Origin of the sequence: Desertibacillus haloalkaliphilus, assembly GCF_019039105.1 — a bacterium.
GTDB classification, from domain to species: Bacteria; Bacillota; Bacilli; order Bacillales; family KJ1-10-99; genus Desertibacillus; species Desertibacillus haloalkaliphilus.
This window is the reverse complement of the sequence record NZ_JAHPIV010000005.1, coordinates 1-230686: the sequence shown is the minus strand read 5'-3', so window position 1 is coordinate 230686 and position 230686 is coordinate 1. Positions and strand designations below refer to the sequence as shown.

Annotated in this window: 202 protein-coding genes, 2 pseudogenes and 9 riboswitches; of the genes and pseudogenes, 33 read left to right on the top strand and 171 right to left on the bottom strand. The window is 38.8% G+C overall.

Annotated elements, in window-relative coordinates; translation table 11 throughout:
- Window positions 1–2: 2 nt before the first annotated feature.
- From dctP to KH400_RS07575, 5 genes are all read right to left on the bottom strand, one after another.
- Window positions 3–1034, bottom strand: coding sequence for a TRAP transporter substrate-binding protein DctP (dctP, locus tag KH400_RS07595; protein ID WP_217223560.1), 1032 nt, complete (start codon window positions 1032–1034; stop codon window positions 3–5).
- 323 nt (window positions 1035–1357) lie between these two features.
- Window positions 1358–2299, bottom strand: a complete 942-nt coding sequence (locus KH400_RS07590) for an ArsA family ATPase (protein WP_312889080.1) — start codon at window positions 2297–2299, stop codon at window positions 1358–1360.
- Between the two features lie 18 nt (window positions 2300–2317).
- Window positions 2318–2584, bottom strand: a complete 267-nt coding sequence (locus tag KH400_RS07585; RefSeq protein ID WP_217223557.1) for a cory-CC-star protein — start codon at window positions 2582–2584, stop codon at window positions 2318–2320.
- A gap of 89 nt (window positions 2585–2673) precedes the next feature.
- Window positions 2674–4413 carry a carbon starvation CstA family protein gene (locus KH400_RS07580; RefSeq protein ID WP_217223554.1) on the bottom strand — a complete coding sequence of 580 codons (1740 nt, stop codon included), beginning with the start codon at window positions 4411–4413 and terminating at the stop codon, window positions 2674–2676.
- A 572-nt stretch (window positions 4414–4985) separates the two neighbouring features.
- Window positions 4986–6275 (bottom strand): NCS2 family permease, encoded by a 1290-nt coding sequence (locus tag KH400_RS07575; RefSeq protein ID WP_217223552.1) that lies wholly within the window; start codon window positions 6273–6275, stop codon window positions 4986–4988.
- A gap of 34 nt (window positions 6276–6309) precedes the next feature.
- Window positions 6310–6409: riboswitch (purine riboswitch) on the bottom strand.
- Window positions 6410–7164: 755 nt separating this feature from the next.
- Between KH400_RS07575 and KH400_RS07570 the strand changes: the two genes are divergently transcribed.
- Window positions 7165–8532 carry a hypothetical protein gene (locus tag KH400_RS07570; RefSeq protein ID WP_217223549.1) on the top strand — a complete coding sequence of 456 codons (1368 nt, stop codon included), beginning with the start codon at window positions 7165–7167 and terminating at the stop codon, window positions 8530–8532.
- A 268-nt stretch (window positions 8533–8800) separates the two neighbouring features.
- On the opposite strand, the gene paaI is transcribed toward KH400_RS07570, so the two are convergent.
- On the bottom strand, window positions 8801–9202 hold the full coding sequence (paaI, locus tag KH400_RS07565) for a hydroxyphenylacetyl-CoA thioesterase PaaI (RefSeq protein ID WP_217223548.1): 402 nt from the start codon (window positions 9200–9202) through the stop codon (window positions 8801–8803).
- A 75-nt stretch (window positions 9203–9277) separates the two neighbouring features.
- Window positions 9278–10237, bottom strand: a complete 960-nt coding sequence (locus KH400_RS07560) for an NAD(P)H-dependent flavin oxidoreductase (RefSeq protein ID WP_217223546.1) — start codon at window positions 10235–10237, stop codon at window positions 9278–9280.
- A gap of 64 nt (window positions 10238–10301) precedes the next feature.
- Between KH400_RS07560 and KH400_RS07555 the strand changes: the two genes are divergently transcribed.
- Window positions 10302–10820 carry a gamma carbonic anhydrase family protein gene (locus KH400_RS07555; RefSeq protein ID WP_217223544.1) on the top strand — a complete coding sequence of 173 codons (519 nt, stop codon included), beginning with the start codon at window positions 10302–10304 and terminating at the stop codon, window positions 10818–10820.
- 140 nt (window positions 10821–10960) lie between these two features.
- Here KH400_RS07555 and paaX read toward each other — a convergent pair whose 3' ends face one another.
- The 12 genes from paaX to paaA form a co-directional block, all read right to left on the bottom strand.
- Entirely contained in the window at window positions 10961–11857 is an 897-nt protein-coding gene (gene paaX / locus KH400_RS07550) for a phenylacetic acid degradation operon negative regulatory protein PaaX (RefSeq protein ID WP_217223541.1), read from the bottom strand.
- Window positions 11858–12040: 183 nt separating this feature from the next.
- Window positions 12041–12817 (bottom strand): enoyl-CoA hydratase-related protein, encoded by a 777-nt coding sequence (locus KH400_RS07545; protein WP_217223538.1) that lies wholly within the window; start codon window positions 12815–12817, stop codon window positions 12041–12043.
- A gap of 305 nt (window positions 12818–13122) precedes the next feature.
- The gene (locus KH400_RS07540; RefSeq protein ID WP_217223536.1) at window positions 13123–14325 is read right to left on the bottom strand and encodes a thiolase family protein; all 1203 of its coding nucleotides are present in this window, start codon (window positions 14323–14325) and stop codon (window positions 13123–13125) included.
- 25 nt (window positions 14326–14350) lie between these two features.
- On the bottom strand, window positions 14351–15193 hold the full coding sequence (locus KH400_RS07535) for a 3-hydroxyacyl-CoA dehydrogenase (RefSeq protein ID WP_217223534.1): 843 nt from the start codon (window positions 15191–15193) through the stop codon (window positions 14351–14353).
- A gap of 104 nt (window positions 15194–15297) precedes the next feature.
- Window positions 15298–16818: an aldehyde dehydrogenase family protein gene (locus KH400_RS07530; protein WP_217223532.1), complete on the bottom strand. Its 1521-nt coding sequence runs from the start codon at window positions 16816–16818 to the stop codon at window positions 15298–15300.
- A gap of 41 nt (window positions 16819–16859) precedes the next feature.
- Window positions 16860–17633, bottom strand: a complete 774-nt coding sequence (locus KH400_RS07525; protein WP_217223530.1) for an enoyl-CoA hydratase-related protein — start codon at window positions 17631–17633, stop codon at window positions 16860–16862.
- A 20-nt stretch (window positions 17634–17653) separates the two neighbouring features.
- Window positions 17654–18433: an enoyl-CoA hydratase/isomerase family protein gene (locus KH400_RS07520; RefSeq protein ID WP_217223528.1), complete on the bottom strand. Its 780-nt coding sequence runs from the start codon at window positions 18431–18433 to the stop codon at window positions 17654–17656.
- Window positions 18426–18731 (bottom strand): EthD family reductase, encoded by a 306-nt coding sequence (locus KH400_RS07515; protein WP_217223526.1) that lies wholly within the window; start codon window positions 18729–18731, stop codon window positions 18426–18428. The genes KH400_RS07520 and KH400_RS07515 overlap by 8 nt, the downstream gene beginning before the upstream one ends.
- 19 nt (window positions 18732–18750) lie before the next feature.
- The gene (paaD, locus tag KH400_RS07510) at window positions 18751–19257 is read right to left on the bottom strand and encodes a 1,2-phenylacetyl-CoA epoxidase subunit PaaD (protein WP_217223523.1); all 507 of its coding nucleotides are present in this window, start codon (window positions 19255–19257) and stop codon (window positions 18751–18753) included.
- A gap of 49 nt (window positions 19258–19306) precedes the next feature.
- Window positions 19307–20131 (bottom strand): 1,2-phenylacetyl-CoA epoxidase subunit PaaC, encoded by an 825-nt coding sequence (gene paaC / locus KH400_RS07505; protein ID WP_217223522.1) that lies wholly within the window; start codon window positions 20129–20131, stop codon window positions 19307–19309.
- Window positions 20131–20493 carry a 1,2-phenylacetyl-CoA epoxidase subunit PaaB gene (paaB, locus tag KH400_RS07500; RefSeq protein ID WP_217223519.1) on the bottom strand — a complete coding sequence of 121 codons (363 nt, stop codon included), beginning with the start codon at window positions 20491–20493 and terminating at the stop codon, window positions 20131–20133. Before paaB ends, paaC begins: the two co-directional genes overlap by 1 nt.
- A 30-nt stretch (window positions 20494–20523) precedes the next feature.
- The gene (gene paaA / locus KH400_RS07495; protein ID WP_217223517.1) at window positions 20524–21498 is read right to left on the bottom strand and encodes a 1,2-phenylacetyl-CoA epoxidase subunit PaaA; all 975 of its coding nucleotides are present in this window, start codon (window positions 21496–21498) and stop codon (window positions 20524–20526) included.
- A gap of 522 nt (window positions 21499–22020) precedes the next feature.
- Here paaA and paaK point away from each other — a divergent pair.
- The gene (gene paaK / locus KH400_RS07490) at window positions 22021–23358 is read left to right on the top strand and encodes a phenylacetate--CoA ligase PaaK (protein ID WP_312889076.1); all 1338 of its coding nucleotides are present in this window, start codon (window positions 22021–22023) and stop codon (window positions 23356–23358) included.
- Window positions 23359–23413: 55 nt separating this feature from the next.
- Here paaK and KH400_RS07485 read toward each other — a convergent pair whose 3' ends face one another.
- The 14 genes from KH400_RS07485 to KH400_RS07425 all read right to left on the bottom strand — a co-directional run bounded on the left by KH400_RS07485 (window position 23414) and on the right by KH400_RS07425 (window position 40533).
- The gene (locus tag KH400_RS07485) at window positions 23414–24340 is read right to left on the bottom strand and encodes a ketopantoate reductase family protein (RefSeq protein WP_217223513.1); all 927 of its coding nucleotides are present in this window, start codon (window positions 24338–24340) and stop codon (window positions 23414–23416) included.
- A gap of 162 nt (window positions 24341–24502) precedes the next feature.
- Window positions 24503–25357 (bottom strand): oxidoreductase, encoded by an 855-nt coding sequence (locus tag KH400_RS07480; RefSeq protein WP_246589452.1) that lies wholly within the window; start codon window positions 25355–25357, stop codon window positions 24503–24505.
- Between the two features lie 180 nt (window positions 25358–25537).
- A complete protein-coding gene (locus KH400_RS07475; protein WP_217223510.1) occupies window positions 25538–26272 on the bottom strand; it encodes an urease accessory protein UreH domain-containing protein in 735 nt (244 codons plus the stop codon).
- 247 nt (window positions 26273–26519) lie between these two features.
- Window positions 26520–27191: an SDR family NAD(P)-dependent oxidoreductase gene (locus KH400_RS07470; protein WP_217223508.1), complete on the bottom strand. Its 672-nt coding sequence runs from the start codon at window positions 27189–27191 to the stop codon at window positions 26520–26522.
- Between the two features lie 277 nt (window positions 27192–27468).
- Entirely contained in the window at window positions 27469–29190 is a 1722-nt protein-coding gene (gene cydC, locus KH400_RS07465; RefSeq protein WP_217223505.1) for a thiol reductant ABC exporter subunit CydC, read from the bottom strand.
- On the bottom strand, window positions 29190–30905 hold the full coding sequence (gene cydD / locus KH400_RS07460) for a thiol reductant ABC exporter subunit CydD (protein WP_217223502.1): 1716 nt from the start codon (window positions 30903–30905) through the stop codon (window positions 29190–29192). The genes cydC and cydD overlap by 1 nt, the downstream gene beginning before the upstream one ends.
- A 3-nt stretch (window positions 30906–30908) precedes the next feature.
- Window positions 30909–31010 carry a cytochrome bd oxidase small subunit CydS family protein gene (gene cydS / locus KH400_RS28470; RefSeq protein WP_438821106.1) on the bottom strand — a complete coding sequence of 34 codons (102 nt, stop codon included), beginning with the start codon at window positions 31008–31010 and terminating at the stop codon, window positions 30909–30911.
- Window positions 31011–31023: 13 nt separating this feature from the next.
- Window positions 31024–32040 carry a cytochrome d ubiquinol oxidase subunit II gene (locus tag KH400_RS07455; RefSeq protein WP_217223499.1) on the bottom strand — a complete coding sequence of 339 codons (1017 nt, stop codon included), beginning with the start codon at window positions 32038–32040 and terminating at the stop codon, window positions 31024–31026.
- On the bottom strand, window positions 32040–33395 hold the full coding sequence (locus KH400_RS07450) for a cytochrome ubiquinol oxidase subunit I (RefSeq protein ID WP_217223497.1): 1356 nt from the start codon (window positions 33393–33395) through the stop codon (window positions 32040–32042). The genes KH400_RS07455 and KH400_RS07450 overlap by 1 nt, the downstream gene beginning before the upstream one ends.
- A gap of 396 nt (window positions 33396–33791) precedes the next feature.
- Window positions 33792–34538, bottom strand: coding sequence for a methyl-accepting chemotaxis protein (locus KH400_RS07445; RefSeq protein ID WP_438821108.1), 747 nt, complete (start codon window positions 34536–34538; stop codon window positions 33792–33794).
- A 278-nt stretch (window positions 34539–34816) separates the two neighbouring features.
- Window positions 34817–37366 carry a PEP/pyruvate-binding domain-containing protein gene (locus tag KH400_RS07440; protein WP_217223492.1) on the bottom strand — a complete coding sequence of 850 codons (2550 nt, stop codon included), beginning with the start codon at window positions 37364–37366 and terminating at the stop codon, window positions 34817–34819.
- An 82-nt stretch (window positions 37367–37448) separates the two neighbouring features.
- Window positions 37449–38300 (bottom strand): patatin-like phospholipase family protein, encoded by an 852-nt coding sequence (locus KH400_RS07435; protein ID WP_217223490.1) that lies wholly within the window; start codon window positions 38298–38300, stop codon window positions 37449–37451.
- 163 nt (window positions 38301–38463) lie between these two features.
- On the bottom strand, window positions 38464–38766 hold the full coding sequence (locus KH400_RS07430) for an STAS domain-containing protein (protein WP_217223488.1): 303 nt from the start codon (window positions 38764–38766) through the stop codon (window positions 38464–38466).
- A gap of 15 nt (window positions 38767–38781) precedes the next feature.
- A complete protein-coding gene (locus tag KH400_RS07425; RefSeq protein ID WP_217223486.1) occupies window positions 38782–40533 on the bottom strand; it encodes a methyl-accepting chemotaxis protein in 1752 nt (583 codons plus the stop codon).
- Window positions 40534–40947: 414 nt separating this feature from the next.
- Window positions 40948–41031, bottom strand: a riboswitch (cyclic di-GMP riboswitch).
- 234 nt (window positions 41032–41265) lie between these two features.
- Here KH400_RS07425 and hpaB point away from each other — a divergent pair.
- Window positions 41266–42720, top strand: coding sequence for a 4-hydroxyphenylacetate 3-monooxygenase, oxygenase component (gene hpaB, locus KH400_RS07420; protein WP_217223484.1), 1455 nt, complete (start codon window positions 41266–41268; stop codon window positions 42718–42720).
- Window positions 42721–43015: 295 nt separating this feature from the next.
- Window positions 43016–44515 (top strand): nitrate/nitrite transporter, encoded by a 1500-nt coding sequence (locus KH400_RS07415; protein WP_217223482.1) that lies wholly within the window; start codon window positions 43016–43018, stop codon window positions 44513–44515.
- Window positions 44516–44677: 162 nt separating this feature from the next.
- Here the strand turns inward: KH400_RS07415 and KH400_RS07410 are convergent, their stop codons facing one another.
- The 8 genes from KH400_RS07410 to KH400_RS07375 all read right to left on the bottom strand — a co-directional run bounded on the left by KH400_RS07410 (window position 44678) and on the right by KH400_RS07375 (window position 56409).
- Window positions 44678–44818: a hypothetical protein gene (locus KH400_RS07410; protein ID WP_217223480.1), complete on the bottom strand. Its 141-nt coding sequence runs from the start codon at window positions 44816–44818 to the stop codon at window positions 44678–44680.
- Between the two features lie 142 nt (window positions 44819–44960).
- The gene (locus KH400_RS07405) at window positions 44961–46574 is read right to left on the bottom strand and encodes an SLC13 family permease (RefSeq protein WP_217223648.1); all 1614 of its coding nucleotides are present in this window, start codon (window positions 46572–46574) and stop codon (window positions 44961–44963) included.
- 259 nt (window positions 46575–46833) lie between these two features.
- A complete protein-coding gene (locus KH400_RS07400) occupies window positions 46834–47547 on the bottom strand; it encodes a response regulator (protein WP_217223477.1) in 714 nt (237 codons plus the stop codon).
- 1 nt (window position 47548) lies between these two features.
- On the bottom strand, window positions 47549–49153 hold the full coding sequence (gene dcuS / locus KH400_RS07395) for a DcuS/MalK family sensor histidine kinase (protein WP_217223475.1): 1605 nt from the start codon (window positions 49151–49153) through the stop codon (window positions 47549–47551).
- Between the two features lie 142 nt (window positions 49154–49295).
- Window positions 49296–50372 carry an acyltransferase family protein gene (locus KH400_RS07390; protein WP_217223473.1) on the bottom strand — a complete coding sequence of 359 codons (1077 nt, stop codon included), beginning with the start codon at window positions 50370–50372 and terminating at the stop codon, window positions 49296–49298.
- A 389-nt stretch (window positions 50373–50761) separates the two neighbouring features.
- The gene (gene megL / locus KH400_RS07385) at window positions 50762–51958 is read right to left on the bottom strand and encodes a methionine gamma-lyase (RefSeq protein ID WP_217223470.1); all 1197 of its coding nucleotides are present in this window, start codon (window positions 51956–51958) and stop codon (window positions 50762–50764) included.
- A gap of 114 nt (window positions 51959–52072) precedes the next feature.
- Complete coding sequence (locus KH400_RS07380) at window positions 52073–54949, bottom strand: EAL domain-containing protein (RefSeq protein WP_217223468.1); 2877 nt, start codon at window positions 54947–54949, stop codon at window positions 52073–52075.
- A 266-nt stretch (window positions 54950–55215) separates the two neighbouring features.
- Window positions 55216–56409, bottom strand: a complete 1194-nt coding sequence (locus tag KH400_RS07375) for a sensor domain-containing diguanylate cyclase (RefSeq protein WP_217223466.1) — start codon at window positions 56407–56409, stop codon at window positions 55216–55218.
- 349 nt (window positions 56410–56758) lie between these two features.
- On the opposite strand from KH400_RS07375, the gene KH400_RS07370 reads away from it, so the two are divergent.
- Entirely contained in the window at window positions 56759–58675 is a 1917-nt protein-coding gene (locus tag KH400_RS07370; protein ID WP_217223464.1) for a flagellar assembly protein A, read from the top strand.
- Window positions 58676–58895: 220 nt separating this feature from the next.
- On the opposite strand, the gene KH400_RS07365 is transcribed toward KH400_RS07370, so the two are convergent.
- Both KH400_RS07365 and KH400_RS07360 read right to left on the bottom strand, forming a co-directional pair.
- Window positions 58896–60437 carry a malate:quinone oxidoreductase gene (locus KH400_RS07365; RefSeq protein ID WP_217223462.1) on the bottom strand — a complete coding sequence of 514 codons (1542 nt, stop codon included), beginning with the start codon at window positions 60435–60437 and terminating at the stop codon, window positions 58896–58898.
- Window positions 60438–60946: 509 nt separating this feature from the next.
- A complete protein-coding gene (locus KH400_RS07360; RefSeq protein WP_217223460.1) occupies window positions 60947–62182 on the bottom strand; it encodes an MFS transporter in 1236 nt (411 codons plus the stop codon).
- 281 nt (window positions 62183–62463) lie between these two features.
- On the opposite strand from KH400_RS07360, the gene KH400_RS07355 reads away from it, so the two are divergent.
- Window positions 62464–62718 carry a DUF2642 domain-containing protein gene (locus KH400_RS07355; RefSeq protein ID WP_246589432.1) on the top strand — a complete coding sequence of 85 codons (255 nt, stop codon included), beginning with the start codon at window positions 62464–62466 and terminating at the stop codon, window positions 62716–62718.
- Between the two features lie 273 nt (window positions 62719–62991).
- Here the strand turns inward: KH400_RS07355 and KH400_RS07350 are convergent, their stop codons facing one another.
- The 18 genes from KH400_RS07350 to KH400_RS07265 all read right to left on the bottom strand — a co-directional run bounded on the left by KH400_RS07350 (window position 62992) and on the right by KH400_RS07265 (window position 85291).
- Window positions 62992–63960 carry a tRNA dihydrouridine synthase gene (locus KH400_RS07350; RefSeq protein ID WP_217223459.1) on the bottom strand — a complete coding sequence of 323 codons (969 nt, stop codon included), beginning with the start codon at window positions 63958–63960 and terminating at the stop codon, window positions 62992–62994.
- Window positions 63961–64542: 582 nt separating this feature from the next.
- Window positions 64543–65250: an HAD family hydrolase gene (locus KH400_RS07345; RefSeq protein WP_217223456.1), complete on the bottom strand. Its 708-nt coding sequence runs from the start codon at window positions 65248–65250 to the stop codon at window positions 64543–64545.
- A gap of 322 nt (window positions 65251–65572) precedes the next feature.
- Window positions 65573–66949, bottom strand: a complete 1377-nt coding sequence (gene rlmD / locus KH400_RS07340; protein ID WP_217223454.1) for a 23S rRNA (uracil(1939)-C(5))-methyltransferase RlmD — start codon at window positions 66947–66949, stop codon at window positions 65573–65575.
- 98 nt (window positions 66950–67047) lie between these two features.
- A complete protein-coding gene (locus KH400_RS07335; protein WP_217223452.1) occupies window positions 67048–68115 on the bottom strand; it encodes a hypothetical protein in 1068 nt (355 codons plus the stop codon).
- Between the two features lie 4 nt (window positions 68116–68119).
- The gene (locus tag KH400_RS07330; protein ID WP_217223450.1) at window positions 68120–68563 is read right to left on the bottom strand and encodes an anti-sigma factor family protein; all 444 of its coding nucleotides are present in this window, start codon (window positions 68561–68563) and stop codon (window positions 68120–68122) included.
- The gene (locus KH400_RS07325) at window positions 68560–69027 is read right to left on the bottom strand and encodes a sigma-70 family RNA polymerase sigma factor (RefSeq protein ID WP_438821107.1); all 468 of its coding nucleotides are present in this window, start codon (window positions 69025–69027) and stop codon (window positions 68560–68562) included. The genes KH400_RS07330 and KH400_RS07325 overlap by 4 nt, the downstream gene beginning before the upstream one ends.
- A 202-nt stretch (window positions 69028–69229) precedes the next feature.
- Complete coding sequence (locus KH400_RS07320; RefSeq protein ID WP_217223448.1) at window positions 69230–70129, bottom strand: diacylglycerol kinase; 900 nt, start codon at window positions 70127–70129, stop codon at window positions 69230–69232.
- 197 nt (window positions 70130–70326) lie between these two features.
- The gene (gatB, locus tag KH400_RS07315) at window positions 70327–71760 is read right to left on the bottom strand and encodes an Asp-tRNA(Asn)/Glu-tRNA(Gln) amidotransferase subunit GatB (protein WP_217223446.1); all 1434 of its coding nucleotides are present in this window, start codon (window positions 71758–71760) and stop codon (window positions 70327–70329) included.
- Window positions 71761–71773: 13 nt separating this feature from the next.
- A complete protein-coding gene (gene gatA / locus KH400_RS07310) occupies window positions 71774–73231 on the bottom strand; it encodes an Asp-tRNA(Asn)/Glu-tRNA(Gln) amidotransferase subunit GatA (protein WP_217223444.1) in 1458 nt (485 codons plus the stop codon).
- Between the two features lie 13 nt (window positions 73232–73244).
- Window positions 73245–73535: an Asp-tRNA(Asn)/Glu-tRNA(Gln) amidotransferase subunit GatC gene (gene gatC, locus KH400_RS07305; protein WP_217223442.1), complete on the bottom strand. Its 291-nt coding sequence runs from the start codon at window positions 73533–73535 to the stop codon at window positions 73245–73247.
- A 231-nt stretch (window positions 73536–73766) separates the two neighbouring features.
- A complete protein-coding gene (gene putP, locus KH400_RS07300) occupies window positions 73767–75275 on the bottom strand; it encodes a sodium/proline symporter PutP (RefSeq protein WP_217223440.1) in 1509 nt (502 codons plus the stop codon).
- Between the two features lie 415 nt (window positions 75276–75690).
- A complete protein-coding gene (locus tag KH400_RS07295; RefSeq protein ID WP_217223438.1) occupies window positions 75691–76863 on the bottom strand; it encodes a CamS family sex pheromone protein in 1173 nt (390 codons plus the stop codon).
- Between the two features lie 60 nt (window positions 76864–76923).
- Complete coding sequence (gene ligA / locus KH400_RS07290) at window positions 76924–78930, bottom strand: NAD-dependent DNA ligase LigA (protein WP_217223436.1); 2007 nt, start codon at window positions 78928–78930, stop codon at window positions 76924–76926.
- Between the two features lie 15 nt (window positions 78931–78945).
- Complete coding sequence (pcrA, locus tag KH400_RS07285; protein ID WP_217223433.1) at window positions 78946–81195, bottom strand: DNA helicase PcrA; 2250 nt, start codon at window positions 81193–81195, stop codon at window positions 78946–78948.
- A gap of 50 nt (window positions 81196–81245) precedes the next feature.
- Window positions 81246–81932: a heptaprenylglyceryl phosphate synthase gene (gene pcrB, locus KH400_RS07280; protein ID WP_217223431.1), complete on the bottom strand. Its 687-nt coding sequence runs from the start codon at window positions 81930–81932 to the stop codon at window positions 81246–81248.
- A gap of 170 nt (window positions 81933–82102) precedes the next feature.
- Window positions 82103–82411, bottom strand: a complete 309-nt coding sequence (locus KH400_RS07275) for a YerC/YecD family TrpR-related protein (RefSeq protein WP_217223429.1) — start codon at window positions 82409–82411, stop codon at window positions 82103–82105.
- Entirely contained in the window at window positions 82398–83492 is a 1095-nt protein-coding gene (locus tag KH400_RS07270) for a DUF3048 domain-containing protein (RefSeq protein ID WP_217223427.1), read from the bottom strand. The genes KH400_RS07275 and KH400_RS07270 overlap by 14 nt, the downstream gene beginning before the upstream one ends.
- 56 nt (window positions 83493–83548) lie before the next feature.
- Entirely contained in the window at window positions 83549–85291 is a 1743-nt protein-coding gene (locus tag KH400_RS07265; protein ID WP_217223424.1) for an adenine deaminase C-terminal domain-containing protein, read from the bottom strand.
- A 158-nt stretch (window positions 85292–85449) separates the two neighbouring features.
- On the opposite strand from KH400_RS07265, the gene KH400_RS07260 reads away from it, so the two are divergent.
- A complete protein-coding gene (locus KH400_RS07260) occupies window positions 85450–85731 on the top strand; it encodes a YgaP family membrane protein (protein WP_217223422.1) in 282 nt (93 codons plus the stop codon).
- A 91-nt stretch (window positions 85732–85822) separates the two neighbouring features.
- On the opposite strand, the gene purD is transcribed toward KH400_RS07260, so the two are convergent.
- The 15 genes from purD to KH400_RS07185 form a co-directional block, all read right to left on the bottom strand.
- Window positions 85823–87097, bottom strand: a complete 1275-nt coding sequence (gene purD / locus KH400_RS07255; protein WP_217223420.1) for a phosphoribosylamine--glycine ligase — start codon at window positions 87095–87097, stop codon at window positions 85823–85825.
- 52 nt (window positions 87098–87149) lie between these two features.
- A complete protein-coding gene (gene purH, locus KH400_RS07250) occupies window positions 87150–88688 on the bottom strand; it encodes a bifunctional phosphoribosylaminoimidazolecarboxamide formyltransferase/IMP cyclohydrolase (RefSeq protein ID WP_217223418.1) in 1539 nt (512 codons plus the stop codon).
- Between the two features lie 20 nt (window positions 88689–88708).
- Complete coding sequence (gene purN / locus KH400_RS07245; RefSeq protein WP_217223416.1) at window positions 88709–89296, bottom strand: phosphoribosylglycinamide formyltransferase; 588 nt, start codon at window positions 89294–89296, stop codon at window positions 88709–88711.
- Complete coding sequence (purM, locus tag KH400_RS07240; RefSeq protein WP_217223415.1) at window positions 89293–90333, bottom strand: phosphoribosylformylglycinamidine cyclo-ligase; 1041 nt, start codon at window positions 90331–90333, stop codon at window positions 89293–89295. The genes purN and purM overlap by 4 nt, the downstream gene beginning before the upstream one ends.
- Window positions 90334–90371: 38 nt before the next feature.
- Window positions 90372–91784: an amidophosphoribosyltransferase gene (purF, locus tag KH400_RS07235; RefSeq protein WP_217223413.1), complete on the bottom strand. Its 1413-nt coding sequence runs from the start codon at window positions 91782–91784 to the stop codon at window positions 90372–90374.
- Window positions 91760–93985 (bottom strand): phosphoribosylformylglycinamidine synthase subunit PurL, encoded by a 2226-nt coding sequence (gene purL, locus KH400_RS07230; RefSeq protein WP_217223409.1) that lies wholly within the window; start codon window positions 93983–93985, stop codon window positions 91760–91762. Before purL ends, purF begins: the two co-directional genes overlap by 25 nt.
- On the bottom strand, window positions 93969–94652 hold the full coding sequence (gene purQ / locus KH400_RS07225) for a phosphoribosylformylglycinamidine synthase subunit PurQ (RefSeq protein ID WP_217223406.1): 684 nt from the start codon (window positions 94650–94652) through the stop codon (window positions 93969–93971). Before purQ ends, purL begins: the two co-directional genes overlap by 17 nt.
- Window positions 94649–94903: a phosphoribosylformylglycinamidine synthase subunit PurS gene (gene purS, locus KH400_RS07220; protein WP_217223403.1), complete on the bottom strand. Its 255-nt coding sequence runs from the start codon at window positions 94901–94903 to the stop codon at window positions 94649–94651. Before purS ends, purQ begins: the two co-directional genes overlap by 4 nt.
- The gene (gene purC, locus KH400_RS07215; RefSeq protein WP_217223399.1) at window positions 94891–95613 is read right to left on the bottom strand and encodes a phosphoribosylaminoimidazolesuccinocarboxamide synthase; all 723 of its coding nucleotides are present in this window, start codon (window positions 95611–95613) and stop codon (window positions 94891–94893) included. The genes purS and purC overlap by 13 nt, the downstream gene beginning before the upstream one ends.
- Window positions 95614–95692: 79 nt before the next feature.
- Entirely contained in the window at window positions 95693–96988 is a 1296-nt protein-coding gene (gene purB / locus KH400_RS07210; RefSeq protein WP_217223396.1) for an adenylosuccinate lyase, read from the bottom strand.
- 54 nt (window positions 96989–97042) lie between these two features.
- Entirely contained in the window at window positions 97043–98164 is a 1122-nt protein-coding gene (gene purK, locus KH400_RS07205; protein ID WP_217223393.1) for a 5-(carboxyamino)imidazole ribonucleotide synthase, read from the bottom strand.
- On the bottom strand, window positions 98161–98646 hold the full coding sequence (gene purE / locus KH400_RS07200) for a 5-(carboxyamino)imidazole ribonucleotide mutase (protein ID WP_217223391.1): 486 nt from the start codon (window positions 98644–98646) through the stop codon (window positions 98161–98163). The genes purK and purE overlap by 4 nt, the downstream gene beginning before the upstream one ends.
- A 143-nt stretch (window positions 98647–98789) precedes the next feature.
- A riboswitch (purine riboswitch) is annotated at window positions 98790–98891 on the bottom strand.
- 89 nt (window positions 98892–98980) lie between these two features.
- Complete coding sequence (locus KH400_RS07195; protein ID WP_217223389.1) at window positions 98981–99181, bottom strand: NETI motif-containing protein; 201 nt, start codon at window positions 99179–99181, stop codon at window positions 98981–98983.
- Window positions 99182–99457: 276 nt separating this feature from the next.
- The gene (locus KH400_RS07190) at window positions 99458–99589 is read right to left on the bottom strand and encodes a YjcZ family sporulation protein (RefSeq protein ID WP_217223387.1); all 132 of its coding nucleotides are present in this window, start codon (window positions 99587–99589) and stop codon (window positions 99458–99460) included.
- 118 nt (window positions 99590–99707) lie between these two features.
- Window positions 99708–100133 (bottom strand): LysM peptidoglycan-binding domain-containing protein, encoded by a 426-nt coding sequence (locus KH400_RS07185; RefSeq protein ID WP_217223385.1) that lies wholly within the window; start codon window positions 100131–100133, stop codon window positions 99708–99710.
- A 200-nt stretch (window positions 100134–100333) separates the two neighbouring features.
- On the opposite strand from KH400_RS07185, the gene KH400_RS07180 reads away from it, so the two are divergent.
- A complete protein-coding gene (locus KH400_RS07180; protein WP_217223383.1) occupies window positions 100334–100642 on the top strand; it encodes a hypothetical protein in 309 nt (102 codons plus the stop codon).
- An 89-nt stretch (window positions 100643–100731) separates the two neighbouring features.
- Here the strand turns inward: KH400_RS07180 and KH400_RS07175 are convergent, their stop codons facing one another.
- Together KH400_RS07175 and KH400_RS07170 are read right to left on the bottom strand one after the other, a co-directional pair.
- Window positions 100732–101289, bottom strand: coding sequence for an isoprenylcysteine carboxyl methyltransferase family protein (locus tag KH400_RS07175; protein ID WP_217223381.1), 558 nt, complete (start codon window positions 101287–101289; stop codon window positions 100732–100734).
- A gap of 11 nt (window positions 101290–101300) precedes the next feature.
- Window positions 101301–102386, bottom strand: a complete 1086-nt coding sequence (locus KH400_RS07170; RefSeq protein WP_217223379.1) for a type III polyketide synthase — start codon at window positions 102384–102386, stop codon at window positions 101301–101303.
- Between the two features lie 181 nt (window positions 102387–102567).
- On the opposite strand from KH400_RS07170, the gene KH400_RS07165 reads away from it, so the two are divergent.
- The 4 genes from KH400_RS07165 to gerPC all read left to right on the top strand — a co-directional run bounded on the left by KH400_RS07165 (window position 102568) and on the right by gerPC (window position 104113).
- Complete coding sequence (locus tag KH400_RS07165; protein ID WP_217223377.1) at window positions 102568–102888, top strand: hypothetical protein; 321 nt, start codon at window positions 102568–102570, stop codon at window positions 102886–102888.
- A 124-nt stretch (window positions 102889–103012) separates the two neighbouring features.
- Complete coding sequence (locus KH400_RS07160; RefSeq protein WP_312889085.1) at window positions 103013–103225, top strand: spore germination protein; 213 nt, start codon at window positions 103013–103015, stop codon at window positions 103223–103225.
- Between the two features lie 66 nt (window positions 103226–103291).
- On the top strand, window positions 103292–103519 hold the full coding sequence (locus KH400_RS07155) for a hypothetical protein (RefSeq protein ID WP_217223374.1): 228 nt from the start codon (window positions 103292–103294) through the stop codon (window positions 103517–103519).
- Between the two features lie 84 nt (window positions 103520–103603).
- Complete coding sequence (gerPC, locus tag KH400_RS26390; RefSeq protein WP_217223642.1) at window positions 103604–104113, top strand: spore germination protein GerPC; 510 nt, start codon at window positions 103604–103606, stop codon at window positions 104111–104113.
- Window positions 104114–104187: 74 nt separating this feature from the next.
- Here the strand turns inward: gerPC and KH400_RS07145 are convergent, their stop codons facing one another.
- Window positions 104188–104619, bottom strand: a complete 432-nt coding sequence (locus tag KH400_RS07145; RefSeq protein ID WP_217223372.1) for an Hsp20/alpha crystallin family protein — start codon at window positions 104617–104619, stop codon at window positions 104188–104190.
- A 197-nt stretch (window positions 104620–104816) separates the two neighbouring features.
- Between KH400_RS07145 and KH400_RS07140 the strand changes: the two genes are divergently transcribed.
- A complete protein-coding gene (locus tag KH400_RS07140; RefSeq protein WP_217223370.1) occupies window positions 104817–105047 on the top strand; it encodes a spore germination protein in 231 nt (76 codons plus the stop codon).
- Between the two features lie 31 nt (window positions 105048–105078).
- On the opposite strand, the gene KH400_RS07135 is transcribed toward KH400_RS07140, so the two are convergent.
- From KH400_RS07135 to KH400_RS07115, 5 genes are all read right to left on the bottom strand, one after another.
- Entirely contained in the window at window positions 105079–105927 is an 849-nt protein-coding gene (locus KH400_RS07135) for an ATP-binding cassette domain-containing protein (protein WP_217223368.1), read from the bottom strand.
- A 587-nt stretch (window positions 105928–106514) separates the two neighbouring features.
- Entirely contained in the window at window positions 106515–107675 is a 1161-nt protein-coding gene (locus KH400_RS07130; protein WP_246589426.1) for an agmatinase family protein, read from the bottom strand.
- A 148-nt stretch (window positions 107676–107823) separates the two neighbouring features.
- Window positions 107824–108264 (bottom strand): Hsp20/alpha crystallin family protein, encoded by a 441-nt coding sequence (locus KH400_RS07125; protein WP_217223366.1) that lies wholly within the window; start codon window positions 108262–108264, stop codon window positions 107824–107826.
- 76 nt (window positions 108265–108340) lie between these two features.
- Window positions 108341–108892 (bottom strand): GNAT family N-acetyltransferase, encoded by a 552-nt coding sequence (locus KH400_RS07120; RefSeq protein WP_246589447.1) that lies wholly within the window; start codon window positions 108890–108892, stop codon window positions 108341–108343.
- Between the two features lie 163 nt (window positions 108893–109055).
- On the bottom strand, window positions 109056–109337 hold the full coding sequence (locus tag KH400_RS07115) for a hypothetical protein (RefSeq protein ID WP_217223362.1): 282 nt from the start codon (window positions 109335–109337) through the stop codon (window positions 109056–109058).
- 257 nt (window positions 109338–109594) lie between these two features.
- On the opposite strand from KH400_RS07115, the gene KH400_RS07110 reads away from it, so the two are divergent.
- The 5 genes from KH400_RS07110 to cbiQ all read left to right on the top strand — a co-directional run bounded on the left by KH400_RS07110 (window position 109595) and on the right by cbiQ (window position 112854).
- Window positions 109595–109957, top strand: a complete 363-nt coding sequence (locus tag KH400_RS07110; protein WP_217223360.1) for a YppG family protein — start codon at window positions 109595–109597, stop codon at window positions 109955–109957.
- 140 nt (window positions 109958–110097) lie between these two features.
- Window positions 110098–110700: a CbiM family transporter gene (locus tag KH400_RS07105; RefSeq protein WP_217223357.1), complete on the top strand. Its 603-nt coding sequence runs from the start codon at window positions 110098–110100 to the stop codon at window positions 110698–110700.
- 31 nt (window positions 110701–110731) lie between these two features.
- Window positions 110732–111166, top strand: coding sequence for a hypothetical protein (locus tag KH400_RS07100; protein WP_217223354.1), 435 nt, complete (start codon window positions 110732–110734; stop codon window positions 111164–111166).
- 17 nt (window positions 111167–111183) lie between these two features.
- Window positions 111184–112029 (top strand): DUF4198 domain-containing protein, encoded by an 846-nt coding sequence (locus KH400_RS07095; protein WP_217223352.1) that lies wholly within the window; start codon window positions 111184–111186, stop codon window positions 112027–112029.
- Between the two features lie 87 nt (window positions 112030–112116).
- Window positions 112117–112854, top strand: a complete 738-nt coding sequence (gene cbiQ / locus KH400_RS07090) for a cobalt ECF transporter T component CbiQ (RefSeq protein WP_217223350.1) — start codon at window positions 112117–112119, stop codon at window positions 112852–112854.
- A 123-nt stretch (window positions 112855–112977) separates the two neighbouring features.
- On the opposite strand, the gene KH400_RS07085 is transcribed toward cbiQ, so the two are convergent.
- The 26 genes from KH400_RS07085 to larC all read right to left on the bottom strand — a co-directional run bounded on the left by KH400_RS07085 (window position 112978) and on the right by larC (window position 144700).
- On the bottom strand, window positions 112978–114282 hold the full coding sequence (locus KH400_RS07085; RefSeq protein ID WP_217223349.1) for an NCS2 family permease: 1305 nt from the start codon (window positions 114280–114282) through the stop codon (window positions 112978–112980).
- A 164-nt stretch (window positions 114283–114446) separates the two neighbouring features.
- Window positions 114447–114548, bottom strand: a riboswitch (purine riboswitch).
- Between the two features lie 80 nt (window positions 114549–114628).
- Window positions 114629–116167: a glutamine-hydrolyzing GMP synthase gene (gene guaA, locus KH400_RS07080; RefSeq protein ID WP_217223347.1), complete on the bottom strand. Its 1539-nt coding sequence runs from the start codon at window positions 116165–116167 to the stop codon at window positions 114629–114631.
- 92 nt (window positions 116168–116259) lie between these two features.
- A riboswitch (purine riboswitch) is annotated at window positions 116260–116361 on the bottom strand.
- Between the two features lie 51 nt (window positions 116362–116412).
- Window positions 116413–118566, bottom strand: a complete 2154-nt coding sequence (locus KH400_RS07075) for a transglutaminase TgpA family protein (RefSeq protein ID WP_217223345.1) — start codon at window positions 118564–118566, stop codon at window positions 116413–116415.
- Window positions 118567–118597: 31 nt separating this feature from the next.
- The gene (locus KH400_RS07070; protein ID WP_217223344.1) at window positions 118598–119779 is read right to left on the bottom strand and encodes a DUF58 domain-containing protein; all 1182 of its coding nucleotides are present in this window, start codon (window positions 119777–119779) and stop codon (window positions 118598–118600) included.
- Complete coding sequence (locus KH400_RS07065; protein WP_217223342.1) at window positions 119776–120738, bottom strand: AAA family ATPase; 963 nt, start codon at window positions 120736–120738, stop codon at window positions 119776–119778. The genes KH400_RS07070 and KH400_RS07065 overlap by 4 nt, the downstream gene beginning before the upstream one ends.
- A gap of 449 nt (window positions 120739–121187) precedes the next feature.
- Complete coding sequence (locus tag KH400_RS07060) at window positions 121188–121799, bottom strand: ABC transporter ATP-binding protein (protein ID WP_217223340.1); 612 nt, start codon at window positions 121797–121799, stop codon at window positions 121188–121190.
- Window positions 121792–122748 (bottom strand): ABC transporter ATP-binding protein, encoded by a 957-nt coding sequence (locus tag KH400_RS07055; protein ID WP_217223338.1) that lies wholly within the window; start codon window positions 122746–122748, stop codon window positions 121792–121794. The genes KH400_RS07060 and KH400_RS07055 overlap by 8 nt, the downstream gene beginning before the upstream one ends.
- 12 nt (window positions 122749–122760) lie before the next feature.
- A complete protein-coding gene (locus tag KH400_RS07050; RefSeq protein WP_217223337.1) occupies window positions 122761–123624 on the bottom strand; it encodes an ABC transporter permease in 864 nt (287 codons plus the stop codon).
- The gene (locus KH400_RS07045) at window positions 123624–124598 is read right to left on the bottom strand and encodes an ABC transporter permease (protein ID WP_217223637.1); all 975 of its coding nucleotides are present in this window, start codon (window positions 124596–124598) and stop codon (window positions 123624–123626) included. Before KH400_RS07045 ends, KH400_RS07050 begins: the two co-directional genes overlap by 1 nt.
- 48 nt (window positions 124599–124646) lie before the next feature.
- Window positions 124647–126245, bottom strand: a complete 1599-nt coding sequence (locus KH400_RS07040; RefSeq protein ID WP_217223334.1) for an ABC transporter substrate-binding protein — start codon at window positions 126243–126245, stop codon at window positions 124647–124649.
- Window positions 126246–126441: 196 nt separating this feature from the next.
- Window positions 126442–126906 carry a nickel pincer cofactor biosynthesis protein LarC2 gene (gene larC2 / locus KH400_RS07035; RefSeq protein WP_217223332.1) on the bottom strand — a complete coding sequence of 155 codons (465 nt, stop codon included), beginning with the start codon at window positions 126904–126906 and terminating at the stop codon, window positions 126442–126444.
- A 20-nt stretch (window positions 126907–126926) separates the two neighbouring features.
- The gene (larB, locus tag KH400_RS07030) at window positions 126927–127688 is read right to left on the bottom strand and encodes a nickel pincer cofactor biosynthesis protein LarB (protein WP_217223330.1); all 762 of its coding nucleotides are present in this window, start codon (window positions 127686–127688) and stop codon (window positions 126927–126929) included.
- Window positions 127689–127806: 118 nt separating this feature from the next.
- The gene (locus KH400_RS07025) at window positions 127807–129282 is read right to left on the bottom strand and encodes a gluconokinase (protein WP_217223328.1); all 1476 of its coding nucleotides are present in this window, start codon (window positions 129280–129282) and stop codon (window positions 127807–127809) included.
- A 137-nt stretch (window positions 129283–129419) separates the two neighbouring features.
- Window positions 129420–130220, bottom strand: a complete 801-nt coding sequence (gene larE / locus KH400_RS07020; RefSeq protein ID WP_217223325.1) for an ATP-dependent sacrificial sulfur transferase LarE — start codon at window positions 130218–130220, stop codon at window positions 129420–129422.
- Window positions 130221–130269: 49 nt separating this feature from the next.
- On the bottom strand, window positions 130270–131040 hold the full coding sequence (locus tag KH400_RS07015) for an SDR family oxidoreductase (protein WP_217223323.1): 771 nt from the start codon (window positions 131038–131040) through the stop codon (window positions 130270–130272).
- Window positions 131041–131073: 33 nt separating this feature from the next.
- Window positions 131074–132342 (bottom strand): nickel pincer cofactor-dependent isomerase, group 22, encoded by a 1269-nt coding sequence (locus tag KH400_RS07010; RefSeq protein WP_217223321.1) that lies wholly within the window; start codon window positions 132340–132342, stop codon window positions 131074–131076.
- Between the two features lie 497 nt (window positions 132343–132839).
- Entirely contained in the window at window positions 132840–133763 is a 924-nt protein-coding gene (locus tag KH400_RS07005; RefSeq protein WP_217223634.1) for an AEC family transporter, read from the bottom strand.
- Window positions 133764–133910: 147 nt separating this feature from the next.
- Window positions 133911–134984, bottom strand: a complete 1074-nt coding sequence (locus tag KH400_RS07000) for a Gfo/Idh/MocA family protein (RefSeq protein WP_217223319.1) — start codon at window positions 134982–134984, stop codon at window positions 133911–133913.
- A 50-nt stretch (window positions 134985–135034) separates the two neighbouring features.
- Complete coding sequence (locus KH400_RS06995; protein ID WP_217223317.1) at window positions 135035–135895, bottom strand: sugar phosphate isomerase/epimerase family protein; 861 nt, start codon at window positions 135893–135895, stop codon at window positions 135035–135037.
- A complete protein-coding gene (locus KH400_RS06990; protein ID WP_217223315.1) occupies window positions 135892–136902 on the bottom strand; it encodes a Gfo/Idh/MocA family protein in 1011 nt (336 codons plus the stop codon). The genes KH400_RS06995 and KH400_RS06990 overlap by 4 nt, the downstream gene beginning before the upstream one ends.
- 75 nt (window positions 136903–136977) lie before the next feature.
- A complete protein-coding gene (locus KH400_RS06985; RefSeq protein ID WP_217223312.1) occupies window positions 136978–138129 on the bottom strand; it encodes a Gfo/Idh/MocA family protein in 1152 nt (383 codons plus the stop codon).
- 426 nt (window positions 138130–138555) lie between these two features.
- A complete protein-coding gene (locus KH400_RS06980) occupies window positions 138556–140016 on the bottom strand; it encodes an MFS transporter (RefSeq protein ID WP_217223310.1) in 1461 nt (486 codons plus the stop codon).
- 412 nt (window positions 140017–140428) lie between these two features.
- Window positions 140429–141313, bottom strand: coding sequence for a helix-turn-helix transcriptional regulator (locus tag KH400_RS06975; RefSeq protein ID WP_217223308.1), 885 nt, complete (start codon window positions 141311–141313; stop codon window positions 140429–140431).
- Between the two features lie 36 nt (window positions 141314–141349).
- Window positions 141350–143371, bottom strand: coding sequence for a transketolase (gene tkt, locus KH400_RS06970; protein WP_217223306.1), 2022 nt, complete (start codon window positions 143369–143371; stop codon window positions 141350–141352).
- A gap of 77 nt (window positions 143372–143448) precedes the next feature.
- Window positions 143449–143850, bottom strand: a complete 402-nt coding sequence (locus KH400_RS06965; RefSeq protein WP_217223304.1) for a methylglyoxal synthase — start codon at window positions 143848–143850, stop codon at window positions 143449–143451.
- Window positions 143851–143902: 52 nt separating this feature from the next.
- Window positions 143903–144700, bottom strand: a complete 798-nt coding sequence (larC, locus tag KH400_RS06960) for a nickel pincer cofactor biosynthesis protein LarC (RefSeq protein ID WP_217223302.1) — start codon at window positions 144698–144700, stop codon at window positions 143903–143905.
- Between the two features lie 175 nt (window positions 144701–144875).
- On the opposite strand from larC, the gene KH400_RS06955 reads away from it, so the two are divergent.
- Window positions 144876–146048: an ROK family transcriptional regulator gene (locus KH400_RS06955; protein WP_217223300.1), complete on the top strand. Its 1173-nt coding sequence runs from the start codon at window positions 144876–144878 to the stop codon at window positions 146046–146048.
- Between the two features lie 160 nt (window positions 146049–146208).
- On the opposite strand, the gene gnd is transcribed toward KH400_RS06955, so the two are convergent.
- The gene (gnd, locus tag KH400_RS06950; protein ID WP_217223298.1) at window positions 146209–147618 is read right to left on the bottom strand and encodes an NADP-dependent phosphogluconate dehydrogenase; all 1410 of its coding nucleotides are present in this window, start codon (window positions 147616–147618) and stop codon (window positions 146209–146211) included.
- 46 nt (window positions 147619–147664) lie between these two features.
- Window positions 147665–149065 carry a glucuronate isomerase gene (uxaC, locus tag KH400_RS06945; protein WP_217223296.1) on the bottom strand — a complete coding sequence of 467 codons (1401 nt, stop codon included), beginning with the start codon at window positions 149063–149065 and terminating at the stop codon, window positions 147665–147667.
- A gap of 314 nt (window positions 149066–149379) precedes the next feature.
- On the opposite strand from uxaC, the gene KH400_RS06940 reads away from it, so the two are divergent.
- Both KH400_RS06940 and msrA read left to right on the top strand, forming a co-directional pair.
- The gene (locus KH400_RS06940) at window positions 149380–150573 is read left to right on the top strand and encodes an ROK family transcriptional regulator (RefSeq protein WP_217223294.1); all 1194 of its coding nucleotides are present in this window, start codon (window positions 149380–149382) and stop codon (window positions 150571–150573) included.
- A 231-nt stretch (window positions 150574–150804) separates the two neighbouring features.
- Entirely contained in the window at window positions 150805–151830 is a 1026-nt protein-coding gene (msrA, locus tag KH400_RS06935) for a peptide-methionine (S)-S-oxide reductase MsrA (RefSeq protein ID WP_217223292.1), read from the top strand.
- A gap of 301 nt (window positions 151831–152131) precedes the next feature.
- Here msrA and KH400_RS06930 read toward each other — a convergent pair whose 3' ends face one another.
- The 5 genes from KH400_RS06930 to KH400_RS06910 form a co-directional block, all read right to left on the bottom strand.
- Window positions 152132–152788 (bottom strand): permease prefix domain 1-containing protein, encoded by a 657-nt coding sequence (locus KH400_RS06930; protein ID WP_217223290.1) that lies wholly within the window; start codon window positions 152786–152788, stop codon window positions 152132–152134.
- Window positions 152772–153128 (bottom strand): PadR family transcriptional regulator, encoded by a 357-nt coding sequence (locus KH400_RS06925; protein ID WP_217223288.1) that lies wholly within the window; start codon window positions 153126–153128, stop codon window positions 152772–152774. The genes KH400_RS06930 and KH400_RS06925 overlap by 17 nt, the downstream gene beginning before the upstream one ends.
- 200 nt (window positions 153129–153328) lie before the next feature.
- A complete protein-coding gene (gene ahpF / locus KH400_RS06920) occupies window positions 153329–154858 on the bottom strand; it encodes an alkyl hydroperoxide reductase subunit F (protein ID WP_217223286.1) in 1530 nt (509 codons plus the stop codon).
- A gap of 23 nt (window positions 154859–154881) precedes the next feature.
- The gene (gene ahpC / locus KH400_RS06915) at window positions 154882–155445 is read right to left on the bottom strand and encodes an alkyl hydroperoxide reductase subunit C (RefSeq protein ID WP_217223284.1); all 564 of its coding nucleotides are present in this window, start codon (window positions 155443–155445) and stop codon (window positions 154882–154884) included.
- A gap of 480 nt (window positions 155446–155925) precedes the next feature.
- The gene (locus tag KH400_RS06910; protein ID WP_217223282.1) at window positions 155926–156804 is read right to left on the bottom strand and encodes a LysR family transcriptional regulator; all 879 of its coding nucleotides are present in this window, start codon (window positions 156802–156804) and stop codon (window positions 155926–155928) included.
- Window positions 156805–156924: 120 nt separating this feature from the next.
- Here KH400_RS06910 and KH400_RS06905 point away from each other — a divergent pair, with 120 nt between their 5' ends.
- Entirely contained in the window at window positions 156925–158211 is a 1287-nt protein-coding gene (locus KH400_RS06905) for an NCS2 family permease (RefSeq protein ID WP_217223279.1), read from the top strand.
- A gap of 229 nt (window positions 158212–158440) precedes the next feature.
- On the opposite strand, the gene KH400_RS06900 is transcribed toward KH400_RS06905, so the two are convergent.
- From KH400_RS06900 to KH400_RS06850, 11 genes are all read right to left on the bottom strand, one after another.
- Window positions 158441–159178, bottom strand: a complete 738-nt coding sequence (locus KH400_RS06900; protein ID WP_217223278.1) for a small-conductance mechanosensitive channel — start codon at window positions 159176–159178, stop codon at window positions 158441–158443.
- Window positions 159179–159212: 34 nt separating this feature from the next.
- The gene (locus KH400_RS06895; protein ID WP_217223276.1) at window positions 159213–159908 is read right to left on the bottom strand and encodes a DUF5058 family protein; all 696 of its coding nucleotides are present in this window, start codon (window positions 159906–159908) and stop codon (window positions 159213–159215) included.
- A gap of 77 nt (window positions 159909–159985) precedes the next feature.
- Window positions 159986–161176: an amidohydrolase gene (locus tag KH400_RS06890; protein WP_217223274.1), complete on the bottom strand. Its 1191-nt coding sequence runs from the start codon at window positions 161174–161176 to the stop codon at window positions 159986–159988.
- 265 nt (window positions 161177–161441) lie between these two features.
- Window positions 161442–163268, bottom strand: a complete 1827-nt coding sequence (locus KH400_RS06885; RefSeq protein WP_217223272.1) for a helix-turn-helix domain-containing protein — start codon at window positions 163266–163268, stop codon at window positions 161442–161444.
- Between the two features lie 133 nt (window positions 163269–163401).
- On the bottom strand, window positions 163402–164748 hold the full coding sequence (locus tag KH400_RS06880; RefSeq protein WP_217223270.1) for a TrkH family potassium uptake protein: 1347 nt from the start codon (window positions 164746–164748) through the stop codon (window positions 163402–163404).
- 5 nt (window positions 164749–164753) lie between these two features.
- Window positions 164754–165422, bottom strand: coding sequence for a potassium channel family protein (locus KH400_RS06875; RefSeq protein WP_217223268.1), 669 nt, complete (start codon window positions 165420–165422; stop codon window positions 164754–164756).
- A gap of 69 nt (window positions 165423–165491) precedes the next feature.
- Window positions 165492–165636: riboswitch (cyclic di-AMP (ydaO/yuaA leader) on the bottom strand.
- 387 nt (window positions 165637–166023) lie between these two features.
- Window positions 166024–166731 carry an SDR family oxidoreductase gene (locus KH400_RS06870; protein ID WP_217223266.1) on the bottom strand — a complete coding sequence of 236 codons (708 nt, stop codon included), beginning with the start codon at window positions 166729–166731 and terminating at the stop codon, window positions 166024–166026.
- A 216-nt stretch (window positions 166732–166947) separates the two neighbouring features.
- Entirely contained in the window at window positions 166948–168585 is a 1638-nt protein-coding gene (locus KH400_RS06865) for a pyridoxal phosphate-dependent decarboxylase family protein (RefSeq protein WP_217223264.1), read from the bottom strand.
- 191 nt (window positions 168586–168776) lie between these two features.
- Entirely contained in the window at window positions 168777–169952 is a 1176-nt protein-coding gene (locus KH400_RS06860) for a methyl-accepting chemotaxis protein (protein WP_217223262.1), read from the bottom strand.
- 51 nt (window positions 169953–170003) lie between these two features.
- On the bottom strand, window positions 170004–170714 hold the full coding sequence (locus KH400_RS06855) for a hypothetical protein (protein WP_217223260.1): 711 nt from the start codon (window positions 170712–170714) through the stop codon (window positions 170004–170006).
- A 39-nt stretch (window positions 170715–170753) separates the two neighbouring features.
- The gene (locus tag KH400_RS06850) at window positions 170754–171122 is read right to left on the bottom strand and encodes a hypothetical protein (protein ID WP_217223258.1); all 369 of its coding nucleotides are present in this window, start codon (window positions 171120–171122) and stop codon (window positions 170754–170756) included.
- Between the two features lie 86 nt (window positions 171123–171208).
- Window positions 171209–171295, bottom strand: a riboswitch (cyclic di-GMP riboswitch).
- A 285-nt stretch (window positions 171296–171580) separates the two neighbouring features.
- Between KH400_RS06850 and KH400_RS06845 the strand changes: the two genes are divergently transcribed.
- On the top strand, window positions 171581–172327 hold the full coding sequence (locus KH400_RS06845) for an SDR family NAD(P)-dependent oxidoreductase (protein WP_217223257.1): 747 nt from the start codon (window positions 171581–171583) through the stop codon (window positions 172325–172327).
- A gap of 226 nt (window positions 172328–172553) precedes the next feature.
- Here the strand turns inward: KH400_RS06845 and KH400_RS06840 are convergent, their stop codons facing one another.
- A complete protein-coding gene (locus KH400_RS06840; RefSeq protein WP_217223255.1) occupies window positions 172554–173282 on the bottom strand; it encodes an MOSC domain-containing protein in 729 nt (242 codons plus the stop codon).
- 162 nt (window positions 173283–173444) lie between these two features.
- On the opposite strand from KH400_RS06840, the gene KH400_RS06835 reads away from it, so the two are divergent.
- Window positions 173445–173582: a hypothetical protein gene (locus KH400_RS06835; protein ID WP_217223253.1), complete on the top strand. Its 138-nt coding sequence runs from the start codon at window positions 173445–173447 to the stop codon at window positions 173580–173582.
- 478 nt (window positions 173583–174060) lie between these two features.
- Here KH400_RS06835 and katG read toward each other — a convergent pair whose 3' ends face one another.
- Together katG and tnpA are read right to left on the bottom strand one after the other, a co-directional pair.
- Complete coding sequence (katG, locus tag KH400_RS06830) at window positions 174061–176244, bottom strand: catalase/peroxidase HPI (protein ID WP_217223252.1); 2184 nt, start codon at window positions 176242–176244, stop codon at window positions 174061–174063.
- A 547-nt stretch (window positions 176245–176791) separates the two neighbouring features.
- Entirely contained in the window at window positions 176792–177163 is a 372-nt protein-coding gene (gene tnpA / locus KH400_RS06825) for an IS200/IS605 family transposase (protein ID WP_217223250.1), read from the bottom strand.
- Window positions 177164–177506: 343 nt separating this feature from the next.
- Between tnpA and KH400_RS06820 the strand changes: the two genes are divergently transcribed.
- Window positions 177507–179048 (top strand): BCCT family transporter, encoded by a 1542-nt coding sequence (locus KH400_RS06820; RefSeq protein WP_217223248.1) that lies wholly within the window; start codon window positions 177507–177509, stop codon window positions 179046–179048.
- Between the two features lie 419 nt (window positions 179049–179467).
- Here KH400_RS06820 and KH400_RS06815 read toward each other — a convergent pair whose 3' ends face one another.
- From KH400_RS06815 to KH400_RS06800, 4 genes are all read right to left on the bottom strand, one after another.
- Complete coding sequence (locus KH400_RS06815; protein ID WP_217223246.1) at window positions 179468–181183, bottom strand: SulP family inorganic anion transporter; 1716 nt, start codon at window positions 181181–181183, stop codon at window positions 179468–179470.
- A gap of 259 nt (window positions 181184–181442) precedes the next feature.
- On the bottom strand, window positions 181443–182909 hold the full coding sequence (gene betB, locus KH400_RS06810; RefSeq protein WP_246589424.1) for a betaine-aldehyde dehydrogenase: 1467 nt from the start codon (window positions 182907–182909) through the stop codon (window positions 181443–181445).
- A 39-nt stretch (window positions 182910–182948) separates the two neighbouring features.
- On the bottom strand, window positions 182949–183320 hold the full coding sequence (locus tag KH400_RS06805) for a Rieske (2Fe-2S) protein (protein ID WP_217223245.1): 372 nt from the start codon (window positions 183318–183320) through the stop codon (window positions 182949–182951).
- Window positions 183320–184432, bottom strand: coding sequence for an amidohydrolase family protein (locus KH400_RS06800; protein ID WP_217223242.1), 1113 nt, complete (start codon window positions 184430–184432; stop codon window positions 183320–183322). Before KH400_RS06800 ends, KH400_RS06805 begins: the two co-directional genes overlap by 1 nt.
- A gap of 808 nt (window positions 184433–185240) precedes the next feature.
- Here KH400_RS06800 and KH400_RS06795 point away from each other — a divergent pair.
- Window positions 185241–186503, top strand: a complete 1263-nt coding sequence (locus KH400_RS06795; protein ID WP_217223240.1) for an L-lactate MFS transporter — start codon at window positions 185241–185243, stop codon at window positions 186501–186503.
- Window positions 186504–186766: 263 nt separating this feature from the next.
- Here the strand turns inward: KH400_RS06795 and KH400_RS06790 are convergent, their stop codons facing one another.
- From KH400_RS06790 to KH400_RS06760, 8 genes and pseudogenes are all read right to left on the bottom strand, one after another.
- Complete coding sequence (locus KH400_RS06790) at window positions 186767–189460, bottom strand: lanthionine synthetase LanC family protein (RefSeq protein ID WP_217223238.1); 2694 nt, start codon at window positions 189458–189460, stop codon at window positions 186767–186769.
- 139 nt (window positions 189461–189599) lie between these two features.
- Complete coding sequence (locus KH400_RS06785) at window positions 189600–190049, bottom strand: hypothetical protein (RefSeq protein WP_217223235.1); 450 nt, start codon at window positions 190047–190049, stop codon at window positions 189600–189602.
- 582 nt (window positions 190050–190631) lie between these two features.
- Window positions 190632–191075 (bottom strand): hypothetical protein, encoded by a 444-nt coding sequence (locus KH400_RS06780; protein ID WP_217223233.1) that lies wholly within the window; start codon window positions 191073–191075, stop codon window positions 190632–190634.
- Window positions 191076–192331: 1256 nt separating this feature from the next.
- Window positions 192332–192742 carry a (2Fe-2S) ferredoxin domain-containing protein gene (locus KH400_RS06775; RefSeq protein ID WP_217223231.1) on the bottom strand — a complete coding sequence of 137 codons (411 nt, stop codon included), beginning with the start codon at window positions 192740–192742 and terminating at the stop codon, window positions 192332–192334.
- A 263-nt stretch (window positions 192743–193005) separates the two neighbouring features.
- A riboswitch (cobalamin riboswitch) is annotated at window positions 193006–193199 on the bottom strand.
- Window positions 193200–193307: 108 nt separating this feature from the next.
- Window positions 193308–194063, bottom strand: coding sequence for a GTP cyclohydrolase II (locus KH400_RS06770; protein ID WP_217223229.1), 756 nt, complete (start codon window positions 194061–194063; stop codon window positions 193308–193310).
- A 317-nt stretch (window positions 194064–194380) separates the two neighbouring features.
- A pseudogene (locus KH400_RS26385) lies at window positions 194381–194510 on the bottom strand (NAD(P)-dependent oxidoreductase); the annotation flags it as partial.
- Between the two features lie 107 nt (window positions 194511–194617).
- Window positions 194618–195703, bottom strand: a complete 1086-nt coding sequence (locus KH400_RS06765; protein WP_217223227.1) for an LLM class flavin-dependent oxidoreductase — start codon at window positions 195701–195703, stop codon at window positions 194618–194620.
- A gap of 17 nt (window positions 195704–195720) precedes the next feature.
- Window positions 195721–196572 carry a VOC family protein gene (locus tag KH400_RS06760; RefSeq protein ID WP_217223225.1) on the bottom strand — a complete coding sequence of 284 codons (852 nt, stop codon included), beginning with the start codon at window positions 196570–196572 and terminating at the stop codon, window positions 195721–195723.
- A gap of 393 nt (window positions 196573–196965) precedes the next feature.
- On the opposite strand from KH400_RS06760, the gene KH400_RS06755 reads away from it, so the two are divergent.
- A complete protein-coding gene (locus KH400_RS06755; protein WP_217223223.1) occupies window positions 196966–197301 on the top strand; it encodes a winged helix-turn-helix transcriptional regulator in 336 nt (111 codons plus the stop codon).
- A gap of 305 nt (window positions 197302–197606) precedes the next feature.
- On the opposite strand, the gene KH400_RS06750 is transcribed toward KH400_RS06755, so the two are convergent.
- Window positions 197607–197801 carry a hypothetical protein gene (locus KH400_RS06750; RefSeq protein WP_217223221.1) on the bottom strand — a complete coding sequence of 65 codons (195 nt, stop codon included), beginning with the start codon at window positions 197799–197801 and terminating at the stop codon, window positions 197607–197609.
- Between the two features lie 169 nt (window positions 197802–197970).
- Complete coding sequence (locus tag KH400_RS06745) at window positions 197971–198357, bottom strand: Rossmann-fold NAD(P)-binding domain-containing protein (protein WP_217223219.1); 387 nt, start codon at window positions 198355–198357, stop codon at window positions 197971–197973.
- Window positions 198358–198684: 327 nt separating this feature from the next.
- Here KH400_RS06745 and KH400_RS06740 point away from each other — a divergent pair, with 327 nt between their 5' ends.
- Window positions 198685–200253 carry a BCCT family transporter gene (locus tag KH400_RS06740; RefSeq protein WP_217223217.1) on the top strand — a complete coding sequence of 523 codons (1569 nt, stop codon included), beginning with the start codon at window positions 198685–198687 and terminating at the stop codon, window positions 200251–200253.
- A gap of 411 nt (window positions 200254–200664) precedes the next feature.
- On the opposite strand, the gene KH400_RS06735 is transcribed toward KH400_RS06740, so the two are convergent.
- The 13 genes from KH400_RS06735 to KH400_RS06675 all read right to left on the bottom strand — a co-directional run bounded on the left by KH400_RS06735 (window position 200665) and on the right by KH400_RS06675 (window position 217519).
- Window positions 200665–201015, bottom strand: a complete 351-nt coding sequence (locus KH400_RS06735) for an MFS transporter (protein ID WP_312889084.1) — start codon at window positions 201013–201015, stop codon at window positions 200665–200667.
- A 123-nt stretch (window positions 201016–201138) separates the two neighbouring features.
- On the bottom strand, window positions 201139–204030 hold the full coding sequence (locus KH400_RS06730; RefSeq protein WP_217223215.1) for an EAL domain-containing protein: 2892 nt from the start codon (window positions 204028–204030) through the stop codon (window positions 201139–201141).
- Between the two features lie 129 nt (window positions 204031–204159).
- Window positions 204160–205311, bottom strand: a complete 1152-nt coding sequence (locus KH400_RS06725) for an ATP-binding protein (protein WP_217223214.1) — start codon at window positions 205309–205311, stop codon at window positions 204160–204162.
- A gap of 390 nt (window positions 205312–205701) precedes the next feature.
- On the bottom strand, window positions 205702–207753 hold the full coding sequence (locus KH400_RS06720) for a methyl-accepting chemotaxis protein (RefSeq protein WP_217223212.1): 2052 nt from the start codon (window positions 207751–207753) through the stop codon (window positions 205702–205704).
- 70 nt (window positions 207754–207823) lie between these two features.
- A complete protein-coding gene (locus KH400_RS06715; protein ID WP_217223210.1) occupies window positions 207824–208474 on the bottom strand; it encodes a response regulator transcription factor in 651 nt (216 codons plus the stop codon).
- Between the two features lie 159 nt (window positions 208475–208633).
- Window positions 208634–208720, bottom strand: a riboswitch (cyclic di-GMP riboswitch).
- Between the two features lie 101 nt (window positions 208721–208821).
- The gene (locus tag KH400_RS06710; protein ID WP_246589422.1) at window positions 208822–210033 is read right to left on the bottom strand and encodes a sensor domain-containing diguanylate cyclase; all 1212 of its coding nucleotides are present in this window, start codon (window positions 210031–210033) and stop codon (window positions 208822–208824) included.
- Window positions 210034–210096: 63 nt separating this feature from the next.
- Window positions 210097–210462 (bottom strand): PilZ domain-containing protein, encoded by a 366-nt coding sequence (locus KH400_RS06705; protein WP_217223208.1) that lies wholly within the window; start codon window positions 210460–210462, stop codon window positions 210097–210099.
- Between the two features lie 641 nt (window positions 210463–211103).
- Window positions 211104–213245, bottom strand: a complete 2142-nt coding sequence (locus KH400_RS06700) for a LuxR C-terminal-related transcriptional regulator (RefSeq protein ID WP_217223206.1) — start codon at window positions 213243–213245, stop codon at window positions 211104–211106.
- Window positions 213242–213487: a hypothetical protein gene (locus tag KH400_RS06695; protein ID WP_217223204.1), complete on the bottom strand. Its 246-nt coding sequence runs from the start codon at window positions 213485–213487 to the stop codon at window positions 213242–213244. Before KH400_RS06695 ends, KH400_RS06700 begins: the two co-directional genes overlap by 4 nt.
- A 15-nt stretch (window positions 213488–213502) precedes the next feature.
- Entirely contained in the window at window positions 213503–214930 is a 1428-nt protein-coding gene (locus KH400_RS06690; protein WP_217223202.1) for an ATPase domain-containing protein, read from the bottom strand.
- Window positions 214931–215281: 351 nt separating this feature from the next.
- Window positions 215282–216304, bottom strand: coding sequence for a F510_1955 family glycosylhydrolase (locus KH400_RS06685; protein WP_217223200.1), 1023 nt, complete (start codon window positions 216302–216304; stop codon window positions 215282–215284).
- A 378-nt stretch (window positions 216305–216682) separates the two neighbouring features.
- Window positions 216683–217033, bottom strand: a complete 351-nt coding sequence (locus tag KH400_RS06680) for a DUF2200 domain-containing protein (RefSeq protein ID WP_217223198.1) — start codon at window positions 217031–217033, stop codon at window positions 216683–216685.
- 123 nt (window positions 217034–217156) lie between these two features.
- Entirely contained in the window at window positions 217157–217519 is a 363-nt protein-coding gene (locus KH400_RS06675; RefSeq protein WP_217223197.1) for a DUF1801 domain-containing protein, read from the bottom strand.
- 280 nt (window positions 217520–217799) lie between these two features.
- Here KH400_RS06675 and KH400_RS06670 point away from each other — a divergent pair, with 280 nt between their 5' ends.
- Together KH400_RS06670 and KH400_RS06665 are read left to right on the top strand one after the other, a co-directional pair.
- On the top strand, window positions 217800–218864 hold the full coding sequence (locus KH400_RS06670) for a beta-propeller fold lactonase family protein (RefSeq protein WP_246589421.1): 1065 nt from the start codon (window positions 217800–217802) through the stop codon (window positions 218862–218864).
- A 20-nt stretch (window positions 218865–218884) separates the two neighbouring features.
- Window positions 218885–219028 (top strand): hypothetical protein, encoded by a 144-nt coding sequence (locus KH400_RS06665; protein ID WP_217223195.1) that lies wholly within the window; start codon window positions 218885–218887, stop codon window positions 219026–219028.
- A gap of 677 nt (window positions 219029–219705) precedes the next feature.
- Here the strand turns inward: KH400_RS06665 and gerQ are convergent.
- The 11 genes from gerQ to KH400_RS06610 all read right to left on the bottom strand — a co-directional run bounded on the left by gerQ (window position 219706) and on the right by KH400_RS06610 (window position 228081).
- On the bottom strand, window positions 219706–220170 hold the full coding sequence (gene gerQ, locus KH400_RS06660) for a spore coat protein GerQ (protein WP_312889067.1): 465 nt from the start codon (window positions 220168–220170) through the stop codon (window positions 219706–219708).
- 24 nt (window positions 220171–220194) lie between these two features.
- A complete protein-coding gene (locus KH400_RS06655) occupies window positions 220195–220671 on the bottom strand; it encodes a cell wall hydrolase (RefSeq protein ID WP_217223193.1) in 477 nt (158 codons plus the stop codon).
- A gap of 730 nt (window positions 220672–221401) precedes the next feature.
- Window positions 221402–221899, bottom strand: a complete 498-nt coding sequence (locus tag KH400_RS06650; protein ID WP_217223191.1) for a PTS sugar transporter subunit IIA — start codon at window positions 221897–221899, stop codon at window positions 221402–221404.
- A gap of 384 nt (window positions 221900–222283) precedes the next feature.
- On the bottom strand, window positions 222284–223567 hold the full coding sequence (locus KH400_RS06645; RefSeq protein ID WP_217223190.1) for an IS110 family RNA-guided transposase: 1284 nt from the start codon (window positions 223565–223567) through the stop codon (window positions 222284–222286).
- Between the two features lie 125 nt (window positions 223568–223692).
- Window positions 223693–224259, bottom strand: coding sequence for a GH32 C-terminal domain-containing protein (locus KH400_RS06640; protein WP_217223620.1), 567 nt, complete (start codon window positions 224257–224259; stop codon window positions 223693–223695).
- Between the two features lie 34 nt (window positions 224260–224293).
- Window positions 224294–224830 carry a hypothetical protein gene (locus KH400_RS06635; RefSeq protein WP_246589420.1) on the bottom strand — a complete coding sequence of 179 codons (537 nt, stop codon included), beginning with the start codon at window positions 224828–224830 and terminating at the stop codon, window positions 224294–224296.
- Window positions 224831–224962: 132 nt separating this feature from the next.
- A complete protein-coding gene (locus tag KH400_RS06630; RefSeq protein WP_217223188.1) occupies window positions 224963–225484 on the bottom strand; it encodes a hypothetical protein in 522 nt (173 codons plus the stop codon).
- Between the two features lie 94 nt (window positions 225485–225578).
- Window positions 225579–226136 carry a hypothetical protein gene (locus tag KH400_RS06625; protein ID WP_217223186.1) on the bottom strand — a complete coding sequence of 186 codons (558 nt, stop codon included), beginning with the start codon at window positions 226134–226136 and terminating at the stop codon, window positions 225579–225581.
- Between the two features lie 144 nt (window positions 226137–226280).
- Window positions 226281–227018 (bottom strand): hypothetical protein, encoded by a 738-nt coding sequence (locus KH400_RS06620; protein ID WP_217223184.1) that lies wholly within the window; start codon window positions 227016–227018, stop codon window positions 226281–226283.
- Between the two features lie 196 nt (window positions 227019–227214).
- Window positions 227215–227622 carry a hypothetical protein gene (locus KH400_RS06615; protein ID WP_217223182.1) on the bottom strand — a complete coding sequence of 136 codons (408 nt, stop codon included), beginning with the start codon at window positions 227620–227622 and terminating at the stop codon, window positions 227215–227217.
- A gap of 150 nt (window positions 227623–227772) precedes the next feature.
- Window positions 227773–228081 carry a hypothetical protein gene (locus KH400_RS06610; protein WP_217223179.1) on the bottom strand — a complete coding sequence of 103 codons (309 nt, stop codon included), beginning with the start codon at window positions 228079–228081 and terminating at the stop codon, window positions 227773–227775.
- Window positions 228082–228483: 402 nt separating this feature from the next.
- Between KH400_RS06610 and KH400_RS27405 the strand changes: the two genes are divergently transcribed.
- Window positions 228484–228891: a CBO0543 family protein gene (locus KH400_RS27405; RefSeq protein WP_369009376.1), complete on the top strand. Its 408-nt coding sequence runs from the start codon at window positions 228484–228486 to the stop codon at window positions 228889–228891.
- A 397-nt stretch (window positions 228892–229288) separates the two neighbouring features.
- Here KH400_RS27405 and KH400_RS24035 read toward each other — a convergent pair whose 3' ends face one another.
- Both KH400_RS24035 and KH400_RS24030 read right to left on the bottom strand, forming a co-directional pair.
- Window positions 229289–229540: a permease gene (locus tag KH400_RS24035; protein ID WP_281418657.1), complete on the bottom strand. Its 252-nt coding sequence runs from the start codon at window positions 229538–229540 to the stop codon at window positions 229289–229291.
- Window positions 229540–229695, bottom strand: coding sequence for a DUF6366 family protein (locus KH400_RS24030; RefSeq protein WP_312889083.1), 156 nt, complete (start codon window positions 229693–229695; stop codon window positions 229540–229542). Before KH400_RS24030 ends, KH400_RS24035 begins: the two co-directional genes overlap by 1 nt.
- A 784-nt stretch (window positions 229696–230479) precedes the next feature.
- Here KH400_RS24030 and KH400_RS06600 point away from each other — a divergent pair.
- Window positions 230480–230686 (top strand): annotated as a pseudogene (locus KH400_RS06600) (IS21 family transposase); the annotation flags it as partial.

Below are 230686 nucleotides of genomic sequence, written 5' to 3'. Positions count from 1 at the left end.
CATCACTCTACATCAAGAATCCTCTCAACTAAATCACCATAATCATCGGCGTGTTTCTCATAGACAGGTTCTACTAATTCTCTGAACCCTTCAACATCGAATTCCTCATATGGAACAATATCAACACCGTTCTCTAGTAAGTTCTCACGCTGTTCTGCTTCTAACTCCTGAGAGATTTCACGTTGCACTTCGGCATACTCCTTACCGAGGTCTACAATAATGGATTGGATATCTTCTGGCATTGATTGATATAATTCATCATTGATGATAAGTGTTGCAGAAGCGTAGTATAACCCTGATTCTGAGAAGTATGGAAGCTGTTCATACGTGTTTGTACTCCAAATGACACCATAGGATTGGTCCGTACCATCAATAACCCCTTGTTGCAAGCCACCATATACTTCAGGGAAAGCCATTGGTGTTGGGTTTGTCCCAATACTTTCATACGTATCTAATAGAATATCACTTTCAATCGTTCTCATCTGTAACCCTTTTGCATCCTCAGGTGTGCGGATAGGACGTTTGTTATTAGCCAAGTGTCGTTGTCCATTTTCCCAAAAAGAAATACCCTTAAAGCCGGCATCAGACATTTTATCTAGAATCTCTTGACCGATCTCTCCATCTAATGTTTTATATGCATGATCTAAATCTCGGAATAAAAAAGGAAACTCTAGCGCTGTGACTTCCGGTGTAAAGTTACTCATCACGCCAGTTGTGATCAAACTCATGTCTAAGTTACCTAGCTGAACTCCTTCTGCTAATTCTCGTTCACCACCAAGAGAACCATTATCAAAGATCTCAAATTCAACTCGACCATCTGTAGCTTCTTCAACAGCTTCTGCATAAGCCTCAAAGCCTATTGCATACGCCTCTTCCGGCGGTGCGATATGTCCGACTTTTAACGTATATGTTTCTTCTGATTGATCAACGTCATTTTCCTCAACCTCTGTATTTGCATCTTCCGTTCCACCACAAGCAGTTAGTGCGATCGCACACGTCGCTGCTAATAATGGCATAACTATTTTCTTCTTCACTTTCTTTCTCCCCCCTTTTTCTTTAATGCATAAAAGCGTCGAAGCATTAATGTTTCCTATATTATATACTAAAAGATTTAGTTTTGCACTAATTGTTTTAATATTTGCACGTTAAATATGATCTTCCATAATTTTTTGGTTAAAAATGGGTATTCCATGTCTGTGTAATCTAGCATTTCGTCCTCACTTTCCGGTGATCTTCACTTACTAAAAACACTAGGCTCATCATTGACTATACCTCTCCTCTTCAGTTCTCCCTTATGGTCCATCACACTATGAAAAAACCTTCGTTGCCGCGACAACCAAGGTTTAATCTTTCAATTTTATTTCGTTTCCTTTAGGTATGTTGAAATTTGCTCTAACGCCTCAAGATTATTGATATCCTCTTCATACAATGGGATTTGTACAATGCGTTGCTTTTTAAAAGAGGATTCAATCCATTCTAGATATTTCTGCTCCTGTAGTCGCCGCTTCTGTAAAAATTGACCATCCGCATGAGGTGGAATCACCTTATTTACAAAGAGCGTATCAACATTAATTTTATACTGTTCAAGCAGCTGCACGGCCTTCTCCGTTTCTAAAATCGGCAAACGCTCAGGAATTAATACAAAGACGAATCCAGTTTTTTTCGGATTTAATAATATTTCACGAACCTTTGCAAAACGGTCTTTTCTTTTCGCTAAAATTTGATAAATCGTATCCTCACGCGGTTCCCCATCATCTAACCACTGTGCATAGTTCTCGTTAACCGTTTTACGACGATCAAGCATTCCATCCACCCATGCACTCATTAATTCAGGAAGTGATAATAAACGGATCGTATGTCCCGTAGGAGCAGTATCAAAGATAATATGTTCAAAATCAGTACCTTCCTCTAAAATGATCGAAACGATACGATCAAACAAAGCAGACTCATCTGCTCCCGGCGAAACACTTGCCATATCAATTTGACGATGGATTTCATCGATCATACTCGGTTTGATCATCCCACGTAAGTTATCCTTTACTGTCTCTATGTACTTTTTCTGTTCCTCTTCAGGGTGTATCTCTAGTCCCCATAAATGTGTGGTAAGCTTCTTACGCTTTGAACCAATTTTCGTATGAAAGATATCACCAATATTGTGAGCAGGATCTGTCGATACAAGTAATGTTCTCTTTCCTTGTTTTGCCGCTGACATCGCAAGGGCAGAAGCTGATGTCGATTTACCAACACCACCTTTTCCTCCAACGAATATAACTTTTCTTTGCAACAAGCCCTTCTTCACAAGCTACCTCCTCCTCATCTAGCAACAACGTATCCCATCTAATGGCGACTTTTCCATTCCCATACGCAAATGCCAATCATGAAACTTTTCAATCATTTCTGGATAGAGCTCTAGCGTATAATAGGAAACTGGATTAGGGATCCCTAACATCTCTGAGAAACAGAGAAGCATAAACAGGTCATCTTGATCACGAATTTCACGCTTAATCTCAGCCCGATGCTGTAAACTTAAGATTTCATCATATAACTTTACTATTTTTTTAAAGCTCCATTTTTCCTCTGTCATTGCTGAACACCTCAATTATTGTAATGAAGGAAAAGGATAGAACCCAATTATGGATTCTATCCTCGCTATTTAAGCTTCTATACGTACCCTTACATCGACGGATCAATGTTATCATGATCTTTATTTGATGAAAGAATATAAATAGATTCAAGAACAATCCAAATCGCAAATCCTAATATTACCGCACCAAAGCCGAACAATAACATATTACTATCGCTACCCCAAGTCGCCCATTGAGTAAACACTTGCTGAATCATCGCCCAAACGGTCATAAACAACAAGAAGATCATCGGAATTAAAGTAACTAAATAGTTTCTTGCATTCTTCTTCAGCCAAATTGTAATTAACAGCAAACTAATCCCTGCTAACAACTGATTTGAAGTACCGAAAAGTGGCCATAATAGATACCCACCTGAACCAAAGCCATTCGGCCCTTCTGGTAATACAGCGAGTGCCGCACTTGAACCGACAGCGACAGTTGTTGCAACATGTGTCTTCGTTAACGACTTCACCTTATATTCACTACCAAGCTCAGTAATGATATAACGCATTAGACGGACAGCCGTATCCAGCGTTGTTGCAGCAAAACTAACGACAATCACTGCTACAATCGTTTCGGCGATACCTACCGGAATCATGAGCCCAGTCGCTAATTGTCCCGCCCCAACAATAAAGTTGCCAAGGCCCCCTCCATTAGCTGCATCCCATGTACTGTATGCCGCCAAAAAGTCTGCTTGTGTTGCAAACAATGTAACAACAGCAATAATTGAGATTAATGCGAGCATTCCTTCTCCAACCGCTCCCATATAACCTACAAAACGAGCATCTGTCTCCTTATTTAATTGCTTAGAACTCGTTCCTGAGGATACTAAACCATGAAACCCAGAAATCGCACCACATGCAATCGTGATAAATAGTAATGGAAACCACGGAACATCAGTACTTGCATTTGTCGCTGGAGCTGTAACAGTTGGATTCGTTAGAAACAACCCTAAATAAAGAATCCCTAAACCAACGACTAATTGGTGTGAATTAATGTAATCCCGTGGTTGAAGTAACTTCCACACCGGTAACGTAGACGCAACATACACATAAGCAAATAACACGATAATCCAGATTAAAAATGCCGATCCTGTTGCCCCTAATCCGAAAAGACCTGCACTTTCTTCACCACCAAAATAACGCACTAGATCAATTTGTAATACAGGAAAGTGGCTCGCAAGGATCGCTGTTCCATACATAACAGCAAGGGCTGCGAGTGACGGTAGGAGCATATTTTTACTTTTCTTATGAACCTTGTACCCAATCCAGATCGCCAGTGGAATTTGGATAAATACAGATAATACACTTGCTGGGAACTGTACAAATAAATTCGAGATCACCCAAGCAAAAACAGCGTTAACCATCAATACTAAAATTAAAATGATAAACAAAAATAGCAATTTTGCCCTGCGACCTATCAATCGATTTGCTAACGTCCCAACTGATTGCCCTTTATTTCTTACAGATAAAACAAGTGTACCAAAATCATGAACACCTGCAGCAAAAACAGTTCCTAACACGACCCAGACAAGTGCGGGAAGCCATCCCCAATAGACAGCAATGGCTGGACCTAGAATAGGTGCCGCCCCAGCCACCGAGGTGAAATGATGCCCCCATAAGACAAACTTATTTGTCGGCACAAAATCCACATCATCCCTGTATCGGTGGGCAGGTGTTACATAATCCGGGTCAAGACGGTAAATTTTCTCTGCAATAAACTTTGAATAATACCGCCATCCTAAATAAAACACTAACATCCCTGCAAGCGCTAACACTATCGCACTCATTTTTATCCCCTCCTTTAGTAATGTTTATGTGTGTGTATTTGCAGAAAATTACAAAATTAATTCTATAGTAAAAAATTTATTTTTTCAATAAAATGTCAGAAAATAAATAAAAATGTTTATATTTGTTTGTTTACATCGTATCAACCATATTTTTCTACCAAAGTAGTCGAACTTTCTAGTTGAGATTAGGACGATCGATTTACTTATAGATTTTCCGAACGAGAAAACAGAAAACGACCGCGAACGTTAAGTCACTCAAAGATCCCACCCGTCACACCGTGAAGTGTAGGGCTTTCATCTTAAGACGTGGGAGTCTCAATATATCTATCTCTTTTTTAATTCATGATAATTACGTAAAAAGTTTCCGAATATTAATGGTAAACACGTTTTGGTTACCATTAATAGTAATGGCTCCTTTCGTATTGTAGCTCTGATTTGGTTTGGCTTTTCCATTAGGCAGTCTAATCAAATTAACCTACGCTGTTACGAGTAGGGGCCAATTACAAAAACCCCCTAAGTAGAACCTACTTAAGGGGTAATATAAATTAAATAATGATTGATCGTTTTAACAATTAATGCGCTGGGAAGAACGCCATTTGAATCGCAAAAATCACGCCAAATGTATAAAGAATTGGATGAACTTCTTTTCCTTTTCCACTCACAAGCTTAATAATTGGGTACATGATAAAACCTACCGCAATTCCAGTAGCAATACTAGACGTTAATGGCATCGTTAAAATGATCGCAAAAGCTGGAAATGCTTCATCAAAGTCCTTCCAACTGATTTTTGCCAATCCTTCCATCATAAAGCACCCAACAATAATTAACACTGGAGCAGTAATGGCTGGGAGTGCTGAAATTGCGGCAACAACCGGTGAAAAGAATAATGCTCCTATAAACAACACTGCCACAACAACCGCAGTTAATCCGGACCGACCACCAGCAGCGACCCCAGAAGATGACTCAACATAAGCACTTGATGGGCTCGTACCCATTGTCGCACCAACTGTCGTAGCTACAGCATCTGCCATAAGCGCCGGCTTAGCTCGTGGAAATTTACCATCTTTCATTAACCCCGCCTGCTCTGCTATACCAATCATTGTCCCTGTTGTATCAAAGATTGTTACTAATAAAAAGGCAAATACAACTGTGTATAAAGCGTGAGTGAATACACCCGCAATATCTAAATCAAACAACACGATCGATGGTGGTGCTGAAACGACCCCATCAAAATGTAAAAGGCCCATAAAATAACCGATGACTGCAGTAACTAACATACCTAGGAACAAAGCGCCCTTTATTTTACGTGCCATTAATAACAGCGTAATAAACAACCCTAAAATCGATAAGAGTGTAACCGGGTTGCTCAAATCCCCTAATGTTACAAGGTTCTCTGGATTCGCTACAACAATTTCTGCCATCCTCAAACCGATGAATGCAATAAATAAGCCAATCCCAGATGTGATTCCATATTTTAAAGAATTAGGGATTGATTGAATCAATGTTTCTCGAAATTTAGTCAATGTTAATAGTAGAAAGATAACACCAGCAACAAAAACCGTTCCAAAAACGACTTGATAACTCACTCCATGTGTAGCTACGACGCTTGCAAAGTAAGCATTCATGCCCATCCCAGGTGCAATCGCGATCGGGTACTTTGCAAAAATGCCCATTATTAATGTTCCAATTACTGCAGCAACAATTGTCGCAGTGAAAACTTGCTCAAACGGCACTCCTGCTGCAGATAAAATCGCAGGATTGACGATAATGATATACACCATTGTTAAAAACGTTGTTATACCTGCTAACACTTCCGTTTTTACTGTTGTTCCTAATTCACGTAAATGAAAAAAACGTTCCATATATCCTCCTAAAAATCCCTGACTTCAAATAGACAGATTGAATCTACCCATTCGTAGTCAGGAATTTTCGGCTCCCGGTAGAAACTCTCAGACCGTATTTCTGAGAATATACGAATGAAACATATTATTTTTCTTCCTTTTTGTATCCCGGAATATATATTAAGCGAACTATAACCACTTGTCAATAAACAACGTTCGTTTTTTAACCTTCTTATGCTTAAAGAATAACAAATCTATCACGTTGAAATTCCGTTGGTTCCTTCCTTATAGTGGGTACTGCAGGTCCCTTCTTTTGCAATGTACCCCTTTTGCGCTATTACACCCCTATCTACTTATTTTAAATAGTTACTAATAATCGGTTTCAAAACTACCACTAAATTAAGATGAATTTTAATTTTCCTAAAAGCACAACAATGATTGCGCTTTCATATTGACATTTTTCTAAATTTTCAGTACCCTAAATATATCGTTTTAAACAAAGACGTGTTATAAACGGTAAATAATTTATTAGTCATATTATTTTCGCTGCCTAATAATGCAGTAACAAAAAAAAGAAAAGATACACTAATAAAACCATATCCACACAAAGAAATTGAATGGATAATTTCCCTTGCTACATGTATACTCATCGTTAATTCAACATTTACCAAAAGGTGGTGGTTCAGTTAAAAGCATCTCGTTATTAAAACGTAACTTTAAATTATATAACACAAAGGAGGTGCTATAGGTAATTAGAAACTAACTTCAAATTTTCGTTCAATGAAAAATCAAACCTGTTTTACTACTAAAAAAAGAAATCACTAGCATTGAATAGTGAAAGAAAACTTAGTTTCTAGCTTTCTATTAGTCGTACAAGATTTACTATTTTTTGAGGGGGGAAATCAATTATATGATTAAGAAGAGGAAAGAAGGAGAGATTCATCCCGGCCTTAAGTGGGGCCCCTTTACAATGAGAATACCGGGAATCCACTTAGAGTTAACACCAAGCCAACACATTCAAGGCGGGTTAATTTTATTAGCTACTTGTGGTTCCATTACACCACTAGCCATGCAATTCTTTGATGTCTCATTTGATGTTGCATGGACGGTTAGTTTAATATTTTTATTTTGGGTACTTGCTCAAACCATTTTATTTGGGGATGTGTATGCAGCTGGAGCCATCACTCCTGCTCTACCATTAACAATCGTTTACTTGAATACGCTTACACCTGGTGCAGAAGCCGTACAGGGCATGATTGCCATATCAATAGTTGTCATTGTGCTATTCCTGTTCTTTGGCATAACCAAACTAGGGGAAAAGTTTAATGCTCTTATCCCAGCTTCCTTAAAAGCAGGGGTTATTATGGGGGCAGCGATTGCTGCATTTTCTGGGGAACTTGACCGTTTACCTGAGATGCCGATCACATTAATTACAGCATGGGTTGTCGTCCTAGTCTTAATGTTTTCCATTCCATTTTCAAACCTGCCAAATACAAAATTAAAACTTATTGCTGGCTCAAATGCCTTATTGGCATCTTTTATCGTCGCTGGGGTCGTCGGTCTAATCGCTGGTGAGTTAACATTTGATATTTCATGGGGAATTTTTGTGCCTGCAGTTGGAGAAGCCTTTTCCACACTATCGATATGGGCTGTTGGATTACCATCATGGGAGATTATCTTAAGTGCGATTCCAATCGGTGTCATGGTTTATGTATTAGTATTTAGCGACTTACTAGTAGCCCATACATTATTAAAGGATGCAGATGAGGCTCGTAAAGACGAGAAAATTGATATTAATACAAATCGAAGTCACTACGTTCTCGCATTACGAAACTTTGCACAAATCGTAACAGCCGGTCCACTGCCATGGTTACATGGACCGATCTGGACTGGGGTGCAAGTGTTCTTAATTGAACGATATAAAAAAGGACGCAAAGTCATGGATACAATTTATTCTGGTCCTGCGAACTTTTATCTCTTGGCCATTCCATTGGGTCTTTTACTTCCAGTAATCGGGATCATAGTTCCACTATTTCCTGTAGCCCTATCTGTAACATTACTTCTAACTGGGTTTGCCTGTGCTTATGTAGCAATGTCAATGGTTTCAAATAACATTTCACGTGGTTTGGTTTTACTAATCGGAATTTTATCAGCTTCTGTAGGACCTGCATGGGGAATTGGTGTAGGTATTGTCTTATATGTATTACTCATTGGTAGAAATAAAGAAAATTTACCAGTCGGTGATGAGGATTCTGAGAAAGAACAAAAGGCAAGCTAATTAAAATCAATAGATCAGATCGTACGTTACAAGGGGAGAATTATTGATAATAGTGAAAACCTCTCAGCTCTATTCACAATAGAGCTGAGAGGTTTTTCTGTTTATGCTGAAACCGAGGTGTCCCTTACTTTCACTTGTCTTCTCTTATATCCCATAGATGCAAATCCTTTTTTATTAATTTTCATAATACCTTCCGAACTAACGCACTAAAAACAACAAGGAAAGCGCATTCAAAAACACACTCTCCTTGCCTTGCATAGGTTCCTCTTTAGATGACCTGTTCCTTCTTGCGGTACACCATCCCTTCAGCTAATGCGACTAAATCTTCTTTTTCATTTTTGACCTCAATGCGATACAAACCAAGGCGACTAGATTTTGTATCTTCTGTAGCAGTAGCTATTAAACGCTCATTCTCAAATCCTGCATTCATATAATGAATGTTCACTGTAATTCCTACCGCCGTTTGACCATGGGAATTACTCGCACAAGCGAAGGCAACGTCAGCAAGTGAAAATACTGCACCACCATTTGCGGTGCCATGAAAATTTAGCATTTCAGATTTAACATTCATTGAAACTTGCGCAAAGCCATCTTCTACTTTCTCAATTTCAATTCCTAATAACTTGGCAAAACTATCTTCTTGAAACTTACTTATTAGTTTTTGATCCATACAAACCCCCTGCAATGTTTGACGACTTTCTATATAGTGATCGTTTCCGTGAATCTTTCTATAAATAAAAACAATTTATTTTCTTACAACGAAGTTATTCATGATCGCTTCATTTTGAGCAGTCGCTTGTTTCATCATATCTTCAAGCAAGTCTGATACACTTGGGATATCCTCAATCAAACCAGCAACCTGTCCACCATTTACATGTCCTTTTGCTAGTTTTCCTTCAATCGCCCCAGCGATATGACAATCTTCATTTGTCTTCTCATTAAATTCTTCCAACGTTACCCCTTGCAGTTCTGCTTCTATTAACTTGTTAGCATATTCCGTATTTAATAGTCGTCGTACCCTACCAACAGACCTTCCGACGATAACCGTATCAGTGTCACCAGCGTCCGTGATCAGCTGCTTATAATTATCATGAACGAGCGCTTCTTTCGTTGCAATAAACCTTGTCCCCATTTGAACACCCGAGGCACCTAATGACAGCATTGCTAACAAACCACGTCCATCCCCAATTCCGCCAGCAGCAACAACTGGGGCCTCTACTACATTGACAATCTGTGGTATCAAAGTCAATGTCGTTGTTTCAAAGTTTGAATTAATACCTGCAGCTTCATACCCTTCACCAACAATCACATCAGCCCCTGCTCGGTCAACCTTTATCGCCTGCTTAACTGAAGCGACTACACAAATCACCTTGATCCCTTTTTCTTGAAATTTTGGAATTAGCGGTACCGGATTTCCTGCTGATAATGAGACAACCGGAATTTTGTGCTTGAATACAAGGTCAACAATTTCCTCAAAGTACGGCTGCACCGTAATAGGAATATTCATACAAAATGCCTTGTCTGTCTTCTCTTTGACACCGATAATTTTCTCTTCTAATTCAGCTGGGGTCATCGTTCCAGCCCCTAATGTACCTAACCCTCCTGCCTCAGATATAGCAGCTGTTAAATTAGGATGACTTACGTTCCCCATCCCTCCTTGTAACATTGGATACTCCAATCCTAGTTTCCTACATAATATATTCATTATTTCACCTCTCGTAAAAAAAGTGTTATACTTATTTTATCTCATATTATATAGGAGGTCTAGTATGCTTTACCCTTATAATGAAAAAATTCCAAAAATTCACGATACTGTTTTTGTTGCTCCAGGAGCTAGAATTATAGGTGATGTTAACATTGGGAAAGAATCTAGTGTTTGGTTCAATTCAGTTTTACGAGGTGATGAAGCACCGATACGAATTGGAGAACGGTGTAATATCCAAGATAACTCAACTTGCCACCTTTATGAGGATTACCCACTGATCCTTGAGGATGAAGTTTCAGTCGGTCATAATGTTATCCTTCATGGTTGCACCATCCGTAAAGGTGCTTTGATTGGAATGGGGGCAACTATTTTAGATGGCGCTGAAATCGGCGAATCATCATTTATCGGTGCAAACACACTCATTCCACCAGGAAAGAAAATCCCACCTAAAACAATGGTCATGGGCTCACCTGGAAAAGTTGTACGAGAACTGACTGATAAAGACCTAGAATTAATTGAGTTAACGATTGAGACGTATCAGAAGAAAGGTCAGGAATTTTTAAAACAATTAGGCCGACCATAACCTTCTTTAATTCTCAGCTAGACCCAATATCCATAGTCTTGCACGAACGATAAAAAAAGAGGGTTGTCCGTGAAGTAACTGCCGCCTCAGACACAATTTAAATTGCGCAAAGAGGTGAGCAGTCACTTATGGGACAGCCCTTATCCATCCTTTTTAACCATAAGATCATGTGTTAAAAAATCAAAATCCTGATTAGGGACTTCTAAGTCATTGCCTTCTTGGAAAATTTCTCGAAAGAATCGGTTGGAAGGCTCGGCCAGTGCTTTATAATAGTCGGAAAATAAAGTAGCGGCCGAATCCCCAAGCCACCTATCGGGTAATAGTTCAGCAGGCAAACCAGGATCGATAAATAAGAATTTGCGATACTCATGGACGAGGATCGTTCGTTCAACAAAACATTCCCCATCTGTCATTGTACCTTTTGCAATCTTATTTTTATCAATCACATACTTTTGACTATATTTTTGGATAAATTCCTCATACCGTTCATTAATTTCATCTAAATCCCAACAATTATTAACAAGATGCTCATCCGAATGTGGACCAACATAATCAGAAATAAAAAAATTAACATACGATGTAATATCATATTTTTCGATTAAATTATCGACTTGTTTCTCCAATTTATTAGGAGAAATCCAACAACTATTAGAAAGTGAGCCAAAACCACTCCATACAAGCTCTTGCCGTAGCTCATCACGAATATTTCGTTTCTCCTCTGGGATTGTGTACATTAATATGCGCCATTTTCCATCCCAAGAATGCGAAGTAATTTTATAAATACGTTCAGCGGCTTCTTCCATTCGCTCCTTCCCAATATCGGTTAAATAATAATAACTTTTATTGCCCCTTTTTTCAGATTGAACCCAGCCTTGTTTGTTCATTCTAGAAATAGCAGCGCGAACTGATTGCTCATTATGACCAAATTCTTTTAACAGCCGAATCAAGCTTCCAATCCATATAACATTTCCATAATAACGGACATAATCTCCATACAACGTAAAGATCATCGACCGTGTATTAAGTGACTTTTCCATCTAAAACTCCCTCTCCTTATCAATTACAATTTTCTGGCTGCAAAATCCAGTATATACCTTATACCGTTATATTAAAATGGATCAGCAGGAAAGGGAACTTATTCTCCCTGTACTTTTTTCTCTTCTAAAACTAGCAAACGGCATGTAAAGACAGCCCTTTGCTAGTTACATCATTCTTTTTCTCTACTCTCCCTTGAAATTAGGTTTTCTTTTCTCAGCAAATGCTTCTAATGCTTCAATACGATCCTTTGTCGGAATAATGACCTCATAGGCCTTTGCTTCCATCGCTAATCCAGTGTGGATATCTACATCTCCACTATGGCGGATGGCATATTTCGCTTGTTGAAGTGCTAGTGGACCATTCTCTAACATTTTACCAGCAAATTCTTCACATTCAAGCATCAGGTTATCTCTTTCAACAACCCGATTTAAGATACCTAATTCTAATGCTTCCGAAGCTGGGATTTTCTTTGCCATCAAAATTAGCTCCATTGCTTTTGCCTGTCCGATTAATCGAGGAAGACGTTGTGTACCACCAGCTCCAGGGATGATTGCCCAGCTTAATTCTGTAAGCCCCATCTGTGCTTCAGTAGCTGCAATTCGAAAATCACATGCAAGAGCAAGCTCAAAGCCACCGCCAAGAGCATATCCATTGATAGCAGCAATTGTTGGTTGTGGTAGGTTCTCGATCGCAGTAAATACATCACGAATTGCTTTTACATTTCTTCTAACTTGTGATTCATTTAATGTTTTTCGCTCTTTTAAGTCAGCACCAGCACTAAACGCTTTTTCCCCTGCACCAGTAATCACGACTACACGAACCTCTTTGTTAACATGAATATCACTGATGATATCATCTAACGCAGTTAACGTTTCGTAATCAAAACAGTTCAAAGCTTCTGGTCTGTTAATCGTTACACGAGCTAGACCTTGTTCAATCGTACACTCTACTTTTCCCATGAGTACCTTCCCCCTTATAATTTAAAACTTTGACAATAGGCTTATAGTAAAAATACTAAGTGTGTGATAGAAACGTCATATAAATATTTGATATAGAACGTAAATATCCTTTTAAAATAAAATTTTTTGTTGCAAAGAGGGGTGTTCTAAAAGGACATTTTACCTTTTAGAGCACCCCCCGCGAAACAGTGTGTATAGGAGTCACTAAACGTTTAACAGCCTTCGGTAAACTCGTTCTCACTGATAGACGATTAGTGCACTTGCCTGTCATTCATTCTCCACTTCTTTATGGACGACAGCGTTAATTAATCAATATTTTCAACAATAGCTGCAATTCCTTGGCCGACCCCGATACACATTGTAGCTAACCCATGTTGTACATTTTGCTTTTTCATCTCATGAATAAGCGTTGTTAATATTCTAGCACCACTTGCCCCAAGCGGATGACCAAATGCTATTGCTCCACCATTGACATTGACAATGCTAGGGTCGAGCTCTAATTGTTTAATACACTCTAATGATTGAGAAGCAAAAGCCTCATTCAGTTCAACTAGACCAATATCATTAATGCCTAAATTCGCACGCTGTAATGCTTTTCTCGATGCATAGATAGGCCCAATTCCCATAATTCTTGGTTCCAAACCAGCCACCGCAGACGTGACATACCGAGCTAATGGTTTTAAGCCAAGTTCTTTTGCTTTATCTGCACTCATCATTAGTAAAGCCGAAGCACCATCATTAACTCCAGATGCGTTCCCCGCAGTTACACTACCACCTTCAAAAATTGGCTTAAGCTTCCCTAACTTTTCAAGAGTGCTCGTAGGTCTTGGATGTTCATCAGTATCAACAACAATTTCATTACCTTTACGATCTTTGTAAGTCACAGGTACAATCTCTTGATCAAAGCGCCCTTCATCCATTGCCTTTTTCGCTTTTTGTTGACTTTCATAAGCAAATTTATCTTGCTCTTCTCGAGAAATTTCGAACTGCTCAGCAACATTCTCTGCAGTTTTAGGCATGGAATCTGTCCCATATTGCTGCTCTAATGCTGGGTTTATAAACCTCCATCCAATGGTCGTATCGAACATTTTCATGTCTCCACGCGGATAGTCAACCTCTGGTTTCCCCATAACCAATGGAGCACGTGTCATACTTTCAGTACCACCAGCAATAAAAACATCACCTTGTCCAACCGCGATTGCTCGAGCTGCATAGGTAACAGCATCTAATCCTGAACCACAGAGACGGTTGATCGTCGTTCCACCAACCTCTACCGGTAAGCCAGCTAATAACGCAGACATTCTTGCTACGTTACGGTTATCTTCACCTGCACCATTTGCATTACCAAGGACAACCTCTTCAATTTCTTTTGGATCCACATCTGGGTTACGCTCGATGAGTGATTGAATAACAATACTCCCTAAATCATCAGGGCGTACTGACTTTAATCCCCCTTTATATTTACCAATCGGCGTACGCACCGCATCTACTATTACTACCTCTTTCATGTCTCCTCGTCCCCCTGAGTAATTATTAGTATTCATATACTCCTCTTCCTGTTTTACGTCCGAGACGTCCTGCTTTCACATATTTCTCTAGCAACGGACAAGGTCGGAACTTCTCTCCTAACGTTTCGTGGAGATACTTCAAGTTATTTAAGCGAGCATCTAGGCCTACCAAATCCCCAAGTTCAAACGGGCCCATTGGATAATTCAAGCCAAGCTTAATCGCTTTATCAATCTCTTCTGGTGTTCCCACACCCTCTTGAAGCATATAGAACGCTTCATTACCTACCATTGCACTAATGCGGCTCGTAACGAATCCAGGAAACTCATTAACAACAACCGTTTCTTTACCCATTTTTTGGGAAACTTCTTCAACAACAGATGCCGTTTCATCAGATGTTTCTAGACCACGAACAATTTCAACAAGTGGCATTTTATGAACTGGGTTAAAGAAGTGCATAGCAATAACTTTTTCAGGACGGTTTGTATATGAACCAATTTCAGTTGGGCTCATCGTTGATGTGTTTGTTGCAAAATAACATGATTCTGGTGCATACTTATCGATTTGTTCAAATGTACTCTTTTTAATTTCTTTCTTTTCAGGAACAGCTTCGATAATTAAATCTGACACTTTAGCCGCTTCACTTAAATCCGTTTTGTAAACTAAAGAAGATTTGGCCTTATCAGCTTGTTCACTCGTAATCTTACCTCGTTCAAGACCTTTATCAAAGATTTTATTAATATCCGCTTTAGCATTTTGAAGTGCTTCCTCTTTAATATCAATTAATTGAACTTGATAGCCACCTACTGATGCGACATAGGCAATGCCGCGTCCCATGACACCTGAACCAATAACGGTAATAGAATTCATTCTTTCTTCCCCCTAGTTACTCAATTGCGAATTGTAGTTTGAAAAGTACTGTGATAGAAGAAGAGCATACCTCTTGGTAAGAGGAATGCTCATCCGTCAATTTCTTAAACCCCAAAAGGATTAACCGGTTTGCTTCCATAATATGAAAGGATACTCTTTTGCTCTGTATAAAGGTCAAGTGTTTCAATACACAGCTCACGGCCAAATCCAGATTGTTTATATCCACCAAACGGTGTACCAGGGAATGCCGAGAATGGGCAGTTAACCATTACAATTCCGGCTTGAATTTGGTTAGCAACGCGAGTCGCGCGTCCTTGATCCTTCGTCCAAATTGCAGAACCTAGACCGAATTCTGTATCATTCGCTTGTTTAATCGCTTCTTTCTCATCTTTAAACTTCTGAACAACAACGACAGGTCCAAAGATTTCTTCACGAACAACTTTCATATCTGGAGTAACATCTGTAATAATTGTTGGTGCATACCAATGTCCATCTTCAAAACCTTCTAGTTTCAACTCTTCACCGCCAGTTACGACAGTCGCACCTTCTTCGATTGCAGACTTCACATAACCATCAATTACTTCTAATTGACCACGACTAACAATTGATCCTAAATGAGTGCCTTTATCTAATGGATCACCTAGTTTTAATTGCTTCGTCTTTTCTACGAATTTTTCCATGAACTCATCATAGATGTCCTCATGAACATATAAACGAGAACGTGCTTCACAAGATTGACCTGTATTGTAGAAAATACCGAATAATGAACCTGCAACAGCACCATCGATATCAGCATCTTCAAAAACTAAGTTCGGTGACTTACCACCTAGCTCTAAAGTTAGACGCTTTAATGTCTGTGAAGCTTTCTGCATGATGTCTTTACCTGTTGGTGTAGAACCTGTAAATGCAACTTTGTCTACATTTGGATTTTCAACAAGGTAGTCACCAATTAAAGCACCTGGTCCAGGCACAATATTTACAACACCTTCAGGAACACCAGCTTCATGACAAATTTCTGTTAAGACAATTGCTGTTAATGGAGTAAGACTTGCAGGTTTAATAACTACCGAACAACCAACTGCAATTGCAGGTGCAATTTTCCATGCAGCCATCATCATTGGATAATTCCACGGGATAATTTGCGCACAAACACCTACAGGTTCATTTTGGGAATAGTTAAAGAATCCGCCTGGCATATTGTTAACTGTTCCGCGGTGACCTACGATCGCACCAGCGTAAAATTCGAAGTCCTCAATTGATTGCATCACTTGCCCTTGTGCAGCTACTAAAGATTTCCCACTATTTAAAACTTCTAATTCAACCAATTCATTGAAGCGAGATCTCATAATTGAGGCAATCTTATTCATAACTCTCGCTCGTTTATTTACAGGGTACTTCTTCCACTTTCCATTATCAAACGCATTTCTTGCTGCTTCAACGGCACGTTCTGCATCAGCTGTAGTTGCTTTTGCAACTTGAGCAAGAGGCTTACCTGTTGCTGGGTTATATGTTGTGAACGTTTCCTTTGACTCGCTATCTACTCTTTCTCCATTAATAACCATTTGGTAAACATCGCGCTTCATCTCAATTGCTTCCATCTTGTTTTGCGTTGCTACTTTTGACATAACTAACATCTCCTTCGCGTAGTGATTATTTCATTGCTATGTTATTTTCCTGTAAATTCTGGATTCCTTTTTTCAACAAATGCTTTTAGTCCTTCTTGATGATCGTCTGTTAGTCCAGCCGTTCGTTGACCATAAGCTTCTTTTTCAAGCATTTCATCAAGTGGTTGGAGCGTGCTTTCATATAAATAACGCTTGATAATTCCTACAGCTTTAGTTGGGAGGTTCGCTAACCTTTCACTAAAAGCAGCCACTTCTTCATCCCAATTTTCAAGCTCGATCACTTTTGTCACTAACCCAAGCTCTTTAGCTTCAGAAGCTTTTACCTTTTCACCTAATACCGCTAGTTCCATTGCTTTTGCATGCCCTACGATTCTAGGTAGGTAATACAAACTACCGGAGTCTGGAATTAAACCAATATGAATGAAAGCTTCTAAGAAACTAGCTTTTTCAGAGGCAATTCGAAAATCACAAGCCAAAGCTAAACTCATTCCTGCCCCTGCAGCAACCCCATTAACTGCCGCAACTACTGGTTTTTCAACGCTAGCAATCTTTTTAATCATTGGGTTATAACGTTGTCTTAAAAATTCAGCATGGTCTGTATCTTCACTAACACCTGCTAAATCTTCTCCAGCACTGAAAGCTCTTCCTGCCCCAGTAATAACAATACATCTCACTTCACTGTCTTTTTCAGCAGATCGTAATGCTTGAATAACTTCTTTATTCATATCTGGTGTAAAAGAATTTAGTTTATCAGCACGGTCTAACGTTACGTATGCAACTTTGTTTTTTATTTCATAATTAATCGTTGTATACACTCAATTAGCCTCCTCCCCAGTTATTTCCCCTTGAAGTTCGGTTTTCGTTTCTCAATAAAAGCCTGCATACCCTCTGTTTGGTCTTCAGAATCAAATAATAAATAGAAATTCTTTCGTTCAAGCTGCAAACCATCGACCAACGGAGAATCTACAGCTTTATTAACGGCTTCTTTTATAAACCTTAGAGAAAGAGGAGGTTGTTTTGCTATCTTGCTTGCAAACTTCATTGTTTCTTCAAAAAGAACCTCTGGTGCAATCAACCGATTAACAACACCATTCTTATAAGCTTCTAATGCAGTCATCGATTCACCAAGCCAAAGCCATTCTAAAGCTTTTGCTTTACCCATAACCTTAGTTAAACGCTGCGTACCACCTGCACCTGGCATGACTCCAAGGTTCACTTCAGGAAATCCAAATTGAGTATTCTCATCTGCGAAAATAATGTCACAATTTAGAACTAACTCAAAGCCGCCACCTAATGCAAAGCCATTAACAGATGCAATAATTGGTTTTCTTATTAAAGCAATACGATCCCAGGTAGCAAATTGATTGATCGAGTCCATAGTTATAGGAGTGTCTGCAGACATTTCATCAATATCCGCACCGGCTGCAAACGCTCTCCCATTTCCAGTTAAAACGATAACACGCACTCGGTCATCTTTATCATAGCCTTCTAGTGTTTCAACAATCTCTTCGACCATTTCCCGATTTAACGCATTTAACACCTCTGGTCGATTAAGTTGAATAACCGCTATCGAATCCTCTATCCAACTTTCGATAAATTGATGTGCATTACTCATTTACTTCCTCACCAATCATCATCGTCACTAATTCACCTGCAAATCCCATTAAATCCTTACCAGAAGCTTTAGCTTCTTCTGTTTTCATTGCTTCCTTTAAAGCTTCGTGACTGTCATAATACATTTCACATAATAGATGATAGTCACTTTTACCAGTTGGAGAGCCTACGATTTTTGTTACTTCCATCTTTCTTAAACCTGGAATTTTTGCTGTAATTGGAGCATGTGTATTAAAATAATGCTCATCAAATGCTTTTTGATCCTCAGGTTGTTTATATAGTGCAATTAGTTTTACCATTTATTTCTCTCTCCTTACGTTATGAATTATGAGAAGCTACTGGTTTCATAGCTTCGAATGGATTTTTACAAGATTTACAATATAAGATACTTCGACAAGCAGCTGGTCCAAAAATATTTTCCATCGATGTATAAGTCGAACCACAGTATGGACAATCCACTTCCCATGGATCACCTTCTTTAAAATCAATTGGTGGAGGAGTAATCCCGTATTCTTTGAGCTTTTCTCTACCTTCATCACTGATTCGATCTGTTGACCAACTCTTATCAAAGACATAACTAACCTCAACTTGATCTACCCAATTAACATCTTTTCGTATCGCAGCCTTAACATCTCTACTAATGATATCTAGAGCCGGACACCCGACAAATGTTGGTATCATTTTCACATGAACATGACTACCAGTTACTTCAACATCGTAGATCATCCCAAGTTCTCCGACACTGACTGATGGAATTTCAGGGTCTTTCACTTGATGTAAGGTTGTTTCGATTTCTTCAATTAAATAGTTTGTGCCTGTTGTCATTAATGCTCCCCCCCACACAATTTATAGTTTAATTCCCTACTCTAGGGAATTACCAAGCTGCAACTCGATCCAATCGATATACTTCAGATAACGTTTCAATAGCTGTCTCAAGATTTTCTGTATGTTCCCCAGCTCTACCATCACCACTTTCAGCTTGTGGTTCAGCGGATGGAAGAGAAAGATCTAAATCTTTGAAAACTGCCTCGATCTTACCTAACCAAAGCTTCTTTAAAGCTCCTTCATCTTCAATAATTCCAAACTCAGCCATTCTCTCTCCTTGACGGCCAAGGGATAATACGTTTCCAAAGTTGTTCCAAACTCTATCAATCTGACCTTCTAATCTCTCTCTTGCCTCTGGTGTACTTGATAATAGCTGTCTAAACCAAACATCCCAGTGCATGACATGGTAATATTGTTCACCTAGAATACTTCTCGCCCCTTGTGCAAGCGGTTCGTATGAAGAATTTTTAAGAGACTCTAGACGAATTTGTTTAGCTACATCATAGAAATAATTACGTACAACCGTGAACGCCCAATCATAACGTGGTTCAACTAAATAAGTTCCTGGCCCATTTGGCTCTTCTAGCAAAATAGCATTTCTACGTTGTTCAATTGGTCGGTCATGAGCAAGCACATCGGCTTTCCCTTCTCCTAACTCTTCAAGCAACTCATAATATAGTGTCGCATGCCCCATTGTATTTTGGTTGATTGAAGAATAAGCAACATCTTCTTCAATATGCGGACATAATCCGAGCCATTCAGATCCTCTAAAAGAAATTAGAAAATCATCATCAGCCAATTGGTAAAGTAATTCAACTAAGGCTTCCTTGTATTCAGGGTGTTGTTTTAGCTCTTCTACATTGTTGATCTTCATTATTTTTTCCCTCCAGCCCATGAAAGAATTTCTTTTTCATCAAACATATCTTGTTCTTTTTCACGCCATTTTTTTCGTAAATATCCGTAACCCTTTGTTTCACGGTAGGCTTTGTTATCGAGTCGATTTACTAGCTTTTCTCGTTGCTCTTCATCAAGCGCATGAATATCTGAGCGTTTAACAACCCATATATCATACACAGGCTCCCGTCTCATGAAATTCTCTTGAGCCATAATTAAAGCGATTTCACTATTTGGAGCAAGAAGCGTAAATTGCTCCTGCGCTGGAGCGATGGCTGTTTTACGGCTAAACACTTGGTATTCATCGTAAAATTGGTCAATATCTTTTCTGTTATTTTCCATTTTAAAACTCCCCCTATATTAGATATCCATTTAAACTGTTGCAGGTCGAGAAGATGCACCTAATGCCTCACGAACCCAAGCGTTGTTTTCATATGAAAGTTCACGCAAACGAAGTCTCTCTTTTGACATTGGTCCTTGGTTTTTAGTAATCTTCTTAAATTCATTCCAATCAGGCTGTTGATATACCCATTCTTCTTTTTCTTCATCAAAATGTAGAGTTTCATCAGGAATTGTTAGCCCTAAAGACCAAATTCTCGGAATATATTTTGTTAAAAAGAATTGTCTTAGTTCTTCATTTGTGTTCTTTCGGATCTTAAATTTAATTGTTGCATCTTGCTTCGATGAACCTGTTGTATCTGAAGAAGGTGGTCCAAAAAACATTAACAATGCTGGCCACCAGCGGTTAAGTGCATCTTGCACCATCGCTTTTTGCTCTTCCGTTCCTTCTGCTAAAGCCATAATAATCGCCTCACCATGTTGAGCATGGAATACCTCCTCAGCAGCGATACGCTTTAGAGCTCGTGCATAAGGACTATATGAAGCATCTAACATATTTGTTTGTGTAATAATAGCTGCACCATCTACAAGCCAACCAATTAACCCAGCATCTCCCCATGTTTCCGCTCTCATGTGGAAAACATTATGGAATTTTAAATCCCCAGTGAATAAATCTTGCATTAAATCTTCACGGTTTCTACCAAGTGGCTTAATTAAATCTTCTGCTACTCGTAGAAGCAATTGCCCGTGACCCATCTCATCTTGAACTTTTGCCATAATCCCTAGCTTTCTTCGTAATGTAGGCGCCTTCGGAGTCCATTCCTTCTCTGGTAGCGCTCCCATAATTTCACTAATCCCATGCATTGAAATTAATTTAACAAGTGTCATTCTATATTCTTCAGGCATCCAACTGTCCGCTTCGATCTTTTCCCCGGCGTTGATCTTCTCCATAAACTCTTCATACTTCTTATCCTCAATTGAAACAGGATCGTTAACTTTAACACCCATGTTCACTTCCCCCTTTATTAATGTTGCATAACGTTTATTTAACGTCATTATAGAACAACGTCATATTATAGTCAAGTATTCTGTCAGAAAATTTGAGTAAGTGGGAATTATTGTGACAGTAAGCTTAGCAACATTATATAAGTAATAACACACAAAAAAGTTTATTCTCTGCTTCTAAATAAAGAGTTTGTTCACCACTTTTCGACAGTGGATAGAAAAAAATAAAAAATTTTTTGTTAAAAATTATCGAATTTTATTTTCTTTTTTACTACAAATACTTTTAGTTTATTCCTATGTTATTTATAATAGCTATGACTTTTACCTCAATTTAGATAAGTGTTATTTTTCAGATAACTATATTGACATTTTGTCGACTAAGCATTAACCTAATGATTATAACGTAATTACGGTTTCCGTTTATTTAACGTGTTGAAGATAATGCGTGATTTTATTGGTCCTGCATTGCAAATGATCATTTTTTATCAATGTGAATTTTTAATTAAATTCTGGGGGGAATTTATAGTGAAATTTTTTAGTGAAATTGAAACAGCAGAACAGTCTGACATTCAAAAGCTTCAATTAGAGCGCTTACAACAGTCAATTCGTCACGTTTATGAAAATGTACCATTCTATCGCCAAAAATTTGAAGAACTAAACATCAGTCCAGAAGATATTAAAAGTCTAGATGATGTAACAAAATTACCATTCACAAAAAAGAATCATTTGCGTGAGAATTATCCGTTTGGTTTATTTGCAGTACCAAAGGAAGACGTTGTTAGAATTCATGGTTCATCTGGAACAAGCGGAAAACCGACTGTTGTTGGTTATACACAAAATGATATTGATAATTGGGCAGAACTTGTAGCAAGAGCAATATATGCTGCAGGTGGAACAAAAGGGGATATCGTTCATAATGCATATGGTTATGGCCTATTTACTGGTGGATTAGGTATCCACTACGGATCTGAAAAAGCTGGTTGTCCTACCGTACCTATCTCCGGCGGTAATACCGATAGACAAATTACATTGATTCAAGACTTCGGAGCGAAAGTGATTTGTGGAACACCTTCCTACATCTTAAATATTGCTGAGAAGATGGAGGAAATGGGTATCGACCCTAGTGAGACTAGCCTAGAATATGGAATCTTTGGTGCTGAGCCTTGGTCAGAAGAAATGAGAGAAACTCTTCAAAGAAAACTCGGTATTAAAGCTGTAGATATATATGGGCTTAGTGAAGTTATGGGACCAGGTGTTGCCGTTGAATGTCATGAGGCACAAGATGGCTTGCATATTGCTGATGACCATTTCCTAATTGAAGTTATCAATCCAGATACATTAGAGCCTGTAGCTGAGGGCGAAGATGGAGAGCTTGTTTTTACTAGCCTTACGAAGGAAGCGCTTCCAATCATTCGTTACCGTACAGGGGACATCGCTTCAATTACTCGTGAAAAGTGTGCATGTGGTCGTACAACAACTAAGATGACACGTGTTAAAGGTCGCATTGATGATATGCTTATTATTAGAGGGGTTAATGTATTCCCATCTGAAATCGAATATTACTTACTTCAAATTGACGAGCTAGTGCCTCAATATCAAATTCACTTAACGAAAAAAGGCTCACTAGACAATGTCGAGCTTCACGTTGAAATGAGTGAAGAGTTTTATCAAAAGGCTTCTAGCCAAGGCAACCTTGAGGAAGAGATTGTTAGTGGCTTAAAGAAAAAAATTCAACATTCAATGAAAACTAACTGCTTGGTTACTATGGATATTCATATTCATCAACCAAAATCATTACCTCGATCTGAAGGTAAAGCTGCACGAGTTGTTGATCGTCGAAAAGAAGAAAAAGTTGCAAACTAAATCAAAAGCCACGGTGATTACGATTAAACACCGTGGCCTTTTTTTGCATCTAAAATCAATCCATCGTATAACCCTTCTCTATTGAGATAATTTGGTCATACAATTGTTTATTAACTGGCGTATCCATTCCGTACTTTTTAGCTAGAGTAAGGACAGTACCAGAAAATAATTCAACTTCACTATAACGTTTCGCTTCAACGTCTTGCGCCATTGAAGGTTTCCCTTCCGGACTTAATTTACTTAATACCATGAGCCAATAGTCTAGGTCTCCTTCAGTTAAGCCTACACCTTCTCGGTCAGATAATGAAATAACCTCCCTCATGGCCGCAATCATTGTATCTCTAGCTACCCCTTCTTTTTGAATGGTTCCATAATTACCCTCATAGACAGCAACAGTTTGGTTAACACCGACATTGAGCATAAATTTGCCCCATAATCTCTTCATCATATTCGTATCAACCTCATAAGGAAGGTCCAGTTTATCAAAGAAGGTACTAACAGCATCGACTTTCTTTGATTTGCCCCCGGGTTCTCGATCCCCGAAACACAGCATCCCAAAATGATCGTAAGTTAATTTATTATCAACTTTGACTGCATCCATTCCTTGCGCAACACAATATAATATTTTCTCCATCCCGTAAGTCTCACCTATAATTGCTTCACTAGTGATCCCATTTAACGTTGATAAAATGATCGTATTCTCTCCAACTTGGTTTTTTACAGCAGCAATGGCACTCTTTAATCCACTATCTTTCACTGCAAAAATAATTAAATCTGCAGGTTCTGACACCTCTTCCGGGGTCATGTAATAAAAATTACATCGTTCACCATTACAATAAACACCCTTTTCCTCGTATTTTTCAATACGCTTTTTATCTGCAATAATTCTCACATTTTCTCTTGGCAGTTGTTTCGCTAAATGCTGACCAAATAAAATACCTAACGCTCCTAAGCCAACAATTGAAACTGTTTTTATTTCCATAAAAAAGACGTCCTTTCCTAATAGTTACCCGCATTTTTATCATAACATTCAGAATAATAAAGAATCCACTGATCTCTACTATTTAGTACAGGAAAGTATGATTCTATAATAAAAAACTTGCCGATATAAGAATTTACATTCCAGCAAGGTTTACTAAATGTTCTATTCTTGTTCAACGACTGGGAACCAGCCTGGTGTATTGATAATTGCTTTCCATAATGCATCAGGGACGACTAGCCTTTCTTGGTCTTCCTTCGTAATTGTCGTTTTTATTGTATCTTCATTACCTGCTTCCACTTTTTCGACCCAATGTGGCTCCATAATTAATTCACGACCTAAGGCTAGCAAAGGTACACCTGTATCCATTGCTTTTTTGACTTCATCAGGCATATGAAGTGAGCCTACACCAATGACAGGAATTTTATCCCCTACACGCTCATAAACCATCGTGACACGCGAACGTTGATCATCTTCATCGCGAATCGACCCACCCCAAAAATCTTGAACCGATAAATGAAGGTAATCTAAATCCTGTTCTACCAGCTTATCAACAAAAATTAACGTTTCATCCATTGTAATTCCTGGATTCTCCACCTCTTCTGGGGAAATCCGATAGCCAATGATAAAAGGGTTCTTTGCATGCCTTTCAACAGTTGCTTTCACATGATCTATAACAGCAAGCGGGAATGTCATTCTTTTTTCAATCGATCCGCCCCATTTATCACTGCGCCGGTTTGAATGTGGAGAAAAGAATTGCTGAATTAAATATGTATTAGCACCATGGATCTCAACGCCATCAAAGCCCGCTTCAATTGCGCGTCGTGTCGCCTTTGCAAAATCATTAATGATTTCCTCGATCTCTGTTACCGTTAGCTCTCTTGGTGTTACTAACCCTTCACGCGGTGCAGCTACTGCGCTAGCACTAACAGGCTGATCACCTTCTAATAATTCTGGAGGTGCCATAAGAATCCGATTTTTGAGCTTTACTCCTCGTTTAAACCTAAACTCTTGGAACAACGGTTTGTATTCCTGGTTCACTGGTTGTAACCTCCATATTTATATTTAGCTCATCTATTATCTTTAACGTAACCCTTTTTATCATACGCACGACAACAACGTTTTTCAAAATTAATGCTTGAACCGATAAAAGAGATATCTTCAGTCACAAACTCTCGTCTATTAGGTTTCCTTTTAGACTTAGATACTCCAATACGTAATCGTATCTATTATTCCGACAATGACTAGAAGAATACCAGCTATGCGTTGAATCCAATAACCAATCTTCCGTCCTCTCTTCATGAAGGTTCCACTTAACCCAAACGTCCAAATCAAATATATGGCTATAAATAGTGGAATTGATGTCCCGATTGAAAATACCGCTGGCAAGACAACACCATATGAACTAGACAACGCGAGTGGCATTAAGATTAAAAAGAACAGAGAGAACATTGTTGGACAGAAACCTAAAGAAAAACTACTACCAAGCAGAAACGCCCCCCACTTCCCACGACGTTTTTTTCTATCAAAGCCTTGTTTCAAGCCTATCGTCCAATTCGCTTTGATCACTCCTGCTAAATACAATCCGATCAAAATTAGCATTGGACCGAGGATCTTTCTTATCCATGGAAAATAGACGGTTAACTCACGTTGAAACTCGCTCCCTAATATAAGAACAAAAAGCCCTAAGCCAGTAAATACAACCATTTTTCCAAGTTGAAAGAATAAAACCTCTGTCAAAGGGATTGCTTTCTGGATTGAACGATTTCCATATAATGTGATCGCCCCGATATTTGCCGTAAATTGGCAAGGGGCAGTTGCTGCTAGAATTCCTAGAATAAGTGCTGAAAGCAATGGAAGATGTTCTGTAGCATTTGAGAGGTTAATCAATGGTTGATAGAAGATCTGACTAATAGAGTTAAAGAAATCATACATATACATACCTCATTTAGTTAGCTAATATTTTTCATTTCCTTGAAAATCGGCTACCATTCTATTGTCACGTAAAATATAACCTTTAGCTATTAACTATACTAAATAAATATAAAGAAACTGTGAATTCTAAATGAAAAAATGAGAAAGAGAGAAGAAGTATTGTGCATTCGCCAATCCCCTTCTCATCATATAATTAGTTCGTTTTTTGTCTCGACGTTTAGTATTTTGGTACATAGACCACCTAAACCTACTCAATAATTAACTTTTCTTCATCTTCCCTTTCAACAATTTCACGTGCTACCTCAGAAGCCGACCTTAACCGAGAACGATCAGTCACAAAATCACTGTCATCCCAAAATGGTGTATCCATTCCACCCATGTATACAGCCGAAACAGTGATCGACGTCCCTGCTAACTCTTTTATTAAACTTTCTGTAAACCCTCGAACAGCAAATTTACTTGCTACATATGCAGTTTCTTGAACTTTACCTCGTAAGCCGGCCGTTGAGATGATATTCATAATTTTCCCTGAATCACGTTCCAAAAACGTTGGCAAAACCGCTTTCGTGACATAAATTGTACCTTTGACATTCGTATCAAGCATCTGACTTATTTCTGTCATCGTAAGGTCTTGTAAGGTTCGAAAATAACCGATGCCTGCATTGTTAATGACTTGATCAATTGTTTCTGTTTCCAAGAGTTGCTGTATCATCTCTTGAACGGCATTCGGATCGGTGATATCACATGTTTTTACAATCCCACTGCCTCTTTGACTCTCAATTACTTCCTTTACTTCATTCAAGCTTGTTTCTGTTCGACCAACTAAAATGATCCGATGTCCTTGTTGTGCATAGACTACTGCTAGTTCTTTTCCTAAGCCAGTTCCTGCACCTGTAATTAATATCGTCTTTGCTTTCATGATAAAACCCCTTCGTCTGCCATTATCAATCATTTCACTCTTAAAGTTAAACTTTCATCCTTAAAACCATTCTCCCTTATGCTATTTATTATAAACATACAAACTACCTCTGAACCACTATCGAACATTTTAAAAATATTCATTTCCTATGCATAGAAAGAAACCTATATTCTAACGAAAAAGAGACCGGGACAAAAGGTTGGTTTTTACCTTTGGTCCCAGCCTCGATTTAACTAGTTTTGTCCCGCCCCACTTTAAAATACTATTTCCTAAAGGCTCATGATGTCCGAATAATGCTTGCCTCTATTTGTTTTAACCGATAAAAATACCCTTTTTTCTCCATTAACTCTGCAAACGACCCGACTTCAACGACTTCACCTTGATCCATGACCACAATTTGATCCATCTTTTCCAAGCCTGACAAACGATGGCTAATAATAATTACAGTATCATCCTTTGCTTGTTGATAGAGCGTTTCATACAGCTGTTGCTCTGTCCAAGAATCAAGTGATGATGTTGGTTCATCAAGGAGCCAGAGGGGCGCATCTTTAATCACAGCACGAGCCATAGCAAGTCGTTGCTTTTCACCACCGGACAAATTTTGCCCTTTTTCCATGACACGGTCTGTTAAAACAAAATGGGCTAATTGAACAGTTTTCAGCACTTGACTCAGCTCTCCATCTGTCAAGGAACCTTCCTCGATGAGAAGGTTATCTTTAATGGTCCCATAAAAGAAATGGTTTTCTTGTAAAACAACATTCGTGCGTTTCCAAATCTCCTCTTGATCCATCTGACTTCTTTTTTCACCATCGAAATAGATCTCACCTTCATCCGGAGAGTACAGCTTGAGTAGAAGATTAAACAACGTTGACTTCCCCGAACCACTTGCTCCAACGATCGCTGTTTTTGACCCAGCCGGTAGTTCAAGATTTAATCCTTCGGTAACTTTGCGCTGCTCATTAGGGTATGAAAAGCTAACATTTTTAAAAGTTATGGAGGGGGCAGATGTCCAATACTTAGTTGTCGTCACATCTGTCTTATCTTCATCATGACGTTCATCCATATTAAACAATCGTTTTGCAGCCTTCTCACTATCTTCATAATAAACAGGAAAAGCAGCCATTGGGGTTGAGTGCTCAAATACGGTGAGACTAATCATCACAAGCATCGCTAAAAATAAGCCATCTAAACTTCCATTTGCAACTAAATATGCCCCTACAACGAGGACGAGCCAAGTAATTACTGCTGATAAGGCAACGTTCACGGATTGATTATAGCTCGCTTGCAAGCTTTCCTTCTCCTGACCATTCATATAGGTTTCTGACGTATCGAAAAGTAACTGTTCTTTTTCATCAAGCTGTTGATGAATTTTCAACTCACGAAAACCTTGCATCCATTCCGTCAATTCCGTTGAAAAATCTGCACGATGCTCACGTATGTCATTACTGATTTTTTTCTGTTTATGCGCAAACCAGGCCGGGATCACAATACCCGTTAAAATCAAACCAATAATGAGTAAGAGAACAATAGAAAATGAATAAAATGAAACGAACAAAACCGTACTTAAAAAGACGAGTACCATGATCAGTGGCGGATATATGACACGCAGGAAAAAGTTCTGAAGACTTTCGACATCCCCTACAATACGTGCCAACATATCACCACTACGATACTTTTGAATCAAGCTCGGCGAAAGGCTCTCTACTTTATCATAAAAATGTACTCGCATGTTGGCGAGCATCGTAAACGTTGCTCGGTGTGAAAAATAACGCTCTGCATAACGTGAGCCTGCGCGAAGAAAGCTCCCTAATTTTACGATGGCAACCATCATAATTAAGACATATAATGGCGTTTCAACCGCTGCTCGAGAAATGAGATAACCATTGGCAGCAAAAAGACCGACGGCAGTCATACCAGCTAAATATCCAAATAAGATGGAAAGATAAATATCCCGTTTTTCTTTCATCATCAATTGGATGACCTGTTTTAGCTCCTTCATCACTGCCCCTCCTCCTGTACCAAGAATAGATCTCGGTAAGCTTCTATATTTTTCATAAGTTCATCATGCGTTCCCTGTGCTGCAATTGTTCCCTGGTCCATGAAGAGAATAAGATCTGAATGTTTAATTGTGTGTAGTCTGTGTGCAACTGTAATAATCGTCGCGTCTTCAGCTAATGCTCGAATGGATTCTTGCAAAACCTGTTCTGTTACAAGGTCGAGCCCTGTTGTCGGCTCATCAAAGAGTACAATCGACGGTTTCTTCAAAAAGGCACGGGCTAAGGCAATCCGTTGTTTTTCTCCCCCAGATAGTCCTCGTCCCCCTTCACCAATTTCAGTTTCATAGCCGTGTTCAAGCGATTCAATCAAACCTGCAATACCAGCTTTTTGAGCAGCCTTTTCAATCTCTGCTTTTGACGCTTCCATACCTAAAGCGATATTGTCACTAACCGTTCCTGAAAATAAATAAGGATGCTGCGTAATATAACTGAATTGACGAAACCATTCCTGCTCCACGTACTCTGAACGGTAACGTCCGTTGACAAGCAGTTCCCCTTCTGAAGGTTGTAATAGACCCGCAATGACATTTAATAATGTCGATTTTCCAGATCCACTTTTACCAACGATGGCAACTTGATGAAATGGTGGAATGTCAGCCTCTACATTTTTCAATGCAAAACCGCTGTCTCCGTATTGAAATCCAACACGTTGTAAGTTGATTTCACTAGGTGCAGTTGGTGCCGTCTCCCGTCCCCATTTGACTTGTTCTCCTGACTTCGCAAGCTCTTCGTCTAGTTTAGAAGCTGCCCCTGTACTGCTCCTACCGGAATGAAACGCACTACCTAATTCCTTCAGAGCTGTAAAAAATTCTGGAACGAGCAATAAAATGAAAAATGCCGTAAAGAAATCTAAAGATTCAAAGACAACAAGCCTTAAGCTTAACTCTAAGGCAACAAGACCAATACTGAGCATTGAGATAAACTCTAGCATTAATGATGACATAAAAGCGACTTTTAAAATCGTCATTGTTGCATCACGAAAATTTAGGCTACTTTCTTTGATCATCTTCCGGTATTGTTTAGATCGTCCATAAAGCTTCAAACTCATTAACCCTTGTAGGGTGTCTAAGAAACGACCTGAAAAAACGGACAAACTCTCTAGCTTCTCTTCTGATTTCTTTTGGGTTTGTCGCCCAATAATGATCATAAACAGCGGTATAAAAGGCGCTGTTACTAAAATGATTAAACCGGAATTTAGATTTTGCGTAAAAATAACGAGTAAAATAATGAGCGGCACAACAGTTGTTATAATTCGTTGCGGTACATAATGGCTAAAGAAATGATCGAGTTCATCGACTGTATCTAGCATTGCGGTTACCTTTTGGCCAGATTGTCCTTTATAAGATTCTGGAAGTGAATGCCTGGAGTAGGCTTGGATCAATTTTTTACGATAGTCCCGTTTGACTGTCGTAGCCATTTTCACACCAATCTTACCCGTTAAATAAGTTAAAGATGCCCTAAAAATTAGGACACCTAATAACAGAAATAACAGCATTAGCACTTGATCAAATGGACGATTATTCAGGAATATTTCATCAATAACCGAAACGATGAGATAGGCCTGTAAAACGATCAAAAACGCAAGTGCAAATGCGAGTGCGTAAAGTGTATAAAATCGCCCCTTTTGAGCTTTTGCCAGCTTTTGTAATGATTTCATACCTTAATCCTCATACTTACTGCTTTTCGTAGCGATAATAAAGGATAAGGCAAAGGCAATCACGACAATTAGTAGCGGGGCATAAAACAACATAAAGTTATGCATGCTAACATCCTCCTCACGCTTTTCCTTCTTTAATATAAGGCTTATTCATAATAAACAATTTGAACACGAGGTACAGTGATGGGATTAACAGCATGAGACCGAAGATAAATACGGTCACTAGTGCATAAGCCATCGTTTCGTTTGTAAAACCATCGTAAATCGTAATATAAGGGTAAAGAATATATGGATAACGTGATACGCCGTAACCAAAGAATGCCAAGGCAAACTGGAGGACAACGAAAATAAATGATTTTCCATAATATCTTTTCTTTAAAAGCCATAAGCTTGCAATAAAGCAAACAAAGGATAATGCGAACATCCACCATAATGAGAGTAACCCCGTAAAGTGATCTGGGTTATGCCATCTCATCTCAATAATGATTCCGAGTGCCGTGATCATGGTTGGAAAACTCCAAATCCACGTGTAGCGTCTAAATAATTTTAGAGCGTCTCTATCTTCTGCTACATTTGAATAATAAGCTAAAAAGCTAGCAGAGATAAAAAGGACACTAACGAGGCTAAGCAAGATGATCGACCAAGCGAACGGGCTCGTAAATAAAGTCAAATAATCAAGTTCAATTCTTCCTGTTGATGTTTCACGAATAAATCCACCTTGCGAGACAATTAAAGCAGTTGTCAACGAGGCTGGGATTAATACTCCTGTCACCCCATACATGAGCGTATAGCCTTTATGCCCTTTGGATCCATACGTCCCAAACGCATAATAGCTCCCTCGCAAAGCGAGAAGAATGATCGAGATACTGATAGGAATCAGTAACACCGTCCCAAAGTAATAAGCTGTACTCGGGAAGAACCCGATCATTCCCACAAAGAAGAACACGAGGAACACATTCGTAATCTCCCAAACTGGGGATAAATAGCGTTGGATGACCGAATTAACGATATGGTGCTTTTTCGTCACAATTGTGGCTGCGTTAAAGAATCCAGCGCCGAAGTCAATCGATGCCACGATTACATAGCCAAATAGGAACAACCACAACACAGATATTCCTAAGATTTCAATTGACATTACGCCATCCTCCTTTGCTTCTCATTACGATCCTCGAGCTCTTTTTCCACCGGGTTATTTTTGAACATGCGAATCAGTACAACTGCCGTTCCTATTAACAAGATGATATATAGGATCGCAAAGGCAACGAACATCACATGTACATATGGTGAGTCTGTTGCACCTTCTGCTGTTGTCATGAATCCTCGCATAATCCAAGGCTGACGACCGACTTCTGTAAACCACCAACCAGCTTCGATTGCGACCATCGCTAACGGACCTGATGCCACGAGCATCCAACGGAAAACACGTGATTTTATCAATGCCCAGTTTCTCGACAAGCCAATATAGTAAACTAGTGAAAGGAGTGTGAGCCAAATCCCAAGCGTCACCATGATGTCAAAGAAGTAGTGAACAATATAAGGTGGATGATATTCCTCAGGTATATCATTAAGTCCAATTACTTCTCCCGTAAAATTACTGTGGACGAGAAAACTAAGAGCGTAAGGAATTTCGATCCCATATTTAACCTCATTGTCTTCTGTTAACACACCATAAAGAACGAGTGGAGCTTCTCCTTCCGTTTCAAAGTGCCATTCTGCTGCAGCCAACTTTTCAGGCTGATACTCTGCTAGAAACTTCCCTGAAAAATCACCAACAAGTGCAGTTGCAATTGAAAAGATCAATGCGACCTTCATTGTTAACGCCAAAGCCTTACGGTGATATTCATGACGGTTCCCTTTTAGCAGGTGATAAGCGGCAATCGATGCTAAAACAAAAGCAGATGTCATGTATGCAGATGTCATGACGTGTGCGACCTTCGTTGGCATCGCTGGATTAAACATGGCTAATAACGGCTGTATATTAGTTAATTGTCCATTGGCTAACACAAACCCTTGAGGCGTGTTCATGAATGCATTAACCGATGTGATGAACAATGCAGACATCGCTGAACCTAAAATGACAGGTGCTAATAAATAAAAGTGATATTTAGGATTTTTAAAGCGATCCCACGTATATAAATAAATTCCTAGAAAGATTGCCTCAAAGAAAAATGCAAAAGTCTCCATAAATAACGGAAGAGCGATCAGTTGTCCCGCAAATTCCATAAACCGTGGCCAAAGCAGTGCTAATTGTAAGGCGATCGCTGTACCGGTGACGACACCAACAGCGACTGTAATCACGTAACCACGAGCCCAGCGCTTAGCCAGTAATAAATAATGCTCATCATTTCTTCTCAACCCGAGCCAATGCGCGAGCATGATTAGGATGGGCACACCAACACCAAGCGTAGCGTAAATAACATGAACAGATAATGTTAACATCGTTAGATAACGACTAAATTCTACTGATTCCAATTTCCTCCCCCTCTTCATCCGTCTTTGACGAAGCTATAGTTATTGTATATCGAAAATGTATGTGATTTAGATCACAATATGGACGATTTCGTTACGAAAGATTGAGCGATTTGTGACAAACTATTTTGGAATAATTTTCAGGGGCAATAGATGAGAGTGCCTCCTATAGCTTTAAACGGGTAGAACTGTCGAGGGCATTGAGTTTGATTAGAGCTTTAATTATACTAGCTTCTTTAAGCTGAATCATTGGGAACTTGAGGATCATTTAACAATCTGTTATTAAGACAAAAAAAGTAACCTAATGCCTATATCAGATTTATATAGGCATTAGGTTACTTATACTTACAAATCTCTCGGTACTTCTTTATTGTATACGTTACCCATCATAACGTTGGGCTTCATCATATATAAACTCTATAATTTATTAGCAAATTCGTTAAGTCGTTTGGACAATCCTTCTATTTCCTCTATAAAGGCCGAGGTTTGTTGAATAGAAGCAGCTTGTTCTTGACCAATTGTAGCTATTTGCTCTATGGATAACCCCATTTGTTTCGTGACTAATTGGATTTGAGCCATGGTTTCACGTATCTTTTGTGTAGAAGTGACGGTTTCTTTTGAAAACTTTCGAATTTCATTAGCTACAACTTCAAACCCTTTCCCCTTTTCTCCCGCACGTGCCGCCTCAATGGCAGCATTTAATCCAAGCAAATTAGTCTGATCTGCGACTCTTTTTATCATTGCCAATACCTCATCTGTATTTTCAACCTCTTGTCCGGCTCGATGTGATTGTCCAAGTAGCTCTTGAGAGTACCCTGCAAGTGAATTTGACCCAGTTGAAACACTACGAATCTGTTCATTTGCTTGTGATAATGAGTCTGAAATTTGTTCAGAAATCGCTCTTAATTCACTCTGTCTACGCACTTGGACAGCAATTCCTCCGATCACTTCACCATTTTCATCATGTAATGGCAGTGCGGTACCAGTAAACTCAAACCCATAAAAATCAGAAGATACATCTTCCTGTAAACGTTTATTTTCAGTCAATGCAACAGATAAAGGTTCTTCAGGATGTAAAGGTTGCCCGACTTTTATTTTCAAATCTATACTTTCACCAGGGAAATAGGCAATAAATTCATTTAAATTACAAACAGCTATTGACATATCAATAGGGATAGCTGCTTTTAACATAGGGATCAAAGGAACAACGGTATCTAAAGAATTAATTTGATTAAACATAGGATTAACTCCCCATTTCTATAAATGAATGATAGTTATTTCTTATCTATTATCGGGAAGAAGAGTGATAAACTTTAGAAAATAAAATTTTGGATATTTTTTACATAAGACATTTATGTTACGAGGACAAGATATCTACATAAAAATAATCTGGAGCCTTTCCATAGGGAAAAGCTCCAAGGCCAACATTATTAACACTATGCTCACTTACATAATAATCTCTGTGAGACGATATCTGAGTAAATCTGTAAGTCCTCTGTTTTGACGACCCGAATCACATCAGTAAACTTGTCACCCTCCGGTAAAAACGATGTCAGCATGTTCTCTTTATTTAAAATGTAACTTGGATGAAACTCGACATCCTTTTGCCCATCAAAGATCGCAACATAAAAGATCCCTGCTTCCACTAGATCTTGGAAAAAATGACTACCATACGATAATTCCGGCATAAAGCCTGCTTCATTCGATGCAACTTCACAGATCACTGACATATGACTGAGCTCTGTAAAATGGACAGGCACCCCTAGTGACGGTGTCGTTGTTCCCCATCTTCCTGGTCCCATGAGCATCGCATTTTTCCCTTTAAGCACCGTATTGATTTTCCCTATTTGTCTTGCCACCGCATGCTTCTCTTGTTCATTTCGTTGCAGGTACGCCTTGGCATCAACAAATACGACATAATCAATCGACAAGTGTACATTCCCTCCCATAAAATTCCCCTTCGATGAGAAGAAACAATCCTTTTCATCCGTTAGTTCCGGTACTTTGACAGAATGACCTAACCCTCTCGTTTGCAGGGGCCTACACTGAACAAGATTAACTTTAAATTGTTGATCACTTGTGAAGTTAGCCGTAAACTCAATATCTACAGGATAATTGTACACCTCAGACAACAACGCTAACAGATCTTTCATTAACTGAGGGAATTCACTATCTCTCAAGCAACGTTGAAAATCAAGAATATAAGGCGCTTTAAGATCGGTATATCCAAGTTCACGCAGGCGATTTTCAGTTTGATAGTCTAACGTTGCAAACCATTCCTTTTCGACTTTAAAGTCGAGATCACTTATTCGCTCCCATTTTCTAGTCGTTAAGCGATTTTCAGATAGAGAAAGGAGATCGACATTATGTTGTGAAAACTTTTTCAAATCATCTGGATCGACCAATGGTAAGCGCATCGGATTATCAAGCGAAACAATTTTGACATAATCTTCAACCGTCCGATCGACGGCTCTCGTCCCAAGGCCGAAGACGAGGCGTAGCATCCCTGCGTCCATATCAATACTCTCATCCCATACATAAAGATTAGACGAGTTGCCGACACCCGCTAGATGTGGGAAGAATTCTTGTTGATACTGATCTCCGGACACACGCTGGACTAATATCGCCATCTGCTCGTCTTTCTCAGCTAACCCTCTATTCATTCGGTAAGCTAATGCATCTTCATTCATTGTACTCGCATAAACCGTACGAATGGCATTTATAAATGCTTCGAAGCGCTCTTCAAGCGTACCTTGATTGACACAGAATACACTCTCATATTTCCCTGCAAATGCATTACCAAAGTTATCTTCTAGCAAAGAACTTGAACGTACAATGATTGGAGATTGCCCGAAGTACTCTAATATGTGCACGAATTGCTCTTGAATGTTCTCTGGAAATTTTCCGCGCAACATTTTTTCTTTCAATTCCGGTGCGTACTTAAAGTATCCGTCTTTTGACTTTTGTTTTGTACGAAGTTTCCACCATCCGTTTTGAACAATATACGTGTAAAAAATGTCCGAACCTAAATAAAAGGAATCATGAGGCTCCATATACGGTTGGAAACGATCGCCACCATCCTTCTCGATAATTTTTCGAGCAAGAAGCATGCCGACACTTTTTCCGCCGATAAAGCCGGTACCAACCTCTCGCGATGCAATCATTATCAAGTCATTTAATGTGAAATATCGATCACAAAGCTCAACCATACGAGACTCATCACCGATTAACATCCTCAATAGCTTTCTTTTCGTTGCCTCTTGCTGTTTTTGATCGAGATCGAGTACGTCCTTCGCTTTATTAAAAATAACATCCCAATGATCTAGTCGTTCCTCACCGCGATTAATACTTGAAAACAACTCGGCAGATTCGGCACTAGAGGTAATGCTAATCGCTTCATCCCCTTTTATTAAATGAGGGAAAAACATCGTCGGAGAATAACGTTGCCAAACTTTAAGGGGGTGAATATAGATATTATCGTTTACTTCATATAAATCAAGGAGAAGCTGTGTCGTTTCACGAATGCCAGCAATACTCGTATATGTATGGACGTTTCGGATAATCGCAAAATAAGCAATCGTATCTAATTCGTATAAATAAGGACAAGTGACTTTAAAGAAGTTCCCTATCATTAAGTCCGAATGCCAATAGTCTAAAAGGTCAGTTAAACAGTCAAACACATAAAATGCCTTCCGACCTTCTTTCTCCATCAAATGATGAACCTCTGTAGCAAAGCCTTCGAATCCAATACTTGCATCAAGGTGATAAACTTTACTATCACCTTCCTCTTCTAGTATCGGATCATGATTTGCAAAACGAACATAGATAATCTTTCTCTGATCTCGTTTTGCCTGTGCAACATATGGATCTACCATTTTTTTGTAACTAGATATGGAGTTCACTTGCCAGACGACATTATCCCCTAAGCGTAGTTTATCAATCGCTTCATCAAAACCTTTTATGCCCGTACTTACTTTATTTTGGATATCCATCGAAAACCTCCATTTCTTTTCATACTAGCTTTTAGCGAATATATAATGTGTCATAATGATTAATCATAAATCATTTCTTTTGTCAGTTCTCTAGCCAGTGCATGATGCTATTAAAATGTTTTTTTGCATCATGATAACCAAGCTCATATAGTTGCAGTAGACGTCTTTGGTTCCGTTCAAAACTACTAACAGGGAGATCGACACTTGGCTCAATAAGAAAAACGTTTCCTTCATCCTGCTCTGTTTTGATCATAGAAAGCGAATCATTATAGGTATACAGCCGTTTTTCGAATGAGTCAGCCACTACTGGATACCTTCGATAGAGCCTCTTCAAAACAGAAGTTGCTCTATTAGGTTTAAGGTACTCATTCACTGGTTTTGTCGTAATCACAATATTTTTATGGATCCCATCGTTCTTCGCTTTTCTAATCGGGATCGGGTCAACTAATCCCCCATCAAGGAGGAGCCTACCATCATACTCCACAGGGCGGGCAATAAAAGGGAGCGAACTAGAAGCTCTAATAATTTTCAATAGGTCATCATCGTTCCGCTCTTTATTATAGTAAACAGCTTCACCAGTGCGACAATCCATTGTTGCAATGAGAAACTGTTCCTTTGTCGCTCTAAAGGTATGAAAATCAAATGGAACAATGTGGTTGGGTACCTCATTAAACAAAAAGTCCATACCAAACACTTCTCTCTTGAAAAGAAGATTACGTAAGGATAAATAACGGTGGTCATTCACAAGGCCAACATTCACCTTCTTATTCCGCCCTTTTTGTCTCGAAAGATAGGAGGCAGCCATACAAGCCCCTGCCGAAACTCCAATCACATAATTGAAAAACAATTCCTTCTCGAGGAAGTACTCTAATACCCCAGCAGTATAAAGCCCCTTCATTCCACCGCCCTCTAATACAAGCCCACAATTTTTCATATACCATTGCCCTTTTCTAAAAATTCTATATTTACTAATTAAATAGTATCATAGCCAGAAATAAGAGAAAACTTCTGACGCACTTTAGCCGCCTAGTAAGCTAAATAGATATATAGTATTTCATTCACCCAGTGAAACCAAATAGAGACAGCCAAGGCTGTCTCTATTTTAAATCAATTCTCCTATTTAAACGTGTACGTTCAAATACTTCACGTATTTTGGGATTTAGATTTTCGACAAATATATTGCCCCCCATTGGTAAGACACGTTTTCTAATCGTTACAATCACACCAAGTCCCGTACTATCGATATCCTTGACTTCATTAAAATCGAAAGTGAACATTTTATATCCTTGACCTATGCAGTCAATCAATTCTTCCCTAAGTATTGTTGCTTCTTTCGAAAAGATAGATCCATTTAATTGAACGAAAACATCATTGTCGCGCATATTTATCCTTTGAGACATTTTTTATCCCCACTTTTAAATTTTAAATTTATCTACCGACTTTCTTAAATGTTGAGCTAACTGATTCGTTTCATTTGCGACCGATGCAACAGACTCCATTGATGACTTTGTATCATCGGACGATGTTGATGTTTCTTGGGCATTAACAGAAGTATTTTCTATACCAGTTGCTAGGCTATCAATGAGTTCAACGATTTTTTCAGAAGAAGCAATTTCTTCACTTGCAACTTCCGAAATACTTTCGATATCATTCACAGTTTTCCTTACCGCTTGAAGTATTTCTTCTAATGAATCCCCACATTCACCTACAATTGAAGTACCTCGATCAACTTGTGATTTACTATCTTTAATTGCTCGAACTGCATCATCTGTACTGTTAGAAATTTGTGAAATCAAGTCCGCAACTTTTGTTGCCCCTTTACTAGACTGTTCAGCTAACTTCTGCACTTCGTCAGCAACAACGGCAAAGCCTTTCCCTGCTTCCCCAGCGCGAGCTGCTTCAATAGAAGCATTAAGTGATAGTAAGTTCGTTTGTTGCGAAATATTAGTTATCATCTCTGTAATCGTTTTAATCTCTTTTGTGAATTCATTTAATGTTTCAATAAACTGCTCAGTTTCATCGGTTGATATTTTGATATTTTCCATACATTCAACAGCTTCTCGAACAGTCTCTTTACCACGTTCTGCTGTTTTATAAGTAATCTTAGAATTATCAGCAGAGGAAAATGATTTTTCTTTAGCAATTTGAATCAATGATGACAGCTCTAGTAATGTTTCTGATACTTCCAACATTGTCGCATTTCCTTTTTCAGCATCCTTTGCCACGACCTGAGCATTTCCAGAAATACTATGTATTGCATTGGTAATCTCATCACTCGAAGCAGCCATATGGTCTGAGGAGGCGGCGAGAGTTCTAGACGAACTTTCAACTTCACCCACGAGTCCTCTTAAATTTTCTACCATTTGATTTAAACTTTCTGTTAGCCTTCCAACTTCATCTTTAGATTGAACAGCTAATGGTTCGCCAGTCAAATTCCCATTAGCAACATCCTCTAAACGTGTTGCAGCCGAGGAGATAGGTCTAACAATCATGTTCGAAATAATTAACGCTGCCGTTACAGCAATAAGAATCGCGGCCCCTGAAATAGCAATAAATATCCACTGTAACAGTTGTCCACTATCGATTAACTCTTTTTCAAGCTCTACAATTTTAGCATCTTGCAAATCAAATATTTCTTGCCAGGCTTCAATAGCTTCAATAGCATAAATCGTGCAGAACTCTTCCATAATATCGATAGTTTCTTCAAATGATGGTCTTTTAAATGTATGCGAGTATTGATCTGGGTTCCCGTTTCCATAAACCCCGTCGTGATCATCAAAGGTAGGAACGACTTCATCTGTTATTAACGTTCTCCACCTTGCCGTTCTTTCATCGGCAGTTGCAATCGCATCGGCATATTCAGGATCATTTCCTAAGGTTTCTATTAACATTTCTTGAGTAGCAATTGAATACTCTGTCAGTTCCTCAAATTCCTCAACCAGTGTAGGATCTCCATATAAAATATATCCACGTGCTGTTACAACACGGTATGTAACGTTATGTTTCATTTCTTCGGCTGCTTTTAATAACTCATATTCCTCTTCTACCATTTGTCTAACATCATCGGTATAGTTCGACATCCCAACATAGCCGAATATTGCCATAATCAATACAGTTAAAAGTACTAAACCAAAACCACCTAAGATTTTCAACTTTAGACTTTTCATACCTATCACTCCTTTCAATGAATTCCTTAAAACTCGATCACTAAAACTTACATCTTACAGTTCATTTATTATCTACTTACCACCATGCTGGCATCGATTTTTTCTATATAATTCCGAAAGGCGCAAGACACCCGCTTATCGGCGACCAGCACTGCAGGGCTGGCAAGCAGAAGCGTTTCTTTGCTTCTTCTTGACTGACCGAAGTGACCTCGGGCCGATGGCGCCTGAGCTAGACACATAAAAAAGCCCACCAAAAGAAAGGTGGACGGGTAAAGATTTATTTATACAAAAGATTACTTCACGATCATGACAAAGTCCCTCTAAAAGAAAGATAGCTGTTAAAGTAACTCGACTATAGCCATAACGATCACGTAATGAATGTAATAATAATCCTCTTACTTGCATTCCAATTCTTTCGGTAACCCGGCGACCATAGTAAGCAACTTTAGGCCCGTGGCTTTGCGCCCCTAACTTTCGCTAGGTTTGCCATTATCGATGACATTAAATAACCGGTTGAATAAATGTAAGGGAACATAGATCTACTTTGCGATCGACCCGATTTTCATATACATACTACATTAGTACTACTCCCTAATAATAATACTATTTCGACAAAAAGGGAAGTTATTTTCGTAGATAAAAATATGGAACCGGACGAACCTATAACCTCATAAAATAACAGCGATACTCTACGAACTTCTTGAATTTTTATTGTGCTTAGGGAGTGGTACGATGGGAGTTATTAACGGTAAGGATTATATCAACCGCTTAAATCAGCTAAATCCCGAAATTTGGTTAGATGGAGAACGCGTAAAAGGAAAGATCTCTGAACACCCCGCCTTTAGTGGATTGCTTCATACAAAAGCATCCCTTTATGACCTCCAAACGAAAACCAACATAAAAGACGAGATGACCTTTTTATCACCAAAAACGAATGACCCTATTGGACTTTCTTTCTTACAACCAAAATCGAAGGAAGATCTACTGAAAAGGCGTAAAATGATGGAACATTGGGCAAGACATACAGGCGGTATGATGGGAAGATCCCCCGACTATATGAATACAGTGCTTATGAGCTTTGCCTCGTCAACGCCTCTTTTAGAAAGTCGAGAGAATTGCTTCCCGGAAAACATCCTTTCCCTTTATGAATTAGCTAGAGAAGAGGACCTTTCATTCACACATACATTCATTACTCCACAAGTTAATCGTTCCCAGGCCTATATTGAATCTTCTCAAGAACCAACCTCCGCCAAAGTCGTTGACAAAAATAACGACGGATTAATCATTAAAGGGGCACGTCTCCTCGCTACACAAGGGGGCTTAACTGATGAAGTGCTTGTTTTTAGTGCACCAAAGCTATTCTTTGAGGCAGATGAAGCATTTGCCTTTTCCATTCCTTCGAATACAAAAGGTTTAAAATTTATATGTAGAGAATCTTTCGTTGGTGGCGATTCTTCTTTTAACCATCCACTCAGTTCTAAATATGAGGAAATGGATACAATCCTTGTCTTTGATCATGTAGTCGTTCCTTGGGATCGCGTCTTCTTTTATGACAATGTTAAGGCTGCTTCAGATTTCTTGCTTCATTGTTCGTTTCAACCCTTTGCCTACCATCAAGTCGTCACTCGACAGATCATAAAAACGGAATTCACTTTAGGAATTGCACTGTTACTTATAGAAACGATTAATATTGGTGAGTATCAGCATATCCAAGAGAAACTATCGGAAATCATCACCGGACTTGAAACGATGAAAGCACTCTTGGAAAAGTCAGAAAACGATGCAAAGTTAGATGAATGGGGGTATATGCGCCCTAGTCATATTCCACTTCGAGTAGCCAGTAATATCTTCCCTAAAATATACCCACGATTTTGCGAAATTATCCAAATTATTGGCGCTAGTGGAGTGGTAACGATCCCTACTGAAAATGATTTTAGCTCCGATATTAGAGGTGATCTCGATAGGTACCTTCAAGGGGCAAGTAAAACTGCCGAAGATCGTGTGAAAATTTTTCGGTTAGCTTGGGATTTAACAATGAGTTCATTTGGCACAAGACAAACTCAATATGAGCGCTACTTTTTTGGTGACCCAGTACGTTTAGCAACGACCTTATATCAAACCTACCCAAAAAACGATTATATAGAGATCATCAATAAATTCTTAGATTTGGAGACCGGAGATGATTAGACGCCCGTTCCTTTTGAATACCATTCACCTCTCTCCTGTTTTTACTATGAAAAAAAGTATGGATCTATTTATTGACCCTCAAAAGTTAAAAAGCCTTTAATACCGAAAGGCTCTTTATCTTACCATAAGAAAAACCATATAAACCCTACGTACATTGCAATATTTAGGGTTGAACGTGCATTTTATCACAGCAACCTGCTTTTAGCCGTGATACTCTTCATAATAGTTGGTTTAAAAACTTTGACATGTGAACCAAGTTGGGAATCGTTCCCACAATTATGGAGTGATAATTTTTATGAAGATAGCAAAAGTACAGTTACCCTTACAAACATTTAGTTTAGTTGCTGGATTTATGGTCTGGGTGATTTTATCACCTCTCATGCCTTTTATTACAGAAGATATTCCTTTAACAAATAATGAAATCGCATTAATTACAGCTGTCCCAATCATTTTAGGGTCACTTTTGCGAATCCCACTCGGTTATTGGGCGAACCGATTTGGAGCAAGGAAGGTTTTTCTTCTATGTTTTATCGTCCTACTTTTACCTATTTATTACATTAGTCAAGCGACGTCCTTTACCGACTTACTTATCGGTGGTTTGTTTTTAGGAGTGGGTGGAGCGATCTTCTCGATCGGTGTCACCTCGCTTCCAAAATATTATCCTAAAGAAAAACATGGGACAATTAACGCCATATATGCGTTAGGAAACCTTGGTACCGCGCTTACATCTTTTTTTGGGCCAGTACTTGCTGGGTATTTTGGATGGAGTACAACGGTTCAATTAAGCTTACTTTTAATTGCATCTTTTGCATTCCTAAACTACCTTTTCGGAGATAAACACGAACCAAAAGTAACCACACCGTTAATTAACCAAGTAAAAGGTGTCTACAAAAGTAGTAAGCTTTGGCTTCTTTGTGTTTTTTACTTTATAACGTTTGGAGCTTTTGTTGCGTTTACCGTATACTTACCAAACTTTTTAGTCGATCACTTTGAGCTTAGTGCGATTGATGCCGGTGTGAGAACGGCTGGCTTTATTCTGTTAGCTACACTAATTAGGCCTCTCGGTGGTTACTTATCAGACAAATTCAATGCCATTGTGATCTTAATGTTTGTCTTTGGCGGACTTACCATTGCAGGTGGACTTTTGGCCTTCATGCCAAACATAACCCTTTATACAATCGGCTGCTTAGCAATTGCTGTCTTTTCTGGTATTGGAAATGGAGCGATCTTCAAATTAGTTCCGCTGTATTTTTCTAAACAAGCTGGAATTGTCAATGGGCTGGTTGGTGCCATGGGTGGGCTTGGAGGGTTCTTCCCGCCAATCATACTCACATTTCTATTTAGTGTCACTGGGCATTATGCGATTGGCTTTATGGCATTGTCCCAATTCGCACTAGCGAGCTTGATTTTAGTTGTCTGGATGTTCTACCAAGAGAAGCTCAGTCTTTCAGATAATGCCATTCAATCAACAGTCGAAGCCGTTATGGTGACAGATACAAAAGGATCGATCAAAATGGTGAACCCTGCATTTACAGCCGCTACCGGTTATGATTCCAAAGAAGTTGTAGGCCAAACCCCACGTTTGATTAAGTCAAATGAGCATGATGCAGAATTTTACAGCAAAATGTGGGGAGAAATTAACTCAAACGGTTATTGGCAAGGGGACATTATCAATAAACGGAAAAATGGCGAGACGTTTGTTGTCTGGTTAACAATCACACCCATTAAAGATGAACACCAAAATATTACCGGTTATGTAGGAATGTTTACGGACAGTAAAACAAATAAAGGTTAATCTTTCATGCGAATGAGGATGTCCCAAAAGACAGATTTATACCTTTTGGGACATCCTCAAATCCATGTGCGTAGACTGCTGAAAAAGCAATAAGCAAGCCAATTCAGGAAGAGTAATGGCTTCGCACATTACATAGAGTGCGCTGAAATTTCAGCGCACTCCTTATTCCTTCCTTTTTAATTCATCCTTTCTTACTAACTCCACTCTAAGCCTATCAATTCTTATCTCACAATAGCCACTCGAATAAATATAAAGAATTTTACACTCTTCTCCTTTATATAAGGCTTTATCACCGACATTCATAACAAATCCTCCTGCGCACCTTACCTACTAATCTCTTTATCTAATCACACATTCTTGATCCTAAAACCTCATGATTTCATAAAAGGATGTCCTAAAAGAAGAAATTGAACCTTTAGGACACCCCTATTATTATATAATTGTCTTACTGAAACTCGGTTGGGAATACCGTAATATCAATTCCCATGATCACTGGTAACATAAAGTAAACAGCAAGAACGATTAGGAGAGTTGCTAATACGTTTAACCAAAAACCAGTTCTCACCATTTCAGAAATCGTTATCTTTTTCGTCGCATAAATAATCGCATTTGGTGGGGTACCAACCGGTAACATAAATGCACAGTTGGCGGCCATTGCTGCTGGGACCATAAGTGCAAATGGATGAACATTGATTGCTAGAGCAAGACCAGCTAATATTGGTAAAATCATCGTAGCCGTTGCTGTATTTGATGTAATTTCAGTTAAGAATAAAACAAATGCAGCAATAATCATAATCATTAAAATAAAGCTCAGACCGTCAATAAATGTTAATTGTTGCCCAATCCATTGATCTAATTCTGTTTGTCTAAATCCTGCGGCGATCGCTAATCCACCACCAAACAGTAGCAATACACCCCACGGCAGTTTAGATGAAACCTCCCAATCTAACAATTTCCCACCTTTACTTTTAGAAGGGATCAAGAATAAAAAGACACCTGCGCAAACAGCGATCATCGCATCACTAATTCCCGGAATGATACCATCCCAAATAAATGACCTTGAAATCCACATAAAGGCTGCAAAGACAAACACCGCGAGCACCGCTTTTTCTTCAAAGCTCATTTTACCAAGGTTTATGCGTTCCTGATCAATAAGCTCCTTCCCACCTGGAAGCTCTTTCATTTTTACCGGAAAAGCGATATTCACGAGATAATACCAAGAAGCAAAAAGTAAAATAATTACGACTGGTGCTGCATAAAATAACCATAATGCAAAAGAGATTTCTACATCAAATAATGTTTGGACAGTCCCTGCCAATATAATATTGGGAGGTGTCCCAATTAATGTCCCGAGACCACCAATTGTTCCAGCAAAGCCAACTCCAAAAATCGTTGCCTTCTCGAACGTTTTGATTGAACCTTCTCCTTGTGCTTTTTTTGAGTTAACGACTGCTTGATACGTAATCGCTGTACCAATTGGGATCATCATCATAACAGCTGCCGTATTCGATACCCACATCGACAAGAACCCTGTTGCTAACATAAACCCTAAAATAATTCGTTTAGGACTCGTTCCAATCATAGAAACGATATAGACTGCAATACGCTTGTGTAGATCCCACTTTTCCATAGCAAGTGCAATTAAAAATCCACCTAAAAAGAGGAAAATAATTGGATCTCCATAAGCTGATGCAACTTCTCCTCCATCAACAGCTTGTGTAATGGGCAGCAAGATTAGCGGCAATAACGATGTCGCTGGAATAGGAATCGCTTCAGTAATCCACCAGACAGCTACCCATAATGTCGTTGCTAACACAGCTCTTGCGCCGTCATTTAACCCTTCAGGAGTAAAAAACAACATCGTTAGCGCAAATAGCAAAGGACCTAATATTAAACCGACGAATTGTGCCGGTCGATAACCTGGCTGTTTTCCATTACCTTTCCTTGGCTCATTGTTTTGATCTATTGTTGTTTTACTAGTCGTCTGTTCTTCTGATAGCTGTTTAGCCGTCGAAAATGTTAAAAGCTGCTTAACTTTATAATGAGCGTCCCAACTCATATTCCATGCTTGTTTCAAGACTGACTTTTCCAACTTACTCACCCTTTCAACTTATATTCAAAATGATAACGCTTCCAATACTCAATGTACTTGTTGAAGTTCTATCGCCCATTGCAAACGAATACGTTTCACAATGTGACACCTTTTGATAGATTTTTCATTGTGGTTACAATTTTAAATTATCGGAAAATAAAGAGTAAGGTTATGTAATTTATTAAATCATTTTGTAAATAAAAAAAGTAAGCGCACCAGGGTACACTTACAAATAATAGGTAATTAATTTACTTTTTGACGGGTTATAATTGTATTGATTCAATGGCCTACCGACAGAACCGTATACATTCTCTTCATCCACTACACCGATTTCATTTAAGAATGCTAAATACTTGCGAATCGATACTCGAGAGATACCCACATGATGACCAAGTTCTTCTGTAGTAAATGGGCGATCTTTCATTTCCAGGATCGTTTCCCAAATCGCCTTTAATGTATGTTTCGTGAGTCCTTTTGGTAAGGTCCTTTGTTCCGTCGATGGTGGCTGCCCCTCTTGTTTAATCAAATGATCCAAGTCTGCTTGATTAAACCTTTCGTGCTTCGCCATCTTTAATTTATCATTACGATACCTCGTCAGCGCCTGTTGAAAACGCTCAAATTCAAAAGGTTTAATCAAATAATCGACTGCACCATTTCTAAGAGCCCTTTCGATACTTCCTTTATCATTTGCCGCAGAGATAATGACCACATCTATAGCCTTATTAAGCTTTCTTATTTCAGTTAAAAGCTCTAATCCATTCATGCTCGGCATATAAATATCTAGCAAAATAAGATCGATCCGCTTTTGTTCAATTAATCTAAGCGCCTCTTTGGCTGTTGTCACACTTGAAACAAAGGTGAATCCTTCGATTTGCTCAAGATACAATTTATTAAATTCAGCTACCATTGGATCATCTTCTACGATTAATACATGTATCATCTTACTCATCCTTACTTTTATAAGGTAATGTAATATGAAAGCTTGTCCCGGCATTTTTTTTAGTTAAAATGTCCATCTCTCCATTTAAGCTTTCTAAACTTTGTTGAAGTAAATATAATCCGTAACCTCTTTCTTCTTGTTTAGTTGAGAAGCCCTTATCAAATATCCTGTTCATGACCTCTTCACTCATTCCGCTGCCCGTATCACTAACCTTAATTGTTAACTGTTCTTCTTGCTCGCAGTAAGACATGAGAACTTCAACAGATTTAGTCGCGCTATCTTCTACAGCATCAAACGCATTATTAATTAAGTTTCCAACGATTTTTACGACTTCATGTGTGACTTCTTGATCACTTGCTTCAGGTATGAAGGTTTCGTCGCTTAATGTTAACTCGATTCCTTGTTCTCTAGCATTACTCAGTTTGGCTAGAATAAAGCCCGCTAATACAGGATCCTTTATCTTCGTTGATATAAAGCCAATCTCATCTTGATAATGATAGGTAATTTGGTTGATATAAGGAGCAAGCTTATCAAAGTATTTCATATGAACCATACCTAAGATCACTTGTAGCTTATTCATGAATTCATGGGTTTGAGCACGCAAAGCCCCAGCATACACACGTACACCAGTTAACTGCTCAGCTAAGGTTTCTACCTCTGTTTTATCACGAAATGTTGCGATCGCTCCCACAATGTTCCCATCCACATACAATGGAACACTATTGACTAATAAATGATATCCATTTATTACTGAATCCCTATTATACACCGACTCCCCAGACTTAATCACCTTGCTTAGCTGTACATTTCCGATATAACTGTCAAACTCTTGCCCGATAGGGTCACTAGTTAAATTAGCCTCCTGAAACAGCTTACGTGCCTTACTATTAGCTAATGTAATTTGTCCATTTTGATCAACGGCAACAACACCTTCAAACATCGACTGAAGCATAGCATTACGCTCCTCAAGCACTCTTGCAATCCCTGAAGGCTCTAAACCGAACAAAACTTTTTTAATTCGCTTCGCTAAAAATACAGCACCTACGATTCCAACTAATGAACCTAGGATAAGCCCAATATAAATGATAGATCTACTGTCGGCTACAGCTTCCCTAACATTCTCGAGCGAAATCCCTACCGATACAGCACCTAATTGCTCACCAGTCGTTGAATAAATCGGGGTGAAGGCACGAAGCGACATACCTAATGTCCCCTCAGCGATCGAAATTTGCTCTTCCCCACTAAGAACTTTTTTTTCATCCCCACCAACAAAAGATTGTCCTATTTTACTCGGATCCGGGTGCGACTTTCGAATACCGTCGCTATCAAACACGACAATGAAATTCACACCAGATATTTCTCGGATCTCTTCTGCATAACCCTGGATTTCGTGTTCAGGTAGAGAACCTTCCATCGCTTCAATGACCGTTTGTGATTTCGCCACGGTACGGGCAATCATCATCGTCTGTTCTTCAAGGTGTGACTGCGCATTATTAGATACTGTTGCACCTATTAATAAATGAGTAATAAACATCGCAAAAAGAACAACACTACATACAAATAAAATAATTGTCGTTTGTAACTTTAAATTCGATCGATCCTTCATAAACACCTCTATTATTCGAGAAATCAAAATGGTTGCTCAAACCAAATAAAATAAGGTGAGCCGTTATCATTATTCCCTAAATACTAATGATTGACAAGGTGTGTCGCCGTTGTGCAAGATCATTTTGCGCCACACTTTCCTTTTATGCCGCTGTTGTTTTTTGCGATTCGCCGATAGACTTCTTTCGTTTCATTGTTTTACCAATAACCAATTCACCAAATGAAACTTTTGAGATGATGTAGATCAGAAGAATTGGAACTAAAACACCAGCAATAAATTGTACAATAAGATAATAAAGTTCGATTGCTTCAGTACTTGAGAACATATGACTTACGACGGTTTGGACAAAAGGATGAAGTAAATAGATTCCAAATGAATAGCTACTTAGGAAGCCCACCCACTTCGGTGTTCGTTTGATATGTGAAACAAGGAAGAAAAATAGAAAAAATAACATAACCGTATATGGAATGATATCAAAACGCGCTGACGTCACACGCATCAGCATTCCTGAATGATAAATATATTGGACAATCCCGAGTGAAACAATAGTACCCAACAAGATAAAGGTCCAATTGTTTTTTAACAATTCATTAAAACGTTGATAGTTTCTGCCACAATAATAGGCAACGACATAATAAAATAGCCATCCAACAAATAAAATCCTTGAAAAGAAGAGTGTCAGATAACTTGAGTGATTCACATAGTCTATCGCATAAAAATAGAAAACTAGCCAATAACCAACGCTAACTATGAAACTTAACGTTAGGATATACTTAGCTTTAAACCTCTTCATATATTTAACAAATAATAGATGTAACAAATAAAACTGGAAAATAATCAACACAAAATATCCATGCCATTGACCGATAAAATTATACCCAAGCTCTCTTGCAAAGTCGCTAAATGACCAGTCATAGCGGACGAACTTGTCTCCAGCATAAAACGTCGCCATGATGGTGTAAGGAATTAAAATATATTTCACTCTTTTCATCAAGAAGCCTTTTGGAACTTTGTCTTTATAAGCATGGGTCATAATGATTGTTGAAATTAACACAAACATTGGCGTTCCGTACAATAATATCATTTGCAGCGTCCGATAGGCGACGCGCATATCACCAGTTAGCGAGAAGTCTGCTATCGTCTTACTCAAAGCATGAATAAGGACAACACTACAACAAGCAAAAATTCGGAGCCAATAGACTTCTTTTATCTCTTTCACGTCAAATTCAACGCCCTTCTATAATCATAGATGTAATGTACACACTTCCCCCTATTTTCTTTGATCACGCTCTTTTTATCAATTCAAAAAAACACCCTGTTTTGGATGTTTTTCCTTCTTATAAGAATTAAACACTGAGGGATCATATTTCAGTGGATTCCTCACCCTAATTCTTTTTAGTTTTAACGGTTCATCATTACTAAAATAAATTGAATACTGTCATTACAAATGTCAAGGCAAGACTTAAAGGCATAAACCCGGCTAGATACCGAACTCATGCCTTAACGGCTACCTGATGAAATAACGTGCCTACCCTTTATGGGGGTACTTCAACACCGCTAGTTGTCCCGCCCACGATTTTAATCATCATTATATCAACCGTCATCAATTTATAGTGTTTCTAACGCTTGTTTTATATCACTCCAAATATCCTCCCAAGCTTCTAGTCCGACCGAAAGACGAAGCAATTCATTTGAAATGCCCATTTCGTTTCTCACTTTTTCTGGGATAACTGCATGAGTCATTGAAGCTGGGTGTTGGATGAGCGTTTCTGCATCCCCTAAACTGACTGCAATTGGAATTAACTTTAGTTTATTTACGACATTTACTGCATCTTGAAACGAGCCCTTAATTTCAAAGGAAACCACTCCACCACCCTTTTTCATTTGCCTACTCGCGATTTCATAACTAGGCTGCTCGTTGTCACCGGGATAATAAATCGCTTTCACTTTTGGGTGACTTTTTAACTGGGCTACAATTTTCTCGGCATTTTCACTATGACGCTCCATTCTTAACGCTAATGTTTTTATCCCCCGTAGTAATAGCCAGGCATCAAATGGTGAGATAACTCCACCGATATCTTTTTGAGTTGTCTTTTTCACTTGAGTAAGTGTTGCTTTATCACCGACAGCGACTCCTCCAATCACATCACCATGACCACCAATGAATTTTGTCGCACTATGAATCACAATATCACAGCCAAACTTCAGAGGTTGTTGTAAATAAGGGGTAGAAAAGGTATTGTCCACAACCACTTTTATCCCTTTTTCTTTTGCGACTTGAACGATTAATTGTAAGTCAATCACGTTCATCGTCGGGTTCACTGGTGTCTCAATGTAAATGCAGGTCGTATTCTCACGGATATTACTTAACATCTCCTCTTTTGAAGATAAGTCGGAAAAGGTATAACCGATATTATACTTTTCTTTAAGCATGTCTAGTAAACCGAATGTACAGCCATAGAGTCCCTTTGAACATAAAATATGATCACTTGCCTTTGTTATCCCGATAATAACAGCCGATACAGCTGCCATTCCTGAGCTAAAGGCAAGTGCAACTTCTCCCCCTTCTAGCTCTGCCATACGCTTTTCCAACGCCGTAACGGTTGGATTACCTAACCGTGAATAAACATAACCATCTTCTAGGCCAGCAAACCGGCTTGCCCCTTGCTCTAACGTATCAAAAGTAAATGTAGACGTTTGATAAATTGGTGGAGTTAGGCTATCGAAATGTTGGTTTGGTTCATAGCCTGCATGAATCGTCTTCGTCTCAAATTTATAGTTGTTCAATGTGTCTCCCCCTAACATAATCGGTGTATCCGCCTATATTTATCTTATTGCTACACCCTACATTTTGTTCACGTCCCTCTTGTTGAAATGTGAAATTCCAAAAAAAGCGTGCACTGCTGCACGCTTTTTTCACTATATTCTCCTCTTCACAAACTCATAAAATTCTTCTGCTTGTAAAGGTTTAGAAACATAATATCCCTGAACTTCATTACATCCGTACTCTCTCAATTTATCGATATGCTCACTTGTTTCTGCCCCTTCAGCAATCACTTTAAAACCTAAACCTTGCCCCATCTCAATCATCGATTTTGTTAAACGTCGGTCACGTTCATCTTCCAGAAGATCTTTAACAAATGCGCGATCAACTTTTAAGACATCGATTGGGAACTGCTTCAAATAATTCAATGAAGAATAGCCAGTCCCAAAATCATCAATAGATATATGAATACCACGCTCCCTGACCTCATCTAACAAAGGCTTAATCTCAGATGGATTTTGAAAGACGCTTTCTGTTAATTCAATTTCTAAATAGGTTGGGTCCAGTTGTGTCTCAACTAGTACTTGATCGATCATCGGTAATAAATAGTCATTTTTAAACTGTTTGGCGGAAATATTTACTGAAACAACTAAAGGCTCTACCCCCTGCTCTTGCCACTGTTTATTTTGTTTACAGGCCTCAAACAACACCCATCTACCTATGTCATAAATCAGTCCTGTTGACTCAGCTATCGGGATAAATCTAAACGGTGAAACAACCCCCAATTGTGGGTGGTCCCAGCGAAGAAGCGCTTCCATTCCAGTAATCTCTCCGGTGTTTAGATCCTGTTTGGGTTGGTAAGTCAAAAATAACTCGTTGCGTTCAACAGCAACCCTTAACTTATTTTCTAAATCATATTCTAGTTCAAAATCCTGCTGCATGTGTTCCTCATAATAGACGTAATCTTTGTCATCATTTTTTCTCGCGGTATACATAGCGGCTTCTGCCTGTTGCAAAAGTACGTTAAAGTCTTTCCCTCCTTCTGGGAATTGACTAACACCAATCGCAACTTCTAAAAAGAAGGTATGACCCTCGATTTCAAATGGTTCCCGAAACTGATCGCAAATTTGTGTGATTGTTTCATTTATAAAAGTTTGCTCTGCGGAATCTTGTATATAAATTGTAAATTTATCACCATATTGTCGCGAGACCACACCATTATCTTTCATAACTCGTTCTAGTCTGTTTGCAATCTCCTTTAACGTCTGGTTGCCTAATGTAAACCCACGTGAATGATTGACAAATTTAAAACGAATAACGTCTAGGAAAAGAACTGTCGCTTCCTTGATACCTGAATCAATATCATCCCTAACAACCTCAGCTAATTTGTTATCATTTGGTAAGTTCGTCAATTGATCATAGTACGCAAGTGAATAAATTTTTTCATCCGCTTGCTTTTGCTTCGTCATGTCGGTTTGGAGACCAAGGAAATTCACTAATTTTCCATCCTCATACACAGGTGCAATACTTAACAGGTTCCAAAAGGTTGTCCCATCTTTACGGTAATTTAAGATTTCCACAGAAAACGGTTCTTCCTTTGCAATTCCTTCTTCAAGCTTTTGGATCGATTCAGGCGTTGTTCTTTCTCCGTGTAACATATAAGCATATCGACCAAGAACCTCTTCTGCCTTATATCCCGTTAACTTTTCAAATCCTGGATTAACAAACGTAATAGGATGATCCGGATGGGTTGGGTCGGTAATAATCACACCAATTTCTAAATTGTTAATGGCTGTTACCAACTGGTTATTTTTTAACAAAGATTGTTTTAACTCTTGTTGGGCTTCGTTATATTCTTCAATCTTTATTTCAAAATTTCGAGCTAGCTCGTTAAATGAATCACCGATATACTTTAATTCATTACCTGTTCTAATATCAACCCTTGCAGATAGGTCACCACTGATCCACCGCTGCGTACCTTTTTGTAACGATTTTATCGTTTCAATGACAGAGACATACATCCCACCAAATAAAAAGAACACAATCAGCACTGAGAGTAGCACAAAACCAAAAATTAACATTTGGTTAAATTTATAAAGCTTTTGCTGATTTTTTAGATGTTCTGTTAAAAGTAAATTCCCTCTCTCATAAATTGAAAATCCACTATCTATTGCAGAAGTTGCATATAGAAACACCTGTTCAGGGTTATATAATAAAAAAATGTTGTTCTCCACTGCCTCAATGACTTCTGATGTTTCTTGTTTGAAATCTTCAACATGATTAGCTAGATTATACCTATCATCAAATTCTCCAATAAAGATATAAGATGTCTTCAATCCAAAAGTTGTTAGAGAATCTTTTACCCCACCAATCATCATCAGTAATTCTGCTTGTTGCTTGTCAGATAGCCTATCTTCCATCGTTAATCTTGACGTAAAAGCACGTAATTGACCTATTCTCTCAGTCGCTAATAATAAGTCTTCATTTAACACATCGCTAAGTCTGTTCATTTGAGGATCGGGGTTCATATACATTTGCGTTTCTTCAATAATATGTGAAACAAGGGAAAGTAACCCTTGGTTTAGTTCATTATGCTCAACATAATTCCTTCTCGGGTTGGTTATCGTCTTGACCCTTTGCCATTGCTCGTTGAATATAGACCACTGCTCTTGATTAAAAAAATCATCCCATTCATTTTTAACTTTATAATCAATTACCATGATTTTCGAATTAATCAATTCTTGTCGTTCCTGAACGGAATCGGAAAATTCTTCGTACCCCCGTAAATAGGATTGATTTAAGCCCCGATGATATTGTGTATGTTCCAATAGAGTTGCTACATGCTGTAAAGATTCTAATGCCATTTGTTCAGTTTCATTCTGATTAATCTTTGATTTAATATCTACTAATAAATAAGCTTTTACGCTGATTAGCGGAATGATAAATGCGAGGAAAAACAAAATAAACTTCTTTGAGAAGGAAATACGACCTATAGCATTAACAACCCATTTTGGAACCAATCTCCACAACATTTTTGATATCACCTGCCTTTTCATTCAACTGCAACGGTATATATTCGCCATAGTTGCATATGCAACTTTGCAAATGTAAAAGGTGAACTAAAGAACTAAGTTCACCTTTTCGGTTCAAACTGAAGAGTGACTCAAGTCACAAGTTACTTTAAGGATTATATACAATTTACTACAAAAACAGCAATAGATTCTACAAACGAAGACAGATGTCGACAATTCTTCACTAAAATAAAAACGCGATTCTACAAAAAGCGTCGCATTTCGCATTAGTCACCTTTAAATGTATTTACGATTTTGTCGAATAAATCGAATTTTCTACCCTTCGTTGGAGTAATCGCAGGATCATAGAATTGGTAAGTACTTTTGCCCTTGCTTTTAGCTACGTACATCGCTGTATCCGCATTTTTGATTAGCGTATTACTGTCTTCGCCATCCTCTGGAAACATACTTATACCGATACTAGGTGAGACCGACACTTCCTGGTCGTTGATTTCGAATGACTTGGAAATATTAGCTAAGATCCGTTTAGAAATCCCTGCGACCTCCTCTTTTTCCGTTTCTTCAAACACCATAATAAACTCATCTCCACCCATCCGAGCGATTAAGTCCTCTTCACGAACGCTATTATTTAAGCGGGTAGCCACTTCTTGTAGTAATATATCACCTGAATCATGGCCTAACTTGTCATTGACCTTTTTAAAACCGTCTAAGTCAATGAAAGCGATGATCACACGATGATTGTGACGCTTTGATCGTGCCAATACCTTTTTCAAGTGTTTTTGTAAAAGGGTACGATTTGGTAAATCAGTTAAATTATCATAATAAGCTAACTGTTTTAATTTTCTTTCCAATTGCTTCTCAGCTGTTATATCTAATAACGTTCCATTAATCTTAACAACATCACCGAACGAGTCTTGGATCGGTGTTGCTTTCATATGCACCCAACGAATCTCATCATTCGGGGTAACAATCCGATGTTTCACTTGAATGCTTTTTCCTTCGTTTAATTTTTGTTCATTCTCATTAAAGATGGTTACATCTTCCTTATAAATAATTTCTTTTATTAAGTTTGGGTTCTTGTTAAACTCGGTAACCTCGTACCCGATAATGTTTTCCACACCTTTTGAAACATACATATGGTTATGAACCTTATCATAAGAAAATATCGTAATTTCAAGGCTTTTGTATAATTGTTGCAACTCTTCTTTGCTCTTTTGCAGAGAGTTATTATCCTCTTCTAATTGCTGTTTCGCTTGCAGCAAGCCTCTATTATCCTCTTCTAACTGCTTTTTGCTTTCTTCAAGAATCAAATAACGTTGATGAAGACTATCAAATCGCTTCCCTAACCACCAGGCAAACGAAACAAATAGAAGAAGTAGAGCAAATTCAAAACCGGTACCAACCGCTCCCGCTAGCCAAGCAAACACAATATATAAAACGATTACAAAACTAGTTGCCAAAACCCTCCCTTTATAGGTCATACTACTCACTCATCTTTCCATATGGTTTAATGAATATACTTTAGCACAATCTGTTTGAAAAGTAACTACAGATCAGTGATTCTTACTAAGCATTAAGAAAAAAATGCCCACGGATGATAGTACGTATTTTCACTAAATAATAAACGTCTAAACATCATTTACTAGCCACTATGCTCAACTTGTTTTTGAAATAAAAGTATTGTAAAATAAAGGTAGTACTAAAGTACCTATTGATGATTAGTCACTCAATAGAGTAAAAGAACAAGCAATGTTAAGCTTTCAAAAATATTTCTATGCTGATTTAGATTCTATTACTGGGGGTGTCTACATGTCTAATTTCCATAACACTATCAGGGTCGATGAACTCGTCAATGACCTTATCAAGCATGATGAAGAGCAATTCAATAAACATATTGAACTCACTGAGCAGCAAGTGAGGCAGCGCAGTCAACAAACGGATCATGAACTATTAACTGAACATGACGGTTTTATTGAAATGCGCAATGGCGAATTGTTCATCCGTAGCCCGAAAGAAAATGGTAGGCAACCGATATTGTGCCCCCATCCAAAGCTAGAATTATATCTAAATGGTAAAATCATAACTAGCAATACATTCGTCAAAGAACGTGATCAAATCTCTTTGAAAGTAAAACAAGGGGAGTCATTTCAAGTCACGGTTAGTAGCGACCAACTTGAAGTCTATTTAACGATACTCCCTGAAGCTTTTTTAACCTATGAATTGAAAGATAAACGGCGTTCATTACAATTTACTTTTGATGTTAAAAAAAAGAAGCATGATGTTAATATAGAACAATTTAGTTCATTAATTATCGAAGAAGTTTTCAAAAGAGGGATTCAATGCGATATCAACACAACAGCCATACTTGATGAAATTAAATCACCAACCTTCCAACCTGTAATCATTGCGGAAGGCCTTCCCATTATTGAGTCTCGAGATGCTTATATTGATACGTTCTTCCAAACAAAAATCGAAGTTTCCTATGAAGATATCAATGGAAAAATAGACTTTAAAAACAGACTAAAAATCCCGAACGTTAAAACTGGGGACGTCATTGCGAAAGTCCATGAGCCATTAGAGGGAAGAGATGGGTTAACTGTATATGGCAAAACACTTGCTGCTAAGCCACCTAAAAACATAGAGGTCCGTAGTAAAAAACGTGTAGAAATAACAAAGGATGGTCGTGCTATTGCCTTGTACCCTGGTCGTCCAACGATTACTGGTAATGTCATTAAATATTTTGATATTACAAAAACCCATGAAATCCGTGGTGATGTTGATATCAAAACCGGTAATGTTCATTTTAATGGTGATGTCATTATCCACGGAGATATCAAGGAAGACATGCAAGTCGAAGCACTCGGCAATATCTATATCAGCGGCCATGTCTATTCGGCACGTGTGATTTCGTCACAAAGTATTTATATCGCTGGTACTACCATCAACAGTACGATCATTGCAGGGCAACACGGCATTTTAATGAATGAAGTATACAAACTTATTCAAGATTTCCACTTCCAATTTACACAATTACTTAAAGCGACCGATATGATATTGGAACAGATTAAGGCACAAGACATTACCTATACAATTGGCCAAGTGATCGCTACATTGGTTGAACAAAAGTTTCATATGATCCCAGATACACTTAAAACATTTGATACCTTGATCACAGAAGCTAAAAAGCAAGGGATTGACACTCCTGTTCACCTTATCATCCTAAAACGGTCGTTACATCACTTTAGCGGCTACCATCAAATGAACGCTATTCAGTCAAAGCAAGTCATTGAAAATATTATATTTTCATTGGATGAAGTCATTCATCAAATGGAATCATCAATTACAACGGAAAGTGATATTGTTTTACACCAAGCAGATATGTCAACAATAAAGACTAATGGCACGATTAGAGTAACTGGTAGAGGAACTTTAAATTCGAACTTGTTTGCTGGACGTACAATTGCCTATGAAAAAGAAGATTCATCCATTCGTGGCGGAAAAATTGAAAGTGTTGGCTCAATCACTGCAGGAGTCATCGGCACCGACACAGGCTCAACTCCAGAGTTAATAGCTGGTGAAGAAATTAAAATGAAACAATTAAACCAAGCGCACATCAAAATTAAGAACTCAACAAAGTCCTTGTATGAACAACGAACCAACGTCACATTTTCTTATGAAAGTGCAACAAAATCAATCATCTCTTATACAACTGAAGGAGAGTCCTAAAAGGTTGTTTGATACCCTCAAGACTCTACCTGTCCTGAGGTAGCCGGTTCTATTACTCCTTGAACTAACTTCTCCCTTGAATGCACCTTATTTCTAGCGCCCTCCGCCCCTTCTCCAACATAAAAGAGCCTTAATCCGACGATCAAAGGCTCTTTATTTTATCTTCTATCATTCTAGTAGCCTCTCATTCCATCTCTTTTAAGTGATGAAAACATATGGCTTATACTTTTTCCAGTACCTCTATATTTTCATCCAAAGCTTTCACTTGGTTTGATAACTCGTCATTTAAACCTAGCGCCTCTGCTGTTGACTTATGGACTTCTTTTAAAAGCTCTGGGTTCTCCATTAGTTTCTTGCCATAAGAAGGGATCATTTCTTTAATCTTCGGCTCCCACTCATTTATTTGTTCAGGGAAGCATTTTCTGATTACTTCAAGCATAACCTGTACAGCAGTAGATGCACCCGGAGACGCACCAAGTAGCGCTGCGATTGAACCATCAGAAGCAGTAACAACTTCCGTACCAAATTGGAGTGTTCCTTTACCACCAGCTTCTGTATCCTTGATCACTTGCACACGTTGTCCTGCAACGACTAAATCCCAATCCTCACTTTTAGCATTAGGGATAAATTCACGCAACTCTTCCATACGCTGTTCTTTTGATAGCATAACTTGCTGAATCAAATATTTTGTTAAAGGCATGTTTTTGGCTCCTGCTGCCATCATCGTTACGAGATTATCTGCTTTTACGGAAGTTAGCAAATCAAGCATTGAACCATATTTTAAAAACTTCGGTGAGAAGCCAGCAAATGGCCCGAATAATAACGATTTTCTATTGTTAATAAACCGTGTATCAAGGTGCGGGACAGACATTGGAGGAGCACCAACCTTTGCTTTCCCATAAACTTTTGCGTGATGCTGCTCGACAACCTCTGGATTATTACAAGCCATAAATATTCCACTAACAGGGAATCCGCCAATGCGTCTCCCTTCAGGAATGCCGGATTTTTGTAATAAATGCAGACTTCCGCCTCCGCCTCCGATAAAGACAAATTTCGCGGTATGCCGTTCGATCGTCCCATTATTATTATTTTTAACTTTCAATTCCCACAATCCATCGCTCGTACGTTTAATATTGCTAACATCACAATTGTAGTTCATACTAACGTTCTTACTCTCTAAATGGTCAAATAACATGTTTGTGAGTGCGCCAAAGTTAACATCTGTTCCATTGTCGATTTTAGTTGCAGCTATTGGTTCTTTCGAATCTCGTTCTTCCATAATAAGTGGAATCCAATCCTTTAATTTCTTCGGATCATCAGAAAACTCCATTCCATCAAATAATGGATTATTTGACAGCGCTTCAAAACGCTTCTTTAAAAAAGATACATTTTCTTCGCCTTGTACTAAACTCATATGTGGCAATGGCATAATAAAATCTTCTGGATTATGTATCAACTTCTTGTTTACAAGATGAGACCAAAACTGCATTGAAACCTGAAACTGCTCATTAATACTTATCGCTTTAGTAATATCTACTGTTCCATCTGACTTTTCAGGCGTATAGTTAAGCTCGCACAGTGCCGCATGCCCTGTTCCTGCATTATTCCATTCATTCGAGCTTTCCTCTCCTGACTTTGGGAGCTTTTCAAATACTTTTATTTCCCAATCTGGTACTAATTCTTTCAACAGTGACCCTAAAGTCGCACTCATGATTCCGGCACCAATTAAAATGACGTCTGTTTTAGTTCCTCTGTTGCTCATTTTTATCAACCTTTTCCCCTAGAATTTTGCAGAGAAGGTGTAGGCGCCCTGCTTAGGAACCACAGCAAGCGAGGGAGCGAACCAGTCACACACCTTTTCTGGATCATATATTACCTTAATATATTGTATCACTATTTTTTAAAAATTAAAATATTTATTCACTGTTATATGATAGTTAAAGTGAATTAAAGTCTGTTATTACTTACAATGATTCATACTAATTAAGGAAATTAGTATAGCACTTATCTGGAAACCCCTATAAAACCAAGTCGGAAAGCGATTTCTAATCGGCGATATAAGTGCCATCTCTACTCATCTCGCTACTATTCAAGTCCACTATATGTTTATATCATACCATAAATAGAACAAATGAACGATGATAGGTTTAACGAGTGAGAAACAGTCAACTCATGCTTTAACCAATAATGAGAACCATTTCTGAACTGCCAGACTTACTTCATTGGCCTATAGTGATTGTCATCCCTTTCTGGGTGGAAGTGGCATAAGCGCTAATGCAAAACTTTAGGTAGCCAACTCTTCAAGAAAACCACAAGTAACAAAGTTAGCGCCCCCAGAACAAATACGTAAGAAGACATAAACGCAAAAAAACCTGCAAACATAGACCCTGTAACTACACCGAGAGAAAAACAAGCATAAAATAAGCCAAATGCTTTCCCTCGTTTTCGTTCTTTTGAGAACTCGATAACTGTTGCACTGGTGGATGGAAAAAGTAATGCAAACCCAATTCCATAAACTGCCATGGCAATGAATAAGCTCGGTAACGTAAGTGATATTGTCAACAATACTAAGGCTATACTGATAATCATAAGGCCCATCTGCATCAGGGATGATTTTTTATATTTATCAAACACCTTATTTGTAGGTAGGAGAAAAAAGAAAATCGCTACTGCTCCAAATACACTTAAGAGAATGCCTGTAGTCCGTGCATTCATATGAAGGTCCTCAATTTTTAGAGGTAACGAATAGGTGAGAATCCCCAATGTGAATAGTAATAAAAAAATCGATACATAAGCACCCATCAAAGGGCTTGTCACCCAAGAAGTCACAGCTTTAGTAGGGTAATTGTTATTTTGTGGTTCAGTCACCTTCTCCTTTTGTTCTGCTCGCTTCCCATTTGTTAAGAATACCGCAATAAATCCAAAGACAATCATAACAAAGGCGACAATATAAAATAGCCAATCAAAACCTAGCCTCTCTGTAATAATCGCCCCCATTGCAGGACCAGTGATGGCAGCAATTCCAACGGAGGCACCAGAAAAGGACATCGTTTTCCCCTTCGTTTGACGCTCATTTTGAGTCCCCAATAACGTAAAGGCTGCAGGAACGATCAAGCCACCTCCAATTCCGTGGAGAAACCGAACCAATAGTAGCTGGTAGGGATTTTCTACGATTGAGTATAGGAAGACAACAGTCCCGACTGTAAACATCCCTATGCAAAGCACCTGTTTAGGACCTACTCGATCGGTCCAAATTCCAGAAAAAACATTTCCAATGATATTAGAAAATGAATACATTCCTATGATGACCCCAACCAACAACGGGCTTGCCCCAAGACTAATTGAGAATGGGGAAATAATCGGTAACTGTGAAAAGGTATCAATAAAGGCGACCGCAATAATGATATATAGTAAGAGCAAGTTACACACCTCATCCGAAGTTAAAATTAAAATACCCTTATGGAAGTGATTTTCTAAAAAATGCAAAAGTAAACTTTCATCCTCCATCCTCATGAACATATTAAATGATACTTCTTTTAAAATAAACACTTGTTATGTACGCAGCATCTCCAAAAGGAAACATAACAAGTGGCAAGCCATAATTTCATGAGTTCGGAAATGCACTTGCTAACATTAATCTACTTTTATGAATAGGGCGAAAACACTCGTGACTTCAATCATGTGAGGTTCAAGACTTATTGATCCCCCCCTAGTGCTCTTGGGACGTGTCAAGCTTTACTGTCATAAATTGATAAGGTAAAACAGCACCATACTTTGGAGGAAAACGAATGAATCCTATGTATGCCTATCGCGCGAATCCGCAAATAACACAAAACGGACCGATGCAAGTTATTGTCATAGAGCCTTTCATATATGAAGCGCTACGCAGTCTAATTGGAAAAAGAGCCGTCCTTGATACCACACGTGGTTCCGTTAGCGGAATGGTTGTTGATGCAAAGCTTGATCATGTTGTCATTCAAGAGCATGATTCTACATTCTTTGTTCGTCTACGTGAAATCGTTTGGGTAATGCCTGAATCTTAAAACCAACCATGATTTCATTAGCTACAGCAGCTGGTGCGCTAGCAAACCATTCTGGTCTCGGTGCTACAGATTTCGATATAAACTCAAACAGACTAACCCATTTTTAATGAGTTAGTCTGTAACAACAAACCTAAAAAGCAAAAATTGGCGGGAATGAGTCCGGTTCAATACCGCCTTCACACCATCCAATTAACCGCTTAGTATAACCTCTAACTTTTTGGGGACACCCCCGTTTAACGTCCTACTTCTCTTTTACCTTGAATTGGAACACTTCTACTGTTCCCCGTGTGACTCAAAGTTATCGAGCAATGCACGCGCTTCATCTGTTGACTCTGTTGTCATCAGTTGATTTCTTAATCCACTCGCTCCTCGAAACCCTTTGACATATATCTTGAAAAAACGATGGAGGGCCTTGAACGAACGTAGCCCTAATTCCGAATATTTATCGTGGAGATCAAGATGCAAACGTAAAAGATCAAGCAATTCCTTACTGCTATGGTCTTTCGGCTCTTTTTCAAAGGCAAATGGATTATGGAAAATACCACGCCCAATCATAACCCCATCAATACCATATTGGTGGGCGAGCTTCAAGCCAGTTTGACGATCAGGAATATCCCCATTGATCGTCAAGAGTGTATCTGGTGCCACCCGGTCACGAAGTTTCTTAATCTCCGGGATCAGCTCCCAATGAGCATCTACTTTGCTCATTTCTTCTCTTGTCCGCAGATGAATGGAAAGATTAGCAATGTCTTGCTTCAATATGTGTGTCAGCCATTCGTGCCATTCGTCTACCTCCGTGAAACCAAGCCTTGTCTTTACACTTACGGGCAGTCCTCCTGCTTTTGCTGCTTGGATTAAATCTGCTGCCACTTCCGGACGACGAATAAGGCCACTTCCCTTCCCATGCCGTGCGACATTAGGTACAGGACAGCCCATATTAATATCGATACCCCGAAAGCCCAGTTTCGCCATTCCAATACTCATTTTCCGAAAATTTTCAGGCTTATCCCCCCATATATGAGCGACAATGGGTTGTTCATCCTCTGTAAAAGTCAAACGCCCGCGCACACTTTGGTGTCCCTCTGGGTGACAATAACTCTCACTGTTTGTAAACTCTGTAAAAAACACATCAGGCCTCGCTGCTTCACTCACTACATGACGAAATACAACATCCGTCACTTCTTCCATTGGTGCCAGTATAAAAAAAGGTCGTGGTAACTCACGCCAAAAATTATCTATCATCTCTAAATTCAAATCCTCTCATTATGGGTTACCCCAAGCCAACCCCTTATTCTAAGATTAGAAACAGAATGTCGCTGTTTCTTTTACACTTATACCATGCTTAAGCACTTTTTATCAAACAGACCGAAACTGGTTATTTTTTCTTTACTATCTCTGTACGACCCAAATATCTCCGCTAAAACACCCCATCATCCAGTATTCCACTATTCGGGTTAAAATAAAAATTCGCTAAAAGAGACTAAAAGGAAATTGGAGCAACACTGGACTGACAAGGGTATAACAGGAAAAAGACCCCTAAATCGCAAACGTATTTTTTACGAATTAAGGGGCATAATAGCAAAAGGTTATTTTGGGGTTACATTAAAACGAGTTGCGCCACACACTCCACATGGCTTGAGTAGTGATCGCAGATAAAAATGATGTAGTAGTGTTTACCTACATATTTCTTTAAGAGTGATTCACAAATCTAACCAGTTTTTCTGTTGAATAGTATGGTCAATGCTATTCATTAAACCATAAGAAGTTTTCAATGAAACCTAAATAGGAACCAGGATGACAACCGCTGATTCCTACCATAACGACCTAAGACTTTTCCACAAATAATTCTAATAACTCTTTGGCACTATGCACTTCTTTATCTGGTTTATAGGTAGCATTCGTCGGTAAATCTTTCTTACGATGATTCATCCAGATCGCTTGCCAGCCTGCTTGTTTTGCTCCAATAATATCTTTTTCAAAATTATCCCCGATATACACGGTTTTGGTTTGGTCAAGGTCCATTTTCTGTTCAATAAAATCAAATACTTCTCTTTTCGGTTTTGCATGACCAATCGTACCAGAAATAAACGTCATTTCTGTCGGAATCCAACGACTAAGGCTGAGCTGTTTAATTTTCATTGCTTGATGTTTTTCTTCACCATTTGTAAGAATCCCAAGCTGTTTCCCTTCTTTGTAAAGTACATTCAGTAGTTCTTCGACTTCCGGAAACAAGGTAATGTTTTGTTGTTCCGTCACATACGTCTCATGAAAAATAGTCGCTCTTTCCGTATCTATAGGGATGTTAAAATCATTACAGGCAGCCATGATTCGTCCGGTTTGCCATTCAAATTGCGATATTTCACCTGCTTCACTTTGATCAAATAAAATCTCGCTATACTTACGACTAGCTTTATATAATTGATCGATTTCTTCGTCTGAAAATGGCTCTTGAAAAAGCTTCCTCACCGTTTTATGAAAAGATTGTGCTTGATCATATAGTGTATCGTCGACATCAAAAATTATCGTATCCATTCTCATAGCCCTCCTTATGTTATGATGATATCACTTATTTACCAATTAGAGAAAACAGAGAGCCAACTCTAAAAAACCGAATAAGCCACAGCACCTAGCCTAACGAGTAGGAAAGGTGCTGTTACTAGTTCATTAAAAAAAACTCATTACTTATGATACTGTTCCCTACTATTAATACTAAACTATATTCTTTACCAATCTGTACCGATTGGTGAGAATCAGCTCTACCCAAATATCTTGGTAAACAATCCATCCTATTAGCTGTAGAGCCGAAAAATAATTTTATAAATTCAAAAACGAGCCCAATTTTGGGCTCGATTAATCAATTCCTTAATTCAAGTACCGCAACATTTTCTACATGCGTTGTATGCGGGAACATATCTACCGGCTGGACTTCTTTCGTCTTATAGCCGCCTTCTTCTAACACTTTTAAGTCCCTAGCAAGAGTTGCAGGGTTACAAGAGACATAGACGACTCGTTCTGGTTTCATTTTGATGATCGTCTCCAGTAAAGCCTCGTCACAACCCTTTCTCGGAGGGTCAACGACAATGACGTCAGGGCGGATGCCTTGGGAGTACCACCATGGCATTACTTTTTCTGCCTCACCAACTGCAAAATCAGCATTTTCTATGTGATTAAGTTTCGCATTACGTTTCGCATCAGCAATCGCTTCTGGGACGATTTCGACACCATAGACATGCCTAGCACGCTGAGCGAGGAAAAGAGAGATGGTTCCAATTCCACAATACGCGTCAATGACCGTTTCTTTTCCTGTTAATTTGGCATATTCAAGTGCCTTATCATATAAAACCTTCGTTTGTTCAGGGTTTACTTGATAAAATGAGCGAGCTGAAATCGCAAATTTGATCTCACCGATATAATCATAGATGTATTCTTCGCCCCAAAGAACAGTCGTTTCCTCTCCAAAAATCACGTTCGTCCGTTTATTGTTCACATTTTGAACGATTGACTTGACATTAGGTAGTGCCTGACGGATATCATTGATCACGTTTTTCTTATTCGGTAGCTCTTTCCCTTTTGTCACAAGAACGACCATTAACTCTCCCGTTTTATGACCATAACGTGTAACGACGTGGCGCAGTGTCCCACGGTGCTTTTGCTCATCATATGCCCGAATGTGATAGCGGTTAGCAATCGCTTTAACCGTCTGCACAACTTGATCGTTTTCTTCCTGTTGAATGAGACAGCTCTCCATATCAATGATGCGGTGACTGCGCTCTTGATAAAAGCCTGCGACTAAGCCGCCCTCCCTTTCTGCAACAGGTACTTGCGCTTTGTTGCGATAACGCCAAGGGTCGCTCATCCCTAACGTTTCATGAACAGTAACGTCCTCGAGCTTGCCGATTCGCTCCAGTACATTACTTACTTGCTTACGCTTTTGCTTAAGCTGACCTTCATAATCTAAATGCTGTAATTGACAACCACCGCATTGCTCAAAAATCGGACAAGGCGGCGTCGCACGGTGCTCACTCGATTCGGTAATTTCAATTAGTCGACCGAACCCATAGCCTTTATTGACTTTAACAACCTTCACCTTTGCACGTTCACCTGGCAAGCCTTTTGGGACAAATAAGGCATAGCCATCGATCTTAGCGACTGCGGCACCCTCATGTGTTAAATCTTCAAATACAACGTCTACCATTTCATTTTTTTGTACAGGTGCTTTTGCTTTACTCATACGATCCTTCTTCCTTTACCGTCAGTTTATCTTTCATGATTGTAGCATACTTCATATCGAACTCAAAAATAAGTGCGTAGTGGCAATAGCCATGTTTACTAAGCTTCCTTTTTACTCCCACTGGCAAGAATCTTGATCCCTCCTCCGATCAGTAGTAAACTAACGACGATCGTTTGAAAATAGCGATGATAATACGTACTGATACTTACATCTATCCAGTTGATAAACATCCTATCAAACGCTTGAATTAAGACACTGTCAAATAGATAATATGCTCCTAGTAAAAGAAGTCCAAGGCCAATCCACTTTTGTCGGTGAATAAAGTACGAAATCACCGGGATATCTTCAAGCTCCTCCTCACCGCTCTTTGAGGCTTTTTGCAACCCATCAAAAAAGCTATAAAACCAAATCAACGGGATTAAAAACAAAAAGAAGGATAACCGCAACACATCAATCACATAAATGGTTAATAAAAATGCTGCCATTAGCTGCAATCCTCGTTGCTGCAGGCCTAGGTACATATGTCCCGCGCCCGGAAATACGGCTAACACCGTTGCGACTGCTTTACTCTTTTTTCCTCCACTGCGGCCAGCCTCTAAATCTTCTAATACAGTCCGATCAACTAACACGTCTCCCTGCTGTTTTCGGTTTAACATTTGGATGGAGTCAACAATATTGTAAATCCAAATAATCGGAAGGAGCCCCATAAAGACAATAAACCCTGATTGCCGTGTTAAAAACGCCACAAAAAAGACCATTGTTGCCAATCCAAAAAAGCCAATTAAAAATGTTAATCCTCGGTTCGTCAGTCCTAACTGTAAATGTCCCAGACCTGGAATAAACGATAGTAAAATCGTTTTGAAGCGCTCTTCCTCAACCGAATCGTTTTCGTCTTCTACTGCACGATCACTAGAACTTGGTGGCTCTTTTCTAAGTTGAAAAATGACGATATCAACCATATTTATTACCCATATAAAACCTGCACCAACGCCAAGCAATAAGAGTGGCTCAATCGCTCTGAACACAAAACTAGCCCCTACGCCAACGATAAGTAAACCGAAAAACATAAAACTATACAAAAACGCACGAAAGCCTTTGTTCAAATAAAGAAAGCCAGCTCCTGGAATAAACGACAAAAACAGTGCAATTAAAGAATTCTTTTTCATTTTTTTAGCCCTCCCTCTCGTTTGCTTCTAACAGTTCGAATAGACCTGTTACATAATTTAAAACTTCCGCTGAAAACGAATCGATTTGTCCGTGTTGGTACGTTTGCTCAACTGAAGAAACCATTTGTATTCCTCCCTCAAAAAAACCTGTCGTCATTAAGGTCAGTGTCATACTTGCAGCAATGACATAGTGTATAACCGTCTTTTTCTGAATCGAGGGCTTGCGCTGTTTTTTCACCGTAACGGTTGTCTCTTGCAAAACAGCTTCAGTAAACGCACGTTCATCTTCAACCACGGGCATGTCTTCACCTTCTTGTTCAATCACAGCCATATACAACTCCAAACATCGGTCACAGGAATACAGGTGTTGCTCCACTTCTTCTCTTTCATACTCTGTCAGTTCATCGTTCACATACGCCTTCCACTTTTCAATTGGATAATGAGTCACCTAAAATCCTCCTCCTTCCAATGTTTTTTCAGCCATGCTCTCGCCCGGTAAAGCTTGGTTTCAACTGTTTTCACTGTCACCTTTTGCTCTCTAGCAATCTCCTGGTAGCTCTTCTCTCGGAGATAATACTGCTCAATCACATCACGGTAATTACTAGGTACGTCTTCAAGGTGTTTACAAACCAATTCTCGTCTTTCCTTTACGATCATTTCTTCTTCAACATTATCATTTGCCGTTGTTTCAACTTCAATGGCAGCTTCTTTTTGTTTGCCAGCTTTTCGTTTCATATCTATCGCATGATTCACTGCCAGCCTTGTCATCCATGTTTTAAACCCTTGACCTTGATAACGAGGGAGAGAGTAATACATGCGGACAAATACACCCTGTGCAGCATCTTCAGCATCTTTTTGATTTCGTAACACTGAATATACTGATCGAAAAATATAATCACGGTATTTTTCAATTAGGATCTGAAAGGCATGTTCACTACCGTTCTTAATCTTTTCAATTAAAATCTCATCATCAATCTCCCTCTCCCCCTTTCTGCTCGACTCTACTACTATAGACGAAGTATACAGCAGACGCCCCTACACTTTGAAAAAACTTTTTTAATAAAACACAAAATAGCGTGTGTTTTCATTACACACGCCTTAACTAGCGAAGACCTTATTCATTGTTTTCTCTTTTAGGGGCCATAATTTCAAAATGATGATGCAGATTTTCAAATTCAGAAGGAAGCATCCCTCCATATTCACCATCTAAATTCAACTGCATATCGCCTTCAACATGAACCTTTACCCGGTTCGCTTCGACATGGATCACTTTCGGATGATGAATGTGCTCTCCACGTAACGCTAAGCTCGCGATCCGTACAAACTCTGGTAATGAGGTTCTCTCAACGATCGTTAAGTCAAACATCCCATCATCAAACTCTGCATTCGGAGCCAGCTTTTCAAAGCCACCGACAGAGTTCGTATTTGAGACGAGAAACAGCATAATGTCCCCTTCAAAAAGCTTACCATCATATTCAATCGTCACCTGCGTTGGTGAAAGTGAGCGCAATTTTTCAAAGCCTTTCACATAGTAAGCCAATTGCCCCATCATCGTTTTTAATTTACTCGGTGTATCATAGGTTAACTCTGTTAATGTTCCACCAGCAGCAATATTGATAAAATATTGCTCGCCCACCTTACCAATATCAATTGGGCGTGCTTCGCCTTCACATAATACATCACAGACAGCCTCAATTTCACGCGGAATCCCAAGTGCCCTAGCAAAGTCATTCGTCGTTCCAGCAGGAATAATTCCAAGTCTCGGTCTAACCTTCTGCCCTGCTAAACCGTTTACAACTTCAAATATCGTTCCATCCCCGCCTGCAGCAACAACTAGTGCAAAGCCATTCTCGGCTGCCCGATCTGCCGCCTCGGTGGCACAACCTTCTTTCGTCGTCGCATGTGCTGAGGCTTCATAGCCGGCCTTTTCAAGTCGTTCCAATATATACGGCAACTGCTTCCGTACTTGTTCACGACCTGCTGATGGATTATAAATGACTCTTGCTCGCTTCATTGTTATCTCCTACTTCGCTACAAGATTAAATTCCCATCATTAAGGTACATACATCACTTCGATCATGATTTCTCAATTCAATTTACAACCTCTTATATCTCCTATATTTTACATTATCTTATGAGACAAGCCAAATAAAAATGAAAAACAGTTCTCGACAGATTGTGAGAACTGTTTTTCGTTTCATTTGTAGACGGTTAGCGCTTTTTAATTTCTTCCATAATCAGCTTGTTAACAACTTGTGGATTCGCTTTCCCCTTCGTTGCCTTCATCATTTGACCAACGAGGAAACCAATCGCTTTGTCTTTACCATTTTTAAAGTCTTCGATGGACTGCTCATTGTTATCGAGAATTTCAGTAACAATCTTGAGAAGTTCCCCTTCATCAGAGATTTGCACAAGTCCTTTTTCTTTGACGATTACTTCAGGGTCGCCCCCGTTTTCAATCATCTCTTTAAAAACTTTCTTCGCAATCTTAGATGAGATCGTACCTTTCTCAATCAGTGCAATCATCTTCGCTAGCCCTTCAGCTGTTAGCGGAACTTCATTGATTTCCTTATAGTTTGCATTTAAGTAAGCTGATACCTCACCCATTAACCAGTTAGCGATTTGCTTTGCATCAGCATCATGCGTCAATGCTTCTTCAAAGAAGTCAGACATCGCTTTTGATTGTGTGATGACCATTGCATCATAATCAGATAACCCTAGTTCGCTCACATAGCGATCTTTTCTCGCATCAGGAAGCTCAGGAATATCTGCTCTGACACGTTCCTTCCACGCTTCATCAATATGAAGTGACACTAAGTCTGGCTCCGGGAAGTAACGATAATCATCTGAGCCTTCTTTCACACGCATAAGGATCGTCTGCTTCTTCGCATCATCCCAACGACGTGTTTCTTGAAGGATCTCTCCCCCAGATAATAATTCCTTTTCTTGACGTACTTCCTCGAAAGCCAAGCCTTTTTGTACATTTGAGAATGAGTTTAAGTTCTTCAACTCTGTCTTCGTACCAAATTCCTCTTGACCAACTGGGCGAAGTGAAATATTGGCATCACAACGAAGAGAGCCTTCTTCCATCTTACAATCAGATACTTCTGTGTATTGTAAGATCGCCTTAAGCTTTTCTAAGTAAGCATATGCTTCTTCAGGCGTGCGAATATCAGGTTCAGAAACGATCTCTACTAATGGTGTTCCTACACGGTTAAAATCAACGAGTGAGTGATCACCATATTCAGAGTGCGTTAGTTTCCCAGCATCCTCTTCTAAATGAAGTCGAGTAATCCCAATTCTTTTCTTCTTACCGTCCACTTCAATATCAATCCAACCGTTCTCACCAATCGGCTTATCAAATTGCGAGATTTGGTATGCTTTCGGGTTATCTGGATAGAAGTAGTTTTTACGGTCAAATTTCGTTTCAGGTGCAATTTCACAGTTCAATGCCATCGCTGCGCGCATCGCGTAGTCTACAGCTTGTTCATTTAACACCGGTAGTACACCAGGATGTCCTAAACAGATTGGGCACGTATGTGTATTCGGTGGTGCACCAAATTCAGTCGAACAGCTACAGAAAATTTTTGAATTTGTTTTAAGTTCTGAGTGAACCTCAAGTCCGATAATTGTTTCGAATTTCACGTCTATCCCCCCCTTACAGTTCCGGCTTAGCCTTATGATGATCTGTTGATTGTTCAAATGCATGTGCCACACGATATATTGTATTTTCATCAAAATGCTTACCGATGATTTGTAAACCAACCGGAAGCCCATTCGAGAATCCGCATGGTACAGAAATCGCTGGTACACCTGCTAAGTTCACAGGAATGGTTAAAATATCGTTGGCATACATTGTTAATGGGTCATCAATGTTTTCGCCAACTTTAAATGCTGTCGTTGGCGCTGTTGGCCCAACAATCACATCATATTTTTCAAATACATCTTCAAAGTCTTTTTTAATTAACGTACGCACTTGCTGCGCTTTTTTATAGTACGCATCATAATAACCTGAGCTTAACGCAAACGTACCAAGCATAATACGACGTTTCACCTCATCACCAAAGCCTTGGCTACGCGTCTCTTTGTACATTTCAATTAAGTTCTCAGCGTTATCGGAGCGTACACCATAACGAACACCATCAAAACGAGCAAGGTTTGCAGAAGCCTCTGATGATGCAAGTAAGTAGTACGTTGCAAGGGCATACTTAGAATGAGGAAGAGACACTTCTTCCCACGTTGCTCCCATACTTTCTAGTACTTTCAACGATTCTAATACACTATTGCGAACGTCTTCGTTCACACCCTCAGCTAAGTATTCTTTCGGTACAGCGATTTTCAAGTCCTTAACATCACCAGTTAATGAAGACAAGTAATCTGGGATATCTACGTTTGCTGACGTAGAATCCATCTTGTCATGGCCTGCTAGAACTTGCATCACTAGCGCATTATCCTCAACTGAACGAGTAATCGGACCAATTTGGTCAAGTGATGACGCGAATGCTACTAAACCAAAACGAGACACACGTCCATATGTAGGCTTCAGTCCAACAACCCCACAATAAGATGCTGGTTGGCGAATCGAACCACCTGTATCAGATCCTAATGAAAAGACAACCTCTCCAGCTGCAACAGATGCTGCAGAACCACCACTAGAACCCCCTGGAACGTGGTCTGTATTCCAAGGGTTACGCGTTGCAAAAAATCCTGAATTTTCATTCGAAGATCCCATCGCAAACTCGTCCATATTTAATTTCCCTATCGTTACAGACTCTGCGCCTTGAAGATTCTTAACGACTGTTGCATCATGCATTGGGTTAAAGTTGCTTAACAATTTACTTGCACATGTTGTTTCTAACCCTTTGGTCACGATATTATCTTTAATCCCCGCTGGTAATCCAAAAAGAAGACCTCTAGACTCTTCTTTATCTAACGCTGCATCTAATTGCTTAGCATATGCGCGTGCATTCTCTTCATCTAAAGTCACAAATGCTTTTACTTTTTCATCGACTTCATGAATTCGTTTATAAGAGGCATCAACTAAATCAGATACCGTAACTTCTTTTTTATGTAGTTGCTGATGCAACGCAGAAATACTTCCGTCTAAAATTGACATTCTTACCCCTCCTTTACTCTAAAACGGATGGAACTTTCACTTGTCCGTCTTGTTGATCTGGTGCATTCTTTAATGCATCCTCGTTACTTAAAGATTCTCTAACCTTATCTTCACGTAAAACATTTTTAATGTCTAATACATGTGTTGTCGGTTCTACACCTTCTGTATCAAGTTCATTAAGCTGTTCAGCAAAAGAGATAATGCCATCAAGTTGTTTTGTGAACATTTCAACCTCTTCTTCAGTAACGGAAAGACGTGCTAAATGAGCAACGTGCTTCACCTGGTCGTTTGTAATTCGAGCCATTGTCTCACCTCCAAATTTCGTACATCCACAATATATAGATAATACCAAATAACGCACCTATAGGCAACAAACCACTAATAGAGTAAGTTCAGAAAGGAGTGGCTTTTCCTTTTTTTGATCTTACTTGTAGCGCGCAGAGCCATTGTCATCTTTCTTAAACACAACATTAAAGTATATACAAAAAACCACCCTCTCTAAACATAGCTGAAAGAAAGGGTGGCTTTAAAGAACCTATTGTATGGAAGAAAACTCATCTTGAATTTCTTTAGCAGGCTGTTTATCTATCAAGCTGACGATGACAATGGCAAGCGTCGCAAGTAGAAATCCAGGAATGATTTCATATAACGAAAATGGGATAAAAGCCTCTGACTGTGGTAGTTGATTTCCAGCTGCATCTACTGGCGGAGTCGAAAGAATATCCCAGACGACAACGGTAATACCACCGACAAGCATCCCTGCTAATGCACCATTACGAGTCATACGCCTCCAGAAAAGTGATAGTAAGATCACCGGTCCAAAAGCTGCTCCAAATCCGGCCCATGCGTACCCGACTAAACCTAATACTGTATTATCCGGGTTATAGGCTAACATAATCGCAATTAAGGCGATCACAACAACACCAAGACGACCAACCCATACGAGCTCACGTTGCGTAGCTTCTTTTTTGATAATCCCTTTGTAAAAGTCCTCTGCAAGCGCACTCGATGAAACGAGTAACTGCGAATCAATCGTACTCATAATCGCAGATAAAATCGCTGCTAATAAAAACCCAGCGACCCAAGGATTAAATAACACTTGAGTAAAGGCAATGAACACCGTCTCTTCATTCCCTTGTCCTAAAGGCATTCCTTGTCCTGCAAAATAGGCAATCCCGATAAACCCAGTAAAGATTGCACCAAATAGCGACAACACCATCCACGTCATCCCAATAAAGCGTGCCTTAGGAATTTCTTTGGCTGATTTCACCGCCATAAATCGCGTTAAAATATGAGGCTGCCCGAAATACCCTAGTCCCCACGCAAGCAGTGATACGATACCTAGAATCGTTGTTCCTGCAAACGCATCTAAATACATCGGATCAACCTGTCCGACAGCGTTGACGGTTTGATCCCAGCCCCCCATCTCTGAAATGGCAACGACTGGGACAACAAGTAATGCTAAAAACATTAATATCCCTTGAAAAAAGTCCGTCCAACTAACTGCAAGAAAACCGCCTAAGAAAGTATAAGAAATAATAACAGCTGCACCAATCCATAATGCCTGTGTATACCCTAGTCCAAATGAAGCTTCAAAAAGCAGTGCACCTGCTACAAGCCCTGATGAGGTGTAAAATGCAAAGAATACTAAAATCACCAAAGCTGAAATGACGCGGAGAATTTTTGACTGATCACGAAATCGATTTTCAAAGAAATCAGGAAGTGTAATCGAATCTCCTGCAACTTCCGTATACTTTCTTAACCTTCCTGCAACAAATTGCCAATTCAAATAAGCACCGATAGATAACCCGATCGCAAGCCAAATTTCACTCATACCAGCAACATACATCGCACCAGGTAACCCTAATAATAACCAACTACTCATATCTGATGCTCCCGCACTTAAGGCCGCAACACTTCCACCAAGTTTTCGTCCACCAAGAACATAATCAGATAAGTTAGTAGTCAACTGATAAGCAAGTAAGCCAATCACAAGCATTCCAACTAAATAAACAATAAAGGTTAGAATCGTAGCAAATTCCAAATCTTATTCTCTCCTCTCAACAAATAATGAAATTAAAGATAGTACAATTAATAACGGCATGGGCACAAGCAGCAAAAATCGCGTTGCACCTGTTAACACAAAATCCACTCTTTCACCCCCAGTTTTTCCGTCTCCCTCGACACTTTTATTATAGACCTTTACTACACTACCATAACTTTTTACTAATATCATTCGACAAATACATAGCTAACCATGGAAATACCTGCGAAATAGCCTATTTATCCATCTCAACTAACCGAGGTGGATAAAACGTAACTATACCTTTAACTTTCCCACTATAACAACAATTCATTAAAAATAAAAAAGCCCATTGTGAGTGGATTTCTCACAACGGGCATGTGTCGAGTGAAGCCATTGCCAATCGTTTAACTAGTGTTGTCCCGACTCCCTCTTTCTATCTATAAATGTGAATAAACGGCTCCTCATTCGGATTACGAACAATCACGCTTTCTTGTTGGGAAACCGATGTCACATACACTTGTAACTTAAGGTCATTTGGAAACGTTTGTGTGATTCGGTCTGCAATAAACTGTGAGAAAGCAATCACTTCTGTTTTCCCATAAAACTGAATGGGGACATCAATCGTCAACTCTTGGAGCTGATCATTTTGATAATAGCCACGGCCAACCACCCCGACATAGTTATCGAAAAAGCCATTAATATCTTCGCGTAACTTTAAGAAGCGATCAGTATCCACTCGCTGTTCATTGCTTGCTTCATTCGAAGGAAATAAATAATAGCGTTCATTAATCCGTTGCCAACGTTCGATACTTTTGCCTGGATCTGCGACCGCTGAGGCAACAAATCGACCCGGAACGACTGAATCACGGGTTTGTTCCTGAAACAGTGCAATAACGATCGGGACATTAGATAGCATACCATCCTCACGGTTTGGATCTCGAAGTCGTTCAACCACTTGGTCGGCAATATTCTGACCTTCGCGGATCATCGTCTCTTCGTCAATCGGGACTTCATACGTATGGCTATAGGTCCCGTCCTCATAACGCTCACGGAAATAATACATTTGGTTTAGCGAGAGACCAATCACTATGCCTCCTAATTCAAGATTACCATTCTCATTTTCGACCAGGTAATTATGTTCAAGAATATGGGATATATAGCGGGGCCTGCTCTCTTCTTGGTCAGGTAGCGTCTCCCCCTCACCTAACGCTGGGTTCAGACCTTCTGGATTATCTTCTTCATGATAACGCATCAGCCAACTATTGATTTCAGTCCGATTAATGAAGTGTCCTTCCCTGAAAAAATACGTATCAGGATCAAAATGACCGGATGCAATTGAAGTTAATCCAACCTCAAGTTGCTCTAAATCAAGACGATTATCGACAACAGCATTTCCAAATCCTCGCCCTTCCCCGTGTGGGTACGATCCGTCATAAAGGACACTACGGTAGTAGTTTTCGGGTGTATCAACCTCAGGACTTAATTCAACGACTTGTTCATTTTCCTCTTCTACTTCAATCATTTCCTCTTCCCTTTCAAGAATCGGCAAACAACCTGAAAGGAAAATCATACTTGCTAAGACGATCACGCTCATCCGTTTGACCATCTTCCTCACTCCTCATCCATCATGTTCAACATCATGAACGTGAACATCATATTCATTGTCTTACCTTTGCAACTCAGTAACAAGGCGCGCTTCATCCCAGACCTCAACGCCTAATTTCTCAGCTTTAGCTAACTTTGAACCTGCATCCTCACCAGCAACTAGAACATCTGTGTTCTTACTGACACTGCCAGTGACCTTCCCACCTAGGCTTTCAATTTCCGCCTTCGCATCATTGCGGTTCATTTGCTCAAGTTTTCCAGTTAACACAAACGTCTTACTAGCAAAGCTTGAATCAATCGTCTCAGGATCCGGTTGCTTTGGCCCTTTATACGTTAAATGAATGCCTAAGCGCCTTAACTCTTCGATTAACTCTTCTACTTCTGGCTTTTCAAAATAGCTAACAACTGAATCAGCCATCTTCTCACCAATTTCATTGATCGCTACTAGTTCATCAAAAGACGCTTGTTGCAGTTGTTCAACCGTTTCAAAATGCATCGCTAACGTTTTCGCTGCTTTCGCTCCGACAAAACGTATGCCTAGACCAAAGAGAAGCTTCTCTAGTGAATTGTCCTTTGTCGCTTCAATTGCCTGTAATAGATTCTCAACTGACTTTTCCCCCATGCGCTCAAGGGTTAATAACTGTTCACGTTCAAGCTTATATAAGTCGGCAACATCTTGCACAAGCCCTTTTTCAAAAAGCTGTGCAATCACCTTTTCACCAAGACCATCAATGTTCATCGCATTTCTGGAAACAAAATGAATCAACCCTTCACGGATTTGCGCCGGACACTTTGGGTTAATACATCGCAGGGCGACTTCCCCTTCTAAACGAACAAGTTCACTCTCACATTCTGGGCAATGCGTTGGCATTGCAAAATCCTCTTCGTCACCTGTTCGTAACTCAGCCAACACATTGACCACCTCAGGAATAATGTCACCGGCTTTTTTGATAACGACCGAGTCACCAATCTTAATATCTTTTTCACGAATTAAGTCCTCATTGTGTAGAGATGCTCGCTTTACTGTCGTTCCAGCAACAGCTACGGGAGAAAGGAGTGCCGTTGGCGTCACAACCCCAGTCCGGCCGACACTAAGTTCGATCCCTTCAAGCTTTGTTACGACCTCTTCAGCTGGAAATTTATAAGCAATCGCCCACCTTGGACTTTTCGCTGTAAAACCCAGCTCCTCTTGGTAAGGAAGTGAATCGACCTTAATGACAATTCCATCGATCTCATACGGTAAACCAGACCGGCGTTCAACCCAACTATTGACATAATCAATGACTTCTTCTATCGACTCGCAGTGTTTCGTTTCATCATTTACTTTAAAGCCTAAACGATGTAAATATTGTATCGCTTCATAATGAGCCGTAATCTCGTCATTATTGATTTGTCCAATGCTATATAAAAAGATATCCAAATTCCGTTTTGCTGCAATCTTAGGATCTAATTGTCGCAGTGAGCCAGCAGCAGCATTTCGTGGATTAGCAAACTTCTCCTCACCAGCAGCTTCTTTTGCCTGATTTAATGTTTCAAACGAACGCTTCGGCATAAATACTTCACCGCGTACCTCGATATCAACGGCTTCTTTTAACGTTAACGGAATCGATCGAACAGTTTTTAAATTAGTGGTAATATCTTCACCAGTCGTACCATCCCCCCGTGTTGCACCACGGACAAACTTTCCTTCCTTGTAGCGCAGCGAAACGGCTAACCCATCAATTTTCAATTCACACGTGTACGTACAATCCGCCTCAATCCCTTGTCTCACTCTACGGTCAAAGTCCCGAAGATCATCCTCAGAGAAAGCATTCCCTAAGCTGAGCATTGGGATTTCATGCTGGACCTTTTCAAAGTGAGGCAGTGGTTCTCCACCGACACGGACCGTCGGAGAGTGCTCTGTTTTCAAATGAGGGAATTGATCTTCAAGTTTTATTAGCTCTTGCATTAATTGATCATACTCTGCATCAGACACGAGCGGTTGATCTAAGACATAATAATGGTAACCATAATCCTCAAGCTGTTCACGCAACTTTTCGATTCGCTGTATCGCTTTTTTCTCGTCCATTCCTTCGATCCTTTCTTACCTCTTTGTAATCGGAGCAAACTTTGCAAATAAACGTTTAACACCAGTAGGCGGTGGAAAAGCGATGTCTAACTCTACTGAATCGCCTTCTCCCTTCAAACTAACAACCGTGCCGATCCCCCACTTTTTGTGCTCCGCTTTATCTCCTACACTCCAACTAAATTGATCGCCACCTGTCACTGTCGTCGTTGGGGTCGACTTTGCTTTTGCCGCCACAGGGCTTGTTCTTGCTCCACGCGATGCCTTGGCCCATGCTGGTTCAGGCTTGGCACTTTCTTCATTTAATCGTTCAAGTGAATCCTCTGGAATCTCACTAATAAAGCGTGACGGCGGATTTGTATTGGTTCTTCCAAATAGCGTACGCATCTTCGCATTGGTAAAATACAGTTTTTCTTCTGCACGTGTAATACCAACATAAGCTAGGCGACGCTCCTCTTCCATCTCTTCAGCCTCAAATAAGGAGCGGCTATGTGGAAAAACACCTTCTTCTAGTCCAATTAAAAAGACGATTGGAAACTCCAAACCTTTGGCTGCGTGAAGTGTCATTAATACCACTGCATCCGTTGGACCTTCTTCATCTTCATCAAGCTTGTCAATATCAGCGACTAGAGCTAGATCCGTTAAAAAGGCAATTAAAGACTTGTCCTCATTTTTGCTTTCAAAATCATTTGTAACCGATAGAAATTCCTCGATATTCTCTAGACGACTTTGCGACTCAATCGTATTTTCATTTTTTAACATCTCGCGGTAGCCTGTTTTATCAAGCAGTTCTTCAACGAGTTCAGAAACAGATAAATAATCTTGCATCTGAACCCAGCCTTTTACTTGCTCACTAAAGTCCTTTAATTTATTTAAGGCACGGGCACTTAAACCAATCTCTTCAATCTCTTGCAAGGCACTATACATTGAAATCCCTTGTCCAGCTGCAAAATGAATAATTTTATCAACCGTTGCCGCACCGATCCCTCGTTTTGGAACATTAACAATGCGCTGCAAGCTTAAATCATCATCAGGATTTGCAATCACTCGTAAGTAAGCAAGTAAATCTTTGATCTCTTTTCTGTCATAGAACTTTGTACCGCCGACGATGTTATACTCAATGTTTGACTTGAGTAACATTTCCTCAATGACACGGGATTGAGCATTTGTTCGGTAAAGGATCGCAATATCTGAATATTTATGATCCCCACTACGGACCGCTTCACGAATTTTATCAACGACAAAGTAGGATTCATCCTGCTCACTGCCTGCCTCATAATAAGCGATCTTATTCCCGGATTGATTTTCAGTCCATAAGTTTTTCGGCTTACGGTTGAGGTTATTTGCAATCACTTGGTTAGCCGCATCTAAAATCGTTTTTGTCGAACGGTAATTTTGTTCAAGCAAGATCACCTCTGCATTAGGATAATCTTGTTCAAAAGATAAGATGTTTTTAATATCAGCTCCGCGCCAACGATAAATCGATTGATCCGAATCCCCGACAACACAAATATTTTTAAATCTCTCACCAAGCATATTGACTAACACATATTGCGCTCGGTTTGTATCCTGATACTCATCCACATGAATAAATTGAAACTTACGTTGGTAATGCTCTAGTACTTCGGGTACTTGCTTAAACAATTGGATCGTTTTCATGATCAAGTCATCAAAATCGAGTGACTGATTCTTCTTCAGTTGTTGTTGATATTCCGTATAGACATCTGCTGCTGTCTCTTCATAGGGCCCAGAGGCTGTTTTAGCAAATTCGGCTGGTTTTTTCAACTCATTTTTCGCGGAACTGATCGTTCCTAGTATGCTGCGCGGCTCAAACTTCTTTGGGTCGATGTTTTTCGATTTTATCACTTGCTTAATCAATGATAATTGGTCAGTCGAATCTAAGATCGTAAAGTTACGACTTACACCAATCCGATCAATGTCACGACGGAGGATTCGCACACACATGGAGTGGAACGTTGAAATCCAGATGTCTTCTGCAATAGGTCCAACAAGTGCTGCGACCCGATCCTTCATTTCGCGAGCCGCCTTATTCGTAAACGTAATCGCCAATACATTCCAAGGGGCAACTCCTTTTTCACGTAATAAATAAGCGATCCGGTGTGTTAAAACACGTGTCTTGCCGCTCCCTGCCCCAGCCATTAACAACAGTGGCCCTTCCGTATGTTTAACCGCTTTTTTCTGCTCAGGGTTCAAACCTGCAAGCATTTTCGCGATGATTTGTTCCTGCACAATGATCACGCCCCTCATAAAACATATGTTCTCATTACATTGTATCTGATAACGTAGTGCCTTTCAATTTATTCTTTGACCGCCTTCACAGTTGCAAGAGCGGCGTTGAGGTCATCATAGATGATGTTACCTACGACAACGGTGTCTGCAATCAATGAAATCTCTCTTGCTTGCTCTGTCGTTGTAATCCCGCCTCCGTAAACAAGTCTAGTCTCCTCAAGTACATCTTTGGCAGCTTTTACAATGGCTGGATCACCAAAGACTCCGCTGTATTCAATATAAAAAATTGGAAAGCGATACATGTGTTCAGCCATACGAGCATAGGCAACAACATCTTCTTCGGTTAAAGATGTGTTTGCATCTGTCAGCTTGGCTGCTTTTGATTCCGGATTTAGTATACAATACCCTTCCATGACAATTTCATCCCAATTCATAATCGGCCCGAATTCTTTAACAGCTTGGTGATGCAAACCAGTCACCCATTTTACCTCGTTACTGTTTAGTACCGATGGAATAAAATAGTGATCGAACCCTGGGGTTATCGAGTCAATCGTTGACACCTCTAAGGCACAAGCGACCGGATACCTTCTCACACGCGCTAATAATTGTAACGTATTATCGAGTGTAACCCCATCGCTACCACCAACAATAATTCCGTCTGTACCTGACTCACAAATTTTTTCTAAGTCAGCATCGCTAATTTCTTTATTTGGATCAAGCTTAAAGACATGTGTCCATTCTAGATAATTAAGCATGAAAATGGCTCCCCTATCTCTATGTAAATTTACAATCAATTTCCTCTACTATTACTTCATTTGATGATTATAACAAAAAACAGGACGTTATCTAAACAGGTACGAAAAAAATAAAAACAACCACGCTCGCATCATCAGCAGTTGTGATTGTTTTCCTTACGTTCGTACTACTATTCGGCTGTCTCTTCCTTTTCGCTTACCCGTTCTAATGTCATTTTATAACCATCATTACCATAATTTAAGCACCGCTTTACTCGTGAAATTGTTGCTGTACTTGCACCTGTTTCCGTTTCAATTTTATGATACGTAAAGCCATTCCGTAGCATTCGAGCCACTTCTAACCGTTGTGCCAACGATTGAATTTCATTAATTGTGCAGAGATCATCAAAGAACTGGTAACACTCTTCCAAATCTTCTAATGACAAAATCGCGTTAAACAACTGGTCTAATTCTTTGCCTCGCAATTTATCGATTTGCACTTTCAACCACACCTTCCTCATTACTAAAATCCGTTATTATGACACCTTCTTCAATCCCTGGCGAGTCGGGCACGATATTAATCCATGTTTGCCCCGGCAAGAATGGAACCGTTTCTCCATCAGAAACAGGCAAAATACGTCCACCCTCGTTGACCCAATCGATCTGCTGAGCTCTGCCTTGCTGTAAGAGCACGCCCTTCCCTCCAGAAGTAAGATTAATGCTTCGGCGACCGACATCATCAACTATGCGATGACTCATTTCAACAATAAGGACATTTTCCAATGCTACCGGATCACCCGTTTCATGATCAACGGATTGGTCATCACCATTAAAGCGGTGGTAAACTTGCTCGTCCTCATCGTACCTATAGGTTACATAATACCTATCTAGGTAGCTAACCGTAACATCTTCAGCCTTCACACCGCCAATCTCCGGCTCACCTTCATAAAATAATAATGGTTCGATATGTCGCTCCAATTGGTACCCTTTATCTTCTAACCCACGAACCATATCGTCATATGAAATGTAGGAGTTATGTGGTGCAACACGTTCTGATGATCGCTCGAAAAGTGTTCCATCATGATAAAGACCACTCAGGAAATCAGCTTTCCCTTGTCTTTCTAACATTTGTTGAGCCTCGGGACTCCAGCCATGCGTAACATATAATGAGTCATACCCATTTGCTAAATCAATATAATACCCTCTCGCACTACGGACAGGACCAATGACATCTGGCTGTTCACTGTGGAACATAGCTAACAGACGCGTCACAGCCCCTTCGGCCAACACCTCATAAACAAGATCTGCTTGGTGTACTCCTGACTGTGGCCTCGCTTGTGGGGCATTATTAATCATCACAGCAATGGCCCGATGGCGAACCGAGTCATCTGTACCTTCACCTGTTAATGGACTGACATAATCAAATGTCACCTCATCAATGGTCTCCTCATCCTCTGGTTCACTTTCATTGATCACATCGATTTCATCGCGACCTTCTTCTTCAGTCGTCACATCCTCACTCGAGCCACAAGCAAATAAGACTAGAGAACTCGCCATGAGTACTAAAAATAATCGTTTCATACTAAACCCTACCTCAACATGCCAAATTATTATACATCAGTATATCCTTTTATAGTTTAACGCATAATCGAAGGAAAGAGTACTGTTTTCTTATGAACATCATAGATTCCACGTTGTGTCACCCGAATATACGGCAAATGTGTGGATGAAAAGAAGAGAAGCGTATAGACAGGGTCCTGATGCTCATACCCTCTAGCGCGTAATAAATCAACAAACTCTTTGTGTTCTGCGATAAGCTCTGGCATTGGCTTATTTGACAACATCCCAAACAAAGGAAGTTCAATCTGACTGACCACTTGTTCATCTTCAACAATGAACATCCCACCGCCAGCTTTCTTTAAAGCATTGAATGCAACGACCATGTCCTTTTTATTTTTTCCAATCAAGACAATATCACCAGTGTTTGAAAATGAGCTTGCAAACCCTGATAACCGGCTAGCAAATCCTTTGATCACCGTATTAATCATCCATTTTCCATTACGGTCAATTAAAACAAAAAAACATTCATCATGATCATATGATAAGGAATCAACGGTAACTTCTCTTGAGACTTGATAAGGTTTGAGTATGACGGCGTTAGACAATTCTATTCCTAACGGCATTGAAAAATGCAAATCATCGTCCGTTAATTCCCAGTCAATGTCTAACGGCTTAACACCATAGTCTTCCCACGGAAACGTCGACTCTGGGTAACAGTCTTCACCTTGATAACGGATCCATTGTCCTTTAGCCAACACTGAGGTCGGTACGGGATCTTCCTTTTTAGTTAAGAAGTTTAGATGCGCCATTCGCCCTGGTGCTATCATGCCCAGCTTATGGTCGATGTTATAATACCTAGCGACATTATACGTCCCCATCGCATACGCATCAACAATTGGAACTCCTTTATCAATTGCAATTTTGATCAACTTATCAATAACACCTTGTTCATAGAAAGCTGGCGTTGATCCATCTGTGGTAAATAGGACGCGACTATAATCATCAACGCCTAACTCTTGTAATTCCTCTAACATTTTTGGCAAATCAGGACGAATTGAAGAATAACGTAAAGATGTTGTATAACCTAAGTTCAAACGCATTAAGGCTTCTTTACCATTTATTGCCTCATGGTCACATGTCACCCCTAACAACGCCATCTGTGAGAGCGTTTTTTCACTAGCTCCCGGTAAGTGACCTTCAATCGGTTTACGCAAACGAGTCGTCTCTTGCATCCAATGTAAGATTGAATCATCACCGCTCAATACTTTAGGCCAAGATGTTAACTCTCCCCCTTGAATCACCAGATGATGCTCTAACCATGCTTTCATTTTAGAATTTGAAAACAACTCTTCCTCTTCCTCTAACTCGGTTTGCGCATCATAACGACACCACCAATACATCGATGTCGGGAGCTCATCTAATTTCTCAACTGCGGAAAGCGCTTTCTTTTTATCCAAATGTAAAAAGAACATCATATTATCATTAATTAATGTTGTCGTTCCTCGTAATGCTGCATATTTCGCAAGCGAGTGGGGATTATATAATTGAAACGGGTGAGCATGGTGTTCAATATATCCAGGTACAATGTAGTGTTCACTGCAATCAACAACCTCAGTGTTCTCTACACGATCCGGAAACGCATCACCAACGTATACAATTCGATCCTTATAAATCCAAATATTTGCTGTAAACCATTGTCTACGCACACTATTTAAGTATGTTGCGTTCTCTAAAACGATTGTTGGTGACATATCACCACGAACAACCGCTAACTGTTCTCGTAAATGCTTCTTTGTCCAACGGTAAATTCGTTCTGTCATCGCCTATCACCCATTTCTTAAACATTTTCTATCTTTACTACTTGTATATTTTTTAGTGTTTCTACTATCCTACCATATTTTTGCTATTTAACACATTAAAGTTTCTGTAACAAATGTTAAAAAATTTGAAATCTTTAGTTGAAAGGTGTCGTTTTGCTATGAAACCGAATATCGGAATCGTAAATGCTATGGTTCGAATCACTGCTGGGTTCACTATTTTAGCATGGGCAACTGCTAAGCTTGTTCGTAACAGTTCAACATTTAACAATCGCAGCGATACAAGCGTCCTCCTCTGCGTTGCACTTGGCGCGATGAAAGTCGCTGAGGGAATTACCCGTTTTTGTCCGTTAACAGAATTAGCTGAAGAAGGCTATTCAAATCTAAAAAATAATCAAAACAACCAACAACAGCATACCTATCTCCCTAATCATTATAACTAATTAAAAAATAAACCTTATAAGACTTTTTCATCTTATAAGGTTTATTTCTATAGATTATTCAGTTAAGCCTTTGAACATGAGTATCTTTTCTCTACAAAGATACTCGCTCGTTCGCTATCGCTTTTTCTCCTATATCTTTACGATAAAAAAGATCTGTGCAATTGACCTTTTTAACATCTTCATAAACCACTTGTTGCGCTTCCTTTAATCCCGCTGCCTTACCCGCGACTAAAAGTACACGCCCACCATTGGTTACGAATTCACCGTTGTCAACTTTCGTTCCTGCATGGTAAACAAGTGCATCTTCACTTAACTGATCCAATCCTGCAATAACTTTTCCTTTTTCATAAGACTTCGGATATCCTTTAGCCGCTAAGACAACCCCAACAACAGCCTCATCAGTCCAAGTTAATTCTGGTTTCTCTCCATCTAGCAAACGAAGAATAACATCAACTAGATCCGTTTCTAAACGTGGTAAAACGACTTGTGTTTCCGGGTCACCAAATCGTGCGTTAAATTCAATCACCTTCGGGCCAGCAGATGTCATCATTAATCCGGCATAGAGAATACCAGTAAATTTTCTATCTTCTTTCACAAGCGCTTCAGCCATTGGTTGTAAGATGGTCTCCATGGCTTCATCTAAGTCTTTTTGGTCAAATTGCGGAACGGGTGAGTATGCACCCATACCACCTGTATTCGGCCCTTCGTCGTTGTCAAAAGCGCGCTTATGGTCTTGAGCACCAACCATAGGTACAACCGTAGTCCCATGAACAAAAGCCATTAAGGAAAGCTCCTCGCCTTCTAAATACTCTTCAATTACAACCGTTGCACTAGACTCACCGAATTGCCCTTCCTCTAACATCTCGTACAAGCTAGAAATAGCCTCTTCTTTTGTCATCGCAACGACAACACCCTTACCAGCGGCTAGTCCGTCAGCTTTAATGACAATAGGAGCTCCTTTTTCTTCAACATAAGCTTTAGCTTTATCATAAGACGAAAATGTTTCATAATACCCAGTTGGGATCTTGTATTTCACCATCATTTCTTTTGCAAATGATTTACTACCTTCAATTAATGCGGCAGCTTTTGTAGGGCCAAATACACGCAACCCAGCCTCTTCAAAAAGATCAACAACCCCTGCCAGTAAAGGAACTTCAGGCCCTACAATTGTTACATCTACGTTCTCCTCTTTTGCAAATGAAAGTAACTGCTGATGGTCATCTTCGGCAATGTCAACGACAGTGGCAACATCGCTCATGCCATCATTACCAGGGGCTACATAGACTTGTGTAACTTTTTCGCTTTGCGCGACTTTCCAAGCGATTGTATGCTCACGGCCGCCAGCGCCAATGACAAGAACTTTCACGAAAATCCTCTCCCACTTTGACACCTTTACGTATAAAGGTCCTTTTTATTTTTTAATGTTTGAAATGACGAACTCCAGTACATACCATCGCGATCCCAAGCTCATCTGCCTTATCTATTGATTCTTGGTCGCGAATGGAGCCTCCTGGCTGGATAATCGCAGTCACACCAGCCTTACCAGCTTCAGTTACCGTATCGTTCATCGGGAAAAAGGCATCTGAGCCCATAACTGCACCAGCCCCTTGCTCTCCTGCTTGCTCAATAGCAATTTTAGCTGCACCAACACGGTTCATTTGTCCAGCACCGACACCTATCGTCATATCGTCTTTTGCCAACACGATCGCATTCGATTTCACATGTTTGACAACCTTCCAAGCAAGCTTTAATGCCTTCCACTCTTCTGGCGTAGGCTCCCGCTTGGTTGGTACTGAAAGCTCTGCATCGGCAAGTCCATAGACATCTTCTTCTTGGACGAGGGCACCACCATGAATCGATGTTACCTTCTTCTCCGCTTCTTCCGCTTGATTTACACCAACTGTAAGAAGACGGAGGTTCTTCTTCGTTGTCAGAACTTCTAGAGCTTCATCTGTAAACGAAGGAGCAATAATAATTTCTAGGAAGATTTCTTTCATTTTCAAAGCCGTATCACGATCTATTTCACGGTTTGCCGCGATAATACCTCCGAAAATCGAAACCGGATCTGCTTCATATGCCTTATCGTAAGCAGCCTCAATGGAGTCACCAATACCTACCCCACATGGGTTCATATGTTTGACAGCAACTACGGCTGGCTCTTCAAATTCTTTTACAATCGCTAGTGCGGCATCAGCATCATTGATGTTATTATAAGACAACGCTTTTCCATGGAGCTGCTCGGCATTAGCAATAGAATTTTCCTCTACTAATGGTTTACTATAGAACGTCGCCTTTTGATGTGGGTTTTCTCCGTATCGAAGGTCCTGTTTCTTCTCATATGTAACCGTCAAAGATTCAGGACTTTCCTCGCCAACCTCTTTTGTTAAATACTCAGAAATTACAGCATCGTATGCTGCTGTATGACGGAATACTTTAGCCGCAAGTTTACGTCGTGTTTCCCCTTCAACAGCACCGCTTTCTTTAACTTCTGATAACACAGTCGAATAATCAGCGGGATCTACAATGACTGTCACATGTTTATGATTTTTAGCAGCAGCTCGTAACATACTCGGTCCACCAATATCAATATTTTCAATCGCATCGGCAAATGTTACATCTGGCTTAGCAATCGTCTGCTGAAATGGATACAAATTCACAACAACAAGGTCAATTGGAGTGATTTCATGGTCTTCTAACTGCTGTAGGTGATCATTTGACTCGCGCATCGCAAGTAACCCACCATGAATTTTCGGGTGTAATGTTTTTACTCGCCCATCTAAAATTTCTGGAAATCCGGTCACTTCTGAAATACCAATGACTGGAACACCTGCGTCTGCAATCGCATTTTTCGTACCGCCTGTGGAAACAATCTCAACACCCGCATCTGCTAATTGTTTGGCAAACTCCACAATGCCTTCTTTATTGGATACACTTATTAATGCTCGTTTGATCGTCATTTCTTGTTTCTCCCTTCAGTTCAAACCTGGTTGATTAGACGTTTATCCTCAAGCAACTCTTTTAATACTTTTGGATATAATTGGTGCTCAACTGTTTGAATTTTCTTCGTTACGTCCTCAATCTTATCTTGCTCGTCTATTTTTACTGCTTCTTGTGCAATGATCGGACCGGTGTCCATCCCTTCATCAACAAAGTGAATCGTCACACCTGTCACTTTCACTCTGGCTTGAAATGCTTGACCAATCGCATCCTTCCCTGGAAAAGCAGGTAACAATGAAGGATGAATGTTCACAATTTTACCTTCATAAGCTTTTAATAGCGTTTCGCCAACCAGCCTCATATAGCCTGCTAATGCGATAAACTCAACGTTTTTTGCCTTTAATTCACGCAATATCTCCTGCTCATACGCCTGTTTCCCTTCAAACTGCTTTGGTGTAAACGTAAACGTCGGGATTCCGTTCGCTTTTGCTTTCTCAATGACTTTTGCATGAGGGCGATCACAGATGAGAACTTTGACATCAACGGCTAGTTGCCCTGCATGCACCGCGTCAATGATCGCACTGAAGTTTGATCCCGTCCCTGAAGCAAATACTGCTATCTTTTTCATACGTGATCAATGCCCCCGATCGTCACACCATCGCCCGCTTTCGTTCGTCCGATGCGAAACGCCTGTTCACCTGATTTTTCTAGTTCTGATAGGACTACTTCAGCATCTTCTTCAGCTACGACAAGCGCCATCCCAATGCCCATGTTAAACGTCGAAAATAGATCTCCCTTTGCTATATTCCCTTTTTCCTCAATAAATGAGAAGATCGTAGGAACGGTCCATGAACCAGGCTCAATGGTAGCGCCCATTCCTTCTGGCAACATCCGCGGGATATTTTCATAAAAACCACCGCCGGTAATATGAGATATACCTTTGATTTGATGGTGTTTTATCAGCTCTAATAGCGGTTTAACATAGATACGTGTCGGCTCTAACAACTCTTCTCCCAGTGTTCGATCAAAGCCATCATACGTTTTTGTTAGATCAAGATTATGGTCATCAAGTAATACTTTGCGAACAAGTGAAAAACCATTACTATGGAGTCCATTTGAAGCAAGACCAATAATGACGTCACCGTCGCTTATTTTTTCACCAGTAATCAGCTTGGATTTCTCAGCAATCCCAACAGCAAAACCAGCAAGGTCATACTCATCTTCCTCATACATCCCAGGCATTTCAGCTGTTTCTCCACCAACAAGAGCACATCCCGCTTGCTCACAGCCATTGGCAATTCCTTTAACGATCGCTTCAATTCGCTCAGGCACAGACTTTCCACAGGCAATATAATCAAGCATATATAAAGGCTCTGCTCCTTGAACAACGATATCATTCACACACATTGCAACAGCATCAATGCCAATTGTATCATGCTTATCAAGCATAAAAGCTAACATCAGCTTCGTTCCGACACCGTCCGTCCCCGAAATTAAAACGGGCTCATTAAGCTGAAAGTTCGAAAGGTCGAACATTCCCCCAAATGCTCCAAGTCCTCCCATTACCTCTGGTCGCATTGTTTTGTTGACATGCTTCTTGATCCGCTCTACTGATTCATAGCCTGCTTCAATATCAACACCGGCTTGTTTATACGCATCCGACATTCTAAATCCCCCTCATCAATTATTTTTTCCGTCCAATCTTAAACTTTCGCATGTGGGTGAAGTGTGTCTGGATAGATTTCAGTCGGGTAACTTCCTGTAAAACAGGCTAAACATTGTCCATGGTTAGGATCTAGATCAGAGCGCCCAATACCGTTCTTTAATCCTTCTATACTTAAAAATGACAGCGTATCAGCACCCATCATCTCTCTCATTTCTTCAATCGATAAATTGGCGGCAATTAATTCATCAGTTGTTGATGTGTCAATGCCATAAAAGCATGGGTTCGTAATCGGTGGTGAACTAATCCGCACATGAACTTCGGTCGCCCCTGCTTCACGTAACATCTTCACAATGCGTCGACTCGTTGTTCCTCTAACAATTGAGTCATCAATGATGACCACACGCTTGCCTTCAACGACTCCACGTACAGCAGATAACTTCATCTTCACGCCTTGCTCTCTTAGTTCTTGTGATGGCTTAATAAACGTCCGTCCAACATAGCGGTTTTTAATTAAGCCAAGTTCATAAGGGATCCCAGCCTGCTCTGCGTAACCGATCGCTGCTGAAATACTTGAATCAGGGACACCGGTAACGACATCTGCTTCAACCGGATACTCCATGGCCAGTTGCTTACCTAGGTTTTTTCTTGCTGTATGAACATTAATGTCATCAATATTACTATCTGGGCGGGCAAAGTAAATGTATTCCATACTACAAATCGCCCTTGACGTCGAAGTTGAAAACATCTCCGAGCGCATTCCTTCATCATCAATGACAAGCAATTCACCAGGCTGTACATCACGTTCATACGTTGCACCAACAACATCGAACGCACATGTTTCTGAAGCAACCACATAAGCTTCACCGATTCTCCCGATGGACAATGGTCGTAACCCATTTGGATCAAGAGCAATCATGAGCTTGTTTTCTGTTAATACTGCAAAGGCATAGGCTCCTTTGATCATCGAAAGTGCGTTCTTTAATTTATCTTCTGTCCTTTGATAGGCACTACGCTTAATTAAATGAGCGACAACCTCTGTATCTGATGTCGATTGGAAAATACTCCCTTGCCCCTCTAGTTGATGCTTTAGTGCATTCGCGTTGACAAGGTTTCCGTTGTGAGCCACCGCTAACCCATCCGTTTGCGATTGGAAGAGAAGCGGTTGACAATTAACAAGTCCACCGCCTCCAGCTGTTGCATAGCGAACATGACCGATCGCCGCTTTCCCATGTAAGGTATCAAGCTCCCCTTGACTAAATGCTTCTGTAACAAGCCCTAAGCCTTTATGAATGGATAGCTCCTCGCCATCAGTAACAACAATGCCTGCTCCCTCTTGACCTCGGTGTTGAAGACTGTGAAGTCCATAGTAGGTAATCTGAGCAGCATCTTTATGTCCCCAAACAGCAAATACCCCACATTCTTCGTTTAAGCCTTTGATTTCAGTAAGCATGGAATAGCTCCTTTCCAGGCCGCTTGAATTTCCTCTGTCGAAGCTTGTAATACGTTTGTGCCGTTTTCATGCGTAACCGTTAGACTAGGCTCGCTTACCACTCGACCAATCACTTTTGCATCGACAAGTTCCTCAAACGTTGCTTGGTTTTCAGGTTTTACCGAAACGATAAAACGTGACTGTGACTCAGCAAACAGGTCAGTAACAACTTCTCCGTCAATTGTCACCTCCGCACCTACTTCTCCGTCAATGATTGATTCTGCTAGTGCGATACTTAGACCGCCTTCAGCGACATCATGAGCACTTTCAACAACACCCGCACGAATCGCTGCTAACAATTGTGCTTGTTTCGCTTGCTCATCTTCCAAATCAATGCTTGGTGCCTTTCCGGAAATTTCTGAGTTCACAAGCTTTTGCAGTTCACTTCCACCAAACTCAGCCTTTGTTTCACCAATTAAGTAGATCAGGTCTCCGGCCTCCTTAAAGGACTGCTTTGTAATATGGTCAAGATCCTCAATTAAGCCAACCATTCCAATGACTGGTGTTGGATACACAGCAACACCATTTGTCTCGTTATAAAGCGAGACATTCCCACCAATCACTGGCGTTGATAGCGTATGGCATGCTTCACTCATGCCATCTGTTGACTTTTCAATTTGCCAAAAGATTTCCGGGTTCTCTGGGCTACCGTAGTTTAAGCAATCCGTAACACCTAACGGTTGACCTCCAGAACAAACAATATTGCGCGCAGCTTCAGCGATTGCAATCTTGCCACCAACTTCAGGATCCAAGTAGATGTAACGTGAATTACAATCTGTCGTCATTGCAAGAGCTTTTCTCGTTCCACGAACCCGAACAACAGCTGCATCAGAACCAGGGCTTACTACCGTATTTGTTTGTACCATGTAATCATATTGATCATATACCCATTCCTTGCTAGCAACCGTCGGCTGTGCAAGTAAGTTTAAAAACGATTCTTTCACATCGCTAATAGCAGGAATGAAATCATCTTGCTTTTGAAACTCCTCGTAATACGTTGGCATGCTTGATGGCTGGTGATAAACCGGTGCATCTTCAGCTAGTGAATCGACAGGAACATCGGCAACAATCTCACCATTATGGTAGAGTCGTAGTCTTTGATCATCAGTCACACGCCCAACCTCAGTCGATAATAGTCCCCAACGATCAAAAATGTCTTTGATCTCTTGCTCTCGACCTTTTTTAACGACGATTAACATACGTTCTTGCGATTCTGATAGCATCATCTCGTATGGTGTCATACCTTTTTCACGTTGTGGAACTTTGTCAAGGTCCATTTCAATCCCTGAGCCAGCTTTACTAGCCATTTCTGCCGATGAAGACGTTAGGCCCGCAGCTCCCATATCTTGAATACCGACAAGTGCATCTGATTGAATCAATTCTAAGCAAGCTTCAAGTAATAGTTTTTCCATAAATGGATCTCCAACTTGAACCGCTGGCCTCTTCTCGTCTGAGTTCTCACTCAACTCTTCTGAAGCAAATGTCGCTCCATGAATACCATCTCGACCTGTGCTTGCTCCTACATACATCACCGTATTGCCAACACCTTTGGCTAGACCTTTTTGAATGTCTTTATGGTCGATTAAACCAACACACATCGCATTAACGAGCGGGTTGCCCTCATAACAAGGATCGAACTGAACCTCACCACCAACGGTCGGTACACCGATACAGTTTCCGTAACCTGCAATCCCTGCGACCACTTCTTCAAAAAGATATTTTACTTTCGGTGAATCTAGTTCTCCAAAACGGAGTGAATTTAACAGCGAAATTGGACGAGCTCCCATTGAAAACACATCACGGAGAATTCCTCCGACACCTGTAGCAGCTCCTTGATAAGGTTCAATCGCTGATGGGTGGTTATGACTTTCGATTTTAAATACAACCGCTTGTTCATCACCAATATCAATGATTCCTGCACCTTCACCAGGCCCTTGCAGCACCTTTTCCCCATCCACAGGGAATTTCTTAAGCACGACTTTTGAGTTTTTATAGCTACAGTGTTCAGACCACATCACGGAAAACAAGCCTGTTTCCGTATAGTTTGGTCTCCGTCCTAAAATGTTTTCTACCATTTCAAACTCTTTGTCTGATAACCCCATTTCAGTATAGAGTCGTTGTTCTTTAATCATTTCTGGTGTAGGTTCACGGTGTAAGGACATGGGTTTCCCTCCAATTTCGTAGAATTGATTTAAATAACTGCAAGCCATCTGCACTGCCAAGTAATTCATCAACAGCACGCTCAGGGTGAGGCATCATCCCAAGGACATTGCCGTTTTCATTACAAACCCCAGCAATGCGATCTCTTGATCCATTGATGTTGTCTTTATAACGGAACACAATTTGCTTGTTATCTAGTAAATGTTGTAACGTCTCATCGTCACAGTAATAGTTCCCATCACCATGGGCAACCGGAATCGTGATCACTTCATGATTTTCATAACCTGTCGTAAATATCGTTTCATTATTTTCGACGATCAATTCTACTTGTCGACAGATAAACTTCAAGTTCTCATTTCGCTTCATAGCACCTGGCAGTAAGCCTGCTTCTAGCAGCACTTGAAAGCCATTGCATACACCTAATACAGGTTTGCCTGCTTCTGCAGCTTGCTTAACAGCTTCCATAATCCGTGCGAATCTAGCAATCGCCCCAGAGCGTAAATAGTCACCATAAGAAAAACCACCTGGAAGTAAAATACCATCAAAACGGTCAAGATTATCTTCTGTATGCCATACGTACTCAACCTCTTCCCCTAATTCATCCTTGATGGCATGGAACATATCAGCATCACAGTTTGAGCCCGGAAATACGATTACTGCAAACTTCATGAGGGAATAACCTCCTCAACTTCATAGGTATAATCTTCAATAACTGTATTCGCAAGCAACTTCTCACACATTTCTTTTACTCTAGTATCTAAATCGTAGTCGCCCTTTTCTAAGGTCAGCTCCATATATTTACCAATTCTTACTTCCTGTACTTCGTTATATGTTAATGCGTGTAATGAGTTTTGCACGGCACTTCCTTGTGGATCAAGGACACTCTCTTTTAATGTGATATATACCTTTACTTTGTACATGCTGATCCCCCTAATCGATTTAAAATTTCTTGATAAGCATCTTGGATTGTTCCAAGGTTTCTTCGGTAGACGTCTTTGTCAAATTTTTCATTGCTATCGATATCCCACAATCGGCAAGTGTCCGGTGAAACCTCATCTGCAAGAAGAAGCTCTCCAGTACTCGTTAGCCCAAACTCTAACTTGAAATCAACGAGTCGAATGTTTACAGATTTAAAATGGTTAATCAAAGCTTCATTGACTTGTAAGCCAACCTTTCTCATTTGTTGCAGCTGTTCTGGTGTAGCAACCTTTAGTAGTTTAATATGGTCTTCAGCTACCATCGGATCACCGAGATCATCATCTTTGTAATAATACTCAACGATTGGCTCGTCGAGCGGTGTGCCTTCTTCCATACCAACGCGCTTCGCTAAACTTCCAGCAACGATATTACGAACGACAACTTCCAATGGAATGATTGTCACCTTTTTAACGAGCTGCTCTGTTTCTGATAACTGTTTAACAAAGTGATTGTGAACACCAGTTTCTGTTAACCGTTCAAACAGTAGTGAAGTAATTTGGTTATTTAATTTCGCTTTCCCAACAACTGTATCTTTCTTCTCACCGTTAAATGCTGTCGCCTCGTCCTTATACTCAACCCATAATACGTTTGGGTCTTCGGTCTTAAAAATTCGCTTGGCTTTCCCTTCATATAACAACTCTTGTTTTTCCACGCTTAGGACCCCCAAAAATCGGAATATTTAAACTTTTTATTTTGCAGAGGGAGCAAATACGCTCCCTCTTTTTTTGTTTTTAGGCTAAACCAACACGGTCAAAAATGGTATCAACATGCTTTAAGTGGTGATTATAATCAAAGCAGTTTTCAATTTCCTCTGGTGTCAGTACAGAAGTAATTCTCTCTTCCTGCTCCACGAGCTCACGGAATTGAATCCCTTTTTCCCATGCTTCCATCGCTTTTGGTTGTACAAGATCATACGCTTCTTCACGTACCATGCCTTTGTCAATTAACGAAAGCAGGACACGCTGTGAATAAATTAATCCATATGTTCTTGTCATGTTGCGTTTCATGTTCTCAGGGAAAACCGTTAAGTTTTTGATGATATTCCCAAAGCGGTTGAGCATATAATTTAGGGCAATTGTTGCATCAGGAAGAATAATTCGTTCGGCTGATGAATGAGAAATGTCACGCTCATGCCATAACGGCACATTTTCATAAGCGGTTAGCATATGCCCACGAATCACTCGCGCTAGCCCCGTCATGTTCTCGGAACCGACTGGGTTTCGTTTATGAGGCATCGCTGATGATCCTTTTTGACCTTTAGCAAAAAACTCCTCAACTTCACGCGTCTCACTCTTTTGCAGACCGCGTACTTCAACCGCAAACTTTTCAATTGAAGAAGCAATAAGTGCTAATGTTGCTAGATAATTGGCATGGCGATCACGCTGCAAGGTTTGCGTTGAGACGGATGCTCGTTCAAGGCCAAGGTTCTCACACACATATTGTTCAATAAATGGATCAATGTTGGCGTATGTACCAACAGCTCCTGATAATTTACCTACACGTACACCTTCTGCTGCTTGCTTGAAACGCTCAATGTTCCGCTTCATCTCTTCGTACCAAAGAGCGAGTTTTAACCCAAAGGTTGTTGGCTCAGCATGAACACCATGAGTACGTCCCATCATGACTGTATATTTATGTGCAACGGCCTTGTCTTTTAAAATCTCTAAGAAGTTTGTTAAGTCCTTCTCAAGAATCTCATTCGCTTGTTTTAGTAAGTATGATAATGCGGTATCTACAACGTCTGTTGAAGTTAACCCGTAATGGACCCATTTTCGCTCTTCTCCTAAGCTTTCGGAAACCGCTCGTGTAAATGCCACGACATCATGTCGAGTCTCTGCTTCGATTTCATGGATGCGCTCAACATCAAATGTCGCTTTTTCGCGAATTTTCTCCACATCACCTTTTGGGATATCCCCAAGCTCAGCCCATGCCTCACAAGCAACAATTTCAACCTCCAGCCAAGCTTTAAAGCGGTTCTCCTCTGTCCAGATCGCCCCCATTTCAGGGCGTGTATAACGTTCAATCATTTCAGTTCCTCCAGTCTTTTTCCTAAATTACCTGTCGTTGTCATTTTATCATACCTACCAAATGTTCAGCGCTTCAGCTTTTTCTAATGCCTCATCGACATGATCTGCAAGAATATTCACGTGCCCCATTTTCCGTTTTGATTTCGCTTCCTCTTTCCCGTACAAATGCAACTTCACGTCGGAAAACTCAGGAATTTTGTCGATCACAGCATCGACATGTTCACCAAGTATATTCACCATAACGACCGGCTTTAATAAGTTTGTTTCCCCTAATGGCCAATCGCAAACAGCGCGAATATGTTGTTGAAATTGCGACGTTTCACATGCATCAATCGTATAATGACCAGAGTTATGCGGTCGGGGCGCTAATTCATTGACATAGATGTCACCACTTTTTGTTAAAAACATTTCAACGGCAAGTGTACCCACCATTTCAAACGATTGTGCCAGCTTCTTCGCAATCTCTTCTGCTTTTTGTTCGACATGAGCCGATATACGCGCTGGTACAATCGATTGATGTAGTATATTGTCGCGGTGAATATTTTCAGCAACCGGGAACGTCTTCACTTCACCTGAGACACTTCTTGAAACAATCACTGACAATTCCTTTTCAAATGGAATCCATTGTTCGAGTACAAGCTGTCCTTTGTTTTCTAGCGTTTGATAAGCCTGTTCAATATCAGCTTGTTCTTTAATCACGACTTGCCCTTTACCGTCATAGCCACCTCGGCATGTTTTTAACACTGATGGCGTGCCAATCTCATCAATGGCGGCTATTAAATCGGCAAACGACTCGATAAGTCGATACGGGGCTACTTGGATGGCAAAGGACTCAATCGCACGTTTTTCACGGCCGCGATCTTGAGTTACCGATAATAGCTGGCTTCCTTGCGGTAAGTAGAGATTATTTTCAAGCCAAGCTGCCGTATCCGCATTGATATTTTCAAATTCATACGTTAGTAGTTGACATTGTTCAGCTAACTGTTTGGCACCATTTAGATCATCATAATTAGCGATCACTTCAACATCAGCGACTTGACCGCACGGAGAATCCGCTTTTGGTTCAAGCACGGCAATCTTATAGCCCATCTCTTTTGCTGCAATTGCCATCATTCGTCCAAGCTGACCACCGCCTAGTATTCCTAATGTGTCCCCTGGTTTAATCAACTTGTTCATAATGTTTCACTGCTTTCTAACACTTTATCTGAGGTTTCTTTTCTTCTTTTTTCAATTCTTTCATCAATGGCTGGAATTTGTGTTCCAAGCATTTGTGCTGCTAAGAGGCCTGCATTCGTTGCTCCTGCCTTACCGATCGCTACTGTCGCTACCGGAACACCACCCGGCATTTGCACAATCGACAAAAGTGAATCAAGTCCATTTAAGGCCTTCGATTGCACCGGGACACCGATAACAGGAAGCGTCGTTTTCGCTGCTACCATCCCAGGTAAATGTGCAGCGCCGCCTGCCCCTGCGATGATGACTTTGATGCCACGTTCTTTGGCTTGTTCTGCATATGAAAACATAAGATCAGGTGTCCTATGCGCAGAAACAACCTTTTTTTCAAACGGAACCTCTAGTTCTTCTAGTACCTTACACGCATGCTCCATCGTTTCCCAATCTGATGTACTCCCCATAATTACACCTACTAAAGGGTTCATTTTTGAGTCCTCCTAGCGCTAGTTATCTATCCTTCTATTAATCTATACAAAAAAACCTAGTGCATGGTTTTGTTTCTTCTAGGCGAGAAAGCAAACCAACACTAGGCGTTAGCGTCATCTAAAACTGCTTGACTGCAACATAGTTGTTTAAGGCTTTCCCTCATAGTCTAATGATTTATGGTCATTAGGTAGAAACTTATGGGCCATATTCCCAAGATTATATGAGGTATGTAATTGAGTACTATTTCTGTTGCTTTTATAGTAGCAGTTTGTAAGATTACTTGTCAACGAAAAATCGAACAATGTTTTAACATTGTTATTAATTGTTCGTATTTTACTGCAGTTTCCCTTCGAAAATAATTTTTTGCCGTAAATAAACAGGCTCAATCTTGCCATTCTTTTTTTCTTCTTTAAAAACAGGTTGCTCAAACCTACGAGTTGGCATATACCCTTCGTTCTGCATTCGTTTCAAACAGTCATCAATCGTTTCATTTTCCTGAACTTCAAATCGTTGTTTTGCTGGCTTTTTACTCACCGTGACTTCAACCCCCAAATTCTTTTCACTTCGAGCTCATAAAATAATCTTATCAACAGTTTACCCTTTTTCATTCTAGTCCAATCACCTAAACATCGGCAACTAGCTTTTAGAAGTGACAATAACGTGACAAGTCAACCCTTCCTATGTCAAGACTATAATCGTGTCATAGCACTATCTGAACACTGTAGGTACAGAAGCGCAAAAAATCGCGGCAGTCGAGATTTTCCCGACTACCGCGATGGAGATCTTCATACAGCATCGTATCAACTTTGCTTATCTAACCCAAGAAGCTCCAATGATAATTAAGAGGATAAACAGCACGACAATTAACGCAAAGCCACGTCCCGCACCGTATCCATACGTTGGAGCGCCATACCCGTAACCTGGACCATAGCAACCGTACACAAGAACACCCCCTTTGATGCTAACTACTAATAAACTATGCAGTAGGGTGCTATGTTGTTTATGATAACAGCGGAATTAGCTCTCGCAGTCCCCAGCTTACGTTATCAATGAAAGATCGTTAATAATAATACCCATTCGGATAGTAATACTGAGGATAAAAATTCATTTGCTGATAGCTCGTTTGAAGCTGCTGTTGCTGTGCAGATCGGTATGGGAGGTGTATGCTCTGATCGTAAGGGGTAAGCGTAGTATGTGATCCATAACCTACAGCATAGTCTTGCGATGGCCAGAGGACATTTGTCAGCTTTTTATATTTAATAGGTTCGTCACTAACATAGGCACAGACATTTCCTTTTGTAACTGAATGGTGCTTGTGTAAACCCTTATGACCTGACATTGACGGGATGATTACTTGTGTACCCTCAAGAATGCTAGCCGGATCATGAATATGTTGGTTATAGTTAAGCAGTAAGTTAACATCAATATCATACTTCTCTGCTAATACATATAGCGTTTCTCCATGTTTACAATGGTGAGTTTTCAATGATATTCCTCCTCTAAGCAGATGTCATCATATTCATATTCAAAAACAATTGATTTTGGTATTTGTACCGAGAATTTTTTGTCATTCCAATCTTATCATCAGACAACCACCCAACTTTAACTATGAAGTGATTGTAATCTATACAAGGTTGTCCCGGTTTTCATACTAATAAAGAAAGGACAGTGACGAGGGAGGTAAGGATGATGAGAAAATATCGGCATCAAACCAATATTCATCACTTAAGCATCAATCATGCTCGAGGAGGTTCCATTAACTTTGGCCCCTCGATTCATAAGGGCCACCAAGCCAACTCAAAGTTTGTTGCTGGAGAATATATTATTGGCGACGAATTTAACATTTGCTGTCCTCCTAAAGAAAATGAAAACGATGAAGAAACTAATAGTCCTATAGAAAGTGTGTCCGAGAAAGCGATTGAACAGCTATTTAACGAAGAGGATGATAACGAGGAATCGGAAAACAACCTAAAGAAAGATCAACCATTTGATTAAGGAGCAGCAGCACCGAAAATAAAAAAAGGATGTCCCAGAAAAGTGATTTCCATCATCATTTGGGGCATCCTATCTTTAGGTAAACGCCTTTATTTAAATTTAGGAAAAAATCGAAATTGGCTTTGAAATACCTTTTGATAATTTGTCGCCTCCATTAAGGCTCTCTCTTCAATCGGTATTCGAATGATCATCATTACCGCATTTAGAATCGTAAATACAACCGCTGTTACATAAGCCTGAAACAATAGTGGTAATGCAATCAACTCTGTAGCAACAATGACATAGTTAGGGTGTTTCATAAATCGATAAGGTCCTTTGGCAATAACCTCAGCCCCAGGTAGGACAATAATTCTTGTATTCCAAAATACCCCTAACGAAGACAAGCTCCATGCCCGCGCTAGTTGGGCTGCTCCAAAAAGAAGAAGCGGGAACCACCACCAAGTAAATAACGACCGATCAAATAACAGAACTTCTGACACGAACGAGGCAAAAAAACCGATATGGAGAGCAACAATATATTTGTAATGCTCTCTACCAACTTCATAACCGCCTTTTTCCTTTATCACTAGCGCATTTTTATTTGCAATCAAAAGCTCAATCATTCGCTGTACGATCACCACGCTAATCAGCATGAAAAACAGTGCCATCCAATGACCTCCTATCTCCACTCTACCAAGAGTAGCTCCGAACTAAACCCCGGCCCTAAAGCCCCGATAAGTCCGGTCTTCCCTGCTTGTGGTAATTGTTTCATAAACTCAAGCAACACATATAAAACCGTTGGAGACGACATATTTCCATTGTGCTTAAGGACTTCCCGAGAGATGGATGTCATGTCTCGCTTCGAGTCGAACATCTGATCATAAGCATCTAGCACTTTCTTCCCTCCCGGATGGGCAATAAAATAATCAACATGATCAACTGTCAACTGATGGCTTTGTAAAAACTGCTCAACAATCGTGGAAAACCACTGCTCAACCAAAATCGGGATACTTCTTGCAAAGACAACATACAAGCCATCATCTTCAACATCCCACCCCATCACATCTTCTGAATCGGGCAATAATTGTGAGTTCGTAGCGACAATATGTGGGAGTGACTGATGTTTTGACAACCTATCTCTTACTTCGTCACCAACAAGTAAAACGCATGCGGCCCCATCAGCAAATAGAGACGTACCAATTAAGTTACTTTTCGTTTGATCATCTCTCTGAAAGGTTAGACTACATAACTCGATACAAACGACGAGTACTTTCGATGTCGGATAGGCTAAGCAATGTTCATAGGCACGGCTAATTCCAGCCGCACCACCAGCACAGCCGAGACCCCAAATCGGAATCCGCTTCACATCTGATTTAAAAGGTAGACGGTTTGCTATTCTCGCCTCAATACTGGGGGTAGACAGTCCTGTACTTGAGATGAAATAAATGGCATCGATCTCACGACAATCAATTCGATGTTTTAAGAAAAGTTGATTCTCTAGACATTTCTTAACGGCTGATACACCATAATTGACCGCACATTCTACATATAAATCATTTCTCTCCTTAAAGGAATGCTCCTTATCGTACCAGTGAAGTGGCATCGCAAAGTGACGTTGCTTAATTTGGCCATTATTAAACACACGAAGCAGACGCTCAATATCAACAAATTCTTCCCGAAATGTCTCTCTAGCCAGTTCAATCGCTTCTTCCTGAGTCACTGTATGTTCTGGTTTATGCGTACTAACAGATAGAATGGCTGGCATGATTTCCTCCTATATTAGAAAAACAATCTATTTACCTTTACTATTTACAAACAGATGGAAAAAAATGCGAACAACAATTGACAAATGTACAGCACCATAACAAATACCACTTGTTGGTTATAAAAAAAACCATCAGTTCATACACCATAGGAGAAGTAGAATTAAAAGGTGGTGTCCGACGTTGATGGAACGGAAGGTTGAACAAATTGAAGGCTATCTAAATCGGTTAGAGAAAATGATCGTAGACACCAAAAAAGATCTTGAGTCTCAAATTGTTAATCTCACGAAAGAGCAACAAGATAGTCAAAAAGATCCTCATCCACAGAAGATGGAACTTGATTCGATGCGTTCTTTACAATTAAAAGTTGACTATTTAACTGCAGCAAATGAACAAATGTTCCAACAAAACCAACGATTACGTGAGTTTATCCAAGAATCATTGGAAAGCGGAGAGGTACCAACGAAGGAAGGCTATGTACGCGCTTTACGGGGAGACTTTTAAGTGCAAACCTAAACCAATCTTCATATAAAATATATTTGATTGGTTTTCACTTGTGTCATCCGCCCATAAGAAATCATAGGTTATTAGTAAGGCTAATATTCGGGAGGATGTTACGTTGACACACGTGAATAACATTGTTGGTATTCGGGTGAATAATGCCTCAAATAACGCCTCAATTAACTTTGGGAACACCGTTCACAAAGGCCATCAAGCGAATGTAAAAATGAGTGTCGGTTATTTCCAAGCAGGCGATGCAAACTATAGTCCACTTCAATTTAACAATGCCAATCTTGTAAATGATCCTGATGTAAAAGATCAAGCGCAAGCGCAGATTTAATTCTAAATCAAGGCTCTGTTAGATGATCGCCTATGCTAACAGAGCCAATAGAAAGGACTTAAGCGTATGCAAATCAATATTAAAACGATCAGGATTAACTCGATTAGTACAATCGGATCTTTAAATATCGGGAAAACGGTCTTTACTGACAACCATTCCTCATCCGCTCGGTTTCCGAAGCCCTTTTATGAAGAGATTGAGCCTAAGGAAGAGAACAACAATAATGAAAATAATGATGAAGAAAACGAAATCATTGAGATTGGAACACTTGGCTTACCCCCACAATCGAATTAAATTCCCACTCTCAGTGCGCAAAAATACAAGTCATGTATCAATCAACAAAGCCATAGAGTAAGTAGAGAGTCACAATAGGGGGCGATATCGATTCATTACTATAATTGGGGTTATCCCTATTTTCAACCAAAAGCTTGGGATTACGAACAACCCACATATGATTATCCGCAATCTACTTACCAAACAGATGATCCATATTTACCTAAAGCAACCAACAATAAAAAAAATGAAGAAAATGAAGACCTAAATGAGGTCAAGCCTAATCAAACTCTAGCATTATTAGAAAAACTCCAAAAGAAAATCGAAGAAATTGAAGAAGAAAACCAGCAACTAAAAGAAAAATTGGAGTCCATTCAACCGATTAATATCGAAAACATCAACTACAAGGTTCAAGAACTAACGGTTAAAGAATTGTCGGGGACACTTAATATTGGAATGACCGCACTTACAGACCCAGAAAACATTAAAGAACTCATTAAAGAGCATGAAGACATTACATTTAATGATTTGAATACAGAGGAGTTTAATGAAATGGAAGACCTAGAAAACGAAGAAGGGCCTGAAGTAACAAATGCTAATACGAACCAAACATAAAAAACAAAAGACCAAAGACCATCGAATCTTTTCTAGATAAAATGGTCTTTGGTCTTTTCATATTAAAGAAACTGTCATTCTTCATCCAAATTCTTTATGTTTATCTTTTGTTTCGCTTGGTTTGAACGAATCAAGCGATGTAAGTGGATCACTAATAAGCCACGCTGAAATGCCGCATCAACTTTATCATCACGAACTGGATAAGGTAATTCTAATGTGCGCTTAAATGGTCCTTGTGGAATTTCTTCTTGAATGAGACGAAACCCACTAAAATCAACGTGAACAGATCCCCTTACTTCAAGCGTGCGCTCGTAGGCATAAATATCAACGTCTTCAAGTTTTAAGCCTGGCAAGGAAAAAACACATAATAATTCATTGCCTGTTTCATAGATATTAACTTTTGCAGGGCTATTATCATTGGCTAAGTTTTCAAAGTTTGAAAAGAAATCATCACCTAAAAATTTCGGCAACATATCCTTCCAATTGTTTGGTAAATAATTGTTCATACGCCTCCCCCTTACGCCTACTCCTTTTACATATACATATGCTCCAGTCAACAATGCTGTGCCTATCCAATTAAGAGTTACGGTTAGGGAATATCCACTTCTTATCTTTTATACGTTTTACCCAGAAATTTTTAAAAGATAGGTACATCCTTACAAATGATACATACGATGAAAGAGTAAAGTAAAGTTAGGGGGCGATGACATTCTTTACACATATGAACAATATCCTTGGGATTAGGATTAACCAAACGTCGAACAATGCCTCAATGAACTTCGGTCATGCTGTTCATAAAGGACACCAAGCAAACTCGAAACTTAATGTCGGTTATGGGCAACCAGGGGATGCCAACTTCAGTCCATTACAATTTAACAATGCTAACTTAACGAACGACCCAGACGCTGTCGATCAGGCTCAAGCACAAGTTTAATATCTTTTACGTTGATGAGGAATGAGTGTGGCTATTTTGCATACCGACCACTCTGCCATTCGTTAACATTAACCATCCCTTCTAATGTGCGCAGTGCTTCTTGTTCATTCTTCGGTAGTTCTGCGGCCTCATAAGACGGAAGCATCCGAAATAGGCGTGCAATCCTCGGTAAATGTAAATTGGCCTTTCTTATTAATTCCTCATCAACTAATAAATCTGGTCCTCCCATAGCAAGTAGCTTCCCTTCTCTCATCAGAATAATATGATCAGCCCAGGAGGCTGCAAAATCTACATCATGTGTCGATAGAATGATCGTTTTACCCATAAAATGCAACCCCTGTAAAAGTCCAGCTACTTCATCTTGGCCAACTGGATCAAGGTAGGCCATCGGTTCATCCAAAATAACAATTTCAGGTTTCATCGCTAATATCCCCGCAATCGCCACTCGTTTTTTTTGCCCATAACTTAAATGATATGGCGCCTTTGTCTTAAACTCACGCATACCGACAGAACCCAAGGCAACTTCACAAACCTCATGAATTTCTTCTTCTGATAAGCCTAAATTCCTCGGTCCAAACTGGACATCCTCCCAAACTGAACCTGAGAATACTTGATCATCAGGATCTTGAAACACTAAGCCTACTTTTTGCCGGATCGTTTTTGCTGTTTTTTTCGTAAGCGGTACACCCATAATCGTAACGGAACCTTCCTGCGGGAGTTTTAAGCCATTTAAATGATGTAGTAATGTCGATTTTCCAGCACCATTTGGTCCAAGGATCGCCACTTTTGCCCCAATCGGTATCTGTAAAGATAAACGATCCACCGCCTTCGTTGAATCTGGGTATTCATAAACAATATCATTTAAATTAATCGCGTCCATATGCCCCTCCTGTTTTGCAAACTTGATACTAGAGCTCTTTTGTTCTATCCATACATAACAAACCACAAAAAAAGAACACCCTCAAGCCATACGTCATCTAAAGGACGTCGAGAGATAAACAGCAATACAGAAACCAATTCAATAAGCAACCATATTCTCACACTATTCTATGAAGCACGCCATTCAAAACGACTTACATGAAGGACATCTATCGGTCTTTTTCTTGCTCATTTTGTTCTTCATCAGCTTCATGAAGGACATTTCTCATCCTTTTCTTGCTCATTTTGTCCTTCAGCGGCTTCATGAAGGACATTTCTCATCCTTTTCTTGCCCATTTTGTCCTTCAGCGGCTTCATGAAGGACATTTCTCATCCTTTTCTTGCCCGCTTTGTCCTTCATCAGCTTCATGAAGGACATCTATCAACCTTTTTTAAGTCGTTTTGTCCTTCAGTACCTGCAAGCGCCTCCATGAATGACATCTCTTTCCCGACGCCCCCCTCGGTATCCTTCAATAAAAAAAAACACCGTCCACAATGAGAGGAACAGTGCCAGCCGTATGACTACCTTTGGTCTCGGACGTACACTCTCTATTTAAATGACTTCCCAAGCTTTCCTGCATCAACCATTGCTGCTAAAACATCTGCGATACAACGTGTACCGAGCAATGCCGTTTGATCACTAACGTCGTATGGCGGAGATACTTCTACTAGTTCCATCCCACACACGCCTTCTCTAGCAACAATATCTAAAAACTCTAACCCTTCTCGTGGCAAAAAGCCACCAGGCTCCGGCCAACCAGTACCTGGGACAAAACCGGCATCAAAACTATCAATGTCTACACTCAAGTAAACAGCCTTCGCTCCCCCTTGCCAAGCCTTCTCAAGAGCTATTTCAGCAACCTTCTTAACGCCTAACCTTTCGATATCGTTAATTGAAATCGCAGTTGTATTAAATTTACGTACGTTTTGAACAGCTTCCCGCGGAACTTGCCAGCCACCAATCCCCACTTGAACTAAGTTTTCAGGTGGGGCATTCGGAATGTTCGTCGCATGGAACCACGGTGTTGTGTGCATCCGTTCATCCATATCCTTTTCTTGTAAATCTAGATGGCGGTCCATATGAATAATTCCGACTTTGCCACCCACTTGGTCTGCGATTGCTCTAAGACATGGGTAACCAATCGCATGGTCGCCTCCTAGCATGACAGGCATTGTCCCCTGTGCAAACACATGCGATACCGCCTTATAAATTTGGTCAAAGCTTTTTTCAATGTTTGCAATTGTGAACACGTCACCAACATCACACATATCTAGTGATTCTGCTAAATCGACACCCTTTTCATAGCTATAACTCGTATAGAGCTTTGAGATTCGACGCATTGCTTCCGGACCAAAACGAGCCCCTGCTCGGTATGTCGTACCAATATCAAATGGAACACCGATAAAAGCCACATCGTATTCACCTACACGTCGCACGTCTTCTAAAAATGGTGTCCTTAAAAACGTTGGTATTCCCGCATAAGCCGGGCGTGGTTCCCTTGTAAATGTCGAAATCGTCCGGTCTCCAATTGACGGGGCCGCTTCTAACCCATACTCTAATGATCGTTGCAGAATTTTCTGATGCTCGACTTCAGGGATTTTTGCTTCTTTTTCAGCATGTTCGATCCCAAGTAGATCCGTGTTTCGTTCACTTTCTAATGCTTTCTTCTTCCTGAAGCTTAAGCCGTGGTTGTCAAAAAAGCCCACCATTTCACCTCCATGATTGTTTTTTCTTAGCTAATGGTTTTGTGAAAATTATTCCATTACTGCAACCCCTTTTATACCTATTCAACCGATCGCCCATCATTCCAAAAATCTACAAAATATAAACAAGCTCGATTTTTTATGTTAAGAAAAATTATTTTTGGGTGTCTTCTACTTGCTCACGTTCTAACGGCCAGACAGTTGTTTTATTGTTCAACTTTTCGGTCTGAATAAAACGTTGCAAATGAATAACTAACAACCCCTTACGATAAGTCACATCGACTTGATCATCCCGAACTGTAAAAGGCAGTTCAATGGTTCGACTCATTGTTCCTTGAGGGATTTCTTCATGAAGTAAACGGCGATCTCCATCGTCGATAGAAATGTCACCACGCACTTCTAACCTTTTGTTGTTCACGTAAATGTCCACATCGGTTAGTTTTAGCCCTGGCAACTGTACAGCGCAAATCAGCTGTTGACCACGCTCGTAAATATTTGCACGTATCCCGCGACTATAATCTGAGAATAACTCCTGAAACTCTGAAAAAAAGTCATCTCCTAAAACATCTGAAATTGAGCCTTTCCAATTGTTCATGTAGCGTTTCTTCCTTTCCCTCCTTTGTTTTATTATTAATCTATGTTTATGAGTCCAATGAGTAGGCGGTGCCTGGTTACCATTCGTCACTTTTTAACTTTCCGAAGATAACGACATCCTCATATCCCTGATCTAAACGATAATATTGACGCAAGATACCCTCTTTCTTGAAATTGTAATTTTTCAATAGCCTTAGAACCGCTTTGTTCTTCGTCAATGTATAGGCATGAATTTTATTAAGTTGGAGATGATTAAATCCATACTCAATAAGCTTTGGTAGCAATTCAGTTGCGTACCCTTTCCGCCAATATTTACTTGAGATGTTTCCACCGATTTCCGCATGTTGAGAGTGCCGGTCCCAATTGCGAAACCCGCAAGTTCCAATCAAATCACCCGTTTGTTTTTGGACGATGGCCCAACGAATCGATCCATCATCAACATATGGATTTTGAATTTGAGCGATAAACTGTTCTGTCTCCTCTAAACTTTGAAAACCACTACTATTATCAAATTGCATCACGTTAGGGTCTGAATACAAAGCGTAAATCTCCTCTTTATCACTCATTTCGATATCTCTTACCATTAGTCGCTTCGTTTCAAAATTAATTGAATTTGGAACACCAAACATCACGATTCACATCCTTACTAAAAGTTAAAAAGAAGTGCCTCATACTAGCCGACTGACTAAATACCCGAATGCAGGAGTTTATTCTGACGATCGTCGTCCCAAAATTACTTTAGGGGTACCTCGAAAGGAATAATCCTTCCGAAGCACCCCTTCCAATCAACCCCTACCAAATAAACGGACGTGGTAAAAACGCCAGTGTTGCTATCGACCCAAGGCCGATCCCGATTAGCGCACCAGCTGCAAACCCTGGACCCCAAAAGAATGTGCCATAACCACCAGGTCCACCTGGTGGAGGGGGTGCTGCACCATCAAGCGGACGAAGATAAACTGTTCGGTAGTCAACTCTTTCGATATGACCACGGTAAACTTTCCCACGGACATCTTTAATCTCGACTGCTCTGCCAACGTTTTTATGACATAGGTCATAATAATGACTTACAGACATTATTTCTCCTCCTCACCTTCAAAAATAGTAATGAAAGCCGTTCGTTCTCTAACCGCTTTCACTGCTTCTTTACTAGCTTACGGTCGTTGTCCGCAATCTGTTTGGACATCTATAACCCTTTTAAACATCTATCCGTAAATTTAGGCGGTGACTGATTCGATCCCCAAGTATGAACAACTAGTTATTTAACCGTTTCATCCTTTCCTAGAAGCCATACTGTATAGTAGTGTCACTTTTAAAATATGAGGAGGTTTTTTATGTTTCCTGCAAATCAACAATCACAACGGTTTCCATTTCAAGGAAATCAGCCGATGAGGTTTGACCCAATGGGATTTAACCCCTTCGACTATCATAATCAAACGTTTCAGGAAGACGATCCATTCCGTAGAGATTTTTTTATGCCACAGCAGCCACCGCAACACCAAGGACAACCGTTCCAGGACCAAGGGTTCCAAGGGCATGGATTAGGGGCCCCTCGCCAAAGGCGAATGCCTTCATTGCTTACTGATGCAAACGGGAACATTGATTTCAACAAAATCGGCAATGGTGTCCAAAGTGCATTAGGAATTGCAAGCCAAGTGGCTCCAATGATGAAAATGTTTGGTGGTTTCTTCAGGTAACACGTTAGAATGAAGTAACTCTTAAGTAGTCATGGTATCCATCCCACTACTTAAGAGTTTTTTTGTTGTTTATTCAATTGGGGCATATTGAGGCTGTACCACAAATATACATGATTCGTGTATGAAGGAGGGAACAGGGCGTGCATATTGCTGACGGTGTACTAAGCGTATCGGTGGCCGTTGCTACAACAGTAGGTGCGGTCGGCATTTTAGCCTATTCATTAAATGGTATAAAAGAAGATGAAATCCCTAAAATCAGCCTACTAACGGGTGCTTTTTTTGTGTCATCGTTAATTAACATACCCATCGGTCCCACATCCGTTCACCCTATCTTAAGTGGGTTCCTTGGTTTGGCTTTAGGTAGAAGAGCTCCTATTGGAATTTTTATTGGTTTGCTGCTACAGGCGACATTATTTCAACATGGTGGCTTAAGCACACTCGGGGCTAATACCTTATTAATGTCGCTACCCGCTTACCTTGTCTATTATCTATCTTCACTTCTAAAAAATGTTTCCTTTTTCATGAGAGGGTTTAACGCCGGTTTCACAGCCATTATAGGGGGCATTTTCCTATTGATTTCATTATTATTCCTATCAGATGCTCGTTACAATGATGGTCTTTTTTCAGTAATTAACATCGTAGCCGTTGCCTACTTGCCTTTAGCTCTACTTGAAGGAATATTAACCGGTTTCTCAGTCAAATATTTGTACACGGTCCGCCCAACATTTTTCGAACAAAAATGAAAGCTTACCTCAGCTATCGGAGTTGATGAAGATGAAAAGAAAATTTTTCCTTGTCCTCTTCTTTTTCTCGTTTATTGCCGCTTCTTTATTGTTCTTTAACAACGAACACATCGCTTTTGCACACCGAATGGTCGTTGATGTCGAGAGTAATCATGTTCATGTCCGCTATGATGATGGCACAAACGCACCGTTAGCAGTTGTAACTGGATATAACGAAGAGAACCGTCTACTTTTTGAAGGGGAAGTTAATAAAAATGGACAGTACATGTTTGACGAAAACCTCGACGTCAATTATGTGATGGCTGATGATGGGCTTGGTCACCGTGCTGCGTGGAGAAAAACAGAAACGAACAGCTCATTATCAGCTGTTCCGGTTTCCATTCGCGCACTTCTAGGTGTATCGATTTTATTTTTTATCGCTTGTTTCTTTCTATATCGCAAAAGTCCGTCAACAACCAGTACGTAAGTAAGGAGTGGTCGCTTGTGAAAAAGAAATTGAACCTTCGTATCTTTGTGCTCGTCATGATTTTCTTGTTTACTTTGGTCCCCAAAGGATTTGCCCACGAGCTGTTCATTGTTGTCGATGAAGAAGTTGGTAGCGAAGAACTTGAAGTTGATGTCCTTTGGGGACATTTAAGAGATTTTGTTGATAATACTGACTTAGAGGACTACCAGTTACATGTTAAGCATCCTAATGGAAAGATCGAGTCACTAGAGTTGGAGGCCGTCGGTGTGCATGCGAGATCATTTGTTTCTCCACCTGAAGAAGGGTCTTATGTCTTTTGGGCAACTCGAACACCAAGACCTTACTCACCTGATGATGAAACAACCATCCTAAGTAATCACATGGCAAAAACAATTTATCAAGTCGGAGAAGGTAATGGATCCCCCTCTATAACTGAAAACCTTACACTAGAAATCAATCCCGAAGTTGACTTGACTTCATTTACAACCGGTACATTCACAGCCCAAGTTATGTATGACGGAGAGGTAGCTGCCAATGCCATTGTTAGTGCATACGGCCCAAGCGGAGAAATTCTAGAAGAAACGACTGATGAAGACGGTATGTTTTTATTTGAAATTGAAACCGAGGGTCAATGGCTTTTCAAAGCCACTGTTGACATGGACGAAGCTGGAGAAGTAAACGGCGAAGAATATGAAAGTATTAGCAACACAACAACCTTAATCATCGATAATACATCAGGTGGTGAAGCTCAACTAAACATTGACCAACCGCCCTATACGCTGACATTTATTACTTTATTTATTGGTTTACTGTTAGGTTCAGCGATAACGATGTTAGTAGCAATGAGAAAGAGAAACCACTAAGTTCGATTTACGCTTCGGCTCATCAGCCCAATAAAACTGCTTGAGCCAAAATCAACACTGCTCTTTTAGAAGGTAGGTGAGTTCGTGATGCAAGCAGACCAAAGCGAATTTGCAGGAATTGCTCGGTGGGCCCTAGCTTGGGAGTCTCGTGCAAAACTGATTGCAGCGATTGTGTTTATCTTTGGAGTGATCAGCCTACAAACAACACCAATTGCCCTACTGGCTTATGGAATCTCTCTCGTTACGACAATGGCTATTGGTATTTCATTGATCACATTACTAAAACGCTATTTACTGATCGCCCCATTTGTACTACTAATGACGATTCCACTTGTTATCGGAGGAGGGTTCCCAATTGATCCTGATCGAGTCGAATTTGCTAGCTTAATCATTCTAAAAGCGATCACTTCAATGACCGTGATCACGATCATATTAGAAACACAAACTGTCGAACAATTTATGACTAGCCTAGCCGATCTAAAAGTACCACCAGTCATGATCACTGTCCTGCTTCTCTCCTATCGTTATGTGTATCTATTCCTCGATGATATCCAAAAAATGCAGCTCGCCTTAAAGACACGTTTTTTTAATGGTGGGATCTCGATAAAAAAATTAAAAGTCTATGGACAGTTGACAGGATGCTTGCTAATTAAGTCACTTGATCGTTCAGAAAAAGTATTTCAAGCCATGCAAGCCCGAGGATTTAATGGGATCTTGCGCTTTGAAAAATCAAGAAACCTTGATAAATTTGATTTTTTAAAATCAACACTTGTCTTAATATCAATGATCTTGTTGCTATTCATTGAACAAACATATATGAAGTAGTCACTTAAGGGCCAACTGAGGAGTAAGCCTACTCCACCGCCCCGTCTTCACCGTTAGCACACTCTGTACCCTTTTCTACCAAAAAAGAGCTATGGAGCGAACCCCATAACTCTTTTTCCACTTCTATTCTGTTAAAAAGGCAAAGTATGCAATGAATACAAAGAATAATACATACATGATCGGATGAACGTCTTTGCCTTTTCCTTTACAAATCATCGTAATCGGATACATCACAAATCCTAGTGCAATCCCTGTAGCAATGCTGTACGTAAGTGGCATCGCTACAACTGTAAAGAAGGCAGGAACGGCAATTTCAAACTTGTTCCATTCAATTAAGCTTAGCGATGAAGCCATTAAAACACCGACAATAATGAGAGCTGCTGCTGTTACCTCTGCTGTCACAACTGTTAATAACGGAGAGAAAAAGAGAGCAACTAAGAATAACGCCGCTGTAACCACTGATGTAAATCCAGTACGACCACCTGCAGCAACACCAGCCGATGACTCAACATATGCGGTAGTCGTCGATGTACCCAAGATGGCACCAATTGAACTCGCAGAAGAGTCAGCTAGTAAAGCCTTGCTCGCACGCGGTAATTTATTATCTTTTACAAAACCGGCCTGATTTGCAACCGCATATAACGTTCCTGCAGTATCAAAAAAGTCTACAAATAAGAATGTTAGAACAACGACTAATAACTGAACGGTAAAAATTTGATCCCAAGAAATGTTCGTAAATGCCACACCGAATGTTGGCTCTAGACTCGGAATTGAACCGACAATTGCTGTTGGCATTGGCGCTAACCCTGTAATCACACCAACAATTGCTGTGACTACCATTCCATAGAAAATGCCACCTTTCAATCCTCGAACCATAAAAATGACGGTAAGAACAACACCGAACACAGCTAACAATGTCGGACCTGCTGTCATGTCCCCTAATGCTACCGCCGTTGCCTCATCTGCAACAACAATACCAGCATTTTTTAATCCAATAAAAGCGATAAATAGGCCGATCCCCGAAGCCGCTGCATATTTCAATTCAGCTGGAATCGCATTTATAATCAATTCACGAATTTTTAGGAGTGTAATTAAAATAAAAATAATACCTGAAATAAATACACCGAATAAAGCTACTTCCCAATCAATCCCCATACCGATAACCACAGAATATGCAAAGAACGCATTTAATCCCATACCTGGCGCCAATGCAATCGGGTAATTCGCAAGCACACCCATGATTAACGTTCCTAGTGCTGCCGCTAAAGCCGTCGCCGTAAAGACAGCTCCCGTATCCATCCCAGCATCAGCAAGGATAAGCGGATTAACAAATAAAATGTACGCCATTGACAAAAATGTCGTTAAGCCCGCAATCGACTCTTTACCATAGCTTGTTCCATGTTCTTTAAAACCGAAATAACGATCCATTCAACCTCTTCCTCCTCTAATTCTGTAATAATAACTTCCCAGATTTAAACAGATCCAATAAAAAAAGCTCTAGATAGAATATCTACCTAGAGCTTTAACAACAAAAAATCTGGATTCCTGACATAACGTACACAGGAAGTCAAAAGTGCCCTCCCGCCTAAATGCCAGATATATCCGATCTTCGTAGTTAAGCTATTTACGGTAGCTTGGTAGAGACTCACGGGCCATATTCCCATGATTATACGATTCGAATGACTATCATGTTGACTCTTACATCTTAACAGGAGGATTCAGTTGTGTCAATAAAAAGACGAACATTTAAAACAAAAATAATTTCATCATTCGTTTATTCCCACTCGATCGTTGCTGGTGGCTTAGACGTAATATCATAAACGACTCGGTTTACGTTCTTTACTTCATTAACGATTCTTGTAGAAATGACTTCTAGCACATCATACGGAATTCTTGCCCAGTCTGATGTCATTCCATCAATTGATGTGACTGCACGAATTCCTACTGTATAGTCATAGGTTCTTGCGTCACCCATCACACCAACACTTCTCATATCAGGTAGGGCTGTGAAGTATTGCCAAATCTCGCGATCAAGACCTGCTTTTTTAATCTCATCACGTAAGATCGCATCTGATTCCCGAACAATCTCTAACTTGTCATCTGTAATTTCACCAAGAACACGAATACCTAATCCTGGTCCTGGGAATGGTTGGCGCCAAACGATTTCATCTGAAATACCTAACTCCGTACCTAACTTTCGGACTTCATCTTTAAATAATGCATTTAGTGGCTCAATCAACTCAAACTTCATATCTTCAGGAAGTCCACCAACATTATGGTGCGATTTAATCGTTTGCGCCGTATCTGTACCACTCTCGATAATATCTGTATATAATGTTCCTTGTGCCAAGAAGTCCATATCTTTTAATACGCTTGCTTGCTCTTCAAATACGTAAATAAATTCATTACCGATAATTTTACGCTTCTGCTCTGGATCTGAAACCCCTTGTAACTTTCCTAAGAAGCGGTCTTTTGCATCAATTTTAATAACATTCATATTAAAACCTTCGCTGAACGTCTCCATTACGCTTTCGGCTTCACCTTTACGTAATAAGCCATGGTCAATAAACATACAAGTTAACTGATCACCAATCGCTTTATGAATCAGGACAGCAACAACTGATGAATCAACACCACCGCTCAATGCACATAGAACTTGACGATCGCCTACTGTTTTTCTAATTTTTTCAATTTCAATCTCGATGAAGTTCTCCATCGACCACTTTCCTTCACATTCACACACTTTAAAAGCAAAGTTCTCTAACAGTTCGTTGCCGTATTGTGAATGGCGAACCTCAGGGTGGAATTGGACACCGTATAGTCCGCGAGACTCATCGCTCATAGCGGCTACCGGACAAGAAGGATTTGTCGCATCAACGGTAAACCCTTCTGGCGGTGCAACGATTAAGTCACCATGGCTCATCCAAACGGATTGTTCAAGTGGTAACCCTTCGAAAAGTTTTGATTGGTTTTCAACCTTAATCATTGCTTTTCCATATTCGCGATGGTCTGCCGCATCAACTTTTCCACCAAAATGCTGTGTCATTAATTGAACACCATAACAAATCCCTAAAATCGGAATGCCTAAGTCGAAAATCGCCTCATCACATTGTGGTGCCCCTTCAACATAGGCACTGTTTGGTCCACCAGAAAAAATAATTCCTTTTGGATTCATTTTTTTGATTTCCTCAGCAGAAAGCGTATTAGGGTGTAGTTCACTATAGACGCCTAGGTCACGAATTCTTCGAGTAATCAACTGGTTGTATTGCCCACCGAAATCAAGTACTACAATCATTTCATTGATGTTTTCCATTTTTCCATCCATCCTCTGCGATTATTATGGTACTAACGATATGAAAAAAGCTAGACTCGCCCACTTGATCTAAAGGCAGAATTCTAGCTTAATCTCAGCAACCCCGCCTTCATAGTCAGGTCATTTACGGTAACCTGGTAGAAACTCTTAGACCATATTTCTAAGTGTATATGAAGGAGTATACAAAATATAGGAACAAATCCGAATAAACATGGACTTATTTTATCAACCGCACAGTCAAATGGTCAAGATCCGATTTTTTTAATCAAATTCCTCCACGTTGTGCGTTTATTCGACCATTCTTGCGTTGCTGGCTTACCACCGTAATATATTTTTTCATAAACGACTGTCAAATCTGTCATTGCATCCGTCGCAAACAATCGATCGACTCTTGACGCAAACTCTCTCAACGTCTCTTCGTTACGTTTTGACACTCCCGACATTGACAAAAGCCATAATAGCTTTTGATAAGCATCGACAAAAGCATCTTCATCGTGGCGTTTTTTCATACGATAAAGGACATAGACACTGCCGAGTTGGCGCCTTTTTACAACGACTACTGTTAACAGGACGATGGTCAAAGCTATAACCGACGCAAACACAAATAGACGATACCAACTTGTCTCGCTCCGCTCATCTTCCTGTTTTTCCTCGATCGCGGCAAAGGCCTCTTCGGCTTCTTGCTCATCCTCTAAAGATGTAAGCTCGGATTCGTCGCTAGAACGTTCTTCATCATCAAGTACGAACTCAAAAGGATTCCCGAACCCACTCGTTGGCTCAAACGGAACCCAGCCAACCCCAGGAAAGAAGACTTCAACCCAAGAGTGTGCGTTAGCATTTGTCACTTCATAGACCCGCCTTCCTTGTTCAGCCCAATCAACGACTTCACCTTCTGTAAATCCTTTGACCCAGCGAGCTGGAATGTCGACAGCGCGTAACAAGACAACCATCGATGTTGAGAAGTTATCACAATACCCTTGTCTTGTTTCAAAAAGAAATTGATCAACGTAATCTTGGTCTGGATCCGGTACAGCGACATCCATCGTTTCATATGTAAAGCCTTCTTCCGCAAAATAGCGTTCAACCGCCCTAGCTTTATCATAACGGTTATCGTACTCCGAAACAATCTCTTCTGCTAAATGAACGACACGCTCTGGCAATTCATCAGGAAGTTGCAAATAGCGCTCGATCTCTGGGAAATCATCGATACGTCCATCGCTTGCTCGTAGCAACTCTACTTCAAACTGTGGCGACTCGTACTGAATGTCATATTGGTCAATTGCGCTACGTTCACCACGAATGTATGAATCAGCTCGTCCTGTATGAACATCAACAGCGACATGATAGAGAGGATCATCTTCAAATGCACGTAACAGCTGACCTGGATAAAACAGATGTGTGAAACGTTGGGTTTTGGCGACTGTAACCGTTGCCTCGTGTTCAACGTAACCCGTTTGAGAATAGAGATAAGCCCCTCCAGCTTCGATTCCTGGAGTTGTTGTCCTCCATCCTTTACCTGTATAAAAATCCTTCGATTCCCCGCGCCAGTAGTGTCCTTCCTCAGCTTCAACATACAGCACAGGGCTTTCATCATAGATAAAGCCGCCACCGAGCTGTTCATCATTGTCGCCATAACCAATTCGCTGAGTACCTCCTACACCATCACCAAGTCCATCCCCACCAAAGGCCTGTTGAAAAGCCGGAACTGGATCTGCCCACTGCGGTTCATATTTTGGTGCACTGATGGCAAACAAGGCAGCTACGGTAACAACACAAGCGAGCACAAACACCCATGCTCCCGATCCAACACCTCGTCTTCCTATGACTCGGTTGAAAGCTAGTAGTCTATTTTTTTGAAGGATACCTAATAAAAGAAAGCCGATGATAAACGTGCGAATCATCGCAAATGTAGCGTCATACTCAGTGAACGTATCAAGCACCGCTATGTAACTAACTGTAAATAGTAAAAAGAATAGAATTCGCTTTGCATAGACAATCCAGTAAAATAGCAGATAGCTGATGATCGCTAGCAGGATAAAAAACAATAAACTTCTAAATAAATCTGATAGATGATACCAATTTCCGCTAGCAAGCATCATCATATTTTCGGCTATATCGATGCCAAGGAAAACCAACCACTCACTAGTAAATAACGGCGGGTTGAAGTACAGCAAATGCAAACCAACTAGCATCGCAATAAATTGCAGTGGCACGGAGATCCAATAGCGTAATTGCAAAAATGTCACGATAAACGAAAAGGCGATAAACAGGATGAACACATGAATGTTTCCTGTATCACTAAACACCGGCAGCGGTAACAGCCATTCCCACAAGAGAAGAAAACCTAAACCATAGGCAAAGAAATATCGACGGATCTGCACATTTTTATTCGTTATCATCTCTCATGTTCACCTACTTTCAGTTATCTCCTCATTCATCAGCCATGTCGTACAGACTCTCAGAAACGACATAATGGAGGATCCCTTTTTGCCATAAATGACTTCTCACTTGGTGTTGCTGCTCTTCTTCATCTTCTTTCATAAAAAAGAAAACAACGTGATCATCCGGCTTAAATAATGGCTGCAACCGCGCAATGGTTTCCATATTTAATACCGCACTAATAACAATAAACGTTTCATTAGGCGAAGAACGTTTGAGATGCGCGGTCATTGCTTGGTGTTGGAGCTTAACCTTTGCTAACCGCTTAAAAATCGCCCGGTAATGATTCATACCACGGTCTGTTGGTAGAGAACTGTATGGGTCATTAATCATCTCAAACCCTAATGGTCGCTTCCGTTTCATATAGTGATCCGTTACCGATGCAACAAACTCAACGACTCGTTCAAAAAGCATTTCATGACTACAAAAAGTATCGAGCACTACTGTATAGCCTTCACCTTTGACCGAATCGAACTCTTTGGTCATTAATTCATCTTTTCGAGCCGATACTTTCCAATCAATGCTTGCTAAGCGGTCACCAGGAACATATTCACGCACACCTGATACGACAAGCGCTTCTTCTATCCCTTCTGTTGCCGCAACCTCATTTTCTGATTGACTTGCAACAATTGACCATTTTTGTAATGGCCGGATGGTCGGGTAAACGAATACATCTGATTTCACTGTGAGCGTCTGTTTTTTTTGTACAAAACCGAAGATATCACCCGTCCGCACCTCCACTTCAGCAAATTGATATTCACCCCTATTAACAGACGTACATGTATATTGAAACGATTGCTCCTGTTTAAATGAAAAGAACGAGACGGCGCTCGCTTGGCTTTGATCGGCTTCTTTCATCATCGCTGGTGGTAAAACATCACGAACAGTCACATACAAATAAGGTAGGTGTTTCTTCCGCGTGACTGTAACCGTGACCTCCATGTCTTCCCCAGCCATAAACGTATCCTTATTCACCTTCCGCTCAATCGAAATGCTCCGTAATGGAAAAAATAAGGAGGCGATCGAAGTAACCATTACGAAGAGAAAACTATAAAACAAAAACCAACTAACAAAGCCCCCCTGAAACATTGCATAAGCAAATGAAGCAACCAACAACAAGAACAAAAAGATCCCCCTTGCCAATGCGATCACGATTGCGAACATCTTTTTCATCTTCGAATCGTTTCCTTGCCTGCAACCGGCACCTTCACCTGATTGAGAATCTCAGCGATAATGTCTTCAGCACGGACATCAGATAGGCTTATATCATTTCTTACAATCATCCGGTGCGCTAATGTATATGTAGCGAGTTCTTTTATATCATCAGGCAACACAAAATCTCTTCCGCGCAGATAAGCATAGGCCTGTGCAGCTTTCATTAACGCAATCGAGCCACGCGGACTAACACCTAGGTGAACATCGTTATGGCTTCTCGTTTTGTTCACAATCGCAACAAGATACGACTTAATAGAATCATCGACATAGACTTTTTTGACCTCTTCTTGCATGGCCCGCAATTGCTCTAACGTTAATACCGGCGTAATCGCCTCTATCGGATGCTCACCTTGCACACGTTTCAACACCTCTAGCTCTTCAGCTTCTGACGGATACCCAAGTTTCAGTTTAAAAAGAAACCGATCCAACTGCGCTTCGGGTAATGGATACGTTCCACCATATTCAATTGGGTTTTGTGTCGCCATCACAAAAAAAGGCTTCGGTAACAATCTCGTGTCACCATCAACGGTCACACTTCCTTCTTCTAACGCTTCTAATAAGGCCGCTTGTGTTTTAGGAGATGTGCGGTTAATTTCATCCGCTAAAACAATATTAGCCATCACCGGTCCAGGACGAAATTCAAAACTCATCGTCTTTTGATTAAAAATAGACACCCCGGTGACATCAGACGGTAAAAGATCAGGGGTGAATTGAATACGTTTAAAATCGGCACCTACAGCTTTAGCAATTGCCCGCACCATCATCGTTTTTCCGACCCCAGGTACATCTTCTAATAAGATATGCCCATCAGCCAAAAGGGCAACGAGGCTTAATTCAACTTCTCTCGTTTTACCAACAACAGCTTTTTCAATACTTGTAATCACATTCTCTAATTGAACACGGCCGTTCTCCATCATCCCACCCCTTCCAAACTTAAATATTCCTCTTATCATTCTGTTACCATCTATGATAACACTGTTTGATTACACACGCTTTACAGACCTACTACCAAGCACAGGATAAAACCATACACATTTTCCCATAAAGGAAGAAGGGGCTTCCCTAAAGCAGGCAGGAAACATGACAAATTCCCCAACCTTGAATCGTAGCTCCTCTAAAAAAAGAAAACATGTATAAAATCGAGCGAAACCCCAAACGGTGCGAACCGTTTGCGACGACGGCAGTCGGCGTAGTGGAGACAATGAAGAGTACGTTGAAAGCCGGTTTTGCTTTCAAAAGAACTAGTAATTGTAACCACGGTAAGGGTTAAGCGGTTAGCCAAACCATGGAGGGTGGATATATAAGTAATAGTCACCTCAGAATGACAAAACGAGGTGAACCATCACTTATAGGAGAGCCCCTTAGTTTATCGATTTGCTATCTCACGAAAATGTACAATACGATCACTAACTGTATTTAATAAATGCTTGTTGTGGCTAATCGATATAACGCCAATGTTTCGTTGCTTTGCAAGGTAAAGAATAGCATGCCAAATTTGCGCTTGTGTAATGGCATCTAACATCGTCGTCATTTCATCGGCAATTAAATACCGTGTCGTAGGGCCAAGCGCACGAGCGATACAAATTCGTTGCAACTCTCCACCTGATAGTTCATTCGGCCACCGATTCAACCATTCTCTTTTGATTTCCAATAACTGAAGAAGTTCTTCATCATAATCAACGCCTTCCTTTAGCGTAGACTCAAGTCGCCATCTAGGGTTAACAGCCTTTTCTGGGTGTTGCCATACTAACTGAACAGGATGTACTTCGTCCTCAAATCGTCGAGTATGCCCATCGACTGTCACACGACCTTCTAATGGTGAAAGATACCCCGCAATGATCTTAGCAAACGTTGTTTTCCCCGTCCCGCTCGGTCCGGATAGCCCTATGATTTCTCCTGGTTGAACCGTTACATCGACATTCCTCATTAGCCACTCACGTTTGCGATAACGATAACTGACTCCCTTTACTTCAAGCATGAAAACACCTCACCGTACCACCATTAACTTCTTTTGATAATGGTTGTTCATCCATGCAAATCGGAGTTGCCCACGGACACCTTGGTTGAAAGATACAGCCTTGGGATGATTGCTTCGTATCAGTTACCCAACCCGGAAGTGGTGTGAAGTCATTCTGCGGCAATGCATTCCATAAAGCTTTCGTATAGGGATGTCGCAATGCTTCACCCTTCCCTGCGAAGTCATTAACGTTAGCGACTTCTACCGTTTCACCAGAATACATGATGGCAACTTTATCAGCAATGGCCAATACTGTATCGATATCGTGAGTAATAATCATGACGCCTTTGCCCTCGTCAGCTACCTTCCTAATAAGGTCCATCGTTTCCTTCAGCACCTCTTCATCTAATCCAGGAGTCGGTTCGTCTGCGATCAATAACTTGGCATCACTCACCATTGTGGCGGCGACTAATACTCGCCGCGCTGTACCACCTGAGAGTTGAAAAGGATATTGGTTTTCAACCTCAGTTGCTAACCCAACTCTACGAAATACCTCACGCTGGACTGACTTCTTCGCTCTTTCTTTCACTCCTACTCTTACTTGCTTGCCTGTTTTCATTAACGGATCAAGGGCATTGATCGATTGTGGCATCAATGATATTTCATTCCCTCTTAGTTCAGTTTTTCTTTGTTGATCAAGGATTTCACCTTTATACTTGATCTCCCCTGATATCGCCGCATTCTCTGGTAGGATCCCGATAATTGCATTAGCAAGTAAGCTTTTCCCAGAACCACTCGCTCCAAAGACAGCTACGATTTCCCCCTCCGCTATGGTGAGATCGAGACCACGAATGACGTGCTGTTTCGTTTCTCTCAATCCACTTGTAATCGTATGAAAGTGAAGCGATAAATTGTTTACCTCTAACAACGGTGTTTTTTCATGCTTTTGATCTTGATTCGATATTGGCATCCACTTCTCTCCCTACCTTCTAGTATTGAATGGGTCGATTAACTTTCGAAAGCTATTACCGAGAATATCAAACAAACCAACCATGATCAGCAAAGCTAGGCCAGGAAAAAAGGCAAGCCACCACATACCTGTTGATAAATATTTCATCGACTCTGATAAAATAACACCAATCGCTGGTTGTTCAGGTGATAAACCAAAACCTAGAAAGGTAACAGCCGCTTCATGTAAAATCGCATGCGGAAATAATAAAATAAATCCAACTAACAGTTGCGGGATAAGGTGCGGAACAATATGACGCATAGTAATCCAATGCTTTGATTTGCCTAGACGGTAGGAGACTTGAACATATTCCATGTTACGAATCTGTAATATCTCTGCACGCAGTACGCGAGCAAGGCTTGGCCAATGGGTCAAAGAAAGCCCGATGACAACCCCTTTAAAGCCGCCCCCCATCACAAACGAAATTAATATTAGTGTGACTAAATGAGGTACACTCAGGAATAAATCAGTCAACCAGCTAACAATATAATCAGCCGTTTTACTCCAAAATGAAAGAAGACTCATCACTAGCGCAATAACTGTGCTCACAAATGCCGCAAATAGCCCAACACCTAAACTGAGCATGAGACCATTCAGTGTTCGCGCTAACATATCTCTACCTAACCAATCCGTTCCAAATAGATGTTCAATGCTTGGGGACTGATTGCTCTGTTCAAAATTCACACTCATCTTCTCTGAATCAATGAAAATTCCACTAAGCACCATTATCGAAAGAAGTAAGAGTGTAATTGCAATCGTAGCCAATGTCCGTTGTCGTAAATTAAGACCAAGAATTCGGCGAAAGCCTTTTGAGGTTGGTTCGACTTTTTTATTCATTACATTCCCTCACTTCTAATCCTTGGATCAATCCCACGGTATAATAAATCTGCCATTAAGTTCCCAATAAACACAAAACAAGCTGTAAATAATACGATTCCTAACAGGAGCGGAATATCGCCACCTAACCCTGCGGCTACGACGGCTTGTCCTAGACCAGGGTAAGAAAATACTTGTTCAGCTAATACCGCCCCTCCAAATAATTCACCAAAAGAGGCAAAATGGAGGGAAACAGCTGGTAAAGTGATATTCCTTACACCGTGACGCCAATAGATTGAGAAACTAGATTCGCCTTTTGCCATCGCAAAGCGAACATATTCACTACTTAATACTTCAATTAGCTTTTGCCTTGTATGCAAAGCCACATTTGCTACACCTAACACACTTAACGTTAACGCAGGTAAAAATAAATGAGACAAACGCTGTGTCCATGTTACTTCATCTGCTAATACACCAGCTGGCGTTCCAAGACCAACAGGGAACCAGCCTAACCACACAGAAAAAATCATCAAAAGCAATAACCCTAACCAAAAACCAGGCGTAGAAGCTAGTGTAAAACAATACCACTTAATCATCTTGTCTACGAACGTCCCTTGTTTCATCCCTGCTATGGATCCTAAGACAAAACCAAGTACACCTGAGACGATCCAAGCCAAGCCCATCAATGCGAGTGAAGCTACGAAACGTTCCACGACCACTTCAGAGACAGGACTGCGGTAGATTAACGATGTTCCTAAATCCCCCTGTAAGAGGGCTGTCGCCCAAGAAAAATATTGTTGCACCCTAGACTCATTTAAGCCCCAGTATTCAGCAATTTGTTCTTGCTGTTCGGCACTTACAATCATCATATCTGCTCCAACATACGATTGAACCGGATCAATTGGAGAAATACTTACTAATGTAAATGTAACAACACTGATGGCTACAAGTAAGGTAAGAAGCCTGATGATTTTATTAATTGCATAGAAAAGCATATTTCTAAACCCCACTATATACCCTACTCTCCTATCGTTTTACAAAAATTAATCTACCCACTTCCATTGCGTAATAAAGTCAGTAACTGGCCAGCCATGACCATGTGGTTGGATTTTCTGTTCTCCTATGTCCAACCCTTCCCTTACAAAATAGAGATGATGTAGATTTACAAGCCAAGCCCATGATGCATCACCTTTAGCACTCAGGCCTATCTCTCCATCCCATTGTGCCTTTTGCCAATATTCAATGGCCTCTTCTTCTGTTGATGCTTGCAACGCTTGTTCCATGTATTTATCTACCGCCTGATTATTATAGAAATTCGCATTAAACCAACCCTCACCTTGCATATCACTATGATACAGGTTATAGATTTCGATCGGATCATGACTTCCCCACCCCATCATAACTGGGTGAGAATGTACGAGCGACTCCAATTCACTCCAACTTTTCCCTTCTGTTGCTACATCAATTCCTAGTGGCTTAATCATATCAGCAAATGCAAGTGACAGTGACTGCCTGATCACGTCATCTGCTGGATACAACAAGGTAAACTCAGCACGTAAACCTTCCTTTTCACGAATACCATCTTCGGTTTCGTGCCATCCTGATGCATCAAGGAGTTCTTTTGCTCCTTCCATATCTGCATCAGCGATCACCGTTTCGTCATTCCACCATGGAAGTCCGTCAACATTCGTATAAGCAGGGCTTCCGTAACCATCAAGAACACCATTAACGAGAGCTTGGCGGTCGACCGCTTGATTGATCGCTTCTCGGATTACCGGGTCCGCTGTTACGTCGTTACCAATTGTGTTCCCTTCGCCTGTCTCCTCGTCTGGGGGAAACGGGAACATAATTCCTCGATTATCAACGCTATCTAGGACGACTAAATCCATACCAGGAACGTCTTCCTTTGCAAAAATAGATGGCACAGAAACGACATCAACCTCACCGGCTCTCGCGGCTGCGAATGCCGTATCTTCTGCTAAAAATAAAAACGTTAACTTCTCAAAGTTTGGTTTCTCACCATAATAATGAGGATTTTCTTTTACAATTAATTGTTGGCCTTTGTCCCATTGTACGAGTTGATAAGGTCCTGAACCAATCGGTGTTTCTTGATAATTTTCATCATAAGCATGTTTTGGAACAATCCCCGTTGTCACTAACAGCGACGTGAAAGTAGATAGCGGATGTTCTAATAAAAATTGAACCGTAAAATCATCTAGTTTTTCTATTGTATCAACCATCGTTACATCAACGATCGAGCCGCTTTCCATCGCTGTCTCAAATGTAAAAATAACATCATCAGCAGTGACTGGCTCGCCATCGGAAAATAAGGCATCTTCACGCAAAGTGACCGTCCACGTTTGTCCATCATCACTAACTTCATAGTCTTCTGCCAAGTCACCAGTAATCGATAAGTCTTGTTCTCTTACAAGCAAAGTGCTTTGAAACAACGGTGACCCATATCGTCCCCAGCCCGTTGTCGGATCAAAGCCTTCCTCAGGCTCCCCACCGACTGCTAAAACTAACTCGTTCGCTTTCGCTTCACGTTCATTCTGCTCATTTGCTAGATTCTCATTAGTTTCTGTACATCCACTTATTATTAGCACAAGTAAAAATAAACCCGCAATGTAAATCGCCTTCATCTCACAACTCCCTCTATGAAAATATGATTAAACTATAACATTTACTTATTATCTCTCATTCTTTTAAATATGAAAAGATGGACAAGACAGTCTCAAATCCATTCCTTGCAAACAAAAAACAGGCCACACCACTCGCTCTCTATGAGAGCGTCGAGAGCCTGTTCGTTCATTTTGCTAATAAACGTCTAGCTTACCGTTATACTTGCTTCCAAACTTGTTCATATACCTTTTTTAAAGGGATATGGTGTTGCTCGGCAATTCTCCTGCAATCTTCAAATTCCGGAGAACTCTGAAAAACCTCGCCATTTGATGAAATTCCTTGCTTCACCGTGACATCTCCCCAAATTGTTTTTACCTTTATGAACCTTCTCTCCATCCGGTGAACCGTTAACGGATAATAACGGATCCCTAATGTTGTCGTCTCATTCAGTAATATTTCTTTCATTTTAGTTATGCAGTTTTGATGACACAGCAACTGAAGTAAAATACCTGGTCTATTTTTTTTCATATAAATGGGCGTATAAAAAATATCATTTGCTCCTGCATCAAGTAGCACATCCATGACATACCCAAGCCATTCTCCGGATATATCATCAAGGTTAACTTCCATCTTTATCATTTGATCATCTATATGTTCCTCATTAGGTGGTCCATCTAACATACAATAGCTCCTCTCAACACCTACTCACTTTTGGCATTCGTTGCAATACGATCAATTAAAACCGCATTGTATGCCCCACCAAAGCCATTATCAATATTTACAACACTAATACCCGAGGCACACGAATTTAACATCGTTAACAGTGCGGATAAACCTTGAAAGTTTGCGCCATAGCCTACGCTCGTCGGTACAGCAATCACAGGATGTGAAACTAAACCACCAACAACACTAGGTAACGCACCTTCCATACCCGCAATCACAACCGTAACAGTCGCTTGCTGGATCTCCTCAATGTTATCTAGTAATCGATGAATACCAGCTACGCCTACATCATATATACGATGAACGTTACTACCGAGCACCTCCGCAGTAACAGCTGCTTCTTCGGCTACTTTTAAATCAGATGTTCCTGCACAAACAACAGCAATATAACCCTTCTCCTCGTTATCTGAGGGCTTGCGTTCTTGCTTCCAATACAAAATTCCAGCCGCCTCATCATACGTAAACTCCTGGTGTTCTTGCAACACGACATCTGCTTTATCTTTTGTGATTCGTGTGACTAGAACGTCATTACCCTTTTGTTTGATCGACTCTATAATCGAAGTGATTTGTTCAGGAGACTTCCCTGCACCATAAATAATTTCAGGGTAACCTTGACGTTGTTTTCGATGATGATCAACTTTAGCAAACCCTAAGTTCTCATAGGTCGCTAATTTTTCCTTTGCCTCCACGACACTGATCGTTCCCTGTTGCACTTGCTTTAAAATATCTTCTACCTGCATTCGCTCACCTCATTGACATAATACATAAACATCATTAGATCCGGAATAAACGACCACCATTTCATCATGAAAGGTGGTCGCTTTTCCTGATTATACTTTATATAGGAATAATAATTGATTACTCAAAACTTTTAGCTAAAAATGTACCGATATCCTCATATTTTTCATATAATGCTTTATACTTCGCGTGGTTGTCCAAATTGGGTTGAACAACCGTTTCGCTAGGTAATTTTTCTTTAATCGCTTCAAGCGAGTCCGCCTTTTTGATCCCAACTAAAGCGGTCCATGCCGCTCCCCAAGCAGCGTTATGGTGTGTGTCCGACAGATAGATCTCTTGCCCAAACATATCGGCCATTATTTGCACCCATAAAGGAGATTTCGTTAATCCACCATTCACACTGATCTTTGTAGGCTTTCCGGCTATTTGCTCTAATGATTGTCCAATTTGATAAATATTAAACGTAATTCCTTCAAGTACAGCTCTGACTAAATGCTCTCGCTTATGCCCCATACTTAGTCCATAAAAATTACCTTTTGCATGTTGATTCCATAACGGTGCACGTTCACCATTCACATAGGGGTGAAAGATCACCCCTTCTGCACCAATGTCAACATCCTCAACACCTTCAAGTAGCTCTTCGTGACTTCCTTCAAAGGCCAATAAATCTTTCAACCACTGTAAGGCGATCCCGCCATTATTTGTGGCTCCGCCAATGATCGCCGTGTCACCTGTAAATGCGTACGTAAATGTTTCTTGCTTTTCATTTGTTTTCGCACCTTGCATCACTTGCCTGATCGCACCGCTTGTCCCAGCACTAACAGCTACTTCGCCTTTAGCTATCGCACCACTACCTAAGTTCGCTAATTGGCCATCCGCAGCCCCAATAACAACTGGAACATCGCTTGTGATTCCTATTTCTTCAGCTATAGCGTCATTTAGTCCCGTTAACACATATGTTGGAGGTACAACGTCAGATAACTGTTCCTTACCTACACCTGCCGCCTCCATTGCTTCCTCATCCCAACGGTACGTTTGCAAATTGAAAAGACCTGAAGCAGAAGCCATTGAATAATCAACGACACGTTGATTAAACCACTTTTGTAATAAAAATTCCTTCATTGACATGAAATAGGTTGCCTCTTGATAAGGCTTATAGTTCGTTTCTTTCATCCATAACAACTTAACGAACGGAGACATCGGGTGAATTGGTGTTCCTGTTCTTGCGTAAATATCTTTACCAATCGTTTGTTTCAACTTGTCTACTTGTTTGCCACTTCTCCCATCTGCCCAAATGAGCATTTGCGATAACGGTTGATAATCATCACTAACACAGATGAGTGAATGCATCGCACACGAGATACCAATCGTAAGTAATTCTCCTTGCTTCACATCCCCTTTAGCCATGACTTCCTTCACTGTCAGCCTTGATGCCTTCTCGATTTCTACTGGATCCTGTTCTACCCATGTTGGGTTAGGGTAATATGTGGAAATCATCTGTTCTGACTCACAAACAAGAGTCCCATTCCGATCAAATAGTACAGCCTTTACACTTGTTGTACCTAAGTCTAGACCAATGACTAATTCTCTTAACATCGCTTCATCTTCCTTTATCAACAGAATATTTTCTTCAAAAAAGGGGCTCTCTCGTAAGTGACTGCTCACCACATCTAATACCTGTGGTGACTTGTTACTTGGCCGAGATCGCCCCTTACTTAGCCCCTTATATAAGCCTATGACAAGACTTTATTCATGCTCCCACTCTTATATCCGCTTAAATCTAACGTTATATACTTATATCCAAAGTCTTGAAGCTTCTTTGTAATTGTATCATGATTTTCTAAAATAACACTCATATCTTGAGGTTCAACCTCGATCCGTGCAATTTCTTCATGAGTTCTCACTCTAACTTGGCGAATCCCTAGTGATTTTAAGTAAGCTTCTGATTGATCTACCTTTGTTAATTTCGCTTGAGTAATCGTTTCACCATAAGCAATCCGTGAAGAAAGACAAGCGAATGAAGGTTTATCCCATGTCGGTAATTCGCTTTGACGAGATAGCGCTCTGATTTCTTCTTTAAAAAGATTTGCTTCCTGTAACGGACCACGTACACCTTTTTCTTTCGCTGCCTGCATACCTGGACGATGTTCACTTAAGTCATCAGCAATCACACCATAAATAACATTTTCATACCCTTTTTCCTCCATAATCGGAATCAGGTGTTCAAATAAGCTATTTTTACAGAAGTAACAACGATTCTTGTCATTTTCAGTATAACCAGGAATCGCTAATTCTGATGTCTCAATGACTTGGTGATTAACATCAATCAACTTAGCTAATCTTTTCGCTTCTTGCAACTCACTACTTGGATATGTTTCTGAGTCAGCTGTAACAGCCAACACATTTTCTTTACCTAACGTATCTACAGCAGCTTTTAAAAGAAAGGTACTGTCAACCCCTCCCGAAAAAGCGACAACAACCTTTTTCATATCGTGGAGAATAGACGATAACTTTTCATATTTCTCATGTACCACAGCCTTTTTCTCCTCTCCTTGGCTTCACCTTTGTCGACTCGTTAAGCCGTTAAATTGTCATACTTCCAAATCCACCATCTACACGAAGGAATGTACCCGTTACAAATCCTGAAGCTTTATCAGAAGCTAAATAGACCGCAGCTCCTTGTAATTCTTCTGGCTCGCCGAATCGATCCATTGGTGTATGCCCCATAATTGAAGCGACACGCTCTTCACTTAAGATTTTACGATTTTGTTCTGCAGGGAAGAACCCTGGAATAATACCATTAACACGAATTCCGTATGGTGCAAATTCTCTTGCTAAGAATTGAGTCACATTATTGACACCCGCTTTTGAAGCAGAATACGTAAACACTTTCGATAATGGTGTTGTTGAAGAAACAGATGAGATGTTAATGATACTTCCTTGTCTCTCTTGCTCAATCATTCGTTTTGCAAATACTTGCGTCGTTAATACAAGGCCTTTTAAGTTAACATCCATAATATCATCCCACTCATCCATCTCTAAATCAAAAAATGGTGTAGGACTATTTTTACCAGGAGCGTTCAGGAGAATATCCCAGCCACCTGCCCAAGCTTCAATTTCATTAGCTAACTCTTCAACCGATTGACGAGAACTAACATCTCCTTTAAATGCTTTTGCAGTGCCCCCATTTTCTTCAATTTCTTTGACAACAGCCTCTGCCTTTTCTAAGTTACGCCCAACAATTGCCACTTTCGCACCGTGTTCTGCTAACCCTTTTGCCATCGAACTTCCAAGTACGCCATTTCCACCTAGTGCTACTGCTACTTTCCCCGTTAAGTCAAATAATTTACTCATTTATACTCTCCCCCTAATTAATATTCATATGGTTTAAAATAAATTTCCACTTTCATCAAAATCAAGCTCGTACAAATCAGAAATTTGTTCCGTATTTGAGTTGGAGTTTACGTCTTCAAGGAACGCTTCAGACACTTCAATTTCACTTAACTCTAATGTATTTTTAATACGGACCATCTTAACTTTCGTAAAATCTAAAATGTTGCATGTTTTAACCGCTGCTTTAATTGCTAACTCATCATTTGCCAATGTCGTTGAGATATGGGTTGGTTTGACAACGGTAGACGTTAAGCCATTGGCATACGTCGTTTCCCGATCCATCTTATCAACGAGGCGCTGTGTTGTGAAATCTGACGTACCTACCCCATTTGCATTACCTTCCGTTTCGTCTGTTAAATCGAGCACGACCATCTTTGTTACATCTGGTCCCCCGTGCGGATAAGGGGTTGGATAACGACCGGTAATATTCGGGTCCATACCGTCACCACTGATATTTTTTCCAATCTTATCAATCACAAGGACATCAATCTTATCAAAGTGAATCCGAGGTAACAGCTTTTTAGCTAACGTTTGTAGTTCAGTTTCTCTTTGTTCAACTTCTTCTGGAAGAAGCGCTTCAATTTTTGCCACTTTATCAAAAGCATTCTCAACCGATGCGACAGCAAATATAATCGGCATATTGTCCATAATGACCCTTGCCATCTCTGGAACAAATTCATGCATATGCTTAAACCCAAGCTGATGACATGCTTCAGCACCCTTTTGTTTCCCTAAACCAATGCTAATCATTTTCATGATTCCACTTTCCACAGGTCCGCGGAATGCTGTGTGAGGCTTCACACGGTTAATGACAACAATCCCATCTGCTTCAGAAGCGATCTTGTCAACATAAACCGGTAACCCATTGTCTAGTTGGGCAATTTTAATCACTTCCATCGAAGAGCGGATTTCTGCATTTACGTTTTCTTCAGTTACTCCTAAATGTTCGAGTACCGCTTTTTGGCCTTCGTCAGTAGCCCCTCCATGACTTCCCATACACGGAACGATAAATGGTCTCGCCCCCAATTGTTGCAAAAACCTTACAGTTATCGCGGTCATATCGACGAGGCGATCTAGCCCTCGACTCCCAACGGCTACAGCGATTTCCATCCCTGGCTTTACGTTTTTCTTAATGTCTTCCCTATTTAGCTCGGCTTCTAGCGTCGCTTCAAAGTCTTCCACTTTATCAGCTGAAAACGTTTGCTTTACTTTTGCCATTTTAGGTACTGGTATATCTTTTAATAAATCCTGTATAATCCCCATGGACCACACTCCATTCTTGAAATTATATAGCGGAATGAATGGCTCATCCATTCTTTATGTCAATCTATTTTCCCCTGAAACATGTGTGTTAACACGTTTACAGGCTGGTTAAATAGCCAGCTTTAAAAAGAGTAAACGCTTTTATTTTTTAGTTTGTTTGGTAAACAAATTATTAATTTAAGAATAGCATTTTATTGATTACACGTCAATTTGTTCTATGATTATTTTTTTATGAGGATGTGTTAAAGTTTAGTGTTAATGCTCGTTGATATTGGGCTCATTTCGTGCGAAACCTTAGTTTCGCACGCCTTTCAAGTACTGAAAGGTTGGAAGATATGAATGAAATCATGGAGAAAATTTATTTTCTCATAGGATTTCATTCATATCTCCCATAAAATGAGCCCAATATCAACATTCAACGATAACAGAGCCTTTTGCTCCGCTCATTGCTACGAGTCTGTTCCAAAATGGAAATCCCCCCTTTTTTGAACAGACTCTTAAAACAAATGCCTCGCTAAATAAATAACAAGAGTAACTGTTATCGCACTAACGAATGTTGAGTATAAGACAATTTGTGCGGCAAATTGTGGATGGTTATCGTATTCTTGAGCAATAACCGCACTGTTAACCGAGGTCGGCATCGCTGAGGCAATCAACAGTGCCTGAGCTGTAACACCCTCAATGCCAAAACTCACAATCATCCCTAGCGCAATGATAGGACCTACGATTAATCGAATAAACAAGCTAAAGTAAACAGAAAACATACCAGATATAAACTTAATTTGGGCGACCTGAGCCCCTAATGTTAATAAAGCAATCGCAATCATTGCGTCTGCAATATACGTTGCTGGCTCCCAAATAAATGTTGGTATTGAAATGCCATATACATTTAAAATGACCCCTGTCATCATCGCATACAAAACAGGCATTTTAAAATAGCCGAGCGCTGCAGAAAGTTTCCCTTGATCAACCGACCGAAGAGAAAAAACCCCGTAAGAAAATAAAAAGATATTTTGCAATGTAAGAACAATTACTTGAATCGACATCGCGTAAGGATCACTTTTAAATACTAAATCGTTGACTGGAACTCCATAGTTTCCTGAGTTAAAAAAAATCGCACTATTTGTAAACGTCGTCTTTTTTCCTTTGGTTAACTTTAACAACTTTGCAAAAGCTGTTGATAGAACATATAGAGCAACAACAAAAAGTACAAAGAAAAATAAGATATTAACAAATAATTGTCCGGAAAATTGAGACTCATACAATGTAACAAAAATAAACCCCGGAACAACAAAATAAATATTTAATTTTGCTAAGGTTTTCAGATTCATATTAAACTTCTTTTGCATGAGAAAACCTATTGCCATAACCATAAAAATAGGCAATATAATATCAATTAATATCGTAACTAATTCAAACAACCGTCTCCCCCTTTCTGCTCCTTTTATTTTAATCACGTAACATTCCTTCTATATCGTACCATTTAAAAAAGTGTAAAGTTAACGTGAAAAATCAGCAAAGAAAAAGTGTTGCCCTTTTCATCAATAAGTTAGGGCAACACTCCTCATTTATTTTGTTACAACGAGCGCTCGTTCCTGCGCCTCTAAGCATAGCTCAGCGGCTTTAAATGCGTGCTTTTGCGTCATCGCATGCTCTGTTTGGTGAATACAATCTTTAATGAATTCACCAAAGAATGGGAAGCCTACTTCTCCTGATAGCTTGTAGTGCTTCTCACCGTCTTTATTCACTAGAAATAAATGGTCACCTGTTTCTTCTTTGGCAACATCAACGTATTTACGAATTTCGATTGTTCCTTCTGTTCCAGTAATAAAAGTACGGCCATCGCCCCACGTACTTAATCCATCTGGAGTAAACCAATCTACTTTAAAATATTGTGTCGCACCATTATCACCTCGTAATGTTGCATCACCATAGTCTTCTAACTCTGGATAGTCAGGATTATTATAATTCCCTACTTTACTATGCAAGATCTCTGCATCCTCACACCCTGCATAATACAAGAACTGTTCAATTTGGTGACTTCCAATATCACATAAAATCCCACCGTATTGTTCCTTGTTGAAAAACCAGTCAGGGCGACTTGGAGCATTTAATCGGTGTGGACCAAAGCCAGTTACTTGAATCACTTGTCCAATTGCCCCATCTTTAATCAAGTCACCAGCAAAAACGGCCCCTTCGACATGAAGTCGTTCACTAAAGTACACCATATACTTTTGCCCTGTCTCTTTAACCACTTGTTTTGTTTCTTCAAGTTGAGCTTTTGTCGTAAATGGCGTTTTATCTGTGAAATAGTCCTTCCCTGCTAGCATCACCTTATTACCTAAAGCACTTCGCTCTGATGGGATGGCTGCTGCAGCTACTAATTTAATAGACTCATCATGTAAGATTTGTTCTAGTGATTCTGCTACTTCCACATCAGGGAACTTTTCTACAAAGTCATCCACTTTCTTTTGGTCAGGATCATACACCCATTTCAACGTTGCCCCCGCTTCGATCAGACCGTTACACATACCAAAAATATGACCATGATCAAGCGCTACTGCTGCAATGTTAAATTCACCTGGTTCGACCACAGGGTTTGGCTTCCCCTTTGGCGCATATGTCATTCCATCTTTACTCATATATCTTCAACTCCATTACACAAGCTTTTGTTTCAAATTAACATTCCAAATTAAAACCAATCCGAATAGCCTAACTTTCTTAAATTAGTCGCTGAAATTTCTAGACAATCAAATGGATCTCTACCATACGTATCATCTTGTTCAATTAAGAAATACTTAGCACCACTTTCAAGTCCTGCATCAATCACCGCGTTCATATTAAGGTTCCCTTCACCAACCTCAGCAAATTCAATTAGATTTGTGAATTTATTGAAGAACTGCTGCATATCTTTTAGATCTTCTTCTTTTACATCTAATTGTCCGATTCGATAATCTTTTAAATGCAATAAAGAAATTCGATCTTTGTAATTTTTAATCACTTGTACAGGATCTTCCCCAGCTCGCTGAATCCAATGAACATCTAATTCGAACCCTAGTTTTTCCGTATTGTTTTTCATCATATCTAATAAGTATTCGCCATCATATTTTTGGAATTCGATATGATGCGTATGGTAATAAAGTTCAACATCGTGATCTGCTAGTTTCTCTGCCATTTCTTCTGCACGTTTAATAAATTCCATGATTTGGTCTTTATCACCCATAATATTTAATGGCAGCATACCTATACGTAAGTAATTACAATCTAACGTTTTACAGTCATCGACGATCTTATCAAAATCGTCCCTTAATGTTTCACCTTCCATTCCAGGTAACATCGGTTCTAACGGAGCGGAAAGAGCCGCAATTTCAATCTCAAAATCTTTACTCGCTCGTTTTAGTTCTAACACGTTTTCTTTTGTCATCGGGATTTGCGAAACTTCGACGGCACGATATCCCAAATCGTTGATCTTTTTCATTGTTTCATAGACGCCTAGGTCTTTCACCTTGTCTTTTAACATCATCATTTGAACACCGATTTTACCCGTTTTCATTGATAGACCTCCATTCGAATCTCTTTATTTATCTCAGAAGACCTCCGAATCGCACTGATCATCTCCATCGATCTTTGGGCATCCTTGGCATGGATATAATCATCGCAATTATTTTCGATGCAATCGTAAAAATGATTAATGAGCTTGGCATGACTTGCACCGTAGTAAAACTTAGCCCCTGATAATTTTGCATCCTCAATCACTTCTTCTTTTTTTCCGCCATTAACCGCTTTTGTCAAAATGCTATCTTTTATCGTAAGTTTCCCCTTCTCTAGTAGCACTTGTAGCTCTACTGAAGAGTTGGAGGCATTGGTTATCGTCGCAAAAAATAAGCCTGTTGCCTCATTTGCAAATTTTATATTCGCTACGGCAGTATCTTCTACTTCATAGCCATAATCATATAAGTTATCAATCGATCCCCTTATTTGCTCAATCTCTCCACCAATAAGTTGCATTAAATCTAACGTATGGATCGCTTGATTAATCATCACGCCGCCACCTGAATACTTCATGAGTCCTCTCCAAGGCTTTGTATCATAGTAAGATTTCGGTCGGAACCACGTGACAAGACCCTTCACCCCGGTTACGTTCCCAAATTGACCACTTTGAATGAGTTCTTGGAGTTTCTCAAACGTTTCATTGAACCGATTTTGTAGCGAGACACAGATCTTTACATCCTTGTGGGCCTCTTCTAAATCAACGATTGCCATCCCTTCTTCGGCACTTCTTGCTAGCGGTTTTTCTAAAAAGACATGAACGCCTCTTTCCACACATTCCTTCGTAACGCGGTAATGTAAGTAGTGCGGTAAACAGATATGCACACAATCCAATGTTTCTTTATCTAACATATCTAAATAGTCGGTATAGAACCGAACATCTTCGACTTCATTTCGTAATGTGACATCAACATCACACACTCCAACTAATCTAGCATCTCGATTCGCTTGTATAGCTGGTATATGAATCTTAGAAATATCACCAAGGCCAATAACGGCTATGTTAAGCATAAGCCTTACCCCTTTCAAAACGAACTCATCACTAAGTTAGCCATGAGTCCGTTTCGTTTACTTCAAGCTCACCTTTTAAACGGTTTGCTTTTCTTCTGCAATCTTTTTATTTAACTCAGCGAGGTATAACTCTTCATCAACTGGAAGCTCTACCTCTTTTCCTAACCAACTAGATAGGTGGATCGCATTAGCTAGGGCGACACCATGAATTCCGTCGCTACCAGGGGCTAATAGTGGTGTGCCATCTAAAACATTTGCAGCAAAGTTCTCTAGCACTGACGTATGCTGAGCACCCCAAACACTTTCAAATTCGATAACTTCTTCATCATATATTTCACCTGGTCCGTTCCCCATGAAAATTTTCATAACATCTTGCATGCTCATCGACTTACTCATCTCAGACTCAGGCTGTTTTAATCGTTTTATCGTCACTTTCTTACTATCATCAACGACGATTTTCCCTTTATCTCCTAAAATTTCAAAACGGTCTGTTCCCATCACATCATGTGTACACGTAACAAATACGCCAGTTGCACCATTTCCATAATCAAGGAGTGTCGTCACTTCATCTTCGACCGCGATATCACGTTGATAACCATATTTCACGTTTGAATAAACCTTTTTAGGCATGCCACAAATCCATTGTAATAAGTCTAATTGGTGTGGTGCTTGGTTAACGAGAACGCCTCCACCTTCACCTTCCCACGTAGCACGCCAAGCACTTTGATTATAATAACCTTGTGGTCTCCACCACGTTGTGATGATCCAATTGGTGCGACGGATACTACCAATCTCACCATTATCAATAACTTCTTTTACTTTTTGGTATAGTTCATTTGTTCGTTGGTTGAACATAATTCCAAACGTCAACTCTGGCTTCGTCTCTGCAAATTCATTTAATTCTTTCACTTGTTTCGTATAGACACCTGCTGGTTTTTCTACTAATGCATGCACATTTCTCTTCAATGATTCAATTCCCATTTCAGGGTGTAAATAGTGTGGTACACATGTCACTATAGCATCGACATTTCCACTCTCTAACATATCTATATAATTTTCATAAAACGGAGCTCCTGGATATTTTTCCTCAGCTACCTTTTTCTTTTCAGGGTCAATATCACAAATTGCACCGATTTCCATATTACTCACTCTACCGTCTGCAATAAAACCTGCATATGCGTCACCTTGTGCGCCTAAACCAATAATACCCAATCTCACTTTTTTCATAATGATTCCCCTCCAACTAAACATGTAGCTTAGAAAAGCTCAATAAATACCATATTTTCAATCAACTAAATAACTACAAACCTCGATGGATTCCTACTCATGTTAAAATGTTGACAATCTGCCAACAGAAGGCTGAAAGCCTTTTCAACCTTTGTTTTATAAGGATTTCAATTAATTTGATTATATCTAACAAACACCTAAACCTCATTACCTGTAACTGTCTATATACGCAACATAATTGACTGAAAATGCACACGAAATTTATAGATCTAAATTAGTTACAGTCAGACACTTTCAATCCAAACTACCATTGCGATATCCGTTCCCCCTTTAGATTCAAAGGATCTTCAACGACTACTTGTTCACTCTCAAAAACATTTTATAAAGAGTTTTCACAAGATGTATTAGAATATCGCTTCACAACGATCAACTTACAGCTTTTTCTTTCTCCTCTGCAATTTTATCTTGAATCTGTTGCATTGTAGCCGCATCAAGCTTATAAAATTTCATAGCTATGATTGAGATAATCCAACCTATTACCGGTACTCCAAACGCTATGAGTAGCGTCATATATAATAAAGCATCTGTTAAGGGGTCACCTATTTGTGGAAATTCTTCCGTATATCCAATAAACGCGACAAGGAAACCAATCAACGCTGGCGCTAAAGATGACACTAATTTATCAACAAAGGAGAAAATGGCTGACATCATCCCCGGAATGTATCGTCCTGTCCTGTACGTTTCATAATCCGAAGCATCTGCGATCATCGGGATAACAATCGAAGGAGTCAGTGTCCCTACACCTCTACCAATACTGTAAAGTACTAGGAAAATAATTGTTGTCAAGCCAAAACTCTCAAAGTTTGCTATGCTTGGATCCTCCACGATTAAGAAAAAGGCTGTTAGAGCAACGAATGAAACAACTCCAATCCACGAAGCATTCACTAATGTTTTCTTCATCCCGGCTGTCCTTGCATATCTCACACCCAAAAATGTAACAAGGAGACTCGGAAGAATGATAATTAAGGATACTGTACCACTCAAAGCAAAGTTTCCTAACAAGATACCAAAAAGCATAACCATCACAGGTTGTTGCATCATAACAGATGCTGCTAACTTGTCAGTCGAAGCTGAAATAACGAGCATTTGCATAGGACGGTTCCCTTTTAATACCGGCCAATAATCTCGAAATCTTGTTTTCGTCGATAACTCTGCTAAACCATAGAATTCTTTACGGTCCTTTTGCCAAATTGCAACGAAAGCTAATACTGTTAATACGCCAGACAAAGTAACTGCAATTGTATTTAACTCTACGAATAGTCCCATTGTAAAATCGCCATGCTTTGCTACGAGATAGGATGAGACAAAGATTTGACCAACTGTAAACAGGCTAATGTTATAGACAGAGTCAAAAATACTGAATAACGGACGTTGCTTCGGATGGTTCGTCAACACGGTTTGTGCCGCTCTCGTAACCGACGTTTGCATTGTATATCCAATAATATAAATCGCATGCGTTACAATAAAATAAATTAATAGTGCTCCACCTGGTATGTGGTGCATGTTATACATTAAGATAAACGAGATCGCTAATATTATATTACCAATCAACATAACAGGGCGGAACTTCCCGAATTTCGACTCTGTTTTATCAATAATAAAACCAATAATTGGATCGGTCACTCCGTCAAATGCACGCATAACCGTTAATATCGTACTTACAACAACAACAGCTAGGCCAGCAACTCCTGTTGCGTAATACGTAATAAACATCATCGCAAACATATAAATGTTTGTCGCTGTATTGTTAAATGCAAAACACCCAATTTGCCATAACTTCGCTGTGTGATACCCATTTTGCTCCATATCCATTGTTTGGTTATTCATAATAATCCTCCTTTATCTTTTCTTCACAAGGAAAGCGCTTTCAGGAAGGGTAAAAAAATAAATAAAGTCTAAAATCGATGCTAACAACTGTCGCTTCCTTACATAAAAATCATTTTCATTCCATTAATTCGTTTGCTAAACAAACTAACTTGCGATCATTCTTTATCAATAGATCTATTGAATAATACTCCCCCCTCACCTCTATTTGAAAGTTGACTAAATTTTCTTAAATTTCCTGCCGTAGCAATTGAATATACTTATATACTATAAAAAAAATGGCTAGAAGATCATTAGCTAGTCGTGTTCAGTTTTCGCTGATAATTGACTGAAAGCACTTTCTGTGGTGGGTAAATGTAAAAACCCAATTCAATAGGTCCACTACTGAACTGGGTTTTTGCTGTTTTCTTCAACTCTATATTCCATCTAACCGCACCGTACGATACTCTCTTGCGGTCATTCCTACTTTTTTCTTAAAATAACGACTGAAGTGCGCGACACTTTCAAACCCACAATCATAGGCTATATCCTTTATTGGCTTATCTGGTTCCATTTCTAGAGAATATTTTACTTGTCTAAGTCGACATTCCATTAAATATCCCATGACTGTATACCCGGTTATCTCCTTAAAAACATGCGATACATACGATTTACTTAAGTTTAGATTCTTAGAGATATCTACAATCGTCAACTTATGCTTAAAATTGACTTGAACATAGGCAGCAATATTTTCCGCATGTTCAGCTTTCGCCTCTTTTTTTGGTGCGATTGGTTTATCTTTTAGCTTACTTAAGCGATAAATGATAATTAATGCTTGTAAAAGTAACACTTTAAGTTCAGTTTGAGTTTGGATATCACGGCGCTGGCTACTTTCCTGCAAGAGAGCCATTCGTTGAATAACACTTTCTAATTGAGAAGATTCCTCGTTTTCACTCGGTCGAATTAAACAATGATGAAATCGTTCAAATGCCTCTAAAAGGTAATGACACCTCATTTCATCTATTAAACCACAGATCCACTTAGGAGAGAAATGAATAATGCTTCTAATATATTCACTTTCGTCACTGACATTCGGTCTATGCTGCGCTAATCCATCCATTAGTAAAATATCACCTGGTTCTAGGTCATAAATTTGATTATGGATCAAATAACGACATGAACCTGCATGTAACATGTAAATTTCATACTCCTGATGTGAATGATAATCTAAGGTAACACCAAAACTCCCTTGGATTCGATAATTCACTTCTAACTCTTCTAAATGCTTTGTCACTTCTTTCAACGAGGATGGTTTATTCATGCTCATAAGCTCCTTAAAAACAACAAATCATGTTGCTTATAATGAGAGGTTACTAGTTTTAATTTTCCCTTGTAACTGTTTGAAGCGTGCAACGACGTTTTCAACTGTAAATCCATACTCTTTTAAGATACGATCTCCAGGAGCTGACGCACCGAACGTATCGATTCCTAGTACTGCGCCTTCGTCTCCTGTATAACGCTCCCAACCTAATGTTGCCCCCATCTCAATTCCTAGGCGGTGTTTTACGTTTGAAGGAATAACAGACTGTTTATATTCTGCTGATTGTTGTTCAAAACGATCCCAGCTTGGCATACTTACGACAGATACATGAATGCCTTCTTTCTCAAGTACTTGTTGCGCTTCTAAAGCTAAGGACACTTCTGAACCACTTGCAAGCAATAATCCATCTACATCGCCATTTGTCTCAGAGACGACATAGGCACCTTTTTTCACACCTTCATACGCGTTTTCTCTCGTGGAAGGAAGTGTAGGCAACCCTTGACGAGTGAGGACAAGTACTGTTGGTTGATTTGTGCTTTCTACTGCTAGTTTCCAAGCAGCTGCTGTTTCATTACCATCTGCTGGGCGGATGATAGAAACATCTGGAATCGCACGTAACGCCGCTAATTGTTCTACCGGTTCGTGTGTTGGACCATCCTCTCCGACAGCAATACTATCATGCGTAAATACGTAAGTCGCTGGTACTTTCATAAGAGCAGAAAGTCGTAACGCTGGGCGTAAGTAGTCAGAGAATACGAAGAATGTAGATGCGTACGGCTTTACTCCTCCATGAAGAGCCATACCGTTGACAGCTGCCGCCATTGCAAATTCACGAACACCGAACCAAATGTTACGTCCTGCATAATTGTCACGGGAAAAGTCTTCTTCGCCGTTTAACATCGTTTTGTTTGAAGATGCTAAATCAGCGGAACCACCAAACAAGCTTGGCGTATTTTTGGCGATCGCGTTTAGTACTTCTCCACCTGTTGCACGTGTTGCTGCTTTGTCGCCCTCTTCATAAACAGGTACATCCTTGTCCCATCCTTCTGGAAGTTCGCCTTTTATCGCGGTTTCTAGTTGGCTTGCTAATTCAGGGTGTGCTTGCTTATAATCAGCAAACATTTGATTCCATGCTTCTTCTTTCTGTTTTCCTTCTTTTGCAAGCTCGGCATAGTGGTCTCTTACTTCATTCGGCACATAGAAATCTTCTTCAAACGTCCATTTATAAGACTCTTTTGTTAATTTTGCTTCAACTTCGCCAAGAGGAGCACCGTGAGAAGCAGATTTTCCACCTTTATTTGGTGAACCATAACCAATCGTCGTTTTAACTTCGATCAACGTTGGACGCTCATCTACTTTCGCTACTTCGACTGCCTTCGAAATTTCTTCTAGATTATTTCCGTCTTCAACGCGAATGACTTGCCATCCGTAGGCTTTATAGCGGTCTTCCACACTCTCTGAGAAAGACTGGTTCAAGTCACCATCTAAAGAAATATCATTAGAATCATAGAATACGATTAACTTCCCTAATTTGAGATGTCCTGCTAATGAAGACGCTTCTGCAGAAACACCTTCCATTAAGTCACCGTCACCGCAAATACTGTATGTGTAGTGGTCAACAACATTAAAATCATCACGATTGTAAGTCGATGCTAAATGACGCTCTGCCATCGCAAAACCAACAGCCATTGCCACCCCTTGTCCTAGAGGGCCTGTTGTTGCTTCAACTCCTGGAGTATGCCCAAATTCTGGATGCCCAGGTGTGCGACTTCCCCACTGTCTAAATTCTTTTAAGTCTTCCATCGTTACACCGTATCCGTGCAAGTGTAACAAGCTATATAAAAGCATAGACCCGTGCCCTGCAGATAAAATAAAACGGTCACGGTTAAACCAGTCAGGATTTGCTGGATTATGGTCCATATACTTCGCAAATAACGTATATGCCATTGGAGCCGCTCCCATCGGCATACCAGGGTGCCCTGATTGTGCTTTCTCGATACTATCAATCGATAACGTACGAATCGTGTTAATTGATAACTGATCAATATTTGTTGTCATAGTAAAACCTCATTTCGATTTTTAATAAAGTTATGTTTCATTTTCAGCCTTAACAGAGCCAAAATTTTAAAAGCTATTTAATCATGTTGAATATATTCACGCCATTTTAAGTCCCCGCGCTCTAAACCACGGATTAATAATTCTGCTGTCCCCATGTTTGTTGCTAAAGGGATGGCATACACATCACACAGCCTTAGTAAAGCTGTCACATCTGGCTCATGTGGCTGTGCTGTTAAAGGGTCTCGAAAGAATATAATCATATCCATTTTGTTTTCTGCAATCATTGACCCGATTTGTTGGTCGCCCCCTAATGGACCAGATTGAAACCGGGTTATTTTAAGTTTCGTATTTTCTGATATTCTTTTCCCGGTTGTTCCAGTTGCAAATAGCTGATGGTTTACCAAGCAATATTCATAAGCTTGGGCAAACTTAATAAGGTCTTCCTTCTTTTTATCGTGAGCAATTAAGGCGATATTCACTGGCACCTCTCCTCAATAGTTGTATTGTGAACGAACTTCCCTGTTACTTCATCTATCTATATTCATTACCAATGATGACACGAAGGACATTTGGTTGGTTAGGGAACGTTTTTGTGCCAGCCCCATATCCAATCGATTGTACTTGCATTGCGGGTAATGTACTAAATTCTTGAGCAAGTGCAGCAATAAAAGCAGCCCCCGTCGGCGTTGTTAACTCCGCCTCCACTTCACTACTAGCGATTGGTACACCACGTAAGATTTCTAATGTGGCAGGGGCCGGTACTGGATAGATCCCATGGTCAATACGAATCTTTCCAGAGCCAACTGGCACAGCTGATGATTGTATTTTATCGATTTTTAATTGATCTAATAAAATCGCCGTTCCGACAATATCGATAATTGAATCAACCGCTCCTACCTCATGAAAGTGGACATCTTCTAAAGCCACCCCATGTATATGCCCTTCCGCTTCACCGATTTTTCTAAAAATTCCCAAGGCTATTTTCTTCACTTCTTCTGATAAGTCAGCTGCTTCAATCAACTGTTTAATATCAGCGTAAGAACGATGGTGATGGTGACCGCGATAGTGGTGATGCTCTTCATGCGCGTGGGTATGGTCATCATGTGAGTGATGATGTTGATGCTCTTCATTTAACAGTACGACATCAAATTTCGTACTACTAATGCCGTTCTTTACAACTGATGTCCATTTCAACTTGTATTCATCTGAAATGTTTAACTTTTTTAATTCCTCAACAAGGTGGTTAGGATTAGCACCTGCATCAATGAGAGCGCCAATAAACATATCACCACTTATGCCTGAAAAACAATCAGTATAAAGCGTTTTCATTACAATTGCTCCTTTTTTTGATATAATCGAAAATGCCCATTAGTAAAAGTTTGGATTTTTGATGGCTTTTTATTATTATATTTATATAACCTGTTCCTTTGTTTGTTAAACAAACAATAAACACTACCTATCAAAATATAAGTAACCACTATGATACCGTAAAGGAGGATAAAAAATGGTAACAGGTGATGGTGCCTACATAAGAAAGATCAATAGAACCATTATTATTAAAGAAATTATTCACAATGGAAGAATTTCTCGTGCCGACCTCTCGAAAATCACTGGTTTGAATAAAGCAACGATTTCCGTTCAAGTTTCTAATTTATTAGAAGAGGGTCTAATATACGAGACACAACCAGAGCATAATGTGATTGGAAGGCGACCAATTATGCTTTCAATTAATGAAGCCGCTGGTTATGTATTAGGCATTGATCTTGACTACAAAGAGATTCATTATACGTTAGCTGACCTATCAGGGAAACCTATTCAAACGAAAACCATCGATTTAGAGACTGACGATTACAACAAGATTGTGCAAAAATTAATTAACGACATCAAAGAATTCAAACAATTAAGTGAGAATACTCATTATGGGTTAATTAATGTCACAATAGGTATCCATGGAACCGTTAATAAAAATGAAACCATCTTTTTCATTCCAAGATATCAATGGCATAATAAAAATTTAAAAGCAGACCTGATTAAAGAAATTGATATTCCGATTCATATTGAAAATAATGCTAACTTGTCCTCCTATGCGGAGAAAGTGTACAAACATCAAGATAGTCATAATTTGCTCACCATCATTCTGTCATCAGGAATCGGTACCGGTATTTTAGTGGACGGCATATTACACAAAGGCTATCACGGCTATGCTGGTGAAATGGGCCATATGATTGTTATGCCAAACGGTCACCCATGCAAATGTGGTAATCAGGGATGCTGGGAGCAATACGCAAGTGAGCCTAAGCTGTTTAAACAACTTGAAAAGCAACTAGGTGAAACATCAATGACGTACGACGATCTACAGAAATTATTAAGAGACGAACATCGAATGGTTCTAGAGCAACTCGATGAATTTATCACCTTTGTCGCCATTGGACTAAACAATGTCATCAACATTTATAACCCTGAAACCATCGTCTTAAATAGCAAGGTACTTGAAATGTATCCAAATGCAATTGAACAAATCAAACAGAAATTAACTTCATCTGTTAGTCAATATCGTGAAATTGTTCTATCCGACCTTGGATATAGCTCTACAGTGATGGGTGCATGTGCCTTTTCTATTCAAACGTTCTTTGAAGTATCCGACTTGATCTTAACATTGGACAAGCCTCATAGTTAGACATTAAATAGACCCAAAAGAAGGAGCGGTACCTCTGTACAATGGAGAATATGGATTCAACAAGATTCTAATTGTATCTACATGCATGAGGTAAGAAGTCACTTCGCTTTGGGTCTACTCTTTTCATGAACAGTCGTCCACTGAAATCTTTTTTATCTTATTAGAACCATTGAGTATGGAACACGCCTTCTTTGTCTTTACGCTGATACGTATGTGCACCGAAGTAATCGCGCTGAGCTTGTAATAAGTTTGCTGGTAAGTCTTCAGAACGGTAGCTGTCGTAGTAGGCAACCGCACTTGAGAATGTTGGCACGGCAATACCATATTTAATCGCTACAGATACGACTTCTCTTAATGCAGACTGATACTCTTCAACAATCTCCTTGAAGTAAGGGTCTAATAATAAGTTCGTTAAACCTGGCTCGTTGTCGTATGCTTCTTTAATCTTTTGTAAGAATTGAGAACGAATGATACATCCACCACGCCAGATCATCGCAATATCTCCGTAGTTAAGGTTCCAATCATACTCTTCAGATTGAGCCCGCATTTGTGCAAACCCTTGAGCATATGAACAAATTTTACCCATATAAAGGGCTTTACGAACAGCTTCAATTAATTCTTGTTTGTCACCATCAAATTGATTTACTTCCGGCCCTCTTAATACTTTGCTTGCTTTTACGCGCTCTTCCTTCATTGCCGAGATAAAACGAGCAAATACAGATTCTGTAATTAACGGAAGTGGAACACCTAAATCTAATGCGTTTTTACTTGTCCATTTCCCAGTACCCTTTTGTCCTGCTGTATCTAAAATAACATCTACCATTGGCTTGCCTGTTTCATCATCAACTTTAGTGAAGATATCGGCAGTAATTTCAACTAAATAGCTGTCTAACTCACCTTTGTTCCACTCCGCAAAGACTTCATGAAGCTCTTGTGCATCCAATCCAAGGACATGTTTCAAAATGAAATATGCCTCAGAAATTAATTGCATATCACCATACTCAATCCCATTATGAACCATCTTGACATAGTGACCAGCACCGTCCGGACCGATATAGCTTGTACAAGGGTCTCCTTCAACTTTAGCTGAAATTGCTTCAAAGATTGGTGCCACTAATTCATAAGCTTCTTTTTGCCCACCTGGCATAATTGATGGCCCCTTCAATGCACCTTCTTCTCCACCTGAAACACCAGTACCGATAAAGTGGATACCTGTTTTATCTAGTTCCTTATTACGACGGATCGTATCTTCAAACAGCGTATTACCACCGTCAATTAAGATATCACCTTTATCAAGGAAAGGTTGCAGAGATTCAATCGTTGCATCCGTTGCTGGACCTGCTTTTACCATTAGCATAATTTTTCGAGGTTTCTCTAAAGAGTCAACAAATTCTTCAATTGACTTTGCTCCAAAGAAGTTCTTTCCTTTCGCTTCTTCATTTAAAAACGCCTCTGTTTTATCATACGAACGGTTAAAAACTGAAACAGAATAACCTCTGCTTTCGATGTTTAGCGCAAGGTTCTTCCCCATTACTGCTAATCCAATAACACCAATTTGCTGTTTCGACATACACTGTCACCTTCTCTTTCATTATTAGTTTTAGTTTAAAGCTTACTTAATTAATGGAAAAATAACGTTTTGCATTTTCATAGCAGATGCCTCTCACATACTTTTCAAGTAGTGGCATATCTTTAGGCACTTTCCCTTCTTCTACCCATGTTCCGAGTAAGTTGCACAGAATTCGACGGAAATAATCATGGCGTGATAGAGATAAGAAACTTCTAGAATCCGTCAACATCCCAATAAAGTTACTGATCAAACCTGTATTTGCCAGAACCTTCATTTGGTCTTCCATGCCATCAATCGTATCATTAAACCACCAGGCGGTACCGAATTGCACCTTGCCAGGAATCTCTGAGTTTTGGAAATTTCCTGCCATGGCAGCAAGCACTTGGTAATCATTCGCGTTAAGACTATAAAGAATTGTTTTCGGTAACTTACCTTCATATTCAAGAGCATCTAAGAATTGAGAAAGTTTTTCTGCAAGACGGCGATCATTCATCGAATCAAAGCCGCTGTCCGGACCTACTTTTTCAAACATTCTTGTGTTGTTATTTCTCAGTGGCCCAATATGAAGCTGCATCGCCCAGCCTTTAGCCGCATATAATTCACCTAATCGAATTAAAGTCAATGTTCTAAACTGGTCTGCTTCCTTTTCAGATAGAGTTTCACCGCTTAGGCGCTTTTTGAAAATAACATCCACTTGAGCTTGCGTCGTTTCTTCATAAAACATCACATTAATTCCATGGTCTGAACTTCTACAACCTAATTGATCAAAGAAATCAACGCGCTTGTTTAACGCTTCAAGGAAATCATCGTAACTAGAAATTGACACTCCACTTACTTCCCCAAGCTTAGTTACCCACGAAACAAACTCTTCCTTTTCGATGGCTAAACCTTTGTCTGGTCGAAATGAAGGAGAAACATTACATTCGTATCCTTCCGCAACCATCTTTTGATGATTCGCTAAATGATCTGTTGGATCATCTGTTGTACCTACAAACTCCACTTTATCTTTCTTTAGAAGAGACCTAACCGATAATTCTGGCGTTGCCAGCTTCTTGTTTGCCTCCTCCCAAATCATAGGTGCAGTCTCCTCATTTAACACTTCATCAATATCGAAATATCGCAAAAGTTCTAAATGAGTCCAGTGGTAAAGAGGATTGCCAAATGTATTTGGAACCGTTTTCGCCCAAGCGAGAAATTTATCATAATCACTTTTATCTCCAGTGATATAGGCTTCATCTACTCCATTTGCTCGCATCGCTCTCCACTTATAATGATCACCCGCCAACCAGATCTCAGATAAATTAGAGTACGTTTTATCCTCCAAAATCTCTTGGTCGTTTAGGTGGTTATGATAATCTATAATAGGCAAATGTTTTGCAACGTCATGGTAAAGTTTCCTTGCTGTATCATTATATAACAAAAAGTCTTCTGTGATAAATGTCTTCATTACACCTCATCACCTTTCATGTTTTATTTTACCCCAATAACCTTTACACCAGCTTGCAACTAAAGTTCAGCATTTTATCTACGAACCATAAATCACTACATTTAATTATTTTGTTTACTAAACAAACTAATTACTTATATAATAAATATATAGGTAAAGCGCTTAATTTTCAAGCATTCTTTTATAATTTTTTTGACAATTTCATGAGAGCTTTAACAATTATCCCCCCCCACCGCTCTTGTTGTTCAACAATTATGCTGCGACGCTATGCTACAAATTAAGAATCAGAAAATTACATTCAAGGAGGATATGTTTTGAGAACCGGAGATGCAAGTTATATAAAGAAAATGAATCGAAAGATATTAATAGAAGAAATTATAAAAAATTCGTCCTTGTCTAGAAGTGACTTGGCAAGAATCACAGGTCTAAATAAAGCGACTGTCTCAGCTCAAATTAATGACCTTCTCAACGAACAGATTGTACGGGAGCTAAGTGAAGGAGAATCAACGACACGCGGACGAAAACCGATCCTAATTGAGATCAATGAGTCAGCTGGTTTTAGTATCGGAATGGACATTGACGATGATCATATCAACATCATCTTTACGAATTTAAAGGGCAAGCCCTTTCATCAGTTCGAATTAACAATCGAACATTATGATCTTGATCAAATTACTGAACAACTCATTAACGAACTGTCTCCGCTGATTAAGAAGTATAAGCACACGCATCATCCAATTGGTCTTGTCGGAATAGGCGGCGGTATCCATGGAATCGTAAACAATGATGATGAAATTATCTTTACTCCAAAACAGCAATGGTCGAACATCTATATTTCGGACAAGCTTGAAGATGCCTTTCAAACACGAGTATACATTGAGAACAACGCGAACCTATCCGTATTTGCTGAACAAGTCTACGACGAGTATCTATCCAATCTGTTTTGCGTTACTCTGCACTCAGGGATCGGTCTAGGGATTGTTAGTGAAAATAATATTTATCATGGTTATCAAGGCTTCGCAGGTGAGATCGGTCATATGATTATCGAATCTAATGGCCGAGTTTGTACATGCGGCAACCAGGGATGCTGGGAATTATACGCTTCTGAAAATGCGTTAAAGAAAAAGTTATCGGAAAAAGACCCCTCTCTTTCACTTGATAACTTGCCAACGGTGCTCACCACACCTAAATATAAACAAATATTTGATGATTACCTTGATTATTTAGCATTTGGTTTGAATAACATTATTAATATCTTTAACCCTGAAAAATTGATTATTAACGGATCAATCATCAACCACCACTCTGCACTCATAGAGGAAATTAGTGCAAAACTTAATTCGAAAATCAACAATTATCGTATCTTAAAAATTTCCTCACTAGGAAAAGATGCTTGCGTACTTGGCGGTGCTTCCTTGGCTCTCAAACACTTTTATGACGTCAATGTGATCCACTTTGCCAATTACGATTACGATGCACCACGATTACTGGGTCATCCTCTACATTGAAACAATCCTCTTAACATCCTACTGACAAGCTCCTTTGATTGTCGTAGGATGTTTTTTCAGTTCTAAAACCAAAATAACACAGATGAAAAAAAGGCCTCCACTTGCAAATAGAACATACATGTGAATCATTATATTTTAAAAAAGTCCAATTTTCGTTTACGATAAAGACAAGCTTGAATATCATGATTTAAACATGCCAAACATAACCAATATGTGAAAGAGGTGATCCTTATGGATAAACAGACAAGGCTTGAAAAAGCCACGTTTGCAGGCGGATGTTTCTGGTGTATGGTGAAGCCATTTGACGAATTTCCTGGTATTAATAAGGTAGCATCCGGATACTCAGGTGGCTTCAAGGAAAATCCGTCGTACGAAGAAGTCGTTTCTGGAACAACTGGTCATCGTGAAGTCGTACAAATCACTTTTGACCCAACAATTTTCCCCTACGGAAAATTGTTAGACATTTTTTGGAAAAACATCGACCCTACAGATGAAGGTGGTCAATTTTTTGATCGCGGGGAACAATATAAAACCGCTATCTACTATCATAATGATGAACAAAAAGAAATTGCGGAAGAGTCAAAGCGCGAACTTGAAGAAAGCAAGAAATTTAGTGAACCTATTGTCACAGATATCCTCCCTGCTAAGACCTTCTATCCAGCTGAAGAGAATCATCAAGATTACTACAAAAAGAATGCTTTCCATTATAACCGCTATTATGAAGGTTCAGGGCGCAAAGCGTTTATTGAAAGTACTTGGAGAGTAGACAAGGATCCAAAACAGCTTAAAGAAAAGCTCACTCCTATTCAATATGAAGTGACCCAAAATAACGGAACAGAGCGACCATTTGAAAATGAGTTCTATAATAACCGTCAAGAAGGTATTTATGTTGACATCGTATCAGGAGAGCCCCTTTTCAGCTCAAGAGACCAGTATGATGCTGGTTGTGGATGGCCAAGCTTCACACGCCCAATTAGCCACTACCATATTACGGATAAACTCGACAGGAGCCACGGAATGGTACGAACTGAAGTACGCAGTAAATTTGGTGACTCCCATCTTGGTCATGTCTTTAATGATGGTCCAATTGAAAAAGGCGGTCTTAGATATTGCATTAACTCCGCTGCCCTGAGGTTTATCCCAAAGGACAAATTGGAAGCAGAAGGATACGGAGAATATGTACCCTTGTTTAAGGATGTAGAGCAACCTAAGAACGATAGTTTCTTACATCTGAAATCCTACGGCCGACCGACATAGTCGGATCATTAAAGCTGATTAGATATATACTTTTTCCGATATATCTTTTACTATTATTTCCTTACCCAACCATGCTAGAATCTTGTGTTACTTTTTTATATAATAAAAAGAGAAGTGCGCGAACACTTCTCTATACAAACTCTAACCCCAATTAGAGTTTGTTAATAACATTTCACTATATTCTTAAGAGCCACCTTTACTGTAGAGTTGGGTGGTTTTCTTTCTCTGTTTAACACCTACACATAAGGTATCCCCTGTATCTGTTCTAACAGTGAAAAACATTCGACCACCTCCTTTATAATCACTTCTTCTTCCGATCCACTTCAGTGAAAAGAAGAAATAGTAACAAACCAACTCCAATTAGGAAGAAAACCATAAATGAACTTATCGCAATAAATAGTTGTCCTGTAGCAAACCCTGATGTAAAAGCTACAAATAAGCTAAATAAAATCAGACCGATTGCTGTGGCATAAATAATTGCACGAACCTTATTCATGGCGTATTTATGACTAGTTTCTCTTGTCAAAAAGCTATAAACAACAATTGCTCCACCTATAACAACAAAAATAATTGGTCCTGTTACAGCTTCTAATGGGAGACCCATAAAATACAACATAGCAGTAGTTAACACTCCAAATAAGATCACCAATATTCCAGCAATCAAACCAGCTGTCGAAATTCGGGATGTCATGCTTGAATAAACTGCTTGCCTAGCTTTATCTTGACCAATGTCCCGCATATCATCAACTAACCCACTTAAATCACCTAGAGAACTAACAGCCTCTTTAAAAGCATCATCCTCTTCCATTCCGCTTTTGATATAATCACTTATCTTTTCCTTTAAATTTGTGGTTAACTCCTCCTTCAAATCAAACAACTGTTGGCTATCACCAACACCTGAAAATAATTTGTTCACATAGGTTTGAATCCGCTGATCCAAATTACTGTTCCTCTTCACCTTTAATTCCTCCCTCAATCAATTGATCCAATACAACTTTTGCAAACTTCCATTCATTTTTGTTTTGTTCATATTTCTCTATGCCCTCTTCAGTAAGACGATAATATTTCCTGCGTCCTCCTTGTGTTTCATCCCCCCAATAGGAGACAATCAAGCCTTCCTTTTCTAACCTACGAAAAGCGGTATACAAAGTTGCTTCTTTTAATTCATACTGATTTCCACTCAGTTCAAGAATAGTCTTAAAAATTTGATACCCATAACTATCTCCTTGACGTAAAACATTTAAAATGATTGTGTCGGTATGACCACGGATTAAATCGGTCGATATTTTGTTCACCATATTACATCACCTCCTTAATTATATAATAAACAACATTACTATGTCTGTCAAAGTAATATATCCAAAAAAGAAAGTCGCTCTACGATTCTAGTAAAGCGACTTTCAAGATAAAAAGATTTCTAATAGGTTATTGTTTTTGCCACGCAATCGTTTATGATAAACACCCAATCTTACATCTAAATCCTTCATTTATCTACTCATTAATTTCTAATAAGGTAGTCGAAAGCACCTAAAGCTGCAGTAGCTCCTGATCCCATAGAAATAATGATCTGATTATACGCACTATCTGTACAATCTCCCGCTGCAAATAAACCAGGTTGAGTTGTAGAACCATGTTTATCAACGATGATTTCACCCATCCGATTGCGTTCAACAACACCTTCTAGCCAGTCAGTATTTGGCACGAGACCAATCTGAACAAACACACCCTCTAATTCGATATGTTTCACTTCTTCTGTGTCTCGATCGATGTACGAAATACCATTTACACTGTCTGTACCAGTAATTTCTTTTGTTTGCACGTTTTTCAGAACAGTTACGTTAGGAAGGCTGTGTAGACGCTGTTGTAGTACTTCATCAGCTTTTAGCTCTGGCATGAACTCAAGAACAGTTACATGGTTGACAATTCCTGCAAGGTCAATCGCCGCTTCAATACCAGAGTTACCGCCACCAATAACAGCTACATCTTTTCCTTCGAATAAAGGACCATCACAATGTGGGCAATAAGCTACACCTTTATTTTTAAACTCTTCTTCACCGGGAACGCCAATATTACGCCAACGAGCACCCGTTGAGATAATGACACTTTTACTCTTTAGAACACCGCCATTTTCAAGCTCAAGTTCGAAAAGATCGTTCTTTTCAAGGCGATTAGCACGCTGTGTGTTCATAACATCAATATCATAGTCTTTGACGTGCTCCTCAAGACTTGCAACAAGCTTTGGACCTTCTGTTTTCTTAACACTGATGAAGTTCTCGATACTCATCGTGTCTTGAACTTGCCCTCCAAAGCGTTCAGCAACAATCCCTGTACGAATACCTTTACGTGCCGCGTACACTGCAGCACTTGCACCTGCAGGACCACCACCAACGACAAGGACATCGTAAGGATCTTTATCTGAAAGCTCCGCTGCATCCGGTCCAGTACCCATCTTCGCAAGGATTTCATCAATTGTCATACGTCCACCACTAAAGAATTCACCATTTAGGTAAACCGCTGGTACCGCCATGACATTCTTGCGATCTACTTCTTCTTTAAACGCTGCACCATCAATCATCGTGTGTGTGATATTAGGATTGAGAACGCTCATCATATTTAATGCTTGCACAACTTCAGGACAATTATGACAACTTAAGCTAACATACGTTTCAAAGTGGTACTCTCCACTAATGTCTTTGATACGATCAATGACACTTTGGTCAGCCTTTGGCGCTCTTCCGCTTACTTGTAATAAAGCTAATACTAATGAAGTAAACTCGTGTCCTAATGGAACACCAGCAAATGTCACGCCTGTATCTTCGCCAATACGATTTACACTAAAGCTTGGCGTTCTCGCTAATGTCGCTTCTTCCACCGAAATCCTATCTGACATAGAAGCTAGCTCTTTTACAAGAGCTAGCATGTCATTAGAAGTTTCATCGGAACCGGCACTAACTTTAAGCTGTATATCACCTTCTAATAGTTGAAGGTATTGGTCTAATTGTGCTTTAATATCTGCTTCAAGTACCATGTTCACGCACTCCCTTTTTTTACTTAGATTTTACCTACAAGGTCAAGGCTTGGCTTAAGTGTTTCGCCACCTTCTTGCCATTTAGCAGGGCAAACTTCGCCTGGGTTATTACGTACATATTGTGCTGCTTTGATCTTGTTAATTAAAGTACTTGCATCACGGCCAATTCCTCCAGCATTGATTTCAACCGCTTGGATGATACCGTCAGGATCGATGATAAATGTACCACGATCAGCAAGACCTGCTTCTTCGTTTAATACTTCGAAGTTACGAGAAACTGTTTGAGATGGATCACCAATCATTGCATACTTGATTTTTCCGATTGTCTCAGAGCTATCGTGCCATCCTTTATGTGTAAAGTGAGTATCTGTTGAAACAGAATATACTTCAACACCTAGTTCTTTTAGGTTCGCATATTCGTTTTGTAGATCTTCAAGCTCAGTTGGGCATACGAATGTGAAATCTGCTGGGTAGAAGCAGAATACACTCCATTGACCTTTTAGGCTTTCATTTGTAACATCGATGAACTCACCGTCTTTAAAAGCTTTTGCGTTAAATGGTAGTACTTCAGTTCCAATTAATGACATAATCCTATTCCTCCTGGTAATAAATAATTTTTTTAGAATTACAGGCTACAGATAATAATTTTTATTTATCTGTAATAATTCTAATTCAATAACCATTATCAATTAAAAAATGGATTTTGTCAATAAGTAACATGAAAGTTTTTATATTATGTATGGAGATTTATTGTTAATTGCAGAAATATTGGTGATGGAAGAACATGAGTATTACTTTTCACTCCAGATTAAATGAGTTTAAGGAAGGTAAATATTTTTTAAATGGATTAGAAAAAAAACAAAGAGCTATACCCTTATTATATATATAAAGCGCAGGGACTTCATCTCCTACGCTTCTGAATATCGTTTCTCAAATAAAAAAATAGTACTCCGTTTGATTAGGTCTGGTCTATAAACCAACTCAAAATCATCATTAATATCAATACCTTTATTTATTTCTCACTAGATCTCCTTTATTTTTTATTAAGACAGCCTGGTAGGTATTTGTTAAGGCTGCGAAAGTCCATAATACTCCTTAACTAACCGTATAAATTTTTTAGCTGGTGTAGATAAAAAATGATCATCAAGCCAAATGACGCCTAGAGACGAGGACATATTCGCATTGCTTATCGTTGTTGAGTAGAGATCAGAGCTTCCGTAGACATCAAAAACAGATTTTGGTACGATCGTTACCCCCATTCCACCCTTAACGAGCTCCATTAAAACTTGCATATCGGAGCATTCGGCAATACTTGTTAGTTCAACCTTTTCGCTAGTAAACGCTTCAAGGATCGTATTATAAATACCCAATCCCTCCGTACTAGGAATAATAAAGGGCAAATGCGAGATCTCTTCTAACGATATATTGTCTACTTCTTTATTGCTTACGAAAACAAAGGGCTCATGGATAAGATGTTCATATACCAACCCTCGATGTTCAAGTGGAAGACGAACAAATGCAATTTCAATCGCCCTTGTTTTTATTAATTCCGCTAAATAAGACGAGTCATTTAGAACGACTTTTAAGCTAACTAAGGGGTAATGTTCATGAAAGGCTTGAAGCATTTCCGAAAATCCCGAAACCGATAAGGTATTGAGCCCGACATCTAGTGCACCTTTTTTCCCCTCATCCGTATCCTTTAATTCATTTTTAATTTCTTCAACACTGTTTACGAGCTGCAACGCACGCTGATAAAGGACATTTCCTTTATCGGTTAGCTCCATACTCTTACCATTTCGCTCGATTAGTTTAACGCCTAGATCATCCTCCAATTGTTTCAACTTGATGCTAAGCGGTGGCTGAGACATATGTAGCCGATGGGCAGCGGCTGTTATATTCTTTTCCTCGGCTATCGCTATAAAATAGCGTAACTGTTTAATATCCATTGTTCTCACCTTCTATATCAAAAAACTATGGTTTCTATATAATATATATATTTTTCATATAGTATAGCTCCATGATACTATAACTAACATTCTCATCACATCGTTAGAAAGGTGATCAACATGGAACGTTTTTTTAAATTACAACAATATGGCACTACGGTTACAAAAGAATTTTCTGCAGGTTTTATTTCATATATAAGCGTAGTCTACATTATTATTGTCAATGCAACGATTTTGGCAGGAGCAGGCATTCCACTAGAGGCGGGAATCATTGCAACCATATTAACAAGTTTTTTTGGATGCTTAATCGTTGGCTTATGGAGTAATACCCCTCTTCTAATCATTCCAGCGATGGGTCTTAATGCGATGTTTACCTATACAATCGTTCAGTCTGGGGGATTTACTTGGCAGGAAGCGTTAGCGATGGTTATCGTATCAGGCTGGATTTTCGTTGTTATTGCCTTCACACCAATGGCAAAAGTGATTAGCACCTCCATTCCTAATTCCTTAAAACAAGCCATTACAATTGGAATTGGGATATTATTAATTTTAATTGGTTTTGAAAATGCTGGTATTATAACGAGTTCTGAGCACACCCTGCTTGCTATAGGAAATTTAAGCAATCCGACAGCTATCACAACATTTATCGGTTTAGTTATTACACTTATATTATTTACTAAAAATGTACCAGGCAATCTATTATTAAGTATAATCATCACTTCAATGTTAACCATTTGGCTTGGGGACGCTACATTTGAGGGGGCTTCACTTTCATTACCATCTTTTCATGAATACCTTGGTGTGTTTGGTCAACTATCATGGTCACAAGCGGGGAATATCATTTTCTGGCTAACTTCAATCTCATTTGCCATGGTGATTGTCTTTGAAAATATCGGTTTGATCCATGGTCATACCCAGATGTTAAATCGCCCTGAAAGTAACAAAAAGTCTCTCCAAGCAACATCTGTCTCCGTTTTATCTTCAGGGGTCTTTGGCACAAGCCCCACTGTAGCATCAGTGGAAACAGCAGCGGGAATTACTGCTGGTGGAAGAACTGGGTTAACGAGCATTGTGACAGGATTTTTGTTTCTCTTTTCTATCCTGTTTATACCTGTTATTAAAATGATTCCTGCCAGTGCGGTATCCCCAATTTTGATATTAATCGGGATGCTTATGTTGCAAAATATCGTTCATATATCAATGGATGACTTAACGGAGAGCTTTCCGGCACTTTTAATTATTGTATTGATTCCTCTAACGTATAGCATTGCAGATGGTATGGCCATTGGCTTTATTCTATACCCGTTGATCAAACTTTTAATGGGTAAAGGAAAGGAAGTTCATCCTGCACTTTATATGATTGCCATTTTGTTTATGAGTAATTTTGTTATTCATTACGTATTTTAAGGAAATAAAACAGCTTCAGGCGAACCCTGATTGATTGGAAAGTTAAACTCACACAACGAAATGAGGCAGTGACAAAAGATTAGTTTTTACCTATTGTCACTGCCTCTCTTTTTAATTTCTATTGGTTTGTCCGACTAATAACAGGTGAAAAACTGCTGTAAGCGATAAGTCGACGAGGATTGTAGTACCTCATTAATCATTATCAGGCATGCTCAATCGTTAATATTCTCTACTTCGCCAAAAGTCCCTTATTATAAAGAAACCTACCGAACATAATCGTACCAAATATTGAAATAATGATAACGGCATATGAAGGATGTCCAGGTAGAAAGCCTAAAAATCCATTCCTCAATAACCAAGCCATAACAATCGCTACGATTATAGCAAACACACCTATTTTAGGCTGAGAAATGGCAAACTGTCCAAAGATCGCACCGAACAAGGCAGGAAGTATATAATTAAACATTTCTTGCACACCATCTGGTAGTCCTGCCAATATCGATGCTCCGGCAAAAACTCCGATTGTTAAAATTAAAACGTTTACAATAATTGATACGGCAATTCCAAGCGTTGAGATAATAGAGCCTTTCTCAGTGCCCGGCTCAACATTTGCTGCTTTTTGTGCTGCAGTCGCACATGGCAAACGAAGATTAGCAATATTTCCGGATAGAAACGACATGTAGGTTCCCGGAATCCCTAAAATCGGATAATAGGAAATAGGTTCAATAATCCACAGAACAGCAGCCACACCTGCCATCGCAGTGAAGCCTGCAAGTATACTTGATGCACTAGGGGTTAAGCCGTATACAAACGTTAAAACAAATAAAGGTGCAAAAGATAATATAAACCCTAAGAAGCACGTGATTTTCCCCCATTTGACGATAAAAGGGATATAATCATCTTTATAAGAATAAGATTTACTTTCCACCGGTTTTACCGGTACGTCAAATTTTTTAGCATTACTCATCCTTTCCCCTCCTTTAACATATGAAGTAAAATAGCTAAATTAAAAATGCAATTAAAGCACCTGCAAACATTGCGAATGTCAGTCCCCATTCTTTTAACCATTGTTTATTTTTCTTGTCGGCAATCCACATTAATATGATCATCGTAACCGCACCAATAATTAAAGCAATCGTCCCTTTATCGATATTTAAGATTCGATCAGCACTAAAGTAGGCGAATGCCCCAATCATTGCCGAAATCGAGATAACCGGAATAAGCTCCTTCTTTCCAGCTGAAAGGAACGTTTGCATGTTTTCCATTTTATCTGTAAATAGACCAGTAAACACAACCCAGCCTAATGATGCTAGTACCATCGTCCAAACAGCGTTGGCAAAGACAGTAGCTGTCATATTCTCCGATCCTAAACTAACCCCCATTGCTTCCGTTCCAAATCCAGCTGCCATTAACTCAAATGGTAGTGATCCTATAAAAGATAATCTCATCCAAGCCATCGGCGCCCCTATCGCTACTAATAGAGAGATTAACCCGAATAAGATAACGATCGATGGGCCAATCGATGAAATCATGCTGCTTTTCATCGCACTTTTCATTTGAGAGTTTGATAACCCGATTTCTTTTCCTGCTACTAGTGATTTTTTTACGAAAATAAAAGCTTGTACAAAAACGACCATGACTGCACTTGCAGCAGCTAGCCACATGTACGGACTATTAGCAATTTCTAAATAATCCACTATTCCACCTCACGTTCTGTTTTTTTGTAAGCGTTGTCAAACCCACCAAAGTGAAAGTAACATCTATTTATCTCCACTTACTTTTCTGTACGATTGCCATTTAAATAATCAAACACTGCTGATATAAATAATTGTCCAATCGTTATCATCGCTCGCTCGTCGACGTCAAACTTCGGGTGATGATGCGGATATACAGCATTCATTTCTGGGTTTCCGCCACCTACAAACACGAACGTACCAGGTACTTCTTTTAAATAATAGGCAAAGTCCTCCATACCTGTCATTGGTGAAATGTGGGCGACTTGATCCTCATCCACAATGTTTTTAGCCAATCGTTCGATTCTTTGTGTTTCTTGCGTATCATTTTTCAAAGACGGATATCCTCTCTGGTACGTATATGATGAGGTTGCACCTACACCTTCACACGTTGTTTTCACAAGTGTTCCAATTGTATCCTCTATATAATCACGAACATCTTCATCAAACGTCCGCACCGTCCCTGTAATTTTCGCAGAATCAGAAATGACATTTGACGCTTCTCCAGAATTAAATGAACAAACCGATACAACCGCAGGCTGATTCGGGTCAATACGTCTAGATACAATCTGTTGTAAGTTAGTTACGAGTTGGCACCCAGTAAGAAGCGGGTCTACCGTTGTGTGTGGTAGCCCTCCATGACCACCTTTACCAAATATCTCGATTTCAAATGTATCCCCTGCAGCCATCATGTATCCTTCACTAATACCTACTTTTCCAAATGGTTCATGAGACATCACATGCGCTCCATAAATCACATCAACGTCATCTAGACATCCAGCTTCAATCATTTGCTTTGCACCACCAGGTATAACCTCTTCAGCAAATTGATGAATGAGTACGACATCCCCTTCGAGCTCTTCTCTTGCCTCATATAAAACTTTTGCGACACCTAGCAATACAGCCGTATGTACATCATGCCCACATGCATGCATCACACCTGGAACTTTAGAACGGTACTCTACTTCTTTCTCATCTTGAATTGGAAGGGCGTCAAAATCTGCTCGTAGTGCGACAACTTTTCCGGGTTTACCACCGCGAATTCTGCCGACAACACCATTTCCACCAACACCCGTTTGAACTTCAATTCCGATATTACGTAAATATTCAGCAATTTTTTTAGGAGTGTTTTCCTCTTTGAACCCAACTTCCGGATACATATGTAGGTCTCTTCGAATATCTACTAACTCTGGATACAACTCTTTAAACTTAGACAGTAAATGCTCAACCACTCGAACCTCTCCTTTTTCACCAAATTAAACGTGCTTACCGTATATACTAATTATTATAAACTATCAGAAAATTTATACTATGTGTGATTCACCATACTTTCACTCATTATATTGTTGATTTCAACATATTTAAACAAAAAAACGATGCGCCGAGATATTTAGTAACTTTTCCACTCATCCTGTCTGGCACACTTCGCCCACTCTTTGAATATAAAAAACAGATGCTAATCATCATAACATCTGCTAGATTGTTTTAACTATTCGACTACGTTGATTTATTAAACGTCTCCATCATATGACAGGCTAATTGGACCTTTAACGTATCTTCCGTGTTATTAAAATCAATATTCAGTAATTTCTCCACTTTCCTTAGGCGCTGATACAAGGTGTTGGTATGAATATGAAGTTTTTTCGCTGTAGCATTGACTGACTTATTCATTGAAATATAAGTAACCAACGTTTCTTCAAGTTCATTTCTTTTTGCAACTTCACTTTTAAGCGGTTCAAAAACCTCTTGTATAAAAACATTAATTTCCCTAGAATCCTGATTTAAAAATAGGCGGTTTAAACCCATATCTTTATAAAACATAACCCCTGATTTTTTGTGACTCACCAAATAAGTTAAAGCTTTTTCAGCTTCTCGATAACTTTTTTTAACATGAATAATCCCTTTATATAGATTACCAATTCCTATTTGACAGGGTGTCTTTTCTACTGTTATCCAGTCCTTAACAAACATGTCAAGGTTGTTCCTTACTACTTTGTGAGTATCGGGATGACTCGTCGATAAAAGTAATACGACTTGATTATTCGTTGCGTAAATAACAAAGTCCACGTTGGACATGATTTTTTTTATCATAGAAATTAACCGGTGCATCGTGGTCTCAAGTTTTTGTACATCGTCTTGTTGAGGCGTTTGAAAGATCACACAAAATAAATAATCGGATACGTTTAATCCAAGTTCATTCCCTTTTTGTTGTAAATAATCTTCATCTTTATTTTCAAGAATGTCATTAAAAAACTCTCGCGTTTTCTTATATTGTATCTCCGTTAAGGTTTGTTTTCGAATCAGTTCTAAGGCTAATAAAGCAGCACCTTGCTCGATAGTGACCTTGGCAAGCTTCGATAAAGGAGGATGATTCGAAACAATAAAACTACCTAAAAAAATCGAACCATTCACGATAGGATACACATAGTAACTTTCGCTATTCCCTTCTTCGAAAACATCAAAATATTTAGACTTCTTATCACCCACTGATATTAACATGATTTCATTTATACTTAAGGGAGGCCTTTTTCTTATTTTCATTGGGTAATAGTCATTTTCTAGATAACTCATAAAATAAACATCACTATCTATCATTCGCGATATTTCGTTTATTATGTTTTCTACCCCTTGATTTTTAAGGGAAAATTCAGTTAACGTCTCGTGGATTTTATTTCTTTTTTGTAGAAACTCGTTTTTCTCTCGCAATTGTTCACTTAGTTTAGTTATTTCGTGTAACCTTACTTTTACTTCAGAGTACAGTCTTGCATTCTGAATAGCAATTGCCGCTTGGTCAGCAAAGCCTTGCAATATCTTCACATCATCCATACTTAGTTTACATACACTATTAAACTGATGAACGACCAACACTCCTATTCTCTCTTTATTTACGGAAACAGGCACTCCGATCGCTGTCCTTATATTGAAATGATCACTTAATGAGGCGTGTAATATATCAAAGTTTTCTTTTGAGAGGTTACTCATGTCTTGATAAATCTTTGAATTCGTGTCGTAGATTCTTGCTTTTCCATCCTCAAATACTTTACCTGTTATCCCCTCTCCTATCTTTGTTGTGAAATGATTTATCTTTTGGTTAAACCCAACTGCTGTTTTAGGGACGAGACGCTCAATGGAGGGATCATATAACATTAAGAACCCTGTCTCTCCATTCGGAATGACCGTAAGTGCATTTTTAATAATTTGAGTGAGAACATATTCTTTGTCAAGTGATGACGTAATGTCACGGATCCCTGCCATTAATAAACTGATCTCTTTGTTCTTTTGTCTAAGCAATCCTTCTAACTTTTCTTGGTATTTATTATCCATATCATTTCCACCTTTAGTGTTGAAGTTCATATAAAAGATAAATAACAATGTGTTTTGTCACATTGTTATTTTACCTTATTCTTTACCGGTATAAAAAGAGTTAGTAGGATAGGTGACGTATGGTCGTCTCACATCACCCTGTAAACACTTCTTCTTCTGGATAACGGACTGGGGACTTTTGTGGTCTAGCTAAAGTAAATGCTAGTGTCAGTGGACCAATCCGACCTATAAACATCATAACAATGATAACCTGTTTACCGATACTTGATAGTTCATCGGTGAGTCCCATTGATAATCCGACGGTTCCAAAAGCGGAAACCACTTCAAATAGGATCATGAGAAAGGGTGCATTTTCAGTTATTGTAAGTATAAATAACGTTAAAAAGATAAATAAAATACTTATCACAATAATAGCAAGAGCACGCAATATCGTTTGCTTACGGATTGTACGTTCAAAAGTAACTGTTTCACCTTTCCCTTTAAGAAATGTAATCGTAGCTAGGATCATAACTAAAAAAGTTGTTAACTTAATTCCACTAGCAGTCGAGGCACTTCCCGCACCGATAAACATCAGCAACAAGGTTAAGAGGATTGCCGCTGTTGTCATGTCAGCAATTTCAATTGTATTAAAACCGGCAGTTCTTGGTGTAACCGCTTGGAAATATGCCCCCCACAGTTTTTCAGATAAAGGTAAATGCCCTAAGGTTGCTGGGTTAGCGTATTCTAAAATAAATATCACAATCATTGCAATAAAGTTTGTAACCAATGTACCAACTAGCATTAACTTTGAATGAAGTGAAAGATGACGGAACTTCTTTTTATACCAAATGTCCGCAAGAACTGTAAATCCGATCCCACCAGTGATAAACAATCCCGTAATAACTATGTTTACAACCGGATCCCCTACATACCCAGATAAACTATCTGACCAAAGTGAAAATCCAGCATTGTTAAAGGCAGATATTGTGTGAAAAAGGCTTTGGTACATCCCCTCTTGCCATCCGAATTCAGGTACCCACCTGAAAGATAGGATACTAAAAGCAATCGCCTCTAAAATAATGGCAAAAATAACCAATACCTTTACTAAACGAACCAACCCTCCTAAAGAAGTTTGGTTAAAGGCTTCTTGCACTAAAATACGTTGCTTCAAACCAATTTTTTTGCCGAGCATCATAATAATTAATACAGCAAATGTCATTAACCCTAACCCACCAAGTTGGATTAGAATCATAATCACTACTTGGCCAAATACGGTGTAATCGATCCCTGTATCAACAACGACTAATCCTGTCACTGTAATGGCAGATGTTGCTGTAAATAGCGCATCAATCCAAGAGATGTAGGTTGTTGATGCGACTGGAAGTTTTAGTAACAAAGTTCCGATGGCAATAAAAACTAAAAAACTAAGTGCTAAGATTTGCGGCGGGCTAAGGTGTACAACTCTCCCTTTTAAATGATTAGACGAAAATAATTTCCCCACCGTTTTTATAACCCTTCATCTTCAAATCGCTTTAGATCTATTTTATGTCCAATAACAATAAGGACATCATTTTCCGCTATGTTATCATCAGGAAATGGGGAGATATTTACGTTTTCTCCTCGTTTTATTGCAAGGATTGTACACCCGAATTTCGCTCGTACATCTAGTTCGATCAATGTTTTATTAGCTACTTTCTTCGTGGCAATTAGTTCAACAATGCTATACTCTTCAGAGAGTTCAATGTAGTCTATGATCTTTTCTGATGCTAAATGTTGAGCAATCCGTATACCCATATCTTTCTCTGGATGAATAATACGATCTGCACCGATCTTATCAAGTACCTTATGGTGGTATGTGTTTTGGGCTTTTACCCATATATTTTTTATTCCCATTTCTTTTAATAGTAATGTACATAAGATGCTGGATTGAATATCATCACCGATAGCCACTATAATATGGTCGAAGTTTCGAATACCAAATGACACTAAAGCTTTTTCATCTACAGCATCGGCAATAACAGCATGGGTTGAGTATTTAGACATTTCATTCACTTTTTCTTCCAATACATCGATAGCCAACACTTCATGCCCTAACTCGTAAAGCTCCATACAAACGCTACTGCCGAATCTCCCAAGACCGATAACTGCAAATTGTTTCTTTTTCATTGTTCTCAATCCCCTTTTTCAGCACCAAAAAAAGACCACTACAAAGAATGGTCTATAGTAAAACTAGACCTTTCTCCCGAAGATATAAAATAACGCTTACGAGGTTAGCTGTCGGATTAGGGACTGAGAGTATCCCCTCTTAAAAATAAGATTCACCCCAAGACAGAAAAGGACTCTGCCAAAATTGGTTCCCCCGCTCACAAGGATTCAGCGAATAAAAGGTGCTTTTATATTAAAATTGATACATGTACTTTACACCCTGATCTAAATTAAAGTCAATATTTTTTCTTTGCTAGTGATATAAAAATTAAGAGGTTTAAGTCGATTTAGAGTAACGCTAGTCATAGCACAGTGCCGGGTGTGGTCTAATTGCCTTGATTAAGTAAAAGCCTTACTTCTTTTACAATAATTAAGATGTTAGCTAGTTAATTTTGTTGACGTCACATCGGTAGGAATCGAGCATTCATAAGGAACACCGTTTAATGTTTCCTGTAGCATTCTCTACAGTCTTCTGCCATCTGAAAGTTTTTAAGAGCTTAAATCAGCACTCTAAAGTGACCCACAACCTTCTCAGTTGTGGGTCACTTTTTCTTGTTATCTAGTTCCTCGATTAAACCGGGCGAACGGTAATTTCATTTACATTCACATAATCGGGTTGAGTCACTGCATAGATGACTGCTTTTGCAATATCTTTTGTCTCTAACTTTTTACGTTCGTTATTCCATGAACTCCCACTGACTAGTGACGTATCCACCATCCCCGGGGAGATATTCGTTACACGGACACCCGTTTTGGCCAATTCTTTTTCAAGACCAGTGGAGATCGCACGAACTGCAAATTTCGTTGCACTATAGACCGTACTTACTTTCGTTACTTCAAGCCCTGAAACAGATGCGATGTTAATAATATGACCACTTGAACGCTCTAGCATTGATGGCAATATCGAGTTAATACCAAAGAGCACCCCTTTTATATTTACATCAATCATTTGTTCCCACTCGTCTACTTTCCCTGAAAGTACCTGAGACGAAAGCATTTGCCCTGCGTTATTCACGAAGATATCTACGTGATTGAATGTTGTTTCGGCTTGTTTCACTAATTCCTCAACGTCTTGCCTACTTGTTACATCTGTCTGAACCGTGAGTACATTGCCGCTTCCTTGTTCTTTAATTTCATTTTCTAATTCATTCAATTTCTCCGTTCGGCGCGCAGCCAATACAACATTGGCTCCTTCACTCGCTAGTTCATTTGCGATACCAGCACCAATTCCACTACTCGCTCCTGTAATTATAGCTGTTTTCCCTTGTAATAGCCCCATCTAATTGCCTCCCACTTTCATTAATGTTTGATTCATATGCTTCAATACAGTTCGTCTTCATCATAATCCATTTGTTCTCATATCTCAAAAAAAGCCCTTTATACATACATTTTATCCATGACTGAGGTCAACAAAAAAAGGCCTTCCAAAAGTTCAAAGAACCCTTGGAAAACCTATAATTTGCGATTGTAGTATTATAATCACCAACATATGAATTTAGATTGCCACTACCGTTTTTGTTTTCTGGAAAAGTTCTAGGTGCTCTTTTAGGAATCCAACATAACGGTCGACCTCTTCTATCGTTGAATATGGCGAGATCGCGAAAAATTTATGTGCGTATACGGGGATTCGCTTGTTTAAGTTTTTTACATCCACGAGACACTGCTTTTTGGTATTTCCAAAGAAGACGGTATCTCGCTGGGCACCAATCACTTCTGCGAACTCTTCATTAAATTGATTAATTTCCAGTAACTCTTCCACAGTTAAACGACCGTTCAATTCATCATTCCATCTTGTCTCTTCAGGATAAAAGCGGAACGTCGTAATCGGAGAAATCTCATTTGTAATCGCTACATTCGAAATTTCTTTTGCTAGCGTTTCTCTAAACGTACTATTAACACGAATATAATTAGCTAAAAGCTTTTGGTAGCCTTCCACACCGAATGCTAATAATGACGCATAGATCGCCAAAGCACTTCCCATTCTCGAGCATTCAAGTGTGTAGCCTGTATGATAGCTTCCATAACCACGGTTCCCAACATACGGTGTTTCTGCTTCATCTAAGTCAATATACTTCAGGTTTTCTCTGTTTTTAATTAAAAATAAACTCGTGATATATGGTGTTTGTCCTAGCTTGTGGAAATCAAAAACCATACTATCTGCAAGCTTAATATGTTTAAACTTCTGTTGATATGCTTTCAATACCTCATGAACATGGCCCTCAAATCGCAGAGGATTACGTTCAAAGTCGTAATCATTAAAGAAAGAATACATCCCGCCCATAGCTGAGTCGGCATGAATATAGATTGGACTTAAACCATGCTTATTTTCCAACTGTTCGGCGATCCGCTTCATTTCCTCAATATCATCAATCCCAAATGTATCGGTTGTTCCCATTGTCGCAAGGACATAAAGCGGAACGCCACCTTTTTCAATAACATGCTCCATTTTTTCCTTTAAGTCTTCTAGATTCATAGAATGATCTTGATTCACTTTCACGCGAACCATATTTTCAACACCAATCCCAGTCGCTTCTACAGACTTATATAAGCTATAATGGGAAAGCTCTGAACAGAAGCAATAAAGATTATCCGGTACACCTGTTTGATTAGAGTCTGGCGCATAACGGGCAATGGCAAGACGTAAAGAGTTAAAGACAGCCCCCTGTCCACCCCAAGTTGTATATCCAGAACTCAGATTTTCATCGTATCCGATTAGCTTTGACAACATACTTGTAACTTCGACTTCCGCTGTAGCCGCTGCTGGACCTTCCACATCCCAAAGATTGTTCCCATTGACAAGTACCATGACTAAATTCCCGATGATACTCGCAATATTCGGAAGGGGTGCTGCATTAGCTACATAGTTGCGATTAACATATCTATGTCCTTCGACCAACTGAAGAAGCTTCTGAATCACTTCCTCCATCGCCACACCTGATTTCGGAACACTTGCCTTTTGAATCACACGATTATAATAATCCTCCGTGTACTCTGGCATTTCCCCTAGTGTTAGTTTATTAGGATCCTTTAATTCATCTACACTTGCTAAAATCGCCCTAAAGTACGACAATAACTCCGCTCTTTGAAAGTCATTTCCGTCCATACTTGGAAACAATTTTTGTATTTCCTCCATTGCTTTTCCTCCCTAGGTGTTGTTACTAGAAGTTGTTTTAAATGTAATTGGTAGACTTGTTAGAGTAAGTATTACTGAACCTAACGCTAGTGTGAGCATATTCACTATAAAAAAGAAGCTTCACACAAGTTTGATCAACCTATGAGAAGCATCCTTATCAACCACCATCATTCTGCTAACCTAACCTTTGCTTAAGCCTCTTGATCCATTTTAACTTTTTCTGTTTCATCACTTTGCTTCCATGTTAACAGAAGTTGGTTCACATCATTCTCTAACTCCGATAAAGTTTTTGCTTCCTGAACTAGTTTTTCGATTGTATGTTGTTCATCATCGCTAATTTCTATTAGCTCCTCAAACATTTCAACAGACTCCCGAGAGATCGACGCTATTTCTTCAATGGTTGTCATGATTTGCTGAGCAGAAGAAGATAATTCTTCAGTACTTGCAGATGAATTTGCATTATTTTCAGCAATAATTTTTGTTGTAGATAGAATCTTTTCGAACATGGTTTCAACCTCTACAATGGTTGTGTTGGTATCTTTGAATTCTTCTGTACCCTTTTGCATTGACGTTACAACGATTTCAGTTTCTTCTTGTATATTCTTTACAATACTTGACACTTCAGAAGAAGAGTGACGTGATTGCTCGGCCAATTTTCGAACCTCATCAGCAACAACTGCAAACCCCCTACCGTGTTCACCCGCGCGGGCAGCTTCTATTGACGCATTCAAGGCTAATAAATTAATTTGTTCTGATATTCCTGTAATAACCTTTACAATAGAACCAATTTCGTTTGACTTTTCCCCAAGTTTGTTTATCGCAGAAAATGTTTGATTAATCGTTTGATTAAACTGCTCCATTTTTTCTAACGTGTCCTTTAACTTCTCATTTCCTTCTTGCGTCAACTCTAAGGTCGTGTTTGATTGGTCTGAAATTTCATTTGACCTCACCGATAGATCTTCGGTCGCCTGTGTCATTTCTTCCATAGACATGGCGCTTTCTTCCGTAGCTACTAATTGTTTCTCTAACCCTCTACCTACCTCATCAATCGCTGCTCTGACAATATCAGCTTTCTCAGTCGCATACTCACCAATATCAGCTAGATTTTCTCCTTTTTGATGTGTATGTTTTGAAAATGACAAAAAACTTTCCCTTACACGATTTAAAAACTCGATTAGTTGATTAAATGCGGCATGATCAGAACTTTTTTCATCAACTTTACTACTGACATGACCTGCTGATATCTCTTTCATTCCATTTATAATTTCTTTATTCACGTGATGATGTTTCAAAGAAAAATAGCGGTAAGCAAAATACACTGTTGTTCCCAATAAGATTATAATTAGCCCAAGCATTGTCGCTTCCATGATAAATAAATCCCCTACTTTTTAATATTTGATAAACCGATTATGATCATTTTATAGCTCTCTAATAAGTATATATGTTCCATCAGCTATATTTGCATGAATACCATTTAACCTACTATTATCCTGGTATTTATGTACAATATAATTTCCTTCTAAATCTTTATATTTCTCCATATTGTGATACTTCTCTAGCACACGTACCGACTTCGAGTTTGTCGCTTCAGCTAAAACTGCCTTCAATCCATTTGAAGATGCCTTTGTTATCAATTTATTTCCTAATTGCTGAATAACCTCGTGACGGTTACTTGTTGCTGTCACCCCTAACATGAATATATGCAATAACTCTCCATCGTTGATTTCTTTCCCGTTTCGTTTTTTATAATCTTCCATGAAACGTTTATCAACATCTTCCAAAACATGTAAAATTACATTCATATCATAGAATGAACCTTCAAATACATCTTCTCCGATAATCTCTGGTGCATTTGTGTCTCCGGCAAGTACACCAACAACATTATGATTACGATCTTGAGCGACTACGCAATATCCCTGCTCTACGGTAGAGTCTAAATAATCCTTGGTAAATTTATAGAAATCCTCATAACGTAGCTTTAATTGACCTACCATTGGTTCCTGCACCCATTTTCCTGATACATCTACACCAACAAATGAGCGTGCTAGACAATCAGCTGCTTTCTGTATTAACGTTGTTTGTTCCTTTGTTAAAATTTCATATGTATATAACTCTAGTGTTGTTTCCACTTGTTGACTTCCTTTCAAAGGTTACTATTTTGGACGTGACTATATTGAGCGAGATGCACGATCAATAATCGTACCTGTAAACTTAATTCTTTCAAGTGCATTTCTTATTTGAACTTGAGCAATTTTAGATGCAGGTTTTACTAAAAGGATATCCTTAAAACCTAACTTAGAATAAAACTGCATCGTTTGCTCTAGCTGCGGTACAACTTTTGATGGTACTGGCGTTTGATGTGTAGCATCGACAACAAATGTATACTCTTGTCTAGACACTTTATTAATCGTGTCCTGTAAATCGGCCATGTAACCTTCTGCATCTCCCTCCCTAATTAGCCCATGCACCTGCACATGAATTTCCTTTGCAGCCTCGTCAATTGCCATTTTATATTTCTTTTTATCTACTACTATCATCTCTAAACCTTCTTTCCTATGTCAGTAATGAATAAAAGCTATCCCAGAGGTAAATAGGGATAGCCAAACAACCATTTGTTATTATTCTTGGCAACCCGACTATCTTTATCCAAGAGGATTTTAGACTCGTAGCTTTGCGTCCTTACCTTTCGATAAGTTTGCCTTTTTCTATTATAATGAATAGGGCTAAAATCATGGGCATAAACCCTTTTTATAGCATAAAGGACTTGTCACTCTTTGTCGATACTAGCACGATTTGTCGAAAAATTAGGTAAATAAGGACAATACTAATATCACAACGCTTTTTAAACTTTCGGCAAGTCGCTTTAAACCGATGGACAAGGAAAATAAATTTCAATGATAGACCCGCTTAAAATAAAAAACAGGGATAAACAGTATTTGTATGTTAAAGTCCCATATAGACCAAGCTTTGTATTGAAGAACGAAGGAGTGAGGATATGCCGAATTTAAAAGATGATGTCATTCTTATTACTGGGGCTAACCGGGGGCAAGGTAAAGCTATTGCTCAGCACCTTGCCTCATTAGGGGCTAAAGTGGGAATTGGTGCTCGGAGCTATGATGAGGCTATAGTAGTGGCTAAGTCGATTGGAGAAGATCGCGCCTTTCCGATTCAGTTAGATGTCAGCAAGGAATCCGAATGGAGGGCAGCAGTCGATAAAGTGATAAACAAATTCAATAAGATTGATGTGTTAGTGAATAATGCTGGAGTTTTAAAACGAAAAGCTTTTAAAGAAACAACATTAGAGGACTACCAGCAGTTGATTCATGTTAATCAACTTGGAGTATTCATGGGGATGCAAGCTGTTATTCCACAGATGGAGAAACAGCAAAAAGGCTCCATTATCAACAATGTGTCGATTTCTGCATTTGCTCCAATTAGTAGGTCTTCTACTTACGCTGCAACAAAAGCATCAGTGGTTGCAATGTCAAAAGCCGCAGCTATTGAATTAGGCCCAAAAGGAATTCGAGTGAATATGGTCCATCCGGGTGGAATCGAAACAGAAATGGCCACTCAAGGAGAGGGTGTTCCTGATTATTACGATTCAGTTCCACTAGGACGAATTGGACAGCCAATTGAAATTGCTCAGGTTGTTGCATTCCTTGCCTCTGACGAAAGCTCTTATTGTACGGGCACAGAAATTGTTGTTGATGGTGGAATGACATTAGGTACTACGGACGAGTAAATAAGTGAAACTTCGTTACTGGCGTTTTTCCTGACCTTTAAAGGATTAAATTAGCTAAACCAACATCTATGGATACTGACCCCCATAAAAACCTTGTGCCTCCATAGCAAGGGAATTGATCTGCTCCCTTAAGTCATTTGATGACGAAAGGGAGCATTATAGGATTTACGATACAGAGGACATATTGAGTCATTTACATTTATCGTATACTTTTGCTACTAGAAAATTAATCAAGAAGGTGAACGTCATCACCTACGTGAATGTCACCTGTTTTTATCACAGAAGCATACACGCCAAAATTATTGTTCCTTTCTTTTATAACGGTTTGATGTAAACTTGAATCTTTTTCGGCACTATCAGGATTAACAGTAATAATCATACACCTTTTACAATGGCCTACAAATTCCACCTCTACTTCAGTTCCTATTTTAATACGTCGGCCAATCCATTCTTCTTCAATAAAAGGTACTTTATCCTTTAATGAAATAAATAAATTAGGACGGAATCGCCTCGAATCAACTTCGTCCTTTCCCCATAGTTCTTCCAACTTATCCAATGAAGCATCTGTGGCAAGTAGTATGTGTTCTACAGCAATGGGTCCAATAGGTACATGTGAAGGAGTATATTGCTTAGTAGAGATTTTTCGTTTCGATTTGTTTTCCAATTGTTTAATTAATTCTTGATCCTCCCAATCAAATACCTTCCCCTCAGGCGTGATGACTTCGACTTTAGGATATTCCTCTAATGCTTCTTCTCCCACAAACCTAGCTTTATATCGAACCATTTCTTGGAGTTCCGTTATGGTTAAGAATTTCTCTTTTTTTGAATCATCTAAATAAGCATGACTACGATCTCCATATAAACCATATTCCATTATTTTAGATCGTTGTACACTTTCTCCCCGAAAAGATTTTACCGGATGACGAATAATTTCCTTGATTTGACCGACTAACATGTCTTTCACTCCCCTATATTCATTTTAATCTAACTTTCAGAAATTAAATTTATCTCTAGTATCAATACAGTTCAACACTCTCTATTCTCAAAAAGTTTAAATAAATACATTCCTTTAAAACAGGGTACCTTAATATAACTAGATTTTAGGAGGAATGTGTTTATGCCAAAAAAATTTAATAAAGAGAATGTTACGATCGGATCGAATGATGCAATTCGAGGAAAGCCATCGTTAGATATTGACCGTGTTTTCAATGTTAAAGAAACAAAACATTCAGAAGAAAAGATGAACAAAAATTAAGTAATTACTTCTAAACCAACAAGCTAAAACTATTTAGAAATGCACTTTAATAGATTAGCTGGATTTTGGGATAACAGATGTGAACGCAAAGATCTTTGCTATCATTTCTAAACTTATTGAAATCACGAAAGGTCCAATTTAATAAATAACAGATGTAACCACTAATCAAATGGAAATAGGCTGGGACAAAAGGTTGGTGTTTATACCTTTTGTCCCAGCCTCGAGGCAATGAGCGTAACCGTCACCAACTTTTTAAAAGACCGGTGTGAGTGAGTTTCTCACAACTGGCATGTGGCGAGTGAAGCCATTGCCAATATTTATATTTTAACTTGTTTTGTCCCGACCCTTGTCCCGTTTGAGACAAAAACCATTCTTTTAATCACCCTTCATACAATTAGCTCCTATTTGCTTCAAAGAGTAGGTATTCGTAAGTGTCGAAACGAATACCTACATTTAAGCTTATCAGGATTACTAGTTGTTATTTAAGGTCAAAACGATCTGCATTCATAACTTTAACCCAAGCAGCAACAAAGTCACGCACAAACTTCTCTTTATTATCCTCTTGTGCATAAACTTCTGCGATCGCACGGAGAACAGAGTTTGAACCAAACACAAGGTCAACTCTAGTTGCTGTACGCACGACTTCACCTGTCTTGCGATCACGGCCCTCATATATTGCTTCGTCTACAGGCTTCCACTCTACTCCCATATCAAGCAAGTTAACAAAGAAATCGTTAGTCAGTGTACCTACACGATCAGTGAAAACGCCGTGCTCAGTGCCAGCATAATTTGTACCTAGCACTCGCATACCGCCAACAAGTGCAGTCATTTCTGGTGCAGTAAGCCCAAGTAGCTGTGCCTTGTCTACTAGTAGTTCCTCTGCACTTACACTATACTGCTTCTTCTGATAGTTACGGAAACCATCCGCAACAGGCTCTAACACGTCAAAGCTTTCTGCATCTGTTTGCTCTTGCGAAGCATCGCCACGTCCAGGAGCAAACGGCACAGGAACATCAAATCCTGCATCCTTTGCAGCTTTCTCTACCGCAGCAGTACCACCAAGTACAATTAAGTCGGCCATGCTGACTTTCTTTTCTAAATGGCTTTGAATTTCTTCATATACTGCAAGAACTTTTGCAAGTTGTTCCGGTTGGTTTACTTCCCAATCCTTCTGTGGAGCGAGACGGATACGCGCACCATTTGCACCACCACGCTTATCTGAACCACGGAATGTAGAAGCTGAAGCCCAAGCAGTTGTGACGAGCTCACTAATTGTAAGTCCGGAATCTAGAATCATCACCTTAATCCGCTCTACTTCTTCATCTGTTAATTCATAATCAACAGCTGGAACAGGATCTTGCCAGATAAGATCTTCTTCTGGAACTTCTGGTCCTAGATATCTTGAACGAGGTCCCATGTCACGGTGTAACAATTTGAACCACGCACGAGCAAATGCATCTGCAAACTCCTCTGGATTCTCATGATAACGACGAGAAATTTTCTCGTATTCTGGGTCAAAACGTAATGCCATATCCGCAGTCGTCATCATTGTTTGAACCTTCACTGATGGATCCTCTGCATCTGGTGCAAGATCTTTTTCATCAGGATCTACCACAAGCCACTGCCACGCACCTGCTGGGCTCTTTGTCAGCCACCATTCATACCCAAATAATAAATCAAAGTAGCCATTATCCCACTGAGTCGGATTCGCCGTCCAAGCACCTTCAATACCGCTTGTGATCGTGTCACGACCTTTTCCGCTTCCGTGTGTGCTTAACCAACCTAAGCCTTGTGCTTCAATAGGGGCTGCTTCAGGTTCTGGTCCAACATGAGCTGCATCCCCAGCACCGTGTGCCTTACCAAACGTATGGCCACCGGCTACTAGCGCAACCGTTTCTTCATCGTTCATTCCCATACGCGCAAAGGTTTCGCGAATATCACGAGCACTTGCAAGCGGATCTGGTTTGCCATCTGGGCCTTCTGGGTTCACATAGATAAGACCCATCTGAACAGCCGCAAGCGGGTTTTCAAGCTCACGATCACCTGTGTAGCGGTTATTACCTAGCATTTCAGTCTCATTACCCCAATAGATGTCTTCCTCTGGATGCCAAATGTCTGCACGTCCACCACCAAAACCATATGTCTTGCCACCCATTGATTCAATAGCAACATTACCTGTTAGAAGCAATAAGTCAGCCCAAGAGATTTTGTTTCCATATTTTTGCTTAATTGGCCAAAGCAGACGTCGTGCTTTATCTAAGTTACCATTATCAGCCCAGCTATTAAGTGGAGCAAAACGCTGATTGCCAGTTCCACCGCCTCCGCGACCATCACCTACACGGTAGGTACCAGCAGCATGCCAAGCCATACGAATAAAGAATGGGCCATAATGTCCATAGTCAGCTGGCCACCAATCTTGACTGTCTGTCATTAGATCTCGAAGATCCTGCTTAAGTGCATCATAGTCTAACTTATTAAATTCCTCTGCATAATCGAAGTTTTCTCCCATCGGGTTAGACTTTTTATCATGCTGATGTAAAATATTTAAGTTTAATTGATTTGGCCACCAATCTTTATTCGTCGTACCACTAGATTTGGGACTTGTAGCTGCACCTTGATGAAACGGGCATCCTCCAGTGTTAGAAGTGTTTTTAGTATCCATATACGATTCCCCTCTCCATATCAATAATTAGTAAATCATTTAACTAACGTATACAATCCTATTTATTTTTCACTTACTTCCCATACCCCATAGAAGTAAAAGTTAAACATAACCCAATGATAACACTTATCACTTTAAAGTCAATATTTATTTATAACTATTATTAATAAATAAATTATATCAAACATTACACTTATAAATACTATGAAAATTAAGAGAATAAATGCATAAAAAATGAGGAGGGGTTGACCCCTCCTCATTTTTTATAACCCATAACTCGGTTTGTGTTTATTTTTCTTAACTTATCCCTGACAATCACCCATTTTTTCGTAAATTATCCTTCTTTTCCACCTTATTACATACTTTATAAGGATGAGGATTGATCAGGCGCTTAAACTCAACTTAGCTTAGTTTTTTCTGTTGTATTCGATTAAATCAGATTATCCTGGTTTCCAACCTACTCATGAAGAAATGTACAAGCAACAGAACCGATCCCTGTTGCTTTATAAAACATTAATTGAGGCTCATTTGAGAATGTTTGATATAGTTAAAATTTAGTTCTTATTGAACAGTGGTAGCCCTTTACAGGTGTTAAATGGAAATCCTTTTCCCATAAGTTCGTTTTCCAGAACTTTCTTTTGAGTTGAGGGAATTCTTTCTTAAGTATCTTTGAACTAGAAACCTTAAAATCTTCAACAAAATCAGCTACATTACCAAAAGTTTGAACATTAATATTAATGAAGAGATGGTCTTGTTCAGTACACCAATGATTTATATCAATATGATATTGCGCTCCAATATCTTCAAAAATCATTTTACACCGATCAGATATTGTTTGATCGAATACCTTTTTTCTAGACTTGATATACAACGTTAAATAATAAGATGAACTATTTACCTTTTTATGGTTCACTAACATTTTTTAAACCCCATTTTATAAATTAATGTTTATTAAACGCTGAGCAGTTATGTAATACTAGAATATTATAACAGAGACCCCCTATAAAAGAACAAGTATTTATTATAAATACTATGAAAATATGAAAAACTATCACTGAGTTTCACTGACCTTCGTTAAACGAGGTAAACAGTGATAATCACTTTAGAATCGATTTGCTATTTCTCGACTGTTTTTGCTAAAATTTTTTACCAGTTGTTGAAGGTAGATGACGGAGCCTCTATTACCATTGGATTTGGTAAACGAGAGCTTTCTTTCGAATAACGTGGAAAGTTAAGTGAGTAAAAATAATTGAGGTGAAAATGTGAAGAATGTTAGTTCAGTTTTTTGGTACGCACTAATTATATGTGTAGTACTAGTCGTTTGGGGAGCCGCTGCGCCTGAGCATTTACAATCCTTATCCTCCAACGTGACTACATATATCTCCGAGGTGTTCGGATGGTACTACTTATTAATTATTATGCTATTGTTGACATTTTGTATCTACCTCATCTTTTCTCGCTTTGGAAAGATTAAATTGGGGAAAGATGATGATCAGCCTGAGTTTAGTTTAGCTTCATGGTTTGCTATGTTATTTAGTGCTGGAATGGGAATAGGTTTAGTTTTTTGGACGACGGCCGAACCGATTTCCCATGCATTTATAAGTCCACCAGGGGCTGAGGCTGGATCTAATGAGGCCATCAGACAGTCGCTCCAATATTCTTTTTTTCATTGGGGTGTACATGCGTGGGCAGTATATGGCGTTGTGGCGCTCGCTTTAGCTTACTTTAAGTTTCGCAAAGGCCTTCCTGGATTAATTAGCGCTACACTTATCCCTATTTTTGGAGAAAAGAATATGCGCGGAAAAGCAGGGACAATAATTGATACCCTCGCGATCTTCGCTACTATAGTGGGGGTAGCTTCAACCCTCGGCTTTGGTTCCGCACAAATTAATGCCGGCTTAGCTTACCTTTTTCATACACCGAATAACTTCGGAATGCAATTATTGATTTTAGCTATTGCCACTGGTCTATTTATTTTCTCTGCGTGGTCCGGAATCGGAAAAGGAATAAAATATTTAAGTAATGCCAATATGGGACTTGGATTTGTACTATTACTGATGTTATTTATCGTTGGCCCTACCTTATACATCTTAAACATGTTTACTTCTACGCTCGGAAGCTACATCGCTAACTTTTTTGATATGAGTTTCCGTATTTCTCCATTAAATGAAAGTGGTCGTACATGGATTGACAATTGGACAATCTTTTACTGGGCATGGTGGATCTCTTGGGCTCCATTTGTTGGGATTTTTATCGCTAGGATATCCAAGGGCCGTACAGTTAAAGAATTTTTGCTAGGTGTGCTTTTTGTCCCTGCATTTGTATGCTTTATCTTTTTCGCCGTGTTTGGTGTTTCCGCCTTGAATATTGAACAAAACGGAATTGATACAATATCTAGCTACTCTCTTGAAACGACAACGTTTGGTGTCCTTCAAAATTACCCAATAGGTGAATTAATGTCACTTATAACGATCGTTGTCATCGCAGTCTTTTTCATTACTTCAGCAGACTCAGCAACGTTTGTCCTTGGAATGCTAAGTACAGGAGGCTCAATAAACCCTGCTAATTCAGTTAAAATTGTTTGGGGTGTTGCCATGTCAGCAATGGCTGCCATCATTGTTTATTTCGGTGGTATACAAGGGCTACAGAATATGTTAATAATTGCTGCACTACCATTTTCCATTGTCATACTGTTAATGGGATCCTCATTTTACAAGGCAGCCAATCAAGATGTTGAAAAAAGAACAAAAAGAAAAGACCGTAAGAAGAACATAGAGAAGAAAGTGACTCGAGAAGTAAGTTAAAGCTTCTAGTGATTTGCCTAGAATCTTTACTCTTCTAAACCACCTGCTGGCTGAGGGTGGTTTTTTCTTTTCTTTATGTTTCGCCCATTCATACCATTTCTTCGCTACTCATCTAAACGTGTTCGAGACTAATGTTTTCACTTGTATGATGCAAAACGTAAAAACACAGCTCCAGCTCGTCTGAGTAAAATGGAATGAGAAAGGCTTGGATTTTAATATCATCCAAGCCTTTCTCATTCCATTAGTACCTTGTTGAATCCTGGTTACATTAAATTGTCAGCTCATTTTCCGTTGATTTTATACGGTTAGAGAAACCTAAGTTCGTTTCGTTCTTTTAGAAACGCTCATTGCTTACTTAACTATGAAGTAAAACGTAACTTGGAATCTGACGCGTTAATGCTACCTATCGTTTTCACTCATTATATTTGATAATCAATTATATCAGAGGTATATTTTCGTGACTCCTTGTAGTTAAATCCTTTTTCTTTTAACACCTTTTCTAACGAAAGATTGATGGGTTCGGGATAGTGGCGTTTCCATACAGCTTTATTTACCTTATCTCGAATTGCGCCCTTCATGTTTGCGAACAAAAACCTGATATCGTCTTCCTCTTGGTAATACTCAATGATTTCACCTAACGTTTCAACGGATATCGTATCAATATCATTTACGCCTGCCATATCAATTACTACCCACTTTGTTTTAGGTTTGTGACGAATAAGCCCCTTTATCTTTTCATCTAAAATAGAGCTATTTGCAAAGTGCAAGGAAGAATCAATACGAACCAACAAGACATCTTCTAACGTCATTGCATTTGGATAGCGACTTAAATCTCTGAATGCTTTCTTCTCTTTTATATACCCTACCTCTATAATATTAAGTTTTGTACTTCTCATTAAGATCAGCAATAGTGTAAAGATTGCTCCTAATAGGATGCCCCATTGAATCCCTACAAATAAAGTTATTGTAAAAGTTGTGATCCACGTCCAACCTTCAAATGGATTGACTTTATATAAATGCTTCAATTCATTAATATCTACTAATTTATATACGGCTACAACAATAATGGCAGCAAGGACTGCATTCGGTAAATAATAAAAAAGTGATGTGAAAAACAGGATCGTAATCATGATAAATAGACCCGTTACAATTGATGTAAATTGACTGTGACCACCTGCTTCTTTATTGACTGCTGTTCTAGAAAAGCTACCACTAACAGGGTAGGAATGAAAACATGCACCAAAGATATTAGCAATACCTAAAGCCTTCAACTCTTGGTTCGCGTAAATTTTATACTTTCCCTTTCGTCCCATGGTTTTAGCAATAGCAAGGGACTCCATAAAACTAACGATGGCAATCGTAAATGCCATTGGCAATAGCATTTGAATGGAATCAATATTGAGATTAGGTAATGCAAAAGAAGGAAAGCCATTTGGAACTCCTCCCACAATTTGAACCCCTTTATGATCCAATTGAAAAAATGAAACCAGCGCAATGGATACAATCACAACAATAAGTGCAGCAGGCATACGACCTTTCATTCGTTTTAATCCGAGAAGCATAACAATACTCCCGGCTGCAATGAAGACGGTGTATAAATTCAGTTCATTCACATGTTGGATGAGCTCAAATAAGAGAAGATGAACTTGCAAATGATTCGACATATCTATACCTAGTAGATGCTGAACCTGACTCAGACCGATCACAATGGCGGCCGCTGACGTGTAACCATTCAAAACAGAATGTGGGATAAATTTTACAATAAATCCTACTTTCAAAAGGCCAAATAAAAGCTGAATGATCCCTACCATGATTGTAAGAACTAATACAAGTGAGATATAATGCATTGAATCCGGTTCGGAATAGACCGAAACCCCCGTGAACACAAGTAAGGAAGTTGTTGCAACAGGTCCGATCGACAAATGCTTTGAAGAAGCGAAAAAAGCATAAATAAAAAGAGGGATTGTTGATGCATATAACCCCATGACAGGAGGCAGACCTGCAAGCATAGCATAGGCCATCCCTTGTGGAACAAGCATTATAAAAAGGGTGAAACCAGCGATTACATCATTTTTGATGTTTCTTTGATTAACATTTAATTTTTGAAGGAGTAAATTAGTTTGTTTATTGCTCATCTCGAAATCTTCCCTAATGAATGACTTTCTTATTTCTATTTTAACATTATTATCTTACCTTATTGATAGAACAACTTATTAGATAATTATCATATGTTAATTGTAGGATACCTGTTTCTACTGCAATACACGTTTAGAAAAAAATAAAAAGGCAGGAATGAGAAGACCTGTTACTGGAAAAACAGCGCCCAAACTTCCTGCAATATTATAACAACGAAAAGTTCATGCTTTTAATCAAATCGCATCCAATACTCAGATTTTATTTAAACCAATGGAGTGGCTGTGGGTCCGTATTTTGATACACATGCTTTAACTCTGTATATTCTTCCAGACCAATAGAGCCTAGCTCTCTCCCAATACCAGATTGCTTATATCCTCCCCATGGTGCTTGTGGGATATATGGATGGAAGTCATTAATCCAAACAGTTCCCATTCGTAATTTTGAAGCGACACGTTCGGCCTTTTGAATATCTGTTGTCCAGACTGCACCTGCAAGTCCATAGATCGAGTCATTTGCAAGTTTTGTTGCTTCTTGTTCGCTGTGGAACCGTTCAACTGTTAGAACAGGTCCGAATACTTCTTCTTGTACAATGGTCATTTCAGACGTGCAATCTGTAAAGATAGTAGGTAAATAGAAGAAACCGTCTTGTAAGTCTGAATGATCTGGTCTTGCACCACCTACAAGGAGTTTTGCTCCTTCTTTCTTCCCTATTTCAACATATTGTTCAACCTTTTCACGATGTTCTTTGGAGATCATAGGTCCTGATTGTGTTTCAGGGTCAAATCCATTTCCAAGTTTAATCTTTTTAACTCGCTCCACTAACGCGTCAACAAACTGGTCATGGATAGAATCTTCTACTAGTAATCTTGCACCTGCAGAACATACTTGACCTGCATGGAAATATACTGCATTTAAAGCTTGATCTAATGCCGTCTCAAAATCACAATCGGCAAATACGATATTCGGATTTTTCCCACCAAGTTCAAGCGCAATTTTCTTCATATTTGTACTTGCTGCTTGCATAATCTTTTTCCCAGTCATAATTCCACCTGTAAAAGAAATCAGGTCAACATCATGACTGACTGCTAATTCGTTTCCAACAGTTGCACCTGCACCTAATACCAGGTTTACAACACCTTTTGGAAACCCTACCTCCTCCATTAATTCAAAAACTTTGATTGTTGTAAGAGGTGTTATTTCACTTGGTTTCATGACAAGTGTATTTCCAGCTGCTAAAGCAGGCGCAATTTTCCATGCTGCTTGTAATAATGGATAGTTCCAAGGCGTAATTTGACCACACACACCAACAGGCTCTCTTACGACTTTACTTTTTGAATTAGGAATTGGCGAATCAATGATTTCACCACCATGTTTATCAGCAAGCCCTGCATAATAGCGGAAGACACCGGCGATATCTTGCATATCAGCTTCACTTTCTGTTACCGTCTTACCTGTATCTAATGATTCTAATCGAATAAGTTCTTCTATATCTCTTTCAATTAAATCTGCTATTTTAAAGAGCTTTAAACCTCGTTCCGTCGCTGGAGTACCCGGCCATTCCCCATAGTCAAATGCTTCACGGGCTGCAGAAATGGCTTTTTTCGTATCTACTTCATTTCCTTCTGTCACACTTTCAACAACTTCTTGATTAAACGGATTAATAATCTCACGTGTTTCTTTTGATTCAGATTCAATCCATTGTCCATTAATGAACATTTTTTTCATGATAAGCCACCTCTGTTTTAGTTTATTCCGGACTTTTCGCTATTTATATACAATTACGTTCTCATCTTCTACTTTTACCTTGAAGTTTTTTAGCTTGAATTTTGAATTTGCAAGCATGCATCCTTCATTTTTTATATCAAACTCACGTCCATGCCACGGACAACGAAGAATATCCCCTTCTCTTTTAAAGTCATATTCTCCTAGATTATCAGTTGGCTCTGGTGCACCACAAATTTTCCCTTTCGATAATGCAGCACCTTGGTGAATACAGCGATTTAAAAACGCGTAATATTCTCCATCTGACGCTCTTGCAACTACAATCGAATGCTTTCCAAATGTACTTTCCATCATTTCGCCTGGATTTAGATCCGTTTTTTTACATACAATTACTTCTTGTACGACTTGTTGCATTATTTCTCCCTCCCAATACGTTGAAGTTTTGGATAGAAGTTTCGCGCATTTTCAGAGAAAAGCTTACGTGTCAAGTCTTCTCCAAGGTTCGGAGGTAATGATTCATACGGTGAATCGTAATCCCAATGTGGATAATCCGTTGAGAATGAAACCATTTCATCTGAGCCCATTTGTTCTATAATTTGTAGAAACTCTTTCTTTGTCATTTCCTCTAAAGGCTGTGTTGTAAAGCAAACATGCTCACGGATAATATCACTAGGCATCCTTTTAATCCATGGTACTTCATGACGAAGGTCTTTATATTGCTGATCCATTTTTCTCATAAGGAAAGGAACATACGTAAATCCACCTTCAATCATCATTAATTTCAATTTTGGGAACTTTTCAAATACACCGTTAAAGACCATGTTTGTTACCTGCATCATATGGGCAGTTGGAATTAACGTATGCCATTCAATAAAGTATCTCGGCCACTGTCCATAATGAATCGGTGGTTCGTTATGATGCATTCCAATCATTAAATCATGGCGCTCTGCGGCTTCAAAAATCGGATGATAGAAAGGATCTCCCCATAATTTATCATCAATTGGAAGAAGGACCTGTACCATTTTCGGATGTGATCCTACTCTTTCAATTTCACGTACAGCGGCTTGAGGATCTTGGGCGGCAATATGAACTGAACCATAAAGGCGTTCATCTTTATCTAACCAGTTTTCAATTTGCCAATCGTTATATGCGCTAGCAAGTGCTGTCGCCATCTCATACCAGCCATGCATTGATGAAGGAGATGGATCAAGTGCACCTGTTAAAATACCAACTTCATGACCAACCGGGTCCAATAGTTGCTCTTTCATAAATGATAAGTCAGAGCCTGCCGGACGGCCATCTGGGACTCTCGCATCTGCTCGGTCAACACCTGCTACAGCTGGTTGTGTATATGGCATATGTTTTTCCTGTAACCAGTGACAATCAGTAATGTACCTTCTATACGGCTGATCTAAATAAGGTAATAAATCTTTATATTGTGCTCTTTCATGAATATCTGTATCAATTAAATGTAGTTTACTTTGTTGTTTCGTATTTTTTTGATCTTTTGTTGTCGTCTTAACCAACTTTGTTTCCCCCTTACTATTTTGCTCAACTGAAAATCATCTTAACAAAGGCCTATCAAAATCACCAAACCTACTCACTGGCACTGAATTGCATTCATCTCGTTCAGTGAAGGCCAGTGACGCTCAGTGAACGTCAGTGACGTTTTTTTATTTTCTATAATGAATAGGAATGTCTGACACACCACTCTATAAAATACCGTAAAATTTACACAAAGGGATATTTTACCCAAATACTTTCCAAGTCAAGTACTTAATGTTTTTGTAAAATCAACTACAGCTTTTTTCAACAAAAATAAAGCGCAAAAAGGTTTATTCTTACCATCTGTCTGGAATAATATTGGTTTCAATGATCTCTACCTACAATTAGTTTAAAAAGTTCAAATATTGACACAATTACATTATTTCTGTTAAATTAGATTTGTTGCAAAAAGTTCATAAATACGTAATAAAGGTGCCATATTTTTGGTTAAAAGGGGATCTGGTGAAACTCCAGATCGTCCCCATAATTGTAAGCGTTGACAAAGTAATTAAACCACTGCATTAAACTAGTATTCATCTACTAATGTGGAATGGGGAATTTGGAAAGCACAGACGAAGTGCTTTTACTAATTGTGATAACCAAATTTAACTCTCGATTCGAGAGGTTTTTATTTGAGAGGAAAGGAGTGGGGATCACCAACATATATTTCTTCTTTTTTGAAAACACTTACATTTTTTATATCTCCCTAGTTTATACAAAATAGCCTTTTTCTTATTTAATATAGCTCTACTATCAATAATCTTATTTCATTCAAGGGAGGAAATTGTTATGAAGACAAAAAACAGATGGTTAATGGCTTTATCCGCTATCGCTATTCACCTATCCATCGGTGCGGCCTATGCATATAGTGTATATAAAAATCCATTAGTTGAAACGATTGGCTGGTCAGAGACATATGTTACGTTAGCTTTCACCATTATGATGGCGCTCGCAGGACTATCAGCGGCTTTTTTTGGTCCATTTGTTGAAAAGCATGGTCCAAGAAAATCTGCAATCCTAGCCGCAATTTTGTTTGCTTCTGGACAAGCAGGATCTGGACTTGCAGTTGTAGTTGATTCTTCGATCATGTTTCTACTTACCTATGGATTATTAAGTGGTTTAGGCTTAGGAGTTGGATATATCTCACCTGTCTCTACCCTTGTTAAGTGGTTCCCTGACCGAAGAGGATTGGCAACAGGGATGGCTGTTTTAGGTTTTGGTACAGGCGCCTTAGTAACTGCGCCAGCTGCCGCATTATTAATCGAAACTATAAACGTTACAAATACATTTTATGTTTTAGGAGCATGTTATTTCATTTTAATGATGTTAGGAGCCTCCTACATCGAGCCTCCAAAAGAAGGCTGGATGCCTCCAAGTATGGTTAAAGCAGTGGCCTCTGGTCAAAAAGCAATAAAAAAGGATTTACGTCAATTAACAGCTAAGCAAGCAGTGAAAACGAAGCACTTCTGGATGCTATGGACAATGAAGCTCATCAATGTAAGTGCTGGAATTATGATGATCTCAGTGGCATCCCCTATGGCCCAAGATGTTGTTGGACTATCAGCCGCTGCTGCTGCAACAATGGTTGGGATCATGGGAATCTTTAATGGTGGTGGCCGATTAGGTTGGGCTGCAGCCTCTGACTACATTGGTAGACATAATGTATTTCTGATCTTTTTCGTCATTCAAATGGTGGCATTTTTCACATTACCGATGACAACAAATGCTATCATATTCCAAATCCTTATTTTGTTAGTTGTAAGTTGTTATGGTGGTGGATTCTCTAACCTCCCTGCCTTTATTGGTGACTTATTTGGAACAAAACAATTAGGTGCTATTCATGGGTACCTACTAACCACTTGGTCACTAGGTGGTATCATTGGTCCAATGCTAGTTTCTAATATTCAAGGCGCTACAGGAAGTTACATTCCTGTATTTTACGTTTTCTTTGGTATGATCACCCTTGCTTTCATTGTTTCTGTTTTCCTACGTATGGATATTAAAAAAATTCAGAAACAACAAAAGCTTCAACAGGGAAGCAGTATAGCATAATGAACGCTCAAGAACTGTATGGTACCTAAGTTGACTATTACGATAATTTCCCTTCAGGTGAATCTATGACTATAGGGATATTGTATTTTCTCACATCTTTATTGGGAAAATATGTACAAGCCTCTGTTAGACAATAAGCAAGAGGCGGGGCAAAAGGTTGGTTTTTCCACCTTTTGTCCCGCCTCTTTTTCCACTACTAAAATAAACTCTACCATTACTCTTTCATCAGGTTATTAAGTGGTTATGATTATTGTAGTGTTTTGTTAATTGTCTTTATTTTTAATTGGCTCTAACAACAGAGGGAATCCAGTTTTCTCTCCCCCTAATGAAAGGTTTAATAAAAAGTGGACCACACTACCTGATCCTACCATCAAATCAGCCGTCGTATGATAAGGGTTTTCTGTTATCCAAGTCACTGAATTAGATTCGTTTTCACGTCGTAGATTAATAATTTTATCAGCTAAATGTTGAGCTCTTTCCAACCATTGTGAGTCTTCTAATACTCGATACCCTTCGAGATAGATGTCACCTAAGCCACTAAGACCGTGACATTGACTAAGATTAGAAGTCAGGATGTCAGAAGAGTGAACTTTCAATGCTTTTTCTGCAACCTCAGCATATTGTTGTTCTTTGGTTTGTTCATACAGTCTAAGAAACGTTAGTGCAATACCTGGTGAACCGTGACACCACCATTTCCATAGCGCCGAACTTTTATCGCTATACTCCCACAAAAGGGACTTACCATTATCTGAAGGAATGGCTTTCTTCATTAACCAACCTGCTCCTACTTGCCACGCCTTTTTTGCATTAGCATGTTGATAACGCCGATCATATTCTGCCAGGAAATAGACTATTCCTGCTACTCCGTGCGCAAATCCGGTCAATGTCTCCCCGCTCATCCCATCGACACCTTCTGGCATTTCCCAGGAGCCATCCTCTTTCTGATTTTTTATTAAATAGGCTACGCATTCGTGGGCATAGGCTGAGAACACTTCATCATTCAGCCGATCCGAACAATAAAGGGCCGCAATTCCTTGGCCTGCTGCACCATGTGTGATATCAGGCCAATCGAGCTTACCTCTCAAAGCCTTTACCATATACTCGTCAATCTGGTCATTTCTCTGAATCATACCGCCAGCGATTGCCTCAGCAACAGCTACAGCATAACCCGCATGCCCAAAATGTAACCCCGGCAACTGGTCTGGGGTTATTTCATTACTAACCAACCAACGAACAGCATTGACGACTCGTTCTTGAACATCTTTTGTGCCATATCCAAATCGAGAAAGACGGCTAAGTAAATAAATAACTCCAGCTACACCTTTATTAGTATCAAAAAGTAGTTCAATATCATGTGATTGTTCATTCGTTTCGTCATGTGGAGCTGACATCCATAGCTGAGTGTTTGGATCTGTGATCACATCATGTAACAAACCTTTTTGTGCTTTATGAATAAGTGAATGTAAATCGTGAGTATAATCATTTGATGAGATTGGTGGTAAATTGCGAGGTGTTGTTTTGTCATTTTTAAAATCATTCATATATCTTTGTACGGTATCTTCTACCTTTGTTAATAAAGGTCTTTTGTTTGGATCCTCGTCTATACATTCTACGATTGTTTCTATTAACTCTGAAGGGATCGTGTGTAATAAATGACCTAACCGGAGTGAGAGTTGGTCTTTATTTATATTTTGAATGCGAAGTGGATCAAAGCCAGTAAAAAACAAAAGCATGACACAGCCTAAAGAATAAATATCGTCTTGAATTGTTGGCTGTTCCCGGTTATTTTGCTCAGGCGACATAAAACCTAATGTCCCTAAGTTAAAAGGAGGAGACTCATCATCGATAGCGTGTGCTAATTCTAGGTCAATTAAATACACTTGCTTGTTGCTCCCTATCCATATATTTGTTCCCGTTAAGTCTCTGTGGACATAGCCGGCACCGTGTAGTTTTTTCACAGCATCGATAATTTTGATTAAATGTTCTAACATCTCAATCTGCGTCGTAACTCGGAGGCTATTCCAAGTACAATTATCTAAACAATAAGAAATGAAATGTTCAAGATTTTGTCCCTCTATATACTCCATTGGCAGATAACCATGACCCTTTACTTCGAAGTATGAATCTACCTTTGGAATAGGAACTACCTCAGACAACTTTTTATGGAGGGTTTCTTGGTATTTTAATCTGGTTCGAATGTCACGATCATATTTATCGCTAAAACAATATTGCCTTCCCTGCTTAATAACTTTTAACCCTACGTCTTCTTGGCTACGTAAATCTAAAGCTAGTAACACTGAGCCTTTGGCATGTGCCCGAATTACGTCTAAAATGATATACCCCGGGCCGAACATTTTTTTATTTTCGAAAGGGTTATCATTCACTATTGTGTTATCAGCTTCTTTATCAAAAGGAGGAAATGTTTTAAATGGATTAGGAACATCTGACGGAGGTACAAATGGAACTTCATAAGAGTCCGCTCGTAAGGAACCATCTGCTGCTTGAATAAAAAGTGACGGTAGCCCGAGACGGTTTTGCGAAATAATCGGATTAAAACAGCCATATCTTGCATAAACAATATCACTAAGCCGTAAATCAGTTCGAATAATTGGACCGTGAAAACTAGGGGTTAGTTGAATAAGTTTCTCAGCAATTTCTTTTGCCTCATGATCATTATTGGGGTAGATTGTCATAAACTTTCCTACTTGTGTCGAACCCAATGCCCCTTCATTTAGTAAACCTAGAACATCCTCATCTTGAGTAATTTTAAAGCTTATCTGTTTTTCACGAAGATATGGGACCACTACACGAAGCAATGATACTGCCTCTGACTCAATCGTCGAAAGGTGAAGTTTCCAGCCTTGCACTCGATTCGTTGTTCCGACATTAGCCCAGGGATAATTGATTTCTGGGTTGAGATGATATTCGTTAAGAATCTTAACGAATTGATTCTCCATAACATCCTCCCCTTACCCTTTTTCAGTTTACAATAGACCGTCATTTATACATTTCATTGTATATCGTTATTCTTTTTATTGAATCTTTATGATAGTAAATCATGCTCTTCCACACTTTTACTTCATAAAGCAGTGTAACCTAGTAACCTCTAGGTGGATATCCATATGGTTGCATAACTCCTGGTTGAACAAACCCTGGTTGAACCATTCCTGGCTGTAATCCGTTTGAATACGGCTGTAATGGTTGTAAAACTTGTCCTACTCGTGTTCTTTGACAAGATCCGTCACCACAAGTCCAAGCACAACTTATACCACAAGTCGTTCTCGCACATGATCTCGGAGAACAATTTACCGTTTTACCGCATGAAGCATGACCACAAGTCTCCTGACAATATACTCTCTCAACTCGATTATCGTGAAACTCATCTACATCCCCATTCTTTATATTTTGAATCATCGAATGCTTTGTTTCATCATCAAGGTACTCCAGCTTTTTAATTGTTTCAACGAGATCATGAGATAATTCTCGAAAAAACGTTTTGTCTTTCTTTGCATGGTTAATCAGCTTATTTAATGTTTCATCAATCATACTCTAACCTCCGTCATAAACCTTTATATTTTTTTATACACCTTTATATATCTTTGCTTATGTTGAAACCTATGGACAAGGCAGTCCAAACTTACAAACATTCTTAGTTATTGCCCCATTGCGAGTACCATCCTGGTTGGATAAATTGATGTGGGCTGGGCAATTGAGGACCAAGGAAGCGGGGGTGTAGCGGGTGGGGCCGAAACACCTGCGGCTGTACAAAAGTAGTGTGGGCACAGGATCCCCTACCGCAAGTATTCCCACATGTAATTCTTAAACATGTTGTTCCACAGGAATCCGCACATGTTTGATTACACGATCGCCGCCCGCACGTAATAGCATTACAGGTCCAACCGGAACATTTAGGGTGAGCAATTACACGATTTGATGTCTCTCCATCTTTTTGACCTTGAATGTAATCAATCATGTCATTCTTCGTATGAGAATCAAGATAATCGACGTTTTGTATTGTTTTAATTAAGTCGTTTTGCAACTGGCGAAAAAAAACTTTGTCTTTCTTTGCATGATTAATTAGTTGATGTAATCTTTCTAAATCCACGCTATTCACCTACCTCACTTAGTTTAAATATACGTTTGTGGAGGATACCCTGGTCGAAATGGTTTTATTGGTAAAGTACCAGGTTGAACATTACCTCGTAGAAAAGGAGCCTGAACTTCGGGGATTTGAGGCTCAAGTGGTGTCATTTGTAAGCCTGCAGTTGCTCCACCACAGGAACCCAAACAAGTATTGCCCCCACAACTGCTTCTACATGTTACTCTGCAAGTTCTCCTTGTTCCACATGTGATAAAACACGATGCATCACCACAAGTCACGCTACACCTTCTTCTCGCATCAAACTCACTTTGATCTTCATATAATAAGCTGTTAATGAGCTGCCGTTTCGTCTCATCATTGAGATAATCAAGAGTTTGTATCGTATGAATTATGTCATGAGATAGTCTTTGAAAGAAACGTTCATCTTGTTTGGCCTGAGCGATCAATCTTTGTAAATTCTCATAATCCATTATTCTACCTCCTGTTACTTAAATAAGTTAACTTAACAAAAAACATAAATTATCCTATGTACAGTTGACCATTCAAGTGAGTTAAGAGAGAGAAGTAATTTTGCGGTTTGTTATTTTAAAAGTAAGGTCTTTGTTCTAGTCTTAGGCATTGGCCACTTTAACCAAAAACAACCCCCTTTAACTCAAGGGGGTGATCAATAGACAAATTTATCGTTGATACATTATTGATTCATTAAGGTTTTAACTTCTGAAAAGCCTAACTGTTGAAAAAAGTCGAGTTTATACAGCAAATAGCCAGCAAAATTCCGACCAATAACGTTCTTTCGATCTTTGTTGTATACTCCTTCATGCTTTCCTACAAGCACTTACCATGGAGATATTGCATATTAACAGCTATGCCCTGTCGATTCCCACGTACCACTTTTACACTCGTGCACCCTGCCATCCATACAAATTTTTGATCCATTACTATAACATTGACCAGCGTACATACAATCACAAGCCATTAATTCCCCTCCATTCCAACTCCAGCCCCCTATAGGCTGAATAGGGTGAGGAGGACGAGGTACAGGTTGATATAGCTGTCTAAAGGGTGTCGAAACACCATATAGTTCATTACATCTTTCCATACATCGATCTTTTTCACTCAAACAATAATCAAAACGGTATCCTCGACGTAAACATCGACGTAACTCTTGTTCACAAATTACAGTACATGTGTCAGGACCCGCTGGTTGTACTCCCACCTGAAATTGAGGATAGGATACAAATAAAGGAACTTGTTGTCTATAAGGGAAATACGGCATAAACATCGTTGCTCTCTCCTTAATCATTCACAAATGTAGTAAAGAACAGGTTGACTTTCTTGAGAATCCGTAAGAGTAAATGAATTGTTACCTATAGGTAAGGAACTGATAGTTTGTCAAGCGGGCTCAGAGGTACAAATCGATATATTGTTGTATACCTATAGGAAGGGCATTTATCCCCCTTTATGACTGTTTATGTATGAGGATAGCCAATTGCATTAAGTAAACGGCCCAATTTGTGAAATTGGGCCGTTTTAAAAAAGAGAGGTCCTAAATTAACTGCGACTTCTGATGTGGGCGGAGGAGCGGGTTACATTATAGATTGATATTGCTAATTTAACCCATGAATTCCCCCCTTTGAGAGCTTCTATCAGGCATTGTAAGTAATTGGTAGTCTATTGATGATATTAAAATCTTCCTATGAATCATCTTTTCTTCATCCTGATCGTTTTATTGCTTATCCATAGACAATCCTTTTGTTACTCTAGCTACCTTTTCCTGAATTTTTTTCTCCCCAATGACCGTTTCCTCCGTTCTTTCAAATGCAATGCCATTATATTGGAAAGAAACTTTATTTGATAACTTCTCATTATCATTAGATAAAGATGAAATTAAATGAGAAGCATCTTCTGGTTTCAGATCCTTATACCATCTACCTGATGGGTACACAACTAATACACATTTATCTTGGCAACGTCCATTACAGCGTGTTCTAGTTGTATGAATCTCATGATCTAATCCTCTTGCCATAATCTCTGCTCTAACTGCCTGTGTTAACTCTTCTGCTCCAGCTTTGTTACAACTGCTTCCGTTACATAGTAAAATATGATGTTTAGTTTCTGTTAAATCCCATGTAGCCATTCTATTCCCCAACTCCTAAATATTTTTTTCGCATATCTTTTCAAATCCCTAATTTTCTCTAATCAGTTTTTTCGTAGTGGTAGCAAATCATTTGTTAAATACCTAATGTCCCTTCATAGCCGCCTGTTGAGCAGCCCAGGTTATGAACAAAATAAAAAGCCCTTCCTCACACTAGAGAAAGAGCATAAACGGCATATTTGTCATTAAGACCTTTATGAAAGTCAGTCCTGCCGTTTAAACTTCTCACCCCCCGAAGAAATAAAAAACTTTTGGAAATTGAGGCAGGTCTCCTGACTTGTGCTTCCCTTTACTCTGAGCCTTCCCGTATAAGCACCTCTTCAGTTCCTTATACAGTGGTCATTCTCATTTCATCCACACTTACAGTTGCGGGGACAGTTCTGGACTTTCACCAGATTCCCTATTAAGTCTATATAACACCTAAACTTCCTATTAAATATTAAATTATGACCAAAGAAATAATATTTAGACAATTACTACAATAACTTATAAACAAAGGAAATTCAATCTATTTAAACTTCCCCTATTCCACAAGTAGAATTCATGACTAGTCATTACAACATGTCTCCTCTTCTCCAATGTGACCCGAACGAATTACTTTTGTTTCTAGATATTTTTCATTAAACTCTGATCGATCTCCCCATAACGACTCTCTTCCTGATACCGGTAAACCAGCATTCTTTAAAGCCTCTAATTTTTTCGGGTTATTGGTCAATAAAGTAACAGGCTTACTTCTTAATGCTTTTAAAACATGAATCGCATCACTATAATTTCTAGAATCATCAACAAAGCCAAGCGCTTCATTTGCCTCAACTGTATCGTAGTTATTCTCTTGGAGAATGTAAGCCATTGCTTTGCTAAATAGACCAATTCCTCGTCCTTCATGATTAGCTAAATAAAATAAAGCACCTGTACCATGTTCAATAATATTTTTCATTGATTGTTTTAATTGATACCCACAATCACACCTTTTACTTCCGAAAATATCTCCTGTATGACAGATGGAATGCATTCTAATAATGGCATCATCACTGTAGCTAAAATCACCATAGGTTAAGACACTCGATTGCTGTAATTCGGATAAATTAGCTGAAGATAATTTATCAATAATACGGTCAAAGTCCTCTGTTACCTCACCACAATTTAACCAACAGTACCAATTGAATTGAACTGTCTCTCCATCCAAATTAACCGGAAGTTTTATAGGTCCAACTAAATAGATGGCACCTTCCTTTGTTTTAATTAGTTGAATTTTATCTTCAAGTATTGAAAGAATCCTTGACTCGAATTTTGTTTGTGTCATCAGTATCCTATCCTTTTTTATTATTTTGTCGTTAAGGTAATATTTCCATATAGGGAAATTAGTGGTTATGGGTTTCTGAATTAGTAATGCTCTTTTGCTCAAACCTAGTTTAGGGCAATTGATCATTTATCCCGTTATAACTGTAATATCCTCACTTGAAAAAAAGTGGGGCGAAAATACAATTGGATGTTTTTTTGTATACAAACCGGGACAAATAAGAAAGACGACTACGAAAAAGTGGTCGTCTCTAGATGTACCAGTAACGTTGCAACAACAACGTAAAGGGGCTTTAGTAGTTCTCATTCAACATAGGAGCTTATCGCAGAGGGAATGATAAATGTCCATGTAATAGTAGTGGATGTTTCTTGTAACTCCTGCAAGTTTCGCCCTTGCCCTTTCGCTTGTCGGTATAAATATCTCTGGAAAATCAGGTGTACCGATTACTGAATCATAATGTAATTCGCCCTGCAATACAAAACAGAATACCAGGTACCTATCTTGCATTTGACGTAAGGTTTTTATGCACCAGTAATCCTGTCATTGCCTACCTAAAATCATGCCAATGTTTCATTTTTTATTGATTTACTAGTTGCTTTTTTTATTATTGGTGCAACTTCTGTCGCTAGTAATTCAATACTTTTCGCTACTTTACTAACAGGCAAGCCGCCTATATCCAGCTGTGCTAGAAAACGTGTATGTCCAAAAGCCTCATGTTGTCTTAAGATTTTCTCCACAATTTGCTGCGTACTTCCTACAAACAATGCGGTATCTGGGCCTGTCATTTGATCGAAGTCGTCCTTTGATAATCTCGTTCCCATTCCTCGTTGACGATTCACATAGGACCAATAGTTCGAGTAATATGGGAAGAATTCACTTTTCGCTTGCTGAGTTGTTTCAGCAATATAGGCATGCCCCGTTACGCCAACCCTTAAGTCTTCTGGGGAATGCCCGGCATTTATTCCGGTTTCACGGTAAAAGTCAACGAGCGGTTTAAAACGTAATGGATCTCCGCCTAATATCGCTAGTGCCATTCCAACGCCAAATTTTCCAGCACGAACAGCACTTTCCGGCGAACCGCCAACCCCGATCCAAACTGGTAAGCGTTCTTGTACTGGCCTCGGGGCAATTTCAGCATTGTTTAAAGATGAACGGAACTTTCCTGACCACGTAACGGTCTCATTTTGAGTTAATTGTAAAAGCAAATCCATATGCTCTTCAAACAATTCATCATAATCGTTTGTGCTATACCCAAACAGCGGAAATGATTCTATAAATGCTCCCCTGCCAGCTATGATTTCAGCTCGACCATTTGAAAGTAAATCTAATGTAGCAAAATCTTCAAAGAGACGAACCGGATCAAGTGTACTTAACACACTTGTAGTACTTGTTAATTTAATTCGTTTTGTTGCATGTGCAATAGCAGCCAATATGACTGCAGGTGAAGAAGAGGCATAATCTAGACGATGATGCTCCCCTACCCCAAATATATCCAGCCCTGCTTCATCAGCAAGTGTTGCCGCTTGAATGATTTCTGTTAATCGTTCTTTAACCGTTACCGTTTTTCCAGTTAATGGATCAGGACCAATATCTGCAAGTGTGTAAATCCCTATATCGATGCTTGTTTTTTCTACAGTAGACATCCCAAAGCCTCCCAACCTTATACCGCTAACTCTACTCGATTTCCAGAAGGATCAAGCGTAATATAATGATTATTTTCTTCTAATACATCCACACCAATTTGTTTCAATTGTGTTACTACTTGCTTTCGTGCTTCTTCATTATCAAAAATGAGCGTAAACGATTCGAGACCTACACTATTTTGGGCCGGAGCTTTAGCACCTACACCATTCCATGTGTTGACCCCAACGTGGTGGTGATATTTTCCGTAAGAAAGGAATAATGCCTGCCCGCCAAATCGATTGACGACATCCATTCCTAATCCTTTTACATAAAATTCTTCTGTCTTTTTTAGATCGGATACGTGCAAATGAATGTGACCCATGACCGTTTCAGTCGGCATTTTTTCCCAACGACTATTTGGTGTAGCATGCTGTAGCAATTTTTCAAAATCTAGTGGATCAACAGTCATTGCTATCTCATCACCATTCCAATTCCATTCAGACGGAGTGCGGTCACGATAAATTTCAATCTGGTTTCCATCTGGATCATTTAGATACAGTGCTTCACTGACAAGATGATCTGAAGCCCCAAAGCGAATTCCTTTATCGACCAAATGCACGACAATATTGGCTAAATCTGATTGATCTGGTAAGAGAATCGCAAAATGATACAAACCAGTGGTTCTTCCTTGTTTCGGAATAACATTTTCAGGTTGTTCCAGTGATAAAAAGCTAGTTTTCCCATCAGTCGTTAGTTTTGCTGTTGAAATTGTTTTTTCTAAAACACTGAATCCCAAAATATCTTGATAAAATTCTATTGAACGTTGTAAATTTTCTACTTTAATTTTGACATGCCCAACAAACGTTGTAGGTTTCGTATGATACCTCATAGTTTCCCCCTAATATTATTTTTCTTTATTAAAAATCTTTTGATCCAAAGAAATCCGTGATGAATCAGCTAAAACGAAATAAATAATATTGCTCATAAAACAAGTTATATACCATTAATCCAAGAATCCCAATACGATCAAAAGCGCTAACGGTATTTGCGAGACGACCTTGGAACCTTGATGCCCAGAATAAAAAATATAAGTCATACTACTGCTCTTAATATAACTTTCCAAGTTCTTGTTTATCTATTGCCATTCCCTTTTTTAAGTTAGTTACTTTATGTAAGTAAGTATATTTAAATTATCCAATTATGTCAAGTAACTAAATATTCTATTGTAATTTAATATCTGCTTTTGTGGTACAATAGAAATCAAGAGAGGTGAATTTTAAAAATGAAACAACGTACAATTTGCCCAAGATTTGAAAAGGCAATTTCGTTATTAAGTCAAAGGTGGACAGCATTAGTGATCTATCAATTATTATTGGGATCACAAAGGTTTAATGAAATACAATCTTCTATTGGTATAAGTGGTAAGGTCTTATCAGAACGATTAAAGGACTTAGAACACCAAGGGGTAGTGAAACGTGAGGTTATACCCGAAACCCCAGTCATCATTGAGTATTCCTTGACAGAAAAAGGGCAGGCCATGGAACCCATTTTAAAAACAATTGAGAACTGGTCTCAAGCTTGGATTATGGAGGATTCAGACGCAACTGAAAAAAATTAGCGGAGGTATACAACAGATTTTTATGAAGTTGTTGAAATTTAAAATGAGACATTAGCATAATACTCTTTATTGGAGTCGCTATGCTAATGTCTCTTCTTTGCAGACAAGTCATCGTTATAGTGAATTGGGGATTACAACGGAAGAAATGAAAAAAGAAGCCTTTATAATGAATGAGATGTTAGCAAACCACTCTCACCTTACTAATATCCGAGTTTGATTTTCTCACACCCAAAAAGACGCTTCATTCTGGAGCGCCTTTTTTATGCTTTCTTCTAAAGGTTCAACATTAAACCTATAGTCTTTTTCTAAAAATGTCGATCAACACTAACCTCAAATTGCGTCATATTCTCATCCGACTGCAAGAAAAGCGGATTAACTAAAATATTTATTCGCGATTTTTCTGCCGTTCTAGTTGCGAGTGCCTGTGTCGCAGCCGTTGGATTAGGTCCACCTAAACTATTATAATCAACACTATTATCGGCAACATGGAGACGCCCCACCTGATAAGCATCTCATGATGGATCGACGACAAACCCCATCCTCATTGTACTTTGTAAGTGAATATAATAGTTCGGTGGCAAGTCACTGCGATGGACTTTTTTCGCACCTGCTTGATGTAAAATATTCGTTGCTATTTTGGTTAATTGCTCTCTTCTCTTTTTAGATTTTTCACTTGGTGAATAGTGAACGAACGATTGCATTTGGTTGCGGTCGGTAGCCAGTGCTTACGACATCTAATGTTCGATTCTGAGAAAAGCCAGCCTTCTTAGCACCAAAATAAAAAAGTGCCTCTTTCGTTGTCGTTTGTGCAAACTCAACAGGCAACGTAGCTTCCACTTTCTCATAGTAAGGCATGAGTTCCCTGTAGCTAATCGGCCATTCTCCATCTATTGCCTCAGGAAACGCACGTGGAGAGTTAGCATAATAATGCAGTGTTCCCCCTCCAATTCCTGCAGTTTGCCATAGGAGTGTACGGTCTGGTACATTCCTAAACCACGGCGTGCGTCTGCGGTCTGCTGGACCCCAGCGAAATCTCCCACGAATCAGATCATCCATATCATGTTCTAACCTTGTTAATTGCCTTCGATAAAGACTGCCATCTAAATCCGTGGGATCAGAGCCCTCAAAAGATAAAGTGGTTTGACTGCGTCATGTTTTATTAATATAATGTTAAACTGTTAACATTCGGCTAATCGATATTTAGAATTAAATGGAATTAGAAAGAAAGGTGAAATTATCTTAGACGACTATTATAGGTGTATCCGGTTTAGAAAGAGAACAAGTGGTACTTCAGTTCCGTAACCTTTTCCTCAAAACATCAAGGATATTCAATGGAAGATTAAAATAACGATCTCGCTTCGTATACTTTTGGGGAGGAAAAGAATGAAAACAATAAACAATTTGAACACGGACTGGGCTACATTTACTGTTAGTGGAGGTTTTTTATTCCTCTTTGTCATTTCTTCACTAATTGACATTAATATGGTTGAAGGTTGGGTAACTGAATCCTTCAATTGGTCAGTGACATTTTTTGGTGCTTATTGGCAATTATTATTGCTAGGAAATTTTGCGATTGGAATTATATTAGCTTTTTCAAGATATGGAAATGTGAAGTTAGGAAAAATGGAGAAACCTGAGAATGGTTATTTCCGTTGGATTTCTATGATTCTATGTACGCTCCTAGCTAGTGGTGGTGTATTTTGGGCTGCATCAGAGCCAATCTATCATTATGTTACAACTCCACCGTTGTTTGCGAATGATGGGCTGACACCACAAGAGGCAATCATACCGGCTTTATCACAAAGCTTTGTACACTGGGGCTTCCTAGCTTGGGCGTGTTTAGGTACTTTAACAACAATTGTCCTCATGTATGCACATTATCATAAAGGGTATCCACTTAAACCTCGTGCAGTTTTATATCCTATTTTCGGAGAAAAAATATTTAATAAAAGTATCATTGGGTCAACTGCCGATATCGTTTCAATTATTGCAGTTGCTGCAGGCACAATGGGACCTATCGGATTTTTAGGTCTGCAAATTGGATATGGTCTTCATTTTTTATTTGATATTCCAAATACGTTGGTTACGAATATTATCGTTGTTGGGGCACTAATCATTATTGCTGCTATATCTGTAGCAAGTGGTGTTGACAAAGGTATTCAATTCTTAAGTCGCTTAAATGTTATATTTGTTGTATTATTAACAGCAATCATTCTCATTATTGGCCCAACAATGTTTTTAATAGATTCTTTTATTAGTGCTCAAGCCTTTCAATTACAGAACTTTTTCGGAATGAATTTATATCGCTCGGATCAAGCTTGGCTCGGTTATTGGACTATATTTTTCTGGGGCTGGTTCCTAGGGTATGCTCCAATGATGGCTATTTTTATTAGTAAAATCTCGCGTGGTCGCACGATCAGGGAGCTTATTGTAGCAGTATCTATTATTGCACCATTAGTTAGTAACTTCTGGTTTGCAGTTGTTGGTGGTACAGGGTTATCTCAAGAACTAAACAATCCTGGTTCCATTTCAGGCCCATTAGGTGATGGCGGAATGCCCGCGACCGTAATGGCCATTACGGATCAACTACCGATGGGATTATGGATGGCTATTGGGTTCTTAATCGTTAGTATTGTGTTTGTATCGACGACAGTTGATTCCATTTCTTATACGGTCGCAGTAACCTTACAAGGTACGGATCATCCACAAAAATCGATGAGAGTCTTTTGGGTCATTTTATTCGGTATATTATCCGTCGTACTACTAACCATTGGTGAAGGAAGTATACAGGCATTACAAAACTTTATTGTTGTCACCGCAGTACCTGTATCTATATTACTACTTCCACCACTATGGAGTGCACCAAAAATTGCAAAGCAGATGGCTAAAGAACAAAGTGAAGAACCTTCTGTTGAAGATACAAAAGAAGTGAAGGTAAAAGTAGCAAAATAATAACTTTATCGACGAACATGTACCTATAATAACATTGTTAAAAAAATAAATTTAAGAACATCCCCTAATTTATATGGGGGTGTTTTCCTTTTTGAGAAAAAAGAACATCTTCATTAAAATTTCTGACTTCATCAAAGGTTGACTTACAACTAAGTATTGTGATTACTACTATTATGAGTTAATTAAAAAGGAGGATGCTATGTCAAGAAAATGGACACAGCGAGATTTTCTTGACATAGTATCTATACACACGAACACCCACCGTATTATTGAGCCGGACATAGGGAAATGAATCACAAGGAAAAATCACAGCTATATGGAAAGGTGGCTGTGACTTTTAGTTTGGTGTTTGTTTGCACATGTCGAGTAAAGAAAGATCTATTTAAAGTTTTGGTTTAATGTTCTTTTGTTTTATTTTTTCTTCTTATTTAAAGATGCAGACATGATCAACAATCCTGAAATATAAAAAACACTCGCCATACCACCAACAGCAGATACACCACCTAATAAAACTGGCATTAATACCTGAGTCAATTTGTTAATAGATAGTCTCAGCCCTAGACCTTCTCCAACTCTCTCTTTCGGTAAAGAATTTATGGTAATGGATATAGAAAGTGGTTGACCAATACCTAAGCTTAATCCAAGAATAAATGAAACAATACCTAACAAAAAAACATTAGATAATAATGGTGTTAAAATAAAAATTACCCCTGCACTCAATATTGAATATGTAATAACTATACTTCTACTATATTTTTTTATCAGGTGTGGTAGTAAGTATTCATTTCTTTTAAAAGAATCGGGTATCCTTGATAAAATAAAAAATAGGGAATGATTTGATCATCATAGCCCCATTTTTCACATTGTCATAGTGTAAGCTATATATCATTTGTCCTCTCCCTTAAAATACGCTGTCCTTCCTATTCGTAAAAAACTACAGTCTTGAAGTATTGGACTAGTTTTCAAATTTAATGACAGTTTATTAAAAAGTGGGGCAAATTTATCCATCTCTTTTTCCGTTGTAATAAATTGTAATCCATATTGAAACAAATCATTGTTCGCTTCATGTTTCCATACAATATATCCGCACACTGTAACTTCTTCACCTAATATTTTCGTTGTAAATTCTAATAGAACATCTGAACGTACAGGCAAATTAATTTGTGTCGTAAATCGTATTCCCCCTAAACTAAGGTCCTCGATAAGTGATTTTGAATTGCCTAATTTAACATCCTGCCCTTTGAATTTAACGATCGTCATCCTCGCGCATAGTGGGTAATCAAAGTTTATGCGGTAAAACTTCCGTCGATTTTCGGTTCGCTTTTGGAGATCGTTTGCAGACTTTGGTTTTATAGAACCTTTCTTCAATAATGATTGTAAACCCTCGCCAGGTATTGACTTACTATATATAAAGCCTTGTATAAGCGGACAATCTAGCTGACGTAAAAAGTTTAATTGCTCATTCGTCTCGACACCTTCTGCTACTAAGTTCACTTTCAATTCATCTGCTAAAATGATTAAACTTCTAATTATACCTTTTGTTTTATTATTATCATCTGATATTTTAGTGATAAAAGATTTATCAATCTTAACAGTAGAAATATCTAACTCATTTAAATACGATAGCGATGAGTACCCAGAACAAAAATCATCAAGTGCAAAGGTAATACCCTTTTCTCTTAATTGAGCAATAACTGATTTAGCGGCATCAATATTTCTTATTACTGTCTCTTCAGTTATTTCCAGTTCGATTAAGTTAGGATCAACACTTGTTTCTTCTATTATCTCTAACACATCATCAGCAAATCCTGCCTTTAATAGTCGGTTAGGTGTAATATTCACAGAAATTGGTACTAGTGATTTCCCTTGATTCTCCCAAATTTTTAACTGTTTACAAACTTTGTCTAACACCGAATCACTCAACCGGAAGCTGAGCCCACTGTCTTCTGCCAATGGGATAAACTCGTGTGGTGATACTACTCCCCATTCTGGGTGCTTCCATCGAATCAATGCTTCAGCTCCCTTTATTATGTTTGTTTTTGTATCTACTTTTGGTTGATACTCAATAAAAAACTCCTGGTTAATAAAAGCTTTCCTCAAATCTTTTTCTAAAGAAAATAATTTATATGACTCTATATTTAAGGAAGGAGAATAGACCTTCCAGCTATTTTTGCCTTCAACTTTCGCCTTATGTAAGGCAATACTTGCATGACGGAGAAGGCTATCAATATCACGACCATCTAGAGGATATAGACTAATGCCAATACTTGTTGTCATATAAATCTCATGCTCTTCAATAAAAATTGGCTTTTCGATTAACTCAATGAGGTTTTCAGCTACCTTATAGGTATCCGCGATATTATTAATATCACGTAGACAAATGGCGAATTCATCACCACCTAAACGAGCAAGGTAAGCAGTTTGGTCTAAAGCATTTTTCAGACGGTTTGAAATATCGATTAGTACCTTATCCCCAATCTCATGACTTAATGATTCATTAACAGACCTAAAACGGTCCATATCTAAATACATCACAGCAAACTTGGTGTGTTCTTCGTCTATCACCTCTTTAAGCTTGTCCATAAAAGCTTTGCGGTTTGGTAGTTTCGTTACATGGTCATGGTTGGATATATACTCTAGCAATAACTCAGATGCTTTTTGCTTGGTAATATCCGTAGCATGTCCATCTATTCTAACTACATTCCCATCCATATCAAGAATAGGGGTACTTTGGGTTTCAATCCATTTTTCCTCATGTTTTTCGTTAATAATGCGATATTGCTCATGAACTTCTTGGCCTTCTAACACCTTTCGGTAATTTGCTTTTACTTTTGATAAATCTTCTTGATGAACGTAATCAAACCAGCCCTTACCTTTGTTTTCTAGAGTTATGCGATCAAGTGCGAAGATTTTTTCAATCCCTCGCGAACAAAATTGAAGTTTACCGATTTTAACATCATAAGACCAGACCCCTACACTCAAATTAATTTTTATCAATTGTAGTTGCTCTTCTTGTTTTTTTTCTGTGATATCACGAACCGTCCCTAAAAAACGACTGACTTCACCATTTTCATTAAGTACTGGGCTCCCTTTAAAGTAAAGGTCCCTCACCTCATTATCTTGTCGAGTAATTCGATATGCAATCGAAAAACTTTCTCTCTTATCAATACCATCTTGCATCGCTCTCTGAAATTCCTCACGTTCTTTTGGGTCGATAAGCTCTAGCATACGTTTAAATGTCGGCAAAAAGGCTGGGAGTTTCTCAATCTGTAGAATTGAGTATACTTGATTAGACCAATTCCCTTTACTACGGCTAACATTATACTCCCAACTGCCAATGTTAGACTCTTCTTCAACCAATTTTAATTGTTGCTTTAATGAATCATACTCTATACCGTCTTCTTTACCTGCCGAAATAGTTTTGGCTACCCCGTGAACCACTCCAACGCCGCCACTATCAATTTCTGGAATAAATGTGATAGCTACGTCAATGAGATCTCCATTTTTGTGTAATAATGATATATCAAACGATGTGATTTTATTTGATAACGCTTTATAAAAGTGATAATCGAGTTTTTCAAGATCTTCTTTTTGAATAAACTCTTGAAATACTTGTGACAACTCTTTAAATTGATAGCCTAATAATTGTGTAAATGCTTGATTAATTGCAAGAAATTCTCCTTGTCCATCTAAAATAAACATTGCATCAATGTATTTGCCAAAAAGTCTTTTAATTAACTTATCATCTATACGACCACCTATTTTTTTCTCGACCATATGATCATTCTTTGTTTTAAAAATTAAGTCAGTTAGTTTCATGTTTGGCACCCCAACTCTACTAATCATTGGATATCTTAAAAGCAATTATTCCCGATGATTAAGCACTCTTCTATTTATTTGACTACATTATTTTACAAGTGGAAATGTAATTGTAAGCGTCGTTCCTTCGCCTTCTCTACTTTCGATTGTCCTTGTTCCTTGGTGTGACTCAATAATTTTGTCACTAATGATCAAGCCCAAACCTGTCCCTTTTTCCTTCGTAGTAAAGAATGGATCCCAAGCTTTATCTAATAGCTCTCTAGGCATACCAATTCCTTTATCAATCACTTTTATCTCAGCCATACCATCTACCCTTTCACTCGTTATGGAAATACACCCATTCGTTGTAGCCTCAATGGCATTTTTTATAAGGTTAATAAAAGCCTGCCTTACTTTCATTGACTCACATTGGATCATTAGTGTTTCGTCTTCGTATACTTTCACTATTTTGTTCCCTTTTACAGTCGCTTGTGGTTCAAGAAATGATATTGCATCATCTAATAGATTGGAAACAGAACATGGTTTATAGATATCCGAATGAGGCTTTGCTAACATAAGTAGTTCATTAGCGATTTGTTCGATACGATTTAACTCATCTTCAATAATTGTGTTAAAGTATTCTTTATCAGTTTTATCTTTAATCAATTTAAAAAATCCTTTAAGTGAAGTGAGTGGGTTTTTTATTTCATGAGCAATTCCCTCAGCAAGGTGGGCAGCAATGGCTAACTTTTCAGATCGAATCATAGCATCCTCCATTAATTTACGATCCGTAACATCAGTAAAGACATGTATTATTGCTTCTTCACCTTCATAACCAAAAGTTATAGTCGTTATATCAAAGAATTTGACCTTCTTATTTCCCAACTCAACTTCTACTTCTTTTAAATCATAATTAACACCGTTAATCACCGCATTGTGCCACTGTTTACTTATGTCATGATCCTTGATACAAATCATCCGAAAAACATTTTGACCAATCATATTTTCTATACGGTCCATTTCAATATCTGACACAGCTCTTTGATTAGCGAATAAAACCTTCTTTCTATTAGTCATGATGACTGCAACTGGTAGTTCATTAAGAAATTTACTATAAAACTCATTCTTCTTTTCAGTTAGTTTATTTGCTTTCGTTAATTTTAGATTAATACTAATTTGGTTAATAATTCTTTCAATTGAACGTTCCTCTTTAATAGATTTCATAATATCACCCACAATCAAAATATTAGAATATTCCAATAATTACACTCTCATACATTTTCGGTCACTAACTGTTATTTACTCTCTAGGTGATTAATCTATAGGTGTTGCTGATCCCCTTCAAACAATTTTATAAACTACTTTTTTACCCACTTGTATTATCTATGAATTGAACATTTCCGTAATCGCCGTGTATTCCTACTTTTCTTCCTATTTTCTACCTATTGAATAATAAATAGTCCACATAATTAGACTCCGCCACGCGAATAGAACTAGTATAGTAAAAACCATGATATAAACGTGGTTGAAATTAGGAATTCAATCCTAAGGTAGTACCTTGCTTAATACCAAACTACTATAGAGATTTCGATTTACATCATTAAAAGCTATAGGAGATAAGATGTTTTTTCTACTAGTACTAAACTAGTCTTAAAGTTTAAATGTTTTCACTAAATCCTGTAATTCATCAGCTAATTTTGCTAGTGATTGAGCTGAGTTTGTTATTTCTTTAGATGACGTTAACTGCTTTTCCATAGAAGCTGACACTTGCTGGCTTTGCGATGTTGTGCTAATCGATGTACTTTCAATTTCATTCATCGAAGTCACAACACCTTCGATAGAGGAACTCATATGATTCGTCGCTTCAGAAACTTCTAGTATTTGCTTTGTTACTTCATTAATAGAAAGTTGAATATCACTAAAAATTGGCTGTACTGATTTAATTGCTGCAACCCCATTGGATGACTGACTTACAGTGTCATTAATTGATAGCACTGTATTTTCTGTTTCAATTAAAATGCTAGTAACCAATTCATGGATTTGTATAGACGATTGTTTAGATTGTTCGGCTAACTTACGAACCTCATTGGCAACAACTGCGAAACCACGTCCATGTTCTCCGGCTCTAGCTGCTTCAATAGAGGCATTTAAAGCAAGTAGGTTGGTTTGATCTGAAATATTAGAAATAACTTCAACAATCTCGCCAATTTTTTTCGACCGTTCTTCTAGACTTTTTACTTTTGTCGCTGTGTTATGAATATTTTCATGAATCATTTCGCTTTCTGTAATAAAGTCAAAGATCTTACTAGAACCATCATTTGCTTTCTTATTGGCCAGTTCCGATGAATTAGCCACCATTTTCGCATTATCGGCTACTTGTACGACCCCGGAAGCCATCTCTCTTATTCGATCAGCGCTTTCGGAGGCTTTAGAGGATTGGTCTTCCGCACCTACAGAAACTGTTTGAATTGCATTAGCAACTTGTTTACTTATTAAAGAGGATTGATGAGAAGTGCTCGACAATTCTTCCCCTGAAGCTGCTACTTTTTCTGAAGACAAACGGACCTGTGTTATAATTTCTTTTAACTTCAATAACATTGTATTAAATGAGTCTGCTAATTCACCAATTTCGTCATTGCTCCTAATCTTTAATTGTTGAGTTGTTAAATCCCCATTTGCAATTTTTTGAGCGGCTTTTGTAACTAGGCGAATCGGCTTAATAATAGTTAAGATACGGAAGATAACAATTACACTAGCCACGATAACACTAAATGTAATCACGAGAATAATACTGAACTTTAAATCCTCCACTTTTCCCATATACTGCTCAACAGGCATATACGTTAAGATTTTTAACCCGTTCTTTTCATTCGTCACAAATGAGCCGATATTTTTAGTACCATTTAGCGTAAAATGTCCACTTCCCGAACTGTTTTGTTCCATGCTTAAATAAAAATCTTGAATTTCTTGACCGTGCTCTTCACTCATAAAATTTAAATCAAGGCTTTGATCACTTCTACCAGATGCAATCACCAATCCTTCAGGGTCAATAATCATCGTATGAACATTTTGCTCTGAAGTTCCTTGCACTAATTCTTCCGTCAAACGATTGATATCTACAGACATAACAAAAACGGATAAAAGTTCACCCTCCTCGTTAAATAAAGAGTTTGAGACAGCAATTACAGGTCTTTCTGTTATAGGTGAATACATATATTCACTAGCCGATACACCAGGATTTTCAAGCTGCTCATAATAATAAGCTTCTAGTTGTCTGTCAAAGACGTGCCCCACTGATACTTGTCCTACCCCATCTACCAAGACTTGATTATCGTAAGAATAGAACATATTTTCATATAAACCATCGGATGTAGCCACTCGTTCTTCCAAGCTTTTGGCAATGGCACTTAATTGTACTTGATTCACTTCATTGGTTTCAGCTAGTTCATTAAAAAAATCAGTCACATATAGGTCATTAATAATTGAATGAGAAATGTCAAACTGTGAATGAAAGACAGAATCCACTTGCTTGTTCTTTTCCACTGCAAGATGAGTTAATGAACGACTTGCTTCATTTTCCAATGCATTAGAAGTTGCATACAACGTATACACGATGTTGATAACCATGGGCATCAACATACAAATAATAAAAACAGAAAATATTTTAAGAAATAGACGATTTTTAAAAATCCTTTGCTTCATATTAGACTCCTTAAAGTAATATTTCATTCCCCTAGATTCAGAGCGAAACATTGTGAATTATCTCCTCTCATCAGCTTAATGACACCCACCCATTCTTAATCGCTGTAACAGCTGCTGATGTACGATCAGGGACATTTAACTTTTTTAATATAATGTTTATATAATTGCTTACCGTATATGGACTAAGATAAATAGAGTTGCCAATTTCCTTATTTGTCAAACCAAATGATAGTAATTCTAAGATTTCTATTTCCCGCTCTGTTAGTAATTCACAAGAGAATTGTGAATTATTACTCATGGATTTAGGAATTAGGAGTTTTTGGTATTCACTTATGACAACTCGAGTGGCTTCAGCATCTAAATATGAATACCCGTTACGAATAGCTTCTACAAGTTTTGATAATGACTGGCTGTTATAGGACTTCAATGGAAACAATCCTGTAGCACCATATTTTAAAAAGCGTTTTATATCATAATCAGTTGACTTTGTTACTACAATATATTTTTGTGATGTTGGATTCTCTTGGTTCATTTCTTTAAGAAGATTTAAAGATTGTGATCCTTCACAATCACTATCAATAACAAATATGTCCGCTCTAATATTCCCTACGAAATTTTTTGTTTTTATTTGTTCTAATATCCAATCACTTCCCAAAGCATTCTCAATTAATGTAAATAGTGAATCAGAATCCGAAATAATCGTTATCTTTTTTTGTTCCATCAATAACCCGCCCTTATAGTTACTATTCATTCTTTCTAATAATTTTTTAAAATCCTATCAACACATTATAATTAAAAGAACAGATATTTTTTAATATTCCGTCGTTTTTATAAAAAAAGTGACCCCAAGAAACTAGGCTCACTTGTACTTCTAGTATTCTTTGGCAACCCGGCTACCATAGCATAATTGTGCTTTAGGCCCGCAGCTTTGCGCCCTTATCTTTCGATAAGTTTGCCTTTATCAAGTTAAATTTTAAAACTGCTGTGTTTGAAACGATATAAATACTACTAATATGGAACTTTTTTATTAATTAGCGGTGGTAGCATATAACCATTCTTTGCGAAAGGTCATTTAAATATTTTAGAGTTTTGTATCGTGTTCATTAATTTTTCTAATAGTCCAATGTTATTTGACTTTACTTCATGTAAATCATGTGTATAGATTTTATAATTATTTTTTCCTGTACTTTTTGCGAAATACATTGCTTTGTCAGCGTGATCAATCAATGTTTCTTTATCTTCTCCATCATCTGGATACATGCTGATCCCAATACTTACAGAAATATTCACTTCGTTTTCATCGATTGTATAGGGAAGTGCTACGCTATTGAATAAACGGCTTGAAATGACTTCTATTTGATCCTTCGTTGTTTCTTCAAAAACAACGATAAATTCATCTCCACCAATTCGAGCAATAAGATCTTCTTCTCTAATACAATCATTTATACGATTTACTACTGCCTTAAGCAATTTATCCCCAACTTCGTGTCCCATCGTATCATTGACAATTTTAAAATCATCAAGGTCAATAAACATAAGTGAAAAATTATGTTTACTACGCTTCGCACGAGCTAACGCCTTCCTAATGTAACTATATAAATATTTTCGATTTGGCAAATCGGTTAGCTCATCATAATATGCCATTTGTTTTAGTTTATTTTCTAATTCTTTTCGATCTGTAATATCCATGAATTGACCATTAATTTTTGTCAGAATCCCATCCTTGTTTAAGGTTGGTGAAGATATTTTAATTAACCACCTTTGTCCTAATTCAGGATGAAGAATGCGATACTCGACTCTCACCGTTTCTCCTGTCAGCAATTGTTTTTCGGCCTCTTCAACTTTCGTAACATCCTCCTCATGAACCATTTCCTTCCATAATTCATGATGATCTTTAAATGCATCTTGTGAATATCCGTATACTTCGTTAATACCTGCAGAATAATAGATATCTTGATTTGAAAGATCAAAACTATAGATTGCCCCATCAAGGGAATTAAATAGATTTTCGTACTCCTCTTTTTTATTGCTAACTACCATTAGCCGATCTTTTATCTGTTCTTTTTCATGTAACAATTGATTATAACTTTCATATTTTTGTTCATATTTACCGCCTAGTCTCCACACACTGTAGCTAATAAATAATATCCCCGATAAACGCAACCACATTTCTACGCTAAAACCACTTTTGGTATGTTGATAAATATCTATAGCCGCTATTACTAAAATAACAACAAGGACTAACCATCTTTTTTTGTGAACGTTAACCTCATTCTTCATTCTATAGTCTCCTCATAAACCTATTGAGCTAACTGATAAACGATCAGTCATTATTACAAACACTTAATCGTTTTCCTGTCGGATATATTCTTTTAGCCCATTTATCATATCTTCACTCTCACCAATGTCCGTAGACAAATCGATGCCGTAATAATATTCATTCATATTCGCTACCTTTTGCCAAACTACTCTTCCCCGTACAACCCAATCTGAAAGCATAGTAAAATACACTTCGACATCTATTTCATTACGTGTTACCTGTAAATCTAACATTGACATTAATTTCAACCCAGATGGACTAATATCTTGTATTTTCCCTTGACCTTGATTACTTTCGATCTCCTCTCCATTAATTTTTATAATGTTGAATGTACATGTTAATGGAGGTTGAAATTCATATCGAAATGTTTCTTCCCGTTTATATAACATATCCCATCACCTCTTAAAGATTGTTAATTATAGTCACCAAACTGATTTAATATATTAAGATAAATAACGGATGATTAACAAACCAATAGTATATTTATTGTAAGTAGATTTCGGTTTCTATAGGTTCAATATATTGAAATATCACCTCTTCCCCTACTTTATATTTTAGAACTATTTTTTGATCACTAAGTCGCTCTAGCTCTTGTAATCGACTATTGTTTCTGGAGCTACATACAACACTTTTACTTTTTATCAATGCAAGTGTTACTTGTGTTACTTTCAAAATAGCCTCTGAGTCCCTCGACGTTGCTGTATTACCATATCTCAATGTAATTTTATACAGCCCCCTATAATTATATTGATTGATCTTATCAATGCTATTTTATTATCCACATAAATGGCGTTTTCGTAATCAGCGAGTATTCCTATTTTTATTCCTTATTAATTATCATTAATCTTATAGTTACATAAGGTGCAACAAAGGATAAGATACCATTAGGAAATGCATACTATTCCAAAACCTGTTTTAAAATAGAGAAGGAATCTTTTCCTATTTATCTTTCGGTAAAAATAGACGGTAGGGTATTCTGTTATTGAAATTAAAAACGGCCATTCCTTGAGCAATGCTCAAAGAACAGCCGTCATATATCACTTTTATTTGGTGTATATCCTAATTGATACACTTTAGCAATTGCTTGTGAACGATCGTTTACATCAAGCTTTTGGAAGATTCGAGTAATGTGATTCTTTACTGTATGTTCACTGATAAATAGTCTCTTTGCAATTTCACGATTATTATATCCTCTTAGCACAACATTCAAAACGTCAATTTCCCTTGTTGATAATTGAAGCTTCTCCTTAAGAATAAGATTATCATTTTCATTGTTCAACCTTTTATTAACAATAGGAGAATCGCTACGTTCTAATGTAATGTTAGTTTCAGTTATAGATCTTTGGTTTATAAAAGATATAAAATTTGATCGAATATCTTTATCAATATCTAACCAATTTTCCACAACCTCGATCGTTTCACCTTCAGCTAGGAACTTATAAACAAGCCCCAATATTTGGCTATCTCTTCTCCTAATAGGTTCATGATTCAAAACCTTTTTACAACCCTCTACTATCTTAAGCAAATCATTATTTTGAATATATTTCTCCAAAAAATTCAGATCATAAATAGCTAATCCACTAACTTTATTAAGGTCCTTAAAACCATTCTCACCAAGGTAAATCGTGAAATCCTCAACCATCTTTTTCAATTTAATCGAAAAATCATATGATTTCTGATCATGTTGACTAATAACGTCCTGTAACAGTGATAAGGATTGATCTTCTTTGCTGATTTCTTGAAAATCTTGACATAGATGAATGGCAATACCACCGGCGACAGCTAAACTTGATAAAAAAGCGTTAAACTCATCCTTATTATGAGGGTTTAGACCAATACTTAATACCCCATATAGCACTCCGTTATAACAGAGCGGTAGTTCTAGTACTCTAACTCCCCAATTCGTTGTTTTAATTTGGGGATGTTCAATATCAAAATCACCAACAGAGTATGATGAAATTCTCTGAGCCACATCATGACCATAGTCATTTATTTCCGCTGCGGTTAACCCTCGCGAAACAACATCCATTTTGGATGGATTCGACAATGATTTGTAAACAATGCACGAAAATGGGCCTCTTATAATGTTAGTACTAATATCCACTAAGATGTAAAGAATTCTTTTTATATCTTTCACTGTAGTAATTACACGAAAAATTTCATTAAAAGTCGCGAGCTCCATAAGGTGATTTTGAAGGTTTTCTTTAATATGTTGATATGAAACTAAAACACTTAACAGCGAAGAATTTAGTTTCATTTGTTCTAGGACTGCTTTATCGTTTATTTCTTTTTTCGTGCTACCACCAAATAAAATCCCAATAACTATTTGCTCTTCATAGACTGGGACGCTAAAAATACTAATGGGATGTAACCCGTACTTTTCAAACCCATTACTCCGAGGATCATTTCGAACATCTTTCCAAAACTTGTACTGCTGAACAGCGGCTGTATGTCCTAAAAACCCTTCCCCCATCGAAAAAGAGTGGCCTTTGAACGATTCCGCATTTTCACCGTGAAAAGCATCAACCGTAAATTGATCATTTTCACTTTTTAATGCTAGTCCCACAAAGTCTACTTCAGAATATAGTTCAATCATTTTATCGATTGTAGAATTTAATGTCACGACCTTCTCTACCCTAATAGATTCAAGCGTTTCACTAAGGAAAGACGTTTGACTCCTATGCTCTTGTTCATTAAAGCAGGCTAAAGACGCTTCAATGATCTCTGCTGCTTTCTCCACCTTCTTAAGCCTTTCAGCAATTACTTCCCTAGACAGTTCCGGTAGAGTTTCCACTTCTTCTACAAGCCCATTAATTTCCTGAAAGTTTTTCAATATAAACTTACTGACAAATGATCGGGTGCCTTTCTCTAATAAATCTCCTGCCAAAAGATAATGAGTGATCTGCCCTTGAACCTTTATCGGTGAAACAATATATTTTAATCCTAAAGGGGTATCGATTAGTATTGTTTTTGGGATCCCCCTAAGTGAATCTATACTTTCTTGAACATATTTTTCAATCCCACAATGTTGATGAATTAAACTAGATAATGTATTTTGAGTAGATATATCTGTCAAAAAATTCCCTTCACTGTCTACTATGCACATCGTTAATTTCGTCAATGACGCGTACGTATCTTGTACATCTTGAATAAAATCTATTGATTTGTTCATAGTTGCTCCTGCTGCATATCAATGGTTTCAACTGGTTTAATATAATGATAAATCGCACTTTCTCCGGTCCCAACTACCTCTAAAACTGAAGTTTCAACCATTTGATTTAGTATTTCAAATAGATCCTCAGGGTCTCTCCCTATTCGAAGAGCTAGGCCATCAACCGTCTCATATGCATAAGGATTCCCTTGAAAAAATAATGTACATTCAATTAATAATGGATTTAGTTTTAATTGATCCATCTTCTTTTCTCCCCTTTACACTAACCTGATAAATGGCTTTGACGGAATGTTTTCGACTAGCATAGGCTGTGACATATTTCCTTGAGGAGATTTTTTCAACTGAAAATATTGATAATTCCCATCAACCCACGTTTGGAAGACTCCATTTGATGTTCTCTCAAGGAAACTTGAAGTTTCTTTCCCAATCTCAGTGAAGTTACTTAATGCAATCATACTCATTTCCCATGAATTGATTAAAGCAGTTATTTCCGTGTAATAACTATTAATAAAGTCTTTCCCCTGCAGGGAAACAATCGTATTTAAATCATAAAAGATAAACCACCGCTGTCCATTATCAATCGTGTCTAATACTAGATTATCTAACCTTTCACGAAATACTTTTTTATACTCTTCGTTACTTAGGTTCTCTACTCTAATAATGGCAGGTTGAATTCCTTCCGGTATATAACGATCATAGTGCTCAATAAAATATATCTCCTCATTAGTAACTAGCTGCTTTAATTCGATACCGTATAACTGGAAAATATGATCCAATTCCATATATGTCATCGAACTACCCATCAGCATAATCACTTTTTCACCAGCTAGGATTCGACTAATAATGATCGAAGTTGTAATATATTTATAATTTGCTTTACTATTCGTATCTAAAACAAATGTTGTTCCTCTTGGAATACCACCAGCTAACATATTGTCTAATCCTGGTATTCCTGTTGGGATATTGTTCTGGTTCTCTGTTACCGCTAAATCCTCAAACATGGATAGCGCCGGAACGAGGTACATTCCCGAATCTGTAATCCGATAAATATGTTCTCCCTCCTGAATTCTGCACCCTCTCATTTTTAAAACTTCTAACGTTCGCTTCCGGTAAATCGTATTTTGCTCCTCCAGAGCTAGTTTAATCACCCCATCTACTACATAACTTGAAAATGGAATTTCGCTGTCATTGCGGTTCATTTGTTCGTTAATTAATAATGATGTGATCTCATACTTACGAAAAATATTCCTTAACGTATAAACACTCTGTCTTTTCTTTAGTTGGTCATCGATCCCATAATGAAGCAGATTCAAACTATCGACCACAATTCGCTTACAATCGATTTCTTTTATTATTTGCTCTAGAATACCATTAGGTTTCTTCATTTGTTGGAGTAAAACCTCCGGAGACATACAAATAACACGTAATTTATTTTCCTTCTCCAACTTCTTGATATCCCAACCAAACGCTTGCATTTCCTTATATATCTGATCAGGCATCTCTTCGAATGTAATATAGATACCTGACTCATTCCTATTTACAGCGCCATGGTATAGAAATTGCATACCTAGGATCGTCTTTCCAGTCCCTGGTGCCCCTTCTAATAGAATAGAAGAATCAACAGGAAACCCACCATTTAATATATAATCGAGTCCTTCGGTACCAGTTTCTATATATGTATTCATAATAATACCTCCAACATCATGATTGACTTACATGATTGTACCATAACAAGCCAAAATATTCCTAAACTTTGCGTGCGCTCTTTGGCTTTTAATCAATATATTCCATATAAGATAAGAGACTAACCTAAGGTGTATTTCATTTATTTTAAAATCCTGGATAAATATGAATTTATACCCATTATCATCTTGTATTAGAATAGATTACGAACTCCTTTGGTAGTAACCTATGTCTAGTAAAACACAAACAAAAAAAGTATACTATATGCAATAAATGGTTCATAAATCCATATATACGTAAGAAACAGCCTTACTCACTAAGTAAGACTGTTTAAATACCCCAATAAACTTTAGTTATTCAATCTTCCCTTCATTCACTAACGTATTCCACGTTTGTCCATAATCATTTGTTTGTAATACCATATCTTTTGCGGCGGTTGTAACGTAAACATTACTCGGATCCTCTGGATTTGGAGTAGCAATGTAGTTTACAAAGTCATCGGTATACAACAAATCATATGAAATCAACTCTTCACCATTTAAATGCATAAGCCCCTGTCCAGCTAATGTATGATAAAAAATCACATCCTCATCACCTAATACATGTAAAGCACTCACAGGGCCGTCCACTTTTACTTCCCAGTCTAACCCTCCATTTTCCGAAACCATTAGACCTTCTGCAGTTGCTGCATAGAGAATGTCATCATTTTCAGGTGAATAAGCTAAGTCAAATAAGTCATGGTGATCGATAGGTAATCCTGTTACAGGCAACTCTTCCCATGTCGCCCCTTGGTCAGTTGTTAAATAAAGAGCAGTTGAAAAGTTATCTGTGTAATCTGTAGCGAAGCCAATGATTTTTTCAGCATTAGCGTTATTGGCCGTTAAAGCATGAAAATCAACTTCACCTAACAAGCTTCTAACTTCCCATGTTTGTCCATAATCTTCACTCCAAAGAAAACCTAGTGGATCAGGCAATTCGCTCCCAGGCCCTGGATGGCCGCTTGTCATTAATTTGTCAGAGTCAGCAACGCGTGAAAAGCCCATGTAATCATCTAGCGTCCCCCCTACTAGAAACGCTTCACCTTCATCTGTCAACGTAATTAATCCATAGTGTGTGGCAACGAGTATATCATTTTCATTCGCTGGATGAATTTCTAAACCATGAATATGCGATACTTCATCAACTCTTTCACCAAATTCAATAGTTGGACGTTCTTCTTCATTTTTATTTTCTTCTTCATTATAGCTTCCTACCTCTTCTTGCACAGGAACATCTTCAGGTTGCTCTGACGGCTGGTCTTCAGCCCCACACCCAGCCAGTATTGCCCCAGTTACTAATACACTTGCTAATAATGGTAACCTCATGTTGAATTTCATAATTAAATCTCCTTATCATTTAAATTACATTTGTATTGTATAACTTTAATATGTATAAAGTATGAAGGTGGTTTAAATAAAGTCCAGGACTATCTAGTAACGTTATAAAAAAGCGAAAAAAAGCTTCCCAAAAGTTCGCTGAACTAATGCTACTTCAAGGAGGGTCACTTCTCCGCAATACTTCGGTTTATCTCGACGAATAATCTGTGGAGCTAAGCTGAAAGCGGAAGAGACAGCTTCCTCGAAAACCGCCCTGCGGGATCTTCTGCTAATGCTATTCCCACAGACGTCTCGCACCTTTCGTGGAAATCAACGATACCTTTGAACACTCTCCGATAATTTAAGACAACTATTTTCGAGCAACCGGAATTTTAGCTATTATTTACGCAAAATCTTCTCCATCGCTTTTCCTTTCGCTAACTCATCTATCATCTTATCCAAATAGCGAATTTCCTGCATGGTTGGTTCTTCAATGTCTTCCACTCGGACACCGCAGACCACACCTTTAATCAAATCCCGTGAAGGATTTAGTTGGGGAGCTTCCGCAAAGAAGGTCTCAAAGTCTGTTTGTTTTTCCAGTTGCGCTTCTAACTCTTCCTGGCTATACCCCGTCAACCAACGGATGATTTCATCGACTTCTGCTTTCACACGTCCTTTTTTCTCCGCCTTCGTAACATAATAGGGGTAGACACTTGCAACACTCATTGTATAGATCTTGTGTTTAGCCATGATACATACATCCTTCCTTTCTGTATGCTCAATTATGAAGTTTTTTGAGGTTTCCTGCCATACAGTGTATAAGCGATTGTCTTGTTGAACAATCGCATCCGTTTTTTTAATAAGACAATCGTATTAAATTAGTTGGTTTTGTTTATACTTATCGAACCCACTTTTTGTAAGTCGTTTCAATTCACTAAATAAGTCATCATCAACTTCTTTAAAATTAAAGCAAGATTTTCCTTGCATCCGTTTCTTTAAACTATCCGAAATATCATTCAACAGCTGGGGAAAAATATAGATAGGCATCAGATGAAAACTTACATAATTTTTCTTAATTTGGACTGCCCCAAAGAAAATGGGCTTTTTATTTCGTGGGTTCATTTGCTTTGAATCTAAATAGTAATTATCTAAGGTGTCGGATTTAACATCCAAAAAAGCCTCATATTCTTTAATAATACCTTTTAATTTATCAAATATTTTTTGAAACTCCAACATTAACACCCTTTCATGGATTAGGATTCTAAAATTACATAAATGTATTCAATAACCCCAAAGACTTTTACCCACCGTGGTGTACTTGGTGGTCCTGCGTGTTTAGTCATGAATATCCTGCTACAAACTCCCAATTTGTGACTATTAAGATTGATAGTTCTTTTAAAGCACAATCACTAGTTTTTTCAATTCATATGATAATCCTATACGAAAGGAGATGATAAAGTAAATGGGAACTAGGCCGATCAAAGACCCATGTTTCTTGGATATTAGGATGAAGCTTTTGGAATTAGAGGGTCAGTTTATTTCGGTAACGGTAACGGGATGTTGTGATGTTCTTCAAGGACGTATTTTTCGAGTCGATGAAGGAAGTCTGATTCTTGTTGGACTGTTTGGAACAAGAATCATTCCATTATGTACAATTAGTTCTATCGATTTTGGTCCTTTTGCTTATGTTGTAAATTCTGTTGAGGATACGGTTTCCGTTATTAATACAGCCACCAATACTGTCTTCGATTTAATCCCAGTCGGTAGTGTACCTCTAAGTATTGCAATTACACCAAATGCAAGTCAGGCATATACTACAAATTTCTTCGATAATACAGTTACTGCCATTAATACAGTAACAAACACAGTCATTGGCGAGCCAATACCCGTTGGTAATTTACCTAGAGGTATTGCGATTACTCCTGATGGTACACGAGCCTATGTTACAAATTCCGGTGATGCTACTGTCTCAGTTATTAATACAGCTACAAACTCCGTCGATGACCTTCCAATTCAAGTCGGAAATATACCTGATGCAATTGAGATTACTCCAGACGGTACACGAGCTTATGTCACAAATTCTGGAGATGCTACTGTTTCCGTCATAAATACAACTACTAACTCCGTCGATGCCCCTCCAATTCCAGTTGGCAATAACCCTAGTGGTATTGCCATTACACCAGACGGCACCAAGGCTTATGTCACAAATGCCTTTGATGATACTGTATCTGTCATAAATACAGAAACTGACACTGTCGATATCTCCCCAATACCAGTAGGGCGCACACCTTTTGGTATTGCAATTACTCCCGAAGGAAGTAGAGCATATGTGGTGAATTTCCTTGATAGTACTATCTCAGTTATTAATACAGCTTCTGATACTGTAATTGGGTTCCCAATATTGGTTGGAGCTCAACCTATTAGAGTTGCCATTACACCAGATGGAAGCCGAGCTTATGTAACCAATTTTACAGATGATACAGTCTCTATCATTAATACAGCTACCAATACCGTCATTGGCTCTCCAGTTGCGGTGGGGGATGGACCAGATGGTATTGCAATTACAACTATTATAATTTAATGAATGGAGGGATTGTTCAAGTGAGTGAAGAAAAAATTATAAAGTTGATTCAAAAAGAACTAAAGAAGAACCCAGAAGTAAAAAATATTGATATCTTTAAAAAGTATAAAGTTCCTATTGTTGTCATCGAGTTATTTAGAAGAAAAATAGAGAAAAATAAATAGTATATCGTATGTAGCAACTATAAATTATTATAAAAATATAGTTTAAACCACACTAGTTTCAAATTGCTTGGAGTAGATTGTAGATCATTAGTTCATTATTATTAATCAACTCGTGACCTTTTCAACTCTCAGAATTTCCATTACCATACATTACAGCTGTATCAAGATCTTGAATGCCATTATAAAGACTAACTCTAATTGCTTAAACTTATCTGATTTACCCTTCAATTCCAATATTTCTAGCCCAAATCATCTACCATGTTTTCCATTATAATTATAAACTCGTTTTACTTCACTTGGAGAATAGGGATCAAGAATCAGACTACGGCCAGTATCCATTTCTGAAATTAGATGAATATCTTCTTAAGTTAATTTAAAAGGCATAAGAGCAGATTATACGTCCAATTTTCATTCCTGGCTGAAAAAGCAGGCAGAAAAAAAGTCATTTTATTTTTAGAATAATTACTATGAGGATAAACAGAACGGATACGCTCAGGATACCCATTATCCCGTGAGTCCTAGTACATTGATGAGCAGTCGAATCAAAACTCTAAGCTGTCTCACTTACCAGCCCAAGTCTCTACCCTCCACCTGGAAAGAACTGTGATGATGAGTGGAAGATCAATAAACCCGCATATATCCTGAAAGGAATAAGCGGGTTTTAGCGTTCTTTTAATTCAATCCGATACCTCCATCGACTCCTGGACAGCCTGACTAATTTCAGTGTGAGGATAGTTGATTCGTTCGGCGAATTCTACCCAATCCAGATTTGCCATCATAAGCAGGTAACGTTTGCCGCTGGCCGGGTCGCTGATGATAATGTGGTCACGGCCAGCCGTTTCCACGCGCCCCTGGTAAACCATTGCATTCCATTTGTTGTTCCCCTGGTAAGTAAAGTAGAAGGTACCAACCTTACCTTTGTTGAAGCGAAGGATATTTTCGATAAATGACTCCTCCATCACGCCTCCCTGAAACTGCTGCCCAGCCCCTATTGGAACAACTGGGGTAGAATATGCCGGTCCAGAAGGCATACCCATAGGGAATCCACCTTGTTGTTGTGCGGCCTCCCCCTGTATTCCGGAAGCGGGATAGTAACCTGGAATATGATTCATTGGATAATAACTTGAGTTTCCAAATGCCACGTGAAGAACAGCTCCTTTCTTTATTTAACGATAAAACTCTGGGCAATAGCCCGGTACACCGACATAGTAGCAATGATTTTTATGCGCAAACTCGAACTGCGTCTGTGGAGATCTTGGCATCGTCGGGGTACAAGGATCTCGGTATTGTTGCCCAGGACTGGGGTTGAAAAACCACAAACTCATTCTGGACCGGGGCTCCCTGTAGCCTTGCAGCAAATCCCTGGCCCTCTGAAGATCAGCTTCGTCGGGACGCTGTGTGTACAAAGTTCCGTTTAAGACGGGCTCAAAATGAGGGATTCCTGTACCAGGAATGGTTTGATAAATCGCATGCCTGATATTGCGTAAATTTTCGAAGTCTGGAGCACAGTCTGCCTCCACCCGATTGGCCACTACCGTCCCTACCATGCTCATTCCTTGAGCTCCTTCACCAATCGCTTCCGCCAACATGAGCCTCGCTAACGACTCTACGTCACGGGAAGTATGCTTAATCCGTCTACCCATCTTCTCACCCCCTTCAACCTATACAAATAACTTATTGCCTGAAGATGATTTTCGCAACTTGTCAATCAGCCCAAGCTGGGGGAATTCATCAACAAAAATGTTTTATCCTGTTCCTTGCCATTTGACACCTGAATTTATATAAGGAATTACTTTATTTTTAAATTTTTGTATATTACGAGTAAAACGTTTGTGGCAGGAATATTCCCCTACTCATCCAGTTATTAATTTGATTAGAGATGCTAGTCACCATGCGAAAGTGTGGTAGATTGAAAAAACACATAAAAAAAGGACCACTCTGGGTATTAATCAAAGTCGAGCAAAAACAGATTCATAGGAGTGCACCTTTATGGAAAAGAAAATGACAGAATTCCTGATTTAAAAGAGATCAAACAATTCACCTGTAAGGAATTATAGGAAACTTTTCCGATGGTTTTAACTAAAGCAGAAGCCGGAATATCACTCGAACAAATCATGGACCGATTGGAACATAAGATGACCAAATCATGAAAAAAGAGGCTTCCCAAAAGTTTTATCAACCTTTAGAAGCCTCTAAAATAAGCACTTATAGTTTGAAACATTTTGTTAGCAAAACACTTCAAAACCCTATATATATCAATGGGTTAAGGGGCAGATGTCCAGCTTCAGCGCCTACGAGCTCGGAGTCACTTTAGGCCTTTTCTGAAGCCAAAAATTAATTATAAATAAAATGAACATCCATTACCCTAAATGTTTAACCTTTCATTTTAATCTTTAGCATTTCAGATTTACCTTTTTGCGGATGGTCACTCGCTACTTTCTGAAGAGATTCAATTTTATCACTATTTGTAATCACAATGGGTGTAACCGCACTTGTTGCTTTTTCTTTGATCAAATCGAGGTCGAACGTAATTAAACACTGACCTGCCTTTACTCTATCACCTTGCTTCACAAAAGCCTTAAAGCCTTCACCATTCATACTTACAGTTTCTAGACCAATATGAACTAAGACTTCTATGCCGGACTTCCCCTGAATACCAACTGCATGCTTGGTTGGAAAAATTTGCACCACTTCTCCATCTATCGGTGAAACAACTTCACCCTCAGTAGGTTCAATTGCAAAACCATCTCCCATCATTTTTTGCGAGAATGCCGCATCCGGAACCTCTTCAATTTCAATAAACTTTCCTGTTGCAGGTGCAACAATGGTTTCTTCCAGTTCCTTTTTCTTACCAAATAAATTACCTAACAATCTTATAACCTCCCTCAATAAAGTTTAATTTTCTTTCGAATACTCACATATTCTTCAAATTTCATAAGCACCAAATAGTAAAGTCACCACGTTCACTGGATAGAAATTTATATTATTCAAATTTCTTACAGGAGGAGGTCCGTCCTAACGACCAAACTGGTATTATCTGGTAATAAGACGTATAACCGTGCTTATAAATCTCCACACAACTCACGGTCGCTAACCCTCCCATGTCTCTCCGGATTGGTAACCATACCTTCCTTCGTCCTGCGTATCCATGAGGTGGAGGTCGGATAAGCTCCTTAGCAGGGTCATAAGCCCGTATGGAAAAAATAAACTCCGACTCTGCACTATTGGTGTTTGTGGTGTTAGTAAATTTTAAGGTTATGCAGCCTGTAATGTATTTATTTGAGGTATATCTTTTAGTAGTTTTGAACCATCAAACTCACACTGTTTTTGACCAATGACAAACAAGACACGTAGTAACTTACAACACAGGGCAATTAGAGATTGTTGTTTCTTTAAAGGGCGTTCAGGACGTTTCGTGTAGTATTGATGCAGGGTTTTAAATGTTGGATTATGGGCTACGAGTGGACGAATCGCTAAATATAAGGCTCGGCGTAATCGTTTCCTTCCTCGTTTTGTAATTCTTGTTTGCCCTTTAAATTTCCCTGAACTGTGTTCACGTAATGATAGCCCTGCTAAGTTCACTAATTGTTGAGGATGAGAGTACTTTGAAATGTCTCCAACCTCCGCAAAGAACAATCCAACGGTAACTGCTCCTAAGCCTGAAATGTTCATCATTTGTGGAGCGCCTGGTAATGTTTCAACTATGGCTTCTAGTTCTCCGTCTAACTCTTCTAACTGCTTTTTATACAACTCATATTGTTCAATAAGATAGGCAAGCTCGCGCTTGGCAAACGTAAGACCTACCTTAACCCCAATACTCTTTTTGGCTGTTTCTACAAGCTTCGTTGAGCGCTTGATGCCAACGCCTCGTTTAACAACAGGTTTCCATTTTTCCAGAACCTTTTCTGGTCTCAATTCCTGTATATCTGAAGGAAAAGGAAACAGTTTTAAGGTACAGAGAGCTGCTTTTCCTTCCCAATCTCCAAATACATCGAAAAACTCTGGAAAGTAGCGTTGAATCACATTTTGAATGCGACCTTCTGTGATCATTAATTGTTCAGTAAGCTGATCTCGAATTTTTACGCATTCTCTTAGTTCCGCATAAATGCCATCTAAAAGGTTAGGTACAGAGTATCGGCCATCTTTGATTAACTGTGCGATCACTTTTGCGTCTTTCGTATCGTTTTTCGTTGGAGAATTGTCATCAAGTTCTTTACTTTTCTTGACGTGCATTGGGTTTACGACGACAAAGTCGTAACCTTTTGCCGTTAGATAATAAGCAAGACTCTTCCAATAATGTCCTGTTGGTTCTACACCAAAAATGACGTGATCTTTCTTGTGTTTCTCTTGGTGTTGCGTTGCCCATTCAACGAGGGATTCAAAGCCAAAGATTCGATTTTCAAAGACCAAACGTTTTCCAAAATCTAACCCATGATCATCTTGAGCTCGTGCGACATGTTTGTCTTTGGCAATATCAATGCCTATAATGATAGTTGATGGTGTGATTTGCGTGATTTTTTGATTTTGTGTATAATTCATTTCGAGTCCTCCTTGGTTACTAATTTAAGGGTCCATTTTTGCTTCGAAGCTTTGGACACCTCGTATAATACCAAGAGGGCTCTTTTTTGTTCAATCCTCTAATTTCTTCATTACAGGAATGCTCCTTAAAAAACTTGACTATGACTTTTTAAATTCCAATGAGATAGATTGATTGTTGTTTCACCAACAGAACCAATTTTAACTTGCTTGTATTCTTCAAAAGGGAACATTCTAGCGGTAAATACTTCTTCCCCATTATTTACAAATACTTCAATCGTTGAAGCATCTAAAAACACTTGTAATTGTTGTAGATTTTTTAATTCACATTGCCTACGTTCCATCAACCCATCTACAAAGCTTTTTCGTTCTAACGTAAATACTTTTTTCTCTTGATTAAAAATAAGACGAACTTCTCCACGAATGGATATCTCTAATCGTTCTGTACTTTGATCATCGACCTCTAGTAGAAGCTCTGCAGTTTCCTTATCCATATCAATAAATTGTTGATCGCTTTCTGTCAGAGACAAATTTAATTGATGGACAATCTCTTCGCGTAATATCTCCAACTCTTTTATAGGCGTTTGATTGACCTTGCCATCCTTTATAGATAGTTCCCGTGGAAGGGTCATGGCATGGATCCATTTGTTTGTAACTGTCAGGTGCTTATCCTCATCTTGCCCTGGAACACCCATCCAGGCAACGCACCCGTTAATAAAAAATACCCTTTTAATTATTTAATTCAGCATTCCCATTCCACTTTTCAATAATCTCTCCATTTTGGTCGTATCCCACAGCGTTTTCAATTTCTGAAAAAAACATTTCTGCATCTATTGTTAAGAAGGGGGGGAATTCTGTTATAAACGTATTATTCTTTGCACTACTTTCTTGTATTTCTCCATTTTTATAATGAATTTCAAATTTTTCAATCTCATGTTCATCTGTTGTAATAGCACCATGAATAAAGTTTCCTTTACCATCAAAATAGTTAGCCGAGACTAAAAAAGGTAGACCCGCTTCTGTTGAAAAAGTCATGCCAACACTTTGTTCATTGTTATATTTGTATTTTCCATTCTCAAATTCATAAACTCCTAAAATATGCTGGGTTTGGTCTAAATAATAAACTAATTGATTTTCTTCATCTTGGTTACTTACCTTTATAGGTGTTTTCCACTGACTTTGAACAGCTTCTTCAAGACTTGGATACCCTGTGTTACAACCAGATAGAATAACTAAAATGGTAACAAATAATAAAATTAACCTCATTATTCTCACTCTCCATATTAAAATGACTAATATCTAAAAAGATACAACTTATTGTGCTAAACTGCCCGTTAACACAATGAACAATAGAGCTGTCATCGACAACCCCTTCTTCCGCTTTTGCCTCCCGTTAGCTCAATAAAGAAATTCATCTATTGTATTAAAAATACTAATGTAAATTGACCGATAATCATTTTCTGACTTTAGAGGGTTAGGGGGAACAAATGTCCAAAATTCTTCACTTTGCTCATGTTTAAAATACCCTTGTGCAAAAGCAATGCTATCACTTTCCTCAAAATCAAGAATAGTCAACTCATCATCAATAAAAGCTTCATATGCTTGATTTAACCCAATAAAAAAAGTTGGATAGGGTAATACTTTGTACAATTCGGCATATTTAGATTTAGATGTTTCTAAAAACATTTCTTCCATAACAAATAACGCATCATAGCGTCCTTTTTCCTCAAATAAATCATCAATATTTACTTTACTGAATTGAATATTATCAAAATCATAAGAGGGTTCTGTTCCAACCACTGCTATCGTTAATGGTTCACCAGCATATTCGGCTTCCCCCTCTGAGGAACACCCTGAAACTACAAAGATAAAACTTAATAAAGTTAAAATTGCTATAATCAAATTCTTGATAATAATCACTCCTACAAAAACTTTAAAACTCTTATACCTTAAAAGCTGCGAACCGTCTTGTGATCTTCAACTCTTGCTTCCGTTAGTTTAACTACGCTTTTATTTAATTAACTTGTTTGAACGATGAATAAATTAATTTTCCGTTTTTAGAGAACCCTTTTATGTTCACAGGCATTACTAACTCTTCTTCTGATTTAATAAAGAAAAAACGAGTACCTTCTGCACTCATTATTAAAGCATTTTCAAAACTGTTTTTCTTAGTTACTACTTGTATTTTCTTTATATCAGGATTGATAATTTGCCCAAAGTAGTATGCGCCTTCTTCTGTACCTGCCCCACTCCATGTAAATTCTTCATCTTGCCTACTAGGCGGATAATATACTGAAACTAATGAACCTTCTCGTCCTATATCATCTTGAAGCTGCCAAAACCCCAACCAATTTTGCTCTAATCGCCCGACCAAAATGAATTGTTTATTTCTAAAAATAGTTAACCAATCATCGTCGATTTTCTTAACCAAATAAACTTCCTTAGTTTTTGGAGACCAATTGCCAGTAATTTTATAAACATCATCTTTAGTGGGGAGTTGTTTGTGATTATATATTAGAAATAAGCAAAAAAGGATTGTCGTTACCGTAATACCAATTAGTAATTTTCTCATCTCTACCTCCCAAATGTAATTTACTTAATCGTAACATCGTTAACCATGTATGAGTTTTCTTCTTAAACTATCCTGCTCCGTTAACACGAGAAGTAACTATTCTTAATGAATAATCCCACCCTTTACTTCAACAAGAAAAAACGATTAGTTTTTATAACTTTCTATACGATCTAGAAACTCTAATAATTCGTGAATATCATAAGTTTTTAATACCAAACCTTCATGATCGTAAACTAAAAATACTGGATACTCTTCTATATTCAACAATCTTTCTTTGCGTTTGCTAGCTTCTGATGAAGTAGAAGAAAATCGATTGAAATTATCACTACGATCATATATTTCTTCTGGAACCATCCTATCGTCCTTCTCATAAAAAGCCTCATTAATATAAACTTCAATGGCTATTTCTCCTTCTTCATATGCATAGCTTCGTTCTAAATACTCCTCATCAGTCATTGGAACCAATTGTACTTGAGTAGCTGTATATAATGGAAATAAATCTGTAATAATAGCCATACTTGTTCCTTCCTTAACCTCTACATTAGACCACTCCGATTTAAAGCTTTCTTCTGTCCAGATATTAAATTTAAAATTATGTGATTTCATCGCTTCTTTTTCTATTTCAGCACCTTCATGATCAATAAAGCGTGTACTATGATTAAACTCGATCCGATATGCCTCCCACTCATCTGGAAGGTTAAACGCGTTTCTTTCTTTTGGAGTCATGTTATCATTAACTACCCCCAGATAAGTTTCTTTTTCATACTTTTCATCCAATGATAATAAATTTGATTGTAAATCAGGCTCCCGCTGTAAATCGACCTCACTAGAACAGCCAAAAAGAAAGATAAGAAATAAAATTAGTATTAGATCTCTCAACATTATCAACTCCTTGAAACTGGCTAATTCAAACCTTTTAAAATACTTTCATCCTCAAAAAGTATTGCTCTGCTTGATGTTAACATCTATCCGTTACGATTTGGGTATTTGGAAAACCCTTCTTCAAGTATTCTGTTTCGTTAACACAAGAAGCGACTATTCCTATTGAATAATCGCACCCGTTAGTTTAGTATCTTTTTTATTTCAAACGCCCAACAAAATATCCAACTAAGCATGTGAAGTAAAGAAAGAATATACTAAAAATACCTACACTTACGGATGGGAGCACATCAAAAAAATACCTAATTGCTCCGTATATTGGTATGGTGAATAGAAAATTAGCTGGGTAGAAAACAAGTGCCAAGAACATAAAGTAACCAGCTAAATATATAAATAAGCCTATACCCCAATATTTAGTTATGAATAAGGCAAAATTAACGTAGTTTTGCTTTCCCATATATGCACTGTAAAAGAACATAATAATAACAAATAGTATTGAAGAAATTGCACCGATTAAAGTAGCTTCACTCTTCATTACATGAATATCAAAACTAATCCAACCAAAAATGGAACTAACTAATAAAATAAAAATTACGTGTTTATACATGACTCCTCCCAGTTTACTATTTATAAGAAGTAGATAAATATTTTATTTAAGCTCTTTGCTTCGTTAATACAATAAACAATAGGAGCTGCCATCGACAACTCCTTGTTCCGCTCTTGCTTCCGTTTGTTTAACAGTACTGTTATATAAAATCTACCACTCAAAATAACTACCTAAATATTTTTTTTGATGAGCAGAAATTTTGATTAAAAGAGGAGTGACCAACAACATGAATAGGACAAATACTAAGAATGGGCTCAATATTTCTGCATGTAAAACAAAAGAAATTACAATAAATAGTGTGCCTAACCCAAGAAAAGGAGTTACTAACCCTTTTTGATACGCATGTCGCTTCTCTTTATCCAGCTTTTTAGCTTTCTTGCCTAGTAAAATAGTCGATTGGTTTGCATGGCTAACCGCATAAATTATTAAGAATGCCGCTATTATAAGTTGATAAAACATGTTTCTACCTCCAAACCTACTTAATTTAGTAAACTGCTCGTTAGCTTAAGTGAAAACTTTCACAAACTCACTAAGCCCTAACCGGATTTTAACATATATAACCAATTTGTTATTTAATTTAAATGGAATGTTTATTGCGCATTATCCGTCATATATGAAAATACGATCACTTTGCAGTGATCGCCTTTTAAAAATATATTCCGTTACCAGTATCGTTGTACTATGCCTCAACAAAGTTACGATAAATATATGGTTTCCGAAAGATTTTCTGTCATATAGTAGGTATCTATTTCTTCTTTTAGTCAAAACTTAACTAGTGATAATTAAAAAAGTTTTGAAGAGGTGAGCAATATTTATCTTCTGTTTGTTTCAATTGCAATATTCGGAATAATCATTTACTTTATGCCAAAGAAAATCTCATTTTTTGAAATGTACACTACCTCCTTGTTTTCTACAGTTTTACAATTAATAACTGATGTTTATTTAGAGTTTAAATACCGTTTATATTGGTATTTCAGCCCAGGCGTTGACTTCATTACACTATGGGTAGTATTCGTAATTTTCCCCGCAGTAAATATTATGTTTTTAAACTTTTATCCACAAAACAGCAAGCCTTTAGTAAAAGTGTTTTATATTCTTGGATGGAGTACCTTTGCAGTTGCTTATGAATGGATAGCAGTTCAAACTGAACTATTTCACTATAATGGCTGGAAGTTGATTTACTCAATACCTATATACCCACTACTCTTTATTCTTATTTTGTTAAATTGGAAACTAATTAGAAAGTTAAATAGTACAGCAAATATATAACTGATTTAAGATCGCTAGGATTTTCCTAGCCTTATTATTGCACATTTTCAGTCAACTATGAGTCTTTTTATTAGGATAAACATTTATTGGGAAACGATGTGTATTTTTTATTATTTTTCTTGTTAGTGAATTACCTCCATTCACAAAGTCACCTGAAACTAAAGGCATTTGATGCACAGTATGAGTCAACTAAGAGGGACGATCACTTTGAATGAAATCATCCCTCTTAGTTAGTTATTCTATTGACAGTATCGTTGTTCTATGAAATAAATGATTTTATTTTTGTTAGTTGTTATATTTACCAGTTACTTAAGACTGAACATACATTTCCTTTGTTTAAGTGCTCATAATATATTCATTCTTTAGAAGGAAATAAAACATTGAGTTTTAAAGGGATTTATAAAATAATAGAAACATATCCCATACCAACTGAAATGACTAAGATTGTAGCAATATAAACAATAAGTAATTTCATCTTAAATATGCTGGATAAAAATATGACTTCAGGTATGCTTATTCCAGCAGCAGTAATGATAAGTGCCATAACAGCTCCAATGCCCATTCCCATATCCAATAAGATCTTAGTTATTGGAAACATCGTTTCAACACCAACATACAAAGATGTTCCTACCAAAGCATTCGCCCCCATTAGTTGAACAATACTTTTATGATTAATATTATTACTAATACAACAACAATTACTCCAGTTATTTTCCAATTCAAATTTCCAAATATATCCCATAAGTTACTCACCGATGTTCTGTTAATACCATCTCCTAAGTTTCCAGATGAACTTCTTTTAATTCCTCTTGCCTTAGTCTTTCTCTTCGTTTTTTAGGAGTTTCTTTATCTTCACTCACTTAAATCACTCCCTAAAAAATTGTAATTTATATTATTACTTTTCTATTAGATTTTCTGCTTATTTACTAACCTTGTTAGCACAGAATGCGACTGATTCTATTGAACAATCGCACCCGTTTGTTGAATATCCGTTTGGAACTATTTAATTCTTTTACCTATGATAACCCCAGTAGCCATTATAATAGCACCTAAAACAATGGAAACTATAGATACATTAGTGAAAAAAGGCTCTAAATTATTCACTTTAGAAACCCAATATACCAATTAGGCAATTATCATTAAAATTATACCTACCCATTTCATATAATCACCTCTTACAAAATCATAACAAACCTTACCTTGACATTGTTTAATTATTGAAATTTCTTCTTCAATAATCCCGCTTCGTTACTTCAACAACAGTAGGAACTGCCAGTACAACAGTTCCTCAACTAATGCTCTCGTTTGTTGAACATTTGAATTCAAGACAAAGTATCTACTTTCTCAAGAATAAACTTTCAAATCAAGCCAATTTAGATTCCGATAAGGTTGATTCCTAATATAAATTTAACTATTACGCTCAAAGGCTTCCTGATAATTGTAAACGATAAACTAGAATCAACAGTTTTCTACATATAAAAATGAACAGATTTCACCAAATAAGATTAAACAGTTCCCAATATCACCCTTACTTTTTATATATTTTAATTAGTCTATGGAAAGTGAGGAATTAGGAGTGAACCGTTTAATGATTTACAACAAGATCCACCAACTATATAAAGAAGGGTTTTCGAAGAGTGCAATAGCAAGAAAGTTAAATATTTCAAGGAATAGGGTAATAGATTATCTGAATATGACACCGGATGATTTTGAAGATTTTATAAGTTCATTAAAAACAAGAGAAAAGAAATTGGATTTGTATCATCAAGAAATTCTTTCGTGGTTAATGGAACAT

Coding starts and splice junctions, on each gene's coding strand:
- KH400_RS07585 (WP_217223557.1), bottom strand. CDS start 2,584: ATGACAGAGGAAAAATGGAGCTTTAAAAAAATAGTAAAGTTATATGAT.
- KH400_RS07580 (WP_217223554.1), bottom strand. CDS start 4,413: ATGAGTGCGATAGTGTTAGCGCTTGCAGGGATGTTAGTGTTTTATTTA.
- KH400_RS07575 (WP_217223552.1), bottom strand. CDS start 6,275: ATGGAACGTTTTTTTCATTTACGTGAATTAGGAACAACAGTAAAAACG.
- KH400_RS07570 (WP_217223549.1), top strand. CDS start 7,165: ATGATTAAGAAGAGGAAAGAAGGAGAGATTCATCCCGGCCTTAAGTGG.
- paaI (WP_217223548.1), bottom strand. CDS start 9,202: ATGGATCAAAAACTAATAAGTAAGTTTCAAGAAGATAGTTTTGCCAAG.
- KH400_RS07560 (WP_217223546.1), bottom strand. CDS start 10,237: ATGAATATATTATGTAGGAAACTAGGATTGGAGTATCCAATGTTACAA.
- KH400_RS07555 (WP_217223544.1), top strand. CDS start 10,302: ATGCTTTACCCTTATAATGAAAAAATTCCAAAAATTCACGATACTGTT.
- paaX (WP_217223541.1), bottom strand. CDS start 11,857: ATGGAAAAGTCACTTAATACACGGTCGATGATCTTTACGTTGTATGGA.
- KH400_RS07545 (WP_217223538.1), bottom strand. CDS start 12,817: ATGGGAAAAGTAGAGTGTACGATTGAACAAGGTCTAGCTCGTGTAACG.
- KH400_RS07540 (WP_217223536.1), bottom strand. CDS start 14,325: ATGAAAGAGGTAGTAATAGTAGATGCGGTGCGTACGCCGATTGGTAAA.
- KH400_RS07535 (WP_217223534.1), bottom strand. CDS start 15,193: ATGAATTCTATTACCGTTATTGGTTCAGGTGTCATGGGACGCGGCATT.
- KH400_RS07530 (WP_217223532.1), bottom strand. CDS start 16,818: ATGTCAAAAGTAGCAACGCAAAACAAGATGGAAGCAATTGAGATGAAG.
- KH400_RS07520 (WP_217223528.1), bottom strand. CDS start 18,433: ATGAGTAATGCACATCAATTTATCGAAAGTTGGATAGAGGATTCGATA.
- KH400_RS07515 (WP_217223526.1), bottom strand. CDS start 18,731: ATGGTAAAACTAATTGCACTATATAAACAACCTGAGGATCAAAAAGCA.
- paaD (WP_217223523.1), bottom strand. CDS start 19,257: ATGACAACAGGCACAAACTATTTAATTGAAGAAATCGAAACAACCTTA.
- paaC (WP_217223522.1), bottom strand. CDS start 20,131: ATGAAGATCAACAATGTAGAAGAGCTAAAACAACACCCTGAATACAAG.
- paaB (WP_217223519.1), bottom strand. CDS start 20,493: ATGGAAAATAACAGAAAAGATATTGACCAATTTTACGATGAATACCAA.
- paaA (WP_217223517.1), bottom strand. CDS start 21,498: ATGGGTGTTAAAGTTAACGATCCTGTTTCAATTGAGGATAAGAAGTAT.
- KH400_RS07485 (WP_217223513.1), bottom strand. CDS start 24,340: ATGGAAATAAAAACAGTTTCAATTGTTGGCTTAGGAGCGTTAGGTATT.
- KH400_RS07475 (WP_217223510.1), bottom strand. CDS start 26,272: ATGTATGATTTCTTTAACTCTATTAGTCAGATCTTCTATCAACCATTG.
- KH400_RS07470 (WP_217223508.1), bottom strand. CDS start 27,191: ATGAAAGCAAAGACGATATTAATTACAGGTGCAGGAACTGGCTTAGGA.
- cydC (WP_217223505.1), bottom strand. CDS start 29,190: ATGAAGGAGCTAAAACAGGTCATCCAATTGATGATGAAAGAAAAACGG.
- cydD (WP_217223502.1), bottom strand. CDS start 30,905: ATGAAATCATTACAAAAGCTGGCAAAAGCTCAAAAGGGGCGATTTTAT.
- cydS (WP_438821106.1), bottom strand. CDS start 31,010: ATGCATAACTTTATGTTGTTTTATGCCCCGCTACTAATTGTCGTGATT.
- KH400_RS07455 (WP_217223499.1), bottom strand. CDS start 32,040: ATGTCAATTGAAATCTTAGGAATATCTGTGTTGTGGTTGTTCCTATTT.
- KH400_RS07450 (WP_217223497.1), bottom strand. CDS start 33,395: ATGAAGAGGGGGAGGAAATTGGAATCAGTAGAATTTAGTCGTTATCTA.
- KH400_RS07445 (WP_438821108.1), bottom strand. CDS start 34,538: ATGTCAATAGCTGTTTGTAATTTAAATGAATTTATTGCCTATTTCCCT.
- KH400_RS07440 (WP_217223492.1), bottom strand. CDS start 37,366: ATGGATATCCAAAATAAAGTAAGTACGGGCATAAAAGGTTTTGATGAA.
- KH400_RS07435 (WP_217223490.1), bottom strand. CDS start 38,300: ATGAAAAATTGTGGGCTTGTATTAGAGGGCGGTGGAATGAAGGGGCTT.
- KH400_RS07430 (WP_217223488.1), bottom strand. CDS start 38,766: ATGTCTCAAAGGATAAATATGCGCGACAATGATGTTTTCGTTCAATTA.
- KH400_RS07425 (WP_217223486.1), bottom strand. CDS start 40,533: ATGAAAAGTCTAAAGTTGAAAATCTTAGGTGGTTTTGGTTTAGTACTT.
- hpaB (WP_217223484.1), top strand. CDS start 41,266: ATGGGAGTTATTAACGGTAAGGATTATATCAACCGCTTAAATCAGCTA.
- KH400_RS07415 (WP_217223482.1), top strand. CDS start 43,016: ATGAAGATAGCAAAAGTACAGTTACCCTTACAAACATTTAGTTTAGTT.
- KH400_RS07410 (WP_217223480.1), bottom strand. CDS start 44,818: ATGAATGTCGGTGATAAAGCCTTATATAAAGGAGAAGAGTGTAAAATT.
- KH400_RS07405 (WP_217223648.1), bottom strand. CDS start 46,574: ATGAGTTGGGACGCTCATTATAAAGTTAAGCAGCTTTTAACATTTTCG.
- KH400_RS07400 (WP_217223477.1), bottom strand. CDS start 47,547: ATGATACATGTATTAATCGTAGAAGATGATCCAATGGTAGCTGAATTT.
- dcuS (WP_217223475.1), bottom strand. CDS start 49,153: ATGAAGGATCGATCGAATTTAAAGTTACAAACGACAATTATTTTATTT.
- megL (WP_217223470.1), bottom strand. CDS start 51,958: ATGTTAGGGGGAGACACATTGAACAACTATAAATTTGAGACGAAGACG.
- KH400_RS07380 (WP_217223468.1), bottom strand. CDS start 54,949: ATGTTGTGGAGATTGGTTCCAAAATGGGTTGTTAATGCTATAGGTCGT.
- KH400_RS07370 (WP_217223464.1), top strand. CDS start 56,759: ATGTCTAATTTCCATAACACTATCAGGGTCGATGAACTCGTCAATGAC.
- KH400_RS07365 (WP_217223462.1), bottom strand. CDS start 60,437: ATGAGCAACAGAGGAACTAAAACAGACGTCATTTTAATTGGTGCCGGA.
- KH400_RS07360 (WP_217223460.1), bottom strand. CDS start 62,182: ATGGAGGATGAAAGTTTACTTTTGCATTTTTTAGAAAATCACTTCCAT.
- KH400_RS07355 (WP_246589432.1), top strand. CDS start 62,464: ATGAATCCTATGTATGCCTATCGCGCGAATCCGCAAATAACACAAAAC.
- KH400_RS07350 (WP_217223459.1), bottom strand. CDS start 63,960: ATGATAGATAATTTTTGGCGTGAGTTACCACGACCTTTTTTTATACTG.
- KH400_RS07345 (WP_217223456.1), bottom strand. CDS start 65,250: ATGGATACGATAATTTTTGATGTCGACGATACACTATATGATCAAGCA.
- rlmD (WP_217223454.1), bottom strand. CDS start 66,949: ATGAGTAAAGCAAAAGCACCTGTACAAAAAAATGAAATGGTAGACGTT.
- KH400_RS07335 (WP_217223452.1), bottom strand. CDS start 68,115: ATGAAAAAGAATTCTTTAATTGCACTGTTTTTGTCGTTTATTCCAGGA.
- KH400_RS07320 (WP_217223448.1), bottom strand. CDS start 70,129: ATGAAGCGAGCAAGAGTCATTTATAATCCATCAGCAGGTCGTGAACAA.
- gatA (WP_217223444.1), bottom strand. CDS start 73,231: ATGTCAATTTTAGACGGAAGTATTTCTGCGTTGCATCAGCAACTACAT.
- gatC (WP_217223442.1), bottom strand. CDS start 73,535: ATGGCTCGAATTACAAACGACCAGGTGAAGCACGTTGCTCATTTAGCA.
- KH400_RS07295 (WP_217223438.1), bottom strand. CDS start 76,863: ATGGTCAAACGGATGAGCGTGATCGTCTTAGCAAGTATGATTTTCCTT.
- ligA (WP_217223436.1), bottom strand. CDS start 78,930: ATGGACGAGAAAAAAGCGATACAGCGAATCGAAAAGTTGCGTGAACAG.
- pcrA (WP_217223433.1), bottom strand. CDS start 81,195: ATGAGGGGCGTGATCATTGTGCAGGAACAAATCATCGCGAAAATGCTT.
- pcrB (WP_217223431.1), bottom strand. CDS start 81,932: ATGCTTAATTATCTAGAATGGACACATGTCTTTAAGCTTGATCCAAAT.
- KH400_RS07270 (WP_217223427.1), bottom strand. CDS start 83,492: ATGAAACGATTATTTTTAGTACTCATGGCGAGTTCTCTAGTCTTATTT.
- KH400_RS07265 (WP_217223424.1), bottom strand. CDS start 85,291: ATGACAGAACGAATTTACCGTTGGACAAAGAAGCATTTACGAGAACAG.
- KH400_RS07260 (WP_217223422.1), top strand. CDS start 85,450: ATGAAACCGAATATCGGAATCGTAAATGCTATGGTTCGAATCACTGCT.
- purH (WP_217223418.1), bottom strand. CDS start 88,688: ATGACGATCAAACGAGCATTAATAAGTGTATCCAATAAAGAAGGCATT.
- purN (WP_217223416.1), bottom strand. CDS start 89,296: ATGAAAAAGATAGCAGTATTTGCTTCAGGGACGGGATCAAACTTCAGT.
- purM (WP_217223415.1), bottom strand. CDS start 90,333: ATGTCGGATGCGTATAAACAAGCCGGTGTTGATATTGAAGCAGGCTAT.
- purF (WP_217223413.1), bottom strand. CDS start 91,784: ATGCTTACTGAAATCAAAGGCTTAAACGAAGAATGTGGGGTATTTGCT.
- purL (WP_217223409.1), bottom strand. CDS start 93,985: ATGTCCTTACACCGTGAACCTACACCAGAAATGATTAAAGAACAACGA.
- purQ (WP_217223406.1), bottom strand. CDS start 94,652: ATGAAGTTTGCAGTAATCGTATTTCCGGGCTCAAACTGTGATGCTGAT.
- purS (WP_217223403.1), bottom strand. CDS start 94,903: ATGTACAAAGTAAAGGTATATATCACATTAAAAGAGAGTGTCCTTGAT.
- purB (WP_217223396.1), bottom strand. CDS start 96,988: ATGATTGAACGTTATACACGCCCTGAAATGGGGGCGATCTGGACAGAG.
- purK (WP_217223393.1), bottom strand. CDS start 98,164: ATGAACAAGTTGATTAAACCAGGGGACACATTAGGAATACTAGGCGGT.
- purE (WP_217223391.1), bottom strand. CDS start 98,646: ATGAACCCTTTAGTAGGTGTAATTATGGGGAGTACATCAGATTGGGAA.
- KH400_RS07180 (WP_217223383.1), top strand. CDS start 100,334: ATGATGAGAAAATATCGGCATCAAACCAATATTCATCACTTAAGCATC.
- KH400_RS07175 (WP_217223381.1), bottom strand. CDS start 101,289: ATGGCACTGTTTTTCATGCTGATTAGCGTGGTGATCGTACAGCGAATG.
- KH400_RS07170 (WP_217223379.1), bottom strand. CDS start 102,386: ATGCCAGCCATTCTATCTGTTAGTACGCATAAACCAGAACATACAGTG.
- KH400_RS07155 (WP_217223374.1), top strand. CDS start 103,292: ATGCAAATCAATATTAAAACGATCAGGATTAACTCGATTAGTACAATC.
- KH400_RS07145 (WP_217223372.1), bottom strand. CDS start 104,619: ATGAACAATTATTTACCAAACAATTGGAAGGATATGTTGCCGAAATTT.
- KH400_RS07140 (WP_217223370.1), top strand. CDS start 104,817: ATGACATTCTTTACACATATGAACAATATCCTTGGGATTAGGATTAAC.
- KH400_RS07135 (WP_217223368.1), bottom strand. CDS start 105,927: ATGGACGCGATTAATTTAAATGATATTGTTTATGAATACCCAGATTCA.
- KH400_RS07130 (WP_246589426.1), bottom strand. CDS start 107,675: ATGGTGGGCTTTTTTGACAACCACGGCTTAAGCTTCAGGAAGAAGAAA.
- KH400_RS07125 (WP_217223366.1), bottom strand. CDS start 108,264: ATGAACAATTGGAAAGGCTCAATTTCAGATGTTTTAGGAGATGACTTT.
- KH400_RS07120 (WP_246589447.1), bottom strand. CDS start 108,892: ATGTTTGGTGTTCCAAATTCAATTAATTTTGAAACGAAGCGACTAATG.
- KH400_RS07115 (WP_217223362.1), bottom strand. CDS start 109,337: ATGTCTGTAAGTCATTATTATGACCTATGTCATAAAAACGTTGGCAGA.
- KH400_RS07110 (WP_217223360.1), top strand. CDS start 109,595: ATGTTTCCTGCAAATCAACAATCACAACGGTTTCCATTTCAAGGAAAT.
- KH400_RS07100 (WP_217223354.1), top strand. CDS start 110,732: ATGAAAAGAAAATTTTTCCTTGTCCTCTTCTTTTTCTCGTTTATTGCC.
- cbiQ (WP_217223350.1), top strand. CDS start 112,117: ATGCAAGCAGACCAAAGCGAATTTGCAGGAATTGCTCGGTGGGCCCTA.
- KH400_RS07085 (WP_217223349.1), bottom strand. CDS start 114,282: ATGGATCGTTATTTCGGTTTTAAAGAACATGGAACAAGCTATGGTAAA.
- guaA (WP_217223347.1), bottom strand. CDS start 116,167: ATGGAAAACATCAATGAAATGATTGTAGTACTTGATTTCGGTGGGCAA.
- KH400_RS07075 (WP_217223345.1), bottom strand. CDS start 118,566: ATGATAACGAATAAAAATGTGCAGATCCGTCGATATTTCTTTGCCTAT.
- KH400_RS07070 (WP_217223344.1), bottom strand. CDS start 119,779: ATGAAAAAGATGTTCGCAATCGTGATCGCATTGGCAAGGGGGATCTTT.
- KH400_RS07065 (WP_217223342.1), bottom strand. CDS start 120,738: ATGATGGAGAACGGCCGTGTTCAATTAGAGAATGTGATTACAAGTATT.
- KH400_RS07060 (WP_217223340.1), bottom strand. CDS start 121,799: ATGCTTGAAGTAAAGGGAGTCAGTTATCGTTATCGCAAACGTGAGTGG.
- KH400_RS07055 (WP_217223338.1), bottom strand. CDS start 122,748: ATGCCAATATCGAATCAAGATCAAAAGCATGAAAAAACACCGTTGTTA.
- KH400_RS07050 (WP_217223337.1), bottom strand. CDS start 123,624: ATGAATAAAAAAGTCGAACCAACCTCAAAAGGCTTTCGCCGAATTCTT.
- KH400_RS07045 (WP_217223637.1), bottom strand. CDS start 124,598: ATGCTTTTCTATGCAATTAATAAAATCATCAGGCTTCTTACCTTACTT.
- KH400_RS07040 (WP_217223334.1), bottom strand. CDS start 126,245: ATGAAGGCGATTTACATTGCGGGTTTATTTTTACTTGTGCTAATAATA.
- larC2 (WP_217223332.1), bottom strand. CDS start 126,906: ATGTTAGATGGACCACCTAATGAGGAACATATAGATGATCAAATGATA.
- larB (WP_217223330.1), bottom strand. CDS start 127,688: ATGCAGGTAGAAGATATTTTAAAGCAAGTGCAACAGGGAACGATCAGT.
- KH400_RS07025 (WP_217223328.1), bottom strand. CDS start 129,282: ATGTTAAGAGAATTAGTCATTGGTCTAGACTTAGGTACAACAAGTGTA.
- KH400_RS07015 (WP_217223323.1), bottom strand. CDS start 131,040: ATGAGTAAATTATTTGACTTAACGGGGAAAGTAGCAGTAGCACTAGGT.
- KH400_RS07010 (WP_217223321.1), bottom strand. CDS start 132,342: ATGGGGATTATACAGGATTTATTAAAAGATATACCAGTACCTAAAATG.
- KH400_RS07000 (WP_217223319.1), bottom strand. CDS start 134,984: ATGAGTAAAGATGGAATGACATATGCGCCAAAGGGGAAGCCAAACCCT.
- KH400_RS06995 (WP_217223317.1), bottom strand. CDS start 135,895: ATGAAAACGGGTAAAATCGGTGTTCAAATGATGATGTTAAAAGACAAG.
- KH400_RS06990 (WP_217223315.1), bottom strand. CDS start 136,902: ATGCTTAACATAGCCGTTATTGGCCTTGGTGATATTTCTAAGATTCAT.
- KH400_RS06985 (WP_217223312.1), bottom strand. CDS start 138,129: ATGAAAAAAGTGAGATTGGGTATTATTGGTTTAGGCGCACAAGGTGAC.
- KH400_RS06980 (WP_217223310.1), bottom strand. CDS start 140,016: ATGAATAACCAAACAATGGATATGGAGCAAAATGGGTATCACACAGCG.
- KH400_RS06975 (WP_217223308.1), bottom strand. CDS start 141,313: ATGAATAAACCATCCTCGTTGAAAGAAGTGACAAAGCATTTAGAAGAG.
- tkt (WP_217223306.1), bottom strand. CDS start 143,371: ATGACAACAAATATTGATCAGTTATCAATTAACACGATTCGTACGTTA.
- larC (WP_217223302.1), bottom strand. CDS start 144,700: ATGAAAACGCTTTATACTGATTGTTTTTCAGGCATAAGTGGTGATATG.
- KH400_RS06955 (WP_217223300.1), top strand. CDS start 144,876: ATGGTAACAGGTGATGGTGCCTACATAAGAAAGATCAATAGAACCATT.
- gnd (WP_217223298.1), bottom strand. CDS start 147,618: ATGTCGAAACAGCAAATTGGTGTTATTGGATTAGCAGTAATGGGGAAG.
- uxaC (WP_217223296.1), bottom strand. CDS start 149,065: ATGAAGACATTTATCACAGAAGACTTTTTGTTATATAATGATACAGCA.
- msrA (WP_217223292.1), top strand. CDS start 150,805: ATGGATAAACAGACAAGGCTTGAAAAAGCCACGTTTGCAGGCGGATGT.
- KH400_RS06925 (WP_217223288.1), bottom strand. CDS start 153,128: ATGGTGAACAAAATATCGACCGATTTAATCCGTGGTCATACCGACACA.
- ahpF (WP_217223286.1), bottom strand. CDS start 154,858: ATGGTACTTGAAGCAGATATTAAAGCACAATTAGACCAATACCTTCAA.
- ahpC (WP_217223284.1), bottom strand. CDS start 155,445: ATGTCATTAATTGGAACTGAAGTACTACCATTTAACGCAAAAGCTTTT.
- KH400_RS06910 (WP_217223282.1), bottom strand. CDS start 156,804: ATGGATATTAAACAGTTACGCTATTTTATAGCGATAGCCGAGGAAAAG.
- KH400_RS06905 (WP_217223279.1), top strand. CDS start 156,925: ATGGAACGTTTTTTTAAATTACAACAATATGGCACTACGGTTACAAAA.
- KH400_RS06900 (WP_217223278.1), bottom strand. CDS start 159,178: ATGAGTAATGCTAAAAAATTTGACGTACCGGTAAAACCGGTGGAAAGT.
- KH400_RS06885 (WP_217223272.1), bottom strand. CDS start 163,268: ATGGATAATAAATACCAAGAAAAGTTAGAAGGATTGCTTAGACAAAAG.
- KH400_RS06870 (WP_217223266.1), bottom strand. CDS start 166,731: ATGGGGCTATTACAAGGGAAAACAGCTATAATTACAGGAGCGAGTAGT.
- KH400_RS06865 (WP_217223264.1), bottom strand. CDS start 168,585: ATGGAGGAAATACAAAAATTGTTTCCAAGTATGGACGGAAATGACTTT.
- KH400_RS06860 (WP_217223262.1), bottom strand. CDS start 169,952: ATGGAAGCGACAATGCTTGGGCTAATTATAATCTTATTGGGAACAACA.
- KH400_RS06850 (WP_217223258.1), bottom strand. CDS start 171,122: ATGATAGTAGTAGATAAAAAGAAATATAAAATGGCAATTGACGAGGCT.
- KH400_RS06845 (WP_217223257.1), top strand. CDS start 171,581: ATGCCGAATTTAAAAGATGATGTCATTCTTATTACTGGGGCTAACCGG.
- KH400_RS06840 (WP_217223255.1), bottom strand. CDS start 173,282: ATGTTAGTCGGTCAAATCAAGGAAATTATTCGTCATCCGGTAAAATCT.
- KH400_RS06835 (WP_217223253.1), top strand. CDS start 173,445: ATGCCAAAAAAATTTAATAAAGAGAATGTTACGATCGGATCGAATGAT.
- katG (WP_217223252.1), bottom strand. CDS start 176,244: ATGGATACTAAAAACACTTCTAACACTGGAGGATGCCCGTTTCATCAA.
- tnpA (WP_217223250.1), bottom strand. CDS start 177,163: ATGTTAGTGAACCATAAAAAGGTAAATAGTTCATCTTATTATTTAACG.
- KH400_RS06815 (WP_217223246.1), bottom strand. CDS start 181,183: ATGAGCAATAAACAAACTAATTTACTCCTTCAAAAATTAAATGTTAAT.
- betB (WP_246589424.1), bottom strand. CDS start 182,909: ATGAAAAAAATGTTCATTAATGGACAATGGATTGAATCTGAATCAAAA.
- KH400_RS06805 (WP_217223245.1), bottom strand. CDS start 183,320: ATGCAACAAGTCGTACAAGAAGTAATTGTATGTAAAAAAACGGATCTA.
- KH400_RS06795 (WP_217223240.1), top strand. CDS start 185,241: ATGAAGACAAAAAACAGATGGTTAATGGCTTTATCCGCTATCGCTATT.
- KH400_RS06790 (WP_217223238.1), bottom strand. CDS start 189,460: ATGGAGAATCAATTCGTTAAGATTCTTAACGAATATCATCTCAACCCA.
- KH400_RS06785 (WP_217223235.1), bottom strand. CDS start 190,049: ATGATTGATGAAACATTAAATAAGCTGATTAACCATGCAAAGAAAGAC.
- KH400_RS06780 (WP_217223233.1), bottom strand. CDS start 191,075: ATGGATTATGAGAATTTACAAAGATTGATCGCTCAGGCCAAACAAGAT.
- KH400_RS06775 (WP_217223231.1), bottom strand. CDS start 192,742: ATGGCTACATGGGATTTAACAGAAACTAAACATCATATTTTACTATGT.
- KH400_RS06770 (WP_217223229.1), bottom strand. CDS start 194,063: ATGACACAAACAAAATTCGAGTCAAGGATTCTTTCAATACTTGAAGAT.
- KH400_RS06765 (WP_217223227.1), bottom strand. CDS start 195,703: ATGTCTACTGTAGAAAAAACAAGCATCGATATAGGGATTTACACACTT.
- KH400_RS06760 (WP_217223225.1), bottom strand. CDS start 196,572: ATGAGGTATCATACGAAACCTACAACGTTTGTTGGGCATGTCAAAATT.
- KH400_RS06755 (WP_217223223.1), top strand. CDS start 196,966: ATGAAACAACGTACAATTTGCCCAAGATTTGAAAAGGCAATTTCGTTA.
- KH400_RS06745 (WP_217223219.1), bottom strand. CDS start 198,357: ATGGATGATCTGATTCGTGGGAGATTTCGCTGGGGTCCAGCAGACCGC.
- KH400_RS06740 (WP_217223217.1), top strand. CDS start 198,685: ATGAAAACAATAAACAATTTGAACACGGACTGGGCTACATTTACTGTT.
- KH400_RS06730 (WP_217223215.1), bottom strand. CDS start 204,030: ATGGTCGAGAAAAAAATAGGTGGTCGTATAGATGATAAGTTAATTAAA.
- KH400_RS06720 (WP_217223212.1), bottom strand. CDS start 207,753: ATGAAGCAAAGGATTTTTAAAAATCGTCTATTTCTTAAAATATTTTCT.
- KH400_RS06715 (WP_217223210.1), bottom strand. CDS start 208,474: ATGGAACAAAAAAAGATAACGATTATTTCGGATTCTGATTCACTATTT.
- KH400_RS06710 (WP_246589422.1), bottom strand. CDS start 210,033: ATGAAGAATGAGGTTAACGTTCACAAAAAAAGATGGTTAGTCCTTGTT.
- KH400_RS06705 (WP_217223208.1), bottom strand. CDS start 210,462: ATGTTATATAAACGGGAAGAAACATTTCGATATGAATTTCAACCTCCA.
- KH400_RS06700 (WP_217223206.1), bottom strand. CDS start 213,245: ATGAACAAATCAATAGATTTTATTCAAGATGTACAAGATACGTACGCG.
- KH400_RS06695 (WP_217223204.1), bottom strand. CDS start 213,487: ATGGATCAATTAAAACTAAATCCATTATTAATTGAATGTACATTATTT.
- KH400_RS06690 (WP_217223202.1), bottom strand. CDS start 214,930: ATGAATACATATATAGAAACTGGTACCGAAGGACTCGATTATATATTA.
- KH400_RS06685 (WP_217223200.1), bottom strand. CDS start 216,304: ATGAAATTCAACATGAGGTTACCATTATTAGCAAGTGTATTAGTAACT.
- KH400_RS06680 (WP_217223198.1), bottom strand. CDS start 217,033: ATGGCTAAACACAAGATCTATACAATGAGTGTTGCAAGTGTCTACCCC.
- KH400_RS06675 (WP_217223197.1), bottom strand. CDS start 217,519: ATGTTGGAGTTTCAAAAAATATTTGATAAATTAAAAGGTATTATTAAA.
- KH400_RS06655 (WP_217223193.1), bottom strand. CDS start 220,671: ATGGGTAGACGGATTAAGCATACTTCCCGTGACGTAGAGTCGTTAGCG.
- KH400_RS06645 (WP_217223190.1), bottom strand. CDS start 223,567: ATGAATTATACACAAAATCAAAAAATCACGCAAATCACACCATCAACT.
- KH400_RS06640 (WP_217223620.1), bottom strand. CDS start 224,259: ATGGGTGTTCCAGGGCAAGATGAGGATAAGCACCTGACAGTTACAAAC.
- KH400_RS06635 (WP_246589420.1), bottom strand. CDS start 224,830: ATGAGGTTAATTTTATTATTTGTTACCATTTTAGTTATTCTATCTGGT.
- KH400_RS06625 (WP_217223186.1), bottom strand. CDS start 226,136: ATGAGAAAATTACTAATTGGTATTACGGTAACGACAATCCTTTTTTGC.
- KH400_RS06620 (WP_217223184.1), bottom strand. CDS start 227,018: ATGTTGAGAGATCTAATACTAATTTTATTTCTTATCTTTCTTTTTGGC.
- KH400_RS06615 (WP_217223182.1), bottom strand. CDS start 227,622: ATGTATAAACACGTAATTTTTATTTTATTAGTTAGTTCCATTTTTGGT.
- KH400_RS06610 (WP_217223179.1), bottom strand. CDS start 228,081: ATGTTTTATCAACTTATAATAGCGGCATTCTTAATAATTTATGCGGTT.
- KH400_RS27405 (WP_369009376.1), top strand. CDS start 228,484: ATGCCAAAGAAAATCTCATTTTTTGAAATGTACACTACCTCCTTGTTT.
- KH400_RS24035 (WP_281418657.1), bottom strand. CDS start 229,540: ATGGGGGCGAATGCTTTGGTAGGAACATCTTTGTATGTTGGTGTTGAA.